Annotated in this window: 209 protein-coding genes and 1 pseudogene (2 of these 210 running past the window's edge); 106 read left to right on the top strand and 104 right to left on the bottom strand. The window is 41.5% G+C overall.

Going from position 1 to position 230,686, the window contains the following annotated elements:
- The 6 genes from VUI23_RS21070 to VUI23_RS21045 all read left to right on the top strand — a co-directional run.
- Positions 1-367, top strand: partial view of an STAS/SEC14 domain-containing protein gene (locus VUI23_RS21070; protein WP_303501725.1) — the 3' portion only. The gene continues 20 nt to the left of window position 1, outside the view; only the last 367 of its 387 coding nucleotides appear in the window; the start codon falls outside the window, past its left edge; it ends in the stop codon at positions 365-367.
- An 86-nt stretch (positions 368-453) separates the two neighbouring features.
- A complete protein-coding gene (locus tag VUI23_RS21065) occupies positions 454-873 on the top strand; it encodes a DUF1801 domain-containing protein (protein ID WP_252728966.1) in 420 nt (139 codons plus the stop codon).
- Between the two features lie 15 nt (positions 874-888).
- Entirely contained in the window at positions 889-1,344 is a 456-nt protein-coding gene (locus tag VUI23_RS21060; RefSeq protein WP_303501699.1) for a hypothetical protein, read from the top strand.
- Positions 1,335-1,769, top strand: coding sequence for a DoxX-like family protein (locus tag VUI23_RS21055; protein WP_342805936.1), 435 nt, complete (start codon positions 1,335-1,337; stop codon positions 1,767-1,769). Before VUI23_RS21060 ends, VUI23_RS21055 begins: the two co-directional genes overlap by 10 nt.
- 3 nt (positions 1,770-1,772) lie before the next feature.
- On the top strand, positions 1,773-2,723 hold the full coding sequence (locus tag VUI23_RS21050) for an alpha/beta hydrolase (RefSeq protein ID WP_342805934.1): 951 nt from the start codon (positions 1,773-1,775) through the stop codon (positions 2,721-2,723).
- Positions 2,724-2,743: 20 nt separating this feature from the next.
- Positions 2,744-3,019, top strand: coding sequence for a hypothetical protein (locus tag VUI23_RS21045; protein WP_252728970.1), 276 nt, complete (start codon positions 2,744-2,746; stop codon positions 3,017-3,019).
- Between the two features lie 30 nt (positions 3,020-3,049).
- On the opposite strand, the gene VUI23_RS21040 is transcribed toward VUI23_RS21045, so the two are convergent.
- On the bottom strand, positions 3,050-3,670 hold the full coding sequence (locus VUI23_RS21040; protein WP_342805932.1) for a tRNA-uridine aminocarboxypropyltransferase: 621 nt from the start codon (positions 3,668-3,670) through the stop codon (positions 3,050-3,052).
- 167 nt (positions 3,671-3,837) lie between these two features.
- On the opposite strand from VUI23_RS21040, the gene VUI23_RS21035 reads away from it, so the two are divergent.
- The 3 genes from VUI23_RS21035 (at position 3,838) to VUI23_RS21025 (ending at position 7,468) form a co-directional block, all read left to right on the top strand.
- Complete coding sequence (locus VUI23_RS21035; protein ID WP_342805930.1) at positions 3,838-5,832, top strand: hypothetical protein; 1,995 nt, start codon at positions 3,838-3,840, stop codon at positions 5,830-5,832.
- A gap of 4 nt (positions 5,833-5,836) precedes the next feature.
- Positions 5,837-6,178, top strand: a complete 342-nt coding sequence (locus tag VUI23_RS21030; protein ID WP_342805928.1) for a methylated-DNA--[protein]-cysteine S-methyltransferase — start codon at positions 5,837-5,839, stop codon at positions 6,176-6,178.
- A 99-nt stretch (positions 6,179-6,277) separates the two neighbouring features.
- Positions 6,278-7,468 carry an HD-GYP domain-containing protein gene (locus tag VUI23_RS21025; protein WP_342805926.1) on the top strand — a complete coding sequence of 397 codons (1,191 nt, stop codon included), beginning with the start codon at positions 6,278-6,280 and terminating at the stop codon, positions 7,466-7,468.
- Between the two features lie 64 nt (positions 7,469-7,532).
- On the opposite strand, the gene VUI23_RS21020 is transcribed toward VUI23_RS21025, so the two are convergent.
- Positions 7,533-7,721, bottom strand: coding sequence for a hypothetical protein (locus tag VUI23_RS21020; protein WP_216047719.1), 189 nt, complete (start codon positions 7,719-7,721; stop codon positions 7,533-7,535).
- Positions 7,722-8,021: 300 nt separating this feature from the next.
- Here VUI23_RS21020 and VUI23_RS21015 point away from each other — a divergent pair, with 300 nt between their 5' ends.
- Positions 8,022-10,643 carry an ATP-binding protein gene (locus VUI23_RS21015; protein ID WP_342805924.1) on the top strand — a complete coding sequence of 874 codons (2,622 nt, stop codon included), beginning with the start codon at positions 8,022-8,024 and terminating at the stop codon, positions 10,641-10,643.
- 118 nt (positions 10,644-10,761) lie between these two features.
- A complete protein-coding gene (locus VUI23_RS21010) occupies positions 10,762-11,232 on the top strand; it encodes a hypothetical protein (protein WP_342805922.1) in 471 nt (156 codons plus the stop codon).
- A 25-nt stretch (positions 11,233-11,257) separates the two neighbouring features.
- Here the strand turns inward: VUI23_RS21010 and VUI23_RS21005 are convergent, their stop codons facing one another.
- The 3 genes from VUI23_RS21005 to VUI23_RS20995 all read right to left on the bottom strand — a co-directional run bounded on the left by VUI23_RS21005 (position 11,258) and on the right by VUI23_RS20995 (position 15,860).
- The gene (locus VUI23_RS21005) at positions 11,258-14,305 is read right to left on the bottom strand and encodes a TonB-dependent receptor (RefSeq protein ID WP_342805920.1); all 3,048 of its coding nucleotides are present in this window, start codon (positions 14,303-14,305) and stop codon (positions 11,258-11,260) included.
- On the bottom strand, positions 14,274-15,275 hold the full coding sequence (locus VUI23_RS21000) for a FecR domain-containing protein (protein WP_342805918.1): 1,002 nt from the start codon (positions 15,273-15,275) through the stop codon (positions 14,274-14,276). Before VUI23_RS21000 ends, VUI23_RS21005 begins: the two co-directional genes overlap by 32 nt.
- Positions 15,276-15,359: 84 nt before the next feature.
- A complete protein-coding gene (locus VUI23_RS20995) occupies positions 15,360-15,860 on the bottom strand; it encodes an RNA polymerase sigma factor (protein ID WP_342805916.1) in 501 nt (166 codons plus the stop codon).
- 346 nt (positions 15,861-16,206) lie between these two features.
- Here VUI23_RS20995 and VUI23_RS20990 point away from each other — a divergent pair, with 346 nt between their 5' ends.
- Positions 16,207-19,119, top strand: a complete 2,913-nt coding sequence (locus tag VUI23_RS20990; protein WP_342805914.1) for a metallophosphoesterase — start codon at positions 16,207-16,209, stop codon at positions 19,117-19,119.
- 140 nt (positions 19,120-19,259) lie between these two features.
- Here the strand turns inward: VUI23_RS20990 and VUI23_RS20985 are convergent, their stop codons facing one another.
- The 3 genes from VUI23_RS20985 to VUI23_RS20975 all read right to left on the bottom strand — a co-directional run bounded on the left by VUI23_RS20985 (position 19,260) and on the right by VUI23_RS20975 (position 22,930).
- Positions 19,260-20,369: an ADP-ribosylglycohydrolase family protein gene (locus VUI23_RS20985; RefSeq protein WP_342805912.1), complete on the bottom strand. Its 1,110-nt coding sequence runs from the start codon at positions 20,367-20,369 to the stop codon at positions 19,260-19,262.
- A gap of 349 nt (positions 20,370-20,718) precedes the next feature.
- Positions 20,719-22,032 (bottom strand): AAA family ATPase, encoded by a 1,314-nt coding sequence (locus VUI23_RS20980; protein WP_342805910.1) that lies wholly within the window; start codon positions 22,030-22,032, stop codon positions 20,719-20,721.
- Positions 22,033-22,687: 655 nt separating this feature from the next.
- Positions 22,688-22,930, bottom strand: coding sequence for a hypothetical protein (locus VUI23_RS20975; RefSeq protein ID WP_342805908.1), 243 nt, complete (start codon positions 22,928-22,930; stop codon positions 22,688-22,690).
- A gap of 344 nt (positions 22,931-23,274) precedes the next feature.
- On the opposite strand from VUI23_RS20975, the gene VUI23_RS20970 reads away from it, so the two are divergent.
- From VUI23_RS20970 to VUI23_RS20950, 5 genes and pseudogenes are all read left to right on the top strand, one after another.
- Positions 23,275-23,742, top strand: coding sequence for a hypothetical protein (locus VUI23_RS20970; RefSeq protein ID WP_342805906.1), 468 nt, complete (start codon positions 23,275-23,277; stop codon positions 23,740-23,742).
- Between the two features lie 135 nt (positions 23,743-23,877).
- The gene (locus VUI23_RS20965; protein WP_342805904.1) at positions 23,878-24,933 is read left to right on the top strand and encodes a DNA cytosine methyltransferase; all 1,056 of its coding nucleotides are present in this window, start codon (positions 23,878-23,880) and stop codon (positions 24,931-24,933) included.
- Complete coding sequence (locus VUI23_RS20960; RefSeq protein ID WP_342805902.1) at positions 24,933-27,968, top strand: ATP-binding protein; 3,036 nt, start codon at positions 24,933-24,935, stop codon at positions 27,966-27,968. The genes VUI23_RS20965 and VUI23_RS20960 overlap by 1 nt, the downstream gene beginning before the upstream one ends.
- Before the next feature lie 3 nt (positions 27,969-27,971).
- The gene (locus tag VUI23_RS20955; protein ID WP_342805900.1) at positions 27,972-29,732 is read left to right on the top strand and encodes a response regulator receiver domain; all 1,761 of its coding nucleotides are present in this window, start codon (positions 27,972-27,974) and stop codon (positions 29,730-29,732) included.
- Positions 29,733-29,786: 54 nt separating this feature from the next.
- Positions 29,787-30,275 (top strand): annotated as a pseudogene (locus tag VUI23_RS20950) (hypothetical protein); the annotation flags it as partial.
- Positions 30,276-30,544: 269 nt separating this feature from the next.
- Here the strand turns inward: VUI23_RS20950 and VUI23_RS20945 are convergent.
- Positions 30,545-31,408 carry a YicC/YloC family endoribonuclease gene (locus VUI23_RS20945; protein ID WP_342805898.1) on the bottom strand — a complete coding sequence of 288 codons (864 nt, stop codon included), beginning with the start codon at positions 31,406-31,408 and terminating at the stop codon, positions 30,545-30,547.
- Between the two features lie 582 nt (positions 31,409-31,990).
- Here VUI23_RS20945 and rph point away from each other — a divergent pair.
- Genes rph through tusA form a run of 3 tightly spaced genes read left to right on the top strand, consistent with a single transcriptional unit; the run spans position 31,991 to position 33,615 of the window.
- Complete coding sequence (rph, locus tag VUI23_RS20940; protein ID WP_216047741.1) at positions 31,991-32,704, top strand: ribonuclease PH; 714 nt, start codon at positions 31,991-31,993, stop codon at positions 32,702-32,704.
- Positions 32,705-32,723: 19 nt separating this feature from the next.
- Positions 32,724-33,365, top strand: a complete 642-nt coding sequence (pyrE, locus tag VUI23_RS20935) for an orotate phosphoribosyltransferase (RefSeq protein WP_342805896.1) — start codon at positions 32,724-32,726, stop codon at positions 33,363-33,365.
- The gene (gene tusA / locus VUI23_RS20930; RefSeq protein ID WP_303500252.1) at positions 33,355-33,615 is read left to right on the top strand and encodes a sulfurtransferase TusA; all 261 of its coding nucleotides are present in this window, start codon (positions 33,355-33,357) and stop codon (positions 33,613-33,615) included. Before pyrE ends, tusA begins: the two co-directional genes overlap by 11 nt.
- Positions 33,616-34,254: 639 nt before the next feature.
- Here the strand turns inward: tusA and VUI23_RS20925 are convergent.
- The 4 genes from VUI23_RS20925 to VUI23_RS20910 all read right to left on the bottom strand — a co-directional run bounded on the left by VUI23_RS20925 (position 34,255) and on the right by VUI23_RS20910 (position 37,961).
- Complete coding sequence (locus tag VUI23_RS20925; protein WP_342805894.1) at positions 34,255-35,022, bottom strand: methyltransferase; 768 nt, start codon at positions 35,020-35,022, stop codon at positions 34,255-34,257.
- 117 nt (positions 35,023-35,139) lie between these two features.
- Complete coding sequence (locus tag VUI23_RS20920; RefSeq protein ID WP_342805892.1) at positions 35,140-36,447, bottom strand: amidohydrolase family protein; 1,308 nt, start codon at positions 36,445-36,447, stop codon at positions 35,140-35,142.
- Between the two features lie 95 nt (positions 36,448-36,542).
- A complete protein-coding gene (locus VUI23_RS20915; protein WP_216047746.1) occupies positions 36,543-37,079 on the bottom strand; it encodes a DUF1285 domain-containing protein in 537 nt (178 codons plus the stop codon).
- Between the two features lie 36 nt (positions 37,080-37,115).
- Positions 37,116-37,961 carry a DUF3014 domain-containing protein gene (locus VUI23_RS20910; protein WP_216047747.1) on the bottom strand — a complete coding sequence of 282 codons (846 nt, stop codon included), beginning with the start codon at positions 37,959-37,961 and terminating at the stop codon, positions 37,116-37,118.
- A gap of 386 nt (positions 37,962-38,347) precedes the next feature.
- Between VUI23_RS20910 and VUI23_RS20905 the strand changes: the two genes are divergently transcribed.
- The 10 genes from VUI23_RS20905 to VUI23_RS20860 all read left to right on the top strand — a co-directional run bounded on the left by VUI23_RS20905 (position 38,348) and on the right by VUI23_RS20860 (position 49,621).
- Positions 38,348-38,650 (top strand): DUF6482 family protein, encoded by a 303-nt coding sequence (locus VUI23_RS20905; RefSeq protein WP_216047748.1) that lies wholly within the window; start codon positions 38,348-38,350, stop codon positions 38,648-38,650.
- Between the two features lie 116 nt (positions 38,651-38,766).
- Positions 38,767-39,207 (top strand): VOC family protein, encoded by a 441-nt coding sequence (locus VUI23_RS20900; RefSeq protein ID WP_216047749.1) that lies wholly within the window; start codon positions 38,767-38,769, stop codon positions 39,205-39,207.
- 235 nt (positions 39,208-39,442) lie between these two features.
- On the top strand, positions 39,443-40,612 hold the full coding sequence (gene iadA, locus VUI23_RS20895) for a beta-aspartyl-peptidase (protein ID WP_342805890.1): 1,170 nt from the start codon (positions 39,443-39,445) through the stop codon (positions 40,610-40,612).
- Between the two features lie 2 nt (positions 40,613-40,614).
- On the top strand, positions 40,615-41,430 hold the full coding sequence (locus VUI23_RS20890; RefSeq protein WP_216047751.1) for a cyanophycinase: 816 nt from the start codon (positions 40,615-40,617) through the stop codon (positions 41,428-41,430).
- A gap of 203 nt (positions 41,431-41,633) precedes the next feature.
- Entirely contained in the window at positions 41,634-44,450 is a 2,817-nt protein-coding gene (gene cphA / locus VUI23_RS20885; RefSeq protein WP_216047752.1) for a cyanophycin synthetase, read from the top strand.
- Positions 44,450-46,141: a Mur ligase family protein gene (locus VUI23_RS20880; RefSeq protein WP_342805889.1), complete on the top strand. Its 1,692-nt coding sequence runs from the start codon at positions 44,450-44,452 to the stop codon at positions 46,139-46,141. Before cphA ends, VUI23_RS20880 begins: the two co-directional genes overlap by 1 nt.
- Positions 46,142-46,258: 117 nt before the next feature.
- Positions 46,259-46,633: a TerB family tellurite resistance protein gene (locus VUI23_RS20875; RefSeq protein WP_216047754.1), complete on the top strand. Its 375-nt coding sequence runs from the start codon at positions 46,259-46,261 to the stop codon at positions 46,631-46,633.
- Positions 46,634-46,745: 112 nt separating this feature from the next.
- The gene (locus tag VUI23_RS20870) at positions 46,746-47,162 is read left to right on the top strand and encodes a hypothetical protein (RefSeq protein WP_216047755.1); all 417 of its coding nucleotides are present in this window, start codon (positions 46,746-46,748) and stop codon (positions 47,160-47,162) included.
- 93 nt (positions 47,163-47,255) lie between these two features.
- On the top strand, positions 47,256-48,353 hold the full coding sequence (proB, locus tag VUI23_RS20865; RefSeq protein ID WP_216047756.1) for a glutamate 5-kinase: 1,098 nt from the start codon (positions 47,256-47,258) through the stop codon (positions 48,351-48,353).
- Positions 48,354-48,370: 17 nt separating this feature from the next.
- Entirely contained in the window at positions 48,371-49,621 is a 1,251-nt protein-coding gene (locus tag VUI23_RS20860) for a glutamate-5-semialdehyde dehydrogenase (RefSeq protein ID WP_216047757.1), read from the top strand.
- Positions 49,622-49,900: 279 nt separating this feature from the next.
- Here VUI23_RS20860 and VUI23_RS20855 read toward each other — a convergent pair whose 3' ends face one another.
- Positions 49,901-51,385, bottom strand: coding sequence for a M20 family peptidase (locus tag VUI23_RS20855; RefSeq protein ID WP_342805887.1), 1,485 nt, complete (start codon positions 51,383-51,385; stop codon positions 49,901-49,903).
- A 117-nt stretch (positions 51,386-51,502) separates the two neighbouring features.
- Here VUI23_RS20855 and VUI23_RS20850 point away from each other — a divergent pair, with 117 nt between their 5' ends.
- A complete protein-coding gene (locus VUI23_RS20850; RefSeq protein ID WP_216047759.1) occupies positions 51,503-52,414 on the top strand; it encodes an EamA family transporter in 912 nt (303 codons plus the stop codon).
- A 57-nt stretch (positions 52,415-52,471) separates the two neighbouring features.
- Here the strand turns inward: VUI23_RS20850 and VUI23_RS20845 are convergent, their stop codons facing one another.
- Complete coding sequence (locus VUI23_RS20845; protein ID WP_342805885.1) at positions 52,472-52,744, bottom strand: hypothetical protein; 273 nt, start codon at positions 52,742-52,744, stop codon at positions 52,472-52,474.
- A 216-nt stretch (positions 52,745-52,960) separates the two neighbouring features.
- Between VUI23_RS20845 and VUI23_RS20840 the strand changes: the two genes are divergently transcribed.
- The 4 genes from VUI23_RS20840 to VUI23_RS20825 all read left to right on the top strand — a co-directional run bounded on the left by VUI23_RS20840 (position 52,961) and on the right by VUI23_RS20825 (position 56,342).
- Positions 52,961-53,458, top strand: coding sequence for a sigma-70 family RNA polymerase sigma factor (locus VUI23_RS20840; protein WP_216047761.1), 498 nt, complete (start codon positions 52,961-52,963; stop codon positions 53,456-53,458).
- A complete protein-coding gene (locus VUI23_RS20835; protein ID WP_216047762.1) occupies positions 53,451-54,032 on the top strand; it encodes a hypothetical protein in 582 nt (193 codons plus the stop codon). The genes VUI23_RS20840 and VUI23_RS20835 overlap by 8 nt, the downstream gene beginning before the upstream one ends.
- Before the next feature lie 250 nt (positions 54,033-54,282).
- Positions 54,283-54,873: a carbonate dehydratase gene (can, locus tag VUI23_RS20830; protein WP_216047763.1), complete on the top strand. Its 591-nt coding sequence runs from the start codon at positions 54,283-54,285 to the stop codon at positions 54,871-54,873.
- A 212-nt stretch (positions 54,874-55,085) separates the two neighbouring features.
- Positions 55,086-56,342, top strand: coding sequence for a multidrug effflux MFS transporter (locus VUI23_RS20825; protein WP_303500266.1), 1,257 nt, complete (start codon positions 55,086-55,088; stop codon positions 56,340-56,342).
- Positions 56,343-56,398: 56 nt separating this feature from the next.
- Here the strand turns inward: VUI23_RS20825 and VUI23_RS20820 are convergent, their stop codons facing one another.
- Both VUI23_RS20820 and ilvC read right to left on the bottom strand, forming a co-directional pair.
- Positions 56,399-56,731 (bottom strand): hypothetical protein, encoded by a 333-nt coding sequence (locus tag VUI23_RS20820; RefSeq protein WP_008846084.1) that lies wholly within the window; start codon positions 56,729-56,731, stop codon positions 56,399-56,401.
- 651 nt (positions 56,732-57,382) lie between these two features.
- Positions 57,383-58,867: a ketol-acid reductoisomerase gene (ilvC, locus tag VUI23_RS20815; protein ID WP_216047765.1), complete on the bottom strand. Its 1,485-nt coding sequence runs from the start codon at positions 58,865-58,867 to the stop codon at positions 57,383-57,385.
- A 183-nt stretch (positions 58,868-59,050) separates the two neighbouring features.
- Between ilvC and ilvY the strand changes: the two genes are divergently transcribed.
- Complete coding sequence (ilvY, locus tag VUI23_RS20810; RefSeq protein WP_216047766.1) at positions 59,051-59,917, top strand: HTH-type transcriptional activator IlvY; 867 nt, start codon at positions 59,051-59,053, stop codon at positions 59,915-59,917.
- Here ilvY and VUI23_RS20805 read toward each other — a convergent pair.
- Positions 59,911-61,422 carry a YifB family Mg chelatase-like AAA ATPase gene (locus VUI23_RS20805; RefSeq protein ID WP_342805883.1) on the bottom strand — a complete coding sequence of 504 codons (1,512 nt, stop codon included), beginning with the start codon at positions 61,420-61,422 and terminating at the stop codon, positions 59,911-59,913. The two genes, ilvY and VUI23_RS20805, sit on opposite strands and share 7 nt — an antisense overlap.
- A 434-nt stretch (positions 61,423-61,856) precedes the next feature.
- Between VUI23_RS20805 and ilvD the strand changes: the two genes are divergently transcribed.
- Both ilvD and ilvA read left to right on the top strand, forming a co-directional pair.
- Positions 61,857-63,704, top strand: coding sequence for a dihydroxy-acid dehydratase (gene ilvD, locus VUI23_RS20800; RefSeq protein WP_216047768.1), 1,848 nt, complete (start codon positions 61,857-61,859; stop codon positions 63,702-63,704).
- Positions 63,705-65,246: a threonine ammonia-lyase, biosynthetic gene (gene ilvA / locus VUI23_RS20795; RefSeq protein WP_216047769.1), complete on the top strand. Its 1,542-nt coding sequence runs from the start codon at positions 63,705-63,707 to the stop codon at positions 65,244-65,246.
- 62 nt (positions 65,247-65,308) lie between these two features.
- Here ilvA and plsB read toward each other — a convergent pair whose 3' ends face one another.
- A complete protein-coding gene (gene plsB, locus VUI23_RS20790) occupies positions 65,309-67,759 on the bottom strand; it encodes a glycerol-3-phosphate 1-O-acyltransferase PlsB (RefSeq protein WP_216047773.1) in 2,451 nt (816 codons plus the stop codon).
- Between the two features lie 423 nt (positions 67,760-68,182).
- Here plsB and VUI23_RS20785 point away from each other — a divergent pair, with 423 nt between their 5' ends.
- From VUI23_RS20785 to VUI23_RS20760, 6 genes are all read left to right on the top strand, one after another.
- A complete protein-coding gene (locus VUI23_RS20785) occupies positions 68,183-69,043 on the top strand; it encodes a PEP-CTERM sorting domain-containing protein (RefSeq protein WP_342805880.1) in 861 nt (286 codons plus the stop codon).
- Positions 69,044-69,211: 168 nt separating this feature from the next.
- Entirely contained in the window at positions 69,212-69,835 is a 624-nt protein-coding gene (lexA, locus tag VUI23_RS20780; RefSeq protein WP_216047774.1) for a transcriptional repressor LexA, read from the top strand.
- 495 nt (positions 69,836-70,330) lie between these two features.
- Positions 70,331-71,476, top strand: a complete 1,146-nt coding sequence (gene coxB / locus VUI23_RS20775; RefSeq protein ID WP_303500385.1) for a cytochrome c oxidase subunit II — start codon at positions 70,331-70,333, stop codon at positions 71,474-71,476.
- An 11-nt stretch (positions 71,477-71,487) separates the two neighbouring features.
- Positions 71,488-73,077: a cytochrome c oxidase subunit I gene (gene ctaD / locus VUI23_RS20770; RefSeq protein WP_216047776.1), complete on the top strand. Its 1,590-nt coding sequence runs from the start codon at positions 71,488-71,490 to the stop codon at positions 73,075-73,077.
- A 12-nt stretch (positions 73,078-73,089) separates the two neighbouring features.
- Positions 73,090-73,659, top strand: coding sequence for a cytochrome c oxidase assembly protein (locus VUI23_RS20765; RefSeq protein ID WP_216047777.1), 570 nt, complete (start codon positions 73,090-73,092; stop codon positions 73,657-73,659).
- A gap of 11 nt (positions 73,660-73,670) precedes the next feature.
- The gene (locus tag VUI23_RS20760; RefSeq protein ID WP_216047778.1) at positions 73,671-74,564 is read left to right on the top strand and encodes a cytochrome c oxidase subunit 3; all 894 of its coding nucleotides are present in this window, start codon (positions 73,671-73,673) and stop codon (positions 74,562-74,564) included.
- Positions 74,565-74,589: 25 nt separating this feature from the next.
- Here the strand turns inward: VUI23_RS20760 and VUI23_RS20755 are convergent, their stop codons facing one another.
- Positions 74,590-74,799 carry a DUF2909 domain-containing protein gene (locus VUI23_RS20755; protein WP_216047779.1) on the bottom strand — a complete coding sequence of 70 codons (210 nt, stop codon included), beginning with the start codon at positions 74,797-74,799 and terminating at the stop codon, positions 74,590-74,592.
- Between the two features lie 21 nt (positions 74,800-74,820).
- On the opposite strand from VUI23_RS20755, the gene VUI23_RS20750 reads away from it, so the two are divergent.
- The 6 genes from VUI23_RS20750 to VUI23_RS20725 all read left to right on the top strand — a co-directional run bounded on the left by VUI23_RS20750 (position 74,821) and on the right by VUI23_RS20725 (position 79,306).
- Entirely contained in the window at positions 74,821-75,543 is a 723-nt protein-coding gene (locus VUI23_RS20750; RefSeq protein ID WP_342805878.1) for an SURF1 family protein, read from the top strand.
- On the top strand, positions 75,536-76,102 hold the full coding sequence (locus VUI23_RS20745) for a hypothetical protein (RefSeq protein WP_342805876.1): 567 nt from the start codon (positions 75,536-75,538) through the stop codon (positions 76,100-76,102). Before VUI23_RS20750 ends, VUI23_RS20745 begins: the two co-directional genes overlap by 8 nt.
- A 12-nt stretch (positions 76,103-76,114) precedes the next feature.
- Positions 76,115-77,092 (top strand): COX15/CtaA family protein, encoded by a 978-nt coding sequence (locus VUI23_RS20740; RefSeq protein WP_216047782.1) that lies wholly within the window; start codon positions 76,115-76,117, stop codon positions 77,090-77,092.
- A 9-nt stretch (positions 77,093-77,101) separates the two neighbouring features.
- Positions 77,102-78,016: a heme o synthase gene (cyoE, locus tag VUI23_RS20735; protein WP_216047783.1), complete on the top strand. Its 915-nt coding sequence runs from the start codon at positions 77,102-77,104 to the stop codon at positions 78,014-78,016.
- A complete protein-coding gene (locus tag VUI23_RS20730; protein WP_342805874.1) occupies positions 78,013-78,654 on the top strand; it encodes an SCO family protein in 642 nt (213 codons plus the stop codon). Before cyoE ends, VUI23_RS20730 begins: the two co-directional genes overlap by 4 nt.
- An 88-nt stretch (positions 78,655-78,742) precedes the next feature.
- Complete coding sequence (locus tag VUI23_RS20725) at positions 78,743-79,306, top strand: GNAT family N-acetyltransferase (protein WP_342805872.1); 564 nt, start codon at positions 78,743-78,745, stop codon at positions 79,304-79,306.
- A gap of 449 nt (positions 79,307-79,755) precedes the next feature.
- Here the strand turns inward: VUI23_RS20725 and VUI23_RS20720 are convergent, their stop codons facing one another.
- The 8 genes from VUI23_RS20720 to VUI23_RS20685 are packed head-to-tail and all read right to left on the bottom strand — an operon-like array spanning position 79,756 to position 88,414.
- A complete protein-coding gene (locus VUI23_RS20720) occupies positions 79,756-80,082 on the bottom strand; it encodes a DUF6488 family protein (protein ID WP_342805870.1) in 327 nt (108 codons plus the stop codon).
- Between the two features lie 23 nt (positions 80,083-80,105).
- The gene (locus VUI23_RS20715; RefSeq protein WP_342805868.1) at positions 80,106-80,633 is read right to left on the bottom strand and encodes a hypothetical protein; all 528 of its coding nucleotides are present in this window, start codon (positions 80,631-80,633) and stop codon (positions 80,106-80,108) included.
- Between the two features lie 18 nt (positions 80,634-80,651).
- Complete coding sequence (locus VUI23_RS20710) at positions 80,652-81,347, bottom strand: HupE/UreJ family protein (protein ID WP_342805866.1); 696 nt, start codon at positions 81,345-81,347, stop codon at positions 80,652-80,654.
- Positions 81,337-84,474 (bottom strand): CusA/CzcA family heavy metal efflux RND transporter, encoded by a 3,138-nt coding sequence (locus VUI23_RS20705; protein WP_342805864.1) that lies wholly within the window; start codon positions 84,472-84,474, stop codon positions 81,337-81,339. The genes VUI23_RS20710 and VUI23_RS20705 overlap by 11 nt, the downstream gene beginning before the upstream one ends.
- Before the next feature lie 9 nt (positions 84,475-84,483).
- On the bottom strand, positions 84,484-85,719 hold the full coding sequence (locus VUI23_RS20700) for an HlyD family efflux transporter periplasmic adaptor subunit (RefSeq protein WP_342805862.1): 1,236 nt from the start codon (positions 85,717-85,719) through the stop codon (positions 84,484-84,486).
- Between the two features lie 11 nt (positions 85,720-85,730).
- Complete coding sequence (locus VUI23_RS20695) at positions 85,731-87,044, bottom strand: TolC family protein (protein WP_342805860.1); 1,314 nt, start codon at positions 87,042-87,044, stop codon at positions 85,731-85,733.
- Positions 87,045-87,054: 10 nt separating this feature from the next.
- Complete coding sequence (locus VUI23_RS20690; RefSeq protein ID WP_342805858.1) at positions 87,055-88,029, bottom strand: M56 family metallopeptidase; 975 nt, start codon at positions 88,027-88,029, stop codon at positions 87,055-87,057.
- Positions 88,019-88,414, bottom strand: a complete 396-nt coding sequence (locus VUI23_RS20685) for a BlaI/MecI/CopY family transcriptional regulator (protein WP_342808331.1) — start codon at positions 88,412-88,414, stop codon at positions 88,019-88,021. The genes VUI23_RS20690 and VUI23_RS20685 overlap by 11 nt, the downstream gene beginning before the upstream one ends.
- Positions 88,415-88,502: 88 nt before the next feature.
- Here VUI23_RS20685 and VUI23_RS20680 point away from each other — a divergent pair, with 88 nt between their 5' ends.
- The 7 genes from VUI23_RS20680 to VUI23_RS20650 all read left to right on the top strand — a co-directional run bounded on the left by VUI23_RS20680 (position 88,503) and on the right by VUI23_RS20650 (position 96,708).
- On the top strand, positions 88,503-88,862 hold the full coding sequence (locus VUI23_RS20680; RefSeq protein ID WP_342805856.1) for a DUF3147 family protein: 360 nt from the start codon (positions 88,503-88,505) through the stop codon (positions 88,860-88,862).
- A gap of 112 nt (positions 88,863-88,974) precedes the next feature.
- Positions 88,975-89,379, top strand: a complete 405-nt coding sequence (locus VUI23_RS20675; protein WP_342805854.1) for a hypothetical protein — start codon at positions 88,975-88,977, stop codon at positions 89,377-89,379.
- A gap of 622 nt (positions 89,380-90,001) precedes the next feature.
- Positions 90,002-91,585, top strand: a complete 1,584-nt coding sequence (locus VUI23_RS20670) for a site-specific integrase (RefSeq protein WP_342805852.1) — start codon at positions 90,002-90,004, stop codon at positions 91,583-91,585.
- Positions 91,586-91,637: 52 nt separating this feature from the next.
- A complete protein-coding gene (locus VUI23_RS20665) occupies positions 91,638-93,461 on the top strand; it encodes a hypothetical protein (protein ID WP_342805850.1) in 1,824 nt (607 codons plus the stop codon).
- Positions 93,458-95,461, top strand: a complete 2,004-nt coding sequence (locus tag VUI23_RS20660) for a hypothetical protein (RefSeq protein WP_342805848.1) — start codon at positions 93,458-93,460, stop codon at positions 95,459-95,461. Before VUI23_RS20665 ends, VUI23_RS20660 begins: the two co-directional genes overlap by 4 nt.
- A complete protein-coding gene (locus VUI23_RS20655) occupies positions 95,454-95,906 on the top strand; it encodes a hypothetical protein (RefSeq protein ID WP_342805846.1) in 453 nt (150 codons plus the stop codon). The genes VUI23_RS20660 and VUI23_RS20655 overlap by 8 nt, the downstream gene beginning before the upstream one ends.
- Complete coding sequence (locus VUI23_RS20650; protein WP_342805844.1) at positions 95,896-96,708, top strand: HD domain-containing protein; 813 nt, start codon at positions 95,896-95,898, stop codon at positions 96,706-96,708. The genes VUI23_RS20655 and VUI23_RS20650 overlap by 11 nt, the downstream gene beginning before the upstream one ends.
- A 236-nt stretch (positions 96,709-96,944) precedes the next feature.
- Here the strand turns inward: VUI23_RS20650 and VUI23_RS20645 are convergent, their stop codons facing one another.
- Positions 96,945-97,181 (bottom strand): hypothetical protein, encoded by a 237-nt coding sequence (locus tag VUI23_RS20645; protein WP_342805842.1) that lies wholly within the window; start codon positions 97,179-97,181, stop codon positions 96,945-96,947.
- A gap of 324 nt (positions 97,182-97,505) precedes the next feature.
- On the opposite strand from VUI23_RS20645, the gene VUI23_RS20640 reads away from it, so the two are divergent.
- From VUI23_RS20640 to VUI23_RS20625, 4 genes are all read left to right on the top strand, one after another.
- Positions 97,506-97,757: a helix-turn-helix transcriptional regulator gene (locus VUI23_RS20640; protein ID WP_342805840.1), complete on the top strand. Its 252-nt coding sequence runs from the start codon at positions 97,506-97,508 to the stop codon at positions 97,755-97,757.
- Between the two features lie 369 nt (positions 97,758-98,126).
- Entirely contained in the window at positions 98,127-99,038 is a 912-nt protein-coding gene (locus tag VUI23_RS20635; protein WP_342805838.1) for a hypothetical protein, read from the top strand.
- A complete protein-coding gene (locus VUI23_RS20630) occupies positions 99,031-99,489 on the top strand; it encodes a hypothetical protein (RefSeq protein ID WP_342805836.1) in 459 nt (152 codons plus the stop codon). The genes VUI23_RS20635 and VUI23_RS20630 overlap by 8 nt, the downstream gene beginning before the upstream one ends.
- Positions 99,489-101,510: a hypothetical protein gene (locus VUI23_RS20625; RefSeq protein ID WP_342805834.1), complete on the top strand. Its 2,022-nt coding sequence runs from the start codon at positions 99,489-99,491 to the stop codon at positions 101,508-101,510. Before VUI23_RS20630 ends, VUI23_RS20625 begins: the two co-directional genes overlap by 1 nt.
- 256 nt (positions 101,511-101,766) lie before the next feature.
- Here VUI23_RS20625 and VUI23_RS20620 read toward each other — a convergent pair whose 3' ends face one another.
- A complete protein-coding gene (locus VUI23_RS20620) occupies positions 101,767-102,675 on the bottom strand; it encodes a dienelactone hydrolase family protein (RefSeq protein WP_342805832.1) in 909 nt (302 codons plus the stop codon).
- A 524-nt stretch (positions 102,676-103,199) separates the two neighbouring features.
- Positions 103,200-103,589 (bottom strand): Cd(II)/Pb(II)-responsive transcriptional regulator, encoded by a 390-nt coding sequence (gene cadR, locus VUI23_RS20615; RefSeq protein ID WP_342805830.1) that lies wholly within the window; start codon positions 103,587-103,589, stop codon positions 103,200-103,202.
- Positions 103,590-103,670: 81 nt separating this feature from the next.
- On the opposite strand from cadR, the gene VUI23_RS20610 reads away from it, so the two are divergent.
- The 7 genes from VUI23_RS20610 to VUI23_RS20580 all read left to right on the top strand — a co-directional run bounded on the left by VUI23_RS20610 (position 103,671) and on the right by VUI23_RS20580 (position 111,518).
- On the top strand, positions 103,671-104,306 hold the full coding sequence (locus VUI23_RS20610) for a cation transporter (protein WP_342805828.1): 636 nt from the start codon (positions 103,671-103,673) through the stop codon (positions 104,304-104,306).
- Positions 104,303-104,662, top strand: coding sequence for a DUF3703 domain-containing protein (locus VUI23_RS20605; RefSeq protein ID WP_342805826.1), 360 nt, complete (start codon positions 104,303-104,305; stop codon positions 104,660-104,662). Before VUI23_RS20610 ends, VUI23_RS20605 begins: the two co-directional genes overlap by 4 nt.
- A complete protein-coding gene (locus tag VUI23_RS20600) occupies positions 104,655-105,539 on the top strand; it encodes a cation diffusion facilitator family transporter (RefSeq protein ID WP_342805824.1) in 885 nt (294 codons plus the stop codon). Before VUI23_RS20605 ends, VUI23_RS20600 begins: the two co-directional genes overlap by 8 nt.
- A gap of 87 nt (positions 105,540-105,626) precedes the next feature.
- Positions 105,627-106,022 carry a hypothetical protein gene (locus VUI23_RS20595; protein ID WP_006993268.1) on the top strand — a complete coding sequence of 132 codons (396 nt, stop codon included), beginning with the start codon at positions 105,627-105,629 and terminating at the stop codon, positions 106,020-106,022.
- Between the two features lie 71 nt (positions 106,023-106,093).
- Positions 106,094-107,416, top strand: coding sequence for a TolC family protein (locus VUI23_RS20590; protein WP_342805822.1), 1,323 nt, complete (start codon positions 106,094-106,096; stop codon positions 107,414-107,416).
- Positions 107,413-108,351: an efflux RND transporter periplasmic adaptor subunit gene (locus VUI23_RS20585; protein WP_342805821.1), complete on the top strand. Its 939-nt coding sequence runs from the start codon at positions 107,413-107,415 to the stop codon at positions 108,349-108,351. Before VUI23_RS20590 ends, VUI23_RS20585 begins: the two co-directional genes overlap by 4 nt.
- 53 nt (positions 108,352-108,404) lie before the next feature.
- Positions 108,405-111,518 (top strand): CusA/CzcA family heavy metal efflux RND transporter, encoded by a 3,114-nt coding sequence (locus VUI23_RS20580; RefSeq protein WP_342805819.1) that lies wholly within the window; start codon positions 108,405-108,407, stop codon positions 111,516-111,518.
- A gap of 567 nt (positions 111,519-112,085) precedes the next feature.
- Here the strand turns inward: VUI23_RS20580 and VUI23_RS20575 are convergent.
- The 7 genes from VUI23_RS20575 to VUI23_RS20545 all read right to left on the bottom strand — a co-directional run bounded on the left by VUI23_RS20575 (position 112,086) and on the right by VUI23_RS20545 (position 118,104).
- Positions 112,086-112,823 (bottom strand): MauE/DoxX family redox-associated membrane protein, encoded by a 738-nt coding sequence (locus tag VUI23_RS20575; RefSeq protein WP_342805817.1) that lies wholly within the window; start codon positions 112,821-112,823, stop codon positions 112,086-112,088.
- A 35-nt stretch (positions 112,824-112,858) separates the two neighbouring features.
- Complete coding sequence (locus tag VUI23_RS20570; RefSeq protein ID WP_342805815.1) at positions 112,859-113,368, bottom strand: DUF305 domain-containing protein; 510 nt, start codon at positions 113,366-113,368, stop codon at positions 112,859-112,861.
- Between the two features lie 161 nt (positions 113,369-113,529).
- A complete protein-coding gene (locus tag VUI23_RS20565) occupies positions 113,530-114,018 on the bottom strand; it encodes a nuclear transport factor 2 family protein (RefSeq protein ID WP_342805813.1) in 489 nt (162 codons plus the stop codon).
- Between the two features lie 34 nt (positions 114,019-114,052).
- A complete protein-coding gene (locus VUI23_RS20560) occupies positions 114,053-114,952 on the bottom strand; it encodes a CopD family protein (RefSeq protein ID WP_342805811.1) in 900 nt (299 codons plus the stop codon).
- Positions 114,953-114,963: 11 nt separating this feature from the next.
- Positions 114,964-115,374, bottom strand: a complete 411-nt coding sequence (locus VUI23_RS20555; protein WP_342805809.1) for a copper resistance CopC family protein — start codon at positions 115,372-115,374, stop codon at positions 114,964-114,966.
- A 22-nt stretch (positions 115,375-115,396) separates the two neighbouring features.
- Complete coding sequence (locus VUI23_RS20550; RefSeq protein ID WP_342805807.1) at positions 115,397-116,260, bottom strand: copper resistance protein B; 864 nt, start codon at positions 116,258-116,260, stop codon at positions 115,397-115,399.
- Positions 116,257-118,104 (bottom strand): copper resistance system multicopper oxidase, encoded by a 1,848-nt coding sequence (locus VUI23_RS20545; RefSeq protein WP_342805805.1) that lies wholly within the window; start codon positions 118,102-118,104, stop codon positions 116,257-116,259. Before VUI23_RS20545 ends, VUI23_RS20550 begins: the two co-directional genes overlap by 4 nt.
- Before the next feature lie 167 nt (positions 118,105-118,271).
- On the opposite strand from VUI23_RS20545, the gene VUI23_RS20540 reads away from it, so the two are divergent.
- Entirely contained in the window at positions 118,272-118,958 is a 687-nt protein-coding gene (locus tag VUI23_RS20540; RefSeq protein WP_342805803.1) for a heavy metal response regulator transcription factor, read from the top strand.
- A complete protein-coding gene (locus VUI23_RS20535; protein ID WP_342805801.1) occupies positions 118,948-120,345 on the top strand; it encodes a heavy metal sensor histidine kinase in 1,398 nt (465 codons plus the stop codon). Before VUI23_RS20540 ends, VUI23_RS20535 begins: the two co-directional genes overlap by 11 nt.
- A 304-nt stretch (positions 120,346-120,649) precedes the next feature.
- Here the strand turns inward: VUI23_RS20535 and VUI23_RS20530 are convergent, their stop codons facing one another.
- Positions 120,650-120,790 (bottom strand): hypothetical protein, encoded by a 141-nt coding sequence (locus VUI23_RS20530; RefSeq protein ID WP_342805799.1) that lies wholly within the window; start codon positions 120,788-120,790, stop codon positions 120,650-120,652.
- A 254-nt stretch (positions 120,791-121,044) separates the two neighbouring features.
- Here VUI23_RS20530 and VUI23_RS20525 point away from each other — a divergent pair, with 254 nt between their 5' ends.
- Positions 121,045-121,917, top strand: a complete 873-nt coding sequence (locus VUI23_RS20525; RefSeq protein ID WP_342805797.1) for a dienelactone hydrolase family protein — start codon at positions 121,045-121,047, stop codon at positions 121,915-121,917.
- On the opposite strand, the gene VUI23_RS20520 is transcribed toward VUI23_RS20525, so the two are convergent.
- Positions 121,914-122,399 (bottom strand): GNAT family N-acetyltransferase, encoded by a 486-nt coding sequence (locus VUI23_RS20520; RefSeq protein ID WP_342805795.1) that lies wholly within the window; start codon positions 122,397-122,399, stop codon positions 121,914-121,916. The two genes, VUI23_RS20525 and VUI23_RS20520, sit on opposite strands and share 4 nt — an antisense overlap.
- 27 nt (positions 122,400-122,426) lie before the next feature.
- A complete protein-coding gene (locus VUI23_RS20515; RefSeq protein WP_342805793.1) occupies positions 122,427-123,512 on the bottom strand; it encodes a polysaccharide deacetylase family protein in 1,086 nt (361 codons plus the stop codon).
- Between VUI23_RS20515 and VUI23_RS20510 the strand changes: the two genes are divergently transcribed.
- Complete coding sequence (locus VUI23_RS20510; RefSeq protein WP_342805791.1) at positions 123,512-124,858, top strand: MATE family efflux transporter; 1,347 nt, start codon at positions 123,512-123,514, stop codon at positions 124,856-124,858. The two genes, VUI23_RS20515 and VUI23_RS20510, sit on opposite strands and share 1 nt — an antisense overlap.
- A gap of 254 nt (positions 124,859-125,112) precedes the next feature.
- Here the strand turns inward: VUI23_RS20510 and nfuA are convergent, their stop codons facing one another.
- Positions 125,113-125,691: a Fe-S biogenesis protein NfuA gene (nfuA, locus tag VUI23_RS20505; RefSeq protein ID WP_216047790.1), complete on the bottom strand. Its 579-nt coding sequence runs from the start codon at positions 125,689-125,691 to the stop codon at positions 125,113-125,115.
- Between the two features lie 222 nt (positions 125,692-125,913).
- On the opposite strand from nfuA, the gene VUI23_RS20500 reads away from it, so the two are divergent.
- Complete coding sequence (locus tag VUI23_RS20500; protein WP_216047791.1) at positions 125,914-128,469, top strand: M14 family metallopeptidase; 2,556 nt, start codon at positions 125,914-125,916, stop codon at positions 128,467-128,469.
- A 7-nt stretch (positions 128,470-128,476) separates the two neighbouring features.
- Here the strand turns inward: VUI23_RS20500 and VUI23_RS20495 are convergent, their stop codons facing one another.
- Positions 128,477-129,229, bottom strand: coding sequence for a ComF family protein (locus tag VUI23_RS20495; protein WP_342805789.1), 753 nt, complete (start codon positions 129,227-129,229; stop codon positions 128,477-128,479).
- 26 nt (positions 129,230-129,255) lie between these two features.
- On the opposite strand from VUI23_RS20495, the gene bioH reads away from it, so the two are divergent.
- From bioH to VUI23_RS20480, 3 genes are read left to right on the top strand one after another with little or no spacing between them, the layout of a single operon-like run.
- The gene (gene bioH, locus VUI23_RS20490; protein ID WP_342805787.1) at positions 129,256-130,035 is read left to right on the top strand and encodes a pimeloyl-ACP methyl ester esterase BioH; all 780 of its coding nucleotides are present in this window, start codon (positions 129,256-129,258) and stop codon (positions 130,033-130,035) included.
- Between the two features lie 54 nt (positions 130,036-130,089).
- Entirely contained in the window at positions 130,090-130,410 is a 321-nt protein-coding gene (locus VUI23_RS20485) for a hypothetical protein (RefSeq protein WP_342805785.1), read from the top strand.
- Between the two features lie 18 nt (positions 130,411-130,428).
- On the top strand, positions 130,429-131,403 hold the full coding sequence (locus tag VUI23_RS20480) for a putative metalloprotease CJM1_0395 family protein (RefSeq protein ID WP_216047795.1): 975 nt from the start codon (positions 130,429-130,431) through the stop codon (positions 131,401-131,403).
- Positions 131,404-131,571: 168 nt separating this feature from the next.
- Here VUI23_RS20480 and VUI23_RS20475 read toward each other — a convergent pair whose 3' ends face one another.
- The 3 genes from VUI23_RS20475 to VUI23_RS20465 form a co-directional block, all read right to left on the bottom strand.
- Positions 131,572-133,920: a Tex family protein gene (locus VUI23_RS20475; protein WP_342805783.1), complete on the bottom strand. Its 2,349-nt coding sequence runs from the start codon at positions 133,918-133,920 to the stop codon at positions 131,572-131,574.
- Between the two features lie 119 nt (positions 133,921-134,039).
- The gene (gene greB / locus VUI23_RS20470; protein ID WP_216047797.1) at positions 134,040-134,513 is read right to left on the bottom strand and encodes a transcription elongation factor GreB; all 474 of its coding nucleotides are present in this window, start codon (positions 134,511-134,513) and stop codon (positions 134,040-134,042) included.
- Between the two features lie 548 nt (positions 134,514-135,061).
- Positions 135,062-135,793 carry an FKBP-type peptidyl-prolyl cis-trans isomerase gene (locus VUI23_RS20465; RefSeq protein WP_216047798.1) on the bottom strand — a complete coding sequence of 244 codons (732 nt, stop codon included), beginning with the start codon at positions 135,791-135,793 and terminating at the stop codon, positions 135,062-135,064.
- Positions 135,794-136,079: 286 nt separating this feature from the next.
- Between VUI23_RS20465 and VUI23_RS20460 the strand changes: the two genes are divergently transcribed.
- Together VUI23_RS20460 and VUI23_RS20455 are read left to right on the top strand one after the other, a co-directional pair.
- A complete protein-coding gene (locus tag VUI23_RS20460; protein ID WP_342805781.1) occupies positions 136,080-137,099 on the top strand; it encodes a hypothetical protein in 1,020 nt (339 codons plus the stop codon).
- A gap of 7 nt (positions 137,100-137,106) precedes the next feature.
- The gene (locus tag VUI23_RS20455) at positions 137,107-137,322 is read left to right on the top strand and encodes a SlyX family protein (protein WP_216047800.1); all 216 of its coding nucleotides are present in this window, start codon (positions 137,107-137,109) and stop codon (positions 137,320-137,322) included.
- 388 nt (positions 137,323-137,710) lie between these two features.
- Here VUI23_RS20455 and VUI23_RS20450 read toward each other — a convergent pair whose 3' ends face one another.
- Positions 137,711-137,914 (bottom strand): YheV family putative zinc ribbon protein, encoded by a 204-nt coding sequence (locus tag VUI23_RS20450; RefSeq protein WP_216047801.1) that lies wholly within the window; start codon positions 137,912-137,914, stop codon positions 137,711-137,713.
- A gap of 117 nt (positions 137,915-138,031) precedes the next feature.
- Here VUI23_RS20450 and VUI23_RS20445 point away from each other — a divergent pair, with 117 nt between their 5' ends.
- The 4 genes from VUI23_RS20445 to VUI23_RS20430 are packed head-to-tail and all read left to right on the top strand — an operon-like array spanning position 138,032 to position 141,684.
- The gene (locus VUI23_RS20445; protein WP_342805778.1) at positions 138,032-139,966 is read left to right on the top strand and encodes an ATP-binding cassette domain-containing protein; all 1,935 of its coding nucleotides are present in this window, start codon (positions 138,032-138,034) and stop codon (positions 139,964-139,966) included.
- Positions 139,944-140,429 carry a TIGR02444 family protein gene (locus VUI23_RS20440; RefSeq protein WP_342805776.1) on the top strand — a complete coding sequence of 162 codons (486 nt, stop codon included), beginning with the start codon at positions 139,944-139,946 and terminating at the stop codon, positions 140,427-140,429. The genes VUI23_RS20445 and VUI23_RS20440 overlap by 23 nt, the downstream gene beginning before the upstream one ends.
- Positions 140,426-141,469, top strand: a complete 1,044-nt coding sequence (locus VUI23_RS20435) for a hydrolase (RefSeq protein WP_303500288.1) — start codon at positions 140,426-140,428, stop codon at positions 141,467-141,469. Before VUI23_RS20440 ends, VUI23_RS20435 begins: the two co-directional genes overlap by 4 nt.
- Complete coding sequence (locus tag VUI23_RS20430) at positions 141,466-141,684, top strand: YheU family protein (protein ID WP_216047805.1); 219 nt, start codon at positions 141,466-141,468, stop codon at positions 141,682-141,684. Before VUI23_RS20435 ends, VUI23_RS20430 begins: the two co-directional genes overlap by 4 nt.
- A gap of 428 nt (positions 141,685-142,112) precedes the next feature.
- Here VUI23_RS20430 and VUI23_RS20425 read toward each other — a convergent pair whose 3' ends face one another.
- The 3 genes from VUI23_RS20425 to nudE are packed head-to-tail and all read right to left on the bottom strand — an operon-like array spanning position 142,113 to position 144,104.
- Complete coding sequence (locus VUI23_RS20425; RefSeq protein WP_216047806.1) at positions 142,113-142,691, bottom strand: YceI family protein; 579 nt, start codon at positions 142,689-142,691, stop codon at positions 142,113-142,115.
- A gap of 10 nt (positions 142,692-142,701) precedes the next feature.
- Positions 142,702-143,526: a 3'(2'),5'-bisphosphate nucleotidase CysQ gene (gene cysQ / locus VUI23_RS20420; protein ID WP_216047807.1), complete on the bottom strand. Its 825-nt coding sequence runs from the start codon at positions 143,524-143,526 to the stop codon at positions 142,702-142,704.
- The gene (gene nudE, locus VUI23_RS20415; protein ID WP_216047808.1) at positions 143,526-144,104 is read right to left on the bottom strand and encodes an ADP compounds hydrolase NudE; all 579 of its coding nucleotides are present in this window, start codon (positions 144,102-144,104) and stop codon (positions 143,526-143,528) included. The genes cysQ and nudE overlap by 1 nt, the downstream gene beginning before the upstream one ends.
- Before the next feature lie 91 nt (positions 144,105-144,195).
- Here nudE and yrfG point away from each other — a divergent pair, with 91 nt between their 5' ends.
- Positions 144,196-144,876, top strand: a complete 681-nt coding sequence (yrfG, locus tag VUI23_RS20410; protein ID WP_342805774.1) for a GMP/IMP nucleotidase — start codon at positions 144,196-144,198, stop codon at positions 144,874-144,876.
- Between the two features lie 46 nt (positions 144,877-144,922).
- Here the strand turns inward: yrfG and VUI23_RS20405 are convergent, their stop codons facing one another.
- From VUI23_RS20405 to gspC, 12 genes are all read right to left on the bottom strand, one after another.
- Positions 144,923-145,684: a type II secretion system protein N gene (locus VUI23_RS20405; protein ID WP_216047810.1), complete on the bottom strand. Its 762-nt coding sequence runs from the start codon at positions 145,682-145,684 to the stop codon at positions 144,923-144,925.
- On the bottom strand, positions 145,681-146,160 hold the full coding sequence (locus tag VUI23_RS20400; RefSeq protein ID WP_216047811.1) for a type II secretion system protein M: 480 nt from the start codon (positions 146,158-146,160) through the stop codon (positions 145,681-145,683). Before VUI23_RS20400 ends, VUI23_RS20405 begins: the two co-directional genes overlap by 4 nt.
- Before the next feature lies 1 nt (position 146,161).
- Complete coding sequence (gene gspL / locus VUI23_RS20395; protein WP_342805772.1) at positions 146,162-147,355, bottom strand: type II secretion system protein GspL; 1,194 nt, start codon at positions 147,353-147,355, stop codon at positions 146,162-146,164.
- Positions 147,355-148,437 carry a type II secretion system minor pseudopilin GspK gene (gene gspK, locus VUI23_RS20390; RefSeq protein WP_342805770.1) on the bottom strand — a complete coding sequence of 361 codons (1,083 nt, stop codon included), beginning with the start codon at positions 148,435-148,437 and terminating at the stop codon, positions 147,355-147,357. The genes gspL and gspK overlap by 1 nt, the downstream gene beginning before the upstream one ends.
- The gene (gene gspJ, locus VUI23_RS20385) at positions 148,434-149,063 is read right to left on the bottom strand and encodes a type II secretion system minor pseudopilin GspJ (protein ID WP_216047814.1); all 630 of its coding nucleotides are present in this window, start codon (positions 149,061-149,063) and stop codon (positions 148,434-148,436) included. The genes gspK and gspJ overlap by 4 nt, the downstream gene beginning before the upstream one ends.
- On the bottom strand, positions 149,060-149,449 hold the full coding sequence (gspI, locus tag VUI23_RS20380; RefSeq protein WP_216047815.1) for a type II secretion system minor pseudopilin GspI: 390 nt from the start codon (positions 149,447-149,449) through the stop codon (positions 149,060-149,062). Before gspI ends, gspJ begins: the two co-directional genes overlap by 4 nt.
- Positions 149,446-150,021 (bottom strand): type II secretion system protein GspH, encoded by a 576-nt coding sequence (locus VUI23_RS20375; RefSeq protein WP_342808329.1) that lies wholly within the window; start codon positions 150,019-150,021, stop codon positions 149,446-149,448. The genes gspI and VUI23_RS20375 overlap by 4 nt, the downstream gene beginning before the upstream one ends.
- 68 nt (positions 150,022-150,089) lie before the next feature.
- Positions 150,090-150,530, bottom strand: coding sequence for a type II secretion system major pseudopilin GspG (gene gspG, locus VUI23_RS20370; RefSeq protein WP_252728976.1), 441 nt, complete (start codon positions 150,528-150,530; stop codon positions 150,090-150,092).
- A complete protein-coding gene (gene gspF, locus VUI23_RS20365) occupies positions 150,530-151,753 on the bottom strand; it encodes a type II secretion system inner membrane protein GspF (protein WP_342805768.1) in 1,224 nt (407 codons plus the stop codon). Before gspF ends, gspG begins: the two co-directional genes overlap by 1 nt.
- 2 nt (positions 151,754-151,755) lie before the next feature.
- Positions 151,756-153,246 carry a type II secretion system ATPase GspE gene (gene gspE / locus VUI23_RS20360; protein ID WP_216047914.1) on the bottom strand — a complete coding sequence of 497 codons (1,491 nt, stop codon included), beginning with the start codon at positions 153,244-153,246 and terminating at the stop codon, positions 151,756-151,758.
- 71 nt (positions 153,247-153,317) lie between these two features.
- Positions 153,318-155,312 carry a type II secretion system secretin GspD gene (gene gspD / locus VUI23_RS20355; protein WP_342808327.1) on the bottom strand — a complete coding sequence of 665 codons (1,995 nt, stop codon included), beginning with the start codon at positions 155,310-155,312 and terminating at the stop codon, positions 153,318-153,320.
- A gap of 65 nt (positions 155,313-155,377) precedes the next feature.
- On the bottom strand, positions 155,378-156,319 hold the full coding sequence (gspC, locus tag VUI23_RS20350; RefSeq protein ID WP_342805766.1) for a type II secretion system protein GspC: 942 nt from the start codon (positions 156,317-156,319) through the stop codon (positions 155,378-155,380).
- A 144-nt stretch (positions 156,320-156,463) separates the two neighbouring features.
- On the opposite strand from gspC, the gene hslR reads away from it, so the two are divergent.
- Complete coding sequence (gene hslR / locus VUI23_RS20345) at positions 156,464-156,868, top strand: ribosome-associated heat shock protein Hsp15 (protein WP_216047819.1); 405 nt, start codon at positions 156,464-156,466, stop codon at positions 156,866-156,868.
- A gap of 9 nt (positions 156,869-156,877) precedes the next feature.
- The gene (gene hslO / locus VUI23_RS20340; protein ID WP_342805764.1) at positions 156,878-157,774 is read left to right on the top strand and encodes an Hsp33 family molecular chaperone HslO; all 897 of its coding nucleotides are present in this window, start codon (positions 156,878-156,880) and stop codon (positions 157,772-157,774) included.
- A 30-nt stretch (positions 157,775-157,804) separates the two neighbouring features.
- On the opposite strand, the gene VUI23_RS20335 is transcribed toward hslO, so the two are convergent.
- The 4 genes from VUI23_RS20335 to VUI23_RS20320 form a co-directional block, all read right to left on the bottom strand.
- The gene (locus tag VUI23_RS20335; protein ID WP_342805762.1) at positions 157,805-159,520 is read right to left on the bottom strand and encodes a Na+/H+ antiporter NhaC family protein; all 1,716 of its coding nucleotides are present in this window, start codon (positions 159,518-159,520) and stop codon (positions 157,805-157,807) included.
- A gap of 163 nt (positions 159,521-159,683) precedes the next feature.
- Positions 159,684-162,269 carry a M14 family zinc carboxypeptidase gene (locus tag VUI23_RS20330; RefSeq protein WP_342805760.1) on the bottom strand — a complete coding sequence of 862 codons (2,586 nt, stop codon included), beginning with the start codon at positions 162,267-162,269 and terminating at the stop codon, positions 159,684-159,686.
- A gap of 7 nt (positions 162,270-162,276) precedes the next feature.
- A complete protein-coding gene (locus VUI23_RS20325) occupies positions 162,277-163,857 on the bottom strand; it encodes an amidohydrolase family protein (protein ID WP_216047823.1) in 1,581 nt (526 codons plus the stop codon).
- Between the two features lie 67 nt (positions 163,858-163,924).
- A complete protein-coding gene (locus tag VUI23_RS20320; RefSeq protein WP_216047824.1) occupies positions 163,925-166,969 on the bottom strand; it encodes a TonB-dependent receptor in 3,045 nt (1,014 codons plus the stop codon).
- 323 nt (positions 166,970-167,292) lie between these two features.
- Here VUI23_RS20320 and VUI23_RS20315 point away from each other — a divergent pair, with 323 nt between their 5' ends.
- The 5 genes from VUI23_RS20315 to VUI23_RS20295 all read left to right on the top strand — a co-directional run bounded on the left by VUI23_RS20315 (position 167,293) and on the right by VUI23_RS20295 (position 174,924).
- Positions 167,293-168,189 (top strand): LysR family transcriptional regulator, encoded by an 897-nt coding sequence (locus VUI23_RS20315; protein WP_216047825.1) that lies wholly within the window; start codon positions 167,293-167,295, stop codon positions 168,187-168,189.
- An 89-nt stretch (positions 168,190-168,278) separates the two neighbouring features.
- Positions 168,279-169,277: an N-acetyltransferase DgcN gene (dgcN, locus tag VUI23_RS20310; protein ID WP_342805758.1), complete on the top strand. Its 999-nt coding sequence runs from the start codon at positions 168,279-168,281 to the stop codon at positions 169,275-169,277.
- On the top strand, positions 169,274-170,266 hold the full coding sequence (gene dgcA / locus VUI23_RS20305; protein ID WP_342805756.1) for an N-acetyl-D-Glu racemase DgcA: 993 nt from the start codon (positions 169,274-169,276) through the stop codon (positions 170,264-170,266). The genes dgcN and dgcA overlap by 4 nt, the downstream gene beginning before the upstream one ends.
- A gap of 513 nt (positions 170,267-170,779) precedes the next feature.
- Positions 170,780-173,752, top strand: coding sequence for a TonB-dependent receptor (locus VUI23_RS20300; protein WP_342805754.1), 2,973 nt, complete (start codon positions 170,780-170,782; stop codon positions 173,750-173,752).
- A 191-nt stretch (positions 173,753-173,943) separates the two neighbouring features.
- A complete protein-coding gene (locus tag VUI23_RS20295) occupies positions 173,944-174,924 on the top strand; it encodes a leucine-rich repeat domain-containing protein (protein WP_342805752.1) in 981 nt (326 codons plus the stop codon).
- A gap of 153 nt (positions 174,925-175,077) precedes the next feature.
- Here the strand turns inward: VUI23_RS20295 and envZ are convergent, their stop codons facing one another.
- The 6 genes from envZ to VUI23_RS20265 form a co-directional block, all read right to left on the bottom strand.
- A complete protein-coding gene (envZ, locus tag VUI23_RS20290) occupies positions 175,078-176,370 on the bottom strand; it encodes a two-component system sensor histidine kinase EnvZ (protein ID WP_342805750.1) in 1,293 nt (430 codons plus the stop codon).
- Between the two features lie 39 nt (positions 176,371-176,409).
- Positions 176,410-177,132, bottom strand: coding sequence for a two-component system response regulator OmpR (gene ompR / locus VUI23_RS20285; protein WP_216047831.1), 723 nt, complete (start codon positions 177,130-177,132; stop codon positions 176,410-176,412).
- A 169-nt stretch (positions 177,133-177,301) separates the two neighbouring features.
- Positions 177,302-178,285 carry a Gfo/Idh/MocA family oxidoreductase gene (locus VUI23_RS20280; RefSeq protein ID WP_342805748.1) on the bottom strand — a complete coding sequence of 328 codons (984 nt, stop codon included), beginning with the start codon at positions 178,283-178,285 and terminating at the stop codon, positions 177,302-177,304.
- A complete protein-coding gene (locus VUI23_RS20275; RefSeq protein ID WP_216047833.1) occupies positions 178,285-179,187 on the bottom strand; it encodes a phosphoribulokinase in 903 nt (300 codons plus the stop codon). Before VUI23_RS20275 ends, VUI23_RS20280 begins: the two co-directional genes overlap by 1 nt.
- Before the next feature lie 101 nt (positions 179,188-179,288).
- Positions 179,289-179,681, bottom strand: coding sequence for a cupin domain-containing protein (locus VUI23_RS20270; RefSeq protein WP_342805746.1), 393 nt, complete (start codon positions 179,679-179,681; stop codon positions 179,289-179,291).
- A gap of 26 nt (positions 179,682-179,707) precedes the next feature.
- Positions 179,708-180,136, bottom strand: a complete 429-nt coding sequence (locus tag VUI23_RS20265) for an ion channel (protein ID WP_216047835.1) — start codon at positions 180,134-180,136, stop codon at positions 179,708-179,710.
- 75 nt (positions 180,137-180,211) lie between these two features.
- Here VUI23_RS20265 and VUI23_RS20260 point away from each other — a divergent pair, with 75 nt between their 5' ends.
- Entirely contained in the window at positions 180,212-180,820 is a 609-nt protein-coding gene (locus VUI23_RS20260; protein ID WP_342805744.1) for a 3'-5' exonuclease, read from the top strand.
- Here the strand turns inward: VUI23_RS20260 and VUI23_RS20255 are convergent.
- The 7 genes from VUI23_RS20255 to prmA form a co-directional block, all read right to left on the bottom strand.
- Positions 180,800-181,036, bottom strand: a complete 237-nt coding sequence (locus VUI23_RS20255; protein ID WP_216047837.1) for a VF530 family protein — start codon at positions 181,034-181,036, stop codon at positions 180,800-180,802. The genes VUI23_RS20260 and VUI23_RS20255 overlap by 21 nt on opposite strands.
- 1 nt (position 181,037) lies before the next feature.
- Entirely contained in the window at positions 181,038-182,324 is a 1,287-nt protein-coding gene (gene purD, locus VUI23_RS20250) for a phosphoribosylamine--glycine ligase (protein WP_303500310.1), read from the bottom strand.
- A gap of 127 nt (positions 182,325-182,451) precedes the next feature.
- Positions 182,452-182,685, bottom strand: coding sequence for a hypothetical protein (locus VUI23_RS20245; RefSeq protein ID WP_216047923.1), 234 nt, complete (start codon positions 182,683-182,685; stop codon positions 182,452-182,454).
- A 565-nt stretch (positions 182,686-183,250) separates the two neighbouring features.
- A complete protein-coding gene (gene purH / locus VUI23_RS20240; RefSeq protein ID WP_216047839.1) occupies positions 183,251-184,849 on the bottom strand; it encodes a bifunctional phosphoribosylaminoimidazolecarboxamide formyltransferase/IMP cyclohydrolase in 1,599 nt (532 codons plus the stop codon).
- Between the two features lie 129 nt (positions 184,850-184,978).
- Positions 184,979-185,272, bottom strand: a complete 294-nt coding sequence (gene fis / locus VUI23_RS20235; protein WP_040523552.1) for a DNA-binding transcriptional regulator Fis — start codon at positions 185,270-185,272, stop codon at positions 184,979-184,981.
- A 29-nt stretch (positions 185,273-185,301) separates the two neighbouring features.
- Entirely contained in the window at positions 185,302-186,294 is a 993-nt protein-coding gene (gene dusB, locus VUI23_RS20230; protein ID WP_216047840.1) for a tRNA dihydrouridine synthase DusB, read from the bottom strand.
- A gap of 404 nt (positions 186,295-186,698) precedes the next feature.
- A complete protein-coding gene (gene prmA, locus VUI23_RS20225; RefSeq protein ID WP_342805741.1) occupies positions 186,699-187,577 on the bottom strand; it encodes a 50S ribosomal protein L11 methyltransferase in 879 nt (292 codons plus the stop codon).
- A 143-nt stretch (positions 187,578-187,720) separates the two neighbouring features.
- Between prmA and VUI23_RS20220 the strand changes: the two genes are divergently transcribed.
- Entirely contained in the window at positions 187,721-188,464 is a 744-nt protein-coding gene (locus VUI23_RS20220) for a transporter substrate-binding domain-containing protein (RefSeq protein ID WP_342805739.1), read from the top strand.
- Here the strand turns inward: VUI23_RS20220 and VUI23_RS20215 are convergent.
- On the bottom strand, positions 188,451-189,956 hold the full coding sequence (locus VUI23_RS20215) for a peptidase S10 (protein ID WP_303500315.1): 1,506 nt from the start codon (positions 189,954-189,956) through the stop codon (positions 188,451-188,453). The two genes, VUI23_RS20220 and VUI23_RS20215, sit on opposite strands and share 14 nt — an antisense overlap.
- Positions 189,957-190,410: 454 nt before the next feature.
- Between VUI23_RS20215 and VUI23_RS20210 the strand changes: the two genes are divergently transcribed.
- Positions 190,411-190,620, top strand: coding sequence for a cold-shock protein (locus VUI23_RS20210; protein ID WP_008846166.1), 210 nt, complete (start codon positions 190,411-190,413; stop codon positions 190,618-190,620).
- A gap of 104 nt (positions 190,621-190,724) precedes the next feature.
- On the opposite strand, the gene VUI23_RS20205 is transcribed toward VUI23_RS20210, so the two are convergent.
- The 16 genes from VUI23_RS20205 to aroQ form a co-directional block, all read right to left on the bottom strand.
- Positions 190,725-191,627 (bottom strand): DUF6492 family protein, encoded by a 903-nt coding sequence (locus VUI23_RS20205; protein ID WP_303500316.1) that lies wholly within the window; start codon positions 191,625-191,627, stop codon positions 190,725-190,727.
- 166 nt (positions 191,628-191,793) lie between these two features.
- Positions 191,794-192,615 (bottom strand): aminoglycoside 6-adenylyltransferase, encoded by an 822-nt coding sequence (locus VUI23_RS20200; RefSeq protein WP_342805737.1) that lies wholly within the window; start codon positions 192,613-192,615, stop codon positions 191,794-191,796.
- 166 nt (positions 192,616-192,781) lie between these two features.
- The gene (locus VUI23_RS20195; RefSeq protein ID WP_342808325.1) at positions 192,782-193,615 is read right to left on the bottom strand and encodes an FAD:protein FMN transferase; all 834 of its coding nucleotides are present in this window, start codon (positions 193,613-193,615) and stop codon (positions 192,782-192,784) included.
- A 90-nt stretch (positions 193,616-193,705) separates the two neighbouring features.
- Complete coding sequence (locus VUI23_RS20190; RefSeq protein WP_303500318.1) at positions 193,706-194,998, bottom strand: DUF3570 domain-containing protein; 1,293 nt, start codon at positions 194,996-194,998, stop codon at positions 193,706-193,708.
- Positions 194,989-195,213, bottom strand: a complete 225-nt coding sequence (locus VUI23_RS20185; protein WP_342805735.1) for a DUF4266 domain-containing protein — start codon at positions 195,211-195,213, stop codon at positions 194,989-194,991. The genes VUI23_RS20190 and VUI23_RS20185 overlap by 10 nt, the downstream gene beginning before the upstream one ends.
- Before the next feature lie 13 nt (positions 195,214-195,226).
- Entirely contained in the window at positions 195,227-195,682 is a 456-nt protein-coding gene (locus VUI23_RS20180; protein ID WP_303500319.1) for a TlpA disulfide reductase family protein, read from the bottom strand.
- 118 nt (positions 195,683-195,800) lie between these two features.
- On the bottom strand, positions 195,801-196,514 hold the full coding sequence (locus tag VUI23_RS20175; protein ID WP_216047849.1) for a hypothetical protein: 714 nt from the start codon (positions 196,512-196,514) through the stop codon (positions 195,801-195,803).
- A complete protein-coding gene (locus tag VUI23_RS20170) occupies positions 196,511-197,269 on the bottom strand; it encodes a hypothetical protein (protein ID WP_216047850.1) in 759 nt (252 codons plus the stop codon). Before VUI23_RS20170 ends, VUI23_RS20175 begins: the two co-directional genes overlap by 4 nt.
- Positions 197,259-197,588: a cupredoxin domain-containing protein gene (locus VUI23_RS20165; RefSeq protein ID WP_252729018.1), complete on the bottom strand. Its 330-nt coding sequence runs from the start codon at positions 197,586-197,588 to the stop codon at positions 197,259-197,261. Before VUI23_RS20165 ends, VUI23_RS20170 begins: the two co-directional genes overlap by 11 nt.
- A gap of 44 nt (positions 197,589-197,632) precedes the next feature.
- The gene (locus VUI23_RS20160; protein WP_342805733.1) at positions 197,633-198,931 is read right to left on the bottom strand and encodes an ATP-binding protein; all 1,299 of its coding nucleotides are present in this window, start codon (positions 198,929-198,931) and stop codon (positions 197,633-197,635) included.
- A complete protein-coding gene (locus VUI23_RS20155) occupies positions 198,932-199,603 on the bottom strand; it encodes a response regulator (RefSeq protein ID WP_216047853.1) in 672 nt (223 codons plus the stop codon). It abuts the gene before it with no gap.
- A 203-nt stretch (positions 199,604-199,806) separates the two neighbouring features.
- Entirely contained in the window at positions 199,807-200,457 is a 651-nt protein-coding gene (locus tag VUI23_RS20150; RefSeq protein ID WP_216047854.1) for an OmpW family outer membrane protein, read from the bottom strand.
- 176 nt (positions 200,458-200,633) lie between these two features.
- Positions 200,634-201,500: a MipA/OmpV family protein gene (locus VUI23_RS20145; RefSeq protein ID WP_342805731.1), complete on the bottom strand. Its 867-nt coding sequence runs from the start codon at positions 201,498-201,500 to the stop codon at positions 200,634-200,636.
- A gap of 192 nt (positions 201,501-201,692) precedes the next feature.
- Positions 201,693-203,036, bottom strand: coding sequence for an acetyl-CoA carboxylase biotin carboxylase subunit (gene accC / locus VUI23_RS20140; protein ID WP_216047855.1), 1,344 nt, complete (start codon positions 203,034-203,036; stop codon positions 201,693-201,695).
- Positions 203,037-203,050: 14 nt separating this feature from the next.
- Positions 203,051-203,497 (bottom strand): acetyl-CoA carboxylase biotin carboxyl carrier protein, encoded by a 447-nt coding sequence (gene accB / locus VUI23_RS20135; RefSeq protein ID WP_303500323.1) that lies wholly within the window; start codon positions 203,495-203,497, stop codon positions 203,051-203,053.
- An 11-nt stretch (positions 203,498-203,508) separates the two neighbouring features.
- Positions 203,509-203,958 carry a type II 3-dehydroquinate dehydratase gene (gene aroQ / locus VUI23_RS20130; protein WP_216047857.1) on the bottom strand — a complete coding sequence of 150 codons (450 nt, stop codon included), beginning with the start codon at positions 203,956-203,958 and terminating at the stop codon, positions 203,509-203,511.
- Positions 203,959-204,169: 211 nt separating this feature from the next.
- On the opposite strand from aroQ, the gene VUI23_RS20125 reads away from it, so the two are divergent.
- The 3 genes from VUI23_RS20125 to VUI23_RS20115 all read left to right on the top strand — a co-directional run bounded on the left by VUI23_RS20125 (position 204,170) and on the right by VUI23_RS20115 (position 210,170).
- Positions 204,170-204,754, top strand: a complete 585-nt coding sequence (locus tag VUI23_RS20125) for an ACP phosphodiesterase (RefSeq protein WP_216047858.1) — start codon at positions 204,170-204,172, stop codon at positions 204,752-204,754.
- 10 nt (positions 204,755-204,764) lie between these two features.
- Complete coding sequence (gene upp, locus VUI23_RS20120) at positions 204,765-205,394, top strand: uracil phosphoribosyltransferase (protein ID WP_342805729.1); 630 nt, start codon at positions 204,765-204,767, stop codon at positions 205,392-205,394.
- 219 nt (positions 205,395-205,613) lie between these two features.
- Positions 205,614-210,170 (top strand): EAL domain-containing protein, encoded by a 4,557-nt coding sequence (locus tag VUI23_RS20115; RefSeq protein WP_342805727.1) that lies wholly within the window; start codon positions 205,614-205,616, stop codon positions 210,168-210,170.
- Between the two features lie 201 nt (positions 210,171-210,371).
- On the opposite strand, the gene VUI23_RS20110 is transcribed toward VUI23_RS20115, so the two are convergent.
- Together VUI23_RS20110 and cutA are read right to left on the bottom strand one after the other, a co-directional pair.
- Positions 210,372-212,195 carry a protein-disulfide reductase DsbD gene (locus VUI23_RS20110; protein ID WP_342805725.1) on the bottom strand — a complete coding sequence of 608 codons (1,824 nt, stop codon included), beginning with the start codon at positions 212,193-212,195 and terminating at the stop codon, positions 210,372-210,374.
- On the bottom strand, positions 212,192-212,512 hold the full coding sequence (gene cutA, locus VUI23_RS20105) for a divalent-cation tolerance protein CutA (protein WP_216047862.1): 321 nt from the start codon (positions 212,510-212,512) through the stop codon (positions 212,192-212,194). Before cutA ends, VUI23_RS20110 begins: the two co-directional genes overlap by 4 nt.
- A gap of 174 nt (positions 212,513-212,686) precedes the next feature.
- On the opposite strand from cutA, the gene VUI23_RS20100 reads away from it, so the two are divergent.
- Positions 212,687-213,217 (top strand): FxsA family protein, encoded by a 531-nt coding sequence (locus VUI23_RS20100; RefSeq protein ID WP_303500324.1) that lies wholly within the window; start codon positions 212,687-212,689, stop codon positions 213,215-213,217.
- A gap of 18 nt (positions 213,218-213,235) precedes the next feature.
- Here the strand turns inward: VUI23_RS20100 and VUI23_RS20095 are convergent, their stop codons facing one another.
- A complete protein-coding gene (locus VUI23_RS20095) occupies positions 213,236-213,805 on the bottom strand; it encodes a DUF502 domain-containing protein (protein WP_216047864.1) in 570 nt (189 codons plus the stop codon).
- Positions 213,806-213,890: 85 nt separating this feature from the next.
- Here VUI23_RS20095 and VUI23_RS20090 point away from each other — a divergent pair, with 85 nt between their 5' ends.
- The 6 genes from VUI23_RS20090 (at position 213,891) to VUI23_RS20065 (ending at position 220,138) form a co-directional block, all read left to right on the top strand.
- Positions 213,891-214,166: a peptidylprolyl isomerase gene (locus tag VUI23_RS20090; RefSeq protein WP_342805723.1), complete on the top strand. Its 276-nt coding sequence runs from the start codon at positions 213,891-213,893 to the stop codon at positions 214,164-214,166.
- 202 nt (positions 214,167-214,368) lie between these two features.
- Entirely contained in the window at positions 214,369-214,659 is a 291-nt protein-coding gene (locus tag VUI23_RS20085) for a co-chaperone GroES (RefSeq protein ID WP_216047866.1), read from the top strand.
- A gap of 39 nt (positions 214,660-214,698) precedes the next feature.
- Positions 214,699-216,348 carry a chaperonin GroEL gene (gene groL, locus VUI23_RS20080; RefSeq protein WP_216047867.1) on the top strand — a complete coding sequence of 550 codons (1,650 nt, stop codon included), beginning with the start codon at positions 214,699-214,701 and terminating at the stop codon, positions 216,346-216,348.
- Positions 216,349-216,723: 375 nt separating this feature from the next.
- Positions 216,724-219,099: a heavy metal translocating P-type ATPase gene (locus VUI23_RS20075; protein WP_342805721.1), complete on the top strand. Its 2,376-nt coding sequence runs from the start codon at positions 216,724-216,726 to the stop codon at positions 219,097-219,099.
- A 1-nt stretch (position 219,100) separates the two neighbouring features.
- On the top strand, positions 219,101-219,511 hold the full coding sequence (cueR, locus tag VUI23_RS20070; RefSeq protein ID WP_216047879.1) for a Cu(I)-responsive transcriptional regulator: 411 nt from the start codon (positions 219,101-219,103) through the stop codon (positions 219,509-219,511).
- Positions 219,512-219,997: 486 nt separating this feature from the next.
- Positions 219,998-220,138 (top strand): hypothetical protein, encoded by a 141-nt coding sequence (locus VUI23_RS20065; protein ID WP_216047880.1) that lies wholly within the window; start codon positions 219,998-220,000, stop codon positions 220,136-220,138.
- 1,092 nt (positions 220,139-221,230) lie between these two features.
- Here the strand turns inward: VUI23_RS20065 and VUI23_RS20060 are convergent.
- The gene (locus VUI23_RS20060) at positions 221,231-222,163 is read right to left on the bottom strand and encodes a PEP-CTERM sorting domain-containing protein (protein WP_342805719.1); all 933 of its coding nucleotides are present in this window, start codon (positions 222,161-222,163) and stop codon (positions 221,231-221,233) included.
- 743 nt (positions 222,164-222,906) lie between these two features.
- Between VUI23_RS20060 and VUI23_RS20055 the strand changes: the two genes are divergently transcribed.
- The gene (locus tag VUI23_RS20055; RefSeq protein ID WP_342805717.1) at positions 222,907-223,491 is read left to right on the top strand and encodes a ferric reductase-like transmembrane domain-containing protein; all 585 of its coding nucleotides are present in this window, start codon (positions 222,907-222,909) and stop codon (positions 223,489-223,491) included.
- 55 nt (positions 223,492-223,546) lie between these two features.
- Here VUI23_RS20055 and VUI23_RS20050 read toward each other — a convergent pair whose 3' ends face one another.
- On the bottom strand, positions 223,547-224,431 hold the full coding sequence (locus tag VUI23_RS20050; protein WP_342805715.1) for a LysR substrate-binding domain-containing protein: 885 nt from the start codon (positions 224,429-224,431) through the stop codon (positions 223,547-223,549).
- 163 nt (positions 224,432-224,594) lie between these two features.
- Between VUI23_RS20050 and VUI23_RS20045 the strand changes: the two genes are divergently transcribed.
- Positions 224,595-225,272 (top strand): pirin family protein, encoded by a 678-nt coding sequence (locus VUI23_RS20045; RefSeq protein WP_342805713.1) that lies wholly within the window; start codon positions 224,595-224,597, stop codon positions 225,270-225,272.
- A gap of 98 nt (positions 225,273-225,370) precedes the next feature.
- Complete coding sequence (locus VUI23_RS20040) at positions 225,371-225,910, top strand: NAD(P)H-dependent oxidoreductase (protein WP_342805711.1); 540 nt, start codon at positions 225,371-225,373, stop codon at positions 225,908-225,910.
- A gap of 60 nt (positions 225,911-225,970) precedes the next feature.
- On the opposite strand, the gene VUI23_RS20035 is transcribed toward VUI23_RS20040, so the two are convergent.
- The 3 genes from VUI23_RS20035 to VUI23_RS20025 form a co-directional block, all read right to left on the bottom strand.
- The gene (locus VUI23_RS20035; RefSeq protein WP_342805709.1) at positions 225,971-229,063 is read right to left on the bottom strand and encodes an efflux RND transporter permease subunit; all 3,093 of its coding nucleotides are present in this window, start codon (positions 229,061-229,063) and stop codon (positions 225,971-225,973) included.
- Entirely contained in the window at positions 229,063-230,130 is a 1,068-nt protein-coding gene (locus tag VUI23_RS20030) for an efflux RND transporter periplasmic adaptor subunit (protein ID WP_342805707.1), read from the bottom strand. The genes VUI23_RS20035 and VUI23_RS20030 overlap by 1 nt, the downstream gene beginning before the upstream one ends.
- 283 nt (positions 230,131-230,413) lie before the next feature.
- Positions 230,414-230,686, bottom strand: partial view of a DUF1302 family protein gene (locus VUI23_RS20025; protein WP_342805705.1) — the end only. 1,065 nt of this gene lie beyond the right edge of the window; only the last 273 of its 1,338 coding nucleotides appear in the window; its start codon lies beyond the right edge, outside the window; its stop codon occupies positions 230,414-230,416.

Raw genomic sequence — 230,686 nt, 5'->3', positions numbered from 1 at the left:
CTTATCTATTGGTATTGAACGAGTAGAACAGAATTTTTTCCTATCCATGCAAATTGTTGGAAAGTTAACTCACGAAGATTACGAAATTATCACACCACTTATTGACTCTGCGCTAACCCAAGTGAAAGATCCGAAAGTTAACGCCTTCATAGATGCAACTGAACTAGAAGGCTGGGATTTAAGGGCGGCTTGGGATGATTTCAAAATTGGTTTAAAGTACAACAATGAATTCAACAAAATCGCTATTTATGGCAGTAAAAAATGGCAACAGTATGCGGCGAAGATTGGCACTTGGTTTATTTCCGGTGAAGTAAAGTACTTTGACAATCCTGAAGACGCAATGGAATGGTTAAAACCTTCAGTATAGGCGACAAAAACAATCAAGTTTAGCGACCATAAGTGGCGAAATTGATTTGCATTTTTGTGGGTAATTAACCTGAGTACAGGAGCAATATGGTCTTTACGCAAGGGCAGTCGGTGCTAAACCGAATCAATAGTTACCCACAAAAACCACGCAACCAGTTGTTATGTTTACGCGACCTAATTTTACGTGTGGCAACTAATACCCCCGAAGTAAAATACCTCGAAGAGACGTTGAAGTGGGGAGAACCGAGCTACCTTAGCAAAACCGGTAGTACCCTAAGAATGGATTGGAAGCCTAAAGATCCAAACAATATCTTCATTTATGTTAACTGCCAAACTAAGTTAATAGAAACCTTTAAAGAACTGTACTGCAGACGCTTGCAGTTTGTTGGCAATCGAGCAATTTTGTTGCCATTGGCGCTCGAATTGCCTGAAACTGAGCTATACCATTGCATAGCACTCACTCTTAAATACCATAAAATTAAACATCTGCCTTTGTTAGGGTGTTAAAAACACAGTATTTGCGTGTTAGTATTTTATTCAGATGAAATCGATGAACGAGTCTCAGTCAAGGTGAAAAAAGCCAAGAAAAACCTATTTTTGGTCGAATCTCTTTGTGGTTTTTGCGCGGTTGTTGCGCTATGGATCGCAGTGATAGATTCTGGCTTTATCGTTGGCATGGAAATGATCAGTCGTGGTTTTGAGATTGGTTATTTAATTGTTTTTGGTATTATTTTGAGTTCAGTTGGCATTTGGGGGCTATTCCAATTGCTGTTAAAGTTAGTGTTTCCTGATGCCTACGAAGAGAGTATTTCTTTTTATCGTTTTCACCTGATTTGTGGTGGCATTGGCTGCGTGTTGTGTACGTTATTTTTCATCGATTACAATCCTCTTTTCGCCTTCATTTGTCCTTTTCCTTTGCTGGTTTCTAGCTACCTTTATCGTAAAAAATTACGCTTTGAACAGTTTGAATGTTGTTAACTGTGTCGGTTGTGCAGCTAGCTAGGTTTACCATAGGCTTGGCTTGGATTTATCACGGCTTAGTGCCTAAGTTGTTGCATGTTGCGCCGTTGGAAATGCTGATGACAGCCAGCCTTGGGTTTTCCCCCCAGCAAAGTTTAATAATTACGCGATGTGCCGGTGTGGCTGAGATAATTTTGGGGGTTGCTTTGATTTTGTTTTACAAAAATAGGTTACTGATTTACTTTAGCGCTCTTAATTTGGCAGCTTTGTTGATATTCACGTTAATTTTCATTCCGCAAATTTTAGTGGAAGCATTTAATCCAGTGACAACAAACATTCCACTAATTGTGTTGAGTTTTGTGTTGCTACAACAGACTCCGCGGCAACAGACGAGATTAACCGGAAGTGGAGAATGTAATGTGCACAGAAGTAGTATGGAATAGTAAATGGTAAAACGCATAATGACGTTCTTGGGCTCAATACTGATTTTGCTGGTGGCAATTTATGTTGTACTCCTTATCCTTTTTCAGCAACCCGATAAAACCGTTGCTGAACTTGCGCCTCTATGGGCGCCAGCACCTTCAGAGTTTATTGAGCTAGATGGAATGCAAATTCATCTTCGCGATGAAGGGCCAAAAGATGATCCTCTTCCAATAGTGCTGCTACATGGTACTAGTGCATCATTGCATACTTGGGAGGGGTGGACGCAGGCATTAAAGTCTCAGCGCAGAGTCATACGGTTTGACTTGCCTGGATTTGGTTTAACTGGTCCAAACCCAGAAAATGATTATTCCATTGAGCGTTATAGCAAGATAGTGATTGATGTGATGGATAGCCTTGGGGTTGATCGTTTTGTGTTGGCGGGAAATTCCTTAGGTGGTTACATTTCATGGGCAACCGCAGTGTTTTACCCGCAACGTGTTGAAAAGCTTGTTTTAGTCGATGCCATTGGTTATCCATACCAATCTACGTCGGTACCCTTAGCGTTTACAATAACCCAGCAACCGTTACTTAAATTACTTATAGGCGACATGTTGCCTCGTAGTTTAGTGGTGAAAAGTGTTAAAAACGTTTATGGTGACCCAAGCAAGGTCACACCTGAGTTGGTAGACCGTTATTACCAATTGACCACTCGTACTGGAAATAGGCAAGCGTTAGAAGCGCGCTTTGAGCAAACTCAACCTAGTGAGTTAAGTAAACGAATACCAGAGATTAAGCAGCCTACGCTGATTATGTGGGGGCAAGAAGATCGCCTTATTCCGGTCGAATTAGGAAGACGTTTTCAAGAGGAAATTGAAAACAGTGAGCTGGTTATTTTTGCTACACTTGGACATGTTCCCCACGAAGAAGATCCTGAATCTACAGTCAAAAGTGTGATTGATTTTCTGCAACAGTGAATGATTACAGAAGGTAAAACATGACACAAAATTCGCCATCAGCCAAAGCGTCAACAAGTTCGAATGTGGAAACTCAAAAGGCGGTGAAAATACCGGCGAACGTGCGCGTCATGATCGCTCTTGTGGCCTCACCTACGCTGATGGTTATTGCTTTTTCTGTCTATTCACTTTTTACCGAAAATTGGCGGGAACCCGGTGTCAGTGGGATCATTTTTTCCGCTTTAGGGATATTTGCATACTATGTTGTTATTGTCGGTAGGCTGCCCAACTGGTTTCATTTTAAACGTCAAAAATAAATCCCGATTTCCTTAGCTCTTTGTGATTGTTCACACCCCTAAATTTGGTATATGCCGTTCTTGTTGCCTTTGCATGGCGTCGAACAAAGTTAACAAAGGTTGAGTATCTGTATCGCACAATATGCTCAACGCTTGGGCCGTGGCTTCTAATGAAGATAAACTATGCTCAAGTGTAGATTTGCGAATACGGTATTGATTGTCAGGTAGGGTATTAAAATGCCAACTTGGCAAAGCATGTAACCAAGGATTCAACTGCCACATCTTAGTCGTTTTACGCCAAGTCGCATCTATCACTATTAACCTATCGGGTAATACGTTCTGAAAGTGTTTTGAGTGCTCTTCCAACGGTTGACTAAAGGCATGGGGATACAACACCCAAGTATTTTGAGAAGCAGCCATGACTTGAGTTTTTACATCAACAAAATCCTGCTGGTTTTCGCCTACGAATATTTCGCTATTTTCAATACACAAGGGAATGAGTCTTGCTGTGTTTTTGCCATGTTTCGATTCTAACGGATGCTGCAATATGGTTAATTGCAGGGGGATTTTTACCTCACTAATAAACGCGCAAATACACACTGTTTGCGGGTACTTACAGCGTCGACAAATGACTCGTTTTTTGATTGCTGGTTTTACGTAAGAGTTTGTCATGAAATATGTTAAGGTTTTTGTATCTCGAAAATGAATCCAAATTTATTATTTTTGGAACTTAATATCAGTCGCAGAGCCTTACTATAGCTGATAATCTATTAGGTATAAAAATCTTCGTGTGTTTGTCTTAATGTCAGACGCTCGTTTAAGGAATATGGATATAAAACATGTCATTTAGCGAAAACGTGGAAGTGATCCCGCCACAATTTGGAACAGACAGCATGGATAGACGCTCTGAGGAAGAAAGTAAAAAGCTTCAGAAGCAAAAGTGGTGGGTATTGAGTATCAGTTTTATGCTGGTATTTGTGGTCGCTATGATTTGGATTTGGACCCGCTCACCAATCTACCAAAGCCAAGCGATAATTCACTTTAGTTATGCTCAGCAGCTGAATAATCAACAAACCGCTGTGCCTGAAGAGCAAATAACCCTCAACAATAAGCGTCTTACCAGCAACCGAATTTTAGATAGTTTAAGCACACAACTGGCTGAGCAGTATTCGTTAAATTTAACCACCGAAGAGCTAGCCAATATGGTGTCTACTGAAGAGCACCTTGATAGCCGGATTATTAATCTATTTACCACTGGCGAAAACAAAAACCATTTACAACCTGTGCTTGAACAATGGTTGGCTTTGTATTTGGCGAGGTTAGAAGAAGAAACTCAGGAAAATACGGTAGAAGATTTATCACTAGGACAAGAAAAGCTCATTGCGCTGGAACAGAAGATTATCGAGCAGCGCGAATTAGTGGAGCAGTATAGTGAAGAAAATAACATTATTTCAATGGAGCGCGATGAAAACCGCGCGTTGTCAAAGATTAAAAGTATGGGGGCCGCGTTAGACACGGCTGAGACCCAGCAAGCAGAAGCTGCGGCAACCTTAGAAAGTGTGAAACAGAGTATCGCCCAAGGAGATTCGGTTATTCACCCTGGCGACAAAAATAGACTGGACGATATTCGCAGTACAATACGAGATACTGAAGCTGAACTATACGAGTTATCGCAGCGATATACCGCTGAATACATGCGCTTAGATCCAAGCATCGTCAACAAAAGACGCAGATTAGAAGAGTTGAAGTCCCGTTATGCTATTGTCGCCGCTGAAAGCCAGCAGAAATTTGTGGAAGATCTACAACGCACAGTGGTGGCCTCTGAACAGAAGCAAAAACAATTAGAAATTCAGCTTGATGAATTGGGTAAAGAGGCGCAGGTATTTAATCAAAAGCTAGAAGAATACGGCCGATTAATGCGTTCACTAAGTCAGTTGCAAGAACAAGCTCAGCAATTGAAGGATCAACTGGTAGAAACTGAAGTACAAAAGCCGTTCCAAGCAAAAATCAACGTATTGGAACAACCCTTTGTTCCAACTTACCCAATATCCCCTAATTATTGGCGAGATTCGGCGATTGCTTTAGCTGCAGCTACGCTGGTGAGTTTGTTTGCGCTGCTGCTATTCAGTTTTATTCATCGCCAAAAAACGCCAGCCCCAACGATGACAAGCTACAATGTTGTTCCTTCTTCTTCAGGGCTGACATTAGAGCAAAAATTGGCGGCACAGCACGCATTAGAGCAACAAAAAAATGCACAATTAGGACATCAACAAACACCATTACAATTAGCCCAAAACAATGCGCCAAGTGCAGCTCGTTTATTGTCAGAATCTGAATGTGGAAGTTTGTACAAGGTGGCTAATCGTGACGGAAAATTGGCAATTTCATTGATTTTAAATGGTGTCAGTCCTAGCGAATTACTCAATGTGACGATTCAGGATGTTGACCCAGAAACCCAGTCTTTAGAGATCTCTGGAGAGTATGCTCGAAGCGTTCCAATGACCGCCGATTGTATGGAAATTGTTGATAATTTGCGGGCCAATCAAGCTGCCGAAAGTCAATTGTTAGGTGGGCGACACGATGCTCAACAACTCGACCAGATGATGATAAACATCGCCCATGATGCCGGTTTAGCGTTTGCTGAGCAGTTTTCGGTGGCGGCGTTGCGACATACCTATTTGACCTATTTGGTTGTGCAGGGAGCTAGACTTAACGATCTAGAGCGAGTGGCAGGCTTTGTTAGCCCCACAGATCTGAGTTTGTATCGTCAGGTAAATCGTCGTGGCGAGCCGGTTGATGTTGAGCAACTCAATTTGCAGTTTCCATTAGCATAGTAACGTGAATCAGCAGCACTATGAGCGAATTTGGAATACGGTTTTACAGATTCCAATTGGCAAGGTTGCCAGTTATGGGCAAATCGCTGATTTAGCGGGTTTACCGGGACGGGCTCGCTTAGTTGGTAAAGCGTTAGGTTATGCCCCTGATTCGCTGCAAGTACCTTGGCATCGAGTACTTCGAGCAGACGGTAAAATTGCTTTTCCGGCGCAAAGTGACCAATCCAATTTGCAAACAGGGTTATTACAACAAGAGAATGTTGCAGTATTTAATAACAGAGTGAAACTGAAGGTATTTCAATGGCAACCTGACTTAGCAGAAATGCTATTTAAATTGAACTACTAAATACTTGATAAATTTAAAGATTATGTAAATGTTCTTGTACCAAACAGCAGTGTGGTTTATGTTTAAGTGTATCTATTTTAAGCAACGAGTTTTCGGCCGGTGTTAAAAGAAATTTCAATTGATGAATTGAAGCCAGGCATGTACGTTCAAGCTATTGTTGAGCAGCGTGGCAATATGAAAATCAAAAGCCAAGGAAAGGTGACTAAACGCGCTATTGTCAGCCAATTGAAAAAAAAAGGCATCATCCGACTTCTTATTGATCCGAGTAAAGAGTTTACTCCAGAGCCTGAACCAGACGTAGATAATCAAACCTCAGAAGAACAAAAAGAGCCCACTAAACGCAGGGGACATATTACTTTTGACAGTGAAATTGCAGTTGCTAAGCAATTACACGACAAAGGTAAAGTAATTCAAAATAGGATGTTTAAGTTGGTAGCCAAAGGCTTACCAATTGATTTAAAACTGCCTAGAGAATTTACTGAACAACTTGTTGGCTCTATCGATCGTAACCCCAACGCGCTGATGTGTTTAACTAAAATACGTGAAAAAGACAGCTATCTGTTGGAGCATTCCCTTAACGTGGCGATATTGCTTGCGAATTTTGCGCAATTTATTGGCTTACAAGAAATTGAAGTGCAAGAACTCGCGTTAGCCGGCTTTTTACACGATATTGGTAAAATTAAAATACCAGATAGTATTCTGCACAAGCCCGGCCGACTTACCGATCAAGAAATGAATATTATGCGCGATCACGTCTTTCTTGGGATTCAAACCTTAGAAGAAATGGGATTACCTGAACACATTATAAAAATCATGTCAGAGCATCACGAACGGCTGGATGGTTATGGGTATCCGGAAGGTTTACGAGGGGATGAAATTAGCTTATATGGCCGCATGATAGCCATAGTCGACACTTATGATGCGATAACAGCCGATCGCTGTTACAAATCAGGCATGTCTTCTCAAAAAGCCCTCAAAATATTACTGGCTGACTCACCTGTGATGTACGATCAGCCCTTAGTGCAAAAGTTTATTAAATGTGTTGGCGTCTACCCTGTAGGCAGCCTAGTGAAGCTAAACAACGAACAAGTGGGTATGGTGGTCAGTTGCAATGAATTGGCACCATTGAAACCTGTTGTGAAGATCTTTTATTCTGCCCGCACTGGAAATTATTTACCAATCAAAGAGATCGACTTGACCCAAAGCCAAATGAAGGTTGAAAAGGGGGTCAAGCCCAGCCAATTCGACATCGACTTTAATCGTTACTTTGAAGAAAATATAGCCATCTAGCATTTAGTGCAAAATACATATTGTATTAGCACTTAGATGCCTTTTGCGGTTGGCTGGCTACTGGCTATTTACCCGACTGATAAGCGCAACGCAATATTTCGCGCATTTGGTCGTCGGTGATGTGTGACGGACACAGGCCCTTATCTACTAACTCTTCTTTTACACATTCCACTGGCTTATCGGCAATGTTAGCGCTGTGCTTTTTGACATAACGTGTTAAATTTTGCTGCAACTTACGAGTTAAACAAGACATACTTCACCTGATACTTCTGGGGTTACCAATCAAAAAAACTGTACTATTCTTATACAGCATAAATCGAACCATGTTTGATATGTTATTTAAAAACAAAAGGTTAAGTGTTTTTGGTGGGGGAGGTGTTTTAGACGCTTGTCAAAAAGTCTGACAGAAAGTGTCAAATATACATCTGATTCAATGAAAGTTATGCACTGAGGTTCGGGTCACTCTGTTAGAGTTACTCGTAGAAGAATCAAACAACCTGGCTAACCTCAATGCAGGTTTTTTTAATCATTAATTAAATTATTAGGTTTTAATTTGAAGCCAATTTTAGGCAGACGCAAACATTTAATCTGGACTCCATTACAAATTAAAATATTTGTGCTGGTGGTTAGTTTGTTTAGCATGGTGTTCGCGTTAACTCTGCTGAGTATATACAACGCTGCCTATAATCAGGCTGAACGTCAATTTTTGTCTCGTTTGAACGTGGGCCGCAATGTATTTTTAAACGAGTTGGCGAATGCCAAATCGCAACTTGATCTAAATGTAGAAACGGTTTCCAAAGACTGGGCACTGCGCAGTGCCATTGGACAAGGAGAAGATGAGGAATCTATCCGTACTATTTTATTTAACTTTGGGAGCCGCATAGACGCAGATATTGCCCTAGTGTTAGATAAAAAGTTTAAGCTTATTTCCCAGTATGGTGGGCAGGACAGTCAAGTTGCCCAAGCCTTAGGCCAAGAACTGAGTGACGAACAAAAACACCAAGCTTGGATCACTATGATGGGAGAGCAGCCGTTTTTGGTTTCCGCTGAGCCTATTCGTGCTCCCGGCGTGATTGGCTGGTTAATCATGGGTAAAAAGCTCAACTTAAGCCTGTTCGAGCGAATTAAAAGTTTAATTTCTCTTGATATCAACCTTACTGTTGTCAGCGATAATCAAGCACTGCTTCCGCTATCGACTATTGATAACGACGAATTGTTAAATGATGCTATAAGAAACGCCAGTCTAATGTTGCCAGACGAAAACCGCGCTATCGAGTTTCAAACGGTAGACACCCATGACACCGTATTATTGCCATTTGTGCTGTTTGAAGATAATCGCCGACAGTTTGTCGTGGTATTGCAAGACTCCATTCAGACTTGGTTGAATACCTTACGACAATTTATGCTCGAGTTACTGCCATTCTTCGCGGTGGGTTTATTGTTAGCGGTGATTGGTTCCTACTATATTGCGCGCAGTATCACTCGACCCGTAGGTCGACTGCTGGATGCGGCTAAATTGGTCGCCAGCGGCAAATACAGTGATGCAATTCAGGTATCCGAAAAAAGTGAACTTGGCGAATTGGCGCTGGAGTTTGGCAACATGCAGCAAGCTGTTATGCAGCGTGAACAAAAGATAAAAGATCAGGCCGAAGAAATCAGGCAAACCAATAAAGCCAAATATCAAATTGAAATTGTGCAAAAAGAGCAGGAGTTGGCGAAGTCTGCCAATGAAGCTAAAAATCGGTTCTTAGCCAATGTCAGCCACGAAATACGCACACCGTTGAACTCCATTATTGGATATACCCAAGTACTAGATGATAGCCAAGCAAGCGTTCAGGAAAAACAGCAAGCAACGCGAGCGATAAACAGTAGCGGCCAATATCTGTTAAATATTATTAATGATGTTTTGGATTTATCTAAGATTGAGGCAGGCAAAATCCACCTGCAAAATATCGATACGTGCACCGTCAGTTTATTAAATGAAGTGCAGTCCTACATGCGCCGTTTTGCTGAAGAAAAAAGCTTGCAGTTCAATTTGCAACTGCACTTCCCGTTGCCCCATTATATCAATACAGATCCCACTCGATTGAAGCAAATATTGCTTAATTTGTGCAACAACGCCATTAAATTCACCGACCAAGGCCAGGTGGAGTTGCAGGTTTATTTTGATAGTTATAAACGACGTTTAATTTTTGTCGTGTCTGACAGTGGCGTGGGGATGAGTGAAGAGCAACAGTTGCGCTTGTTTACCGCCTTTTCTCAAGGAAGTTCTGCGATTAATCGTAAATATGGAGGCACAGGACTCGGTTTATATATCAGCAAACAACTGATTGAAATTATGGGGGGGCATATTAAAGTCACCTCTCAAGAAGGCGAAGGTAGCCAGTTCGCTGTTTATTTACCTTGGTCTGAAGCCCGCAATAAGGCAATGCTAACATCCCAAAAAGAAGCCGATGATATTGCCCAGCAGTACCAACACAACGACCTAAAAATACCACGCCTATCGGGACATATTCTGTGTGTGGATGATAACCAAGACAATTTACAGTTAGTCGCCTATTTACTCAGAAAAACCGGTGTGAAAATTAGTTTAGCAAGCAGCGGCATTGAGGCACTAGAGCTTGCGAAACGACATAACTTTGAGTTGGTATTAATGGACATGCAAATGCCCGAGATGGACGGTTTAGAAACCACTCAGCGATTGTTAAATTCGGGTATTCAATGTCCTATTTTGATGCTCACCGCCAATGTTGATAGCGAAAGTATTAAACAAGTGATGCAGGCAGGGGCAACAGGGCACTTTGGTAAACCCATTAAGACCGAGGCATTTTACGCTAAATTAAGTGAGTTGATGGATTTGCATACGCATAATCCAATAGAGCACCAAACCTCTCAGCCTAGCAGCGAGTTTGAGCGATTAATTGAAGACTACAAAGCTAGCTTTGGGACCAAAATTAGCGATATCCAAAGCGCTGTTGAACAGCAAAATTGGAATGAAGTGCAGCAACTTATGCATAAATTAAAAGGCTCTGCGGGTAGCTACGGATTCGACCGTATAAGTGAATTAGCGAAACAAGTGGAAGATAATTTAACTCAGCAACAATCTGAAGATGCCACCGCAAGCCTAACGCAATTAATTGAATTGATGAGAGATACACGCGCCGAAAAAAGGTAAGGATAGTTTCGCTAATCTCACAGAGTTGACGCATTAGTGTTAATCTTTGCGTTTAGATATACTCTAATTCAGTCGCGTTTTTAGCCAACAAGCGCAAATCTAAAGACAAGGAAGTAACTTGAAAGTACTCGTTTTCTTACTGCTAGCCACTATTCTGCTGACCGCATGCAGCAAACAACTAACCGTTGATACGCTTTATGCAAGTTGTCGAGATAAAACCGAACACTCCATCGTAAACTACATGGCGCAATTTCAGGTACTAAACGATATTAGCGGTGAAGAGCTCATCGGCTTGTTTGATTCAAAAGTGAGTAAAACTGAAAGTGTCGATCTATGCCAATGTTTTGTCAGTAAGTTTAAAAAACAAAGCGTCGAGGTACAAAATAAAACCCTAGCGGACATCCAATCGATTAATGAGCAGCTAAAGCCAGAACTAAAACTATTTGCTAAAAAAGGCATACTCGGCAGAATAAGCTATCGAGATGAATATCAAAAAATTGAGAGCTTTATGCCAAAAATAGCCAATATTAAACGCTTAATTAGGCAGGCAAGCGAGAACAAATACAAGCAGCAAAGGTGTTTGTTGTAATCCATTTTTTTCGCAACTAAACAGATTAATATTTATATAATAAACCCACATAAAACGTACGACCGCTGGTAGTTGAGTTGTACGCTCGATCGGTCGAATCACTGTATTGCTCTTCTCGTTGATTAGTAAGGTTTTGTGCTTCTAAGCTGAATTGCCACTGCTGATTCAACTGCAAGCTAAAACTCGCATCAATATATAAGGTGGAATGAAAACCAGTTTCATCTTCGTCTTGTAAAGTCATTGGATTGACTTGATGGATATAATTGTCTCGATAGGACGCTGAAATCCGCCCACTAAGGGTTTTGTCGTCGTAATATAATGTTACCGCAGCGGTTTTTTTCGATAAATAAGGTAACGCCTTTTGAAACAAAAACTCAGCGTCGTTATTGTAGTAATTCTTCGTTCCATCCGTATAGTTAAAGTGGCCAATTAGGCCGACATGTTGCCATCTAGATGTTAAATACGACCACTCGTAGCGCAGCATTGTTTCAAAACCCAATAGAGAAACTGACTCAGCATTTTGATTCGTGACCAGAGTAATGACAGAGCTGTCAGATAGATTGTTAGATTGCCATTTGTTTTCTAGTCCCGTTTCAGCGAGTGTTAATGATCTTGCGTGTGGTGCAATAAAATCATCAATCGATTTGTAGAAAGGCGTTACTGAAAATGATACGTGATCTCTTGCTTCCCATTCTAACGAGACGTCAATATTCGTCGAGGCATAGGGTTTCAAGTCTGGATTGGAGGCATACATAACTTGGTCGGTAGGGTCATATTCAGCATAGCCCTTCAAATCGCTAAGTGAAGGACTGGCTAAATTACGAGACAAACTGAATCTAACCCCATAGCTTAACGATGGTCGCCAAACCACATTCACACTGGGCAACCAATTTACATGTTTGTTGCTATGCTCAAGACGGGAAAATTCATTCACAACATCTGTTGTTTCTTGTTGGTAACGACTGCCTGCCACCACTGTAAACTGCTTGTATTGCCACTTTAATGTAAAAAAAGCAGATGATTTTTGTTCTGTTAAGTCGTCATCAAACTGTTCAATCAAAGCAACATTATTCGTTAGTGAATAGGGATCAATTCCAAAGTGCTGAATGGCATCGTGGGTTTGCAAGCCTAACCAACTAACGTTGGGATGAGAATCAACTAGCTGGGTATATTCCATGGGTAAGGATTGTGCTGTTGTTGACCATGCATCTAACAATAAATTAGTTTGATATATAGATAATGTTTGGGTGTCAAAGATCGTGTGTTCAGCTCCAAATTGCCATAACAGGTTAGGTGTGAATTGATATTTTAAGGCTATTCTTCCGTGTTGGTAGCGGGTCGTCGCAAAATACTCTTCTAGATCAATTTCTCGCATTTCCCAAAGATCTCGCTGAGTTAGATCACTTGCATATTGAATATCCGCAAAAAATCGGTCAGCGCGGTAATCGATACTAATATCTGACATGCCTTGGGTATAAATCTTATTGCTGGTGGGAATTTCAAAGTCAGATTTCTCGAATCCTAACAGTAACGCCAATGACCATTTTTCCGATAGGTTAAATGCGCTGTTAAATACCGCTTGTTTATAGCTTGTTTTGGTATCTTGGGCTCGGCTTTCCGTTGCTACTCTGGCATTGTTAAAAGCACTGTAGACTAGCTCATTATTGGCGTTCAACTGGGCATCAACGAATTCGGTTATGCCAGGTATTATAGGTGTTGATTGATCGCCTCGTGGATATAGGTGAAACTCATTTCTAGTTGCCCCTAACGCTGCGTGTAAAATGTCTAAACGTGCTGAAGACTTCTCACCTTGGTATTCCAAGGCCAAGTTTAGCCCTCGCCGTTGTTGTTCGCTTCGCCATAACGAATAACGATTGCCTCGCGGCATAATAACTTCATTGTTGGCGAAGCTTTGTTGTACCTCGGGAGCTAAGGCGTCTAGTGAAATTCCGGTAGGTGTGATTGCCCGCCATCTAATCGTATTTGCACCGCGTTCCTCTACGAACCTTTTTCCATAAGAGGCGGACAATAATGCCCCCCAATTACCCCATGTATTGGAGATTAAACCTGTTATACGGGGCGCGGTGTTATCAGAATATTCGTTCTTTCCAAGTTGTGGGGCGAGCACAAATTGAAATCCTTTTTGCGCAAATGGACGATTAGTTTGCAGTGCTAACGTACCCGCTAGCCCCCCAGTAGTTTGTTCTGCACTATAGGATTTTAGCACTTGCGCTTGACTGAATAGTTCAGATGAAAACACGTTGAAATCTAATGACCGATCATGTTGTTTTTGCACACGACTGTCCATCGGCGAATCGTTGTTTGCCAGCACGGGCATGCCATTTATGGTAACTAAGGTAAAATCAGGAGAAGTTCCTCGAAGCGAGACTTGACGACCTTCCCCTGCTTCTCTGGTGATCACCACCCCTGGAATTCTTTGCAATGACTCGGCCATGTTAATGTCGGGATAATTCGCCATATCGTCAGATACTAAAGCATCTGACACCGCCACTGTGTGGGTTTTTATCTGTTTCGCTTTATCTAATGAAGCCCGCAGACCCGTTACTATGATTTCATCGATGTTGCTTTTTGCTGTGTTGGGGAGGTTTTTTACGGCTCGGGATAATTCAATGCCATGGGGGGTGATAGCGTACTTCCATGGGCTTTGGCGGGTCATTTTCTCTAGAGCGGCTGAAAGACTATATAAGCCTTCGATATTTACTTTATTTTCGCTGTTATTGCCGACGCCATTGATCACAAATGGGACTTGATAAACTAAGGAGATGCGTTTTATCGCCGCCTCAATCGAGCTGTTTTGGATCTGAATAAATTGTTTTTTTTCAGTGTTTGTCTGCAAATACTGGGTGTTTTTAGCCATGGCCGAGGGCAAACAAAAAAACACACTGAGTATTAACCCGTTTACCGGGGCATAACGGCGGTATTGCCGATTATTGTATTTACTTTTAATGGCGAAACTAAATCCTAGCAATAACAATAAAGCATTTAGAAAACCGAATGCATATTGAATAAAGGTGTTTTTACTAATTGCTAAGCAGGATTTTGTCGGCTTCATAGGTCACAGTGAATTGGTGCGCGCTGGCAATTAGGGCTAACGACTGTTTGGCCTTATCAAGTGGGAAACGTCCGCTAATTTTGCGATCAAGCAGTTCTTGAGAAGCAATTTCTACAGGCTGTTCAATGTAACGTTGCATATGCGTTACTACGTCTTGCAGCGGTTGTTGTTCGACTTCCAGCCAACCGCCGCGCCAAGCCGGTAGCATAGGTAGCTGTTTGGATGGCAATCTACTGGCTTGTCCATTTTCGAGCAGAAGTTGTTCGCCTTTGGTTAGAGTGAACACGTCATCTGCGTTTATTTGCACTCGCCCCTCATAAACGGTAACCAAGGTGCGAGCATTGGTATGGTCTACATCAAATGAGGTGCCTAACACACGTATTTGCATGTCCCCCACATCAATGACAAACGGACGATTTTTATCTTTGGCAACATCAAAATATATTTGCCCTTGCTCCATTAGCGCATATCGAGACGTACTGGTTTGCTGCACATTTAGTTGGCTATTCGCATTCAAGTGAACTTGTGTACCATCTTGCAAAACTTGAGAGGAGCGAGCACCAACAGGGGCTTGAATTTGCTGTTGATATACTGCGTGAGGTACAGCGACTAATGGCGACGAATCATCGGGCGTATTTTGTACAAACAATAAAAAAGCGCTAATAAGCGCGATACAGAACAGGCTCGCAGCTATGTTGGTTGGATTGAATTGATAGAAACTAAAAGTATGGGCTTTGTGGTTATTCTGGGACTTATCCCTGACCGCGTTTTTATCATCTGTGCTACGTTTTAGACTAACATTCATTGCCGCAGTCAGTTCTGCTGATTGCATTAGTTGACTGATTTTGCGGTAAGCCTCTGCATTTTTGGGCGTGGTTAACCAGCGCTCAAATTCTACAGTTTGTTCAGCGTTAAGAGAGTCTTGTTGATCAAACCAATCTGCGGCTTGCTCTAATGTATGTTTATTCATGTACTGTTCTCAATGTACCAGATGATTTTGCATCAATTTCTTTATTAAACGTCTAAACATTAGGAAAGGTGACAATTTTTATGCTCATTTCCAATCATTTTTTTCCGCGCATAAAGCAATATCTACCATGGCACGATTAATGTGTTTTTTTACGGCCTCTAACGACAACCCCAGCTCCGTTGCAATTGCTTCTCTGCTCATCCCCTCTAGGCGGCGCATTCTAAATACTTGCTGTCTTAAGGGCGGCATCTCATCCATTACCTTTGACAATATTTTTACTTGCTCGAGTTTAATGAAATCATCTTCTAATCGCTGACCTTGTGTATGCTCGTCGACCATATCAGATTGGCTTAGATGTTTTTTTTCCGTACGCCAATGATCAAATAAAGCCGATTTAGCAACTGTAATTAAGTAAGCCAGTGGATTATTCAACCTTTGTTCTGAATCTTGTTTTAGGTTATTTCGAATCGTTCGCAACATGGTTTCTTGCAGCACGTCATTGGTCACATCAGCGTTTTGTGTTCGCGCGTGTACAAAGGTTCTGATTTTCGGCATCAGCTTAATGAAAGGATCGTTTTTTTTCATAAGAGTATTCGCTCGAACTTATAAAGTCGAAATACGAGGCAATCCTAACCCTATATTTGGTGACACCAATAACACTTTGAAATTTATCTAAAAGTAAGACAAAACTGCTCAGTGAAAATTTGCTAGTCAGGCCAATCAATAGTCAGCATTACAACCACGCGGGAGCGCGATAATACGGTTTTATTGTGACAATTTAGTGACAAATTGGCGTTGAAAAAATATATAAAAAACCCTGTCCCCTTATTAATTTTAGCGCCGTCTTATGCGCAGAGAACCTTGATGGATATCGCCAACTTGAAGCCTGATATTCGCCATGAAAATTACTTTTATTAATGAGGAAACAGCCATGAAATTGAAACATTTCACTCTAACGTTAGCCGCGGTAAGTGTGCTTAGCGCCTGTAACATTGGCGACGACAATGACGCTGAAGTGAGTGCACTGCAAGCGCAAGTCGCACAACTGCAAACCGAACTCAACAACATAGACACAGCGAATGAAGCGGAAGTTGCCACTTTGAACGCGACTGTTGTTGCGATGCAAGCACAGATAGATGCTATGACTGCAGAGTTAGTGACCTTACAAGAAGCATCTAACAGTGCCTCAACAGATGAAGATATTGCTGCTTTGCAGGCTGAAATTGAAGCCCTGCAAACAACGTTAGATGCGTTAACGGCACAAGCTCCGGTATTAGGCAGCAATGCCACAACAGGTGCAAACATCCTACCTGAAGATGCAGATAAGGTTTTACGCTTTGCTATCTTTCCAGATACCCAAGGCCGAGATGATGACAATATGTCTTTGTATGTTGACGTTGATAAAGACGGTAATACCTTGTCGATTAAAGAATACGTTGGCGTCGATTACAATGGTGATGGTTATTATGATGCTGGAACTGAAAGTCAGAATGACGCGGTTAAAGCCAATGATTGGGATGAAGATGGTATTAGCTACTTAGTTAACGTTGAAGACCCTTTTCACCCCTATATCGAAGTAGATAGTGACGGCGAGCCCATAGTTGTTGCACCTGAAGATCGTAAAGATTTTGGTCCTGACTGGAAAGTGCTACCTTTACCTTTAGTAGAAGCGGTTACCGATAAAATGATTGAGCTAAATGTCGATTTGGTTCTAGCCACAGGCGACATTACCGAATACCGTGCTGAATCTGACTATGTGCAGTGGATGGAAAAAGTGGCAGGGCCACTAAGAGAAGCTGGAGTAAGTGTTTTCCCTGCACGTGGAAATCACGAAATCGTAAATGGTAGAAACTGGCCTGCGTGGTTCACTAACGAACAAGAGTGGGAACGTCAGTCAGTCAATAATGTTTACAACGATATTAACCCTTATGAAGGTTACGAGCAGGTTGATTTTGACCAAGGTTATAAGCTGTATCAAGCATACACAGGCTCGTTAGTTCGTGAACATTTAGATAACGGTAAAGCTGTAGGTTTTCCTGGTGCAGAAGATTTGGTTTATTATTTTGTTGAAGATAAAACCATGTTTATTGCTTTAGATTTCTACTTTGCAGAGCTGTATAGCAGCGCCTATAGAGGTACGTGGACAATTTTAAGAGAATGGTTAAAAGAAGTCATAACGGCCAATGCCGCAGAGGTTGATCATATTGTCGCTTTCGGACATGAACCGCTATCAACTAAAAAACGCCCACAAACTTATCAAGTCGAAATTTACGATGCCTATGTAGCCGACCGAATTGCTTTGCAAGAAGCTAAAGATGCGGCACAAGTAACATTAGATAATGCCATTGCAAACAATGTGTCTGCTGAAGAAATTGCGTTTTATAACAATGCTTTAGAGACGGCAACTAGCGCATACGAAGAACTAGAAGAGCCAAGTTTGAATGGTTACGATATAGGTCAATTGGGCTACTTGCAATTGCAGGATGAAGCCGAACCAGGATTGGCTGCGGACATATTAAACTTGTTCAACAATTACCAAGTTACTTATATTGCAGGGCATGATCACCAATATGCTCGTAGTTTGATTCATCCCACATCAGAAGATAAAGATACCGCCAATGGATTCACTCAAATCATTGGTGGTAACGCATCATGGAAGGCCTATGAAGATCTCTATGGTATGCACGATGATCACGAAACAGGCTTATTCATTAATAACTTCTACGACACTATTACAGGTGGGAATTTAACCAACAGTGAAGGTACCAAATACGCAAGTGTCAGTTCTGACCTTGGCAATGGTATTTCATTTGTACTTGTTGAAGTGAATGGCCGTCAAATTACCACTAAGGCCTATTACGCAGACCATAGCTTAACTGAAGTGGATATGAATTTGGGCGCGCATTATGATTACGATAGTAACGCTTGGTGCACCTATTCTGGCGATTACATGGTAGCAGGCGCTAGCACAACACAAACATGTGACCAAGTTGAGTGGCAAGTGTTAGATGAAAATACCCGCACCACAGATGCGACCGTACGAGTTGTAGCACCTGATCAAAACTACTACGCTCACTCTGAAGCGAAAACAGAAGATGGCTATGTTGGTTCTCAAGCAACCATCATTGATGGCTACAACCTTACATATAACAGCTCATATGCCGCAACTGTTGGTGAAGTTGAGCGTCTTCGTGAATTGTTCTCCATGAGTTGGTTTGTTGATGAAGATGCCACTACCCTATCGGATGTGTTATTCCTAAGCGGAAATCAAACCCAAGAAGGTTCGTACTTTAACCAATATGGTGACCTAGTTGCGCCTATCATCGATGTAGACGCAGGTGTTTTAGCGCAAGGTGAGTCTGCGTCGTTAACCTATGTTAACCAAAACGGTGAGCAAGTGAATAATCCAACCCACACAACACGTGATGGAATATTTATCAAAGGTACTGATATTGAAGCGTCGTTAAACCCATCTCTTGCTAATGGTAATCCCAGTGGCAATGACGCTAACTGGAATGGCCGTTACCTAGCTGATGGTTTAGATTTTGCTGACGCCATGACATTAGTCATGACCGCGCCTGAAGGATACCCCTTGACTGATTTAACCATCGGCCGTTTCGATGAAGCAACTCAATCATGGGTACCCGCGTTTAGTGATGAATGTTATATCGAGAGTGGTTATTCTGACCATTACTCTACCTATTACAGAATCACAGACCAACACCCAGAAGGTGGTTTCCAAGTGTCCAATTGCCAACAACGCTACTGGGGCTATGTTAAAGATAGCAACACAATCTGGGGATTTGTGCACACCGACGGTAAATTTGCAGTCATAGAAAAGTAAGATTGAATATAAAATCTATTCACCCAATGAAGGCATAAACAAGCTTACATTGGGTTATTTAAAAAGCCTATCGTGACGATAGGCTTTTTTTGTAGCGCTTATACGGACTTTATAAAATCGATAATATAAATAGCAAAGGTTCAATATCCAGGGTATTTATTCCATATGGCATTATCAAAACTCTGGTTTGACGCATAAGGACCAATGCCCCAAGTTGGAAATTCAAACAAATCTTTGGCTATCTCTGCGATGATTTCGGATAACTCCAGCTGTTGAACAAGTTGCTGATCAATACTTGTCACGTCATAAAGCGCTCCCCATAAATTGCCAGAGATAGCTCCAGTAGAGTCAGAGTCGCCATCATGGCTTACGGATATGCTCATCAGATGATTTAAATCATTGGCGACTATTGCACAATATAATGAAATGGCGAGTGCCTCTTCGGCTATCCATCCTTCACCCATTTGTTGAATCGCTTTTGCATAATCGCTTTGTGTTTTCGATAGACTTAGAGCTTGCTCGATGGCATTAATGGTTTCTTCAGCGCTGCGTTGTTCTTTCAGTATTGGGATAACGGAAAGTGTGGCGTCGACTAAGGTGTAACCGTCTAATATCTGATAAATGATGGCGGAAAATGCCCCCGCGGCCAAATAGCCAGTAGGATGACCATGAGTAAGTTGTGCGGCATCACAGCCAAGCTTAAAACATTCCTCAAGGGTAAAACTGTCTTTTAAGCGCCAGCAAAATAAACCGATAGGCGCAACACGCATCACCCCCCCACAACCTTTACTGTCATTGAATGCTAACTCTTCAAATCCCCCTGCTGTGCTGAGTGCATTTAGGCAAGTGTTACCGGGGGCGCGCTGGTCGTGGAGCTCTCGGTATTGCCAAAGAAGTCCGTCATTGCTTACGGTTAAATTACTCGGCGAGGAGTGGGACTGGGTTTGTAACCAGCGCTGATATGCATGACCAATACAGCCTAACCACGAAGTCGCGCCTTTATGCTTCCCCCGCACATAAGCCCTTAACAAACCTTCTGCGGTAAAAAGGGTCATCTGGGTATCGTCTGTAATCGCCCCAACTTTGCCATAAGCTGGTAACAATGATGTGACGCCTTCTTTGCCATGCAAGGCAAGAATGCGTTCTCGTGATATGAATTCTACAGGCGCGCCAAACGCATCACCTATAGCCCCGCCAAGCATACAGCCAATGAATTTATCATGTATTTCAGAATTGATTGATTCAGACACGGTATTCCCTATTTATTAACCACTGGCAACTCTAAACCTCCATTGTCGAATGCAAAGCGGTTTGAGAGCCTAAATTTTGTGTTTTAGAAAGTATACTATCTTTCATTTTATCTAAGTATATTAGTCCGTTACATCGAATTCATTTAACTCTATCAAATCTCGCATAAATGATTTATCCGCTAAAGAATTAGAAACAAGGGTTGAAAATTCTTTTGGGGTTAGCTGAATTCCAAAACCTTATAAGACAGAAAATACTGCAGACAGTGTGCAATGGGCATTCGCAATGGTGTCCACGCCTGATAAAGCTGAATATCGAAAGTTAGATCTCGAGATTATAGGCAAAGCGCTTTTACCATCTCTGTGGTAAATACTGGGTGAAATACAAGGGCATCACGATATTGGTTTGTTCTAACGCTGATGAGCCTTGTGTGCCAGTTAACTTAAAGGTTTTACTTGGTGCACATTTTTCAACGTAGGATGCCAGCGATTTTGCTCTTGTACGTTTGCCACTTTTTACTTCTACAGGGATGATATCTCCTTCATCTGTTGCCAAAATAAATTCGATTTCGGCGCGGGCGTCATTCCATGAATAACTTGGTTCAACACCAATGGCAGTGAGCTCTTGCTGCACAAAGTTTTCTGCCACATATCCTTTATATTCATAGTTTTGTTGCTTAATCTCTTTATAACTACTGCCCAGCATATGATTGAGCATGCCCACATCAAACATAAACAGCTTAACCATATTCTCTTTTTTATAGGCCGCAAGAGGTGATTTCGGCAATCCTTCAATAGGATAGTTTGGCAAGGCTAAGCGGCAACTGTTAAGCCAATGGATTGCGGTTTCAAAATCGCTATAACGAGATTTACGCTCAAGAACATGTTTAAATTTGAAGCGTTTAACGGACTCATCGCTCACAAGTGATAACTGCGCTGGAATGCTATTAAACACCGATTCAATTATTGTGGCATCGACCTTGCCCGCGTATTTACCAAAATCGCGACGATAACCTTCAACTAAATCGGCATGAATCTTACTGACTCTTTCAACACGCTCTAGAATGCTTGAATCCTTAAACTGATACCAAGCAGAAACTGCTTCCGGCATACCACCCGTAAAAAAGTAGTCTGTTAGTTTATCCATCAATTTAGTGTGCACAGCAGGTGTGCTTGCTTGACTATCAAACGCTTTGATCAGCGCTTGCTCGTTTGATGCATAAATAAATTCTTGGAAGGTCAGTGGTCGTAAATTGTATTGTTCTACCTTGCCAACAGGGAAGGTGTTGAGCAAACCAATATTCGAGCCGCTGGCCGCGACAAAATAGGAAGGTGCTTTTTCAGCAAAAAACTTTAGTGAGGTAACGGCGCGTTCACATTCGCCAATTTCATCTAAGATCAGCAGGTCCGTTTCTGGGTTGAACGCCCGATTGGTCAACAGTTCAATGTTCATTAGTAGCTCGTCAGGTGACAGTGAGCCATCGAACGCTTCTTTGTAGGCAGGATTTTCAAGAAAGTCGATACGAAGGATGTTGGTAAAGGTGTTTCCAAACAACTCCTGCAGCAGATAGGTTTTACCCGTTTGTCTTGCGCCATCGATCAATAATGGCTTGCGCACAGGTTGGTTTTTCCATGCAATTAGGGCGTTGAGTAAGTGACGCTGCATTGTCATTTCCTGCCAATTAAGATTGTTAACAGCCTATACTATAACCTATTTTACATTTTTACGCGCAGAAAAGTGTGGAGTTTTACATTTATATGCGCATAAAAGTGTTGTTTAGTTTGTTTTGTTCTTGAACAGGTAGCATTCATAGTGAAACTATATTTTCAATATCATTATAAAAATGAAGTTTTAGTTTCGCTTTTTCTCCGGTTTTAAGCTGTCAACCATCAAATGGCTAAAAATTCGAGGTAGAGCGAGTCTAGATCTGAGCAGTTCATGTCGATCCGATCGACATATCAATTTCATGTGTCGATGCCATCACATATAAAGACTTAATCTCGTTATCCTCTTGAGAGTAGAGAGAAAAAATAAAGCATCGTTTGATTCAATGTAGTTCAAGTAATTAACGATTCTATCCAACGGCCAATTTAGCAGTCTTATTCCACATTGCAACGGTATGATTTAACTAGAGACTTCGTTAGAGGTAAAATTCAATTAACTAACGAAGTCCCACTGCGTCCCGCACCCTTTAAGGCTGTGTGGGACTTAGCGATACCTTATGATTTCCTACTCGATATTCTGGATCTGAATATATACAAGCTTAATATATATATGATTTTAATAAAATAATATTAAATCAATAAATTTATGTCATCCTTTATGTAATACCTTTGTTCTTAAGTTCTTTTAATAATTTCGATATTCGCTGTTCAGATAATCCGAATTCAATAGCAAGCTGTTTTTGTTTGCCTTTGCTACCCAGTTCTTTTAGGTGTTGAAACCTTTTATAAAGCCTATCTCTCAATTCATTCTTTTTAAACTCACTGAAGTTCGGACCTGGGTGAAAGTCGTGTTCGTTTACAATCTCAACGGCTTCATGTCGGGCTATTACTCTCGTCAAATTTGGAAACCATATCTTAGGTTTCTGGTCACTTTCAATCATTGACAATTGCAATGAGAGGCCACGAATAAATACTCTATTTTCTAGAGTAATAAGAACGGAAGTTAAAAATTGTTCTGTTGTCTTCGGGGTGATATGTCTAATGGTTTTTAGCTTATTATATGTGATCGGATAAAACCGACTCGTCACAGATAAAAAATCGATGGTTATTGCGCAAAGTTGGAATGATGTTCTTCAGTTAAATCGTCGTATGCGCCACGAATTGCAAACGCGAAGGCGTTGTAGGGCAAGAAAATGTCGATGTTAAAGGCACTGTAAGCGACCGAGATATAACAAACGGTGATTTGGGAACAGTAACTAAAATCCAGCTTATGGAAGATGGTGACATTTGGATTCGAGTTGCTTTGGACTCAGGTAGACATACTCAGTTCATGATCTCAGATTACTGCAACGAAGATGGCCACGCCTATTTAACTCAAGCCTATGCTCAAACAGTCTATAGTTCTCAAGGCTTAACAATCGATGGTGATGTGTTTGTCTTTTACACCCAATATTTGGATCGTGCACACAGCTATGTTGCTTGCTCAAGGCATAAAGTCAAGGCTCATATTTTTGCTAACGCAGAAGAGCTTTCAGAATTAATTCCGTCTGACTTTGAGCATGCCCCTATTGAGATAGGACTACGTGAAGCATTAGCAGCACAAATGTCGCGGGATAATCGTCCTAAACTAGCAATAGAATATTTAACAAATGACCAAATATCATTACTTAATTTAGAAAAGCAAAAAGAGTATGAACTTGCTTTTTGTTAGCTACATAAGATCATAGCGAGGAATGTCTTGAAGCTGAGACAATCTTGTTATCGTAGCATCGACCCACTAGTGACGGTACGATACCAACCTGATACCATATACACGAGAATAATTATAGTTTTTTGAGTATAAACGTTGAATGTAATTGACTTTTTTAGTGGCTGCGGCGGGGCAAGCAAAGGATTAGAACAGGCTGGTTGTAATATCTCGTTAGGGATAGATTTCGAACCGAATGCTGCTTCGACTTATAAAGCCAATTTCCCAAACGCTCAGTTTATTTTAGATGATGTTAGAAATATAACAGTTGAAGATATTGTGACTAAAGTTCCCAATATAACCGAAGAGCCTTTGTTAATATGTACATGTGCTCCTTGCCAGCCATTTTCCAATCAAAACAATAAAAAGTCTGATGCTGATATTAGAAGAACTCTTTTAGATGAAACACATCGGTTTATATTAGCCTTTAATCCTGAATATATATTGCTTGAAAATGTACCAGGAATGCAAAATGTTAACCCTAATGTCGAAGGGCCATTCTGTCGCTTTCTATCTTTCTTGTCAAAAAACGGCTACCAACACTTAAAATTTATCGCAAAGTCCGAAGAATACGGCGTTCCACAAAAAAGAAAAAGGTTGGTTCTATTAGCAAGTAGACTCGGAAGAATAGAGGAACCAGAGAAAACACACGGTGTAAATGGTATCCCATACGTTACAGTCAGAGACGCAATTTTTATGCTACCACCACTTCGCGCGGGAGAAGTATCTGGCGAAGATCCAGTTCATAGATGCTCTAATTTAGATTCTATCAATCTTGAACGAATTAGTTTGACACCTGAAGGGGGCGATAGAAGGAATTGGCCCACCAGGTTGATAAATAAAGCTCATAAAGATTATGACGGGCACTACGACACATATGGGAGGATGAGTTGGGACAAACCATCACCTACACTAACTACAAGATGTAATGGTTACTCTAATGGTAGATTTGGTCATCCAGATGTAAATCAAAATAGGCCAATAAGCATGAGGGAAGCTGCAAACCTTCAAACATTTCCAAGCGACTATATTTTTTCAGGTACACTTACTTCCATGGCTAAACAAATAGGAAATGCCGTACCCTGCGAGTTGGCTAGAAATTTTGGTTTAGCAATTTTAAATCATTTTAATCGCGTTCAGGAAGGACAAGAGTAATGGCTCAGATTAAAACAAAAGCAAGAGCTTTGGATATGTTAGGAAGGCAGCAAATAGCAGGTATTCCAACAGCTTTAAGCGAATTATTTAAGAATGCACATGATGCGTATGCAGACAATGTAGAAGTCGATTACATACGTAAAAGGAACCTTTTAATTCTTCGAGACGATGGTCTTGGGATGACTCGTGATGAATTTGAAGAGCGATGGCTAACAATAGGCACAGACAGCAAGTTTGTTGATGAAAATAGCATTGCTTTACCTGCAACAAACATGTCGAAAGCCCTTCGTCCTGTTATGGGCGAGAAAGGTATAGGCCGACTATCAATTGCTGCTATAGGTCCTCAGGTACTAGTTTTGACTAGGGCAAAAAGAGAGGATGGTTTATCAGCCCTAGTTGCGAGCTTTATAAATTGGACTTTATTTTCACTTCCTGCTCTAGATTTAAGCGATATAGACATCCCTTTAATTGAAATTAGAAATAATCAAATGATAACAAATGACCAGTTTTTAAATTTGTTATCACAAGCAAAAGACAATGTAAAATCATTAAATAATAAAATATCTCAAGATAAAATTGACGCTGTTGTTCATCAGATCGACTCCTTTGAATTCAATCCTGAAGTCTGGTATCGAAACTTGAAAGCTTTTGATGCTAAAGTCGATGACCAATTAGAAAGTGATGGTATCACATCAACTCGAAAGCTCTATTTAGATGAAGACGGTTTTGGAACTCACTTTGTCATATCCCCAGTAGATGAGATCTTAAATGAAGAGGTTGAAGGCGACTCAGCTGCAAGAGCTGCGACAGACCAAGCATCTCGTTTAGAAAAAGCTTTGCTTGGTTTTACCAATACAATGGACAAAGATAATAAACCACCTATTTTGGCTCGTTTTAGAGACCACACAGCAGATGGCTCAGTCGTCGATAGAATAAGTGAATCAATCTTTTTTACTCCACAGGAATTTGAGCAATCTGACCATCATATCAAAGGCTCATTCAACGAATTTGGTCAGTTTACAGGTACAGTAACTATCTATGGTGAAGAAAAAAGAGAATATGTATTGTCTTGGCCTGAAGGACTTAACAAGCCTGTATCTTGTGGACATTTTAAAATTAATTTGGCTGTCATTATGGGAACTGCCAGAGAATCAAAATTACCAAATGTCTTATGGCAAGAAATTTACCATAAAACCAACAAAATCGGTGGGTTGTACATTTATAGAGATGGAATTCGCGTTCTTCCTTATGGTGATTCAGATGTTGATTTTTTACACATTGAGCAAAGAAGAAGTAAGACTGGTCAAGCTTTCTTTTCCTATCGTAGGATGCTTGGAAGCGTCGAGCTAACTAAAGAATACAATTATGCATTACACGAGAAAGCTGGCCGAGAAGGGTTTATAGAAAATAAGGCTTATAAACAATTCAAATCAATTTTAGAGAACTTCTTTATACAAGCAGCACGCGATTTTTTTAATGAAAAAGGTGACCTATCAGAACAATTTGTACACATAAGGTCAAGACATCAAGAAGCATATGACTTACTTAAAAAGCGAGAAAACCTTACAAGCACCAAGAAAAAAAGGCTGCAAGAGCAACTAGAAGTGTTTTTCAAACGTTACGATAATGACTATTGGAGCAGTCGATTAACAAGTATATCTGAGAAAATTAATTATAAATTTAAAGATTTTGATGGGCAATTTGAGTCTGTCGATGATTTTATTTTTGAAGTTCAAGAAATCTTATCAAATGGACTAAAACCATTAGTAAATAATCTAAATATTACGTTTCCAGCAGGAGTAGGGTTTGGTAAAGCGCTAACAGACCTGTGCGATATGTATAAAGTTAAAAAAGATAAAATCCAAAGCAATATTAATGAGTTAAAGGCAAAAACTGAAAAGCGTTTGGTAGAGTTTGAAGATAAATTTGGAAACCGAACAGGGATGCGTAGGCGTTTCAGTGACTCAATCGACTCGCAAACTGAATATCAACAAAAACAACTTAATGCAGTTTATAACAAAGCTAATAAAGTATTAGAAGAATTAGAAGGCTGGGCAAAGAGTGAAATATCTAAGAATAGAGCGATAGCCAAAGAAAACTTAGAACAGGTGAAGCATGATTTTTCTTCTGTAAGCTTTAACGAAAAATCAACAGATGAGTTATATGAGCTGAAAGCCTCTCTTGAAGGGAAAATAACTGAAACTGCAAATATGGTTCTTGAAAAAGTAGAGCATATAGCTGATCAAATACAGACAATCAGAGAAGGTAATGAGCAAAATTCAATATCAGGAAATAAACTTACTGAAGTTATTGAGTCGGAATATGAACATCTAAAAGAAGTAAATGATCAAAATTCTGAAATGGTACATTTAGGTATGGCGATTGGAATTATACACCATGAGTTTAGCGGGAATGTGTTAGGGATAAGGCGAGCATTGAAAGAAATGCAACCTTGGGCAAGTAAAAATGAAAAGCTCAATTTGATATACCAAGATATTCGGAGCGGTTTTGAGCACCTTGAAGGTTACCTAAAAGTGTTCACACCACTCACTAGAAGATTAACTAGAAAGAAAGTAACGATTACAGGTAAAGCGGTATCAGATTTTGTTAATAGTGTTTTCTGGGATCGTTTAGCCAATGAAAAAATTCAATTAAAGGTAACCGATAAGTTTCTAGAGCAAAGCATTATAGGATTTACCTCTACCATATACCCCGCAATCATAAACCTAATCGATAACTCTATTTTTTGGCTCGGCAAAGCTAGTGGAGAAAAGGTGATTACGTTAGATGCTACTAATACTGGTTTTATTATTAAAGATTCAGGGCCTGGTATTCCTACCATAGATAAAGAAAATGTGTTCGAATTTGCTTTTTCTCGAAAGGCTGGCGGACGAGGAATGGGTTTATACGTGGTAAGAAAGACACTAGAAGATGAGGGATTTGAAATATCTTTAGCACCATATAACCCCAATGAAGGTGCTAGCTTTACTATAACACCCAAACTAGAACAAGATTTAATCAATGCAGAGGCGTAAGGGATGACACCAGTGTTAAGTTTTAAAGAAAACTCAAAAATGATTGCACAGCACTTTTTACAATCGGTAGTTGCCGTTGATGACAACATTAGATTTAAAGCAAGACCTGCTTTTGATGATGAAAAATTAGCTGAGCCTGATGATACTGGTTTTGGTGAGTTTGAAGCTGATGATGACAAACAGCAAGCAACCACAGCTCTTTCTCATGAGCTATATTATCAAGATTTATCTCACGAATTTGCAAGTAAAGGAATTATATGTGGTGGTTTTTCCCCTGAAGGTGACGTCGATTCTTCATTGCAAGCAGTCGTAAATACCTCTAAGAATGCAGATATCACTATATTAGATTGGCAAATGGAAAAAGCTGGCCCTGATGGAAAATTTGCAATAGATACAACACTTAAAATATCTGAGATTGATATTGCTGAAGGTGGAAGAACTCGATTGATTTGCATATATACAGCTGAGAATGCTAAAGATGTTGCTGATATACTTGTAAAATCACTTGTTGGCTTACACTCAAAATTAGAAGAAAGGACTATTACGTTTGAGTTACCCGAGCTAACTCATTGGAAAATTGAGGTGGTTAATAAGGCTGATAAACAAGAGGTTGAGTTATGTGATTTTTTGATTAATTCTTTTGCTAATCTTACGACTGGATTATTGTCGAACGCTGTCGTGTCTTCGATAGCATCAATTCGTGATAATACACATAATCTTTTACATAAGTTTAATAGCACTCTTGATCCTGCATATGTATCCCATATTTTAGGTTTGATCTCATCACCTAAAATGAGAGAGCAAGCTCATGACGTTGCGTTCGACTACGCTGTTGAATTAATTTCTGAAGAGCTTAAATCAAGTTTACAGATAAATGAAAAAGTTAAAGGTAGTCTATCTAAAAAGATCATAAATGCTTGGCCTGATTTTATTGAAGTAGATGACCTTAAAAAATCATTTTTCTTGGAGTTATCTGATGAGGAGAAACTAACCTTCGATCGAACACAGATGAAGCGGCTTTTATTAGCCGAAGATTTAAAAGAGACCCTAAAAGAAATAGGTATGGAAGCCAGTCAAAAAAACATCGTAGCTAGTCCAAAAGCTAAAAGATTGTTGGCTGGTGAATCAGACCAAGAAAAGATTGACCCTATTCTAAATATTAATAATGCAATACAAGTTAAACATCAAACGCTTAAACCTATAGAGCGTTTTGAAAGAGAAGCAATTCAATTGTCAATAAATGAACCCTCGGAAAAGCCTTTGCTGGACTTATGTTCAATTGAAAATACAAGACGCTCCCAGGAAATTTTGTTATGTAGAGCACCCTCATTGAAGCAGGGAACAATAGTAAAAAATGAAGAGACAAGTGAATATTATATATGTATTCAGCCTTTATGTGACAGTGTTCGCTTACAAAGCACTACAAGCTTTACATTTTTGCAAATTTCTGAGGTTACGGAGAAGAAAGGAAAGTTTACACATGTAATAAAGAAAGCAAACAATGAGCACTTAAAGCTTTTTATTTCTTGTAAAGCAACTACTGTACGAACGTTAGATTTTTTACCAGATACTGATAGTAAGGTTGTTTTATCATCTTTAGAAGAGCGTCAATATTTTTTCGTCGAAAATTCCAATAACACTCGCTTTGAATGGTATGGCGAGCTTAAACAACTTATAACTCAAGACATTGTTAATAATTTGGCTGCTCAAATATCTAGAGTGGGGAGTGATTCATTTGAATGGTTAAGACAAAAGCAACTTTAGGGTAATGTCATGTCTCATGATTAATATTTCAAATTGGATTAAGAATACTCTAAGAAAGATATATATAAGTTGTTATGTGAACCAATCGAAAAGCAAAGAGGTAACTGGGACACTGGCTATACACAGTGTAATAATATATGGTATTTGTTTGTGAATATTGGTGCTACTGGCCGCACTGGACATAATTACAAAAATGAAAAAATAGGTAATAAGTTTAAGTGGTATGGTAAAGGTGGTTCGAAGCTCATACACCCCAGTATACAAAGCTTATTATCTCATAATGCTAACGTTTGTATTTTTTACCGTAATGACTCAAGAAAAAAGTTTACTTACGGTGGGCAAGTCTTGACTGAAACATATAAAGATAGCTCTCCTGTCGAAATCATATGGAAGCCAATAATATCTAAAAATGAAAATTTCTATTACCCTGATGAAATTCAAGAACCTTTGAAATACTTTGAAGGCACTAAGGCTACTATTTCAGTCAATGTTTATGAAAGAAATAGAAAAGCTAGAGACAAATGTCTGGAAATTTATGGGTGAAGCTCTCAATGCCAGTAATTAATAACGCTTTTATAGTCGCATCATTAATTTTGCCTGATTTGATTTTACTTACTATTTCGAAATGTTTATTTGATGAATTCAATATGATTGACCAAAAGTATGACAGATAGTCAAACCCTATATCCAAGTTTAACGTCTGTCATACTTTAATTTTAATTTAACTGGATTAAATTAGATTGCCTTAAAGCAATAATGCACCGTTAATTATTGATTAATATTAAAAAATCTATTTTAATCTTAGTTAACGATTACTCGATATTCTGAATTTGCTCGCGCATTTGCTCAATTAACACTTTTAGCTCTACCGCTGATTGGGTGATGTCGGCGTGAATAGATTTTGAGCCTAGGGTGTTTGATTCGCGATTGAATTCTTGCATCATGAAGTCGAGTCTTCGGCCGCATGCGCCGCCTTTATTGAGGATGTTGTGAGTTTCGCCAATATGGGAGTTGAGTCGGTCGAGTTCTTCGGCGACGTCGACCTTTTGTGCAAGCATGATCATCTCTTGTTCTACTCTGCCCGCTTCAAGTTCGATTTTTGCTTCTTCGAAGCGGCTTAATAGTCGCTCTTTTTGCCATGTGATGATTTCTGGCATTCTGGCGCTCACGATTTTGACTTGTTCTTGTATTCCTGCAAGGCGTTGTTCAATCATTTCTTTTAAGTTAACACCTTCTGCCGCGCGAGCTTGGATGAAGTCGTTGAGAGTGTCGTCAAAGCCTTTCATTATGTCGGTTTGAATGCTGTCCATATCGGTTTCCACCGTGGCAATAACGCCAGGCCAGCGCAGGATATCGACGGGGTTTACGCCGCTTGATTGGCCGTGAGATTGTACCCAGTCGGCGGCTTTTAGTAGCTGTTTGGCAAGATCTTCATTAAGACTTAGCTCGCCTGCTGCTGCATCGTTGGGAATATAGCGTAATGCACATTCTACTTTGCCCCGTTGAAGACGTTTTCTAAAACGTTCTCTTAACATTGGTTCGAGTGAGCGAAACTGCTCTGGAAGGCGGAAAAAGGTTTCTAGGTAGCGTTGATTAACCGAGCGAATTTCCCATATTGCGGTGCCCCATTCTGCTTTTATTTCGTTGCGGGCAAATGCTGTCATGCTATATATCATGGGTATTCCTCAATAATTTAAATTTGAATGCTGGCATAGTTTACGCGTTATTAACAAAATTCGCAGTGGTTTTTGTTATTCGCAGCTTAGCCTTTAGGCCACGGGATTTGCGCTGAAATGTTGAGGGGTTAAAGCCGCCTCCTACAGGGAGGGATGGTAAATTTATTTTGTAGCATGGTCTTTAGGCCATGGGATTTGCTGTGGAATATTGAGGGGCTAAAGCAGCCTCCTACAGGGTAGGATGGTAAATTTATCTTGTAGCATGGTCTTTAGGCCACGGGATTTGCTGTGGAATGTCGAGTGGCTAAAGCAGCCTCCTACAGGGTAGGATGGTAAATTTATCTTGTAGCATGGTCTTTAGGCCATGGGATTTGACCTAGCATATCGGCGGGTTAAAGCCGCCTCTTACAGGGAGGGATGGTAAATTTATTTTGTAGCATGGTCTTTAGGCCATGGGATTTGACCTAGAATATCGACGGGTTAAAGCCGCTTTGTACAAGTTTGGGATTTATTTCGTCGCTAACTGCAACATTTGGTTGAGTTACGTTATAATCCTGCGCCATATCAATTAGGAGTTTAAAAATGCGTCCAAGTGGAAGAACTGCCAGTCAAATCCGTCCTGTTACTATAACTCGCCAGTTTACCTGTCATGCTGAAGGTTCGGTGTTGGTTGAATTTGGTAATACCAAAGTTATCTGTAACGCTACCGTTGAAGAAGGCGTGCCGCGCTTTATGAAAGGCCAAGGTAAAGGTTGGATCACTGCTGAGTACAGCATGCTTCCGCGCTCTACCCATACTCGCTCAGGTCGTGAAGCGGCTCGTGGCAAGCAAGGTGGACGTACTTTAGAGATTCAACGTTTAATTGCTCGCTCTTTACGCGCAGCGGTTGATTTAAAATTATTGGGTGAGAATACGATTACCCTAGATTGCGACGTTATTCAGGCTGATGGTGGCACTCGTACCGCGTCTATTACCGGTGCATGTGTTGCTCTAGTTGATGCTTTAACTTATATGCGCAGCAAAGGTATTTTAAAAGCGAATCCGCTTAAGTTTATGATTGCCGCATTATCAGTGGGTGTTTATAAAGGTAACGCTATCGCTGATTTAGAGTACTTGGAAGACTCTGACGCTGAAACCGACATGAACGTGGTGATGACTGAAACTGGCAAATTAATTGAAGTTCAAGGTACTGCCGAAGGCGAACCGTTTAGCTTTGACGAAATGAGCGAGATGCTTGAATTAGCTAAACATGGTCTGCGTGAGTTGTTCGATGTTCAAAAAAGTTCGTTAAACTAGAACGGGTTTATAAAAAGATATGCAAGATTATCAAAAAGCATTTATTGAATTTGCCTTAGCTCGCAATGTATTGAAATTTGGTGAATTTACATTGAAATCAGGGCGATTGAGCCCTTATTTTTTCAATGCTGGTTTATTCAATACCGGCAATGACTTGGCTAAACTTGGGCAATTTTATGCACAGGCATTAATTGACTCTGGCATTGAATTCGATGTGTTGTTTGGTCCAGCTTATAAAGGCATTCCTATTGCGACCACTACGGCGGTTGCATTAGCTGACAAACATAACATCGATACACCTTATTGCTTTAATCGTAAAGAAGCCAAAGCTCATGGTGAAGGTGGTACTTTGGTGGGCAGTCCTCTTAACGGCAAAATCATGCTGGTGGATGATGTGATCACCGCAGGTACGGCTATCCGTGAATCAATGCAACTTATTGATGCCCACGGCGCAACGCTTGCTGGTGTGTTAATCGCTTTGGATCGCCAAGAAAAAGGCAAAGGTGAGCTGTCAGCTATTCAAGAAGTCGAGCGTGATTTTGGTACGCAAGTTGTGTCTATTATTAATCTCGGTGATTTAGTTGAGTACTTAAAACTGAAGCCTGAAATGGCGGAACATTTGGCTAACATCGAACAATATCGGCAGGACTATGGGATCTGATTTTACGATTCCGGAGCAGTTTGCCGCTGATTATCATCTTGATGCGCTGGGGCTTAGATGTCCAGAGCCGGTAATGATGGTTCGTATGAAGGTCCGCAATATGCAAGAAGGTGAGTCATTAAGTGTGATAGCTGATGACCATTCGACAACTCGCGACATGCCGAGTTTTTGTCGATTCATGGGGCATACATTAGTGTGTTCCCATACCGAATCCGCCCCCTATATTTATCTCATCCGTAAAGGCGTGTAACTCCCGTAGCACGGCCTTTAGGCCATGGAATATCGCACAATTGCACGAGGTTAAAACACCCGCCTACAAGAGACATTCCCCTTAGCACGGCCTTTAGGCCATGGAGTATCGCACAATTGCGCGGGGTTAAAACACCCGCCTACAAGAGACATTCCCCGTAGCACGGCCTTTAGGCCATGGGAGATCGCACAATTGCACGAGGTTAAAACACCCGCCTACAAGAGACATTCCCCTTAGCACGGCCTTTAGGCCATGGAGTATCGCACAATTGCGCGGGGTTAAAACACCCGCCTACAAGAGACATTCCCCGTAGCACGGCCTTTAGGCCATGGGAGATCGCACAATTGCACGGGGTTAAAACACCCGCCTACAAGAGACATTGCTCCCCTAGCATGGCCTTTAGGCCATGGGAGATCGCACAATTGCCCGGCGCTAAAGCACCCGCCTACAAGAGCCATTGCTCCCGTAGCATGGCCTTTAGGCCATGGAAGGTCGCACAATTGCACGGGGTTAAAACACCCGCCTACAAGAGACATTGCTCCCGTAGCACGGCCTTTAGGCCATGGGAGATCGCACAATTGCACGGAGTTAAAACACCCGCCTACAACAGATATTGCATTTTTGATATTGGTGCTGAAATTATTCTGGTTTGCGGAATTTAATCGTCCAGCGGTCGGTATTACCGGTTACTGATTTTGCACCTACTTCATATTCTAGTTCATCGTCTTCGCGGTAGTGAAGGTCGCTGTAATCAACAAATTCAAACCCAGCTTCGATAATTTCTTTGATGGCTAAAACTGGGTCAACACGTCTACCATTTGAACTGTTTGCTGGCTCCATGTGTCGTGCAGTATGATCGACAACCGCATAAATACCACCTGGCTTCAGTGCTTCAAATGCGGCAACGTTCATAGCTTTACGGCCTTCTTCAGAGAAGTTGTGGTAATTTCTGAAGGTCAATACCATATCGAGATCTTTCACGCCGAACGAATCTAAATCTAATGAATAGAACCGTGCCCCGTCTTTACGATACAGTTTTGCTTCTTCAGCGACAATGTTCATTTTGTCGAAACCAGGCTGATTACTAAGGGACTCTTTAATATTGCCAGTCCCAATCGCAGCATAATATTCGCCTTTGTCACGTACTACTGGCGCAAGTATTTTTGTATACCAACCGCCGCCAGGCAACAATTCAAGAATACGCATATCAGCTTCAAGACCGAAAAACTCTAATGTTTCAACAGGCTTTCTGTTGCGATCTCGCTTTATCTCAGCTTCGGTCCGTATATCTGACTTCATGGCTGTCTTGATTAAATCACCAACTTCGTGATGCGCTGCCATAGAAGGTAGGCTTGCAGTTAACCCAAGGGTGGTAAGCAAAGCAATAGCTGTTGAACGTAATTTCATTCTTTTCTCCATGTATATGTTTGATTACTTAGTGGTTTACGGTTTTATTGTTACTTATAATTAGAGACCCGAGCATAACCAAATTTCATTCCAGAAGATTGAAAAAGATGCCCGAGATTACTGTTTATGTACAAAAACTTCCCCGTTTTTCATAACAAAATCGATATCTTGCATCTCTTTTATGTCATTTAACGGATCACCATGTACGGCAACCATATCAGCAAACTTACCTGCTTCTATCGTGCCTAAGGTGTCTAATTCATTGAGCAACTTCGCGCCATGATAGGTCGCGCTTCGAATTACTTCTATGGGCTTCATTCCAGCATCGACCATAAGCACAAACTCAAGTCCATTATCACCATGGGCCGAAACCCCAGAGTCTGTTCCAAAAGCAATGTTGACCCCTGATTTATATGCGTTTGCAAGGGTTGCCTTAATTAGTGGACCTATTTTAGCGGCTTTAGGACGCACCAAATCAGGAAAGAAACCGTCAATTTTGGCTTTTTCTGCCACCCAATTTCCAGCCATAATAGTAGGTACATAATAAATATCGTGTTTCTTCATCAGTTTGAAGATTTCTTTATCCATGTAAGTACCGTGCTCGATGGACGAAACACCTGCCAAAATAGCGCGGCGCATACCTTCTTTGCCGTGGGCATGCACGGCGACTGTCATGCCATAGTCTTTTGCTGTGTCGACAATTGCTTGTAGTTCATCATCCATAAATTGTGGGTTTTGGCCACTTTTAGCCACTGATAAAACGCCACCGGTGGCAGTAATCTTAATCAAGTCTGCACCGTCTTTATAGCGCTGTCTAACCGCTTTTCTGGCTTCTGCTACACCATTGATAACACCTTCTTCTGGGCCGAGATCGCGACGAATTATTTTTGCTTGCCCATTGGTCGAATCGGCGTGTCCACCAGTAGTGGCGATCGCCTGACCTGCGGTGAATATCCTGGGACCGGGGACTTTGCCACTATTGATGGCTTTACGCAGTGCTACGGTTTCATTGTAACCGTCTCCTAAATTACGTACGGTAGTAAAACCTGCATCTAGGGTTTTCTTGGCATAGACCACGGCTTTAATCGCAAAATCCGCTTCGTTTAAAACAAAGGGTTCCATGTAGGTACTAGGGCCTTCAAATTGACTGCTGATATGGGTATGCATGTCCATCAAGCCGGGCATTAGCGTGTACTCTGAAAGATCTATGATTTCATCATTATCACCTGCTGGGGTGAAGCCTTTTTCGATGCGGCTAATTTTATTACCTTCAACAATCACTGATACTTTGTTTTGAACGTCGTTATTATCCGCAGCAATCAGCTTGCCAGCATGAATAATGGTTGCGGCATGGCTAACGTTCAGTATCGCGGTGGTAATAAGTAGAAAAGATGTTTTTAAAAATAAAGATTTACGGCTAATCATCAAGGAGTCCCTGCCAATATTGTAAGAGTTATCAACATTAGGTTAATTTGTTTAGCAGGTCAAAAATAGCGTCTTAAACAACTGTAAACTTTTGTTTAAAATGTGCCTAAAGTAAAGGTGTATTCGCCGCTGCTAAGTTGCAATTGTTGCTTGCCATCTATGGCCACTTCTTCGGCTATTTCGATAAGTTGGTAATATACGTTTTGATGTAGGCGAGCCCAAAGGTTACGTCTTACTTTGACATAAGGAAGCATTGCTTGAGTCGTTGCGTCTTGGCGTATTTCAACTGGGTTGTCGGTGCTGACCACAAAACTATCGTCAGTTTGTGTGCTAAAGGTGAGTAAATCGTCTTGTTTGTCCCACTGAGTGATAATGAAGGGCACGTCATCGACTTTAATGCGTACTTTTTCCACGGGCGTGACCAAGAAATATTCGTCTTGGTCTTTGCGTAAAACACTAGCAAACAATTTCACTAGTGGTTTACGTCCAATGGGCGTGCCCATATAAAACCAGCTACCATCATGCTTGATGTGAATATCAATATCACCACAAAAATCTGGATTCCACTTTTCTACTGGCGGTATTTTGCCCTGCTGCTGAGCAAGTTGGCTTTGTAGCTTAGATAAGTCCATTAGATACTAGCCTTAATCATCCTAGTGGAATTGCTGTTATTGCAACGCATCTCTGACTTCGCGCAATTTTGCTTTGATGCGACGCATGTTTTCTGGTCCTGTGCGCAGCAGTTGCTTCTGCACGGCGGTCAAACTTTCTAAACGGTCATCGGCAAACTTGTACATCACACTATCAGTATAAACTTCGATGGGCACAGGTACTTCTGGGGTATCCAGCAGATGATTGATTGCATCCATTAATACAAAGGTAAAGTCGTCATCAGGGTCGCCAATTTCAGCGTAAATATCTGTAATTGACGGTTTATAGGTTTCGTATAGTGATATCAACGAATCTGTATCCATAGAATCTAAGGTTTCTACATAGGGCGTGTACCGTTTGAAACTGGCTGCATCGATAAAACTTTTATCAGATTGCTCATACACCCGAAACTTTTGTTCCGGCGGCACTATTACTTGATGATTAGTCGCAATATTATGATTGGCAGCGTTTTCGGTCATAACCACAAAACGTCTAAGCAAGTCATCATTTACCAGTAAACTCGCCGCAGCTTCATAATTGGCTAAACTAATAATCGATGTTTTAACCGCTGCATCGCTGGTATCGAGTGGCTCTGGAATCGGTTCAGGTGGCGGTAAATCCACAAGCACAGGTTCTTCTTCGATCATTTCAGCTTCGTCTTCTACAGCGTACTCGTCGAATTGCTGTTGCTCATTTTCGTCAATGATTGGATCTGGAATGGGAGCTTCAATTATCGGCTCAGGGACTTCTTCGGTTTCATTACTGCCGCTTAAAGCAAAATAACCTATGACTGCAACACAGATCACAATCACAGCTAGAATAATGTGCGGCTTAATGGATTTGGGGTTTGATTCGTCAGTCATTTTCTTTCCTAAATTACACGCAACTAGATAATATTATGACAAGCTAGGAAGCAAATCGTTGAATTTTTTTAATAATAGTCTGTAAATTGTTTATCTATTTCAGCCAATTTGTTCAGCGGCTAAAGTAATTGCCTTCCTTTTAAGTGGCAGACATTTACTAAAAAATACAGATAAAGATAAACACTTCTTAGATACTACTACTTCCAAATCTCATGTCACTATTTGTTTCTACTATTTTGATTGGGATATAACAATCAAAAACAAGGGCTTGTTGTTCAATCAATTGTAGAGTCGACTGAGCGTTATTCGCGACTATGAACTAAATCTGCTGATTAAACGTATATATCCTAAACCACGCTAGAGTTGTCATTAGTCGAGAAGTGCAGATGAAATTCGAATATCAACAATTGATAAGCCAAAACCAAAGTATAGATGAACTTGAATTACAATCGTTTGAAATGAGTATTTATTTACTTAAATTACGGATTGGTAATGAGCAAGGCATGTTATACAACGGCAACGAATTAATGCGTTTTAATAGTACTCAACAAGTTCGCGAGGCTTTTGCAGATATTGATGTGTTGCAGGCAGTTATGGTGCATGACTCGCCTTATGACGAAATGATCGGTAATCCAGCTAAAACAGGCGCGAGTTTAAAACTGCCATTTTCTTTGCAACAACCCCTCTAAAGGATTGAATAATTAAAATCACCCACCATACTAGAGGTGCCGGTTAATAATGACAATATTGTCTAGATTGGTGTTATTAAACACAAGCTTAACGTTACCCAAGAGGCAAGTTTTTCATGCAATTTCTACATACTATGGTGCGAGTCGCAGACTTAGATGCATCTTTAAAATTCTATTGTGAGCAATTAGGTTTGCAAGAAAGCAAGCGAATCGAAAATGAGAAAGGTCGGTTTACTTTGGTTTATTTAGCCGCTCCCGAAGACGCAGAGCGTGCAGAGAAAGATGACGCTCCTTTAGTGGAACTGACTTATAATTGGGATCCAGAAACTTACACTGGTGGCAGAAACTTCGGACACCTAGCGTTTTTGGTTGATGACATTTATGGTTTATGTCAGAAACTAAGTGATGCCGGTGTGGTTATCAATCGTCCGCCTAGAGACGGTCATATGGCCTTTGTGCGTTCACCGGATAATATTTCCATTGAATTACTGCAACGAGGTAAGGCTCTTGCCCCTCAAGAGCCTTGGGCATCGATGGAAAATACCGGCGAGTGGTAATTATTCGTTAACAAAGCGTTCCCTGTAGGCGGGTGCTTTAGGCCCGCTTGCACAATGAACCTTTCCATGGCCTAAAGGCCAGGTTACAAAACCAAAGGCGCTTACGATCCGGTAAAATGTCTAGTAATTCTATGGCTGAGATAAACTATCGCTTATAGCTAGTGTATAATCCGATTTTTACGATTTAGCCCTAAAACACCAGTTTTAGGCATCAACACTTTATTTGGAGATCGGGTTGAACAAGCAGTCATTAATTCTACTGAAAAATGCCAATATTTTCGCCCCGCAGGCTCTTGGTATTCGGCACCTTTTAGTGGGAGGCGGTCGAGTTTTACAGATTTTAGATAGCCAGCCTAAGCTTGATTCTCAACTTGATGTTCAGCAGCTCGATTTGCAAGGAGCGACTGTAATCCCAGGCTTAATAGATGCGCACACTCACATTACCGGTGGTGGCGGTGAAGCTGGATTTGCCACCCGTGTGCCACCGGTTCCTCTGAGCCAGTTTACCCGTGCAGGTGTTACTACAGCCGTTGGACTCTTAGGTACTGATGATACAACGCGCAGTACTGAGTCTTTGGTTGCTCAGGTGTACGGTCTGCGTGAGGAAGGTTTATCTGCTTATTGTTACACTGGGGGCTATCATTTACCGCCCACTACCTTAACCGGTTCCATTAAAACCGATATCGTGTTTGTTGATCCCATAGTGGCGGTGGGTGAATTAGCCATCAGCGACCATCGCTCTAGTCAACCAACCCTTAATGAACTGTTAAAAGTCGCTTCTGAAGCCCATGTGGCAAGATTAATGACCGGTAAGGCCGGTACTGTGCATTTGCATTTAGGTGACGGCGAACGTGGCTTGAGTTTGGTACGAGAAGCGTTATCAGGCTCAGAAATACCGGCCAGAACATTTAATCCAACCCATGTAAATCGACAGCGGTTTTTGTTTGAAGAGGCTTGTGAGCTAACCAAACAAGGTTGTTGGATTGACGTAACTGCATTTGAAACCGATGGTGAGGGTTATGAACCTGCGGACGCGCTAAGTCGATATCTCGCCAGTGACTTTCCCAACGACAAACTCACCATTAGTTCTGACGGCGGTGGCTGTTTACCGTGTTTTGATAAACAAGGACATTTAACCAAAATGGACTTCGCCAACTCAGAATCGATGACCCAAGTGCTATATGAACTGCTCGATAATGGTGTGCCGCTGCAAGACTGCCTGCCATTTTTTACCTCAAATATAGCTTCTTTGATGAATTTTCATAAAAAAGGCAAGATACACGCTGGGTTTGACGCAGATCTTGTTATACTTGACGATTCGTCTCGCATCAGCCATGTCATGGCACTTGGTGTGTGGCACATTTTTGATAAATCTTTTGTAAAAAAAGGTACGTTTGAGGATTGAATATGCCGTCTCCTAATATTGAAGGGCAGCAACGTGGTTATGTAATCCCCATCGGCGGCGCCGAAGAGAAAATAGATAACCCTGAAATACTGACAAAATTTGTTGAGCTCGCTGGGGGTGCAGATGCAGTGATCTGCGTGATTCCAACGGCTTCTCAACTAGATGATACCGGCGAACGATATGAAAACTTATTTCACCAACTAGGTGCGGGTAAAACTATTTCATTACCTATTCGCGAGCGCGCTGATGCGCAAAACCCTGATTATGTTGAACAACTTTTAAAATGCACGGCTGTGTTTATCACCGGCGGCAATCAATTGCGTTTGTCGACCATATTAGGTGGTACCCCCATTGCTAAGACGATTCGTCAAATTAATGCCAAAGGTGTGCATGTAGCTGGGACCTCTGCGGGTGCGGCAATAGTGTCACAACACATGATAACCGGTGGCAGTACTGGTATTGTGCCCACTGAAGATGGGGTGAACTTAGCGCCTGGTATGGGCTTGATCAACACGGTAGTGGTGGATCAACACTTTAATGAACGCAATCGTTTATCGCGTTTGCTAAGTGCTGTTTCCTATAATCCATTTTTAGTGGGTATTGGATTAGACGAAGATACCGCCGCATTTATTGATGAGAATAATGAATTTACAGTGGTAGGCAGTGGTGCAATAACCGTTGTTGACCCTGCGGATATCGAATATTCGTCAATGGCTGAAGCACGCAGAGGTGATGCTTTGACCTTACTTAATTTAAAGGTGCATATCCTCGCATCGGGCAGTCGTTACAATATAAGTACGCGTCAAGCATTCGCTTAATCCTCCATTTATGCTGAATATAAAAACAGTGGCGAATACCACTGTTTTTATATAGCCTAGTTACTACAATTCTATAAGCTAAAACATCCTTATCTTAAGTCCGTTACTTGTAGTATTGTTTTCACTCTCCTTTCATCAATGTGATTCACGTTTAGCGTGTTGTTAATAGTTTTAGAGCAACTTACACAAGGAAGCCCAAATATATGAAGATCCTCAGTAGAAACGTTTATGTCGGCCCAAATGTTTACGCTAATTTTCCTGTTATTCGATATCAAATCGATTTAGGCGAGTTGGAGAATTGGCCTTCAGTAAAATTAGGTGAGGATTTCATCAATGGCTTAATCAATGCGATTCCAAGTTTGCACAGCCACGGTTGTTCTTACCAGGAAGAAGGTGGTTTTATCCGTCGTTTGCGCGATGACGAAGGCACTTGGATGGGACATATTTGGGAACACGTCGCCCTTGAGTTACAAAACTTAGCGGGATCTCCTGTGGGCTTTGGTCGCACTCGTAGTTTAGATAAACCCGGTTGCTACAACGTTGTGTATCAATACAAACAACAAGACGTTGGTTTAGAGGCTGGCTCTTTGGGTATGCGACTACTTACTCACCTTTTACCTAAAAATGTACAGTCTGCGATTGATGCCGATATTGATGATGATTTTGATTTCAGCCAAGAGCTTCAAGATTTCGTGCGTATGGCACAGAAGAAAGAATTTGGTCCTAGTACCGGTAGTTTGGTTAAAGCTGCCGAAGAGCGTGATATTCCTTGGTTACGTTTAAACAATTACAGCTTAGTGCAATTTGGTCACGGCAAATATCAAAAGCGTATTCAAGCTACTATCACCAGTGAAACAAAACATATCGCCGTTGAAATTTCTTGCGACAAAGAAGACACCCACAATCTTTTAAATGACTTAGGTCTGCCTGTACCTCAACAGTTGATGATTTATAGTGAACGACAAGCGGTGCGTGCGGCCAATCGAATTGGTTTCCCAGTGGTGATTAAGCCGCTTAATGCTAATCATGGCAGAGGCGTCAGCATCAACCTCACGAGCGATGAGGAAGTGGTAACCGCATTTAATGAAGCCCAGAAATTTGGTACTAGCCGAGCAGTGCTGGTGGAAAGTTATTTAACTGGTTTTGATCACCGTATGTTGGTGGTGAATGACGAGTTAGTGGCGGTGGCTAAACGGGTTCCAGGTCATGTGGTGGGAGATGGCAGCAGCACGATTGAAGAGCTGGTGGATATTGTGAACAAAGATCCCCGTCGCGGTATAGGTCATGAAAAAGTTTTGACCCGATTAGAATTGGATAATCAAGCTGAACGTTTATTAGCGGAAGCCGGATATGACAAAAATACGGTGTTGCAAGAAGGGCAGGAATTTTACTTACGCTCAACGGCAAATCTATCTACCGGCGGCACAGCCATCGATGTCACAGATTCTGTGCACCCAGACAACCGAGATATGGCAGTACGGGCGATAAAAGCCATCGGCTTAGATATTGGTGGTGTTGATTTCCTTACCGATGATATCAGTAAGTCATATAAAGAAATTGGCGGTGGCATTTGTGAATGTAACGCCGCGCCTGGCTTCAGAATGCATGTTGCTCCTAGTGAAGGCACGCCTAGGGATGTGTCTGGTAAAGTGATGGATATGTTGTTTCCTCCTGGTGCCCATTCAAGCATACCAATTGCCGCAATTACCGGAACTAACGGTAAAACCACCACTTCTCGCATGTTAGCTAGCATAATGAAGAGTGTTGGTTATACCACAGGAATGACCTCGACAGATGGGGTGTATATTGACGGTCATTTAACCGTAAAAGGGGATATGACAGGTCCCACCTCAGCACAAATTGTGTTGCGCGACCCTAGTGTTGATTTCGCGATAATGGAAACCGCGCGAGGGGGCATACTCAAACGTGGTCTTGGTTACAGCGAATGTGATGTGGGTGCTTGTTTGAATATCAGCGCAGACCACTTAGGTCAGCGGGGTATAGACACATTAGAGCAGCTTGCTCAGATTAAGCGTGTGGTTGTGGAAGTGGCAAAAGACTGTGTGGTACTTAACGCAGATGATAGACACTGTTTAGAAATGGCAGACTTTTGTACCGCGAAGCGCATTTGTTATGTGACCACTGATTCTGGCCACGGTTTGGTGCGGGAGCATATCCGCAGTGGTGGTTTGGCTGTGGTTTTGGAAAAAGGTATTAATGGTGACATGATCACCATTTACGATAAGGGCTCACATATCCCGCTGTTATGGACTCACCTTATTCCTGCGACCATTGAAGGCAAAGCAATGCATAACGTGCAAAATGCTATGTTCGCGACTGCAATGGCATATTGTTTTAACACTTCACTGGAAGATATTCGCCAAGGGTTACGTATCTTCAATACCTCATTCTATCAAGCGCCTGGCCGTCTCAATATTTATGACGAACATCCGTTTAAAGTGATTTTGGACTACGCGCACAATCCTGCGGCGATTCAAACTATCACCGATTTAGCGATGCGCTTAGATGTCACCGGAAAACGTCGATTGGTTATTGCAATGCCGGGTGATAGACGGGATGAAGACGTGATTGAAGCGGCCACTATTACAGCCAAAGGTTTCGATGCTATCGTTTGTAAAGCGGACGATGATCGTCGTGGCCGAGGTCATGATGAAATACCAGAGTTGTTGCGCAAAACCTATTTAGAACAGGGATTGTCTGACGACGATATACAAGTGATTCCGTCTGAAAAAGACGCTATCGATAAGGCTTTAGCGGATTGTCAAAAAGGCGATTTGTTGATTATTCTTGGCGACAACATTACCCGTTGCTGGAAACAAATTGTGCATTTCCAAGCGGATCGTGACTTGACCCAAAAAGATGAAGTGCCCTCGCGTGACTATCCGGAAAAACTGTTTGAACCTGTCGAACACAAATTTGAACTCGATGCTGGTCAAACCCTCGTTCAAGATGAAAGAGGTGTGCGCTTAGTCGTTGAACGTGATGAAGATTCAGATTAATGCGTTTAGAGCTAGATGAAGTCAGACGACTGACCGGTCCCAACTTATTGTGGGATAAACCTGGGGCTATCTTAGACGTTTTTATCGACGACATTGATAGTCATCTTGTTATCAACACTTGGCAGAGTTGGGTCGATAAGTTGTTGCCGCAAATAAACTGGCAGCAGACCTATACATTTCGGTTTTACAGCGGCGGTGCGAGTATGGCACTTAGCGCCCCTATGGATGCACTTTATACTGCATGTGACCTAGCTGAGCTTGCTTGGGAGTTAACCGTTTCACAACTTTGTCAGCAACCAGAAATTGATTTGCCTAGTCGAGTTAAACAATTGCAAATTACGCTTAATCAGGAGCAAAATTCTGAGTTGTTAAATCTCATGGCTCAAGCCCATGCTCATAATGTTACTGCTATTAGTGATGACGACGAATTTAGTCTAGGCACTGGGCCAACGGTTGACGTTTGGCCGATTGCTGAACTGCCGCAAAGCGCAGCGTTGGATTGGCAACAATACAAAGATATTCCCCGTGCATTTATCACCGGCACCAATGGCAAATCAACGAGTGTACGATTGGCTAGCGAGATCGCTAAAGCGGCGGGAATTTGTGCCGGTGTGACTTCCACTGACTTTATCAAAGTGGGTGATGAAATTATTGATAAAGGTGATTATTCGGGCCCTGGTGGAGCAAGAATGCTGTTGCGAGACAAACGCACTGAGATGGCCTTTTTAGAAGTAGCTAGGGGCGGTATTTTACGCCGCGGGATCCCAATCGATAATGTGGATGCCGCGCTTATTACCAATGTTGCCAGTGACCATCTTGGACAATACGGTATTAATACGGTTGAAGAATTGGCCGAAGTAAAGTTTGTGGTGGCGAAAGGCTTAGATAATTCCGGGACTTTAGTTCTCAATGCTGATAATAAATTGGTGGTTCAGCAAGCTAAGCAGGTTAGTTGTCGAATTTGTTGGTTCAGTGAAGATGCAAAACACCCTCTGATTCTGCAAAGTCAGCAGGCTGGTTTGCCTTGTGTATTTGTCGATAATGAGCAATTTGTGTATATGCAAGCCGATGGAACGCCTGTCCCTATCGCAGAGGTAAAGTCGATTCCAATGACTATGCAAGGGGCTGCTCAGCACAATATCCAAAACGCCTTGGGGGTGATTGGTCTGAGTATGGCTTTACACATTCCACTGCAAGCCATCAAGCAAGGTTTAATGCGCTTTGGTAGCTCAGCCAAGGATAATCCTGGACGGGGCAATTTATATACATATAACGGCTCAACAGTAATGGTCGATTTTGCGCATAATGCGCATAGTGTTAAAGCCATGATTAACACGGCAAAACACATCCCTGCAAAGCGCTATATTGTTATGTTCAGTAACGCTGGCGATAGAGCTGATGCGGATATTAAAGAGCTTAGCGATGAAATTTATAAATTGCAGGCCGACCGTTACATAGTCGCAGAATTAGAACGATATTTACGGGGCAGGCAACCAAAAGAGCTGCTCGATCTCGTTGCTAAACATTTGCAGCAAAAAGGTGTTGATGAATCAATAATTGACTGCGTTGATTCACCTTTGGCTGGGGCTAAACTGGCACTGCAGATGTCATCACCTGGTGATGTGGTTGTGTTGTTTTGTCTTGACCAACGTGAACAGATAGATCAATTACTGCAGAAAAATACTCGTTAACAGTTTTCAACTGAATTGGAAAAACAGATTTAGTCCCCATTTCATCTTCTACTCATAAGTGCACTTCTCTTAATAGTGCAGATTAAACTCTTATTATGAATTGGAGTAAAAGTTGAAATGGAACAGTCTTTCAATGAAGCGTTATTAAAGTTGTGTATGTTGCTCTATCGTATAGATGGCAAAATCACCCTATCTGAACAAGATTATTACGACTCTATATTTCACCACATTAACTGGCAAGGTGAGGAGGATATGGAAGAGTTCCAGCGCCAATCCATTCATCAAGTCAGAGAGGTCGTAGAAAATGGCGAAGCAAAACAATTTGTTATGTCATTGAAGGACCCCTTATCCTTTAATGCTAAAAAGGCCTTAGCGCTCGCTCAAGGTATATGCCTTATCGATGGTGAAATTGCAGATCAGGAACAAGAGATTCTTGATTATCTTAAACTGAGAGTATTAGCCAAATTTTTGGATAAAAACGATATTAATTAAAGGTCAGAGTAGTTAATCGAGATATTAGGTATATCCTTAAAATGTTGGCATCAATGGTAAAAAATAAATATACTCGACTAACGGGTATAAAATTAACCGCATAGGCGTAATTGTGCATAGAATGTTTGAGGCCCACGGTACGTTAGATTTGTTCGTCAAAGATCGAATCTTACGACTAGAGGGAACTGGTCCTTGGAATCTTGAATCACTAGATGAATCTGGTGAGGAAGCTGATCCAATGATCGAACTGCTTGCTCAGGAACCTTGGGCGGTTCTTGTCATTATGCACGGCGAATGTATCTATGTGCACGCCGCAGGGCAACGCTTATCGGAGATTGTACGAGCTGAAAAGCAGCGGAATAGAATCGCCACTGCAATTTTAGTTAATGATTGTGATTCCCCCAATTTCGCCAAACAACATATTGGTGAGATTTATCAAAACGCTGGGGAACATTATGAGTTTTTTGATGATGTTGATACCGCAGAAATTTGGTTAAAACAACAGTTAGCTAAGGCTGCTAAAGATTAACCCTCCTATTTTTCCATAACTTATAACCCCAATGCCTTGTTTAGTTTGTGAATTGTCGTAATCTACGAATAATTATTTAAGTAGAGAAAACTGATGCATGAGTTTGAGTGGCAGCGTGCTGTTATAAAAGTCGGTAGCGCATTGATTGCGCCTGATGGTCAGCATTGCAGTGGACGTTATTTATTGGCAATCGCGCGTTTTATTACCGCAAGCCGAGAACAGGGCAAAGAAGTTATTTTGGTTTCTTCTGGCAGTGTTGCTGCTGGTCGCGGCAGTATTCCTATTCATCATCCCCCGTCTATTGCTGAAAAACAGGCAATGGCATCCATCGGGCAAATGCAGATGATGTCTAACTGGTCGCGCTTTTTTGATTTTCCCTGTGCCCAGTTATTGTTAACTTACGACGACTTACATAGCCGAACTCGCTATGTAAATATAAAAAATACATTACGCGAGCTGTTGAATCATCAAGCTTTGCCAATTGTGAACGAAAATGACACAGTGGCAGTGAATGAGCTCAAAGTAGGTGATAACGATAATTTAGGGGCTTATACAGCACTTATCGCCCAAGCTGACACTTTGATTATCTGTTCAGACGTTGACGGCCTATATGATCAAGATCCCCGTGCAAACCCTGATGCTAAATTGATATCAGAAGTACCTTGTATCGATGATAATACGTTTGCTTTAGCTGGTGGCGCGGGCACAAAAATGGGCACAGGTGGAATGATAACCAAACTCCAGGCTGCTCAAAAGTGCACACAAAGTGGTATTCAAACCCTAATAGTTAACGGTCAAAAAGGCGAAGTGTTTGATCAACTATTAGACGGAAAGATCCAAGGTACACGTTTTATTCCTGTTGCAAGTCGGGAAAATGCGCGGCGTCAATGGTTAAAACATACCTTAAAAAGTGGTGGCAAAATTGTCATTGACTCGGGCGCTAAAACGGCCATTCTTAACAAAGGAGCTTCCTTGTTGCCTAGTGGCATCGTCGACGTGATTGGTCAGTTCAGTTCCGGCGATGCAGTAACCATCGAGTATCAAAATAACGCACTTGCCAAGGGTTTGGCATTGTATAATTCATCTGATTTGAACAGTATAAAAGGGATGCGAAGCAGCAAAATCGAAAGTGTTCTAGGTTACACTTTTGGCGAAGCTGTGGTGCACAGAGATGATATGGTTCTGTTATAAAAAGTGAGTAAATTTATATGACATTTTCAATCGCTGCAGCAGCAGTGGCAGCAAAAAAAGCAGCACGAGCTTATTCGTCTTTAGGAAGTCAGGCAAAAAATGCCCTGCTGACAGAAATAGCCGATCAACTGATTGTGCAAAAAGAGCAGATTTTAAGTGCTAACCAAAAAGATCTGGATGCAGCCCAGGAAAATCAAATCGATGCATCTATGCAAGATCGCTTACGCTTAACCGAAGAGCGGCTGGAAGCCATTCGCAGCGCGGTACTTGAAATCGTTCAACAAGCTGATCCTGTGGGGGAAATTAGCCATGTCCAACAACGTCCAAGTGGAATTCGCGTCGGTAAAATGCGTATCCCTTTGGGTGTAATAGCAATGATTTATGAGTCTCGTCCGAATGTGACAATTGATGCCGCGGCATTGTGTCTTAAGGCCGGTAATGGGGTGATATTGCGTGGTGGTAAAGAAGCGATTCATTCAAATCTGGCATTGGCAAAATGCATTCAGGTGGCGTTAGAAAAACATCAATTAGACCCGAATGTGGTGGTGGTTGTCCCCAATACCGACCGCAGTGTAATGAATGAATTGATGACGTTAAATGATTCTATCGATTTGATTATTCCCCGAGGCGGAGAAGGTTTAATCCGTTTTGTTACTGAAAATAGTCGTATTCCGGTTATTCAACACTTTAAAGGTGTTTGTCATTTATATATTGATAAACAAGCAGATTTAAACAAAGGTTTATCGCTTCTCGAAAATGGCAAAACCCAGCGCACTAGCGTGTGTAATTCCCTAGAAACCTTACTGGTGCACCAATCTGTCGCCGACACCTTTTTACCAATGGCCGCCAAAATGTTGTCTGAGCATAAAGTGAAAGTGCATGCCTGTGAAAATAGCATCGGTTATTTTAAAGATGCCGAAGCAGCCACTGTGGATGATTGGCATGCCGAGTATTTAGCGCTGGAGATTGCAGTGCGCGTAGTGGAAGATTTTGATAAAGCGATTGAGCATATAGGTTTATACGGTTCTGGGCACACTGAAGTGATAGTGACCCAAGATTATTCTGCGGCCAATGAGTTTATTCGGATTGTCGATTCTGCTGTTGTTATGGCCAATGCGTCTTCACGCTTTTCAGATGGGGGTGAATTAGGTTTAGGCGCGGAAATTGGTATTTCTACCAGTAAATTGCATGCCTACGGACCAATGGGGGCCGAATCCTTAACCACTGAAAAGTTTGTGGTTTATGGTGACGGTGAAATCCGCGGTTAATATTGCGTTTTTGAGTATCTAGCATGCACAGGAACTCACCTGAAACTTGGATGTTTGTGCTATTCATTATTGCCATTGTAGTGGTCCCAATCCTAGTAGGATTGGGGTTCTTCAAACTCTATCGACTGCTAAAACCTTTCCCTGAAACGCGGCAGCAACCCACTTCTTTTACCTTTGATGCGCCGTGTGATGGCTTTTTCAAATGCACTTTTGTAGGGTGGTTAATTTGCGCGCCGCTTTTCTATTTAGTCTATTCCTATTTATAGCCTTGGCTTACTCTTAATGGCTACTTTGCGGCATTTCGATGCCACTGGTTTCTTGCAGCATTGCATGGAAAAAACTAATCGCATTGAGATAATCTTGCACTGGTAGTTGTTCATTTATGCCGTGAAAGCGTGTTAAACCTTCTGGATTTAAGCGCACCATCATAAAACGATAAACGTTATCTGACAGACTTGTGAAATAGCGTGAGTCTGTACCGCCAACGACTAAATAGGGCGCCACTAGTACATCGTTATCGAGCTGACGTATATGCTTTTCGATTAACTTAAAACCAACGCTATCTGTGGGTGAAACCCCTGAAGGGTTAATGCCCATAAAGTCGCTAATCAATACGCGTTCGTCATCAATGGCACTGATAACATGTTGTTTAACACTTTCAATGCTATCTCCAGGCAGGATTCGAAAATTAATCACTGCTGACGCTTGAGAGGGCAGAATATTAGATTTGGAGCTGCCGCTGGCCATGGTTGCTGCAATAGTTGTGCGGATGCTTGCGGCACTTGATGGTGTTTTTAGCATTACATTGCTTACAACAGGTTCTAATAACCACAAATTAGCCATAGGTAAACGACTGCTCAGTGGTGCGTGCGTAGCAACCGCATCAAAGGTCATTTTGCTAAATGTTAAATCGGTATCAAATTGGGCATTTTCTACTTTGACAATGGCTTCACTCAATATACCTAACGCTGTGTGTTCTGGTGGTTGCGAAGAATGCCCACCTTCGGAATTGACGGTTAGTCTGAGGTTTACAAATCCCTTTTCGGCAACGCCAACAATTGCTACAGGTTGTTCTATGCCCGGCATGATACCGTCGGTAATGGCGCCCCCTTCATCTAACACAAATTCAAACTCTACACCTTGTTGTTGTAAATATTCTGCAACTTTTACAGCGCCTTGACTGCCACCTATTTCTTCATCATGACCAAATGCTAAATAGATCCCTCGTTTAAAAGGCTTATTTTGTTGCAATAACAGTTCAATTGATTCCAGCAACGCAAATACCGTTACTTTGTCGTCTATGGTGCCTCTTCCCCATATAATATCGTCCACTACTGCGCCGCTAAAAGGCGGTTGTTGCCATTTATCTAGGGTTGCATCGTCTACTGGAACTACATCCATATGGCCCATAAATAGAGCTGGTTTGAGAGAGTTGTCTGTGCCAGGAAAATAATATAACAGGCTATGTTCACTAAATGTTTTTTGTTGGGAAGCTTGATGCACAAGTGGGTAACTTTGTTTGATGTGCTGCCTAAATTCAATGAAAGGCTGAGGATTAAATTGTGCTGGATCGTCGTGGGATATTGTTTTTATTTGGATGCCTTTGGCAAATCTCGCAACAGCGGCATCTGTATCTAAGGGTAACTCTTGTTTCGATTGTTTAATTTGTAGTTGGTTATCTTCAAATACAGTTTCTGAACGAATCCATAAAGTCACAGCGAGGATTACTAAAAGTAATACTAACAAACCTAACAACTTTTTCATTTTTTCAATTCCCTTTGTCAATTTAAACAATATTTCTAAACAGAATACTCTTTATTAGTCGCTTTTAAAACGTTTTGCTACTATGCCTACCTAGTCATTTTGCATGAGAGCCTTTGAGTGTCAAATATTCAACTTTTTATTAGCTGCACTTTAATTTGGGGCTCAACTTGGATAGCAATTACCTTTCAATTAGGTGAAGTAGACCCTGTATTGTCGGTCGCGTATCGATTTACTATCGCTTCCATTTTACTTGGGTGTGTGTGTTGGTTTAAAAAGCTGTCACTGAAATTACCCATGCATATCCATATAAAGATGGCCGCAGTGGGATTAAGCCTTTACACCCTCGACTACAGCTTTTTATATGAAAGTCAGAAATATTTAGTGAGCGCAGTGGTTGCGCTTATGAGTTCATGCATTATTTATATTAATGTCATTATGCGTCGTCTATTTTTAAAAAAGCCAATACGTTTAGAGGTAGTGCTTGGCGCAACTTTTGGCTTGCTGGGAATGGCGATGATTTTTGTGCCGCAATTTGAACATGCACAGACTCATATGTTTTTATCCCTTGGGATTACTCTGGCTTGTATTGCCTTTGTTTGCGCTGCATTTGGTAACGTGATTTCGGAACGCATACTTGACCATGGCACCCCAGTACTGCAAATGAATTTTTGGGCAATGACTTATGCGTTGGTGTTTTTGTATGGCTACGCTTTTTTAAATGGCGCTGAATTAGTCTTTCCTAGCTCAGTTGATTATTACCTTTCGCTTTTATTTCTAGCGGTGTTCGGCTCAGTCTTAGCATTTGGAGCATATATGAAGCTGGTACAGCAAATTGGCTCAGATAAGGCCGCTTATGTGGTGTTAATGTATCCTTTGGTCGCGTTGTTTATTTCCACTTTATTTGAAGGCTATCAGTGGCGATTGCCTGCTTTGATTGGTGTACTTGTGGTGTTACTGGGGAACGCCATAGCCATGGGGAAAGTGCCGCTGAGCATAGCCGCATTTAAGGCTCGTCAGATTAAAGATTAGGCATAAACAAACATAGCGCAGCCACTAACAAGATGAACTGCGCAGGTATTTGTGTTTTCAAAGGGAATTAATCTTTTTATTGAGCTCATAGGCGGGCTCTGTGACGATTTTTTCGAGCACTTGTATACGTTCTTTTAAGTCTTTAATTTCTTGATCTTTATGGTTGATAGTTGTTTTAAATTGCTGTTCTTTTGAGGTTTTAAATGGATTTTGTGTATCTCCATTGAACCAATCAATGAGTTTCCAGTTATGTTTGGTATCTAACCAAGCCGCAGCTATATATAAGGTTATACTGCCTAAGACCAGCAATGTGATTGTTAATCCGCTCATGTTCTTTTCCTATTATTAGTGGGTAATGATTTGTTCAGTTTGACCGTTGCGATATGTAAACTTCCATCGCTTTGGCTAACATTTTAACGCTGTTTTATTCACCGTTTAATGTTTTAGTCTTGGGCTTTTAAAAAACATTACAGATATTTGTAATATTTTTTGAAAGCGACACACTAATACATTAGTTTTTAAATATTTAGGTTGCAGGAATTACCGTTGAGCAAGGATTTTAATGCCATTGTTGCTGAATATGGGCCGCTACTGAGCCGAGTCGCATCAAGCTATGAGGCCAACCAACACTTGCAACAAGAGTTATTGCAAGAAATCAGCTTAGCGGTGTGGCAATCCTTGAAAGCCTTTAAGGGAAATAGCAGCCTTAAAACCTACATATTACGTGTTGCTCACAATAAAGCGGTAACCCACGTTGCTTATCACGCTAAACAACCCTTTAGTGAAAGTTATTGTGAGATCGAAAGCCCCCATTCTACCAATAACACCTCTCCTGAATCCCAATTAGCCGAGCAATCCAAAGTCACTTTATTGCTCAAGGCCGTACGCAAATTACCCATGCAATCAAGGCAAATAGTCACAATGTCAATGGAGGGGTTGGGGTACCAAGAAATTGCTGAGGTATGTGGCATAAGTCCAGTCAATGTGGGGGTTATTCTCAATCGCGCCAAAAAATCCTTAATGGAGACAATCAATCATGAATAATGACGACTTTGATTTAGACAAAATCTGGCAGCAACAAGATGTGGTTAAAGTCGACACGCAATCACTAAAACGACAGTGGTGGTTGATGAGAATGAAGCAATATCTGTATATTTTAATGGATGCGCTGGCGACAATCGCTGTGCCAATCGCGTTCTTCTTTTTTCCCAGAAAAATGTCTACCTTCGAAACAATTTGGATTTGGAGTATCTTTCTATTTATTTTTGTTTGGTTCTTTTATCTTGTATGGCTGCGACGCTTCTCTCTGGGCTTTAAATCTGAATCTGCAACAACCTCAGAGTTTATTGAGCGGGTAAAACTGCAATATCGGCAAAATATTAAAATTGCTTACGTCAACAAAGTACTTTGTTACTTCACGCCATTGTTCTTTATAAGTTATTTGCTAATCGCGTATTTTGGCGATTTCGTTGATCAACAAGAATTACTGCGAAAAGCAAAGTTAATGCTGATTCTGAACCTTGTTTGTATGCCATTGATATGGGTATGGATGCACAAAAGAGAGCTTAAGTTTAAACGTCTGTTGGTTGAGTTTGAATCTCAATGGACGAATCATTGAGGGAATTGATTTAATCTTACCCTTCCTTGGTTAACCTTAAGATCAATATGCTAAAAGTGATTCATTGATGCAATTGTCTAGTCGAACGGCGCTGACAAGAGCCCCTTTGCTAATCATCTGTTAAATCCTTTGATTACCTATAAGTTGTGAAAAATCATAAACTTTAGAACGTCATTATCGGATTATTTTCCTAGGCGATCTGCGTTGCTTTTTGTATCATGGCGTAACCTTGAGTTATAGGTAAATTCCCATGAATGAAATCGAACAGCTGTTAGAAAATAATCGCAAGTGGTCGGAAAGGACCACAAAGGTCACGCCGCATTTTTTTGAGTCATTGGCGCAACAACAAAATCCCAAATTTTTATGGATTGGCTGTTCTGATAGTCGAGTCCCTGCAAATCAGATAGTCGACTTACCCCCAGGCGAAGTTTTTGTGCATCGCAATGTGGCTAACCTAGTTGTGCACACTGATTTTAACTGTCTTTCGGTTTTGCAGTTCGCCATTGATGTGTTGAAAGTTGAACACGTCATTGTGTGTGGTCATTACGGTTGTGGCGGTATTGATGCGGCAATTCAAAAAGAGCCTCTAAATTTAAGCTTGGTAGACAACTGGTTGGGACACATTCGGGATATCGCCAGCAAACATGAAAAAGAGTTAAGTAAACTAAGTGGTGCTGCCAAATCGGCGCGACTCTGTGAAATCAATGTGCTTGAACAGACTGAAAATGTTAAGCGTAACTCAATTATAAGAGATGCCCTTGCCCGGGGACAGAAATTAAAGATTCACAGTTGGGTTTATAGCCTTAAAAATGGTTTGGTAACGGATTTGAGCGTAGATTAATCGTTGCTTCACAAATGAATTATTTTATCCATGACTTTTAGCAAGTACCAATTGGAAATGTGAACGCTATAATACGATTTTAATCTGGGTTATAGCGTTTGCCTTCAAATTGAAACTACTATTCCTATATAATTTCACTCATAACTCTATCTGTAACTGTCTATCTACAATTTTGTATGTAGCTTCTTTACAAAAAGGATTTAATTGTACTAATGACCACTGAAGAGATTGTCGAACACTCTAAACCTAAACTTGGATTGTTTGAGTTTGTTACCCTAATGGCATTTATGACATCGATTGTTGCTTTGAGTATCGATGCCATGCTGCCAGCACTCAATCAAATTGGCAGTGATTTAGGCAGTGAAAGTCCGCAATACACTCACATGATTATTTCCATCTTCTTTTTGGGAATGGCGTTTGGGCAACTCTATTATGGTCCCTACTCCGATACCAAGGGTCGAAGAGCGGCGATTCTTTCCGGTTTGATCGTTTTTGCTTTGGGTACGGTAATTTGTTTGTTTTCGCAATCAATGGAAATGTTGTTGCTTGGCCGAGTGATTCAAGCATTTGGTGTTTCTGGGCCCAGAATCGCCAGTATTGCACTAATTCGAGATCAATTTGAAGGCGAAGCCATGGCCAGAGTGATGTCGTTTATCATGATGGTATTTATCTTGGTTCCAATGATTGCACCGGCATTCGGTAAAGCAATATTGATTTTCGCATCTTGGCGCGAAATATTTATTTCATTCTTGATTATCGGTTTTGGTTTGGCGATATGGTTTTTCAGTCGTCAACCTGAAACCTTACCTAAATCAAAACGAAAGCCGTTTGCATTTTCCGACTTATGGGCATCAAGTAAGTATGTTCTGACTCACCGAGCTGTGATGATGTACACCTTGTCTATGGGCTGTATTTTTGGATCGTTCCTAGCTTATCTGAGTGCGTCTCAGACCATCTTTGAAGATTTTTACTCACAAGGGGATATGTTCCCCCTGATTTTCGCTGTACTGGCTTTCTCAATCGGCATTGCATCATTTATTAACGGTACTTTAGTGATGACAATGGGAATGCGTAAACTTTGCACCCTAGCGATTTACGGGACGATTGTAATGTCGACGATTTTTGTGCTTGCCACTTTACACTATCAAGGTCTGCCACCTTTGTTGGTCACTATCGTAATTATGTTTATTAATTTCTTCTTTATTGGTGTTCTGTTTGGCAATCTTAATTCACTGGCGATGATGCCATTAGGGCATGTGGCGGGCTTAGGAGCAGCGATTACAGGTTCACTTAGCAGTGCATTTGCCGTTCCCGTTGCTATGTTTATTGGCAGTTTTGTTAAAACTGACATTACGCCCATAGCAATTGGCTTTATGGTGTTTGGTTTGATTACGTTGATTTGCTTCCGATTTGCCGGAACTGGTGCTGAGCAAGCACCAGTTTGTAATACCCGTAAAATAACAAAATAGATAATGCTACATTCAATCTAACTGTTTTCTATTTTGTTACTTTTGATAGGTTGGAATTATTTGACTAGACGCACTATTGGAGAGGGTTTGACGTTTTCGACTATATCTACGACTCGAGGATGTCTTACGCCGTTTTTGACTTTATCATAAATTACATTTTTCATTTCTAAGGCTTGGCAGAATTTATAAAATGTTAGAAAGTCTTTTCGGGAAAAGTCATCATTCTCTCGGGTAAGTTGACTATCTATGTACATTGACTCCCCATTCGCTGTCAATGTCGCTAAAGCAGTGTAAGGCTCTCCATACTTTTTTACGCGAAGTGCTCTAACCATTTTCACTTCGAAGATCCAGTCGCCCATTTGAGTGAATCTTGATATTGATGAATTCATAGTGCTCTCCACTTAGAACATGTTTTATTATTATGATACCGCTATTTTCCTGCATCAAATGCAAAAAAAAGGCCAATGATTAAAAGCCCGATATATAACGCCTCGGGAAAATTCAATTAAATATTTTGTTTCTGATCAGAGACTAAAAAGTGTCTTCGAATCAATTTATGATTCAACTTAAGGTTACAAATTACGGCTTATTTTATGTAAATCAATAAATTAAATATTTTAACTTTAGTTTTTATTATTGTATCGCTTTAGCGACTATTTATTATTATCTGCTTTTATTGCTAAAAGAAGTTCGATCTTTTTGATCAAGACGTAGAGTTAATACGACTTTTAGTTACTTTTCCAGCCTAATTTCACTATTTTTGCCAAAAAAACTGGATTTTTTATTGTTCAAAACAATTCTTAAATATTTAAGGATAATAATTTTCTCACATTATTACGATAGATTAAAATATCATCAAGTATAAAACAAAGAAATCACATATTTTTAAATTATATACATTCTTAATCAGTAGTAGGTAATTACTCACACTAAGCTTATCGACTCTTCAAAATAGAAAAAGCCCGGTCAAATGACCGGGCAAAAAGGGCTTAGTTTTAAGCACCTAACGACAGAAACTGGTACTGTCATGACACTATGAATTAGGCAACATCAACAATTGCTTTCATATCTGTCATATATCCACGTAAAGTCTCACCTATGGCTTCAACTCCACTTGAACGAATAGCTTTGTTTGCTTCAACTAATGCTTTGTTGTCGACACTATTTGAAGTGTTACTTAGACCTTTACCGACTAACTCTGATGAGATAGTTGACATCAATTTTTCACGCAATAGTGGAACTGCAGCATTGGCGAACAAATAGTTGCCGTATTCAGCTGTATCGGAAATAACTACGTTCATTTCATACAAGCGCTTACGAGCAATTGTATTTGAGATAAGCGGTGTTTCATGTAACGACTCATAATAAGCTGATTCAGGTAGTATTCCTGCTTCGACCATTACATCAAATGCTAGTTCAACGCCTGATTTGATCATGGCAACTATAAAGATGCCTTTATCAAAGAAAGTTTGCTCATCAATCTTTCCTGAGTACTCAGGTGCATTCTCGAACGCACTCTGGCCCGTTTCTTCGCGCCATTTAAGAAGATTTGCGTCTCCATTTGCCCAATCTTCCATCATCGTTTTGGAGAACTCTCCACTGATGATGTCATCTTGGTGCTTCTCGAAAAGTGGACGTAACATTGCAGTTAATTGATTTGATAACTCAAATGCTTTCAACTTAGCTGGATTGCTTAAGCGATCCATCATATTGGTTACACCACCAATCTTAAGTGCTTCGGTAATGGTTTCTAATCCGAATTGAATTAGTGCACCAGCGTAGGCTGGATCCATACCGTCGGCAGTCATTTTTTCATAGGCAAGAATCGCAGCTGTTTGCTGCATTCCACACAAAATTGTTTGCTCACCCATTAGGTCAGATTTAACTTCGGCAACAAAAGATGATTCTAGAACACCGGCACGATCTCCACCTGTAGCAGAAGCTAATGCTTTGGCGATATCCCAGCCTTTGTTTTGAGGGTCGTTCTCAGGATGCACAGCAATCAGTGTTGGTACACCAAAACCACGCTTATATTCTTCACGTACCTCAGTACCCGGACATTTAGGTGCACACATTACCACTGTAATATCAGAGCGGATTTGTTGACCTTCTTCAACAATATTGAATCCGTGAGAGTAACCGAGTGTTGCGCCATCCTTCATAAGTGGCATAACAGCTTCAACAACACTTGAATGCTGTTTATCAGGTGTTAGGTTGTAAACAACATCTGCTTCTGGGATCAATTGCTGATAAGTACCCACTTCAAAACCATTACTGGTAGCGCGTTGGTATGAATCACGTTTTTCATCAATTGCAGCCTGACGCAATGCATAAGATATGTTCAAACCAGAATCACGCATGTTCAAACCTTGGTTTAAACCTTGAGCACCACATCCAACGATGACAATTTTTTGTCCTTTAAGCGCGTCGCAACCTGAAGCAAACTCACTTTTTTGCATGAATCTACAACGACCTAATTGGTCTAACTGCTGACGCAGAGATAATGTATTGAAGTAATTTGCCATTGTGTACCTACTGTCTTTTCAACTTATAAAAATATTCATTACCGTTGATAATTAGTGAACGGAAATATGTGTTTAATTCTTCTATCGAGTCAGTGACGACTTGTGATGAACAGAGTCTACTGCTTACGCTCTGTTGAATAAAATGATATATTCGCAATACAGTGTTGCAAAAAATGAAACGTTATGGATTTTCGCTCTTTACAATTATTCCAGCATCTCGCTCAGAGTTTACATTTTGGTAAAACCGCTAATGCGCTATTCGTCAGTCCATCGACCCTGAGCAGGGCAATCCAGCGCTTAGAAGAAGAGTGTGGCGCGGAACTGTTTTTACGGGATAACCGAAAGGTAAAAATGACTCTGGCTGGAGAGAAAATGTTGGCATTTAGTCAGGAGGTGTTATCGAATTGGCATAGTTTGAAAGCCGATCTTGATATGCTCAACCCTATGTTAACCGGTGAAATCAAGCTATATTGCTCAGTCACGGCTAGCCAAAGTCATTTGCCCACTATTTTAAATGTTTTTAGACAGAAACATCCGCAAGTCGAAGTACAGCTGACTACTGGGGATCCATGGTTATCCGTTTCAAAAGTCGCCAATAAAGAAGTGGATGTAGCCATTGCGATTTTTGCACCTGACATGCCTAAAGATATCAAGTTTCAACCTATAGATACTATTCCGCTGCTGTTAATTTCCCCTAAAGATTCGCAAATCACCAGTCTCGAACAGGTGGACTGGCGTGATCACAAAGTTGTTTTACCTGAAGGTGGACCTTCAAAGCGTATTGTTCATCATTGGTTTTCGGAAATGGGTATTCGACCTAAAGTGTATGGTACTGTCGGTGGCAATGAAGCGATAGTTAGTATGGTTGGGCTGGGTTGTGGGTTGGGCATTGTACCGCAAGTGGTCCTTGATAATTCCTTAGCGAGTCGGCGTGTTAATCGCATAAAAATTAACAATATCGAACCCTATCAACTTGGACTATGTTGTTTAAAGTCACGGCAATCGGAAACCTTAATTGAAGAGTTCTTTAATCAACCAGAGTTTCAGTAGCGCAATTCGTTGATGATATTGTCTAGCGCCCTATAGCCAAGGGCTTCTGCTAAATGAGTTCGAGTAATTTGCGGCTCTAAAGCTAAATCTGCAATAGTGCGTGCAACTTTAATAACTCGGTGAAACGCGCGCATCGATAAACCTAATTGTTCCACTGCAGATTGCAAAAATAAACGGTCTTCATGTTGTAGTGAGCAGTGAATGTCCATTTCATTATTCGTTAACTGAGCATTACACTTGCCAGCTCGTTCCATTTGCTGTTGCCTGGCATGAAGTACACGGGTTTTGATTTCAGCGCTGCTCTCAGCGGTGTTTTGAGCGCAAGAATACAACTCATTGTTGGCTAATTTTGGTACATCAACTTGCAAATCAATACGGTCTAAAAACGGACCAGAAATTCGATTAATGTACTTCAATACTTGTTCTGAAGTGCTTCTTCCATCCCGTAAACTGCCAGTTGGACTGGGATTCATCGCTGCTACCAGTTGAAATTGAGCTGGATACTTTACTTGTTTTGACGCGCGAGAAATGGAAACAAACCCAGATTCTATCGGTTGGCGAAGCACATCTAATACGCGGCGCTCGTACTCAGGCAGCTCATCTAAGAACAGCACACCATTATGGGCTAGGCTAATTTCACCGGGCTTAGGGTTGCCGCCTCCACCTACAAGGGCAATTGCCGAAGACGTATGGTGAGGCTGTCGAAATTTACGCAATCGCCAAGTTTTAGGGTCAACTTCGTGACCACTTATGGAATAGACGGTGGCAGTTTCTAAAGCTTGTTGTTGTGACATTTCCGGCAAAATTGTCAGTAAACGTTGGGCTAGCATGGTTTTGCCAGTGCCTGGCGGCCCTACAAAAAGGATGTTATGACTTCCAGCTGCGGCAATTTCTAATCCGCGCTTAGCCAACTGTTGGCCCTTAATATCTGCCATATCAAAATCATACTGCTGCGTGTTAGCGGTGGTTTGTGGTTGTTGTAAGGACACGGTTTGGCGACCAGATAAATGCAGATACAGTTGCGATAAGGTGTTAAAAGCTAAAACTTTACTATGTTGAATTAAGCATGCTTCTGATGCATTTTCGGTGGGTAAAATAGCTGTTCGTTTAGCATTATGGCAGGCATAGTTAAACGGCAGTGCGCCTGAGATAGGGCGAATGTCTCCTGTCAGCGCTAGCTCCCCTGCAAACTCAAAATGTTCTAAGTGTTCAATTGCAATCAAGCCGCTGGCAGCGATAATGCCGATCGCGATGGGGATATCGAAACGCCCGCCGTCCTTGGGTAAATCGGCTGGCGCTAAGTTTATTGTTATTCGTTTAGCAGGAAATTCAAAACCTGAATTGAGTAACGCACTTCTTACCCGCTCTTTAGATTCCCGTACCGCAGCATCTGCTAATCCTACCAAGTTAAATGCTGGCAAACCATTGGCTAGATGCACCTCAATACTTACCAGTGGCGCGTCTATGCCCACTGATGCCCGAGAGTATACAACGGCTAATGACATTTACATTTCCCTACGTACTGCCTAACTTATGTTATTAAACTAGAGAAAGTTTTTACTAAGTGCCAGAAAGCGAGGTCCAGTTTATAGTCTAGTTTTGAAATGCTTGGCTGGTTTAATCACAATATTTTCATTTACAACGATTAATCGACGCCTAAAGAATAATATATACCCTTTGAAAACTTGATTCTGCGGGGGGTTACATGATATTTCTATACAACAGTGACGATCTTATTAATATGAATACCATGTTTTATACAACTATCGAGCAAGTGTTGATTGTGATTATTGACGCGTGGGGGTTGCCCCAGCGAGGGTAGGTGTATTCTTAGTTTTGCCAAAACCCTCGCAATCAAACGCGGGGGTTTTTGTTTTTAAAGGCTTAAACAAAAACATATTTAATTAGTCGAAATGATTTTAATTTAGAGGGTTTTACCATGCCAAAGTTACGTTCATCCACAACCACTCAAGGTCGCAATATGGCCGGAGCCAGAGCTTTGTGGCGTGCCACTGGCATGAAAGATGGCGATTTTCACAAACCCATTATTGCCGTTTCTAACTCATTTACTCAGTTCGTTCCGGGACATGTGCATTTAAAAGATATGGGCCAATTGGTTGCTCGTAGCATCGAAGAAGCCGGTGGTGTTGCTAAAGAATTTAATACTATCGCCGTAGATGACGGTATCGCCATGGGTCATAGCGGGATGCTATACAGCTTGCCGTCGCGAGAAATCATCGCTGATTCGGTAGAGTATATGGTCAATGCCCATTGTGCCGATGCCATAGTGTGTATTTCTAATTGTGACAAAATCACCCCAGGAATGTTGATGGCGTCGATGCGCTTAAATATACCGGTAATCTTTGTCTCAGGCGGACCGATGGAAGCCGGCAAAACCAAGCTTTCAGATCAACTTATCAAATTGGACTTGGTAGACGCCATGGTCGCCGGTGTGGATGACAATGTAACTGATGACGAAAGTGACGAAGTGGAGCGTTCAGCTTGTCCTACTTGTGGCTCATGTTCAGGTATGTTCACGGCGAATTCGATGAACTGTTTGACCGAAGCCTTAGGTTTGTCGTTGCCAGGCAATGGCTCTATGTTAGCAACGCACGCGGACCGAGAAGGTTTATTCAAACAAGCTGGAAGACAAATTGTTGAGCTTTGTCGTCGTTACTACAAAGAAGATGACGAGTCTGTTTTGCCTCGCAATATTGCTAATTTTAAAGCGTTTGAAAACGCCATGAGTTTGGATATCGCCATGGGCGGTTCAACCAATACCATTTTGCATTTGTTGGCAGCCGCGGTAGAAGGTGAGATTCCATTTACCCTAGATGACATCGATCGCCTATCTCGTAAAGTTCCACATTTATGTAAAGTGGCACCATCTACACCTAAATACCATATGGAAGATGTTCACCGTGCCGGTGGCGTATTGGGAATTTTAGCTGAAATAAACCGCGCTGGTTTATTGCATGATGACTGTCCTCATGTGTTGGGCAAATCTATTGGTGAAGTTATCGCTGAGTGGGATATTACAAATCCGGCCAACGAAAAGGCGATCGAGTTTTATAAAGCAGGCCCTGCTGGTATCCGCACAACAAAAGCTTTTAGCCAAGATTGTCGTTGGCCTACCGCCGACACAGATCGCGAAGACGGCTGTATTCGTAATCGTGAGCATGCTTTCAGTGAGGAAGGTGGCTTAGCGGTTTTATTCGGCAATATTGCAGAAGATGGTTGTATTGTAAAAACCGCAGGTGTCGATGAGTCGATTCATAAATTTACTGGTCGTGCGCGTATTTTTGAAAGCCAAGATGATGCGGTTGCTGCTATTTTGGGTGATAAGGTAGTTGCCGGTGACGTTGTGATTATTCGTTACGAAGGTCCTAAAGGTGGTCCAGGGATGCAAGAGATGTTGTACCCAACCACTTATCTTAAAGCTAAAGGCCTAGGTAAATCTTGTGCGCTAATCACTGATGGCCGTTTCTCTGGTGGTACTTCAGGTTTATCTATTGGTCACTGTGCTCCAGAAGCAGCAAGTGGCGGTGGTATAGGGTTGGTTGAAGAAGGTGACACTATCATCATTGATATCCCTGCACGCAAAATTGGCGTAGATATCAGTGACGCTGAATTGCAAACTCGCCGTGATAACATGAATAACAGTGCTAAACCATGGAAGCCGGCAACCCGTCAACGCAAGGTTTCATTGGCACTTAAAGCGTATGCCTTGTTAGCCACCAGTGCCGATAAAGGCGGAGTACGTGATGCTTCAAAATTGGAAGATTAAATGAGTTTATCTGCTAATGATTATTTGAAGCGTATTCTACTGTCACCGGTGTATGACGTGGCAGTGAATAGCGAACTGAATCGGTTAACCAGTTTATCTACTGCTTTAGGTAATGAAATTTACTTGAAGCGTGAAGATCAACAACCGGTGAAGTCGTTTAAGCTGCGCGGTGCTTACAATAAATTATCTTGTTTGACTCAGCAGCAATTGCAGGCCGGCGTAGTGGCTGCGTCTGCAGGAAATCATGCTCAAGGTGTGGCTTATTCTGCCAAGATCAAAAAAATACAAGCCACAATAGTTATGCCGGAAACCACACCAGATATTAAAGTGGATGCGGTTAGACGTTTTGGTGGTGAGTATGCACACGTTGTGTTGCATGGCACCAGCTTCGATGAGGCAAAAGCCGAAGCGCTGCGCCTATCTGAAGTCAATGGTTACACTATGGTTGCGCCTTTTGATGATGAAGACGTGATTGTTGGTCAAGGAACCATTGGTAGAGAACTACTTGAGCAGTTACCTGACTTGGATATGCTATTCATTGCTGTCGGTGGTGGAGGTTTGGCTGCGGGTATCAGTGTTTACCTCAAGCAATTACGACCTGATTTGAAAATCATTGCGGTAGAATCTGATGAATCTGCATGTTTACAGGCTGCTTTGCAAGCTGGTGAACCTGTGGCGTTGCCATCGGTGGGTATTTTTGCTGATGGCGTGGCAGTGAAGACCATAGGTACAGAACCGTTCCGATTATGCCAACAATTTGTTGATGAAGTTATCACTGTCAATACGGATGAAATTTGTGCCGCAATCAAAGACATTTTTGATGATACTCGGGTAATAGCTGAACCAGCAGGTGCGTTATCTGTGGCTGGTATTCGAAAGTATCTCTCTCAACATTCAATTTCCGGTAAAAAAATTGGTGGCATATTGTGTGGCGCTAATATCAATTTTCATACCTTGCGATATGTGTCTGAGCGATGTGAACTGGGCGAACAAAAAGAAGCTGTTTTTGCGGTTAGAATCCCTGAACAAAAAGGTGAGTTCAAACGTTTTTGTGAGTTGCTAGGTGGCAGAACTATTACCGAGTTTAACTACCGTTATTCCAGTGATGGAGAAGCACATATATTCGTTGGGATAAAATTGCGCTTTGGACGGGAAGAGTATCATCAATTAGAAAAGCTGCTTACAGATAGTGGTTATCAATGTTTTGATTTGTCTGAAAATGAAATGGCAAAGTTACATGTGCGTTACATGGTAGGCGGCCGTCCTCCCACGTTACTCAATGAGCATATTTTCTCATTTGAGTTTCCAGAATATCCAGGGGCATTGATGAAATTTTTGAATACCCTTGGAGAGTCATGGAATATTACCTTGTTTCATTATCGGAATCATGGTGCAGCGGAAGGTTTAGTGCTTGCGGGCTTTGATTTACCCGAAGGCGCCAGAGCGGATTTTGACCAGCATTTAGATAAACTTGGCTACCAATATAATGAACAGACAAGTAATCCAGCTTATCAGTTCTTTTTATCCGATTTAGGCAAGTAATTGCGCTTGGTATAAAATAAAGGCTCCTAAGTAGGAGCCTTTATTATTTGTTGCCTAGCATATTAGTTTTGCAATGCGTAGAGCTTCTCTAGACGTTGAGCGATCTCTGGCGCAATCAAAGCAATGATATCTTGACGCAATTTTTCACTGGTTTCTGAATGTTGCAATTGCCCATCTTCGCTATCTGCTAAAAGTTGATTTTCCTTAAGTGCATTAACAAAGGTTGCTAACACGTTTTTATCGAAAAATTCAGGTGAACTAATACCATGGAGTGCGGCTAATCGTTCTGCAAATTTAGCACTTTGACGTTCTAATGCGGCACGACTCATTTTCTTTTCTTTGGCTAACAAAGATAACACTAGCGCATAACGCTGCAAGGTTTCTTGCACGCAGCGATTTAGCAACCACAGCGAATAAAAAGACTGCGCTGTTGGATGTGCAGGCGCCAAATTACCTCCGACGGTGACTATCATGCCCATTTCCAACATGCTTTCAATCAGACCTTCCACGTATTCCTGTGCTTGCTCAGGAGACATGTAAAGAAACCATTCACGTTGTAGCATTGGATACAAACGCATAATCAGATCAAGCAGCTTAGTTTTTTCGATTCCATTGTGCGCAAAAACGATAGCGGCAATTAATCCAGGAATGGCGAACAGGTGCAAAATATTATTGCGATAGTAAGTTAAGGTAACGGCATTGCGCTGCTCTAACGAAATAATCTTGCCAAAACTATCTTCAGATACATTCATTTTCCCTAGTTTCAGGGTTTGCTCTACAATTTCATGGCCGTTTTTGTCTGGTAAGCTAACCAGTTCACTGTAGGGGGATAACTTTAAGAGGTGAAGATAATCGTCGACTGCCTGCTCTAACTCTTTTTGGCCCATCGCGTTTTTCTTGGCAGAGAGCAAACACAATGCACACAGTGACATACCACTAATGGCTGCCGTTTGGTTGATTCGTACCATCACTTGGTTAGCAAGAATATTGACAGTGGGAGTAAGCCAACTGGGTTTTTTATCTACTTCACTATTTTGGGCGTCACGCCAGTTAGGTACTTGTTCATCAAGGAAGTTATTGAGCTGTATGGGTTCGCCAAAATTAAGAAATCCGTGGCCGTAATTCTTTAACTTTCTAACCACTGAAAACAGTCCAAAAACAGATTCTTTTTTCTTGGTATTGCCCTTTAGCTCACTTAGATAACTGCCTACTTCCATGACGTGTTCATATCCAATGTAAACCGGAACTATACTCACTGGACGATTCACTCCTTTGATCATCGCTTGTAACGTCATGGCCAACATACCCGTTTTCGGTGGTAACAACCTTCCTGTGCGGCTGCGTCCGCCTTCGGCATAATATTTAACTGAATACCCTTTGTTGAATAATAGCTCTAGATATTCACGGAACACGCTAGTATAGAGTTTATTACCGGCAAAACTGCGGCGTAGAAAGAAAGCCCCACCCTTTCGGAAAATCCCGCCCACAGGCCAAAAGTTTAGATTAATACCTGCAGCGATATGCGGTGTCACTAACCCTTGATGGTAAATTGCGTAGGTTAACAGCAGATAATCCATGTGGCTGCGGTGGCAGGGAACGTAAATAATTTCATGGCCATTTTGTGCCAATTTTCTCACTTTGTCGGCGTGGCCAACTTCGATCCCATCGTATATTTTGTTCCAAATACGGGTTAATACCCTGTCTCCAAAGCGGATCAAACCTTCACGATAATCTGCAGCAATTTCGTTTATATAAGATTTAGCGTTTGCTTTGGCTTTAGACAAAGGAATTTTCTTTTGTCTAGATTCTTCGTTGATTGCATTGATAACTGACACAGAACCAAGAATCGAATTGTATAACTCTTGTTTTTCTAACAGCATTGGGCCGTTAAATGCTTGTCTTTTGCGGTGAAAGTGGGTGCCTGCTAGGCGAATTAATTTGTGCGCGATTTCAGACTCAGTACCAGGTAATTTGGTCATGTCTTTAGACGATACAGCTTTACTATAAGACACGAAATTATCGCGACCTAAAAATAACACGATAAAAAATTTGCGTAACCAACTCGGTGATGCCTTGTCGGCTAACAGATCTGCTAATCCGTTGGATTTTCTGCCTGGTGCGCGACCCCAAAAAACAGTAACCGGCACAATTTGTAAATCGAGATCTGCGTTGTCTTTGTGAAGTTGAAATAAATGGGTTAAATCTGCTGCTATTTTGGTTCCTTTGATCTTCCTACCAATAACAGATTGAGGTTGCTCAAGAAATACACTGGCGCTGTGCTCTTCTCCACCTATGAGAATTTTCTTGGTAGGGCTGGGTAAGTCCACTTTCTTAGTCGACATTTTAAGCGCAAGTTGGTCAGTAATAGAGTGAGTTCTGAGCAAGTAAACTATAGGTTTACTTTTATCTATACCCAGCTCACTTTCAATGTCTGTTGGAATACTATTGACTTTGACCAGCCATTTTACGGGAAAAGCAAAAATCGAAAGCAGCAAATTATGCAGCCAATCCATATTATATAACACCTTGAGGTTTCGAAATCGTTAAAAGCATAGCATGAAGAACGGAATTCTGTTCATGTTTGCACACCAAAACACGCAGACTAACGACTCTTGAGTCGTACTGCTATTTTATATTGTTAGCGCATCTAAAGTCATCTTGTTTAGTAGCATTATCATATTTCAAATCAATTTCTATTAACTTCGCAATTGTCAGAAAATACTTCCGGTAATAAAAATATCCAATATGAGGTTTGGCTTAATATTTTGTCAGTTAATTTTACACATCAAAGTAGTGATTTAAATTCATTCAATCTAACTTGCTGAAAAGTATTGAGTTTACATTTAGGCATAAAGTGTGCTTACTTTTTGCACAGTTGCAGGATGTATCTATAAAAAGATTCAAAAATTGAGTTCCTAATAATGGAGAAAGGGTCAATGAATAAAAAAATGATAAAAAGTGTAAGTTCTTTGCTTTTAACAGGAGCACTCGCATTTTCTTCTACTATTTCTAACGCAGCAGAGATTCTAGTAGTCGATGAGGGAGGTCGTTTATCCGGCGGTGGTTGGACAGACTTATTCCAAACTACTTTTGGCGATAATCTAACAGTGATTAATAGTTGGGGTGTTGCGCCAACGGATATGTCAGCCTATGATATTGTATGGGATGGCGGATTTTTATCTGATCCAGGGGCAGCCATCGGTCAAAATGTTATCGACTTCGTTAACGGCGGTGGTGGTTTCTACGGTCAAACTGAACGACCTTGCTGTGAAACTCATAATGATTGGGTACAAAATATTTTCTCAACGCTTACTGGTGATGTTGCGATGCAGTTTGGCGGTGCAGGTGATTCTACTTCAAGCGAAACAGGTACTTTCCTAACACCTGATACGACTATTCTGGTTGGACCTAACGATATTCGTAATACGACATTTGATATCGACGCACCTGGACAATTATTTGTATCAGATCCTTCTAAAGTGTTTGCAGCCCAAGTAGCTGCAGACGGTTTTAACATTGGTGTTGCTTATGCCACGTCTGATTTAGTAAACAATGCAGGTCGTATCGTAACGATCAGTGATATTGACTGGCTAACTGGAATTTCTACAGAAGAAGCGCTTGCTTTAGAAAATATTCGTTCGTTTTTATTAGCGGGTGAGTCACTTCCTCCTGGTTGTGGTCAAGACCCAACTTTGCCTGAATGTCAGAACCCAGGTGTACCTGTTCCTGAACCTTCAACATTAGGTGTGTTGGCTTTAGGACTATTCGGTTTGAGAATGGCTTCACGTAGAACATAATTAATTCGATATATTTGTTAGAATATAAGAGGTTACTTTTAAGTAGCCTCTTTTTTTGTATCAATTTAATTTATTCTTAGATTAAAACATCAATCAACAAACAAAGTTTGTTTTATCTTCGTAACTGTATATACTAACAGTTAAACTGTATAGAAAAACAGGCTGTTTATGCGTCCACTAACTCCACGACAAAGCGAAATTCTCGAATTAATTAAAGCCACTATGTTGGCTACAGGTATGCCACCTACCCGTGCTGAAATTGCGCGACAATTAGGTTTTAAATCAGCTAATGCGGCAGAAGAGCACTTAAAAGCTCTGGCGCGTAAGGGGGTCATTGAAATTCTACCTGGCACATCTAGAGGGATTAAACTTAATGTTCCCCTAGAAGATGATTTGGAAGAAGTTGGCTTACCTTTGATTGGCCGTGTTGCTGCGGGTGAACCTATACTGGCGGAAGAGCATGTTGAATGTCATTACAAAGTCGATCCTGATCTATTTAAACCCAGTGCCGATTTTTTGCTTAGAGTAAGCGGTATGAGTATGAAGGATATCGGCATTTTGGATGGTGACCTGCTGGCAGTTCATCGTACAACCGATGTTCACAATGGTCAGGTAGTTGTGGCAAGAGTCGATGAAGACGTTACTGTTAAACGTCTTGAAAAGCGTGGTAGAGAAGTGATTCTGCATGCTGAAAACGATGAATTTAACCCTATTAAAGTGGATCTAGCGTCGCAACCTTTTAATATTGAAGGTATTGCTGTGGGCGTTATTCGCAACGCTGATTGGATGTAATTACGCGGTTGATTGCAAAGTTCTTTAAAAAAGGTGACCTATTTGGTCACCTTTTTTATTATTTTGAATGTTAGTTTTCTAAAACTGCGAACCACGATTTCTCTATTTTGTATTCTGCCAGTGAATACATTTTCTGTTCAAAAAATATCCTAAAAAATCCATTTCAGAATGTCTAGTTATTCTCCGAGCGAGCATTTTTGTTTTTTGCGGATGGAAAATTACCGATTTTAATATCTTTAGTAACCAAAGCTATTTGCAATTGATATAAAAAATAACTTTTTTGCCTATTTTGATTGAAAATCAACCGGTTGTTTATAATTTTAACAAAAAACACTAGACGTTAGACTTTAGTTGAGTAATTCTTATACTAGTTTTTACAGCTTCATAACATTTAGATCCCAAGTCATTTACCATAGCTGAGTTTTTTGCGGTTGTTTACTCTGCTTTGCTCCTTTGGGAACGGCTTAAATCAACAGGAGGTGTTGAGTGAAAAAGATATGGTCCGGCATATTGGTAATACTGACCAGTCTAATTGCATTTACAGTATCTGCAGATTCGACTTCGACTGCTGATCAGTATCAATTGAATTTGCGCAAAGGTGCGACTGAAATCAGTGGACAAGTTTATGATCTGCACATGCTCATGTTTTTCATATGTGTAGTCATTGCAGTATTAGTGTTTGGTGTCATGTTTTGGAGCATGATTTTCCACCGTAAATCTCGCGGTGCTAAACCTGCTAACTTTCATGAGAGTGTGAAAGTTGAAATCGCTTGGACAATAATTCCTTTTATCATTCTTGTCGTAATGGCATTCCCAGCGGCTAAAACCTTGATTGCAATGGAAGATCCCGAAAACTCAGAAGTAACTGTTCTTGTTACTGGGTCTCAATGGAAATGGCATTACAAGTACATGGAAAACGACGTTGAATATTATTCTGTGATGGCAACTCAGCAAGAACAGATAAACAACAAGTTTGAAAAAGGCCATAACTACCTCTTAGAAGTTGATCGTCCTTTGGTTATTCCAACAGGCAAAAAGGTGCGTTTCTTGGTTACCTCGGATGATGTGATTCATTCTTGGTGGGTTCCTGACTTTGCCGTTAAAAAAGATGCTAATCCCGGTTTTATCAATGAAGCCTGGGCAAATGTGATTGAACCTGGTGTATACCGTGGTCAATGTGCAGAGCTTTGCGGGAAAGATCATGGATTCATGCCAATAGTTGTGGTAGCCAAAGAACCCGCTGAATATGAAGAATGGATAAACACGCAAGAAGAAATACAGCGCAAAGCGAAAGAAGAAGAGCAAAGATTGTTGGCCATGAATATGAGCATGGAAGAGCTAATGAGCACTGGTGAGCAAGTATATATGCGCGCTTGTGCAGCTTGTCACCAGCCAAATGGTCAAGGTTTGCCAGGGGTCTTCCCCGCATTGGCTGGAAGCCAAATGGTTCTGGCTGATATGCCTGCGCACATTGAAATCGTTGTAAACGGTAAGACGGGTACTGCCATGCAAGCTTTTGCAAAACAATTAACTATGAGTGAGCTGGCAGCAGTTATCACTTATGAACGTAATGCTTGGGGTAACAATACCGGTGACATGGTCCAAGCTAAAGATGTTAACGCCGTAATTACAGGTCAATAGGAGGAGCGGTTATGAGCACAGCGACGACAGAACTAGATCACGATGACCATCACCATCATGCTCCCAGCGGCATAAAACGTTGGTTATTTACTACGAACCATAAAGACATAGGTACGCTGTATCTGTGGTTTGCATTCATCATGTTTTTAACTGGTGGTGCCATGGCTATGGTAATTCGTGCTGAATTATTTCAGCCTGGATTACAAATAGTTGAACCGAATTTCTTTAATCAGATGACGACAGTCCATGGACTTATCATGGTATTTGGGGCTGTTATGCCTGCATTTACCGGATTAGCCAACTGGCTGGTTCCGATGATGATTGGTGCGCCGGATATGGCTCTACCAAGAATGAATAACTGGAGCTTCTGGATTTTGCCAATGGCATTTACCATTTTGTTAGCTTCGTTGTTTATGGAAGGTGGCGGTCCAGCATTTGGTTGGACTTTCTATGCGCCCTTGTCTACAACATACAGTAATGACACCACAGCGTTATTCGTTTTCTCGGTCCATATTATGGGGATTTCATCCATCATGGGAGCGATTAACGTCATTGTAACTATCTTCAACATGCGAGCCCCTGGCATGACTTGGATGAAGATGCCGTTGTTCGTGTGGACATGGTTAATTACTGCATTCTTGCTGATCGCCGTTATGCCTGTTTTAGCGGGTGCGGTGACCATGGTACTAACCGATAAGTTCTTCGGCACTAGTTTCTTTAATGCTGCTGGTGGCGGTGATCCGGTTATGTTCCAACACATATTTTGGTTCTTCGGACACCCTGAAGTTTATATTATGATTCTTCCGGCATTCGGTATTATTTCCGCAATTGTGCCGACCTTCTCCCGTAAAAAACTGTTTGGTTACGCGTCTATGGTATATGCAACTACGTCAATTGCGTTGTTGTCTTTTATCGTTTGGGCGCACCACATGTTTACCACGGGGATGCCAGTGGGGGCCGAGCTGTTCTTTATGTTCGCCACTATGCTGATATCGGTGCCCACAGGGGTGAAGGTCTTCAACTGGGTAGCCACTATGTGGCGGGGTTCCTTGTCATTTGAGGTGCCAATGTTGTTTGCCTTAGCCTTTATTGTGTTATTTACCATTGGTGGTCTTTCGGGCTTGATGTTGGCGATAACACCTGTGGATTTCCAATATCACGATACCTATTTTGTCGTCGCTCACTTCCATTATGTATTAGTAACAGGCGCAATATTTTCGATTATGGCAGCGGTCTACTATTGGCTGCCTAAATGGACTGGGAAGATGTTCGATATCACATTGGCTAAATGGCATTTCTGGTGTTCATTGATTTCCGTTAATGTTCTGTTTTTCCCCATGCACTTTGTTGGTTTAGCTGGCATGCCTCGTCGTATTCCGGATTATGCACTGCAGTTTGCTGACTTCAATAAGTGGATAAGCTTAGGTGGTTTTGCATTCGGTTTATCGCAACTGATATTCCTAGCACTTCTTATTAAAGCCTGTCGCAAACAAGGTGAGCCTGTATCTGACCAGGTGTGGGAAGGTGCAGAGGGTTTGGAATGGGAAATCCCGTCTCCAGCTCCTTATCATACATTTGATACGCCTCCTGTTATTAAGTAAGCGTGATTTGACATGACTGAGCGTTCAAACGACAACCAATCTAACAACGGCAAACTGGCTTTAAAGCTGGTTGTTGTTGTGATTGGTATGTTTGGTTTCGCATTTGCATTAGTCCCTCTTTATGAGGTTTTTTGTCAGGTGACGGGAATTAACGGTAAAACCAGTGATACAGCTGCTGTATACGAATCAATCGAGATAGATCGTTCTCGCACGATTAGCATTGAGTTTATTACCCGAACCAATACTGGAATGCCTTGGGAATTCAGGGCTCAAACTCGTAAGGTGGAAGTATATCCAGGTGAAATGAATCAGGTGGATTTTTACGTTAAAAATACCACCAACAAAGACTATGTGGCACAAGCTGTTCCCTCTGTTTCACCGGGCACTGCCGCTCTGTATATGAATAAAACCGAGTGTTTTTGCTTTAATAATCAGCCTCTTGGTGCTGGCGAAGAAGCAATAATGCCGATGAAGTTTTATGTTGATCCGCAGCTTCCAAAAGATATTAAGTTTTTTACCCTTCAGTATACCTTGTATGACGTAACGGCAAGTGCCGAAGGCGTTGCAATGAATCAAGGATAAAAGGAATCAAAATGGCACAACAACAGCAACAACAAGTGTACGAAAAATATTATGTTCCAGACCAAAGCCCTTGGCCGATTGTCGGCGCGGTAGCATTATTTCTGATTGCCTTTGGCGCAGGAAATTTTGTGGTTGAACAAACCAAAGGTGAAAGTGGTTATGGTGGCTGGATTCTGGCTGCCGGAATTGTAACTTTGCTGGTCATGTTAGTGGGATGGTTCAGAAACCAGATTCACGAATCTATGTCAGGAATGTACAGTGCTCAGTTGGGACGCTCTTATCGACAAGGTATGGCGTGGTTTATTTTTTCTGAAGTCATGTTCTTTGCGGCTTTTTTTGGCGCACTATTTTATGCTCGCGTAATCGCTATGCCTTGGCTTGATGGGGCTGGCAACAATGCCATGACTGCCGAGGTTCTTTGGCCTAATTTTGAAGCAGTTTGGCCGTTGACTAAAACCCCTGGTGGCGTTGAGACAACCGCGATGGGCTGGATGGGCTTACCTCTGTACAACACTATTATTTTGTTGATTTCCTCAGTCACCTGTCACTTTGCTCATGTGGCGCTAGAGAAGGAACAGCGCGGCAAGCTAATTGCGTTTTTAGGAGGGACTATCTTACTGGGTTGTTTCTTCTTAACCCTGCAGGTTGAAGAATATGTGCACGCATATCGTGAAATGAACCTGACACTGCAATCAGGCGTTTACGGCAATACATTCTTCTTATTAACTGGCTTCCATGGAATGCACGTTACTTTGGGTACGATCATTTTAATTGTCTTGTTTTTAAGGGTATTAAAAGGTCACTTTACGCCAGAGAATCATTTTGCATTCCAAGCCGGCAGTTGGTATTGGCACTTCGTTGATGTAGTCTGGGTTATGTTATTTTTCTTTGTATACATTCTGTAGATTTACGCTCACGGTTCTGCGTCCCTTAATAGGGGCGCGGATTCGGTGTTATCAATCCAGTTGCCACAGCCAATAATAACAAAATCACTATAATTGCAGAGGTCATCACCCTGCGGCCAATAAATTTACTCATAGGAGGCTGGTTAGGGTCGTTTTTTAACATTATTATCATCGCGCGAAAAAGATTGTAGAGCATAAACAGTAATAAACCGCCGACTAATAATTTTACTATCAAAATCGATCACTCCTCAAAGTTATGGCCAATAGACCGGATATTCCCAAGCATCCTTACTTTGCCACATTTTTCATTCTGTTGGCAGTTATAATCTTATGCTCTCTGGGAGTATGGCAACTGCAACGAGCTCACTATAAAGAGGCGCGTATACAACAAATTGAGCAACGTAAAACCTCTAATCCATTAAATATTGAAGATCTTTTAGCGCGTCAAGATAAGCGAGATTTACCCCTTCAATTTAAAGGTAAAATGTTAGTCAACAAGGTTTTTTTGCTTGATAATCGAATCGAGAATGGACAGGTTGGCTACCACGTTTTAATTCCCGTCAGAACCGAGTTTGGCGATGTGATAGTTAATTTGGGCTGGGTGAAAGCTGGTCAATATCGCGATCAATTGCCACGCTTTGATTTACCTGCCTATGAACAAGTATTTTATGGTACTAGCTCTGTGCCTTCAGTGAACCCAATGGTCACAGAAACTGCACAAATGGATGATAAATGGCCGGTGTTGTTGCAAAGTATTGATTTAGACTTGATCGCAAAATTTACCGGAACACAGATTTTACCCGTGGTTTTGCAGTTAGATCCTGAGTTCCCCATTGGATTTACCCGAAATTGGGTTGCTGTGGTAATGGCGCCCGAAAAACATTATGCCTATGCAATGCAGTGGTTTGGTTTAGCTATAGCTTGCGCAGTTATTTATATTGTTGCATTACGAAAAAGGAAGGTCACAAAAGATGTCTGAAGCAGCCGTTAAAAAGAAGTCTAAAACGCCATTAATTATGTTTATTGTGTTTGTTCTTCCTGTGGTTTTAGCTTACTTAGCGTTAACTTTCGATTGGTTCAATAAAGGCTCCACAAATAAAGGTGAGCTGCTCACGCCGCCCCTTGATTTGAGCTCTGTTGTTAGCGACAGAGAACCACTGTGGCGACTGTTATTTGTTATGCCGCAAGAATGCGCGCAGGGATGTGAAAATGCCCTTTATAGCCTAAACCAGATATGGGTTGCTTTAGGTAAGGAATCTGACCGAGTGGAGCCCTTGGTTTTGGCTCATCAAAAAAGTGAAAAAATTGAATTAACTGATATGCAGCGTCATCCGAACATTAAAGTGTTAAGTACAGATGAGCAAAATGTAAATAATGTGTTTAAAGATGCATCGACAGATGGTATTTTCATTGCTGATACATTAGGAAATGTCATTTTAAAGTATCCAATAAAATTACAACAAGAAGATGCTATTCAACAAAGTCGCGATATTTTGGCCGATTTACGCAAGTTGTTAAAGCTGTCTCGCATTGGTTAAGGAATGATAGCAATGAGAAAATTAGTGCTGGCTTCAGTGGTGCTAGCAATTGTGGTTATTGTGTTAGGGGCTTATACCCGTTTAACTGATGCCGGATTGGGATGTCCAGATTGGCCTGGCTGCTACGGACATTTAAGCGTACCTGCTACCGAGTCTCATATTAGCGCTGCACAGGATGCTTTTCCTGAACGAACATTTGAAGCCCATAAAGCGTGGAACGAAATGATTCACCGCTATGCCGCTGGTACCTTGGGTCTATTTATACTGCTTATATTTCTAATTAGTTTGGTAAAACGGTCGTTTCACAGTCCGGTAAAATTACCCTTCTTTTTGCTGTGTTTAGTTTGTTTTCAAGCTGCCTTAGGGATGTGGACTGTCACACTCAACTTGATGCCTTTAGTTGTTATGGGCCATTTGCTCGGTGGTTTTGCGGTGTTGTCCTGCCTGTATTTATTGTATCTGCGCGTTACGCCTTATCGGATACCAGGTGGCGATTCGGACATGAAACGATTTGCTAAATTCTGCGCATTGGGGATTGTGATCTTAGTTGCTCAAATCGCCTTAGGTGGATGGACTTCCGCCAATTATGCTGCCCTCGCATGTACAGAGCTACCCTTTTGCGAAAGTGACTGGGTGAGCCGTATCGATTTTGCCGGAGCGTATAGCATTCCTCATGCAGATAACTATGAGTTCGGAGTACACGACTGGGCAGAAAGAATGACTATGCATGTGACCCATAGGTTCGGTGCGATAGTTACTTTTATTTATTTATGTTGGTTGGCAATCCGTTTATATAGCTCGGCAGCTTCACAGTTGATCAAGAAATTGTCAGTCAGCATGGTATTGATTTTAGGGTTACAAGTAATACTTGGGGTGAGTAACGTGGTATTTAGCCTGCCATTATTTGTCGCTGTTTTGCACAATGCAGTCGCGGCATGTTTGCTGTTAGTTATGGTGAAACTTTGCTACACCCTGTACAGAAAGACTTAGGAGACCAAAGTGAGTAAAACACTTCAGGCAAATTATTCAAAATCATCTTCACAATTAGCTAGTTGGCGTGATTATTACGAGTTGACTAAGCCCAAAGTGGTGATGTTGTTATTACTCACCGCACTGGTTGGTATGTGTTTAGCAACTGAAACATGGGTGAATTGGCAAGTGCTAATTGCTGGTCTAGGAGGCATAGGCTTGCTGTCGTCATCTGCTGCAGTGATCAATCATGTTGTCGACCGCAAGATAGACGGCAAGATGGCGAGAACCTTTAATCGCCCCGTAACGAAAGGAAAAATTAGTCCGCTGCGTGCAACTATATTTGCAATTGTTCTCGGTGTAGCCGGATTTGTCTGTCTTGAGCTTTGGGTTAACCGATTAACCGCTGTGTTGACCTTAGCTAGTTTGGTGGGATATGCGGTTATTTATACTATGTATCTTAAACGTGCTACCCCTCAAAATATTGTGATTGGAGGATTGGCTGGAGCTGCTCCACCATTATTAGGGTGGACGGCTGTAACCGGCGAAATTCATTCTCACGCGCTGCTACTGGTGCTTATTGTTTTCACTTGGACGCCACCGCACTTTTGGGCGTTAGCTATACATAGAGTGAAAGATTATGCGAAGGCTGAAATTCCAATGTTACCGGTTACCCATGGTGTTGAGTTCACTAAAACCTCGGTTTTACTGTATACCCTTTTATTAACCATTGTTTGTTTACTTCCGTATCTAACGGGTATGTCTGGGGTCATCTACTTATTAGGTTCAGGCCTGTTGAATGTTGGTTTCATGTACTATGCGTGGAAATTGAAATATGCCTGTAATGAAAACACTGCGATGAAAACCTTTGGTTTTTCAATTGTTCACTTAATGGTACTCTTTGTAGTATTACTGGTTGACCATTATTTAAAATTCACACTATGAAACAAAACCTATTAATTGGCATAGTCGCGGTAGTAGCTTTGGCTGCTGGCCTGTACTTTTCGGTGGTTATTGCGCCACCGGAAGTGGAAGAAGTGAAGTATCTTCAAAAATATCCGGTGGAGCGAGCGCTGCCAGAGTTTGAACTTTACGACCAAAATGGTGAGGTATTTAATAATCAACAACTCAAGGGGTATTGGACCTTGGCGTTTGTTGGATACACTTTTTGCCCCGATATTTGCCCGACTACACTGGCAGAACTGAAAGGGATTTATCCGCAATTACAGGCGATTAACACTGAAAATCCGGTCAAAATTTGGTTTTTATCAGTTGATCCAAAACGTGATAGCGCTGAGCGTTTACAAGAATACGTTAACTTCTTTAATCCTGATTTTTGGGCCACATCTGGCGAGCATAAACAATTATTTCCATTGGTTAGAGCGATGGGCATGATGTACGCTATGAGTGATAACACCGACGATCCCAATTATTTAGTCGACCATAGTGCTTCAATCACCGTTATCAATCCCCGTGGCGAGGTTGTTGGCCGTTTCAAACCTAAAATGGAACCTGGTTCAATACCTGTGAGTGAAGGTTCACAGATATTAGAAGATATGCCCAAAATCGTTACTATGATGTAATTCTAAAAACATGCTAATTACGCGGGCCCAAGCAAGTCATTATCAAACTCTTGCCAAATTGCTTTTTTTGTCTGGTCCGGACAACCTAATGAGTTTACTCACCGGCCATCACACAGCGTTAAGCTTGTCTGAAAAACAACAAATTTGTTTGGATTTTTTAGAAACCGCGTTACAAATTCCTGAGGGGCAGTTTGGTTTTTTAAATCAAACTGTTGCGATACAAGATGGATTGTTATGTGGATGCGTGAGCTACTGGCAAGCACCGATAACCGATTTGTTTAAACAACAAACTTTAGCAAGTTTAATTGTACATTTTGGACCTTTAGAAACTGCCGCCATTCTAAATAATAGTGAAGATCTATCTTATCTAGTGAAAGCGCCAACTTTTCACGATCTTTGTATAGGACACTTGGCTGTTGAGCCCTCAAGCCGCAGACAAGGAATTGCAACCAGTCTTTTGGAACATTGCTCGGAAACGGCAACAAAGTTAGGCAAGACAAAGCTAGTTTTAGATGTAATGGCAGAAAATCAAGCTGCTATTCAGGCATACGTTAAATTTGGCTTTGTACAAAAATCCACATCTCATCCAAGTGAGAAAGGAACAAACTTGGGTTTTTTACCCCACGTTCACATGCAAAAAACTTTAGTGTGAAGTGATCCTAAATTATATAAGCAGCCCAAATATAGAGGTTAAACTGATGAGTGATAATACGGTTAAAATTCCCCAGCAAGCCTTCGATTGGTACGATGAATACGCCCATCACCCAAACACTATTTAAACTAAATCATTATTAAACACAAAAAAACATGAGAATAGTTTTTACAGTATAGAAATGGGAACTCTAACCATAGTTACCTCCATAATGACTAAAATAGATGTAATATTAATTAGGTTAATAATTGCTAATTCACAATTATCGTTAAGGGTGGAGTCTTTAGACTCCTCATCACAGCAAGAATTGTTTACTTAAACGCAATTTCAAAACCTCTATTTAATGATATTGACAAGACATATCGAGAGTCTGATCTTACTAATTGTCATGCAAGCATTAGCTGATAAACCTTAAAAGCGGCAAGAATGCCGCCTTAGCAAGGTGTAAATCATTCACTACTTTTCACACTGAGCACTTTTCCATTATTTGCTATTTCGAAGTAAATAACTTTATTACTCGATGGGTTGGTTGCACTAACCACAAACGCTTTTTCTAACACTTCAACCACATTGAAGTTAGCATCTGTTGCCGACTTCCAACTTGCGTCGAGCTTGCCCACTTGGTAGCCAAAATCTTTGAACGTAAGCTGTTGAACCGATTTACTAGCAATATTGAGCGCAGTTTCACTACTGATTTCGTTATGGCCTCCATGTGCAAAGGCGGCGCTTTGCCAAATACATGCAATCAGAAATAATGCGCGATTAATAACTTTCATTTTTAAACCCTCTGTTGTGTTTTCTATTTAAGTCCGATAACGGTGTACTGCCCTTTGACAATCAATTGGATTGCCACAGGCTGGTCACTTGTGTTCTTCCAATACCAACCATGCGAGCCAGAAAAAGGCGAGGTGAAACTGCCTTTCATTTCTGACAGTGTAGCGATAGCGTAACTTTCAAAATAACCTGTGGTGTCGCCTTCAGGCTCACCGTGTAAATCAAAATAAAGCGGTTCCCCATCGGTTAGCCACTCGTAGGTCATTTTGTCGTGTTGATTCATTTGAAATTTGTATTCAATGCCTTTCCCAGCGGGCACAGTAACCTCAATCACCTGTTGCCCTTGTTCAGTGACGGCGGTTTCTTGCGCCACTTGGGTTGGTTCATCCTCATGGTGAGCCAGCGCAGTCAAACCTAGTTTGTGACCAATGTGCGTTGGGTCAATATTGTATTCTGCGGGAAGAATAAAGCATACAAACACCACGGCTGCGATAATGGTGGCTGCAATGGTCGATTTTACTAATGTTTTGGTACTTACTACATCTTGTGTCATAAATTTTTCTCGTTCTTATTAATATAAATAATAGCCAGTTAATTGAAGCCCCATTAACATTAGTCCAGCGCTCATAAGCATGGTGTTCGTAACAGTGGAAAAACGCTCGAATGACGGTAGTTTCCGCCAAAAGTTAATCACAATAACAATGAAGACGAGCGCCATAAATTGCCCCAGTTCGACGCCGATGTTAAATGCAATCATATTGGCAACTAACCCGTCTGGAACCAGTTCAAACTCTTGCAATTTAGTGGCTAATCCAAAACCATGAAATAAACCAAATATCAACACGGCCAACTTGGTATCTGGCTGCCTGCCAAACACGCGTTTAAAACCTCCCAGATTATCAAAGCCTTTGTACACAACCGAGAAGCCAATGATGGCATCGATTAAATAGGGATTAACCTGAATGTCACCCAGCACACCCCATAACAGAGTAATACTATGCCCAACAGTGAACATGCTTACATACAGCAATACATCGCGACTTCGGTAAAGAAAAAAGATTACGCCGACCAAAAATAGTATGTGGTCGTAGCCGGTAAACATGTGCTTAGCGCCAATATAGATAAACGGTATGAATTGCACGCCCGAATTTTGTTCTAAGAACACTCGGGTATTGTCATCAACCCCATGCGCGAGTGCCCCAAAAGACAGACTCACTAACAGCAAACCCAAAAGGAATGCGGCGAATGGTTTAATATTATTGGGCATTAAGTTGCTCCTTCTCAGCCGTAGGTGTTTTATCTTTATGCAATAATCGATATAACGCGGGGATGACAAACAATGTCAGTATGGTTGATGAAATGATCCCTCCGATAACCACAGAGGCTAAAGGTCGCTGTACTTCAGAGCCCATTCCGGTATTTAACGCCATTGGCACAAAACCTAATGAAGCAACCAACGCTGTGGTAATAACGGGACGCAGGCGTGTGATAGCGCCATCAAATATCGCTTGTTCTAGCGGTATGTTTTGTTTACGTAAGTCCCGAATGAACGACACCATGACCAAGCCATTTAATATAGCAATCCCCGATAATGCGATAAACCCCACTGCCGCTGAAATTGAAAACGGAATGTCGCGTAACATTAGCGCAGCTATACCGCCGGTTAGGGCTAAAGGCACACCAGTGAATATGATCATCGCATCTTTAAACGAGCCTAGTGCCAGTATCAGCAGTCCAAGGATCAAGAACAAAGTGACCGGTACTACTATGGACAAACGCTGTGAAGCAGATTGTAATTTCTGATAGGTGCCGCCATATTCGAGCCAATAACCCGCAGGAATATCTACATTGCTCTCTATTTGGGTTTTAATGTCTGCGACAAAACTACCTAAGTCTCTACCTCTGACATTTGCGGTGACCACAACTCGACGTTTGCCGTTCTCCCTGTTGACTTGGTTTGCACCCAATAGCATTTCGATATCAGCTAATTCTTGCAGTGGCACGTAATGACCATCTGGCAAATGTATAGGTAGGCGATATAGGGCATCAACATCGCTACGCATAGTCTCTTGCAAACGCACAACGATATCGGCTCTGGCATCTCCCTCATAAAACTTACCTGCAACGCGTCCTCCTAGTGAGGTTGCCAACTGCTCTTGAATAAGCGTTTTTGAAATACCGTATTGGGCTAACTTTTGCATTTTCGGTACTATGGTGAGCATAGGTAAGCCAGTTGTTTGCTCCATCTGGATGTCAGCAACGCCCTCGACACTGCCAATAGCGCTTTCAATCTCGCTGCCTACAGCATTCAATATTTCAAAATCATCACCAAATACTTTTATGGCTAGCTCTGCTCGTACGCCTGACAACAGTTCATTAAAACGCATCTGTATGGGCTGCAAAAATTCATAACGATTGCCTGGAATAGGCTCTACTAATGCCGCTAAGTCTTCAACAATTTGGTCTTTGGTTTTATTCGGGTTAGGCCATTGTTCACGTGGTTTCATAATAATGAAGTTATCGGCAACACTAGGTGGTACAGCATCGGTAGCGATATCGGCTGTGCCAATTTTTGCAAATACCCGCTCCACTTCTGGCATTTCCATAATGCGGGCTTCCAAGCTTTCTTGTAGCGCAACGGCTTGGCTCAAAGACGTACCAGGAATACGCAGTGCATGCATGGCAATATCCCCTTCATCCAAGTTAGGCACAAATTCGCTGCCAAGCTTGGTGGCTTGATAACCCATGATCCCAACCAGAGCGACGGCAAATACCACCACAAACCATCTTGCTTTCATAACCCACTTAAGCGAAGGCTTATAAACAAAGGTCGCACCACTCATGATGACGTTACGTCTTTCTTTGACCGGCTTCTTAAACAGCAAAGCGGTAGCGGCGGGCACGAATGTGATGGATAACACCATGGCGCACAACAAAGCAATCACTACGGTAAGTGCCATAGGGTGAAACATCTTGCCTTCCACGCCCTCTAGCGCAAATATAGGCAAATAGACAGCAGTGATAATAAACACACCAAATAAGGCGGGGCGTATCACTTCTTTTGTCGCGGTGAATACAATTTCCAGTCGATGCTTTAGTGCTAATTGTTGGCCATCTGGGCTGGCCTGGCTAAGTCGGCGCAAACAGTTTTCAACAATGATAATAGCGCCATCAACTAGCAGACCAAAATCCAGTGCGCCTAAGCTCATTAAGTTAGCACTGACCTTTGTTTGCACCATGCCGGTGATTGTCATTAACATGGCAAAAGGGATCACTAAGGCAGTTAAAAACGCCGCTCTGAAATTACCTAAAAGCAGAAACAGAATTACAATGACCAGCAATGCGCCTTCAACTAGGTTGGTCTTGACGGTATTAAGCGTCTGATCAACTAGTTTTGTCCGATCGTATACGGCGGTTGCGACAATTCCTTCAGGTAGTGACTTATTGATTTCTTTCAGCTTTTCGCCCACGGCAAATGCAACTGTGCGGCTGTTTTCTCCGATCAACATAAACACCGTGCTCATCACCACTTCACGGCCATCTTGTGTTGCGGCACCTGTGCGTAGGCCGTGCCCTTCAACCACACTTGCCACATCACTAATACGTACACTGGCACCATCAGTGGTTTTCACCACTGTATTGGCCAGAGCGTTGATGTTTTCAATTTGTCCTGGAATTCGAATCAGCCATTGTGCGCCACTCTTCTCAATAAAACCGGCACCTTGGTTGGTATTGTTATTTTCAATGGCGTTGACCAAATCAGCTTGAGTAACGCCGTATGTCAACAATTTTTCAGGATCAAAGGCTACGACTAGCTCTCGCTCAAAGCCACCGATAGGATTAACTTCAACTACACCAGGCACACGCATAAGTTGAGGACGTATAACCCAGTCGTGCACAGAGCGCAATTCCATAGGTGTAATCAAGTTACCATCTTTATCCGTCGCGCCAGGTTCAGCGTCTACGGTAAACATGAATATCTCGCCAAGTCCTGTGGCAATTGGACCTAACTGAGGTTCAAGACCAACTGGTAATTCTGACTTTGCAGCAGAAAGCCTCTCATTCACTAATTGGCGTGCAAAGTACACGTCGGTATTGTCGCTAAAGACGGCCACCACTTGTGATAAACCATAACGAGAAACAGAGCGCGTGCCCTCTAAGTTTGGTAAACCCGCTAATGCGGTTTCTAACGGATATGAAATACGTTGCTCCACTTCCAGCGGCGTATAACCAGGTGCGTCAGTATTAATCATTACCTGAACGTTAGTAATGTCAGGCACAGCATCAATGGGTAATTTGGTAAAATTCCACAAGCCGAGCGCTGAAACACCTAGCACTAGCACCAAAACAAGAATGTTGCGTTTTATCGCAAAGCGTAAAATAAAATCTAGCATGTGCTACTCCTAATGGTCGTGTGATGCGCCAGATTTTTCAATGTCGGCTTTAATGATGTAGCTATTATTGGTGACGTACTCTGTGCCTGCATTAATGCCGCCAAGCACTTCAACCCATTCGCCTGCTTCACGACCCAGCTCCAGCATTCTCACTTCGTATTGCTCGCCAACCTTGGCATACACAACGGTAAAATCCCTGAAAGCCTGCAACCCAACACGCTTAACGGCTAAGGGCACATCAAAGGTTTCTACTTCGATTAATGCAGATATAAACGCACCTTCACTTAGTCGTCCCTCGGTATTGTCGACTTCGGCAAGGAATAATCGAGCTTGATCATCTCGCATAGTAAGGCGATTTCCACTTATAACCGTGGGAATTGAAGTGTTCAGGCCATTGACCATCAAGGTAACCGGAGCAGATTGTTTAACCGACATAACGTCCATTGGAAAAACGGCAAGCTCAGCAAGCAGTTTGCTAGGCTGAGTAATTTCAAGCAGGGTACGTTGTCCCGTTTGTTCGCCGCTATTGGCGAGCTGCTGAGTGATAACGCCCGCAATCGGGGCTTCAATTTGATTAGACTGTAAGCTTTCGTTACTTTCGATGGTAAGCAACAGCTGCCCTTTTTTGACTGTATCCCCCAAGCCAACGTGAACTTGTTTGATTTCACCTTCAAAACGGGCGTTAATTTGGCGCTTCGCATTCGCAGGTAATACTAGCTTTCCATAAACTTTAATCGTCTTATGTAAAGTGGCGGCACCGACTATTTCAGTATCAATTTCCATCGCTTGTGCGACTTTGGCTTCAATCAGTGTGCGGCCTTCAAAATTGTCATATTGCCACGAATAGGTTTTACCCTGATAACCTGCGCTGACTGACACAATAAACGAATGCGGCTCGTATATTACCGTGTCACCTCGCAGGTAATCACCTTCGGCTCTGAAGTTGATATCATTAATCTGATCACCCAAGCGGGTGAGTTTGATATTTAATTCGACTTTTTGAGGGGCAACGGGTTTTTCACCTTGTGTCACCCACACTCTGAATTCGGGCGGAACACCAGTTTCAAAAATGGCCAGTTCAATTGCAAAATCACCTTCTCGTAACATTCTGCCGTTGTGTGGACCTTTTTCTGGCTCTGGCTCATCTGCTGCTGGGGACGATTCGGCCATTGCCAAAATGGGGGTTAGCGCACAAGCTATTCCAAGTTGACACAAAAATACAAAAATAAAGAGTCGTTTGTTCATTTTTTTCTCACTTAATTGGAAAGGCTTGCACCGGTAAGGCGCTGAATTTCGATGTGTTGAAGGTGTATGGCCTGATAGGCATCTAGCAATTGGGCTTGGGTACTGAGCAGTTCTTGTCGAATAGACGTCCATTCTAAATAACCAAGACGGCCTATGTCGTATGCTCTATTGGCTTCATCAGAGGCTTTTTCTAGCAAGGGGATCACCCTGTCCGTAAGGGTGTCTATGACATGTTTGCTATGTTTCATGTTTTGCAATAATACGAACAGCTGAGTATTGAGTTTACGTGCCAACACATCAGCTTGGCTTTGATATTCGGCTTGTTTTGCTTGAATTACCTGTACATCACCTAAGCTACGTGCGTCATTACCAAATGGAATGGAAATCCCTGCAACTAAGCCAAAATCATCGGTAGATTCATAACGTCTTATTCCAGCTGATACCTGCCATTTGGGTTTAGCTTCGATGCGAGCGAGTTCTATTTGCGACTGTGCAATGCGCTGTTGATTAGCAAAGGCCAATAAAGCTGGATGTGCTTTGAGTTTAGCTAATTGTGTAGGTAGGTTTTCGATGACAGGTACATCTAGTAAATCACCTTGAGGCACATATTGGTTGGCTTCGCCACCCCACTGTGCAACCAACTGGTAACGACTCGCTTCCAATTCATGCTCTAAATCTTCAACTTCGAGACCTCGCCGTACTAGCTCTGCTTCGGATTGTAGCTGTTCAATGGATAGGCTTTTGCCTGCCTCAACTCTGCGCGTTATGGCAGACAACGCGTCATTAGCCTGTTGCTCAGCCAGTTTAGCTAGTTGTAGTCGCTGCTCTAAAATTAGTGCTTCAATGAACAGTTTTGCGGTGTGTGCAGAAATATCTAAGGCTTTTATATCCCTTTCAAAATCGACTTGTGTTGCTGCGTTTTTAGCAGCATTCACGCGACTATCGATAGCACGATATTCCAGCACCCAAGCAATGTTCAGCGTGCTTTGGGCTGCACCGAAGTTACTATGTGTGCCGGTTCCCATTGCATCTTCAATCGTTAAACCAATAGTTGGCCTCGGCAGAATTTTAGCTTGCTTTACCCTTGCATTTAGCGCTTCTCGCTGATGAGTAAACACTGTCATTTCAGGATGCTCTGACAATGAAAAGCTGATCGCTTGGGACAAGTCTAAGGCTTGTTGATTACTCATATCTTGCGCATGTGCTAACGATGGCAGTATCAGCAGCAAACTGGCAAACGGTAAGCAAAACCACAGTGTTTTCCTAATTAAAAACCGAGCCGCAATCGGTTTTAAAATTAAGCAAAAATCTAACTCGCTGTGCATGTATTATTCCTTAAGAATGAGTAAAAACGGATTCGACTAGATGATGAGTGGCATCAACAGCAACGATCGTAAAGCAGAGCATAACCATCATAAAAGCAATGGGTACAATAACTGGCAGTGATTTTCTGGTGGGCGTTAATAACTGTTGTACGCGTTGCGAAATATCATTACCACCAAAAAAACTAAGGGATGTATTTGACGCATTTTTTGGTAAAACGGTGTTCAACCTAACTACTTTGACAAGCGTAGCTGCAACATCTTCAGCAGAGTGGCCTATTACTGTAGATTGATCTGCAATGTGCTCGGTCAATAACGCGTACTTTTGATTTAAAAGCTGGGCGAGTCTTTTGGGGTAATAGGCAGATAAAAAAGCTATCAATAGTTTAGTTAACGGATCTCTATTGCGAGCGTGGGCAAGCTCATGCTCCACAACAATATCCAGTTCTTTGTCACTAAGGTTATCTGCCATCCCTGTTGCGACGTAACAAACCGGCCGAAAAAATCCTGCCGTAAATGCGGTAGGAATATCACTGTCTATTATTTGGACATTGTGTTGGCCTTGAGACTGATCCTCGGCTATTGAAAAATGTTTTAATGTATTAATCGCATTTCCTTGTCGATACAGCTGTGTGCCTTTAACAGCAATCAAAGCAATACTAAACAAGACAAACAATACAACCGAAACCCCATGCCAACTGCTAAATTGAAAAACGTATAGATGATGCCAATGCACCACGCTTTCCACCCAATTATAAATGGCCGTTCCTTCAAACAACGGACTAAAGAAAAGCATGGTCATTAGACCTAACACCCAAGGACCTAACACCCAAGTCAAAATTAAGGTTTTCTGTGATTGGATAGAATAAGAACCGATAAGTTTGCCAAAAACTGTCCAAGCGATAGTGAGCAATAATGCCCCCACGAAGAATCCAAGCAGAGCAATGGTAATAAGATTCATGATGACGGCAAAATCGCTAATCAGCACTGCTATCACCTTTTTTAAGTTGCTGACGTTGTATTTCAATTAGCTGCTCGAGCTGGTCAAGTTGCTCTTCATCCATTTCTGTAGAAACTGACGAAAAAGCAGCAATCAAGCTATTTTCCCCCTTGCTGACAAAATCACTGGCGACGCTATCAATTAACCTGGCAATTAAGTCATCTCTTGCTATCTCTGCACGGTATAGATATGCGTGCCCTTGCTTTTCACGGCTTAACAAGCCCTTTTTAAAAAGGCGTTCTAGTGCACTTTGCACCGTATTCAGTGAGCTATCGCGCTGTTTTGAAAGTTCAGCATGGACGTGTTTAACATCCACGCCCGGCGAAGACCACAAATATTGCAACACTTGTTTTTCGAGTTCACCGAGAAACATAGAATGCCCTTTATTAATTTTCATCATGTGTTTATACTGCCAGAATGAAAACCGATAGGCAATCGGTTTTAACATTGAAGGTAAAAATATGGGTTGGATAATTACCAAATATCTACTCACCGCCGGAATTATAGTTGGCGTTTCTGAAGTTGCTAAACGTAATGACAAGTTTGGGGCGCTACTTGTAGCACTGCCAACAGTCACTATTTTGGTGGTGATTTGGCTCCACTTGGAAGGGCAGCCGACCATAAAGATTGCTAATCATATGCGGTACACGTTTTGGTATGTTTTGCCGTCGTTGCCATTATTCCTGATTTTTCCATTAGTAATAGAACGTATTGGTTTCTGGGCTGCACTTTTTACTGGCTCAGTGGTGTCTATTATAAGCCTATTCGCACTGACGTTGATATTGAGACGCTTTAACATTTATTTGCTTACTTTTTCTTAAGTGAAGGTAGCGTAAGCAATTTTAATTAAGTCTAGGTTGATTTTGAAAAGGAGAAATTAAAACCAATGGTAAAACTCAACAGCACTATAATGCTGCTCTTAATGTGCTATTAATGATTATTTTAGGAGGATGCAGTTCGACATCTGTACAAACTGAAATTATTAATGTTCCCGACCAGAAATGGCGGATTACCAGCGTTTCTGTATCCGAAAATAAAGATAACTGGCGGGTAACAGGTCGATTGAACTCCCCTAATATTTTTGGTTTACCGGACGGGCATATTCTCGTTTCAATTCTGTTAGAAGATGGAGTGATACTCGATCAGAAAAAAGCCGACTACAGAAAGATTCTTGGCGGCGCGGGACGGCATAGAAGACATCAATTTGGCGTCGCTTTATTCGCTATAGACTTTAAATCGATTCCCGAGCATGCCAATGTAGTAGCTGAGTTTCAAATTACTAAATCTAATGTAGTAATTAAAGCTGCTGAATCAAATGTTGTTACTCATTCATCATAATTGTATTGAAGAATGGTTTTCAAAGCATTTGTGGATTTGATGCAATTGCTGTTGATTCGCTCGCAAACTCAGCATTTCCGCTCCTCCAAAGGACAGTTCAATTTCTTAGTGATACTGATTGTGAAAAAATCTCGGTCTATTATCAGCTGACTCCTTATTAAAGCCCCTACTTTTTGGGTGAATAACAAACGTTGATAATTTCAAGTCTACTTATAAATACTCCTCAGTAAATGATCAACGAGTCAGTACTTTTAGTCTTATCAGTCGTCATCCAAGAAGAGCTTAGAAACTTTATAATGTCATAAGTTTTTGACTCACATGTAGTGTTCACTAAACAATGTTCAAGATTAATTAATAATATTTTCACTTTTTTAAGGTGCTCAACTATTTCTAAGTTGGAATATATAAATCAAATTGCAATCTCATCTCATCCTGCGACACATATAGCCTCCAATTATTTTTTGATATTTCACCTAAATCATAAAGGATGAACATAATTATCAAATTGAATTTTTTTGTCAATCATTTCCTTTTAAATCAATATCTTAGTGTGAAATTTAACTTTTATTTCACTAGGTTTTAGACTAATATATCAACACTTTGAATGGTGAGAATTCCCAATATGGTTAGCAAAACGGCATCAAATCTCGCTGGTCTACCCTCGACTTCACTAGACTACGAAATATTTACAACCACACTAAATTCATTTAGCTACAAAACTCCTGTTGTAGCAATTGATGAGCATGGTGAACCTCAGGTGTCGCTTGCTAAAAACTATCATGTTCACATCAAGCAAATTACATTTCTAAATCTTGTCGGTAGAGACAAAAAAGGCAATATTGTTTCTTATCAGCCATTGGAGCAAGTAAACCGTTTTCTTATGGCGCATCACATCGATGACGGAAGAGAGGAGTCGGATCAATACGCAAAAGGTCTAACCCACTACTTTTCATTTCTAATACGTCTACAAGAAAAGTGGGATGAAGAATACGATGAATATTTGTTTGATGAACTCGTTGATTTGCCCCGCCCTGTCTGGAATTTTATGGCGTCTCGCAAAGAGCAACGTATTACATATCAGTATCGGGCTGCATTGAAGCATTCGGTATTAAAAGAGCCTGACTCCAAATTATCACTTGCTAGAACAACAGCCTCCGCTTATATGAACGCGGTTGTAAAATTCTATTCGTTTCATCTACGTAACGGCATCAAATTCAATAATCAGCCTTTCGAACATGAGGTCGTAAAGCTACATTTTGCGGCGGGGGCATCTAGCATGAAAGCCTACATGACCAAAGATATACATACTTCAGATCTTCGACTTAACTTCCCGAGGAGCAAACGCAATAGTGGAGAAGCTGGAGAAGCTGGGAGAAGAGATTTGCGCCCACTAACTAATCAACAATGGTCAGATGTTGAGATGATCCTGCTAGGTACCAAGCGCGTGATAAAAAACGTTAAAGGCCATTTGCGGTTTGTAAGTTTAGCCGAAGAATATTGCCTTTTCTTTTTGGTCTGTCGATTTACCGGTCTAAGAAAAGAAGAGGCGGCGAGTTTGCACAGTGGTCAAATTGTAAAGCCACTTTCAAACAAACCTATGCTTAGGATTGGAGTAGGCGATGAATATGGCTCATTAACAAAATCAAAAGACGGTACCAATAAATCTAGAAAAACGATTATTCCTAGCGCAATTATGCAGTTGGTTTACGAATATACCCGTTCACCTCGTTATCTCAAGCGATTAAAGAAATTCAGAGAATTGTGCAAAGCAAAGAGGGATAAGGAAGAAACCGCTTTTTTTGATAGTGTCGATGGGGTTGACGAAAATAAGAATTATGTGTTTATCAGTGCTTCAGGAAAACCATTTTTTCTAAAGTTAAACGAGTTAAATAATCGCTGGAGCGAAGTACGCGACACTGTAACTATGATTTCAGGTCAAAAAATGAAGGAGTCTATTCATAACCTTCGCCCTACTTTTGCTGTGGCATTATTTAGAATTCTATTGCGAAAAATGACTACTGATAAAGCCCTAGCGGCGGTCGCTGAAGTTCTCGGACATGACGATATGGACACAACATTAAAATACTTGAAGATTGCACAGGATGAGCCCACAGGCGATGAAATATATGAAGATGTGTTAGATTTCATAGGTGTTTTTGATGATTTTGATGATGCAAAGAGCAGCGTCACGCCTATAGGTTTATAGAATCATGACTGAAATCATCGATTCTCAAGATCCAATAAAAGAAGGGAAATAAATGCGCCGAAAACCCGCAGTTGTTGCCAAGGAAATGGTTTCTCCTTTAGCTGCCCTCGAACCAATAAATATTGATGATATGGTTTTAGCAAGCGAGACAAAGGGTCGCTCTCATTTTAAACGCCTTAAGTATCATGGTTGTCCGTCTCGGCTAAATGGGGGGCATCATCATAAACTGCTTGATATGAATAGAGATTACTTTGTTCGTCAAATGTACCGACTTTATAAACCTAATTTTAATGCCACTTGGAAAACGCATTTTGATAACCTTTGCAAGTATATAGGGTGGTTGGATACCGCTAAAAAGCGCTCAATTGAAGGGGATTATTTTCACAACGATTTAGTAAAGATGTACATGCAGCAATGGGATACATGGGTTAAGCAGAATAAATATTCGAAAGCCACCTGGATGGTTTCGAAAGCGTTGTTTTCAGCGATTTACAAGGTGCAAGGCCGATATGATGATGCAAAACGATTACCATCAATCAAAGGATTGCACAAAGGGGCAAATCCTCACAAAGGTCTTCACGTTGAAAGTGAATTAAAGCCAACAGCTAAGGCATTGTTTAGAGGATTTAAGGCCTTAGCTCTGCACATTGAAGAAGATTCTGTTCCTTCTATTAATCCAATATGGGATGAACAACTACTAAACTCACAAGCGAAAAAACATGGGTGGGGTGCTGTTCAAAGAGGAAGAAAAGTTAATGCGTTCAAAAATAGTGTAGTTAACGGCAAAGGAAACTGGCGAAATCAACTGACGCGCATTGCGATAATGATCTGCTTTATGTTCACTGGCATGAATACTACGCCAATGCTTAAAATGAAGCGAAAAGATGTCAGGTTTAAGCAGATACAAGGCGGAAAATATATCTTTGATGCTGAAAAAGACCGAGCGCAACATTTAGAAATTGATAATGCAATAGGTTTTAGTAAGTACTCTAAAGAATTTATAGAACGCTGGTTAGAGTTGTCAGCGAAAATTGCCGGCTTTAATCACAACGCACCATTATTTCCTTTTATTAAGCCCAATGGCAAAATTGTGAGTTTTCATATCACAAGTGGTTCGCCTCAAGCACCGGTCAACAAGTTGCTTTGTTATCTTGGACTAACGCCAATCACTTCGTCTGTCCTACGTAAAACAAAACTCGATACGTTACAGAAAGTGACTGAGGATATCTATCTTGTCTCGATCGCGGCAAACAACAGCGTAGTAACTATAGCTAAAAACTATAGCGCAGGCTTGGAGCAAGACCATCAGCGCAACCTTGCAGCTTCAATGGACGCCACATTCGAAATAGTTAAAGGAAGGCCTGTTAAGGATGCCGTTTGTGAGGCAAAACATAATTATCATGATGTATTAAGTGAATACGACTACAAAAAGCTTCGTAGCGATCAAAAATCCCCTAAAGATAGTCTGACGCCGAGTGGAGCAAGGTGCATAAACAATAAACAAGGCGCAGCGAAAATCATTGATAAAGCTTTAAAGCGAAGTGGTATAAATGTTCCAACTGAAGAGGCTATTTGTACTGACTTTTTAGAATGTTTTGGTTGTGAACATAGTGCACTTGTTGCTTCGGTGAATGATATTTGGCTAATGTTATCTTTCAAAGAGACACTAATTGAAATGAGACTATATCCAGCCATCAATTCTTTACCCAAATCCCAGTACGAAGAGCTATGTATAACAATCGAAGCTATCCTTGCTCGTTTTAAAGAGGTGTCTGAAAAAAATTATATTCAAGCGATTAGTCTAAAAAAAACAGCAAGCCATCCACTTTATTCGACACCGCACAGTCTTAATGACCTTCTGGACACCTTCTCATGAAAATTAATACGCAAAACTGTCTTCAACAGTCAGAAGAAGCAAGTTTACTTGGAGATCCCATAACATTCACTTCCGATGGAAAAGTTCTATCTCGACGTTACGAAGACAGATGGGACTTTTCAGGAGTAGAAAGTAGGGCTAGTGGCAAAAAGCCTATCGTCTCCTTTATAGCAATAAATTCCATATACAGAAAAAAGATTCAAGATACTTTGGCTGACCTATATTTTTTCTTGAAAGACAAAAACTCACAAGCGCCTACGTCTGGCCAGTTGCACTCATGGAAGGTGGGGATGAGCCATTTAGCAACTGCCTTAAAAACGACCCAGTGGACTGAAATAGACAAGAGGATTGGATTCAGAAATTTTAAAGCGAAGCTAAAACAATTAAAGCTATCAAAAAGTAGCTTGGATAATGTTGTTAAGGCATTAAATAAATTGTTTGAAATTGGGGTTGTTAAGCGAATCATCGATGGTCGAGAGCTACTTGCACTTAAAACCTCAAAAAGGACTAAGCAACATATTGCGGTGCCCCTTGGCATGTATAAACGACTTTTGTCTCGTGTGATTTCAAATGTTGAAACCTACCATCCACATCGTCATGAAATATCCCGAGTGATGAAAGATGCTTATGACATCAAAGAGAAAATACGCAATAAGGAGGATGTACTGAACGATGGTTTAGGTCGACCTATAATATCTCATAGTGAAACAAGCCAAGAACAAAGAGTATATAGAGCATATAAACGACTAATCAAACATAATATCCCTGATTTTGTTATCGATTTAAGCGGGAAACAATTGGGGGTTATACAAAACTCGTGTGCCATGGCGACTGTGGCTTTTTCGGGAGTTCGTGTTGGTGAATTGACTAGTTTCAATGCGAAAAGCTACGATACAAAAGAAGCAGATGGTGGCAAGGAAATTCCCGTGCTTATTGGCACGACTTCAAAGGATAGCAACGGTACACCTAGAACAGCAACATGGCAGACCCACCCCATAACGAAAGGTGCTTTGGAGTTAGCTTACGATATGATGGATTCATCTCGTGACTACTATAAAAGGAAAATTGAAACTATGCTTGAAAGCGGTCAGTTTACTGTTGACCATTATCAGCATGCGATTAGAGAGGTAGAGTCGGCATTTATTCCAACAGCCAGAGGGAAACAAAAAAACACTTTTGTATCGCAAAATATGTCTTATGTCTTCAACGAGTTAATGAAGTCCTTTGATATAAAGGCGACCGAAGAAGACGTTGAGGAATTTAATACGCTAAACCCTACGCGTGAAGGGACCTTAAAAGTCGGAGGTTACCTGCCTAAGTTGACACCTCACGACTTCCGTAGAACGTTTGCTGTGTTTTTCAAGCGCTACGGATTTGGTACTGCTGCCAGCATCAAATTTCAATACAAACACGCAAATTTGAATATGTCAGATTATTACGCAAATAATGCTGATTTGATGAGAATGAAAGATGTGCTAATGGATAAGGATTTGTTGCAACTTATGCAAGAGGAAGGGATTAAGCTCGGTATTGAAATCTACGACGATATTTATAATAAATCTCAACACTTGAGCGGCAAAGGTGGTGAACGTATAGCTAAGGATAAATTTGAAAAATTAAAATCTGGACACAAAATATTTATGACTTTAGCTGAGATTGAATACTGTGTTCGCAACGGCAGCATTGCGGTCGTTCAGCTGCCGAACGGTGCTTACTGTACTAATGGTGATTGTGAAAGACTTTGTGGAATGGGGTTGTTATCCGGAGCGAAAAGCAAGTGTGTTCATACTGTTAACACGGATAAATCAGCTAAAGAGATGGCAAGGCAACGTAAACGTTTGATTGACAAATTCACAGGGCTAAATAAGGGAGACGTCAACTGGAATAGTATACTCGTGCGCCTAAAACAAAATATTAAAGAGCTAGAAGTTGTGCTTCGAGAGCACGAGATTAAATTTGAATCGTTTGACGATAGAGTGGAAGGGTTGATCAATGTCTAAGCGAGATCTCACTGAACGCCGGCTGCACGAGGCCTTGCAAAGATTGCTTCAAGGGTTCCCCAAACGCACTAAATCAAGCGGCAGACTGACGTTAAATAAAATTAATAAAGAAGCTGGATTGGGCAACAGCTATATTCATAAATTCCCTGATTTTTGCGAAAAAGCAACACCACAAATAGATGAGTTCAACAAAAACAGGGATGCAATATTAGAGGGTGGCGTCATTCTACCTACCTTGAATGTAACGCTGGAAGAATCACTGAAAGCAGACCTTAAACGAGAAAAATGTTTAAAAGAAAAGTATCGTCAAGAGCGGGATGATTACAAAAAAGCAAAGGGTGACTTGGAAGCACTTTGCAATTCATTGATGTTCAGAAACTACGAACTTCAGCAAGATTTGCGTGAGTATATCGTTACTCCTATTAAGGCTGAATATGGACAGTAAAAAATTAAACTCAGCATTGAGCAATATTGAATTATGGTTGAGTAAGCAAATGCTTTACTACAGTGCAAATCTTAAAAAATACTTCATCGGCTATTATGCCGGTATGGGTAATTTTGATGTAAATGAGTTACCAAATGAATATCAAGACCTGTTTCTCAGTTGTGAGTTGGAAGACGAGGAAAATAGTCGTTTAGTGTTATCACAATTATCACTAATCAGTAAAAAAACACAAGGAATCATGCCTTATACGACCTCACTAGCAAGAGTCCTATCCTCAAAAATTTACGGATTCGAACATGATGCAGGCTTGATCTCGGCAATCCGCTTTGCCTCAATAAAACATAAAAATCAGAAAAGAAAGGCATCCGGCGAGCCTTACGTTAACCACTTGCTTGAAGTTGTCCAACTCATTAAATTTTTCGAACCTACATCGAATGAGGCAACCCTAATAGCAGCAACTCTTCACGATATCGTTGAAGATACAGCCGTCATAATTGAAAGTATCGAATTTCTTTTTGGTTCAGAAGTGTCAGAATTGGTAACCGAATTAACGTGTGACAATCTAGTCAATTCGGATCACAAAAAAAGCATTTTACTCGAACAAATAACAGCAGGTAGCGATCAAGCAAAGGTTATTAAGTTAGCGGATGTAATTTCAAACGTTTCTTCGATTCCAAATCAGTGGTCAATTGCTCAGAAACAAAAATATATATCTTGGTGTAAGCAAGTCGCCAACGTATGCGCTGTGGCTTCGCCAAGGCTCTATGAAAATTTTCAACAAATTGTAGATAAATCGCAATAATATGGTAGAGCACTGCATGACAGCTAATTACTAGCTTGTACCTCTAATTGAAAGGCGCTCTTATTTATTAATTTGCTACGCCATTTTGCCGTGCTAGTCTTTTAATATGCGGTTTCTTGAGATGCTTTAAGTCCACCAAGCAACAACATTTGGTGTAATGAGCGAGTTTTTAAAAGGTGGATTCAGGTACCAGATAGTCACAACATATTTAAAGTAAATCTCTACAGTTATATGCTTCAACCCTGCTCTTCCTTCGACCTCATCTCAACCCAATTTTTAGTTAATTTATCAAAATCCTCACCTGCGATTTCAATTGTCAATTGGGAAGTTGTTATGCCTGAGTTGGATGTATCAACTCTTATGGCCAAATCTGCTGGGTTTGAAATAGTAATATGCGCTGAATGCAGACCGGTATCGTCTAATATTTTGAACATTGTATATTGGCTATTCTTATTTCTATCTTCATCGCTCATGAAAAATCCCTCGTGTTAATAGTTTAGATTCTAATTCAATGTCTTTTCTCAATAGTATTAGTGCCCCTCGCGGTTAATAGACTCGCAAATACCCCAATCTCTTTTAAAGGCAAAGTAGATTCTAGATATTCATTATCATATTTTGCTGATGGACAATTTTTTCAAACTAGGACAGCTAACGTTTTCTATTCACTAGACATAGGAATTTTAATCTAATTATCATTTTGAAATAGAACAGCCAAAATCTGACACAATACTTCAGTTTTCAATCTAGTTTGTCCCTTATTTCGGGACATCGTAACATGTCATCATAATAGGGACAAGATGAAAAAGTCCACCAATGATCAAAGTTACACTCGATTGCTTTCTTGGCTCAAAAATGAGCGTATTAAGAAGGGTATGACTGTGCGTGAATTAGGCCTGTTATTAGATGAGCCATTCCAAACAGTCAGTAAAATAGAGAAGGGACAGCGAAAACTTTTTGTATATGAATATGTGCAGTACTGTGAAGCATTAGGCTTAGATCCCAAACATGGATTGAAACAACTTAAAAACGGATTGGGTTCCGATAAGTAATAGTTTAATAGAATAATTGACAGAAGGGTGAAGACTGAAGCTTAATCACTATAGTTATTCAACGTAATAATGTTTGAAACTTTGACCCGTCTAATAGGCTGACTAATAGGTTCAAGCGATTTTCGGACAGATAAAATATTGTCTGGCGGCCTTAATATTGGTCGGTAGTCTTGTTTTACCCCAATTTTGTAGAAACTTTAAAAATAGTATATGACTCTCCTTACTCAACATGTGGAAAAATTACAGAGTATATATGGTGAGAAGTACTTCGATAGAATCGTGAAGGATGGAGTAATCCAGTCCGGCAAATAATATCTATAGGTGTCGATGGAAAGATGAACCACGCCAAAGAATAAAGAGATGTAACATATGAGTTCGTATACAGATGATATGACGGAGAAGGAATGGGAAGAATTTTGCGAGAAAATGCTGCGCTATCATTACGGGCAGTCAAATTTTTGGGCTGTTCCTGATAAAGATAGCGGTGACTTTGGCATAGAGTTTTATACGGCAGATGGAACTATTTTTCAGTGCTACTACCCTGATCTATCTGTAGATATGAAGAAATATAAACAAAAAATACAGAAAAAAATTAATGATGATTTAAAAAAATTAAAGGAGTACGAACAAGGGATTGGTCAGATTCTTGGTGATATAAAGATAAAGCAGTGGGTTCTTCTCACTCAGGAGTTAAAATCTAAAGATTTGCTCGCTTATTGCAATAAGAAGAAAAAAGAAACGCTTGTTGGAAAAATCTCATATATTGATGGTAAAAATTTTCAAGTGAAAATTGAAACCGCCGATTCCTTTCCTGAGGGGAAGTTGTTCGCCCAAAATATGTGTTTGAAAACTATTGATATCCCGCTTTGGGAAGTTACTGATACTGATAGACTTCTATGGAAGGGCGGTAATGCAGAGTTTTCTGAAAACATTGTTAGAAAGTCAAATGTGATGATGGGAGCGGACTCTGATAAATTTCAAGACCGCATATTGACTAAGTATATTCAAATAGACAAATTTCTGGATCAGTTAAGAGAGGATCACCCCGATCTGCATAATCAGATTGAGGATAGTGCTAGAGCACAACTTGAGTCTATGCAGGATGAGTCGATACTAGAGAGTGATTTTGATAAGGAATTTGTAAAAAAGATTGTAGGCAATAATAAAGAGGCCTTTGAAAAATATTCAAAGTATTTTTCTGATAATAATAAGCAATCGCTATCATTTGGTTTTTTGTCTAAATGGATTGCTGAATGTTATATGGATTTTGTAAATGAATGAAGCCGGAAAAATAAAACCTGTCATTAGTAATAAGCCTTATTCTGTTCCAATAGAGATGCGACCTTTATGGAGGATTTGCCTTATTCTTATTTCTATAGTGTCCCTATCAGGCGAAAAACGTTATTTAAGCGTCAAAAAAGTAAATATGCTTGTATGGATGTTAATCAGAAAAAAACGATGGCGTGAATACGAAGACTATCTTCATGAAAGAGTCTTAGATATTCCTTTAGTGTCAGTAGATACAGCTACATTTAAGGCTGTGGAGTTTGCATTGGCTAAAGACTTTATACTTTTAAAAGATGGAAGGCTTCATGTTACGGAGAGTGGACTTGAGGTTTATCAGTTAGTGACTGATAACGAGATTATGCTTGAAGAATTGTGGTTTTTAAGGAAAGTGGGAAAGAAGTTAAGTGACAGAAAAGTTAAAGAGATATCAGGAGGATTGCTTTAATGTTGGGACTGACGATTGAAAATATTGAGCTTACAGCGCAAACGAATGGAGGTGAGTTTTCTGTCAGTATTCCATTAAGTGTCGGGCTTAATATAATTCGTGCTGAAAACTCATCAGGAAAGTCAACGTGTGTTAATGCGATTGCATATGGCCTTGGCTTAGAGGCTATTCTTGGGCCGAAAAGTAAGCGGCCATTTCCAAAATCGTTATATGAAGTTATCTCTGATAGTAAGGAGAAAGAGAAACAATATTATGTGAGTTCATCGTGCGTTGTTCTTACCGTAAAGAATAGCAGTGGAGATGTGGTTCTTATTACTAGAGATATTCTTGGAAATGAGAACAAAGTCACTGTATTTCAAAGCGGCAGAAACACAGATTATTTCCTTGGTTCTTCAGGTAATGTTGGATCGGCAAAAAGTGACAGGGGCTTTCATAAATGGTTGGCTGAATTTATTGGCTGGGAATTACCTAATGTTGTCACCTTTGATGGAAGGGAAGTAAAGCTTTATATCGAATGTATATTTTCTTTGTTTTTTATTGAACAAAAAAGAGGGTGGTCGGAAATCCAAGCAAATATACCCACTGTCTATGGTATTAAAAATGTTAAAAAAACGACTACTGAGTTTTGCTTGGGAATTGACAGTTTTGAGTATGAAAATAAGGTTGTGCGATTAAGAAATAGCATTACAAATTCGGAAAATGAGTGGGAGAAACTAATTAGTGCGGCTGAAGGAATCGCGGATTTCAATTCAGTGATAATGAATAAAACCCCTGATTTGGGTGGTTATAAGGATAGCTTTGATGTTGAATTTCTTTATCAAGACGGGAGTGCAACTTATTCTGTGGTGGAGCGACAGCGATCTCTCAAATTGTTGGTGAATAAGGTGGCGCTTGATGTCTCAGAGGCTACGCCAGATAATGACAAGTTAAGTAGCCAGCAGGCTAGGTTGAGAGAGCTTCGAAGAGAAGCTGAGAAAAATTCAGAAGAAATTGAAGTTTCTATGCTCTCGTTGTCGGATGTTGAGAGTAAAATATCCACATTGAAAAATGAATTAGATAGATATCAACAATTACGTCGCCTTAAAGATGTTGGCAGCTTAATAGAGGCTGACCTCGACACAAAAACATGCCCAATATGTGAATCGGAACTCTACGACACACTAGGAAATCGGTCTGTCAGGAGAGAGCCTATGACATTAGGTGAAAATGTTGAGTTTTTAAAAAACCAGGCTGATTTCTATGTGAGTATTAAGCTCCGAAATAGTGAGGTTCTAAGACAACTTCAATCTAAAGGTAAAATGATTAAAGCAAGAGCAAACAAAGAAGAGAGTGTACTGGACAGCCTTCGTGAAGATTTGAATGATGTTAATGGTAAGGTAAACGCTCTGCTTAGGAAAAAGATACAGGCGGAAATCGAGCTAAGAGATGCTGAAAAACTTGGGGATTCTTTGATTGACCTTAAAAGCCAAGCGGCAAGAATACACTCTTCTTGGAGCGTTTCGACGACTGCTCTAAAAAAATTGCGAAACACATCATCAAACAGTGATAAAAAATTAATTATTCATGAACTTTTATCTCTTGTTAAAGGGAACTTGAAAGCATTTAACTTTACTCCTGCTTCTATTGGTTATATCTCTATCTCAGAGCATACATTGCGTCCAGAGCAGGATGGTTACGATATTGTTGCTGAAACATCCGCTAGTGATTACATTCGAATAATTTGGGCTTACACACTTTCTCTGTTGCAACTTGCTGGAAATAAAAAAGGTGTATTGCACGGGGGGGGTGTTGTATTTGATGAGCCAAGACAGCACGAAGCTAGCAAAGCGAGTTTTGCAAACCTAATTGATAAAGCATCAGAGTCTAAAGACTATAATGGGCAGGTTATCTTTGCTACGAGCTTAGATGTAGATGTACTTGAATCTGCTTGTGCTAATAAGGGGGTTAATCTTATTTGCTTTGATGACTATATACTTACTTTGAAAACAGATGCTGATGATGAGTATTTAGGGGTAGAATAGAAGTTCAATGTCCGCCATTGGCTGGCTGTAGCCGATTTTATTATTGAACTTGCGCTATGATAGTTTCAAGCAGAAAACGCCAATTTGTTAGCTGTAAGTTGTAGCAAACTTTAAGCTTTCATGCCTTTGTTGAAAAAGGTTCAACATGTAGAAATCACTCTTTGGATCATTCAAAGAAAAATTTTTCTGTCCAAAAGTAGACTCAACATAATTGTGCAGTATTTAAACATTAAGTCAGCCGCACTGCACAGCTCCTTTAGCCCAAATGCTGCTTAAAAAAGCTAATTGTTCGTTGCCATGCTAATTCAGCAGCTTCTGGGTCATAACGCCCCGTAGAGTCGTTATGAAATCCGTGATTTGCTTTCTGGTACATGTGCATGGTGTAGTCAACCTGATTCGCTTTCAAATCCTGTTCATACTCAGGCCAACTTGCGTTGACTCTTTCATCTAACTCGGCAAGCTGCACTAGCAGAGGCGCTTTAATATTTTTGCGCAATTCCTTCGCTGCTGGGGTGCCATAAAATGGTACGCCAGCACTTATAACTTCAGGAATTGATGCTGCTAGCATGTTGACAATGTAACCACCAAAACAAAAGCCGACTGCGCCAAGTTTGCCATTGCCCGACGGGTGCGATTGCAAAAATTTGGCTGCTGCGATGAAGTCTTGCTCGATTTTTGCCCTGTCCATCGAACGCTGCATTTCTCTACCTTGATCATCATTTCCTGGATAACCCCCGAGTGGGTGCAACGCATCTGGAGCGAATGCTATGAATCCCGCTTTTGCTGCTCGCCTAGCGACATCTTTGATATATGGGTTCAGACCTCTATTTTCATGTACTACTAAAACTAAGGGAGCTTTAGCCGTCATTTTTTCTGGAGTGACGAAGTATCCTCTTCCTTCTCCGTGTCCCTTATCAGAGGGAAAGGTTAAATATGTTGCTTTGATTTCAGGGTCATTAAATGAAACTTGTTCTGCTAATGCATAATTCGGTAACAAGGCAGAAGAGAGTACCGACATACTGAAGCCCAGCGCCGCTAGAGATCCAAGTCGAGATAAGAATGTCCGTCTATCTATTATCCCGTGCGCGTATTGATCGTACCAATCGAAAGCTTCTTGGGGAATGATTTGTGATGGTAGGTTGTCATTCTGAATTGGATCGTTCATAAAAATTTACCTATCTGAAGAGATTATAAAATTTTGTTACAGAACTAGTATGTGCTTATTGTGTTTACGATCACAATATATTTATATGTGTATAATTTTTAATCACAACAATGTCAATGAGTTTGATCGGAGTTAACTTTTTCTAACCAAACATCGCACAGGGTTGCCTGTTTCTTGTGTGCCAATTGCCGTCAGTCATAGCTCGCTGGCCGAATTAGTGGTTATATCAGATACTGGTTATAGCTATTTTCGTTAATTCAATATCCTTCAAGCGAATGTATCGTCGATTAATAACTTCTGGCGATCGGCAATGCTGAGTATGTAAACACGCAAATGATGGTGCTATATTGATGGGTCTTGCTATATGTGGAATTAAGGCAGAAAACGATTTAGCGGTTACCTTTTTTAATTCCAATTGTTGAATCCTATAAAGCCTGAATATAGGCGGCCTTTCGAGTTATCAAATCTATATCCTGATGAAAGCTTAGGTAAACTTAAAACAACAAGACTTGCAGATATGAGTATCACTCTTCAAGCAACTGCAATACCCCACATTCTTTAACTTTTCTATCATCTGTGCATGCCGAGGCCATATCAGATAGGGTAAGCTTTAGCTCCTCAAGCTCTGCAATGCGATGTGTGACGTCAACCATATGTTGATGGATCAAATTGTTCACACTAGAACAACTTTTATCGGGATTATTTTTTGTATCCAACAGCTGTTTAATTTCTATTATGGTCAAATCTAATGAGCGACATTGTTTAATGAATCGCAGTGCTCTCAACGATGAGGCGTCATAAATTCTGTAGTTGCCTTCACTGCGGTTGCACGCCTCAAACAAATCCTGTTTTTCATAAAAACGGATCGTCTGAATAGAACACCCACTTTTTTTTGATAGCTCACCTATTTTCATAAACGTGCCTTTGTGTTGTTGACTCTATACTAGGTATAGACTTTACACTGTACCTACAGTATTTGGAATAAGAGTTAAATAATGAGTGGTTGTGGCTGTGAAGTGGAAATCAAAGATGCCTCACAAAAACGGGTTCTGTATTGGCTGCTCGGCATCAATGCGGTGATGTTTTTCGTTGAGATGACTGTGGGTATTTTGGCTGACTCTACTGCTTTGATAGCAGACTCTATGGACATGCTAGCGGATGCGGTTGTATACGGCATAGGTATTTATGCTGTGGGTAAATCTATACTTCACAAAGCCAACGCGGCTAAAATCAGTGGTTACTTTCAGCTATTGCTGGGCGTAATTATTCTTATTGATATTACCAGAAGGTTATTCTTGGGCAGTGAGCCTATCTCATCACTAATGATAGGAATGGGGTTCATTGCACTAATTGCAAACGTCGTTTGCTTGGTGATTATTCGTAATCATAAAAACGACGAAGTACATATGCGAGCCAGCTGGATTTTTTCGGCCAACGATGTCATCGCCAACATGGGTGTCATTATCGCCGGAGTTTTAGTGGTATGGCTTGATAGCAGAGTACCGGATTTGGTTATCGGCTGTATTGTGTCGATTGTCGTGCTGCGCGGAGCGTGGATGATCCTGAAAGACGCCAAGCAGGAAGTACTTAATATTAAACTAGCTAAAGGTAAAGGGGATGATTCACTATGACATTCAATAAAGCCGTTAAGCCGCATATCGATGCCAAATTAACAGATTACTCAGGTGCAATGTCTAACAATAATGAGAGGCAGGCATTTGCAGCGCTGGAGGATGCGCATGTAATTGGTCAGCACTCTACTTATTATCATTGTTTAATTCATTGTAAAATGCTGCGACATGGTCTTCTAAACAAAGATTGGAGAGCCGTTTTTGGACAAGTAATAAGAATAGTTGGTGCTGCAACCAAAACAGCTATCGGCCTTGTACCTAAAGGGAATACAGGTGGCACTGACATCAGCCCCTTTAAGCGACTGCCAATCAGTGCTGAAAATCAGGCGATATTGGACAAAATCAACCATGCATAATCATAACCACAGTCACAGTGATAACAGCGCATCAAAACGTATTGGCTGGGCATTTTTCTTGAATGTCGTGTTCACTATCATTGAATTTATCGGCGGGTGGCTGACAAACAGCACGGCTATTATGGCCGACGCAGTGCATGATTTGGGCGATAGTTTATCCATTGGCACCGCGTGGGGCTTAAATAAACTCAGTGATAAAGAAGCAACCAATACATTTTCCTATGGCTATAAACGATTTTCACTTCTTGGTGCATTGATCAACGGCTTAGTGTTAACGACTGGCTCAATATGGATCTTATTCGAAGCTATCCCAAGGCTTTCAGCACCTGAAATGCCGCAAGTCGAAGGCATGTTACTCCTGTCAATTTTTGGCATCGCCGTTAATGGATTTGCTGCGTATAAACTTAGCGAAGGGAGTTCCTTAAACGAGCGTATCTTAAACTGGCATTTACTTGAAGATGTATTGGGTTGGGTGGCAGTGCTGATCGTATCGATTGTGCTGATGTTTAAGCCATGGCCAATTTTAGATCCTATCTTATCTATTGGCTTCACGTTATTCATTTTATTCAATGTAGTTAAAAATCTAAAAGAAACCTTATTGTTATTCCTGCAAGCCACGCCCGATGCTAAGCAGATGGAGGAAGTGCGTAAAGTGCTCATGTCAAACAGTGATGTGGCGGATATACATCATTTTCATATCTGGTCTTTGGACGGTGAACATAGCGTCATGACGGCACATGTGGAGTTGAAACAAGATGTTTCGGTTTCTCAGTTGAGAACACTTAAAGACGAACTTCGCCAAGGCCTTGATGAGTTTGATTTTGTGCACACTACCATTGAAATTGAATTTGCCAATGAAGATTGTCGTGATGAGTAATGTAATGATTGAAATACTTTGTTTCGGTTGGTCGATTGGTCTTAGTTCGATTACCTGTTAATATGAAAAAGATGAGAGTAGATAGATATGTTTAGTGTAAGGGTGACAAGCTACCTGTTGATTTCGCTGATTTTGTTTCAGTCGTTTTCTGCTGTCGCCAAGTCCTTGGATTTTCATGCTATCGACTCGCAACATCTCAACGAAATACACGAGCATCAGTTAGGCGATAATATCGCTTCTGAAAAGCCGCAGGTGCAACTAAAATCTATCGAACATCCCGATACTGATAACGCCCCCATAGATGTTTCTCACAATCCTGCTGATTGCCACCATTGTGGTCACTGTCATGGAACCCATGCCCAATGGCTTGGAAATAACACCGCAATTGAACTTGCTTCTGTTGCCACCCATCACGGTTTCTATTACTTATCAAAAGTTATAGATGCACCGGTCACGCAATTACTACGCCCACCTAAAGCATAACCCTGAACTAATCAAACACCGTTCGCCAACTGCTTGGCGATATATATTTTTGATAATTTAGGAATAAAACAATGATGCATTTTTCATTGAGTCGCCCTGTGCGTGCGCACGCTTGGGTGATTTCCACGATGCTTGTCCTTTTGACAACACACACCGTGGTAGTAGCACAAACAAACAGTATCACCAATCGCGAAATGACCTTGCAAAGCGCCATACAGCGAACATTAGCGAATTCGCCCGAGTTGCTTGAGTTCACATATAGGCAACAAGCGATTGAGGGAGAAATTAAAACTGCTTCTCTCAAACCTGCCCTCAACGCAGGCATTGAAGTGGAAAACTTCTTAGGAACAGACGAGGTCTCTGGCATTAAGGACACCGAGCTGACTCTCACATTGTCGTCGGTCATTGAATTGGGCAATAAACTCAACTCACGTAAGGCGTTTGCTAAGGCGCAATCCACCTTAGTCGAAGCACAAAAACAAGTGCATACCTTGGATGTACTGGCTGAAGTGACACGTCGCTACATCGATGTATTGGCGCAACAAGCGTTAATTGACGCGCAAAAAGATGCAGAAACACTTGCTCGATATACCTATCAGGCTGTCGCAAGACGCGTGGATGCAGGTGCTTCCCCTGCATTTGAACAGAAACGCGCTGAAGCGGCTTTAGCAAGAGCTAGACTGGATGTGGTGACGGCACAGCAAACTAAGCAAGGCATGATAAATAGTCTGGCTATTATGTGGGGGGAAAAAGATCCCTCTTTTACTGATGTGGAGGGTGACTTATTTGCGCTGCAATCGTCTCCTTCGTTAACCGCGCTTTTTACCACCTTATTGGACAGCCCCAATCTTGAGGTCTATACGCAAGGTTCGAGATTGCAGGCATCTCAAGTCCGTCTTACTCAAGCAGCTAATCAATCGGATTTAAGCTGGACGGCTGGTATCAGGCGCATGAATGGCATAGATGAAACAGCCTTTGTAGCAGGCGTGAGTATGCCTCTGTTTGCCGGTGACCGAAATCTTGGCGAGTACGAAAAGCAGCGGGCAATTCAGGCACAGCTGGAACAACAAAAAGAGTCAGCGACGCAAAGCCTATACCATCAGCTAAATATGGCCTTGATTGTCAGAAACAATGCGCTGCTCAATGTACAGACACTGCAAAACTCTATTATCCCACCCTTAGTCCAAGCGCTGGAATTAGTAGAACAAGCCTATATAAACGGTCGATTCAGCTACCTTGAATGGGTGAGTACACGTCAAGAACTACTCAATGCCAAACAAGCCTTAATTCAATCAGCGAAGCAAGCTCATCAGCGTGGTGCAGATATCGAATCACTGACTGCACAGCCTCTTGTGGATACGATCAACAGCTCTTTTTCGAGAAAAACAAAATGAACAAAAATATATTAATTAAGAAGCAAAACACTCTGTTAGTTTTCATTGTTTGCAGTGCGTTGGGATTTTTTTCAAGCACCACAATACAAGCATCAGAAGGCGAACATGGTAAAGAGGAAGCCCATAAGGATGAACGCGTATTCATGTCGGATAGCATGGCGCAAAAAATGGGCATAATGACGCAAAGTGTGCAAACGGGTAGTCTCAATATCACCACCACTGTCTACGGAAATATCGTGACCGACCCTGCTTCACTGAGTCATGTGCGTGCACGATTCGACGGTATGGTGACTAAGGTCAATGCAAATTTAGGTAACAAGGTAAAAAAAGGCGAGACACTGGCGGTAGTTGAATCCAACGAAAGCCTGAAAAGCTATCCCGTCGCCGCGCCGTTTTCAGGCACCGTGATTGCCAGACATGCCAATGAAGGTGAGTTATCTAATGGCCAAGTGTTATTTTCAATCGCAAACTATGATGACGTGTGGGCACAGCTTAAAATTTTTCCACAGCAGCTCCCTGAAATTGCTGAAAATCAACGTGCTCAACTTAGTGTGGCAGGGGCATCGTTAGAAACCACTATCCAACATATCTTACCCTCACCCGATGAAAAGCCTTATGTCTTGGCGTATGCCAAAATAGCTAATACCTCAGGTCAATGGCCGGTTGGTGCAGCTATCAAAGGGCTTGTCACAATCAACAAACTTGATGTCGCCATGATGGTGCCTAAAGCGTCGATTCAAGAGTTTGAGGGGGCTTCTGTCGTATTTGTCAAAGAAGGTGACGAATACCGTCCCGTGCCCGTAGTCTTAGGTCAGCAAGATAACCACAATATTGAAGTGTTATCAGGTCTGCACATTGCAGATGTGATTGTCAGCCAGAACAGCTACCTGTTTAAAGCCGATTTAGAAAAGTCGGAGGCCGGTCATGATCATTAATAACTCAATGCTATCTACTTGGTCAGGCGTCTCTGTTATTGGGGGACGAACACATGATTGAATCCATATTACGTTTGTCCATAGAGCGACGAGGTTTAATGCTGATGTTGATCTTCCTTGTGCTGGGCATGGGGATATTCAGTTATCAAAAATTACCTATTGATGCAGTACCCGATATCACCAACGTGCAAGTGCAAATCAATACACAAGCATCGGGCTATTCGCCTTTGGAAACCGAGCAGCGGATCACATTCGTAGTAGAAACAGCACTGGCGGGATTGCCTGATCTGTCCTACACCCGCTCTTTATCTCGCTACGGACTATCTCAGGTAACAGCGGTATTTGATGAAGGCACTGATCTGTATTTTGCGCGTAATCTCATCAATACCCGATTAGGTGCAATCAAAAGTCAGCTACCTGAAGGGTTAGCGCCTGAAATGGGACCTATCGCTACTGGGTTGGGCGAAATCTATATGTATACCTTGCGAGCCAAGCAAAATGCCATGCAAAAAAACGGTGAGCCGTACGATGCAATGGCGCTTCGCGAGATACACGACTGGATCGTAAAACCGCAGCTCGCACTGGTTAAGGGGATCACTGAAGTCAACGCCATCGGTGGGTACGTAAAACAATATCATGTGAATCCTGAACCACAGAAAATGCTGAATTTTGATATTGGTCTAAGTGATATCCATCGTGCGCTGGAGCGAAACAACACGAATCAAGGTGCGGGGTTTGTTGAGCGAAATGGGCAACAAATACTGGTGCGCTCACAAGGTCAACTACAGACACTTAGCGATATCGAAAATGTGGTAATAAAACGCATTAATACCGTCCCCATTGCGGTGAAAGACATTGGCAGTGTAGCTATTGGTAAGGAGCTGAGAACGGGTGCGGCAACGCAGGAGGGTGAAGAGACCGTTTTAGGTACAGCAATGATGCTAGTTGGCGAAAACTCACGAGCCGTTGCTCAATCCGTTGCCAAAAAGGTGAAGGACATTCAATCCAGCTTACCTGATGGTATTGTCATTGAGCCAGTCTACGACCGCACCCTACTGGTCGATAAAGCTATCGACACGGTTCAAAAGAATTTAGTGGAAGGTGCATTATTAGTCATAGTGATCTTGTTCATATTGCTTGGCAATATTCGCGCCGCGCTCATCACTGCGGCAGTTATTCCGCTAGCGATGTTGGCAACCATCACAGGCATGGTTAATACCGGTGTCTCTGCCAATCTGATGAGCCTTGGGGCATTGGATTTTGGATTAATTGTCGATGGGGCGGTGATCATCGTAGAGAACTGTATCAGGCGGTTATCCGAGTCTCAAAAACGCACAGGCGGAGTCTTACCACTTAAAGAGCGGCTAGAACTGGTTTTTCAAGCAACCAACGAAGTCATTCGTCCTAGCTTGTTCGGTGTATTGATTATTACTGTGGTGTATATCCCGCTGTTCTCATTGACAGGCGTTGAGGGCAAGATGTTTCAGCCAATGGCGGCAACGGTCATCATGGCGCTGATAGCAGCGATGCTGTTCTCCATTACCATTGTACCAGCGGCAGTCGCGATGTTTATGGGCGGTAAAGTCAGTGAAAAAGAAAGCTTCATTATTGTTGCAGCCAAATCCGCCTATCGCCCCATCATTCACCTTGCACTGAAATTACGCTGGATAGTGCTTGTCGGCTCAGTCGTGCTAGTAGTAGGCAGCTTATGGTTGGCAACGCGACTAGGCTCTGAGTTTGTTCCCCAGCTTGACGAAGGAGACATCGCACTGCACGCCATGCGAATACCGGGCACAGGTATTGAACAAGCCGTCGCAATGCAAAAAACACTTGAATCTACCTTGATGGAATACGAACAGGTACTTACAGTGTTTGCGAAAACCGGTACAGCAGAAGTAGCTACCGATGCGATGCCGCCCAACGTAACCGATACCTTTGTTATGCTAAAACCACGAGCGCAATGGCCTGATCCTGACCTATCAAAAGCGGATTTCGTGGAAACTCTTGAGCGAGACTTACAAGCGGTGACAGGTAATAACTATGAGTTTACCCAACCTATCCAAATGCGCTTTAACGAGTTGATTAGTGGGGTAAGGGCTGATCTGGGTATAAAAGTCTTCGGAGATGATTTAACCACGCTTGTTGCCTCTGCAAACGACATCTTAACGGTTTTGCAATCAATAGACGGCGTGGCGGATGCACGACTTGAGCAGGTCGATGATATCCCTATCTTCACTATCAACCCTAAGCCAGTCGAGTTGGCACGTTATGGATTGGACGTCGCCGATTTGCAGGAGTGGTTGGCTTCAGCTATCGGAGGTAATACCGCTGGCTTAATTTTTGAGGGAGATAGACGATTCGAGTTGCTTGTGCGATTTGATGAAGGTATCCGCACAGACTTAGATGCCATTGGCAGCACTCCTATTATTACATCCGAAGGGGAATTTGTGCCGTTATCAGAAGTCGCTACGATGGGTTACTCGTCTGTTCCCAATCAAATCAGTCGAGAAAACGGTAAGCGCAGAGTCGTGGTTACCGCCAATGTCAGAGAACGCGACTTAGGGAGTTTTGTTGACGAAGCAAAAATCAAAATAACCGAACAGGTTTCACTGCCAGCAGGCTACTGGCTGGATTATGGCGGCACGTTTGAGCAGCTTGAAAGTGCCAGTCAGCGACTGTCTATCGTGGTGCCGGCCACGCTTTTCCTGATACTTGTGTTACTAGTGGTGGTGTTTGGCTCATTTCGTGATGCCTTGATCATCTTCACTGGTGTGCCTTTAGCCTTAACAGGGGGTGTTTTCGCACTCTGGATGCGTGACATGCCACTGTCTATATCTGCCGGAGTCGGGTTTATTGCGCTCTCTGGTATTGCGGTACTAAACGGCTTAGTGATGTTGTCATTTATTAAACAGCGAGTACTAGAAACAGGTGACTTGATTAACTCAATCGTTGACGGAGCTATCACAAGATTGCGTCCGGTTTTGATGACAGCACTGGTAGCAAGTTTAGGCTTTATTCCCATGGCACTTAATGTCGGAACTGGGGCTGAAGTGCAAAGACCGCTTGCAACGGTGGTGATTGGCGGGATCATCTCGTCCACTATTTTAACGTTAATCATATTACCGGTTTTATATCGGATCATGCATTCGAAACTAATCAAAGTATGATGGTTAGGCACCGTATCGCAGAAGATACGGTGCTCTTTATCTTTAAAAAACACAACGCAATTCAACATGAGGTATGGACTTTATGTTTACCAAATACACTATATTACGGCTAGCCACTTTGGCTCTACTGACCCTTTTTATAACAGGATGCGCTTCGTCAACAGGACTGATAGAAGCGAACAATGTGCCGAAATTAAAATGACGGATCATCAGTACTTCTACTTCCGAGACTAAAACTGATTGGCTTATTTCTAACTTTTAGACCACAGCCGATACTTTTTTGGGCTTACCAGACGGGTAAATTCTCGTTTCAACTCTATCTGAGGATGGAACGATAATTGAACAGAAAAAAGCAAAGTACAGAAAGATAATAGTCAATGGTAAATGAACTAAAAGACATCAATTAGGCGTCTCTTTATTCTGTGTAAACTTCGAGTCTGTATCTAAAGGGGCGAATGTGAGCGTTGAACACGTGGTCGATGAACAATATCTGACAGCTCGTAGTATCAAGAGAAAAATAGAGCATCTAATATTTTTTTCGACGCCCTAGGGCATAAATCACAATACTTAAAATGCTAAATACAACATCCAAACACCTGCGCCAATCATGAATAAGTTCTCGGTAAGCGAAACAAACCCTAGTGGTACATTACTGTCGCCGCCAACACAGGCACATTTGAGTTCCCGCTTGTCGATATAGACAGCTTTAAATACAGACACTGCACCAATAGTACCTATGAATAATGAAACAGGGCCAATTATCAATCCAGAAATCGACGCTAGCATTCCAATACCGGCAAAGGCCTCTGCAAAAGGATAAATATAAGCGTATCTAATATGACGCATGGCTAGCAGATCGTAGGTAATAAATGAGTTTGAAAAGGCGTATAAATCGCGCAACTTTTGAATAGCCAATATGGTCATGCTATAGGCCACAAACAATTCGATCACCTTAATCGTGCTAAAGCTTGCTGTGTATGCAAAACTTGTTGCTAAGCCCATTAAAAAGGCGACGGCGAAAATGGCTAACACTGGCGTGTAAGTAGTGCCTGTTTGACCAGCAGGCCCCATGTCAAAATAATCTCTTAGGTCGTCATAACCGCCGACCTTCTTTTCGTCGATGAACGTCTGCGGTGTGGTTTTAACGTTGTGTTTTTTCTTAAATTCATCAGTTTTGTCTCGTGACGTCAATTTAAGATCTTCTACCTCAAAGCCTTTTCTTTCAAGAAGGTCTTTAGAGCGTAATCCATAGGGGCAAATATGGTCATTGGTATGCATACGATATAGCTTTGCAGTTTTTTTCATTTTGAAGTCTTTATATAAATCTAGTTAACTAACGATTATTGTCCGCTAAATTCTGGGATCGCTCTTTTAAAGGCTTCAACTTCCGAAGAGGCCACGCCATTTTTTTCAATGTCTTCAAGAAGCCACTTCATTTCTTTAATTTCTCTGCGTTGTGCTTCGATGATATTAGTAGCGAGCTGTTGCACTCGTTTATCTTTAATATTGGCTCTTTCACTAGTGAGTATGGCGATAGAATGATGAGGGATCATAGCTGACATCCAAGATTGGTCGTCCACTGTTACTTGCGAACGCACTAAAAATAACGCCGCTGTAAAGGTAATAATACTGCCAATGAAGATAGTGGCGTTTTTCTTTTTGTCTTTATACATGCTAAGCATAAACAACAGCATAACTAAGGCCATGGCTGCGCCCATGTAAATTGCCATATAGGTTCGAGTTTCACTAAAGAACAAATGGCTAAACTGGTAACTGTTTAAATACATTAGGCCAAACATCACAAGTGTGGATGTGGCTATCATCAAAATAAATTTTAAATATTGAGACATGATTCCTCCTTTAATGTCTAAAACCTGAGTGAGTTTTTCATACCAAAATGTAGCTTTTACCGGTATTTATGCGTTAAAGCGCAAAATCGCATTCAAAATTAGCCTATATATCTAAATATCAAGTTTTATGCCACGGATACTTAAATGCCTCTTATTTGTGGCTATTTAGACCAATGGATATGGGTGATTTTCCAACCAGAGTCAGTGCTTTTTAAAGTCATAGTTTCCATACCTGTGTAATCAACTTTTTTATCTTTATAGGTTCCGGACGTTTTACTTCTAGAAATTGAATAGGCCATGTCACCACTAATAAATACTTGATGCTCCAGTTTTTTGCTTTCAATTGCTGCAAGGTATTTCATATCAGATAACATATGGTGGTTAGCGTATTCTTCGGCAGAGCGTTCAATACCGCCACCTTCAAAAATAATCACGTCATCGGCTAACATTTTGCGAGCAGTTTTTTTATCGCCTGATCTCAATGCTTGATGAAATGCGCTAACCGCTTTTGCCGCTTCGCTTTGTGTACCAACAAAAAGCTCGTTTTTCTTTTCTTGTTTTGCTTCGCCATGGGCATAGGCAGCAAAAGAACTGACACTACTCAAAATTAGTACAACAATGGTGGTAATGCTTAGGTGTTTTATCGACATGTTTTTTCTCTCTTTTTAGTTATTAAATAAAGTGTTAAACGGGTGGGCCGACAAGGGTTGTTAGTACACTAGTGGTTAAAATTACTAAAATTGCGACAAGCATTTCAACTGAAATAGAGCGCTTTAATGTAGCAATGTTTTCTTGGGTTAGGTTTGGAACTAAACTAAATTTGTGCCAAGCGCCCATTAATAACACTGCGCTGACTAATAGCAATTTCAGCATAATTAACTGCCCATAATTAGTCGTAAATAGTTCAGAAAACGAAGCTAAATGCTGAAACAACAAAAATATACCAGAGGCAAGCATGAGCAATACAACAATGATGGCCAGCTGACCAAATTGATGCATTACAGGTTTGACTGTGGATATGGGGAACAACTTACAACTTTTATATAAAGGCCATAAAGCACCACCCCAACTAGCAATCGCAATAAGGTGCCAAAAAAACATACTTTTTATCAGCAAGTTTTTTTCTGCACTGTGACCGGTAAAGGTAAAGCTATAGATAATGCTCAAAAGCGCAATAATGGTTATGCCTAGGTTCACCCTTGTCATCAATCCAGTTAATTTTTGCCAAGTAATCAGCGCAATTAGGGCAATAATAAAGGCTGGAATACGCAGTGCAGCCTGATCGCCTATGACAGATTGCCACATAAAATCCAGCATAAAGGCGTCCCACATGCCTGCAAAACCAGACTCAGACATGGCGCCTGCTTCAATAGGCACTTGTAACATTGCCGCTACAAGTCCCAATGCAACCCAAGTGATTTGCCAAGTATTGATACTGTTAATGTATTGGCTGTTATGTTTATTAACTAGCCTATTTCTGACTAAAATAAAACGCATTAACAAAGTGCCAGCCAAGGCTGCAATCGCCATATAGTTTGCCAACTTTAGTAACAATAACAGTATCGACCATTCACTTATTTGCATCTAAAACAAACTTAGTGGTTGTGGTTTTTCTGAGATTTAGCCGGTTCGGGCATCATCTTTGAGTGTGCGTCGCTGCCGTGTAACATAAAGTTAAAAGCGCCAGACATCTTATGACCATCACCACCTAAGATTACCCAATCGACCTTATATTTTCCTGCTGGAAGGCTAGGTAAATCCCAACTGAAATGGCTATTCGCAGCGGCACTAGGTTTAAAATCAAAGTCTACCGCTTGATTTGCTGAGTCTTTTAATGTCACTTTAGCTAGTCTTACGTCACCACTAAAAGTTAATGTAAGTTGCTCGGGACTTTGCATTAACATAGCGTCTTGTGCAGGCGTAGATTGTTTGAGTGACGTATGTGCCGATACTGATAAACTCAGGAATAAGCCAAATATAGTTGCTGCAATATTAAATTTTTTCATTGTTACCTCTTTTTTATGAATGTTAAAACCAAAATTTGATGCCAGCCACAAACTCAGTATTACTGTCACTTTGGCCATCTAGTTGTGCGAAGTCAGCAGTATTGCCATACAAGTTAGTCCACTCAACGCCTATATATGGCGCAAATTGACGGGTGAATTCGTAACGCATACGTAAACCTAGGGCACTGCTTGAAAGTCCACTACCTAAAGCGTTGGCTTGATCGTCTTTACCAAAAAAGGTGATTTCAGCGCGAGGTTGAATGATCAACTTTTGTGTCAGTAATAATTCGTATTCGGCTTCAAGTGCAAAAGCAGTATTGCCTTGTTCGCCTAAGTAAGCAGTCATATCCAGTTCAAACCAATAAGGAGCCAGGCCTTGTAAACCAAAGGCTAACCATTGACGGTTTTGGCCGGTTTCAAAGTAATCAGCACGCACACCTACTTGGGTATTCCAGTATGCCGTTAAAGCGTGGCTCCATAAAATATCAGTTTGGTTTTCTTCAAGCTTGCCATCATTAATATCACCTTCAGTTTTAATCACTAAACGGTCAAAAGTTGTGCCATACCAAGCTTGTAAATCAAATACACCTGCTTTAGTCGATTCATTGTATTCAAGGCGATCGCCCAACACAGCATAAAATCTATGCTCATCTGCTAAGGTCAGTCGCTCTACGCCAGGTAATGCATAAGGCCCCTCGGTTAACGTTGTACCCTCCGAATAGGCATGGGGATCCCTTGCATTTTTTGGAGCATCACCACCTTGTGGCTGCATTTCTTGTTCATCCATTTTCGCCATGTCCCTTTGAGCAAAGGTAGGCACGGCACTAAAAGATAAACTTAATAACATTGCCAACTTTAATGAAGTAGTTATGGTTAGTTTTTTCATGCTACCACCACCTCTCTAAACATTCCGGCATCCATATGAAATAATAAATGACAATGCCAAGCCCATCGTCCCACATCATGTGGCGTGGTTAAAAAACTGATCCGCTGTGCTGGTTGAACGGGAATGGTATGACGGCGAACTTGCACCTCACCCTTATCGTTTTCTAAATCACTCCACATGCCATGCAAATGCATAGGGTGGGTCATCATAGTATCGTTTTGTAAAATAACCCGTAATCGCTGATTGTGTTTCATAAACACAGGTGTACTTTTACCAAACTCTAAACCATCAAAAGACCAACTGTAACGCTCCATGTTGCCGGTCAAATGTAATTCAATTTCTGCTTCAGGCGCTTGTTGCTTAGTGATGCCATCTAAAGAGTGTAAGTCGGCTAGGGTTAATACACGGCGGCCATTGTTACGCAAACCAATGCCCGGATCGTCCAAGTTTGTGCGCGGCATATCAACACGCATATCAACAGAGGCGCCATATTCTGTTTTAGCATGGCGCACTTCACTGCTGGCAACGGCTAAAGGATTAACTGCCATGCCATGTTGACTGTGATCCATAGCCATACCACCATGATCCATTTTCATGCTGCTGTGGTTCATCTCCATGGCACCGTGACCCATTTTACTGTGATCCATACCCTGCTGTTGCATGCCCGGCATAGAGGCATGATCGCCACCATGGGTCATATTGCCCATCATGTCTTTCATGGTTAACCACTCAACTGCATCAAGGGCTGGCACTGGGGCGTCAATATCTGGCCTTGTTGATAAGGTACCTTTGGCATAACCTGAACGATCCATGCTTTGAGCAAAAATGGTATAAGCGTCATTCTTGGGCTCAACTAATACGTCGTAGGTTTCACCTGGACCAAAACGAAACTCGTCAACAGTCACAGGCTCGACGTTTTGCCCATCTGCTTGCACTACTGTGAGTTTTAGTTCGGGAATACGCACATCAAAAAAGCTGTTACTTGAGCCATTAATAAATCGTAATCTAAGTTTTTCGCCCGCCTTAAATAATCCGCGCCAGTTATCCATGGGGGTGCTGCCATTCATTAAAAAGGTCATCGCAGAGGCAGATAGGTCGGCAAGATCGGTTGGATTCATGCGCATTTTGTTCCACATCTGACGGCGTTGTAACGCATTGGAAACATTGCTGCTAGACACATCATCAAAAAATTCAGGCACTGTAGGTTGATTAAAGTTAAATACATCACTTTGTATTTTTAACTTACGAAATAGCGCCATGGGATCATCGTCTGTCCAGTCTGATAATTGAATGACATATTCATTATCCGAAGCGATGACGTCTTGTTCTCGAGGCTCGATAATCAATGCCCCATACATGCCGGTCATTTCTTGGAAGCCACTATGAGAGTGATACCAATAGGTGCCACTTTGCTGCAAGGTAAATTGATAAACAAAGGTTTCGCCTGGCATGATCCCCTTAAAGCTAATACCTGGTACACCGTCCATTTGGAAAGGTAAAATTATGCCGTGCCAGTGAATAGAGCTAGGTACTTTTAAGTTGTTAGTGACTTTAATGGTCACCTCATCACCTTCTACAAGTCGTAAGGTCGGTGCAGGTATCGAGCCATTAATAGTGGTGGCCATTCGTACTACACCAGTAAAGTTTACTGGTGATTCATCAATAACCAATTCAATCACTTTACCGCTTAACACAGGCGCAGTGCCTGTTAATGTGGCGGAAGCAAAAGGTGAACTTGCTTGTAGCAAACTGGGAAATGCAGCCAACACTCCACCAGCAACTAAGCCTTGTACAAAACGTCTACGTGGTTGTGAAACCTGCGGAAACGATGGTTTAAAGCTCATTTATTAACTCCTTCACAGCAAAATATGCGACCAGTATAGAATTAACACCTGTCATGCACATGACTCAAAGATGACAAAGTTGTAATCTGGCTGTCATCTTAGTGTGCTGATTAATCTTGCATACTAATAACTCCAACGCTAAATGAGTATTTTGATAAAGGAAGGGTATGCGTTTACTGATTGTTGAAGATGAAACAAAAACCGGTGACTATTTAAAACAAGGCTTAAGCGAAGCGGGTTTTCAAGTGTCTTTAGCGCGTAACGGCCTTGATGGTCATCACTTTGGTATGACTGAGTCCTTTGAAGTGATTATTTTAGATGTGATGTTGCCTGATGTGTCAGGTTGGCGAATTTTAGAATCCCTGCGGGAAGCCAATAATGACACGCCTGTGCTGTTTTTATCTGCCCGCGACAGTGTAGACGATAGAGTGAAAGGCCTAGAGCTTGGCGCTGATGATTACTTAGTCAAACCTTTTGCTTTTTCTGAAGTATTAGCCAGAGTACGCACGCTTATTCGTCGTGGCGGGGCGCAAAAAGTGGAAGACACCTTTAAAGTGGCTGACTTAGAAATGTCTATCCCGCAGCGTAAAGTCACCCGTGCAGGAAAGCGTATCTTACTCAGCAATAAAGAATTTAGTTTACTGGAGTTATTGTTACGTCGTGAAGGTGAAGTATTACCTCGCTCTCTTATTGCCTCGCAAGTATGGGACATGAATTTTGACAGTGATACTAACGTTATTGATGTGGCGATCAGACGGTTAAGAGGCAAAGTTGACGATGAGTTTGGCCTAAAGCTTATCCATACTGTACGAGGCATGGGATATAAATTAGAGGTTGAAACCGATGAAAGCTAAGGCGCGTCCCCTCTCTCTAACAATGCGTGTGGTGGTGTTTGTCGCTGTCACTGTTATTGGTTGTTTGACCTTAGTAGCTTGGTTGATTAACAGCTCCATCGAACATCACTTTATTCAGCAAGATAGTGGTGAACTAAAAGTTATCAGTCAATCGGTAAAGTCGGTATTAGCGCAATCCCATGGTTCTGAGGAAGCGTTGCAGCAAGCCTTATCAAAAGCGGTTGCAGGGCATCATGGGGTTTATTATCAGGTAAATACGGTAAAAGGCAAACTTGTATATCAAAGTTCAAAACTTGATTTCACTGAACTTAGTATAGAGGCACCGACTTCTGTAGGTTTTAATACTGACAACATAGTGAAATGGCAACAAGCTGGTCATTCATACCGTGCCTTGGTGAGTGACTTTGTTGTGTCACAGCACAGCTATAAAATCACCGCCGCCATTGATATGAGTTTTCATATCCAATTTTTGCAGGAGTTTCAGCAAAGCCTTTGGGCGATTATGTTTGGCAGTGCAGTGCTGATCTTATTAGTGGTGTGGTTTGCTATTCATCAAGGGTTAAACCCATTGCGGGGCTTGAGCCAAAAAATCCATGATATTCAGACCAACAAAATGGATGTCAGATTAGACCAAGATAAGGTACCTGTTGAACTCGTGCATATGGTGCAGTCATTCAACGCCATGCTCGACAGGTTGCAAGGCGAGTTTCTTCGCTTATCCAACTTCTCTAGTGACATTGCCCATGAGTTACGCACACCTCTAACTAACATCATTACCCAAACACAAGTAGGTCTGTCTAAAAAAAGGCAGTTAACAGAGTATCAAGAACTGTTGTTTTCAAACCTTGAAGAGCTTGAACGCCTAACTAAAATGGTCAGTGACATGTTGTGGTTAGCCAAAACTCAAAATGGCCTGACTAAACCCCAACGCAATGAATTAGACATCCATAAAGAAATTGACGCGCAATTTGAATATTTTGATGCCTTAGCTGAAGAAGGGCAAATCACCTTTATAAAACAGGGACAAAACCACCGTTTTTATTGTGATAAATTACACTTTCGTCAATTGTTATCCAACCTGATATCCAATGCCATTCGTTACACACCTAACGGCGGTTCCATTACAGTAAATAGCGAGGTTAGCGCTGCTGGCAAAATGTGCATTTCAGTTTGCAATCCAGGAAAACCAATAGCGGCTATACATTTACCTTATTTATTTGATCGTTTTTATCGTGCCGATAAATCGAGGCAAAGACACAGTGATGGCGCGGGGCTAGGCCTTGCCATAGTTAAAGCCTTAGTTGAAGCAAATAGTGGGAAAATCGAGGTGACATCTAATGATAAAAGCACTTGTTTTAAAATGTATTTTGGATTAGTTAAAGAGTGAATGAAACATCTGATTAATCGCTTAAAAGGGGCAATATTTCAATAAATCGCTACGTCCTTGGGCTAAGCGGCCGTTCGGCTAAGTCAGATCCAATAGTGGCAATTCGCTAAATGCGGCCACCAACATTTGCACAAAACAGATATTTTTCCAAATTAGCAGAAATTGTGGTATCCAACCTTAGAATGCAAATAGCCTTAAGTCTATATTAGTTATTCTTGAAGAAATGAGGAACGTGAAGTTTAGGGAGAAATAATGGCTTATTGGAGGCGTTTGAATTAATCAATCGTTAGGCGTAACCGCCTAGCTATATCACGTCCAGATAAGCGATTACAGCTTCAAAATGTCCGTCATTCACCGCTTTTTTTGCCGTGCAACCCAAAGCGCTGATGTGCATATTTTCGTACCAATCGATAGCTTGCGCGGTGCTCCCTGCCCAGTCATTCACTCTACCGAGAATATGCCTTCGTTGCTATTCTTTATTCATTTCTCTAGCGCTCACATCAAGCTATATAAAATCTAATTGTAAGTTTGAATGGTGGGCGAAGCAGGGAAATTTCGTTTGCCTAGAGGCTACAGTTTATTATCTCTATGTTTTAAGTTCACTCAATTAAAGAAAGTTGAGAATTTTTTGATTAAATTCTCAACTTTTTATGTCAACTACTGAAAATAAAGACGAGAACCTCAGAAACCTTTGTCTTAATGGGTTTTCGCACTATTCACAATGATTTTAGTGTTACGGTGAACGCCGGTGATATAGATAGACGGACTTTTTTAACGCGAATATCAAGTTTGGCCGTTACAGGCTTGGCGATATCGACAATTGCTGCTTCTTTAACTCCTAATTATGCAAAAGCCGAGCAAGTTTCATTTAATGATCCTGATATTACAGCTTCATATTTAGAATTTGATTCCCCCCAAGGGCATGGAAAAGGCCGTGGTTATTTGGCTGTGCCCAAAGAGCTCAATGAAAAGACCGGAACCGTATTGGTGGTGCACGAAAACCGTGGTCTTAACCCTTATATCAAAGATGTTGCTCGTCGCTTGGCAAAGTCAGGGTATATCGCATTTGCGCCCGATGCGCTATTTCCCCTCGGCGGTTATCCTGGCAATGATGACGAAGGGCGTAAAATGCAACGTTCCTTGGATAAAGGAAAGGTTGAGCAGGATTTTATTGCGGCCGCTAGATTCTTAAAGATCCATGCGAAAAGCAATGGTAAATTGGGCGTAGTTGGTTTTTGTTTTGGCGGATATATTTGCAACATGTTAGCTGGTACTTTGCCTCACTTAGTTGATGCGGCTGTTCCTTTCTACGGGACACCAGCGAAAGACGAGATCGCAGCCAAGGTGAAAGGACCTATAATGATACAATTTGCTGGCTTGGATAAACGGGTCAACAGTAGTTGGCCAGAGTATAAAAAAATACTAGAGTCGAACAATGCAAATTATGTTGCTCATACCTATCAAGGGGTTAACCATGGCTTCCATAATGACTCAACGAGCCGTTATGACCAAGAGGCTGCAGAGCTAGCTTGGCAGCGCACATTGGCTTTTTTTAAGGACTTTTTAGCCTAACTTTTGTGTGGTTCGCTGTCTACTCTGCGAATATCTAGGGTCATGCAAACACTGTGGGGGTCTTCAACGTAATCGGCAAACGGCGAACATTCTATGAATCCGTTTTTCGCGTATAAGGCTCTGGCAGGTGCAAAAAATTCCATGCTACCAGTCTCTAAACTCAAGCGATGATAACCTCGTTGTTTTGCTTCGCGTATCAGATGAGTGAGAATTTTGGCCGCGACCCCTTGGCGTAAAAATGCCTTAGAAGTGCGCATTGATTTTATCTCTGCGTGCTTGGCGGATAAGACTTTTAATGCGCCACATCCTGCTAGCTCGTCTTGCTGCCATAATCCCCAGAATGTCAGATCATCGGCATTGAATTTAGATTCATCCAAAGCGTGCACACTCTCTGGCGGTGAATGTTCAAACATTTCTTGATGATGTGCTTTTAAAAGCGCAATCAGCTGAGCAGAAATTGGCTTTTCTAATTTAATTTCCATCTACAAACATTCCCATCAATAGCGAGTTTAATCGAGCCAGTTACCATTTTCATCAGGAACAAACCAAGGTTGAGAAAACCAGTAATATTTACCTGAATAAGTGATACTTGGTGCCGTGCAGTTTACCCGTGAGCGTCCCTTTGGCAGCGGTTTTTCGATTGCATAAGTAAACGAATTGTCTTGCCACTTTACATCTATTGGTTGCCCGCCAAAATAACAGGATAGTTGGCTTGTATGCATGTCGTCCAAGTTGACTTTAATGGTTTGTGAAGGTGTTCGTTCGCTAAGACTGAGTTGCGGTTCTGCTCGACTCTTACTGATTATCGGCATATCTAAGCTGTTCATTTTGACTTTCAGTGTTTCGAGGTTTGCGTATATCCCCGCAGCTGGGAAACGCGGCAATGCGCCAAAATCACTGTTTTTAGAAATAGCCCCTGATTGCTGCCCAAATCCGATAAACCCCTTTTTGACAAGCGCTTGACTAAGTGCTTGATTGTATTCGCCGTATGGGTAAGCAACATACTTCAAATCGAAGCCTGCATGATGCTTGATACTCTGCTCGGCCTGTTCAATATTTTCTATGGTTTTATCCAACCAGTCCGGTTGTTGGTTATCAATCAGCAAGTGTTTGTGGATGCGGGTATGGTTAGCGAAGCTGACACCTTGTTTACTCATTTTAGCTATCTGTGGCCAATCAAGTTGGTGATTTTGCTTACCGATTAAGTCGGGGCTAATAAAAATGGTATAGGGAAAACCATATTTCAGCAGAATCGGATGTGCGTTGTCAGCAATATTTTGATAACCATCGTCAAACGTAATAGCAACGGCATTTTCGGGCAATGGCAAGTCATTTTGAATGCTTTCAATCAATGTTTGCAGGGCGATTACATTGTGATTTTTTTGCAGATAAGCCATGTGCTCAGAGAATTTCTCAGGGCTAATTGAGGTGCTCGCTGGCGTGTCTGTACTGACATGGTGATATAGTAGAACAACGCCATGAGACGGCGTTGCGTTAACTGCTTTACTGAAGGCAGAAAATAAAACCCCTCCCAGTACTAAAAAAATGAAATAATACTGTAAATTTATTTGTTTACTTGCTCTGGACCCAATCATTGTCTGATCTTCCAACGTCATCTGCTTCAAAGCCTCTATTCTGGCAAAAATCAGCGCATCTAGAAATGATTGCTTTAATTTTCCCGATGTTATTGGCCAATATTACCGCGCCTTTGATGGGATTTGTAGATATTGCGGTACTTGGGCATATGAATGGAACCCATGTTTTGGCTGGCGCATCCGTTGCTTCACTTATACTAACGCAAATTTATTGGATTTGCGGTTTTATACGCATGTCTGCCACTGGCTTAAGTGCGCAAGCGAAAGGACAAAAGTCGACCCAGGCCAGTTTCAAAGTGTTTTATCAAAGCATGTTCAGTGCTGGCATCATTGCTGTTTTATTGTTGCTACTTCAGCAACCAATTTTAGCTATCGGTTTACACTTTTCAGATGCCAATGAATTGGTTTCTCAAGTCATCGTTGAGTATTTTAATGTGCGTATTTGGGGTGCACCAGCGGCATTAGCTAATTTGGCGTTGATTGGTTGGTTACTTGGCCAACAACGAAATAAATTGGTGATGTACAGCCAAGTATTTGCCAATTTACTGAATATCGGTTTGAACTTACTCTTTGTTTTTGTGTTTGATTGGCACGTTGCTGGAGTCGCAGCGGCTACGGTGATTGCCGAATATTGTATTACTATCATGGGTTTGTTCTTTGTGTTTAGAGCCGACCGTGTTTTACCTAAACGTGAATGGCTAGGATTAAAAAGTTTAGCTATTTTGACCCGTCTTAATAGTGCAATGTTGATTCGAAACTTAGCTTTGCAAGCCTGTTTAGTTTTTATGACCTTTCAAGGTATTCGCTTAGGGGTTCAAACGGCTGCGATTAATGCGCTGTTAATGCAGTTTTTTGTGCTCATCGCTTTAGGGTTGGATGCCGTGGCATTTGCTGTTGAAGCTAGAGTGGGTGAAGCCAAAGGTGCGTTAAACGATAAACTGCTGAAAGCAAATGTCACTTTAGGACTTTTTTGGTCGAGTGCTTTTGCAATACTTTACACCTTAGTGTTTGTTATCTGGGGTAATAATATTATTCAACTGCTCACCGACTTAGAATCCTTGCAAAAGGCGGCGGGAGCGTTTTTGCCTATTATCTGGCTATTGCCATTAGTGGCACATTGGTGCTTTTTAATGGATGGGGTATTTGTCGGGTTGACCCGTGCCAATGCCATGCGTGATAGCATGTTGATTAGTGCGCTATTGGTGTATTTTCCGGTGTGGTGGTTGTGGCAAGATCTAGGGAATTGGGCGTTATGGATAGCCATGCTTGCTTTTCTAGGAGCCAGAGGTATTAGTCTTTCTGGGTATTTCGTTTGGCTTTATCGCTCGCCTTCTCAAACTGACTAAGGGTTTGCGAGAAACGGTTGGCGAATATGCCTAGGTAACCTTTGGCTGCGAAAATCAGACCCAACGCCAATAATAAAACGCCGGGTATCTGTAACCAAATCCACAGTTTTAAGCCGCCAAAAATGCAAATAACCCCAGCAATAAAAACAGTTAGGCCGATTTTAAAATCAGCCCAACTTTTGTGGGGATTACTGCCCATTTTATACAGCCAGTTTTTAAGCATTATCCAGCGTTAAAAATGTGAAGTGCTATTTTTAGTAATATGAGTGTTCGCCGGCAGTATGCTCAGTCGCATCTTTGACAGCAGTTATCTCACCGGAAAAAGCTTCTAACATTTGCTTTTCAATGCCATCTTTGAGAGTAACATCAACCATTGAACAGCCATTACAGCCACCACCAAATTGCAATATGGCTTCACCTTTATCAGTGATCTCCATCAACATAACTTTGCCGCCGTGGCTGGCTAATTGTGGATTTATTTCCGCTTCAATCATATAACTGATGCGTTCAGCTAAGGGCGCATCACTGTCAACTTTGCGGGCTTTTGCATTTGGTGCTTTCAAGGTAAGTTGAGAGCCCATCTGGTCTGTTACAAAGTCAATTTCAGCTTCTTCTAAAAATGGTGCACTTTCTTGATCAACGACTGCGTCAAAACCATTAAATGTAAGCAATATATCGGTTTTTTCGACGGCATCCGGTGGACAATAAGAAACACCACATTCCGCACTTGGCGTGCCTGGATTGACTACGAATACACGAATATTTGAATCAGGTTCTTGTTTTTCAAGCAGTTTAGTGAAGTGAGCTTGTGCACTTTCAGAAATATTAATCATCAATCATTCCTGATGCTTATAAAATTAGGCGAACAGTTTAACAGAAATACCTGAGTAAAACACTCAAGTAATGTGATTCTGTTATGAAATTTTTAACTATCAAAGAATTGAGGCATACTGTACACCAAACAAGGTGTTCTACTACTTTAGTAGAAGCTGAGTGAGTTTTAAACCTTACTGGTTAGTCAAAATAATAATTAAATCTACTTTAAAGAGTTTTATATGAATTTAAAGCGTTATTGCGCCACTGTACTTTTTTTGTTTTTATCGTTTTCAGCTTCCGCTTTGACTGACTTAGATTATCTTCCAAAAGCCGTTAGTTATGACACGAATATTCCCAAACCAGCTGATATCTTAGGTACTCCTGTAGGAACTTGGCATGCAAGACATGATCAAATAGTTCGTTATATGGAAGTGTTGGCTGAAACGTCCGATCGGGTTAGTTTAACTGACACCGGTAGAACCCATGAAAATCGCCGTCTGCTGTTAATGACTATCACCTCTGCTGATAACCAAAAAAATATAAAAGACATCCAGAAACGTCATTTACAAGTGATTGAGCAAGGGGCCAAATCAAACAGTAGCGACCCGCTGGTACTTTGGATGGGTTACAGTGTTCACGGTGACGAATCGTCAGGCTCCAATGCATCTTTACTCGTCGCTTACTACTTGGCGGCAGCACAAGGGCCTGAAGTAGATAAATTATTAGAAAATAATGTGGTGTTGCTAGACCCATCTATTAACCCTGATGGTTTAGCGCGATTTGCTCATTGGGCGAATATGCATAAAAGTCAAAACCTTGTATCTGATCCAAATAGTCGAGAGCTAAGTCAACGCTGGCCTAGAGGCAGGGTAAATCACTATTGGTTTGATTTGAATCGTGATTGGTTATTGCTGACCCATCCTGAATCTCGTGCGCGTATCAAGCAGTTTCAACAATGGCGTCCCCATGTATTAACTGACTTTCATGAAATGGGATCTAACAGCACTTTCTTTTTCCAACCAGGTATTTCGTCGCGCAAAAACCCTTGGACACCAGAACAAAACGTCAAGCTCACCGAGGCCTTGGCCAATTTCCATGCGGCTGCGTTAGATGACAGCAAACAGTTGTATTTCACTCAAGAAGCCTATGATGACTTCTACTACGGGAAAGGTTCAACTTATCCCGATGCGCTAGGATCTATAGGTATTTTATTTGAGCAAGCCAGTAGTCGTGGGCATTTACAAGATACCGTAAATGGACCTCTTGCATTCTCAGATACGATTCAAAACCAGGTCACTACTTCGTTATCTACCTTCAAAGGCGCACTTGCGAATAAACAAGCGCTTATTGAGTATCAGTCTAGTTTCAATCAAGAAACCAAAGAATTGATTAAAGATGATCGAGTAAAAGGCTATTTAATCAGCGAAAGTCATGACAAAAGTCGCTTTAATGAGCTGATGAAAATACTACAGCAACATAAAATTGAACATTATCCATTAAACAAAAATGCTGAAATAGATGATCTGACTTATCACTCAGTGGACAGCATATTTGTGCCAACGGATCAGCCGAGATATCGTTTGGTAAAATCGATATTCTCCACTCGTAAACGTTTTGTCGATAATACCTTTTACGATGTTTCCAATTGGAATTTACCCTTAGCTTTTAACCTTCAATACACTGAAGTAGACAAAGGCGACTTCCGAAAACTCTCTTATGCTGATAAGCAAGCTGAATTGAGAGTAGATAAATTACCAGCCTTGAAATCGGGGGCTTATGCATATGGCTTCAGTTGGCAAGATTACAAGGCGCCTAAATTACTGCAGCGATTATTGCAAAGTGGCATAAAAGTCCGTGCCGCAGAAACGGCGTTTTCGGCGAAAACCAGTAGTGGAACCATTAGCTTTTCATCAGGTTCAATCGTCATACCTACAGGGCTTAATCAGCCAGACGATATGTTTGCAAAAATTCAATCCTTATCTACCGAGCTGAATATACCTGTTTGGTCAATTGAAAGTGGTTTAACAGGCCAAGGTATTGATTTAGGTAGTTCTAAAATGGCGCCGGTTACCTTGCCTAAAGTGATGATTGTTGGCGGTTTAGGTGTCAATCAATATGAAGCAGGTGAAACTTGGCATTATTTAGATACTCGAGTGGGAATGCCTGTATCTATTATTGATATGGATCGTCTATCCGGATTAGATATGTCTAGTTACACTCACATGATATGGGTCAGTGGAAAATACTCAAAATTGCCAGACGATGTCATTGAGAAAGTCGCCGAATGGGTTGATCAAGGCGGAGTGTTAATTGGTCAACAATCTGGAACTAAATTTTTAAGTGATAATGGCTGGTTAAAAGCCAATTTCATGAAAAAATCGGAAATACAGGATGCCTTCAATGCTAGTAATCTTAGTTTTGCTGACAGAGAAGCATTTGCTGCAAAACAGCGTATAGCCGGGGCTGTATTCGAAACTAAACTAGATATTAGTCATCCCCTTGGGTTTGGTTATAGCCGAGCGTTATTACCGGTGTTTCGCAATACTACTGACATACTCATGATGCCCGACAAACCCTTTATTACCGTCGCTCAGTACGCCGAAAAGCCATTAATGGCTGGATATGCCTCTGATGAGATGCAAGATCTTATATCCGATTCAGCTGCCATCGTTGCTCATCGATTTGGCAAGGGGCGAGTCATTGGATTTGTGAATAATCCCAATTTCCGTGGTGTTTGGTACGGGACTAGCCGACTAATGGGGAACGCAATTTTCATGTCCGGATTTATTGATTAATTTAAGATTAGTCAGGTTTATTATTTTTCGGAGTAATGCAAATTGACCACGCGTCAATTTGCATTTGCGGATATTCGCTGCGAATAGCTTCGGCAGCAGAATTCAAGGTTGCTCCCGTTGTTACAACATCATCAAACAAAGCAATATGATTAACCTGCTTCGTTAATGGCTGATTAATTGCAAATGCATCTTTAATGTTTTTTTGTCGTTGCTGCGCTGTCAATTCGGTTTGTGCTAAGGTTTTTTTCGGTCGCGCTAGGGTATCGGTTAAACAGGGGATGCCGCTTTGTTTAGCTATTTCTAACGCAATTATGGCGGCTTGATTATACTTTCTTTGCGCTAATCTAGAAGTGTGCAGTGGAATAGGAATAATTGCTTGCGGTAACTGGGATTGTGGTGGCCTAGCGTGCGCACAGAATAATTGTGCTAAGCCTCTGGCATGGATGCTTTTGTTGTGAAATTTTAACTGGGTTATTAAGTTTGAGAGCGGCCATTGGTATTCGGCAAGTGCAGTTAAACTGTCGAAATTTGCAGAAGATAATCCTAAACACACTGCAACATTGTTTAGTAGGTCGAATTGGTATTTTTCAAGCTCGAAATATGTAATATCACTATCGCAATAATCGCAGATTAAATATCCACTAGGTTGGTGACATAAAACACAGTGCTGATTTAGTTCCAACCAGGTTGTTACTTTTTTACTAAAATTGCGCCATTTGCTAATATTTGCTGACGTAAAGTAAAAGTGACTTAGTCCCATAAAATTCCTTATTAAATGAGAGCCCAATGAGCAACTCCCTTTTTTTTGAAACTCGTGGACAAGGTCCCAATCTAGTCTTACTACATGGTTGGGGGCTCAACAGCGGTGTTTGGGAACCTATTAGCCACATTTTGGAACAATATTTTCGTATCACTCTGCTTGATTTGCCTGGTTTTGGGCGCAATGCAGATGTATTACCGGCTCAATATGACTTAGATTCAGTTTGCAGTATGGTTGCTGATTGCATCCCGGACAAGTCTAGTTTTATCGGTTGGTCTCTTGGCGGTTTAGTCGCTCAACAACTTGCCATTAGCCGACCTGAACAATGTGAAAATTTAGTGCTAGTGGCTAGTTCGCCAAAATTTTCCGAAGCACAGGGGTGGCCCGGAATAAAAGCAAATGTTCTACAGGCATTTACACGTCAACTGGAACAAGACTTCAGTAAAACACTCGACCGATTCATGGCGATTCAAGCGATGGGAAGTGAATCTGCTAAACAGGATATAAAATTAATCAAATCACATATTCAGCAATATCCGATTCCAGATGATATTGCGTTACGGGCAGGGCTAAATATTCTGGCTAACACAGATTTAAGAGCACAAGTAGGTGGTATTAAGTGTCCTACGTTTCGCCTGTATGGACGCCTCGATAGTTTAGTGCCAGCCAAAGCGATCCCTCTCATTGAGAATTCGCAATTGTCTGATTTTACGCATGTTTTCCCCCATGCTTCCCATGCGCCTTTCATTTCCCATCCGGATGAGTTTATTGCTATTTTGTTTAAATGCTTAAACATAACGAGCTAGGTTTCCAATTTAATTGGAATAGGCTATAATTTGCACAGGTAATGGGGGTTATCTATGGCATTTGATGTAAGCAATAATGTGAATTCAGCGATCATATCTGGGACGCTTGGGTTGAACCGTGCGCAGCAAGGTATCACTGAGGCTTCGCTGGGTATTGCGCAAAGCAATAGTCAAGCTCAAACGCCGCAAGACGTGTTAGCTAATGCTGCAACTCAGCAGTTAGGCCAAGTTAGTCAACTACTGCCTACTGGCGGCGACTCCTTGACTGATAACTTACTTTCCCTTCAAATTAATAGTCGCAATGCTTTGGCATCTGGCAAAGTATTGGAAGTGGCCAATGATACGGTCGGTCGTATCATTGATGAGTTGGCTTAGGGCTCAAGGCCGTTTCTGATGAATATTGTCACCCCAACTCCAACAGCAATATTATTCCCCACGAATAATGTCAGTACTGATGCTGCTCGGAGAGACAATCAACAACGAGAAACCATCCCGCAAACAAGCAATGCAGAAAATTCTGCGGCTGAAAGTGGATTGGGCTCGGAGTCAGACCGTGTTAAAACCCCCAGTCAGCAAGTTCAGGTCACCTATGAGCGACCTCAAGCACAACAAAATAATCAAACACAAAATGATCGCACACAAGAAAATTTAGCTGACAAAGATAATGCTGAAGATCCTAGTGCGGGCAAAGAAGATGCTGAAAGCAAACAGCAACAACAACAATTAGCAGATCAACAAGAGATAGAAGAACTTAAAAGCCGTGATGCCGAAGTACGTTCACATGAACAAGCACATGCGGCAGTGGGTGGGCAATATGCTGCATCACCTACCTATGAATATGAAAATGGACCTGATGGCAATCAATATGCTGTTGGGGGGGAAGTGTCTATCGACATTTCTGAGGAAGATACCCCAGAAGAAACCATCCGAAAAATGCAGCAAGTACGGGCTGCTGCGCTGGCTCCAGCTGATCCTTCCGCACAAGATTTACGGGTTGCTAGTGAAGCAACTAAGATAGCGACGGAAGCGCGCTCTGATATTGCGCGAGAAAAAGCAGAGAGTGCTAAACAAGCTGTCACTAACAATATAGAACAACAGCTAGGCGACTCGTTAAATTCACAGGGTATTGAGTCTGCGGAAAACCCTATTGCCGCAAACACCCCAAATTTAGATGAAATTGTGGATGGGTTTGCAGCTGAACCACCCACTCGCTCGCTGGACCAAAGTGCCGATGTTGCTAGCTTAGAGCAAAACCGTGAACGTCTTGAAAATAGAGATAGCGGAATTTTACAGCGGGTATCGGTTATTGAAAATTTTTATCAGAAAGTATCTGAACCTCGATCTTCACAATTGCAATTTAGCGCCTAGTCTTTTTGAAAAAGTAAGTGTTCACTTACTTTTATATTCTTTGTTTATCTAACCTCACAATATCCGGCTACTGATCCATACAATACTTTTGTTGTCAGTTTCCTCACACACAAGTATTACCCTATGTGTGAGGACAACCTTAACAATTAGCAATTAAGATCAAAAACCTTACTTTTGTTTCGCTTTAGCAAACGCATCCGCAAAGGCGTTACCCATGGCAGCATTACCTTGGGCGGGGGATTTTTTGCGATGATTATCTCGGCCTTGGTTTTTAGTCGGCTTGGCGTGTTTATTGGTGCCTCTATTGTCGGCTTTTGAATGATTGTCTCTAGCCCCTTGAGGTTTGGCAGTGTTGTCATCTAACTTCATGGTGAAAGCAATTCGCTTACGCTGCTCATCTACTTCAATGACTTTCACCTTAACGATGTCACCAGCTTTTACCACTTCTCTGGGATCAGAAATAAACTTGTTAGTCATAGCGGAGATGTGTACCAAACCATCTTGATGTACACCTACATCGACAAATGCACCGAAATTAGCAACATTGCTGACTACACCTTCTAAAATCATGCCTTCTTTCAAGTCAGATATTTTTTCAACACCCTCTTTGAATGCAGCGGTTTTAAACTCAGGACGGGGATCGCGACCGGGCTTCTCAAGTTCGGCGATTATATCGGTGACTGTGGGTAAACCGAAATTCTCGTTGGTATAGGTCTCGGGAGATAACGCTTTAAGAACTTCTTTGTTGCCAATCAGATCGTTCACTGCGCAAGCTGTTCTATCCACGATTTCATTCACCACAGGGTAAGCTTCAGGGTGCACCGCTGAGGCATCTAATGGATTGCTGCCGTTAACGATTCTTAAGAATCCAGCTGCCTGCTCATAGGCCTTTGGGCCCAATCTTTCAACATTCAATAAATCTTTTCGTTGGGTAAACGCGCCATGTTGATCACGAAACATCACTATATTTTGCGCTAACGTCCGGTTCAAACCAGATACATGAGATAAAAGTGCGGGAGATGCGGTGTTCACATCGACGCCTACCGCATTTACACAATCTTCAATAACATGCTCTAGAGATTTACCAAGATTACTCTGGCTAACGTCATGCTGGTACTGACCTACTCCGATCGCCTTAGGCTCAATTTTCACAAGCTCAGCCAATGGATCTTGTAGTCTGCGAGCGATGGACACTGCCCCACGCAAGGATACGTCCATCCCAGGTAGCTCCTGAGACGCCAACTCAGATGCAGAATAAACCGAGGCGCCAGCTTCGCTGACAACAATTTTACGTAGGTTTAATTCTGGCGCTGATTTAATCAGCTCCGCCACAAGTTTGTCGGTTTCCCTTGAGCCTGTGCCGTTGCCAATACTGATTAGCTGGACTTTATACTGTTTGCATAAGTTGGCTAGTGTACGTAACGATTTGTCCCACTGATTTTGCGGTACATGTGGAAATATTGTGTTTGTCGCTACAACTTTACCTGTGGTATCTACTACAGCGACTTTTACACCCGTACGTAAACCAGGATCTAAACCCATAGTGACTTTAGCGCCCGCCGGAGCGGCCATTAATAAGTCATTTAAATTACGAGCAAAAACACCAATAGCTTCTTCTTCAGCTTGTTCTCTGATGGCACCAAACAATTCAGATTCCATATGCAATTGGATTTTTACTTTCCACGTCCATTGCACAACAGTCGCTAACCATGCATCGGCAGGCTTACCATTAAATTGCAAATTCAAATGCTCGCGTATGATACTTTCGCAATAAGCACTGCGGTCGTTTTCTTCCCGTTGCGGATCTGCATCAAGGTTGACTTGAAGTAACCCTTCATTGCGCCCACGAAACATGGCTAGAGCTCGATGTGAGGGGACTTTACTGATTTTTTCGCTATGTGCAAAATAATCAGAATATTTAGCTGCTTCTTTTTCTTTACCACTGACCACAGTACTTCGGATATGTGCATTTTGCTGTAAATAGCGACGCACTTTTTGCAGTAACGCAGCATCTTCAGAGAAGCGTTCCATTAAAATATATTTGGCACCGTCTAATGCACTTTTTACATCCGCGACACCGGCCTCTGGATTGACGAAACTCTCAGCTTCTGTTTCTGGATTGAGTTGTTGATTAGCAAACAGCTTGTCGGCTAATGGTTCTAAACCTGCCTCTATGGCAATCTGCCCTTTGGTGCGTCGTTTCGGTTTGAATGGTAAATATAAATCTTCCAATTCGGTTTTATTTTCAGACGCCCGTATCTTTTGACTCAACTCTGGCGTTAATTTGCCCTGCTCATCAATAGATTTCAGGATCACCACCATACGCTCCTGCATTTCGCGTAAGTAGCCTAAACGTTGCTCTAACGCTCTTAACTGCGCGTCATCCAGGCCAAAGGTGGCTTCTTTTCTATAACGAGCTATAAACGGTACTGTTGCACCGCCGTCTAATAATTCAACAGCAGCGTTAACTTGTTTCTGCTCAACGCTGAGTTCGCTAGCAATTTTTTCGATGATCATACAAGACCCTTGATAAGGCGTTATCGCCTTGGAAAACTGAAAATAGGCTAATTAGAGCCCAAAAATAAACAGCCGCAACTTTAACAGTGCAGCTGAAGATAAAAAACACTTAACCGTGGTTATTTTTCATATTCAATACTTTTTATTAACCAATTGAACTCACCGGCCTCGGTGCGCACGGTTGCTTCCTCGTCAACTTCCTTCTTCAATAATGCTCGCGCCATGGGAGAGTCGATGGAAATACAATCTTTACGGGAAAAGATTTCGTCGTAGCCGACAATTTGTAAGCGTAAGGTTTTGTCGTCTTCATTTTCTATTTCCACCCAGGCACCAAAAAATACTTTGCCTTCTTGCTGTGGTGAATAGTCGACTACTTTTAAATGTTTGAGACTTTTTGTGAGATAGCGAATGCGTCTGTCAATTTCTCGCAAACGTTTCTTATTGTACTGATAATCGGCGTTTTCACTGCGATCACCTAAGCTTGCGGCCCAAGTTACCTTTTTCGTTGTTTCAGGACGCTCTACTCGCCATAAGTGTTCGAGTTCATTCTGTAATTGTTGGTAACCCTTGCGGGTAATTAACGGGGTTCTCAAGCAAAAAACCTCTTTTTTATTAAACACTGTTGTGGATACAAAGACTTAGCCAATAGTTGCCAAGTAGTGATCTAACTATAAATTATAACTGCTGTTTTATTAGTCAAAAACGTTCCAAGAAACAGCTAAATTTTGCATGAAAAAAAACAAAATTGGACTATCATTAAACATAGTTAAGCGACGCACTGAAGCGTAAAGTAAATCGTAAAAAAATGTCGTCTTAACCTGCGCTGTAGCTGGCTTTTCTACCGAGTATGTTACAGTGTTTTGTTATATAACGTAAATAAATCGAAGGTGACTTTTTAAGGAGGCCTATCGGTAATAAAAACGTCGGCAATGAACATCAATCCTGTTCAGCCGTGTATACAATTAGGTAGTACAATTTAATTACAAACCCGGGTTTATTTCGGGCCTTAAGGTCGACTAGAAAGACCAATAAAAAACGTGGAACTAGGTACAGCAAGGATCACGCTGATAGCAAAAAATAAAGCCGGAAGTCAAAATGACTTCCGGCTTTTTTATGTATTTAACCTAATAGGAATATTCTATTATTCAACGGCTTCTTTATTTAAGATATCCAGCAACTCAACTTCGAAAATAAGTGTTGAGTTTGGTGTGATTTTACCTGTAGCACGTTCGCCATAAGCAAGTTCTGATGGAATATAAAATTTATATTTAGAACCAACAGTCATTAACTGCACACCTTCAGTCCAACCAGAAATCACACGGTTAAGTGGGAAAGTAGCAGGTTCACCTCGGCTATAAGACGAATCAAATTCAGTACCATCTAATAAAGTACCACGGTAATGTACTTGAACAGTATCTTCAGCTGAAGGGCTATCGCCTTCTGAGGAAATCAGAACTTCATATTGTAAGCCTGACTCAGTCTCAGTGACGTTTTCTTTCTTGGCATTTTCAGCTAACCACTGTTTGCCTTTTTCGATATTTTTCTCTGCTAGTAGCAATTGACCTGCTTGCATTGCTTTATCAATGTCTGCATTCAATTTTTGAATTTCGCCTTGTTCCAATTGAGATTGTGCTTGCATGGCTGCTGCAAAGCCTTTCAAAATTAGTGCTCTATCAAGTTCAACGCCCATACTTTCTTGAGCGGCTAAACGTTGCTCAACAAAACCACCTACGCTTGCGCCAAACGCATAAGCCTGTTCTTCTTCTGCGGATGTGAATTTAACTTCTTCAATCTGTAACGGGTCGGCTTTTTGTTGACAAGCAGTTATGCCGAAAACAGAAGCGACGACAAATGCAATAGCTGCCTTTTTCATTCAATTTCTCCAAAATTTCTAAAAATCAATTTGCTTATTTCCACAAGCAAAAAGTCCAAATGCGTCTTTTTAAAGTTGGGCAGAAGTCCAACGTCCTCAAAAATATTTGCGGGGCAGTTTAAATCTATCTGGATAAACTTGCTAGCAACAAACGACAGGAAAACAGATGCAATAACCACTATATTGTAAGCTATTAACCTTACCTCTCGTTGTGAAACGCGCATTTTAAGGTGACTTGGGTATATACTAAACGAACTGACCTAATACACAAACTTGAATAGACAGTATGCACAAAACTGTGGACCGAATAATTTTGCAAAACCGATTTAAATTAATTTGGATAGTCTGTATTTTTGCACTGAGCGCATGCAGTGGCGTGATCAGTGAGCCTGATAAATCTATTCGACATGCTATTGAAGGCACTTATGCGGCAGATATTTCTGCGGATAGTAAGTTGGCGGTAGTCTCTACAGCACAACAGGGAATTCTAGTTTGGGATTTAGTTGAACAAACAGAAAAATATAAGTGGAGTCACCAAGAAGAAGGCCATGTTAATAATACCGTTGGCATAGTGCATATAGCTGCTGATAGCAGTTATGTGGTGACCGCCGATAGAGAAGCTTTTGCACTTTGGAATCTATCCACTGGTGAACCTGAAGGTTTTTGGCGAATAGATGAAGCAAGTGTTCGCGATATTGCTGTGAGCAACAATGGCCGTGGTGTTTTAGTCGGTCGAGGTAACGGAAAAGCCATGTTTTTCGAACCTGCCACAGGACGCCGCCTCGAGTTTCTGGGACACCAAGAAAAAATAAATAGTGTTGATATTTCGCCAAATGGGTTTTACGCACTGACCGGTGGCAACGACTATGTTGCCTACCTGTGGGATACTCGCAGCGGGCAAGTGATACACCGTTTCACTCATTCAAGTCGCGTCACTAAGGTCGCGTTAGATGATTTAGGTCGTTATGCATTCACCGCAGACAGCAAGCGCGGGGCAAGAATTTGGAACGTGCAAACAGGTGAAGAGATAAGTCAATTATCTTATATACAGCGCCAAAAAATATTCAGTGTCGCCACGTTTTCCGAAGACGGAAAATATTTAGCCACAGGATCACCAGGCAGAGCGTTAAACCTTTGGTCAGTGGCGACCGGCAGTGAAGTACAAGAGTGGCGTGTCACCCCTAAGGAGGGTACGCAACCACAAAGTGCGGTAGTGTATGCTGTGAGCTTCAATCAAAATAATCAGCTATTATCTGAAAGTAGCAGTGGGCTGGCCGAGTATTGGCCATTTGAACAGGAAGATTAGTAAAACAATGAGTACCGATTTACACAGTGAAATAGCGCATCTGCAAACGCAGTTAGCGTTTCAAGAAGACACCATAGAACAACTTAATAAAGCGCTCGCAGATCAGCAGATTCAAATTGATAGAATGGCATTTCAATTGAAACACATGACCGAAAGAATGAAGCAGATTGAGCCGTCAAATATTGCTGATTCCAGTGAAGAAGCACCGCCACCTCATTATTAGAGTTGCCTATAAACAAGGTTCGTTGTTGCGCTGATTATCGAATCTTGTTTATCTCAGTTTCTAACTAATTCACCATTTCCCTCAAGCCAGTTTGCTGAACAACATTGGCTTGTTAGGTGATTTACTTAAGTACGTAAATGCACCAGACCATGTTACTAACTTCAATTGCCGCAAAGTTAACTTGTTTATGCTCTTACCCGTAAGATGTAGAGCCGCATAATCAGGGATTGAGTTGAATGTTGCGGATGAGGAGCTTCAAATTTAATGCGCTGCGACGATTGCCACTGCTGCCTTCAAGTGTCTACACCCTCGACCTTTTGGTTTGACCTTCCAAACCTATCTCGTGGAATTCGCAATTTTCCATAGGCAGCTAATCGCGAATATGCGTTTAAGGTTTGAAAACACCAATCACGCTTTCATTTTGCCGTTTGGCTGAGTCAACTTGCTTTTCAGTTTGTGATTCTGTGTAGTCACATTCTACACAGGCGAGCTTTTCGACATTGTTTTCGAAAAACAGCATTATTGTATCTTGCGCTTTACACTTTGGACATATAGCACCGGCGACAAAGCGTTTCTTAGTTTTGTTAGTCATTGATATCTGCTACTTGAATGGAATAATTAGCTTTTCAGTTGTGCACAAACGCGCAATTTCAAGCGGTATAAGTATATAATACGCCAATTCAACTAATTTGATTAGTATTCTTCGTAAATGATTCAAATTTCAGATCTGATTTTATTGCGAGGCAGTAAAGTCCTCCTCGAACACGCATCTGCGACTATTTATCCAGGCCACAAAGTGGGGCTTATTGGTTCTAATGGCTGTGGTAAGTCTAGCTTATTTGCCTTGCTACGACAGGAGTTACATCCTGATGCGGGGGATTGTCAATTACCCAAAAATTGGCAAATTGTGTCGGTGGCCCAGGAAACTCCAGCGTCAAATCGCAGTGCGATAGACTACGTAATTGATGGTGATTTGCTGTATCGACAATTACAACAGAAGTTGGCAACGGCTGAAGAAAATCATGATGGTGAAAAAATTGCCTTGCTACATGGTCAATTGGAACACGCTGGGGCTTATGATATCGAATCTCGAGCCGCGACCATTCTGGCTGGCCTAGGCTTTAGTCACCATCAAATTACAAAACCAGTCACTGACTTTTCAGGTGGCTGGAGAATGCGTCTTAACCTTGCTCAAGCATTGCTATGTCATTCTGATTTGCTGCTACTTGATGAACCTACCAACCACTTGGATTTAGATGCGGTTATTTGGCTAGAAAGATGGCTAACAAGATATACAGGAACATTGATTCTTATATCACATGATAAATCTTTTCTTGATAATACGGTGAATGAAATACTCAGTGTGGAAAGCCAAAAGCTGATTAGTTACACCGGAAACTACGCGTCTTTCGAGCGTCAGCGTGCAGAACGATTACGCCTACAAGATTTGGAATATCAAAAGCAACAAGCGAAAGTCGCTCATCTTGAATCATTCATTAATCGCTTCAAGGCTAAAGCTAGCAAAGCAAAGCAGGCGCAAAGTCGGATTAAACAATTAGAGAAAATGGAAGATTTGCTGCCAGCCCATGCGCAATCGCAGTTTTCATTTGAGTTTTTTGCCCCACCTAAATTACCTAATCCATTGGTAAAAATGGAACAAGTGCAAGTGGGTTACGATGACACTGTGATTATTGATAGTTTACATCTGAATTTGGTCCCAGGCAGTCGAATTGGATTGTTAGGACGAAATGGCGCAGGTAAATCGACCTTAATTAAATTGTTGGCAAACGAAAAAACGCCAATGAGCGGTGAATATATGACATCTGCGGGGCTGAGCATTGGCTATTTTGCACAGCATCAGCTTGAATTTTTGCGACCTCAAGATAGTGCGTTAGATCATCTTTATCGACTCGATAAACTTGCCCCTGAACAGGCATTACGGGATTTTTTAGGCGGCTTTGGATTTCATGGTGATCAGGCATTAGGAAAAGTTGAGCCTATGTCTGGTGGCGAAAAAGCGCGTTTGGTTCTCGCCTTATTGGTGTATCAAAAACCGAATCTTTTGTTATTGGATGAGCCTACCAACCACTTGGATCTTGAAATGCGCCATGCTCTTAATATCGCGTTGCAGAGCTTTGAAGGGGCAATGGTGTTAGTTTCTCATGATCGTTTCCTACTCACTTCAGTTTGCGATGATTTTTATTTAGTGGATAGCGGCAAGGTGCAGCCCTTTGATGGTGATCTAGAAGACTATCGCGATTGGTTATTAAAGGATGCTAGCCAGAAAAGCGCGAATAAGAATATAGATTCTTCAACGGCTAAACCTGTAGAGAACAAATTTGATCGGAAGAACACAAAGCGACTAGAAGCTGAGTTTAGGCAAGCTACACAAGGATTGCGTAAAGCAATTCAAAGCGCCGAAAAGAAGATGAATCAGTGTTCTGAGAAGCTTGCAAAAGTCGAGTCGGAACTCACTGATGTTGATCTCTATCTTGATGAAAACAAGGCAAAATTGAAACAGTTGTTACTTGAGCAGGGCAATATAAAAGGAGACTTAGAAGAGGCCGAAATACTGTGGATGGAGGCTCAAGAAGAGCTCGAATTAAAACAACAGGAATTTGATGAACAACAATTGGTTAGCTGAGGATTTTTGGCAGTTTTCTTTACGTCATTATGCTAAATCGGAAGTAAAACGTTTAACTCTGCAACTGCAGAATGAATACTCTATGAACGTAAATCTGCTGCTAATATGTGCATATCTCGATACCCATAATCGACAGGTAAGCTCATCTCAATTTGTTGAGTTATCAGAATTTATTGCCCCTTCAGTCGCACAAGTGGAAACCATTAGGCGTTTACGAATAGATGCCAAAACGAACAAGCCAAATACTTACGCAAAACTGTTAGAGCAGGAATTGGAAGCTGAAAAACAACAACAAACACTGATTATCAGTTTTTGCAATCAGCATAATCTAGATGCCAAAAGAAAATCTAATTTTTACCATTATTTAGACTCCCTTGAATCCCTAGATACTGCTGATTTAAAGTGTATAGTGGAACAACTGGCCGCCACAATTTCTAGTAATCAAACTAATCTTGAGATATGAACGATAAATATAAATTTGCCACCGAAGCGAATAAAAATAGAATAAAACGAAGTGATTTCAAAGCGCCGTTTTGGGCTAAAAACCGTCATGTTCAAACCTTATGGCCAAGGTTTATTCAGCGTCGTCGTCCTTTAGCTTTACGGGTAGAAAAACTGAAACTGCCTGACAGCGATAGCGTAAAAGTGGTTTGGGGGCAGCCAGAATCACCGGAAAATAACAAAGGGATTGCGGTGCTATTTCATGGTTTAGAAGGCTCTGTGAAATCTCATTATGCCAATGATCTTATGGCTGAATTGCAGTCTCAAGGTTGGCAAACCGTGTTAATGCATTTTCGTGGTTGTGGAGGTGAGCTGAATACCACGCCTCGCGCTTATCACTCAGGTGAAACTGAAGATGCTAGTTACTTTATGGCTTGGTTGGATAAAAAATTTCCTGATTTACCTAAAGTGGCAATCGGATTTTCATTGGGTGCCAATATGCTACTCAAGTTCTTAGGGGAAACGCCGGCGCAAAAATTTTTAAAAGCAGCGGTAGCCGTTTCTACACCATTTAAATTGGCTGAATGTGCTGACAGTATTAACCATGGCTTTTCTAAAGTGTATCAAAGCTATTTGCTAAAAAGTATGGTGAAAACCCTACGTTCAAAAATGCGACTTATTGACTATAAAGGTTTGATTCCCATTGATGATAAAAAAGTTGCCAAATTGGCAAACTTTAGAGATTTTGATCAAAATGTTACCGCGCCATTACACGGCTTTGCTGATGCCGAAGATTATTACCAAAAGTGCAGTGCAATTAGTTTTCTCAAGCATATTGAAACCCCCACCTTGGTTCTCCATTCTATTGATGACCCCTTTATGAATGAGGCGGTTTTACCTAAAGAACACGAGCTTTCTGAGGCGGTTCAATTGGAGTTGAGTGACACCGGCGGGCATGTGGGATTTTTACAAGGTACTCCTTGGAAGCCCAACATATGGTTCCATAAACGTATTTCTGATTTTATTGCGCCCTTTTCAATCCACAAAGGTGTTAAAGAATGATTATTCCTTTAAGTGACATTGCTCCAGAAACCTTGAACAATTTAGTTGAAGCCTTTGTTCTTCAAGAAGGAACCGATTACGGCGAAATGGAATATGATCTTGAACAAAAAGTTAATCACGTCATGATGCAACTTAAGTCGGGGCAAGCTTTTGTACAGTATTCTGAATTACACGAAAGCGTGAATATTGTGACCAAGGAGCAGATCCAAAATTAGATTGTAGGCAGGAGCGTTTACTCCGCGCTTTGGATTGGTTTTATCTTATCTTTTCACGGCATAAATCCGGTGCTACAGGTTTTTAGGCGGGAGCGTTTGTCCCGCGCTTCGGATTGGTTTTATCTTATCTTTTCACGGGATAAATCCCGTACTACAGGTTTTTAGGCGGGAGCGTTTGCTCCGTTTTGGATTGGTTTTATCTTATCTTCTCACGGGATAAATCCCGTGCTACAGGCTTGTAGGCGGGAGCGTTTGCCCCGTTTTGGATTGGTTTTATCTTATCTTCTCACGGGATAAATCCCGTACTACAGCTTTTTAGGCGGGAGCGTTTGCACCGCGCTTGGGATTGTTTTTGTCTTATCTTTTCACGGGATAAATCCGGTGCTACAGGTTTTTAGGCGGGAGCGTTTGTCCCGCGTTACAGGTGACTATTGATTGAATGTCACAGAAAACGTCATTGGAACGGTTAACCCGATACTCTTTAGGCCCGCAAGTTCTTGTAGCTTAGCAATGCCAGGATCTAAATCATGGTTTGCTGCTTTAATTAGAACCGGCTTAACCGTTGTAGCGTGGAAGCTATCATCATCATCTTTGCTAATGTTTATTTCAACGCTATAAGGAGCAGACTTGCCTTTGATCGTAATATTCGTATCAAGGGTCACCATTGCTGATGTTCCTGCACTCATGCCCATCACTGATTCGGGTAGTTGAGCTGTGATCGTTGCCTCTGGAGTATTTTTCACATCAAAAAGATATGTCTGCATACGCTCGTTACGAATGGCTATATTGGTTTCTACTGAACTCAATTGCACCGCTGCTTGAAGCTGGCCGGAATCACTTAGTTTGCCAGATAGTTTGGTAAAATTATGAATTTCGCTGATGTGCTCATTCTTTGTGGAGATAAAGTTTACTGTTGATGAATCATTATCAAGGGTCCAACTTGCGTGGGAAAATGACCCAAATGCCGCACAGCATATGGCAAAACTTATAAGACTATGTGTTCTCATTTGCTATTCCTTATTTATATTCGACTATTTCTTGCCAATTTACCTGATGATCCCCTAAAACAACGAAGTCTGGATTATCAGTCGTATCTCGTCGGTTATAAGTAAGTGGTAGGAAGTTAGCTGAAAGTATACAGCCACCGGCTTCTTCTACAATACATTGTGAAGCACCGGTATCCCATTCACCAGTCACTCCAATTCGTAAAAATACGTCTGCTTTCCCCTCTGCAATAAAGCAGGCTTTAAGAGAACAACTACCTAAGGGTAGTGTTTGATATGAACGCATATCGCTCATATGGTTCATTATTCTTTCCCGCGGCTGACGTCGGCTAATGGCGATCATTACTACGTCTGTCTTAGGCTCTTCAAATTTACGTACATGGATCTGTTTATTGTTTTCTAGTGAGCAAGATTTATAAGCGCCATGTCCTTTGCTGGCGAAATACAGTGTTTCTCCAGCCGGCCAATAGATAACTCCTAACACAGGTTCATTGTCTTCAATTAACGCTATATTGACTGCAAAATCGCCACTGCGTGCTATGAATTCTTGAGTGCCGTCAATAGGATCAATTAACCAGTAGCGCTGCCAATGTTTGCGCTGTGCCAAGTCACCGTTATTGGTTTCTTCTGACATTATTGGAATGTCGGGGGTTTCTTTTAACAAAATATCCATGATAATTTCATTAGCTTTGTAATCTGCAGAAGTCACTGGAGATTCGTCTTCTTTTTCATATGCTTTGAAGTCGCCACTATCATAGATTTTTAAAACTTCTTCGCCCGCGGTTTTAGCCGCAAATTTAGCTATTTCTAACAAATTTTTTCGAGGGTCTACAGCCATTATTTTTCCCCTGATGAATTTTTTGCCAAATATTTTTGTACTAAAAATAAAGCCGCGATACAGCGAGCCTCGATAAAATCGTCACGTGCCAGTAAAGCGTCTAGCTCGTGTATAGACCATGGAATGACCTCTAAAGGTTCTGGTTCATCCCCTTCTAAACGGCATTCATATAGATCTTGAGCTAATAAAATATTCATTTTCGCATCAAAAAAAGTCGGAGCCATACTGACAGTATGCACCTCTTTTAACACGTTCGCGCCATATCCAGCTTCTTCTTTTAACTCTCTATTACCAGCTTCAAGAGCTGACTCGCCAGGATCAATTAAGCCTTTAGGGAAGCCTAATTGATAAGAGTGGGTACCAGCAGCGTACTCTCTGATAAGCAAAAGGGTTTCAGAATCGATGAAAGGGACTATCATTACTGCACCACTGCCTGAACCAGCCATCCTTTCAAATTGACGGGTTGCGCCATTCGAAAATTCAAGATCTATGCGTTCGACACGAAATAAACCGCTTTTGGCGACGATTTCTCGTTGATGAATTTGGGGCAGTGTTTTATTCGGGTCTATTTTATTCATTTACCTATCACGTTAAACTACGGCAGTTCCATTATTCAGGAACTGCACTTTATACTACATTTTGCCTTACTTTAACTCATGGATCACTGACTTGCCAATGTTGCCCTGGAACCAAATTAGAACTGTTTTACTCGATATGGATGGAACCCTGCTCGACTTGCACTTCGACAACCATTTTTGGATGGAAGTTGTACCGCAAAAGATAGCACAAAAAAAAGCCATCAGTCTCGAAAAAGCAAAAGAATATATTCACCTTGAATACCAAAAGGTGATGGGAACGATAAACTGGTATTGTCTTGATTATTGGGCGGAAAAGCTCGATATGGATATTATTGAGGCAAAACGACAAATTAAACATTTGATCAGTATGCGTGAAGACACTTTGCCATTTCTCGACGCTTTGCATAACAGTGGCAGACAAGTTGTGCTAGTAACTAATGCGCACCCGGGAAGCTTGTCACTAAAAATCGAGCAGACTCAATTGGATAGTCATATCGACACCTTGATTTCTACCCATGAATTTGGGGTAACAAAAGAATCTCAGCTGTTGTGGCAAAAATTACAGAAACGCTTAGGGTTTGATGCGCAAAGTACTTTGTTCGTTGATGATAGTGTACCGATTTTACATGCAGCTAAAGAATTCGGGATTGCTCACTTGTTAGCCGTTGAGAATCCAGATAGCCAAGGTGAAATCCGCAATATTGATGAGTTTACGAGTATTCAAGATTACCGATTCTTAATCGATGATATTAACAACAACCCGATAAAATAAATCGCGAAAGGAAGGTCGATAGAGGGAACTTATACTCCCTCTGTTCCTAAAATTTTATTTTATAAAACCCTTGTTTGTCGGGACGGCCAAAGAACTGAGCGGCATCCCTAACTTGTTTGGGTAAACTATCGTCGGGTTTGAACTGACCATTTAATTTTACTTTTAATGTGCTTGGAATCCGAGCATCAGCGGTTAAATTAAATACATTGGGTGGGGTGATTTTGACTAGAATATCATCCTCAATGCAACTTAGATTTGCTTGAAAGTTACCTAAACTCAAAGGTTCACTAAGCCCTACCAAGCCTTCTAACCCCGCATTCAACCATTGGCCTTTGCCGGATAAACCAATACATTTTCCAGCATAATCTAATTCGGTTAAAGAGACTTTAAAGCGGCCTCCTGCGTTTACTGCTATTGGTAAGGGGGCTTGGGCAATAGCCATATCTGCCGGTAAATACACAGTTAAATCGGAAGATTGAACATGGCTTGGGTCGAACATATCAATGCTAACGATGCCTTGTAATGAGACTTTGTCACTTGAGCGTAAATCCCCGCCATCTATGTCTAACGTCATTTGGCCAAATAACAAATCCCAAAATGACACCTGCCAGCTAACATCTTCAATGGTAATGTTATTAACACTGATAATACTAGCTGAGGCATTCCATATCGTTCCTTGCACACCTTCAATGCTCAGATCATTGGATTGGTTAGCGCGATAAATAACTTGGCTAGCGGGTAACTTAATAATGAGTAAAATCAAAAAGGCTAAAATGCCTAGAAGACTCCACTTAACAACTTGCTTCATGATTTTCCTAACTGCAAACTTCTGACTTTTACCATTCCTGACACGTTGGCTTCCGCTAAATCAACATTGATGATGCGGATCCCAAGATTTTCCATACTTTGTAACCAACTCACCACATCGTTAAAGGGGGCTTGGTCTACCCAAACCTTTAACTCTTCGCCTTGAGGCTGCATTCTAGAAATTGCTATTTTCACCCGCCCAGCAGTTTGATTGACTGCTTGGGGTAACGAGCCTGAAAACACAGATGCATTACCATTTCCGCTGCGCATTTGGATTGCACGATTTGCATTTTGTTTAAACCATATTAGGTCAGCTTGTTTAGTCGCGACTAACTTGCTTTGAGTTTGCAAAGAATTGTCAATAGGGGCCCACACCAAATAGTAAAATAGGGCGATTATTAATAACAAACCCGATACTACGACTAAAATTCTTTCGCGCTCTGATAGCTGATTAAATTTATCCAACAAATCTTTCATATCAGCTCCTTATCGATAACGAACCAATCACTTGGTTGTCTTTGTTGTTAATTGCACCTTGTTGTACCTCGAAGCCTTTTTCTTGGGCTAAACGTTTAAATCGTTCTAATGCTTCGAAGTTTGCCGCAACGGCCTGTAGTCGCAATTCTGAACGCGCACTATCAAAACGTATAGTTTGTGGTTTAACGTCGCTATTTTGAAAGGCTTCGGTGAGTTGTGACATCATTGCTAGCATTGATGTTTGTCCGCCCCCGTTGGCTAATTTAGCCAGTTCTCTTTCCATCGCTAAACGGATTCTTGTGGGTTTTGGTTGATTAGGAAAGGCTTTGGCAAATTGCTCGTGCATTTGCTTAGTTAGATCCGCACTTTGTTGTTTAAGTTGATTAACTTGCACGCCTTTATCAACCAATGTAACCACAAGGGCGAGAATAGCTAAAACCGCTGCAACTCGCCATTGACGCCACTGACTACGATTTTGTTGTTTAGCTTTAAACTCGCCTTGTAACAGATTAAATGTGGTTTTTAAGGCACCTGTTGCAAGCAATTGCATGGGTAAGTCTAACTGCTGTTCGATTTGTTCAACGTTGGCTAAGTTAGAAATATCTAAGTCACTGTGATTCGCTACTTTTAGCGGTGTTGTTTGCTGTTTTGCAAAATGCTCAGTGGCTTGCAATAACCAAGTTGCATCACCTTGCAGACCTTGCCATTGATCTTGACGAATAATAGCTTGCTGTCCAAGGGTTACTAAGCTCCACGCATCTTCAATGTAGGGAAGGGCAAGTATATCGGGGAGCATTTTATTGCAGTACAAACCGGCTTGTTTGATAACCTCTAGCCAGTTTGCCATCTTATCTCTGCTAACTACTGCAACCGCTTGCATGTTGCCATTTTTTTCCCCTAAGGCAAAAAACTGTTCGCTAATATCCATGCTTAAATCTTCCTCAAGCATGTATGGTATCGCCGTTAGCGCTTTTCGCGATGCCTTCGCTGGCATGGCGACCCATTTCAACAAAAAGTCACAACCTGGGACTAAGGCGGTAATAGGACGTTTGCCTGCACGTTCAGATAAAGAATTAAGCTGTTCCGCATTATCTAGTACGCCAGAGGCAATAATTTCCTGCTCTTGACCAGACCATACTAACCAATTGACTGGGTCACTAGTGGTTGAGCCTAGGCGGATAACCAGATGTTCCATTAAAGTACTCCTCCAAATTCTCGTCGTATGACAATCACTTGGTCGTTATTTTCTACTTTCAGTAGGGAAGACATAGCAAATGTGGCGTTATTGTAACGGGTCTTGGTATGTAATAGAAAGTATTCTGTTTTTACATCAAACCAACGTTGTTGTTGTTCGGTTAATGTGTGATTGGTAAACAGTGTTTCCGCTAAGAAATCCTGTACATTTTGGTAGCCATCAGGTGCACGATTACTGATGAGGCTTTGAATTTCCGATACTGGTGCACCTGTTAATGCTGCTAATACAGGAGCTTGATCTTCTTTTACAGTATTCACATTAATTTTCATTTCTGACACATTTGGAATAACACAGACCATCGGCAGCAGGTCATTAATCCATTGGGCTTTAACGCCGTTAACTAGACGTATTTCAGACTTACTGACCATTAAGTTGTTTGCGGCTAAGTAAGGGTTTACTAACGCTGCATAGTCGGCATCTTCGGCCCCGCTTTGTGACATGTTGTCATCTTGGTCTAGCCAATCAATTAACGAGTCTCTGACAACTTCAATTGAATAGTTATCCAACTCTGGCACAACGTTGGTCAATAAGCGTTCAAACGCTAGGGCCTCTTCAGGGACGGAATTGATATCACCGCTGCTATTTCCACGTAGCACCTTTTTAACCTCGCTGTCGCCGTTAGTGTTATCGTTATCATTGCCGTTTTGACTGCTGCTTTGTTGTACTCGATTTACCGAGTCGATAGCATTGAGATTTAGGCAGGTTTGCATATCGGTCAACTGAGCTTGAATACCGCCACCTTCTAAAGGAAAGGTAAATTGTTCAGACCAGCCAGCTTCTAATGAAATCACATCAGGATTTGACTCTAATAGTTCACCGATGGATTTAATCGCAAATTGCTCAGCCCCCATTGCATACCAAAATGCTTGATTGTTATCTTTAATGTTGGTTGCGCGAGTCACTTGAAGTTGCAATCTTGACCCCATTTCAGTGGCAATAATCGCAACCAGCGCGACAATCATCAAAACAATGATTAAAGCGACCCCCTGCTGCTTTGAATAATTTGCCAAGCTAGTATTCACGAATCTGCGCTGCTCATTAAAAACTTACGCTCAATGACGCCGAATTCTTGACTGGTGATGGTAATCTTCACGGCTACTGGCAGGGTATCTTGAGCATAAGAATCATCCCAGCTTTGTGAGTCGGCAGAATCTTCGCCAGAGTTTAATAAAAAATGCACTTGAAAATCATCTACCTTAGTTAATAAAACCCGTACTTTGGGTTCATAACCAACTACATTATCAACGTAATTACCGTACAAACGCTCTAACCTACCTTCTTGCATACGGTAGCCAACACTTTGTAAGGTGCTGCGTTGTAACATTAGTTGCGGGTTTTGCCATCCAGCTCGCACAAAAGCAAAACCATCAGCTTCGCTTTCCAAGAAGTTCTTTTCTGCGTGCATAACTTGCGTATTCTCTTCACCGTCTAGGCGCACTGCTCTGGGCACCGCTTGAAGCATATCTCGTTCAATGGTGAGCATCGCTCTTTGCAAAGTTTGTAGTTTTTCGAAACGATTTTCAGATAATTCATCACTGTCGATAACGGCGGTCATTACGCTGGTGGAAGCGATACCGATAAGAGTGAAGATTGCCACAGCAATCATAATTTCAATCAGTGTGAAACCGCGTTGCTTTTGACCAATCATCTTATTGTGCTCTTGGGTTTAGCCATATAGGAGGTCACACTGGTTATCGTGCGGTCGAAATTTTCGTCGGTCCCCACTACGATTTCAATCCCGATCAAAGATTCATCCGGGGTGGACAATAATTTTTGTTGCCAGTACCAAGTAGTACCAGCCATCTTTTCTTCGCCCTTCAAATTGTCTTTTAGGGGCCAGCTATTTTCGATGTTGATTTGGGTAAGGCGATTATTGGCTACCCAAGTGGCAAAGGTAATATTTTCGATTTGGCTGACACCGTTTAAATGGTCAGTGGCCGATTTCATGATAGCGGTGCCGGTTATCGCAAAGATCAGTAGCGCCAGCATGACTTCTAACAAGGTGAAACCTTTGTTGTGAGTGTTAGTGTTCATAAGTCACTATCCAAAGGACCCAACCTTTCAAGGGGCACACTATCAATGGCATTCAGCTTAAAATACACGGGATCATCATTAGAAAAATCAGGCTCATACATCATAGTTAAACTAAATGGTGTCACGTCACCACTGGATAACAACATGATTTGTGGTGGCGGTAGTTTTTTCTCTTCTTCTTCACTGCCAATGTCAACGCGGTCCTCATCAAAGGACAAGGATTCATCGAATATACCGTCGCTAAACAAATTGTCTTCTTCAATCCAAGGTAATTCGTCGAGCTCTAACGCCAAAGAGTAGGGTTCTGGTAATTGATAACGACCGAACGCTTGTTGTCCTTCCAGTAGTTGCCAATTTTGTTCTTCATCTAACTGCATAAATATATATTCAGCGGTTTCAGGTTCAATACGAATACCTAACTCTTGCTGGTTTAACACCGCAAAATCAGATGCCATATCCACTACTATCTGGAATCGTTTCGCTTGTTTTTCTAATTCTTCAGAAGGGGTCGGTGAGAAGTTATTAAATGAAATTACACTTATAACAATTCCCATAATTGCTAGCACCGCCATGATCTCGATGAGAGTAAATCCTGAATGGTACTTTAATGACCGTGCTCGCATTATGGGCAACTCAATGTTTAGTTTAGGTAATCGCCAAGATTCCAGTTACCAATATCGTCTTCCGTTCCTGGTTCACCATCTGGGCCATTAGAAAAAATATCTATCACGCCTATTTCACCTGGGCTAACCAATTGATAAGGATTGTCCCAAGGGTCATTAGGCAAACGATTAATATAGCCGCCGGTTGGGTAATTGCGTGGAATAGGGTCTATTGTCGGTTCGTTAACCAAAGAATCTAACCCTTGCTCGGTGGTTGGGAAACGGTTGTTACTTAACTTGTAGCGGGTCAATGCACTTTCCAATGATTGAATATCAATAGCAGCAGCTTTTCGCTGAGCTTCTTCTTGGTTACCGAGTATTTGCGGTGCCACTAGGCCCGCCATGATACCAATAATCAATAACACCACCATTACCTCTATTAAGGTAAAACCAGCTTGTCGAGGATTGTTAATTTTCATTACATATTCACCATATTATTAAGCGCTAAAATTGGTTGTAGAATTGCCAGTACGATAAACAAAACAATTGCTGCCATACTAACAATCAAAATTGGTTCAAAAACTTTTAATGAGACACCAACTAGGGCTTCGAATTCCCTATCTTGGTTGTCTGCTGCTCGTTTTAACATTTGCTGAAGCTCACCGCTTCTTTCACCCGATGCAATCATATGCATCATCATAGGCGGAAACATTTTGGTCTTTTCTAAGGCTCCACGCAGACTAGAGCCCTCTTTCACTTTAATTGCCGCATCGGCTACAGCTTCTCTAATGTGCAAATTTTCAAGTACGTCACCGGCTATGCGCATCGCCTCTAACAACGGCACTGCACTCGCGGTTAGTATACTTAATGTGCTGGCGAAACGCGCCGTATTCAAGCCTTTGGATACTTTACCAATCAAAGGTAATTCCAAAATAAACTTGTGATAACGTTTTTTCATAAGCGGTTGTTTGAGAATTCTGCGAATCAAGAGTATCAATATAACAATTAACACTATTGCAATCAGACCGTAGCTTTGTAACCAAGTGCTTACAGAGATTAAGATGCTGGTAATTGCAGGAAGTTCCTGACCCATGTTGTCGAATTGTCCTACAATTTTAGGCACTACTACGGTCAACAGTAAGAAAATAATACCAAATGCAAAAAATAGCATGATGGCAGGGTAAACTAGTGCTTGGGTAATTTGGCTGCGAGTGCGTTGACTTTTTTCTGTGTAATCGGCCAGTCGATTAAGTACTGTGTCTAAATGCCCTGACTTTTCACCTGCTGCAACCATTGCTCGAAATAGCTCATCGAATACTTGCGGAAACTCTCCCATTGCATCGGCAAGAGAATGACCTTCTACTACCTTACTGCGAACGGCCATCATCATATTTTTATGACGGGGCTTTTCACATTGTTCTGCTACCGCTAAAAGTGCTTCCTCGATTGGCAAAGCAGATTCAACCAAGGTGGCAATTTGCCGTGTTAAAAGGGCTAAATCGCTGGCGGATATGCCGCGAGTGAACAAGGTAAATCGATTTTTGTTGTCGCGCTGTTGCTGTTCCGTTACTTGCTCTACTTCTAGCGGAATAAGCTCTAATTCTCGCAACTGTTGTCGAATATGCCGAGCGTTATCGCCTTCTAAAACACCACTTTTATTGCGACCAGATTGGGTAATCGCTTTGTAAGCATAAGCGGCCACGGTTAATCCTCCCGGGTAACGCGCAGTACTTCTTCTAAGGATGTATACCCAAGAAGTACTTTGTTACAGCCGTCTTCGCGAATACTCGGTGTATTTTTCCTAACATGTTTTTCTATAGCTTGCTCACCATGACCGTTATGAATTATTTCACGGGTTGGTTCGTCAACTACCAGTAATTCGTGGATCCCGGTCCGACCGCGATAACCTGTTTGATTACAAGCTGCACAGCCTTTGGGACTATAAATATTTTGGCTATTGGAGGCATGCTCTAAGCCTAAAATTTGACACTCGGCTTCGCTTGGAAGGTGAGGCGTTTTACAATCAGGGCAAAGGGTTCTTACTAGTCTTTGCGACAAAACAGCCAGTAAACTGGAAGATAACAAAAAGGGTTCAATTCCCATATCTTCAAGTCGAGTTATGGCTCCTGCGGCGGTATTGGTGTGTAACGTAGATAATACTAAGTGACCGGTTAAACTGGCCTGCACACCAATTTGTGCTGTTTCGAGATCGCGAATTTCACCAATCATGACCACGTCAGGATCTTGCCGTAATATTGCTCTCAAACCTCGCGCAAACGTCATGTCTACACGGGGATTAACTTGAGTTTGGCCGATGCCTTGTAAATCAAATTCGATGGGATCTTCAACGGTTAAAATATTCCGGTCTTTCGAATTTATTTCTGAAAGGCCAGCGTATAGGGTTGTACTTTTACCTGAGCCAGTAGGACCTGTAACCAAAATAATCCCGTGAGGTTTGCGAATTAAAACGGAAAAAATTTCACGGTTTTTTGCGGTCATACCTAAATCAGTTAAATTTAAGCGGGCGTTATTTTTATCTAACAAACGCAGAACCACACGTTCACCATGACTCGAAGGCATGGTTGAAACCCTAACATCCACAGCGCGTCCGGCTATTCTTAAGGTAATGCGGCCATCTTGAGGAACGCGCTTTTCGGCAATATCTAACTTCGCCATGACTTTAATACGGGACACTAGCATGGAAGATAATTTACGGTTTGGCCGTAATATTTCCCGTAACACTCCGTCTACACGAAATCGCACTATTAATTGATTTTCGAAGGTTTCAATATGAATGTCAGAAGCACCTTCTTTAATTGCTTCACTTAACATTGCATTGATTAACTTGATGATAGGCGCATCATCTTCATTTTCTAATAAATCTTCGGTATCAGGCAGTTCTTCAGCTAACGCGAATAAGTCACTTTCATTGCCGATATCTTCCATCAGCTGTTTAGCCGCTGACGAGTCGCGTTGAAACGCCTTGGTAAGCAGGTTTTCAAATTGCTCGTCGGCAATTTCTTTTAATTGAAAGTCAGCCTGCAGAAATCGACGTACCTCAATGAAAATTGAAAAATCTGTGCTTGCTGTGTGATACAAAATAGCGGGTTCTTCACCGGTATCCAGCAACACTTTATGACGCTTCGCAAAACTAAATGCTAACTGCTTGTGTTGAACCACATCTTCATCAGCCATTTCCGTAGAATTAACTTCAGCGTCTAACAGATTTGGATTGAGTTCAGCATTTTCAGCTGTTTCAATACTCATTAATGCTTGCTTTCCTGCTCTTTATTCAACATGTATTCTTCGAAAGAAGGCGGTAAAGATAGTTCATCTTCCCACTCCGGTAATACAGGTGTATCAGTATTAGGCATCAAAGGGATACCTTCAGATTGACGCTGTAGTTGCTGCGCACGAATGTAGTTGTATTTTTTATGGCTAATAGAATTCATAGTCGCGCCATCTCGCACGATGGTCGGACGAATAAATACCATTAAGTTACGTTTGCGCTTGCTGGTAGTGGTGGATTTAAACAAGTTACCTAGGTAAGGAATATCACCTAATATAGGCACCTTGGAAACACTTTCCTGCACTTCTTCGTCGATTAAGCCACCCAGTACAATTGTACCGCCGTCATCCACAATTACTGTGGTTTTAATTTCCCGTTTGTTAATCGCAATATCAACAGATGTCGCACCACTGACGCTAGAGACTTCTTGTTCAATTAATAGTTGAACTGCATCACCTTCGTTGATTTGAGGTGTCACTTTTAGTTTTATACCTACTTCTTGTCGTTCCACAGTTTGGAATGGGTTGGCATTGTTTGAACCCGTTGAAGAACCGGTAATAATAGGTACTTCTTGACCAACGATGAAGAACGCTTCTTCATTATCCATGGTGGTTAAGTGTGGAGTAGAGAGAACGTTAGAATTGGTATCAGTGCTTACTGCTTGTAGTACTGCCCCCCAACCATCTTTCACTACACCAACTAAGAATCCGTTAACGCCGCCTAGCAAGGATGCTAGTGAAGTGAAATCACCAGATGTGACAGAGTCATATGAATACGGGTCACCATCGTCATCGAACCCTGTGGTCGTGGTTGTTTGATCTTCTGCTTCATCGGCTGCAACTGCTAACGAGCCAATCCCCACAACACCATTTGTAAATTGCTGACCACCACCATCTTCACTGGCCCACTGAACACCTACCGTTGTGCCGTCACCTTCAAATACTTCAACAATAATGGCTTCAACGGTTACTTGTGCTCGACGTATATCCAACTGACGAATGACTTCTTCTAGCGAACGCATCATGTCAGGCTCTGCGGTGATTACGAGTGCATTGGAATCTGAGTGAAAATCGATACTTACTTCACGGTTGTTAGATGTTCTACTTTTTGTATTGCTGCTTTGTCCGCCTTGTTCTTCAGCTTGAATGCTAGCACTTACTCCTTGCAGAACTTTAACTAGCTCTTCTGCTTTAGCGTAATTCACAAAAATAACCCGAGTATTACCGCTGGTTTCTAATTCTTTATCCATTTTGGTAATTAGGTTAATTAAGCGTTTGCGACCTTTGTTATCGCCAGACACTATTACACTATTGGTTCGGTCGTCAGCTACCAGACGAGGCTCCGATTTACCGGTTGTTTGGGTTTTGGATGCATTTTTATTGATGTTTTCAATAATTCTCACCATCTCTGATGCAGATGCATATTTAAGTTCTACTATTTCAACTTCTTCATCACCAGCTTGATCCACACGCTCAATGATCTCTACCAAGCGATTTACCACAGCAGCTCGGCCGGTCAGCATCATGACGTTGGATGGGTCATGGCTCACTACGTTGCCACCACCTGCTTGATCGTTCAACTGGCGAAGAATCGGGGCAAGCTCTCGCACTGGCACGTTGTATACCGGAACCACTCGGGTGATCATTTCATCACCATCAAAAGGGGTACCTTGAATAACCGGAATATTAGATGTTTTTGCGTCTTTAGCTCGAACTACTTTCAATATGCCATTTGGCATTTCTACCACTGCAAAATCGTATACTTGTAATACGTTGAGGAAAAATTGGTAATATTGCTCTTCATTAAGCAAGTCATAACTACGTACGCTGATTTTGCCGCGTACGTCTGGGCTGACGATTATGGTTTTTTGCAGGTTCTTGCCTACAATATTTATGAATTCGGAAATCTCAGCATTTTTAAAATTGGGGGAATATTCTTTAGCGGATGTCATCGTCGACATCGTCAAAAGCATTGCACATGCTGCCAAACATAAGCCTCTAAATCTACTACGGCTTGTTTGCGTCATAGGGGTAATCCTCATAAATCTTCTCCCCCTTCAGGGAAATCCAAATACAAAGTGAGAAGTTCCTCACTTCGACTAATTGTTAGTTGTAACGAATCCGATTGATTTAATGCTGCCAAGGCTTCTATAGCTTGTTCAGGATCAGTCAAATCTAAGCCGTTAATCTCGGTAATGACATCCCCGACTAAAAATCCAGCACCTTTAAATAAACTTGGATTTTTACCAGGGGCTATTTTATAGCCGGCAATTAAACCATCTTGGCCTTGAACCGGAGAGACCATAATGTAATCGGTAAATCCGGCAGGGTTGCGCCGTATCTCTCTGGTCGTTTCCACCATTTCAGGAGTCAATTCGGTATATTGTTCTTTGTCATCTATTCTATTATCAGCGGTGGTTTCAACAGCTGGTTGGTATGCTTGGCTTTCTTTTGAGTATTCTAACCCGTCTAGCATTAAGGTTTCGCGACGAGGACCATTTTTTATGATTACCCTATCTGCGAACACTTCAACTAAGCTTGCATTGGTACCATCAATTTCATCATCGATGCCATAGGTATTCTGTGAACCGCGATTCTCAATTATCGCCGCACCAACACCTGGCTCATCAGTCTCGACCACACCTGTTAAGGTTAAGTTCAAGCGGGTTTCAGGTGCTTCCGTTACTTCTTGTTTAACCGTGGTGACTTCTTTTGCGGTTAAATCGCCAAATAGGTTTAAACTTTTCAACTGTGACAAACTCACTCGTGAGCCAGAGTTGCTTGAAGTATTGCCAGTTTGGTTAGTTTGAAAACTTTGATTTGAAGTGTTTTGTGGCTCTGGAATTAGCCGCCAAGTCATCTCAGCTAAAAAAGCCAAAAGATACAGAACCAACAAAATAACAACCAACAGATTAATCTGTGATTGATATTTGCTAATTTGCAGCCATATTTGACTTAAGTTTGTACTACTAAGGCTCATCTTTTACCACTTTTTGGTCGATTATCGTCGCTAAACGGGGACAATGATAACCAGTAGATTAAAGGGCCACAACTATTAAAGATTAACATTACCATATAATTACAATTCTAAGGTTTTTAAGCTTAAGCCCAATAGGTTCTATATATGAAGAATAAGACAGACAACAAAAACACTGAAATAGTTCGCTTAGATAAGTGGCTTTGGGCTGCTCGATTTTTTAAAACCCGATCTTTAGCTCGAGACATGGTGCAATCTGGCAAGGTGCAATATAATGGACAAAGAGCAAAAGCCAGTCGAAGTGTCGAATTGGGTGCGACAATTGTGCTCCCTGCCGGATTCGATAGCAAGGAAGTAATTGTAGAAGGGTTAAGTGATAAACGAGTAAGTGCACCACAAGCTCAATTACTCTACGCGGAAACAGAAAAAAGCATCGCGCAACGTGAAAAAAATGCAGAGGCGCGCAAGTTAAGCGCATTCCATAGTCCGAGACCAGAGACACGACCGGATAAAAAGCAGCGTCGCAAAATAATTCAATTTAAACAGCAGTAAGAGAATCTTATGTCCCATTTTGATCAGTTACATCGTTATGTCTTTAACAACGCCAACGTACGCGGTGAACTTGTGCAACTAGAAAATAGTTATCAAGAAATTCTAAATTCACAGCAATATCCCCCTGTCCTTCAACAATTACTGGGTGAATTAATGGCTGCTGCATCTTTGCTGACTGCAACGTTAAAGTTCAAAGGTGATATTGCTTTGCAATTGCAAAGTGAAGGTTTGGTTAAGTACGCAGTAATAAATGGTACTCATGATCAAAAATTGCGTGGTGTGGCACGGTGGGACTCAGAAGCGGCTGAACTTCCAACATCGTTAACCGAACTCATGCCTAAGGGAGTGTTAGTTATTACCATTACTCCTGAAGTGGGAGAGCGATATCAAGGCATGGTGGCGATCGACAAGCCGACTTTATCAGAGTGTCTTGAAGGGTATTTCAGCCAATCTGAACAACTGCCTACCAAAGTCATTTTAAAAACCTCTCTCAAAGGTGAAATAAATAGAGCTGGTGGTTTATTTTTGCAAGTTTTGCCAACCAGTAGCGAAATGACAGATGCGTCTGAACACACTGACTTCATTCACTTAACTACGATTAGCCAGACTATTACTGCTGAGGAATTGTTAGGGCTGCCAGCCACTGAAGTATTGCACCGACTTTATCATCAAGAAGAAGTCCAACTTTACCCACCTCAAGACATCAAGTTCTCTTGTACCTGCAGTAAAGAACGCAGTGCTGCGGCGATCGCAAATGTTGATAAACAAGAGTTACTTAATATTGTGGCCGAAGATGGTGCCGTAAGGTTGAATTGCCAATACTGCCACAAGGAATACAGTTTCGATGCGATAGATATCGAAGCAATTCATAACGAAGGCCATGCTCAGCCTACGCAGACACAATAGTTCGCTACTGCTATATTTGAATGCTGTTGGTTAAACCAACAGCAATGCAGATAAAGTCCAAAGCATAGCTGCGCATGTTGCGGCTATGCTAGCAGGTATTATTTGTGACTTAACATGGTCCATCAAGTCACAACCTGTGGTCATCGCACTTAAAATGGTTGTATCCGAAATGGGAGAGCATTGATCACCGTATACGCTGCCATTCAAAACCGTCGCAAAACAAATCGCCATGAAAATTTCTGGGTGAGCAACTTCTTGATTGATACCAATTGCCCAAGCTAACGGCATGGCTAAAGGGAATGCAATTGCGTATGTACCCCAACTTGTTCCGGTTGAAAATGCAATGATCATGGTTAGAATCTGGAGAATGACAGGTAACATCCAAAATGCTATTTGATGGTCGAGTAAATCTATCAAAAATAAACCACCACCAATTTCCTTATTGATACCGCCAATTGTGATCGCCAATACCAACAGCACAGAAGCAACGACCACTGATTTTAGACCATTACCAATGCCGCCAAGCAATTCGTCTAAGGTCATCCCTCGTGATAAGGCCATTACACAAGACAAGCAAAGTGCTGTAGCGAATGCCCAATTTACTTTCGGCGAACCTAGCGTAATAAAGGTTCCTACTGCGATAGCAATTAAGGTGACCAAAGGCACTGCAAATTCATAAACACTCGGCGAATAATGGCTAGGCACTTCCGATTTTTGTAATTCATCAGTATGTATCGGGTTTGCATCTTTTGCGTCTAAGCGGCCAGTATTGAGCGCCCGTAAACGGGCTGTACGGATTCGACTACCGCAATGCCATGTAACGTTAAAGCACAACAAGAGCGTACCCAATACCGCGAGAATTCCATAAAAGCTAAAAGGGATACTGGTGAAGAAAAAACGGATTCGATCAGACTCGGTTGCCAGAAAAGCCACGCCAGGCACAAATATCAATGATTGCACATAGACTGGCCAAGCATTGAAGGCTAAGACTGACGCGATGGGCGATGCCGTTGAATCTACAATGTAACTCATTTCTTCGTGGCTGACTTTTGCTTCATCTGCAAAGGGCTTAACCGTTGTCCCCACCAATACTGTGCTTATTGTTCCTCCTTGAAAAAAGAATACGCCTAATATCCATGTAATCAGCTTCGCTGAGCGCGGTCCCTTAACAAAATGACGGGTCATCGCCTGAGCGAATGCTTGTGCTGCTCCAGTGCGAGTCCAGACTCCCATCAAGCCGCCAAGCAGCCAAAGGTACAATAAAACAATGGTTGCAGCGCTGTCTGAGGCGATGCTTGGAAGCAGCACTTTATCGGTAATATCATACCGACCTAACATGAGTGCGCCGATAATTGTGCCACCTAATAGGGCAGGAATCGGCTGTTTGGTAAGCAAACATAATGAAATAGCAATGACGGCCGGTAATAACGACCAAATACCAAAATGGAAAGCGGTCTTGAGTAACACCAGTTGTTGGTCAGGCATCCTTACCCATTGCTCAGATAACGCAGGTTTACCATACTGATCTAAAGCGCTTTGTCGCAATGGGGAGAGTTGATAATCAACGATGTTTTTGACTTCAAACTGGTGATTATTGATGGTGTAAACAAGTTCGCCTGATGCATTGTTATAAGTGGGGTAAGAATGCTGCTGTTCTACCCAGTTTGGTGTGACAGAAGTATTAATATAAAACGCGGAGAACAAAGCCAGAACAAATAGGTAAAGCGCTAATTTATTATAATGCATGATGAATAAAACAAAGGATACGTCTAGTTATCGATTAATTAAAGCCTAACACGGCAGGATAATATCAAGGCCTCACAAAAAGCCTCCTAATCATAACTACAGGTTATAACTTGGAGGCTTTTATATTAGATTGCCTGATCTGTGATTTGCCTGTTTTTACCGATTAAGGCGCAGTAAATAAGGTTGAGAAAAATAGACTGTTTAGAAACAGCTTCTCTGTGCCATAAAAGTATCCGCGGAAATTAGGATCATCAGTAAATAATATAACACTGCCCTTGCCTTTTCTTTCTGCTACCAAGCTGGTTTTGCCTGCTAATTGCTGTTGGTTTTCAGCAGAAGCGTAGCCACTTAATAGTGAATTCTGGGCAATTTTTATTACACTGGCGTAGGGATTTTTAGGCGGTTCAAATGCTAAAAGACCGCTACGTTGGCTGGCAATCTCGCGGCGGGTATATCCGTAACCTAGTGGGTGACTAATATCTAAATCACCGGCCACAACCGCACCACCAATAATAACTTGTGCCTTAACCATTGCCTTATTTGAATAATCAATTCGCGATTGTGAGGCTAATTTTCCTTTGCCAATGTCAGCCACTTTAATATCCAGTAATTTTGTTCCTGCCCAGCGCGCACCATCACCGATACCAACCAGAGATCCGCCCTTCCTTACCCAAGTTGAAATCTTCTCTTGTAGCGAATTACTGATATCTGAATATTTTCCATCCGTCATGACTAGGTGGGTATAGGCTGACAAATCCGCACTAGAAAGTTTACTTTTATCTAGTAAAACAACAGGCATATGCATACGTTTATCTAACAGGTGCCACACCTCACCAGCCTGATAGGGAGACATTCCAGGCCCAATAACCAGTGCGACTTTTGGTAAAGTGACAGCGTCAATACTATTGCTGCCCAAATCCATACCTATGCTGGTGGTATGGGAGCTGTTTAATGCGTAGGCTTTTACCCCATCATGAATAGCTGCCTGCTGGATTATGTTATATAAATTTTCGCCGTTTACGTTTGCATTAGCACCTATCTGCTTGAGCACCGGCACTATGACACTGCCCCGTCCAAATGCTTGGATACCTTTATCAGTTTGTGCCTTAAAAGGTTCAGTGGCAATGCGCGGTAGATATCCCTGCTGCAGTAGCGTATTTAGTACTTTCGGCGCGTTGTAGTGGCTCCAATCAAAAACATAGGCGACATTTGCCCTGCTTGGTGGTTGCTGTGTTGGGAACTCGACGGTTATAGCTGAACCAGCTTTATATCTAGTGCGAGTTAGAGGCTCGAAGTCAATCCCAAAAGCAAGGGGCAATGTCCATCCAGACACATCATAAAAGGTATTATTTTCAAAGGTGGTTATCTTGGAAAACAGACCTTTAAGCATACGATAATTGGCCTGCTTTGACTCCACGATAAACGCTTCGTTTTTACGAAATGTTTTACCGTTCACAGCAAAATCTTTTGTCAGTGGTTTGATCTGGATTTTGTTGCGAGTTAATAGTTGATTGAAATGGAACAATCTTACTGGATCTTCAGGGGCGCTGTAGATGTATGCTTTTATGTCATCTTGTGCGGCCATTTTAGCCGAGTTGCTGGCAAAATCCTGTTGAAATGAAAGCAGTGCTTGGCGCTTTTCAGCGGCATTTTCCAGAAGCGCTAAGGCCACATGGTAATAAGTTCGAATATTATCCTCAAATGACAACACACCTCGGGGCGTGTCGAGCAAACCTGCCGAGCTAGCCTGTTCAAACAATATTCCCAAGCTGCCAAACAAATGAGGATATGTCGCGCCTTTGCCTAAATAAAAATTGTCGTAAGACTCTTGATTAAAATATAGCTGAGCTTCGCTGTCCAAAAAGTCTCGCGGTCCTTGCACTACATCGCTGAGTAATTGCATGGCCTGATCATTAATCAGAGGATGCACTCTATCCGGTGCACCAGGATGAAAATAAAACGACTTATATGAGCGCATTTCATGGAAGTCTGCGACTATGTTTGGTCGCCATTGATGAAACTTACTGACCCAACCCACAGGTTCGGGCTGTTGCTGTAACATCCATTGTCTATTCAGATCAAACCAGTAATGATTAGTTCTACCTGAGGGCCAAGGAGAGCCATGTAAAGCGTGATTAGGATCGGTAATCGTGACATTCGATGAATATTGCCAATTCCACGTCGCTTCACGGTTGTTACCATCTGGATTAAAGCTGGCCGTGAGCAGAATGACACTGTTTTTAAGTAAGTTATCGATCTCTTCCCCTTGGGCCGCAGCTAAATGATAAGCAATCGGCAAGGCTGAATCGGTTGAGCTCACTTCGCCACCGTGCACACCAAAATTAATCCAACTAATTACTGGCATATCTGCGCTGACTGTACTTTTACCTTTAGGGGTTTGTATGGCCATGTGGTTCGCTTGAATTTGCGCTAAATTGGCCATGTTTTGCGGGGAGGTTATGGTTAAAGTAACTATTGGTCGATTTTCATTACTGTAGGCAATTACTTCATATTTGACTCGCTCAGATTGCGCCGCTAGCTGACGAAAATAAGCTGTCAGCATATTGTTCTGGACCATCTTTTGACCTAACCCATGACCTAAAAAGTCCTCAGGGGTAGTGACGCTAGGATCGAAAACCGTCGACGGCGAATAAAAGCTGTCAGCCTGAGGGGCAGCATTGGCCCTGGGACTAACGGAAGCGGTAAATAAAAGCGCAACACTCACGAGCGCTAGAAAATAGTTCTGCATGGTTATTTTACCTTGATGCTGAAGATTGACGGATGGGTTGTCCTGCTAAGGTCTGATTAACGACGCTTTGTTCAATGACAGGTTGGCCATTAACGATTAACCATTCTACTCCCTCACTAAGTTCGGTAGGCTGTAAGTAGCTCGCTTTTTGCTGATAAGTCTCAGGATTAAATATTACGATATCGGCAACGTAACCCGCTTTCAATTCGCCTCTGCCTGTCAATCCAAAGGTTTTAGCAGGTAAATAACTACTGCGTTGAATAAACTCTTGGGTGCTTAACCAACCTTTCTGTTTAACATATTCACGAAACTTTTTGGGGAAAGTGCCATATTTTCGAGGATGGCCAGTGCTGCCATCGGAAGAGGTCATTACCCAAGATTGCGTCATATAAGCTTTCATATCTTGATCAGACATATTGAAACTGGCGACCCGCGCATTACCTTCTAGAATAATTTGACGAGCTGCATCAATTGGCTCAATCTCCCACAAACTTGCAACCTCGGCTAGGGTTTTTCCGCGTATGTCGGGGCGTTTGGGATCACTAATGAGTAACGACTCTGCGCCGCCTCTGCGTCTTAAATTTTCAGCCATTTCTAATTTCAAGGTTGGCCATAGTGCGTCATCTTCCATTCGAGCATGATACGCTTCTTTGCTACCTGCCATTATATATCTTGGTACCAAACTACCTGCTACGCTGGTTCCTGAAGCGCGCCAAGGATATTGATCTGCAGTAACGTCGATACCTTGTTGCCGAGCTTCGTCTATTAACTTGATCACCTCTGCGCTTTTACCCCAAACGTCAACGCCTAATGATTTGATATGCGCAACGTGCACGGGAATGTCTGCTTGTTGACCAATTTGAATGACTTCTTTAATTGCGTTAACCAGCCCTATGCTGTAGCTGCTTTCGTCGCGAATATGACTGTCATAGGCACCATTATACTGGGCTGCGACTTTTGCTAGTTCAACCACTTCACTGGTCATCGCGTAATTACCGGGTACATAATACAAGCCTGTTGAAAGTCCTAAGGCTCCGGCTTTCATTGCTTGTTCTACTAGGCTTTTCATTTGCTCAAGCTCAGCATCGGTTGGAGCGCGATCTTCTATGCCCATGACCGCTTTACGAATTGAGCCATGACCAACGTAGAGGGCGACATTTGTGCCTATTCCTTGTTGTTCATATTGATTAAGTTTTGCCGCGACATCAACGCTACCGCCACCATCGACATTGCAAAAAACAGTGGTTACACCTTGGGTGGTGTAGTTCACATTTGTATTCGGGGAGTCTTTACCAAAATCATTGCAGGCATGGGTATGGGTATCAATAAAACCTGGCGCTATGATGTTGTCACCTGCATCTATGGTTTGTGTGGCAGTAATATGCGCAGGAAGCGTATCGCTAATAAAAGAAATATTGCCTTTATCAATGCCGATATAACCTGAAAATGCTGGTTGCTCATTACCAGTATAAATATTTTTACCTGTGATAATCATATCGATTGATTCAGATTTTTGAGTGCAAGCGGCACAGGATGTGATTGCTACAAATAATATTGAAAAGAACCGCAGTCGGCAATTGTTATACATTTTAGGGATTACTCTATAGTGAAAAAGGGCGACTAAGTCGCCCGATTAAAGTGTAAAAAAACGCTGCTTAATCGAAGCTCATGCTTAAATTAAGGTACAAATAACGTCCTTCAGCGCTGTGCAGACTGGCGTCGTAACCGTATGTTTCATCGGCCAATGGTGGCGCTTTGTCGAATAGATTACGTACACCTAAACGCATTTTTGTACCTTCTAATGAACCTTGGTCGAACGTATATTGACCGTAGATACTAAAGGTTGTCCAGCTATCGACTGTCCAGAACTCGCCTGAGTTATCATTAACGGCGCTGGTATCGTAGAAATCACCTACATATTTACCGTAGATCCCAGCTCCCCAATTATTATAGCGCCAAGTAATAGTAGTACTTGCTTGCCATTCAGGACGGCCATCTAATTGAATTAAATCACCCACATCGTCTAATGTTAGACCCAGTTCTTGTAATTTTGCGGATTCAGAATCGATTGATTGATACGCTTTTAACAACTTAGCCGCGTTAAACTTAAATGAGAAGTCACCGATGCTGGTATTGTTTAACTTATAGTAAGCGCCAATATCGAGACCTTCGGTGGTGCGCGAATCAAGGTTTTCAAATAAACCAATAATCTCACTCATATCACCCACAGCTTCTAATCCAGAACCTTCATAAAAAGCGATGTCATCAGCGTTCACTTCTTCACGAATAACGTTAGGGTTAGAACTGCCATTTAAGCGCTGATAATAATCTAGGTCAGCAATATTTTGGTAAGAGCGGATTCCAATTAAGTCTTCTTGCTCTATGCGCCAGTAATCCGTGGTCAATGTTAAGTTATCGATAAATTCAGGTGTGAAAACCAATCCTAAGCCGTAGTTGTAGTCTTTTTCTGGATCAAGTTCGGTGTTACCCAAACGAATGTTCTCAGCACTATCACCACTGCTGCATTGACTGATACTGTCTAACTCACCTTTGTTGATCTGGGCTTGGCAACGATAGTAATCAACCGGGTAGTTAACTCGGGTGGTACTTGCTGTGTGCAATTGCTCTAAGTTAGGAGCGCGAAATCCTTCAGCATATGAACCGCGAATCTGTAGTGATTCAACTGGATACCAACTAAGAACGGCTTTAGGTTTGAATACATCCCCAACATCATTGTAGCGCTCATAACGACCAGCTACTTGGAAGTCTAGTTTATGGACTAACGGAATTTCCATTTCTGGACTAATTAACGGACCTGCAAATTCAACGAAGGCAGATAAAACATTACGTGATCCATCCGCATTAGGTTGTCCACTGGAGCCCATTACGTCTGATTCATATGCTAAACCAGTCACATCATCAGTATAGACAGTGGTGCCGTTTAATCGGTCATCATAAATATTTTCGAAGCTTTCATAGCGCCATTCTGTGCCAAAAGCTGCTCCAACATTACCTGCTGGCAAACTAAATAGATTCGCATTGGAAAATTTGAAATCAACTAAACCCAGCGCTGTTTCGCCAGAACGACTTACATCGATAAGAAAACTATCGATAGTCTCTTGTGAGTTACAGGTTGCGCCACAGAAAGTGTTATATGCACTTTCATCGAGACGATTCACGGCATCTTGAAACAAACTTAGACTAATACGATTATGGGTTGTATCAACGGTTTTTGCTTTTGAATACAAAGCCGCGGAATCCCACTCCCAATCCTTGTATGAACCTGTGGCACCACCTAGTACACGATAAGATGTATTTTCGACATTAATATTACGGGTACCCGCATCGACTACGCGGTAGGCATTAATTGATATGTCTAAACCTTCAGCGGGGGTGTCATAGCCAGAAATTCTATTTGGACCACTACCAAGAGGGTTCCAATAAGCTGTGCTGGCAATGGTGACCGGAGCTGAGGTAAGTGTTGCAGTTTCTGCACGTTGAGAGTTTGATTCAGCCCAGTAGTAACCTAACTCACCGTATAAACTAACGTCATCGTTCAGTTCATGATTTAGGTAAACAAAGGTGTTTAAACGCTCAGTTTCTGGGATCATGGTGCGAACACTGTTGGTATTATAGGCTTGCGTATTGGTAGTAATACTGCCGCTATCTAAACATAAACCATTAGCTAGAACACATTGTTGGTTACTATCGGTTGCATCTACAGGTTCAACATGAAAACGTCCTGCGGATGAGGTTAGGCCTGTAACTGACTGACTTGCATCAAATCTTCCCCAAGGCGTTGTGGTAGATGTATTTCGGAAATTGGTATCACCTTCCCAGTCCGTTCCTACTAAGAAGCTACGTTTATCTGCATCGGCGGCATAGTCGATTTCGGAAGCCATCACTTCTGAACCATGATAATAGTTGATTGCAGTGGTGATGTTGGTCATGCCATCGTTAATGTCCCAACCAGCTAAGGTATTTATATTTAACTTTTCTCTACTGGTATTTTCAGCCTGACCATATTGAACGTCAAATTTATAGCCGGCGAAATCTTTACGCATCTCAGTGTTAACCACACCCGCGACGGCATCAGATCCATATATCGCTGCTGCACCGTCATGCAAAATCTCCACTCGGTCAATGCCCAGTACAGGGATTGAGTTCATATTTACGGTTGTAACAGGTACTGAATTTTCAGTTTGGGTACCAGGGTGTTGTACCATTCTTCGGCCGTTGAACAGCACCAAGGTATTACCAGTACCTATACTGCGTAGGTTGATTGACGCTACATCACCGCGAGATTGGTATACGCCGCTAACCACGTCATTACCGTTAAAGTTAACGCTGCCGTTACTTGGAATAGATGCAAATAATTCGATTCCAGAAGTCGCGCCAATCGCTTCTATATCGCTGGCATCAATTAATGTGACGGGCAAAGCGCCTGTTATATTTGCGCCCTTGATGCTGGAACCTACAACAATGATTTTTTCTACATCTTTAGATTTTTCATTGCCATCTACGGTTGAGTCAACTTGTTCTAGAGTAGTTTGTTGGGACTGCTTTTCGATGGATAAATTATCTTGACTGTTTTGCTGATTCGCTGCAGCTATTCCGGAAATTGAAAGTGACCCGATAGCGGCAAGTATCGCTATATTTAGCTTACTTTTACGATAGTGTGATGTGTTGGTCTTTGGCATTATCTGTTTTCCTAGGTTCTTTCCTAATTTGCTTAGAAAGTTATTATTTTTGCGAGTACTACACTCTACAATTATGTTTATGAACACAATTAATAAAAAATCTGCTAGTTATAGCCTATGGTTATGGGCTGACACACAAAGGCTTCCAATAATTGACTTGGTGAGTATTGCTGTCCGCGGTACGCTTATGATTATTTTTGAGTGTTATCGCTGGCTATTTTTCAATTTTTTAAAGTTTAAAATAGGGGTTGGGGCACGCTAAAATTTATGCTGCCAGATTATCCCCTATGGTATCCTAAAATTTATTCAACTTGGAAAAATTAATGCGTTTACGTCATATCGAAGTCTTTCATGCTATTTACACTACAGGCTCAATTACTAATGCGGCTAAATTACTTTATGTATCTCAGCCTTCGGTTTCTAAAGTGCTATCTCATGCAGAACAACAATTGGGGTTCGATTTATTCCAACGTAATAAAGGTAAGCTTATTCCAACGAGTGAAGCGAAAACACTTTTTCCGGAAATCGATAAATTATACAAACAGCTTCGTTCGATAAACGCATTAGCAGAAAATATTAATCGCCGTGATAGTGGCGTCATCGATATTGCATTAACCCCTGGCCTTGGTTTTGGTGTTATCCCTCGTTCGATTGCTAAATTCAGGGAAGTGCACCCCCATGTTCAGTTTAAATTACAAACTATGCACAATGATGACGCACTGCAAACTTTGTTAGAACATAAGTGTGACCTCGCGCTACTTTATTCATCACCTCCTCTACCAGGAATTGAAGAAGTTGAATTAGGCAGCAGTGAAGTGGTTATTTTATATCCCAAACAATCGTTTCCTGCAGACACTAAAATTGTTAGCGTTGAGTCTCTGGCGGAACAGGAATTAATTAGTATCTGGGATAGTGGCCCACTCGGTGATTTAGTCTTAGGTCGCTTCGAGTCTCTGGGCATGGAAACTCACAGTAATATGCAGGTTGATACCTACTACATCGCTGCAAGTTTGGTCGATAAAGGAATGGGCTGCTGTACTATTGATAAACTCACAGCAATCAGCAATATCACTGATAATGTCGGTGTCTCGCCGTTTAATCCCCCTTTGGATTTCAAAATAAAAGGGCTACATTTAGAAACGCGACCGCTATCTCGGATTTGTGAACACTTTTTGGATTTTGTCAGGGCCGAATTGAACCTCGTCTATAACCAGCAATAACCTGGAGTTATGACTCACCTAAATCATACTAATTTAGTTCGCATAAAATATCTTTAATATGGAGTGATATCTATTTTAAAGGAATCTTGATGAATATTAACTATCCGTATTTGCTATTTGTAGGAGACGCTACGGATTCGCTTAGCATTAAAATGGCTCGAAGTGCTGCTGATTGGAGTCCTGAAAAATGCTTAGCTGAATACCGCTTGTCAGGTTGCAGTGTTACTACAGGCTGCCCATCAATGAATATTCAAGAGGCGGCTAAAGCAGGGGCCAAAAGCTTTGTGTTAGGCTTCGCTAATAGCGGAGGATTCCTTGACTCAAGTTGGATACCTACAATACTCGAAGCATTGGATGCTGGTATGGATATTGTGAGCGGTTTACACGATAAGTTAACCGATATTCCAGTATTGCAGCAAAAGGCTGACGAGCTTAATCTTCAACTGATTGATATTCGTCATCCCGTCACTCGGTTTAGAACGGGAACAGGTAAAAAACGTCTTGGTAATCGCCTTTTGACCGTTGGCACAGATTGTTCGGTTGGCAAAATGTACACTTCTCTTAGTCTCACTAAAGAGATTCAGGGAAGGCAACTTCCAGCCACCTTCAGAGCAACTGGACAAAGTGGAATTTTGGTGTCGGGAACAGGTGTGGCCATTGATTGTGTTATTGCCGATTTCATTTCTGGCGCTGCAGAAACGATTAGTCCAGAAAATAGCGCTGATCACTGGGACATCATAGAAGGGCAAGGTTCCTTGTCTCATCCAGCTTTTGCTGGCGTAAGCTTAGGCTTGTTACATGGTTCACAGCCAGATGCGCTGGTGGTTTGTCATGCTCTAGGTCGACAACATATGCGCGGGCTTACTCATCAAGCATTGCCTTCTATTGAACAAACCATTGCACTTAATTTAGCCGCTGCTCAACTTACCAATCCGCAAGCGCGGGTTGTCGGTATTGCAGTGAATACATCTTCTGTTGATGCTGATTCAGCATTACAAATATGCAAAGAGATCAGTCAGCAAACCGGTTTACCCTGTAGTGATCCAATTCGTCACGGAGTGACTTCTATCGTAGATAATTTGCTATGAGTTTAGATATTCGCGTTGTTACTGAAAGTTTTCCACTGATTACTCCTTTTCGGATTTCCCGTGGCGAAAAAACCGCCGCCGACGTAGTGGTTGTCTCTATAACTGATGGCAAATATCGAGGTTGGGCGGAAGCTGTACCTTATACTCATTATGGCGAAACAATACAGGCTGTATGTAGGCAGTTAGAAAGTATCAAAGATCAGATTGTCAGCACACAACAGCTGCACCAATTGAGCAGCTTGTTACCCGCAGGTTCGGCAAGAAATGCCTTAGATTGCGCGCTGTGGGATCTGCACAGCAAACAACAGCACCGCAGTGTCGCTGAGTTAGCTGGTATGCCGCAATTATCGTCTTGTCACAGTGCGCAAACCATTAGCATTGATAGTGTTGATAATATGGCGAAAGCGGCCGCTAAGTTAGCGGCAAATAAAGTAATCAAAGTGAAGCTTGATGAGCAAGATGTGGTTGCAAGGATGCAAGCAATCCATGCAGTATGCCCAAACAGTGAGTTTATTGTTGATGCCAATGAAGCTTGGGGCATCGAGTTGTTAGAGAAGGTGGTTGAACCTTTAAGGGAATGCAATGTGGCCCTAATTGAACAACCTTTACCCAGTGGTGATGATCAGGCTTTGGCTGATTTTAAGTCGAGTATTCCAATTTGTGCCGATGAGTCTTGCCACACCAGCGATGACTTAGAGCGATTACTTCCTCTATATCAAGCGGTGAACATCAAACTCGACAAAACCGGCGGATTGACTGAAGCATTGAGGCTACTGCGCTTAGCAAAGCAACACAATCTTAAAATCATGGTGGGCTGTATGGTTGGCTCATCTCTGGCAATGGCGCCTGCTTATTTGTTGGCCGCCGAAGCTGACTTTGTGGATTTAGATGGCCCGGCTTTAATTGCTAAGGATCGTCCCGGTGGGTTTGGATTTGTTGATGGCAAGATGTGCATAAACTCGCAATCGTTGTGGGGGCAAGCTGAATAAAACCACGCAAATTCTGCTCTTGGGCCTAACCTAAGCGCGTCTAGCAAAGCAACAATAATCAATCTAAGCTAATCTACATCAGACAAGACCTCTGCTTTCAAAAGAGGTCTTATGCCAACTAAACACAGAACAATACCAACATCTATTGGATGGGCTATAGCCAACCTGACTTATTCGTTAACGTCTTTTGTGTGCTGTGCGCATTTTATTTCTCTGGGCGATCTGCTCGTCGTGTTAATTCCTTAACCCCCTAAATACTCGAATGTTGACATTCTGTAATTTTATGTTAATTTAATTCAATAAACCGGTTTAGTAAACCGGTTTTGTTGTCATCTATACTCAATCAGATTGGTGACTTAGTATGAGGCCAAAATTGCTATGTATAACGAATACACAGTGCTCACTCAGCATACGCAGACGACAAACTGGTTGGCTCCGCCGTTACAACAATTTATTTACAAATAGCTAAGACATACACAATAAATATGACACTACCAAGTAAATGGAGACCACATGAAAGCGAAACTTAATAAAATAAGTTCTGTATTAGAGAGTCGTAGAACAAATACAGGAATATACAGTGCAGCGTTAGTTGCGATGCTGACAGCACCAACCATTTTGGCGCAAGAAGCGCAAGTTGATGAAGAGCTTGAAGTTATACAGGTAAGCGGAATACGCAGTGCGCTTACAAGTGCACTTTTAGAAAAACGCGAATCAAATAATCTGGTTGAAGTTATCGAAGCGGTAGATATTGGTAAATTGCCTGACCAAAACCTTGCTGAGGTTTTAGAAAATGTCACAGGTATACAAATTACGCGTTCTGCGGGTGTGGGCACAGGCGTGCAGATCCGTGGCACCAACGCAAACCGAACGGAAATTAATGGTGTTTCTACGGTTGGCTCAGGGGCTGGTCGAAGCGGCATTAACTTTGAAGATGTTTCTGCTTCAATAATTGCAGGTGTTGAAGTCACCAAAGCACCTGATGCAAAAACCATCGAAGGTTCTGTGGGTGGCACTATTAACTTACGCACCATTCGTCCCTTGCAATTAAATGAAACATTAGCCTCAGTAAGAGTGCAAGGTGAATCCAGTAGTCTTTCTACTGATGGTGTGAAGCCTCGATTGTCAGGAACCTACGGCGACAATTGGGAAACCGACATCGGTGAATTTGGTATTGTTTTTAGCGCTAGTTATGCTGAGCAAGACGTGACTGCATTCCGTCCTCGAGTTGACCGAGACAACGTTGTTACTTCAGACGGAGGTACTGTAAATGCGCAAGAGTTTGATTTTTTAGGAATTCAATTTCTTAACCAAGATTACGATAACCATGAGTACGAAACAAAGAATTTTGCTGGCTCCTTAGAATGGGCTCCCAATGCGGATATGAAATTTTACTTTGATGCCGTTATCAATGATCAACAGCGCTACGCAGAAAGTATATCTGCACAGGCATCTGGGGTCAGTGACCTGATTGGTATTTCCGTGCCTAGTGAATTTGAAACCGTTAACTTTGGTAATTTAGATGGCCAAAATCTCGGCAGTATCCAAGCGGCATTAAAAGGTGTTATTCCGGTAGAAGATGGCGGTGCCGATCCCAACTTGCGCTTTGCAGGCGATACTAGTTCACGTGTAACCAAGAGTGAAATATTTAGGCTTGGCGGTGAATGGCAAGGTGAAAACTTAAAAGTCACTGTAGAGGTGGCATCCTCTAATTCTGAATCCACCAATCCAAGAATTAACACCACTCTTAACTTTATCAACCCTAATGCAGCGGTTAATTCATCTAATGAAAATGGAACCCCATTCGAATATGACTTAACCGGTGGCTCACTCGCTTTTGGTATTGCATTTGATGCGGCAAACGCACCAAGTGTAGCAGACATGATGGACCCAGCTAACTATATGTTACGGTCAGTAGACACAGCGCGAGATCTTACCGAAAACACTGAAGACGCTTTTCGAGCTGATTTTGTCTATGACTTAGATTGGTCTGTGTTTACCACACTTGACCTTGGATATCGTCATAGTAAAGCCACTAGTATGACTGACCAAATTCGTGCCAACGTTAGTTTAAGAAATTATTCAGATAGCCCGAGAGGTGATTTGTTCGCAGAGCTTCTTACTGCAGGCCCTGATAACTTTGGTGATGCAGATGGCAGAGAGTTATTTGTTAAAGATTTCCTTATGGTAAATCCTGAAATGATAACGGCCGATCAAGACAAGGTGTTACGCATACTCAATGAAGCGGTTATTGCACATGGTGGTTCCATTCCCATTACTGCACCCACTTCAGAAGTTAACGCATTCTTTGATATTGAAGAAACTACTGACGCTATTTACGCGCAGGCAAACTTCTCAACCGAATACATACGCGGTAATTTTGGTGTCCGTTATTTAGAAACCGAAGTGGCTTCAACAGGTAACTCAATTACCACAGATGCTAATGGCGACCCTACTATTTCACAGGTCACAACCGTTGGTGACTATGATTTCCTACTACCCAGAATCAACATTGTTGCTGATGTAACAGACGACATCGTTCTGCGCGCGGGTTGGGGAAAAGATATTCGCCGACCTGACTTTAACGACCTTTCAACTTCAGTTACCTATTCAACAAGCCCTAACCCAGCCGTTTCAGTGGGTAATCCTGGCTTAGTCCCTGAAGAAGTAACCTCATTTGATATCTCTGCTGAGTGGTATTTTGCAGAAGCAAGTGTTGTGAGCATAGGTTACTTCCATAAAACACGTAAAGACTTACACGTTGGTCAACAAAACGACCCGTATGAAGATCCTGAGACTGGTTTTCGTGACATTATCGGTCCTGAGTGTGAGCAAGGCGGCATCTGGAATCCCATTGCTGATATCAATGTATTCGGTCCTGTTGGTGTAGGTGTTTGTGTGCCTTGGTCGACTACCATCAATGACACCGGGAAAACTACTCAAAAAGGGATTGAAATGGCTGTCCAGTATGATCTATCTGGCTTTGAAGATGAGTTAGGTTGGGCATCGGGTTTTGGTATTCTAGCTAACTACACCATCCAAAAGTTCGATGGTGGTGAAGCAATTGATAATGCCACAAATCGCGCGAATGCGGTCTTTGCAGCTTCAACAGGGATAGATGATATCGATGTTTCTGCTTTGCATGGATTACCGGATCTTTCTGAAAATGCGTATAACTTCACCTTGTATTACGAAAAGTACGGTCTTTCAGCACGTATGCGTTATACATGGCGTGAAGCTTATCGTTCAGAAGATTTTGGTAGTACATCTAGTTACCCTTGGGGATTCATGGTTGTACAAGAAGACAGAGGGCAACTTAATGCCAGCGTTAGTTATGATGTAACTGAGCAATTGAACATTGGCATTGAAGCGGTGAACTTAACGGAATCAGAAGTCGAGCAATCCTGTGTAACTGAGGGTTCTTTATTGTGTTTCCAAGGACTGACAGACCGTCGTATTACATTTGGTGCTAGCTACCACTGGTAAAATGTCAGTTCAATAGCCTTAACTATTTGATATTTAATTGAGAATAATCGGGTTCATATGAAAATGTGACCCGATTATATAGTCATTTCATGAAGTTGAAATCGCACTTTATGTTCTCGAATAAATTGATATGGCCTAGAGGCGATACCTTCCCAACACTTCAAATACAGCTTACCAGGAGATCATAGAATATGAAGATGAGTAGAATGATATTCAGTGCAATCGTTTTGTTTGCACTCAGTTTTGTAGCCAATTCACAAACACCTTATACCCTCAAAACAACAGATGTGACGGTAGTCGATGGAATAATTACCTCATCTATTCTTACTGACATTAATGGCAATAATCATCAACCGGATATTATTATTCCTGACATGCTCGACGGACAAAAGATAAAGGGGATTGGCGGTAATGCCTTTCAAGCAAATGGCTTAACCAGTGTGGTTTTTCCTGCCGGGCTTAAATCCATCGGCGAATTCGCTTTTCAGAATAACCGCATAAGCAAAATAGAATTACCCGCTGGGCTGACATCCATTGGCGATGCTGCTTTTGAGTTCAACAATATAACCAGTGTGGATTTGCCTGAAGGGCTGACCACTATCGAACAAAGCGCGTTTGCCACCAATAGCATAATCAGCGTGACATGGCCTGCTGGGCTGACGTCGGTTCAGAGCAGCGCATTTCGAGATAACAGCCTCATCACCGTGGATTTGCCCGCTGGGGTTACATCCATTGGTGATTTTGCGTTCCAAAATAACCGCATAGTCAATTTAACGTTGCCTGCTGGAATAACGACCATCGAGGAGAGTGCGTTTAATGTAAACTTCTTAATCAGCGTAGACTTGCCTGCGGGGCTTACGTCGATTGCGGATAGTGCGTTTAGAGATAACCGCTTAACCAGTGTGGATCTACCTGCTGGGCTTACTTCCATTGGGCACAAAGCGTTTCTTGCTAACCGCCTAAGCCATGTGGATTTGCCTGCTGGCTTGAGGTTCATTGGGGAAGATATTTTTAAAATTAACAGTGATTTGAACAGCTTTGTTTTACCAAAGGGTTCAAGCACCGGTAAAGCACTAAAATGGCAAGCCAGCGATGGAACTGTTTTCGATGCGGGAGACGTTATTTTACCTGCAAATTTTGCTCATAGTTATCGCGCTATTGTTGGCGATTAGGGCAAGCTAGAAGCACCCAATAAAACACCGAGATTGGCGGTCATACCAAGGAGTAGGGTTGTTGTAAACATGACAACAAACCTACTGCCTTGAATTATTAGAGCAAAGGATTTAAAGCTTGCATCATCCATCGATTTGCCAATGGTTTCAGGGTTAATCCGTCGGTAAGGTGACTCTTGCCCGCAGCCCACCTTCAGAATGATTACTGAGTTCGATTTTACCTTTATGCAGCCCTACAATACGTTTGATAATTGCCAATCCCAGTCCAGAACCGCCACTACCTCTGGCTTTATCCCCTTGAGTAAAAGGCTGAAATAAGTCTTCAATATTTTCTTCAGGGATACCTGGACCGTAATCTCGCACCTCAAAAAATACTTGTCTGTTGCGTTTGTCATGTCCGCTGGTAATCAGAATATTTTGACTGCCATAACGAAACGCATTTTCAATCAGGTTATCTAGTACGCGTTTGATTGCGACTCGTCGAATCATCAGCATTGGTAATTCAGATAAGTGGGTATCGATATGGTGATTTTCTTGAATATTACGGGCTTGAACCACATCTTCAATCAATTCGTTTAACGACAATTTTTCACGACGCTCCCGCGTATCTTGTCGAACATAATCAATAAATTGATCGATAATGTCGTTCATGTCTTCGATGTCGTGAACAATGCCTTCTTTTATCCATAATTGTTCATCAGGTAGCATTTCACTGGCTAAACGTATTCGTGTCAACGGCGTGCGCAGATCATGTGAAATACCCGCGGTTAATAATGCTCTGTCATCCTCTAACTGCTTAATTCCCTTAGACATTTGATTAAATGCACTGGTTACCGCAATCAGTTCGCTTGCACCTTGCTCTTTCAATGGCGCTGGCACGTTACCTTTTGCCACCTCTAATGCGGCAACCTGTAATGCGTGAATCGGTTTATTCAAGCGGCGAACAAAAATCCAACCACCTGCCACACTCAAAATACCGATTACTATCAAATAAATAGTTAAGGGGGATATATCGCCTTCAGTGAAGCTAGCCATGGGAATGGATATCCACACGTTAGAGTCCTGTGGAGGATTGACCCAAATTAAGAACGGCTCTGAGGCTGAGATCCTAACGTCTGCTTCTCCACCGAGTAAATCAGAAATTTGTCGAGAGAAAAATTGATAATAAATGGCCTGTTGAAGTCCACTTTCAATGGCTTGTTTTTCTGTGTAGATTCGAATGTTTGTGGCATTAAAGATATTGTCTTGGGTTTTCGGATTGAGATAATCAACCTCTTCCAAAAATACCATGTTAATTTGTTTGGCGATTAACGAGTTTATCTGTTGATAATTTGGACGAATAAAATAATAGGTCACTGACAGATAAGAGACTACCTGATTAATCAGTAACAATACGCCAATTAATAAAACGGTTTGGCCAAATGCGCTTTTAGGAAAGATTCTCACCAGTGACTATTCAACCCAGATATTAATGAGTTGGGGCAATTACTGTGCTTCGCCATCGGGAACAAACACATATCCTAACCCCCAAACGGTTTGAATGTAGCGAGGGTTAGCCGGATCTATTTCCAACATGCGGCGTAAACGAGAAACTTGCACATCAATACTGCGCTCCAATGCGCTGTAATCACGGCCTCTGGCCAAATTCATTAGCTTGTCTCTAGACAAAGGTTCTCTGGGATGAGTAACCAAGGATTTTAACACTGCAAATTCGCCACTTGTTAGGGTGATCGCTTCGCCATCTGAAAACATTTCACGGGTAGCTAGGTTTAATTTGTATTTACCAAACTCCACCACCTGCATTTCCATCGAGGGCGCGCCAGGCGCTTCATTGGTTTTACGACGCAATACGGCTTTTGCTCGGGCTAATAATTCCCGTGGATTAAATGGTTTAGGTAGGTAGTCGTCAGCGCCCATCTCCAACCCAATTATACGGTCTACTTCGTCACCTTTTGCAGTTAGCATAATAATCGGTATTTCGTTTTCTTTTTGACGTAAACGACGACAGATCGATAGGCCATCTTCACCGGGTAACATTAAATCGAGTACCAACAAATGAAAGTTTTCACGTTCCAAAAGACGATCCATCTGCTCAGAGTTGGCGGCTGAACGCACTTGATATCCCTGCTCTACTAAATAGCGTTCAAGTAAGCTTCGCAGGCGCATATCATCATCAACAACCAATACTTTTTGTGTTTCTTGTCCCATGTCGAGCCCCAAAAGGAAATAAACCGAATATCACACCACTATAAATGAATAGTAGGGAATTCAAAAGATTAGCTAAGTAACAATGTTAAGTGGAGTGTTACAAATTGTTTGTGGGAGGGATTTCAGCGCGGTAAATTACTGAATCGCTGTGATTGTTAGAGTCACTTTTTTACGATACACCCAAAATTTTGTCCATTATCCAATTAGTGTGGCTGGCGCTTGCAGCTTGGCTAGGATGTTTGCTTACGCCTCGTAAATGGTCGGCCATGGCTTGAACAAACGGACCTTGAATTGGATCCGGCGTCGGCATTGCTAGGGTTTCATTGCCATCCTCGGTATATATGTTAGCCGGCTGATTACCAAAAATGGCGAACTCTATGCTGCCCTTATCAGCTAAAACCTGCACCTTATCCTGATAAAGGTGACTAGCAAAATTCCAACTAGCGTTGCCTGTCACACCGTTTTCAAACAGCAGGTTAGCCACAATAGCGTCATGGGCAGTGTATAGCCCCTGTTGATTCGTACAAATCCCTTGTGCGTGTTGAACCCTTCCAAGAAGAAAGCTAAGGATATCTAAACCGTGACTGGCAAGATCTTCGAAGTACCCACCAATGGCAACATTTTTGTCTGTGCGCCAGTTTGGTTTTTGGCGTAGATCATTATCTGATGGCGGTCTACTGTAATGCCATGAAACTTGTCTAATTTGACCGATTTTGCCGCTACTTATTGCTTGTTTAATTTGCACAAAACCAGGTAATGAACGGCGATAATAAGCAACAAAAAGCGCCAGCTTTTGAGTTTCAAAGGTGCGCTCTATTTGTTGGCATTGACGGAAGTTTAATGCCATCGGTTTTTCTATACAGCAAATTTTATTTGCGCTGGCGACTTTTAATGCTAACTCACAGTGACTGTCAGGTGGAGTTGCTATGTAAACGGCGTCTATATTGGGATCATCTATGAGTGCTTGTGCAGATGTATAATGATTGGGTACATTATGTCGTGTTGCGAAATCTAATGCTTTTCCAGGTGTGCGAGCACTTACTCCTTGTAGCCTAAAGCCGTCGACCTGTTGGTAAGCCGGAGCACTTTTCTTTTCACAGACATTGCCACATCCAATTATTCCCCAACGGAGCGAATTGGTTGAATCGTGCACTACTTATTCGTCACCCAATCCATTTGGAAACCGGCTTTACGTTTACGTTCCAATAATTCTTCAATAAGTGGCGACAAGATCAATTCCATTGCCAGACCCATTTTTCCGCCAGGTACCACGAATGTGTTAATTCTCGACATGAAAGAGCCATCGATCATTTTTAACAAATACGGGAAGTCTACATTTTTCATTTCGCGGCGGAATCTAACCACTACAAAACTTTCGTCTTGGGTCGGAATTTCTCGCGCACTGAATGGATTGCTGGTATCAACTGTAGGAACCCGCTGAAAATTCACATGGGTATTAGAAAACTGTGGGGTTATATAGTGAAAGTAGTCTTCTAAACTTCGCACAATACTGCTCATCACAGCTTCACGGGTATGACCTCGGTCAGTGGTATCCCTAATAATTTTTTGGATCCACTCTAGGTTCACAATGGGTACCATGCCTACCAGCAAATCAACGTGTTTAGCCACGTCGGCTTCGGGAGTGGTAACGCCTCCGTGTAACCCTTCATAAAATAATAAGTCGGTGTTTGCGGGTAAATCTTGCCACGGCGTAAATGTTCCAGGCATTTGATTGAACGGCACCGCTTCGTCAAATGTGTGCAAATATTGGCGATGCTGACCCGAGCCTGTTTCTCCATATTGAGCGAACAGTTTTTCGAGCATAATGAAGTCATTGGCTTTTGGACCAAAATAACTAATATGCCGCCCCTGTTCTTGCGCTTTACGTATTTCAACTTCCATTTCAGGACGAGTGAAACGGTGAAAACTATCGCCCGCCACAGAGGCCGCATTGACAGCTAAATTACGAAAAATATGCCTGATGGCATTGGTCGTCGTAGTTGTACCTGCTCCAGAGGAACCTGTTATTGCAATAATTGGATGTTTTACAGACATAGTGAACGTTTTGAGGAGTAAGGACCACTATTTATAAGCAAGCTAAGGCCAATGGTCAAGTCATTTACTTAGACAAAATTTAATTCAATTCGAATTTTGTCTTAAAAAGGTGTTGTCGTATTTTGCGTTCCTTGCCCTGGAGTGATAAACAATACGCGAGTGGGAGTAGATATCCGCGCCGTATGCCAATGATTTTTTGGAATCACGACATAGTCACCTTGTTGGCTCAAAACACGCTGTTGCTGTTTTTTATCAAAGCGGATGATTAATTCACATTGACCAGATAAAAGTATGACTATTTCATCCCCTGCTGGGTGCCTTTCCCAAGATTGCCAGTTTTCATTAAACTCATGAGCAGAGACTAGTGAATGACCTTTAAAAGAGGAAAACTCATCGTCTAATTCTTGGTAAATTGAATCGCTAAGATTTTTTGTGGTGACGCTGAGATCTGGTTTTATAACAGCAAAGATTTCAAATAGTGTTTTTGTTTGCACTTCAATTTCCCCTAGTGTCTTTATTTCTATTTACGTCTGGACTTACCCCAGGTTATGCCCATCAGCTCCACTAGAAATGCGGCGTTCAGTCCGAACACAAGAAGCCCATTTACCGCGCTGAGTGCGCCCATAATTCGCCATTGTTGGCTTAAAATCACATCTCCAAATCCAAGGGTTGTGAAGGACGCGATGGCAAAATAAAGGGATTCTTCCAATTCACTAAATTCGCCAACTAACAGAAATGCAAAAGCCCAAATCCACATGTCTATGGTCAGCCCCAGCACTATCCATAGGACCGACAGTATAATGATAATGGGGCTTTTAATATGTCTATAATCTTTGGAATCCATTTTACGTATTTGATCAAAACGAGATGATAAAATACCTAAAAAAATCACTTGAACGATAATCGTCAAAATGATGATGACAGAACCTATTACAATCTGGTTTAACATAATAATTTGACTTTGTGCATTTGTACTACATTATAAGTTTATAGACTAATTTAACTATATGCTCTGTGGAGATTGATGCAAGTTTTTGAATGCGTGCTTTTTGATACTGAATTTACCGCTTGGGTTGGGTCGAAACAGCGCAACTGGTCAAAAAGCTGGGAGCAACGGGAGTTGATTCAGCTGGCCGCAGTAAAACTCTCTGTATCCGCATCTTCAGTTTCCATATTAGCTAGCTTCAATGAGTTGATAAAGCCAACCATCAATCCGCAACTCAGTGATTACATTACAGACCTAACTGGTATTGAACAGAACATGATTGACGAACTGGGCGTAGACTTCGCATCTGCATTGACGCAGTTCCATCACTTTTGTCGGCAGGGGAAACTCCCAGTGTATTCTTGGGGCAATGATCTGTCTGTGTTGCAACAAAATTGCAAATTGTATGCTGTTGAGCTGCCAGAGTTTCAGCAAGGTTTTCATAATTTACAATTTATCGCGCGTAAATTAGGTTTGGCGGGTTTCGAGCAGTCCAGCGGTGCGCTGGCTAATTTTCATGGATTAACATTACAGGGCCACATTCACAACGCACTCTATGACGTGCGAAGCGTAGCGGCGACCCTTAATATGTGGATTAATAAGCGGGCACTTACTATCGAAAATTTGTTATTTGCAGAAGGTCGATAAGTATAGCTCTTCGACTTTCTTACGAGCCCAAGGCGTTCTTCGTAAAAACTTCAAACTTGAGCTCATGCTCGGATTTTCAATAAAGCATTTCACTTTTATGCGCCAGCCTAAGCCTTCAAATCCATATTCTTTCTGCAGTTCTTCAAGCATTTTTTTCAGGGTGATGCCATGGAGAGGATCACCCTGTTTGCCTGGTTTGTTATCTTTAGTGTCCAATTTAACTTTGTTCTCTGGCAATGGCTCGGTAGGCAATATCATCACGATAAAACATACCGTCCCAGTTTATTTTATGGACTAAATTATAGGCATTCTTTTGCGCTTCCGTCACTGAATTTCCTAAGGCGGTGGCGCACAATACTCGTCCACCATTAGTGGTAACTTTACCATCTACTAGCTGAGTACCGGCATGAAACACTTTGCCTTCAGTTTGTGACGCTAGATCCAACCCCTGAATTTCATCACCTTTTGCGTAACTTCCAGGATACCCACCTGCAGCGAGTACCACGCCTACTGCAGCTCTAGGATCAAAATCGATGCTTGCTTGATCAAGTTTGCCAGCTGTAGCCTGCAAACAAAGTGCAACTATGTCTGATTGCAAACGTAACATAATGGGCTGAGTTTCTGGGTCTCCAAAGCGGCAGTTGTATTCAATTACCTTAGGCGTACCGTCAGCCATAATCATCAGTCCGGCATATAAAAAACCTGAATAAGGATTTCCTTCACTTGCCATTCCATTGACCGTTGGATAGATAACTTCTTGCATAATTCTTTGGTGAATTTCAGGCGTGACTACTGGGGCTGGTGAGTAAGCACCCATGCCACCAGTGTTAGGTCCTGTATCGCCGTTGCCAACTCGCTTATGGTCTTGGCTGGTGGCGAATGATAGGACGTTTTTACCATCTACCATAACAATAAAGCTGGCTTCTTCTCCGTCTAGAAATTCTTCTATGACCACACGGCTACCGGCATCTCCAAAGGCATTTCCAGCTAACATGTCGCGAATCGCATCTTCAGCTTCTTGCTCGGTCATAGCAACGATAACGCCTTTACCAGCAGCCAAGCCGTCGGCTTTGATGACAATAGGTGCACCTTTTTGTTTCAAATATGCCAGTGCAGGTTCAATTTCAGTAAAATTTTGATAATCACCAGTAGGGATCTTGTGGCGTGCTAAAAAATCTTTCGTAAAGGCTTTAGAGCCTTCCAATTGTGCCGCAGCCTTCGATGGTCCAAATATGGTTAACCCTTTAGCTTGAAATGCATCCACTACGCCAAGAACTAGAGGTGCTTCAGGTCCTACTATGGTTAAATCGATGGCATTTTGCACGGCGAATTCGAGTAAACCGTTCACATCATCTGCTTGGATATCGATATTGACCAATTTGTCTTCTATAGCAGTACCAGCGTTACCTGGTGCCACATAAACAGTATCTACATAGTCATTTTGAGCTGATTTGAATGCTAAAGCGTGTTCGCGACCGCCGCCGCCGATGATAAGTATTTTCATGAATAGATTATCTTATTAACTGATTGAGTAAGGAGTAGAGCTTAATATTGCGATGAATTGTACAGAATAAAAGCGTAAAAAGCGTGTCTAACTGCACGCTTTTTATCTTCAATTGGCTTCGAGGATACTAATTAGCACTTTTTAATTTGGAAAATTCTTGATTGAGTTGATATTTGTCATCGGTAACTATTGCTTCAAGGGTATTGAGGCGCTCTTTTACTGATTTAAGTTCAGCCTCTAAAGCGGCTAGGTTGCCAGAGCCTGACTCTAATTTCACTTTAGCGTCCATCATTTTTTGTCTATGCCCAAATATCATTCCTAAAATGACGATCGGTAAAACAAATACTAGTAAAATGTCCATATATATTCCTCTTTAAAACTGTTGTTGTGTGCTTTAATGTCTACAAAAGCAAATTGAATACCAATTAAAATTCATAATAAAAACAGTTAGTTAAATATTACCGATGTTAATTTCTTGGTTTCTAGTACGATTTATTAGTCAAAAATACTACTTAGCTGTGTAATTTGCAAAATTCTTCATTTTGTTAGCCAACAGCAATGTTCCACGGACCAGAAGATTTCATTCTTGTAGCATGGCCTTCAGGCCATGGAAGGGAATACGATATGTCGGCGTAAATCTGCGGCGCTAAAGCATCCGCCTACAGGCCATGGATTATTATTCGAAAATGTGGGGTTGTAGCATAGCCTTCAGGCCATGGAAGGGAATACGATATGTCGGCGTAAATCTGCGGCGCTAAAGCATCCGCCTACAGGCCATGGATTATTATTCGAAAATGCGGGGTTGTAGCATGGCCTTCAGGCCATGGAAGAGGTTAGCGGAATGTCGGCGTAAATCTATGGGACTAAAGCACCCGCCTACAGACAAAAAAAATCCGGCTAATGCCGGATTTTTCGATTATTAGCGCTTAATGTCTAAAGTGACGCATACCGGTAAATACCATGGCAATATCGTGTTCATCTGCAGCAGCGATAACTTCATTATCACGCATAGAACCGCCAGGCTGAATGACAGCGACAATACCTGCTGCCGCAGCCGCATCGATACCGTCTCTGAATGGGAAGAATGCATCTGATGCCATTACTGAACCTTTTACTTCTAGGTTCTCATCAGCAGCTTTAATGCCGGCAATCTTAGCTGAATAGACACGACTCATCTGTCCTGCGCCCACGCCTATTGTCATGCTATCTTTGCAATAAACGATGGCATTTGATTTAACATACTTAGCCACTTTCCAAGTGAACATCAGATCTTTTAGCTGTTGTGCAGTTGGTTGGCGTTTACTTACAACGGTCAAATCCTGCTCTTCAACCATTCCAAAGTCGCGCTCTTGTACTAGCAAACCACCGTTTACACGTTTAAAGTCATAACCATCGGTTAACTGACCTAACCAATCACCACACTCTAATAAACGTACGTTTTTCTTCGTTGCGACAATCTCGATAGCTTCTTTACTCACCACTGGAGCTATAATCACCTCAACGAACTGGCGATCAACGATAGCTTGCGCGGTTTTAGCATCCAACTCACGGTTAAATGCAATAATACCGCCGAAGGCTGAAGTAGGGTCGGTTTTGTATGCTCTATCATAAGCCGTGTACAAATCATCACCTAGTGCAACGCCACAAGGATTCGCATGTTTGACAATGACACACGCGGGTTCTGAAAATTCTTTGACACATTCAAGGGCAGAATCAGTATCGGCAATGTTATTAAACGACAATTCTTTACCTTGAAGTTGTTTTGCTGTGGCAACGGATGCTTCTTGAATCTGATTTTCTACATAAAACGCCGCCGATTGATGGCTGTTCTCGCCATAACGAAGATCTTGTTTTTTGCTTAGTTGCATATTGAACGTACGAGGAAATTCACTGTGTTGATGTTCACAATCATCACCACATTCATTGGAATCGATACGCGCACCAAAATAGTTAGCAATCATGCCGTCGTATTCTGCAGTGTGCTCGAATGCTGCAATGGCTAAATCAAAACGTGTTTTGTAGGTCAGTGAACCTTCATTTTCAGCCATTTCAGATAACACACGCTGATAATCTTTAGCATTTACCACTATAGTAACGTCTTTGTGATTTTTTGCCGCTGCGCGAACCATTGTAGGGCCGCCGATATCGATGTTTTCGATGGCATCTTCTAAAGAGCATCCTTCATTGGCTACAGTTGCTGCAAAGGGATATAAATTGACGACAACTAAATCAATCGCTTGAATGTCATTTTCTTGCATAACCGCTTCATCAATACCACGACGGGCTAAAATGCCGCCATGTACTTTTGGATGTAGTGTTTTAACCCTGCCGGCCATAATTTCTGGATGACCTGTGTAATCAGATACTTCTGTTACGTTTAAACCTGCATCAGCAAGTAATTTGGCTGTACCACCAGTGGATAGTAGTTCAACTCCTTGTTCAACTAGAGAGGTGGCAAATTCAACTATGCCGGTTTTATCTGAAACACTTAATAGTGCGCGGCGGATGGGTTTAGCAGATGTCATTCTTTTACTCTTGATTGTGTGAAGATTAAATTGACCAAATAGTCAGGTATAGCGAAAACAAAAAGAGCACCCTGAGGTGCTCTTTACATTAAATTGTTACTTGAAACATGATGTGGGTAAACCCAATCATTAGTTCATTCCGTATTGCTTTAACTTTTTACGAAGCGTACCACGGTTGATACCCATCATGATAGCTGCGCGAGTTTGGTTACCGCGAGTGAAAGTCATTATTTCTTCCAATAAAGGCGCTTCCACCTCAGCTAAAACTAATTCATAAACATTTTCGACGTCAGTGTTATCTAACTGTCTTAAATACTTATTAACAGCTTGTTTAACAGAATCTCTCAAAGGCTTTTGAGCTTGAGTTTGAGATGGAGTTGTCACTGTAGTAGTGAAAGGTGAAGTCACATTTTGATCGAACATAAACATCGTGCTCTTTAGTTGATAAAAAATTAAGCAGCAGGTGACATTGAATGACACTCTGCCAGTTTTTCAAAATACGTATTCAATTGGTCGAGTTGCTCTTGAGCATCTTCGATTACATTGAATTTAGCTCGAAATACGCGTTCCTTGTCGTGATCTGCTAAATACCACCCCACATGCTTGCGGGCTATTCTGGCTCCCATAAAATCACCATAAAACTGGTGAACATTACTGACGTGTTCAAGCATGACGCTACGAACCTCATCAATAGTTGGCGCGGGAAGCTCTGCGCCGGTGTTCAGATAATGTAATATTTCGCGAAATATCCAAGGGTTACCTTGGGCTCCACGACCTATCATCAATGCATCCGCATTGGTCATATCCAGTACTTCTTTTGCTTTCAAAGCACTGGTGATATCACCGTTTGCAACAACAGGTATTGAAACTGATTGTTTTATTTTAGCAATCGTTTCGAATTCCGCATTGCCTTTGTACATGCAGGCTTTAGTACGTCCATGCACTGCCAAAGATTGGATACCATTGTTTTCGGCAATCTTCGCGATTTCTACACCGTTCCGATTATCTTGGTTCCAACCCGTTCTAATTTTCAGCGTAACAGGCACATCGACAGCATTAACCACTGATTGAATAATTTCTTCAACCAATTTGGGGTATTGCAATAAAGCAGACCCAGCCATCTTTTTATTCACTTTTTTAGCAGGGCACCCCATATTGATATCAATAATCTGAGCGCCATTACTAACATTTAGTTGTGCCGCTTGAGCCATAAGCTGTGGATCTGCGCCGGCGATCTGTACAGAGCGAATGCCTGATTCACCCGTATGATCCATCCGTTGCTTTGATTTGTCTGTATTCCAAACCTTAGGATTGGATGACAGCATTTCTGACACCACAAGCCCAGCACCCAAATGTTTACACATTTGTCTGAAGGGTCTATCAGTAACACCTGCCATAGGTGCTAACATGAGATTATTGTCTAATACATATTGACCAATCTGCATGAGTTAATAGGCCCTTTTGTTGAACAATAAATGTTCGGCTAGTCAAAACGGGCGCTATGTTACGGTTTTTTGAACGTTTTGAAAAGGCTAAATTTTAAACAAAAGTATAATTTATTTGCGTTCAAGGCCTTGACAGACATAGCTTTCCATGGCCTGACCAGTCTTTGAGTTATTTTTTAAACTATTGATTTGGAGAAATATTATTTGTTAAACAAAACCTTATGTTATTTCATATCAATTTGTGAAGTTTTGTTACAAATCCTTCGGATGGACTAATCGGTCTGATTTTATTTTTAAAAAATTTTTGAAAAAGTCGTTTTTGAAACCCGAGGGGGGATTAAAAGGGATTGCTGAGGCTCAAATTTAGCTAAAAACCAACTTGAACCTCAATTGATCTAAATAAATTATTTTTTCTTACCTGATACTCTGGCCCAGTCACCTTCGATGGCGATAGGTTCCATATCAAAGTCTGCCGAATAAAGTTGGTCTATTTCTTCAGCTTGGTTGGCCAATATACCGGATAAAACTAACAGGCCACCTGATTTGCAATAGTTAGTAATCACTTCGCGCAATTCTCTCAACGGACCCGCTAAGATATTGGCAAGTACGATATCTGCCTGCAAATCTGGTTGATCCTTAGGTAAGAATACGCTTATTTTATCTGCCACATCATTGCGCCCAGCGTTATCTTTGCTGGCTAAAAGAGCTTGAGGGTCGATATCTATACCAACTACAGATTCTGCACCTAATTTCAATGCGGCAATACCCAGAATGCCCGAACCGCAGCCAAAATCGACCACGGTTTTACCTTCCAAACTGAGGGCGTCTAACCATTGTAGACACAAAGAGGTAGTAGGGTGAGTACCGGTTCCAAACGCAAGTCCAGGGTCAAGCATCACGTTTACGGCTGTTGGGTCGGGGATGTCTCGCCAACTTGGGCATATCCAAAGCCGCTTGCCAAACTGGATTGGGTGGAAATTATCCATCCATTCCCGCTCCCAGTCTTTGTCTTCAAGTTGATCTAATTTGTGGGAAAATCCTTTTCCTAAAATCTTAGACTTCTCAAGTTGCGATACAACACGCTGCATATCGAACTCTGCGTCATATAAGCCTATCACTTGAGTGTCTGGCCATAACATGACCTCTCCAGGTTTAGGTTCGTACATTGGTGTATCTTTGGCGTCAGTAAAGGTTACAGCTTGCGCACCATTGGCCGATAACATGTCGCCAATCTGTTCCGCATTTTCAGCGTGGGTGTCTATTATTAGTTGAATCCAAGGCATCGGGGTTTCCTATAAAGTCATTTTACAATAGTATCAAGGTAGACAAAGATCGGCTTGTTAATTTTCAACTAAATCGGAATCTAATGCTTTTAATGGTTAACCATAGAATTTTTATAGCGCTGTTTTGTCTGACGAATTTAATAGTGTCGAACTTTGTAGCAGCCCAGCAAAACTTATTCGTAGCAGTAGGGTGGGATAAGCCTCCTTATGTGATGAATAATGCCAGAACTGGGTTTGAAATAGAGTTGATACGAGATGTTATTAAAAGCATAGGCTATGACGCTCAATTTATTCAAATTCCTTACGGTCGTTCATACGACACCCTTAATATGCCCAATATTGATGCCGTAGCAACTTTGAGTAGTAAACGTCAAGCCAAGCAAATGACACTTTCCAAAGCCTATATTCAATATCAGAACGTCGTTGTTACATTGGCCGCTTCCCAAATCGAATTAACTGATGTGCAAGACATGTCTAATTTATCAATCGTTGGATTTCAGTCGGCATTTAGGCTTTTAGGTAATGGCTTTTTGAAAATGGCCTCGGCTAATCCTAACTACAGAGAAGTACCGGATCAGGCGCGCCAACTGAAATTATTATTTAGCAAAAAAGCCCAAGCGATTGTACTGGATGTAAATATCTTCAATCATTTAAATAGGACATTATTAGGTAAAGTTGATGAACAACCTGTGGTCATTCATCAGCTTTTTTCACCTAGTCTCTATCGTGTTGGTTTTATCGAGCCAAAAATTCAAGAACAATTCGATAAAGCGTTGGTAGTGTATTTTTCTTCTGAGAGATATGCGCATCTAATTCAAAAATATCAATTCTACAACGCCACGGTTTCAACTGGGTATCCGTCGATTGGTTCTTCTAAGGAAGAATAAAAGCTCGAATATCATTCACTAAGGTTTTCAGCGATGGTTCATGTATATACATCATGTGACCAGCCTCATAATATTTCATAGTGACACGGTTAAGATCTATTCCGTGATGGTTCATCGAGTGTTCAGTGGCAAAAAATGGTGTAGCCAAATCATAATAGCCATTGGCAACGAATACTCTAAAGTCCTTATTCTGACGCATGCCTTTGGATATAAACGGCGTGACGTTAATAAATCCCTGACTGCGCGCTGAATTACCATATAGCCAATTCCAATTAACAAATACTTCGCCGCTCAATACGTGATAAGGCTCAGAACGCTTAACGTTAATATCGTTGGCAAAATAATGTTGTATCGCCGCTGTGTAGGCTCCATCAATGGCATAAGATGCTGGGTCAGCCTCAAACTGGTCGACGACAATGTTCGCGTCTTCGCCTAGATAACGGCTGTCCAATCGACCTACAACCTTACCTTCATCTCGCATCAATTCTTTCATAAACAAAAATTCATTAATGCGCAGTTTAGATTGTGTAATGTACTGCTTTTTGAGCCCCGTATAGGCATGCAGTTTATTTACAACATTATCAATTTCTGCGGGTTTAGCCAGAGCACCTTTGAGTAACACTGTTGCGTATTCATTTAGCGCAAAATCTCGTGTCTCAGCAACGAATTCCTGCAAACTATTCCAGTTAGATTTATTCGGGACTTTATTGTGATACCAAGCCGTGGCAGCGTAGGTTGGTAAAAACGTGACGTAAGGTAGATCGTTGCCTTCGGTGAAGTCACCAGTTTGAAAATCGATTATCGAAGATATCAGTAAGATTCCGTTTAAATCAATCGACCCCCAACCTTCTTGGAGTTCCTTAACCATAGCCCCAGCACGAGTGGTACCGTAACTTTCCCCGGCCAAATATTTAGGTGAATTCCATCGATTGTTTTCAGTAATGTACACGCGCACAAACTCAGCGAGTATTTCAGCATCTTGTTTAACGCCCCAAAACGCTTTACCTTCATACTCACCAAGAGGCGTTGAGAATCCAGTGCCGACGGGATCGATAAATACCATGTCTGCAATATCTAACAGACTTAGAGGATTGTCTTTGAGATTAAATGGTGCAGCGCCTACTTGTTCTGCATCACTAGGTAACACCACACGTTTTGGGCCAAACAAGCCCATGTGCATCCATACAGATGACGAGCCTGGTCCACCATTGAATACAAATAATAGCGGTCTAGATTCGGAATTTTTCACGTCTGTGCGCGTGTAAGCGATATGAAAAATACTGGCTTTAGGTTTGCCCTTGGCATCTAAAAGATGACTATCACCAGCGCTAACCTTATATTTAATGCTGGTGCCATTAAATTTACCTTTATGCTCGGTTACGCTCATCTGTGCTTCAGGAATTTGCTTGATTTCTTTGTCGGATTCTTCTTTCGCATCCGCATTCAAGGTTAAAAACAACGTTGTGGTGAGGATCAGTATTATTTTTTTCATATCGTTCTTCTTGCCATCTTTTTTTATTGAAAAATGTTATTTGATAAACATTTTACCCAACCAAATCAGATTTGGATATGGTTAATACTCGCTTACCTTAAGAATCGCTATGCTAATGGTAAATCGATGCCAATAACTCAAAATTAGCGATTTCAAATAGAACGTTAATTGTACGATTTCAGTGTGAAAATCGAATTCGAGAATGCTAATGATTCTGTACTAAAACTGTACAATAACAAATTAAATGCCAGATTTTATTGGATTAATTTACATATTTAATTTGACAGAATCTCAAAGTAGGGTATGCTTCGCCTAGCTAAGAAAACCTCGTTAAATATCTACATGTTCGTTGTTATATCGTTGTTCTTCGTCCTGTTGTTTTTAAGTTCGGTCTCTTTTTATGCTAAACCTGCCAATTTTGGCACCCAATTTAATTTTTACAGGAAGATATAATATGTCTGATAAAGTAGTAGGAACTGTTAAGTGGTTCAACGAAGATAAAGGTTTTGGTTTCATCGAGCAGCAAGGCGGCCCTGATGTTTTCGCTCATTTCCGTTCAATCGTTGGTGACGGCTTCAAGACTCTTAAAGAAGGTCAAAAAGTTGAATTCACTATCGGCCAAGGCCAAAAAGGTCCTCAAGCTGAGAACATTCAAGTTATCTAATTCAATTTATCGTTAGACTAGTCTAACAAATTGATAGAAAACTCAAAAAAGGCAATCACATGATTGCCTTTTTTATTGCCTTTTTATGCCATTCTTGACTGTTATTACGATTTAACTGGCACAAATGGACTAATCCGTTGCCAGACTTCTTCTGGTTCTAATCGAGATTTACTGCCAACTACACAGAAAAGCCCTGGGCAATCTGATGAAAAGCTTTTCGCCGTATCCCAATCTTCATATGGATGAGAATCATGGATTAGTAATAACTGTGGGTGGGTCTGACTTCCTGCGGTGATATGAAACTTATCTAGGTTTTTATTTTTCATCGAACACAGATAATACAGCGAATACTCTGTCCATTTCAGCATCAAAAATCGTGATATCCGCCAATTCCCAGGATGTTTAGGGTTGTGCAATGAACATAATGCCTTTACCCAATCTTTTTTCCAAAGTGTGGTTAATTCTTCGGTCAGTTGCTTGGCTAACTTAGTCGATAATATTGCCGGGGTTACGTGCATACCTTTTGAAGTATCACCTACCTCTGGAGACATTTTTAATAGGCGGGCAGACGACTTCCACCATTTAGGGTGAAAACTGCGGGGTTCGTATTGCAGTAGTGCTTTGCCTTGAACAATCAACTTTTCTATAGACAGGGGTTTCAAACAAATAACGTCAGCGTCGAAGGTAATGTAAAATTCGTCAGTGAATTGTGTGTGTGCAGCTATTTTGACAATTTGTTGTTTTCGCCAGCCGCGCATATGTTGATGTTTACCCAATTCTGGTACGAGATCCTCTTCAGACATCACCACGGGATTAAATTGTGCCCAGCGTCTTACTTTTTCAGTGACTATTTGTACTTCGTCTGGCGGGGTAACAATCAAAAACTTTGAGAATAAACCGGGTTCACAGAATGCGTCTAGAGTTTTGAAAAGGATTTCAGTTCTACCTAAGTCATCCACATCGTAACTTCCCCTAACACTCAATGGTAAAATTGCACCAATTGTCATTCTATTATCCTATTAAATTCTCTGATGTATTGATTAAACAACGACAAACATTGCTCAACAGTGGCAGTGACTATTCATCTGCGCTACTTTACTTGAGTTTTGAATAAAAAGGCAATCCATTGAATTGCCTTAAATTTACCTTATAGCCTTTATGTGATTATCTAGTTTATAGCTCAACTTGTTTGGTTGATGCTTCTTTGTGCAAGTAGGCCATCGCCAATTGCTGAGCTGCTTCTTTTAATTCAAGTTGCTCGATGTGCACTTGCCTTAGCGAAACATAAATTTCGGCTAATCTTTCCAAGGCAATAAATAATGACTTTCTATCATTTTGTGCAACTGTTTTGGCTAACTCCTGAGATAACTTTGGTAGTTTGAACTCAATTTTACGTAGACCATTGGGTTCAAATCCATGATTAAACATACCTAAAGGTCCAATCACGGTTTGTCGTATAAACGACACGAAGTCTAGGGCTTCGTATAGTTCGCCGCGAGCTACTTTTGTTACACCATAGTGCATCCAAATCCAAAACCGATCTTCGAACCATTGAGGCGGTTGGATGGGATAATGTCCTTCGCCGCCTTGATATATTTGGCTTAAACAATTATCTACCTCCCATAATACGACAGGCGTATCTACCCGCTGATGGGTGTCTTCTATAGACACAAACTTCAAATCAACATGCAATGGCTCTTCGCACTCGAACAGACAAATTAACAGTCTAGGTTCGCCTACATGCTCTCCCGTTGCACAAGCGACTAGCCTTCCCATGTTTGCAGCTATTGCCTGACGTTGCTGCATTACCTGCTCAAGGTGGGATGGCAAAACGGCAATGACTAAATCCAGATCACTGAATCTATCGACTTTATTTTCTGCAGCAGATCCCGATAGGGCGAGACCCACAAATCGTTCATCTTTCGATATTTGAGAGGTCAGTTTAGTTAAAAAACTTCGTTGGTGCTCAAGTAAAGTAGTTGGAATATTTGACATGAAACCATGCTCCTTTGCTGGCTTGAATTCACTGATTTGAAAACAGCGTGTTGAATCCAAGCCTAATTTTACAATCCCTTCGGCTTCTCCTTTCTACTTCGCAAAGCAGCATTTCAGAATCGCATTAATTTTCAAAGGAGTAAATAGATTGAAGGATAAAAAGGGGCTACCAAAAACACCAATGTTTGCAGTTTTGTTGCTGGAGAAAGGTTTCTGCGTTTTGGCCTTGCAAGAGTGCCAAAGTTGCTAGCAAACCACTTTGAATGCAATGTTGAGCAGCGACGGTTACAGAGCGCGGTGCTTGTTGGATCGGGTAACCGGTTTTCGGATTTAGAACGTGACTATATCGAACTCCATTTTTAAGCAGGTAGCGGTTTGCATCGCCACTTGTTGCCAGTCCACCACTGGCAATATTAACCATGGCAATGCCCCCAGAAGCATTACTTGGGTCTTCGATACCCACCTGCCAATATGGCTGTGATTTGCGCGCTTGGGTAACTTGTATATCACCGCCGAAGTTAACTAAAACAGATACATTTGACGCTACTTGCTGGCATGCTTTAGCAACGCAATCAACCGCATATTCTTTTCCTATACCGCCAAAATCTAATTCAAAACCTACTGGTAAGGTGATTGAATCGGAGGTATAAGTAACATGTTGCCAACCTAAATAAGGTAACAATTCAGTTACTTGTGCATGCTCAGGAATTTTATCTGAACCATCAAATTGCCAGGCCTTTCTTAGCACTCCTGAAGTGATATCAAATAACCCCTCACTAATTTGGTAACAGGTATTGGCAAAGGCAAGCAGTTTGGCTGTTTCCGAATCAATTTTTACGGCCTGATTGTTACTCTGATTTAGCCTATGCATCACATTGTTGTTTTGATAACGGCTATATTTATTTTCGATTCGTTTGCTTTCTGTGTAAGCAATTTTAGTGAGTGTTTTAGCGAGGTTTGTATCCTCACTGTCCAGCAATATCTCACAAGGACTGGCCATAGCAGAAAAGCGACCACAAATATGGTCGCCTCGTTGCTCTATAGTGAAAGGCATTTCAGTGTTTCGCATATCTTGTTCTCAAACAAGCCGCTAAAAACTGTAGCTTACCTGTGCTATCACTGCTTTTAAAGCGGGATACAGATCTTCATCGGCTAAAGAACCTGGTTGCTCAAATCCAGCATTTTCTGGGGTCTGTTGATAATACTCCAAACGAAACGCTAGTTCGTTACCATTTTCTAATTGCATACCGTACTTTAGTCCCAGCGTAATAGCTGTCATCTTACCTAAGCGATAATCTGCACTGGCATGCTCAGGAAGAGGCGTTGCTTGCGACAAAAATGGGTTGTAAAACTCCGCCTCATTTTGTTGATAATAACGAATATGCGGCTGGATATAGCTGGTTTCCGATAGGTTATATCGAAAACGAGTGTCAATCGTATGAGAGTCTATTTCCCAATCGTCAGTTGCGAAACGATAAGAAAAATCTAACACACCTTGATCAAGGGCATATTTGGTTTGCCAGTACACACTGTGCTTGGTTCGCTCTGTCGGACGAGACTCATGCACTATGTCTTGGGTTACTCCTTGCTGGTCAACTATGCTGAGCACTTTGTAGGGGTCATTGTGATAACCATCAGACATCGACAAGCTGTAGTTAAACTGCATCAACATACGGCGATTAATCACTTGAGTGACACCAAACAGCAAATCTATGGTGTCTTTTTCTTCACTACCTTGTATTCGAGTTGCATCAAATGCTTGTTGATAGGCTTCGGCGCTATCGAATTGTCCGTTATCTACGACCATGCTGGCAAAATCCACAGGACGGCCACCTACCGGATCTATGCTGTCAAAAGCATAGGACATTCCTGCTGACAGTGTCGTGTTTCTTTGATTTAGATCCATATCCAGCGAACCGTTTCCAACAATGGATAAATAATCATATTCTTTGGAAACTTGTAACCCGCCACTAACCCGATAGTTTTCACCTAAAGGTTGTGTCCATTGTCCACTTGCCTGTACCCGAGTATCTCTAAATGTATCATCTAGAGGTGTTTCACCCCCTTCTACAGTATAAGAATCGTTACCAGAAGGACGGGTAAATGTTTGTACGCCAGATTGCGCCACCGCCCCTGATGCCGAAGCTCCGGTTAGTGTATCGATTACCAACTTACCATTAAAATAGTGTTCATTGCCGAAGTCTTTATTGGCGTTGAATACACCTTCTACAAGTTGCACTCTGTCCGTTTCACCGTAGTACAAAATGGCAGTATCGAACTTCCATTCCTCGGCATTGTCTTCAGCTTGGACGCTTGTGCCTAATAAAGCGCAAGACGCCGCAGCAAGCAGGGCACTGACGTTTTTGCTTTGTTTTAGTTGCATCCACAACCTCCGCCTGCAAATGAACGTCCACCACTGGTCGCTTCCTTACTAAAATAAATATGATCATCTAGACCAATATCTACACCTTCGGAATCCAGTGCCATTTCATCTTTAGCTAATAGATCGCGCTCCCAAGGTTGGACACCTATATTTGCACAACCAGCTAGTTGCAACACTGCGATCATGGCAATAAAAATCGTATATTTTCGTTTCATTTTTTACGCTCTCCTATTGGTTAAGTAGCGTGACAATTTCTTGTTCATAAGATGCGGATTTATCTACATGAAATCCCTTGTGAGCGACCACAAGTTCACCTTGCCTGTTAATTAAGTAACTAGTCGGCATACCTGGAATTTGATATTGGCTGGCTAAACTGCCTTGGGGGTCGAAGGCAATTTTGAATTGAGCCGGATATTTAGTTAAGAATTTTTGCGCAAGCTTGCCGTCTTTATCTAAATTTACTGCTAACACGACCAAGCCTTCAGACTCGTATTTGCGGGTCATTTCATTCATCCAAGGAAAGGATTTTCGGCAAGGTTTGCACCATGATGCCCAGAAATCCAAATAGACTACTTTGCCCTTGTAGTCACTTAACTTGATATCTTGCAATTGAAAGTCGGGTGCCGGTAAAGCACTCGATTGGAAGTGTATTAATAGAAACAGGGTTAACAGCAAAAGACGCATAAATTACTTAATCTAAACCACAATGGAGATAGAGTAAGTTATCAACCTTAAGCGAACCTTAAGCTTTGAGAATACAGATTAAGTTTTTGGATGGGGAATAGGGGGTTGCGTCCGAACTTTAAAATTCGTACTCGAGCACAAAGCGTAAAGTATGGTCTTTGCTATCGCCATTGAAACCGGAGATAAAACCTAATTCCCATTTTAATTGTTTTTGCCCTTGGTAGCGTTGGATACCCATAAATGCAGGGCCGATACCGACAAAGTTTTCTCCTGTATAGATTTCTACTGAGGGTTGAAGCCATGGGTGCCAACGATATCTGTATTTAAGCCTGAATTGGGGAATGACTTCGCTTTCGGTATCGATACCTCTATCGTTACCCCATACATAACTGAGTAAAAAGTTAGTGGTTAAACTAGTAGAACCAAATTCTTTTTCGATCAAAATACCAGACGTTGCTTCCCATAGGTCTCTGTCATGGGCTTTTTCAATTTCAAACAGCGCGCCCCAGTCAGCCCAATACTGTCCTTGTTCTGTCAGCATCCAGCGAGCTTCTACTTCATAAGATGCTAAGCCAAAGTCGTCGTTTTCGTCTCTGGCTGCGACTAAATAGAATTCTAGAGTCATGTATTCTGAAACTGCCGTTCCAAAGGCAAAACGTTGGGTTAGCAAGTTACCGTCATCATTCTGGCGCGAGGCAAATCGCCATTCTACTTCTCGCTCATTTGGTAGAACATAGGGGTGGTATACCTTGTCGACAGAGCCTTCATCGGCGAAGACCAGCGGGCAAAATATCAAGTTTATGAGTACACATAAAAAGCTGAAAAGCTTCATATTTTTTGCTCCATAAATACGCTTCTTGTTGTGTTCAGGAAACAGCCCATCAAAATCGGCACTATCAAAGCTGCTAAATAAATCAAAATATATAATCCTGTTGGCGATGACTCGTAACCTATCAATGTGGTAAGAAATTGGCCGATCTCATTTTCATCTGAAATGAATTGCTCAGTGCTCCAAATTTTTTGTGAGGTGACCAAGTCTGTCTGTTGCAATAAATTGGCGATGTGAGAGAACTGACCGACAGCAAATATTAAAAACAGATAGCGGGCCACTTTGACTTTTTGTAATGGTTTTAATAGCAGTACAAGTAAAGTGGCAATGCTTGTACAGATTCCAATACCTAAAATTAACCCTAAAAATAACGAATTACTCTGTTCGTTGACTTGCCAGAAACTGACATAAAACAGCAATAGGTTGCTGGCATTTAGAATGATGATACAAGTAACAAAAGATGTGGCTAAAACACGGGCGGTCAAACTGAGTCTAAGGGGACGATTAACAAAAAAGCACAGCGCAAAGATGTAACACAGAATAAGCAAAATGATTTTTAAAAATTCAAATCCCAAGCCATCTGCTAATTCAGAGATGTAACCGATATTTTTGAATACGCTCAAGCAAACAATAATGCCGCAAGCAATACCAAGAGGCAGCCAGTGCCGCCAGTTCGGTATCAAGACGATTAAAATGGCTATCGCCCAAAAGATCGGCAACGCATCTTTTAAGAAAAGCACCACTGTATTACTTAACATCTTGATTCTCCTCAGTGGACACGACGTTAACAAAGCCAATTGCTGTATTGGGGTGATATTCTCCAAAGTAACGATACCTACCGGCATCTAAAGGACCGACGTAAATACTTGAGCGACTATTTGCAAACACTACTTTTTCTCTGTTGAGGTCGAAACTATCAATTTCTTCAGGAGTATCATCCTGATTGATAAAGGTGATTTTTACTTTTTTGTGCTGCGGAATATCAATTTCTGGCGGGTAAAATAGATGATTTCGAATCGTGATAGTAATTTCGTCGATGGCAAAGGCGTTAAATGATAGCGCAACAAACCCTATCATCAATTTCTGCAAGACGTTTTGAATCCTTCTGGTGAGCAAGTTTTTCATGCAGAATAAAGCTCAACAAGCACACTCAAACCACCTAAGTCGGATTTACCTAGTGTAAGCTTGCCATTGTGCATAGCGACTATTTGTTCGACTATGGATAAGCCTAATCCACTTCCTTCGATTTTACTTTTTTGATGATTCTGACCACGATAAAAACGTAAGGTAGATTTAGCTTGCTCATGTTCGGGAATACCGGCCCCTGAATCGTCAACGTTAATGTGTAAACATTTATCATCCAGACTTAAGTTTATCCGTATATCACTATTCTCTGGTGTGTATTTATTGGCATTACTAATCAGGTTTTGCAGCAAGGTGTAAAGCGCAAATTCATTTCCCCGAAATTCACAAGACTCACCATTGAGTTCAATATTTTGGTTTTTTTTATCGATATTTACATAAATATCGGAAATGACTTTCTGCGCTATTTTATAAGGATCAAAAGTGTCAAAGTTGGCTGAAATTATTTCAGGATTGGTACGACTTAATAGCAAAATTTGATTTACAACATGAATCATTCGATCAGTATCTTGTTGTAAATGTTTAATATCTTCGTAGTCTGAGCATTGACTCTGCTGTAAATTGTGCAAATTTATTTTCAGTACGCTCAGTGGCGTTCTTAACTCGTGTGCGGCATGACTGGCAAATTGCTTTTCCCGCTCAAATGCGGAATTCAACCTGGTTAACAAACTATTAAGTGTGTTCACCGTTGGCAATAACTCTTCTGGCGTTCGAGACAGCTCAATAGCCGAAAAGTCGTTTTCTCGTCGAGTAGACAACTGACTGGTTAGTTCCCGCAGCGGTGCTAAACCATAGGTAACGAGCAAGAAAATCGCTAACGCTAAAACTGGGATAGCAACAAAAAATGGTGTCATCGCTGAAATCATCATTTCTTCGGTAAGCTCAAACCGAGTTTTTAAAGGCTGAGCAACAAAAACCCAAGTAAAGGTTTGTTGATTGAAGCTAGCGTAAACCCGCCATCGTTGGGCATTGAAGTTCTGGTCGGAATAACCGATTTCAAACGGCGCTATTGGGGTTAATGGCACATTACTTGTGCGCAAAACTAAGTTGCTAGCTGACCAACTTTGAATCGCTAGATCTTCATTTGACGCGGGAATCGTATCGTTAATTTGATTAGGTAGGTTAGTAATACTCTGAGCGAGTGTTTTCAATTCAGCGTCGAATAAAACCGACGACATTTGCATTCCTGAACGATACCCTTGCAGTGCGGCAATGAAACTAATCAGCGCGATGGCACTGATAAGAAGTAAAGTCAGATATTTACGAATTGAATCCATTTAAGCAGGGTAGGCTCGCTGATTTATACTGTAGCCTACACCACGAACGGTCTTAATAAAATCTTCAGGTAATTTTTTGCGCAGATTGTGAATGTGAACTTCGATTGTATTACTTGCCACTTCATCGCCCCATTCATATAGCTTAGATTCCAGTTGTTGTTTGGATTGAATACGCCCAAGATTTTCCATTAAGGATTTAAGCAGGGTAAATTCACGACGGGAGGTTTCTATTGGCTGATTATCAATTATCAATAAGTGATGAGTAATATCTAGGCTGACTGGTCCGCAGGTTACTAAGGACTGTTGAGAGGTGCCTAACCGCCTTTCCATCACACGTAAACGGGCCAATAATTCTGACATTTCAAACGGTTTTGGCAGATAGTCATCTGCGCCCTTATCTAAGCCTTGGATTTTATCCGAGGTAGAGTCACGGGCGGTTAATATCAGTGTTGGAATCGGGTTTTTTTGTTTGCGGATTTTATCAAGTAAGGTTAACCCATCCATATCCGGCAATCCAAGGTCAAGAATCATTAAATTGCAATCGTCTGAGTTTAGCGCGGCTATCGCGTCTTTGCCGTTGAACACACAATTAACGGCATAGCCTTGGGTTCGCAATGATTTGCTTAAGGCTTCCGATAACGCGTGGTCGTCTTCTACTAATAAAATACGCATAATAATTGATTCTTTTTCATTTACAGCAATCGGTTGGGAAATTGACAATAGGTTAAGTCAGTTACAAATTGCATATTGATCTTCCCTATCATTATAGAAAGTTTACCTTAAAATAGTATTAACGCAGATAAATAGACGACAGAATTTTTAGCCAAAAAAAACGGGCACTTCAGTGCCCGTTTTGATCGTCGTTTGGGGTTGGTTTAAAATTTATAACCAACAGTCAGTGAATAAACAAATGGGTCAATATCCACATCCACTGTTCCAGCAGTCCCATTATTAGTAAATGTTGCTTCAGTGCTGATATCTATATAGCGCGCTGAAGCGTTAACAAACCAATTGTCGTCCAACATGTAATCAAAGCCGATTTGTGCAGACAAACCAACAGAGTCATCTAACTCTAAGTCACTAAAGCCCGCTTCTTGATTGGCTGCGGTGAAATCTTCACTGAAGAAAATAGTGTAGTTAACACCTAAACCAACATAAGGCTGAAATGCACTATCGGCATCTAAGAAGTGGTAATTAGCTGAGATAGTTGGCGGTAAGTGTTTTGTTGAGCCTAATGCGCCCACTGTGTCTAAACCAATATCATGTTCAAAAGGCGTTGCTGCTAGTACTTCAATCGCCCAATTGGGTGACAAGAAATACGCAAAATTTAATCCTAACTGAGTGTTGTTATCTACATTCACGCCAACACCAACATCCGTGCTACCGATAAAAACATTACTGCTTGATTCATCTGGTGCAACAGTGGTTACACCGGCACGTAAAATCATATCACCGGTTGTGTAGGCTTGTGCATTAGTAGCGCCAAGAGCGATAGCTACAGCAAGATAGACTGCTAGTTTTTTCATGTGTTTCTCCATCGAAATATGTGTTTAAGTTTGATGGGGAAAGCTTACGGCATTGAATTTTTCTGATATTGATCTGGCTCAACCAAAAACGCTCGAAACATTGATGTAAATCAAAGTTTTATAATACATGCCTCAAGAATAGCTGAATTGCACAATGGGAATGTATTTTGCGCCTTTTAGTTTTGATATTCGCTGCTTTTTTTAATCTGCCAAATTACACCTGCTCCAAAAGCATAATTATTTTTATCCACTAATAAGGGGCTTTCGAGGTTGGCGGCTGCATTATGGAAATGATAGGTCGCACTCATAAACATGCGAACAGTAGGGGTCACATTGAACATGTAGCCGGTAGAGAGTTCCAGACCCAAATAGCCTTGTTTTGCATCGTATGCAGGCCGCTGTTGGGTGGCGAATTGGCTATCAACTTGGTAAAAATAGTCGTGCAGTTTTTCTGTGCCCCAACTAGGAGATACACTAATTCTAAAGCGATCTTCGGATTGCAATGCGCCAATGTATTGGTAGGTCAATTCTGGGTTCAACACATATCCTCGGTGGGATAATGATGAAAAATCAGTTGAGAATACCGCGCGACTTTGTACTTTTAATTGGATTTGCTGAAGACCAGTGGCTTTTTTACCGCTTTCGAAAAGCTTAAGACGAATTTGTGGGCCTACCTCGAAGACAAAATCCAGATCGGGCATACCGGCGCGCACTGAGTCGTCACTGGAGTCTGCGCTAAAAGCAGCATCAATAGACAAATCTATTTCTATCCAATCCTTTTCCACCGCAACCGCACGTATAACGCTATTTTCGCCTATTCTGAAAATATCGCCGCGATAAATAAAAAAAGGGACTACAAACCCATTGTTGTGATTCTTAGCTGCGCCTGGATATTCTGGGGTGCTAAATCCAGCACCGACGATACCTGCCTCCCAAAGTGGTTTTTTGGTGTGTTCATCGTCCATAGTGGTATCGATTTGAGCTAGGCAAGGAAGGCAAATAAGCGCCAGAAAAGGCAATAAGAGGCTTGGTGTTAGATTCACAAAAATACCGTTCGAATACATATAGTATCGAAAACTTACTACAGTAAATGGAATGAGCTCAAGTTTAATATTTTAAAAGTCGTTGAAGCAGTACAGAGATAGCAATACGGACACGAAAAATTATTGAATAGCAGGGAGAGGAATAATCAGGGCCTACCTAATTTAGACTAGATAGGCCCTTTACGTCATAGATTATGCGAGTTTAAGCTTTTTCTCTAAATAGTGGATGTTTGTACCACCGTTAAAGAAGTTTTCATCTGCCATAATGCTTTGCTGTAGGGAAATGTTGGTTTTAATTCCTTCTACAACTAATTCATCAAGGGCATGTCGCATTCTCGCAATTGCCACGTCACGATTTTCTCCATAAGCGATTAACTTACCGATCATAGAGTCATAGTGAGGAGGTACACTGTACCCGGCATATATATGAGATTCCCAACGAATACCGAAACCACCTGGCGAATGGAACATATTAATTTTTCCAGGGCTAGGCATAAAGGTCGCTGGATCTTCTGCATTGATTCGACATTCAATGGCATGACCGCGAATCTGAACATCTTTTTGTTCAATGGATAAAGGTTGACCAGCAGCAATACGAAGTTGCTCTTTAATCAAATCCACACCAGTGATCATTTCTGTGACAGGATGTTCAACCTGAATACGTGTATTCATTTCGATGAAATAGAAGTCGCCGTTTTCATAAAGAAACTCAAAGGTTCCCGCGCCACGATAGCCAATTTCGATACAGGCTCTACGGCAACGCTCACCAATTCGCTCACGGGTTTCTGAATTAATGCCCGGTGCAGGTGCTTCTTCCACTACTTTTTGATGACGTCGTTGCATTGAGCAATCACGTTCACCTAAATGAACTGCATTACCTTGACCATCAGACAGCACTTGAATTTCAACGTGACGTGGGTTTTCTAAGAATTTTTCCATGTACACAGTAGCATTACCAAAGGCAGCACCGGCTTCGCTTTGAGTCATGGAAATCGCATTGATTAGTTCTGACTCTTCACGCACAACGCGCATGCCTCGTCCGCCACCACCGCCAGCTGCTTTAACGATAATTGGGTAACCAATTCGTTTAGCAATGGCTTTGTTGCGCTCTGGATCGTCATTAAGAGGACCATCAGAACCTGGCACACATGGAACACCCGCTGCTTTCATAGATTTGATTGCCGACACTTTGTCGCCCATCAATGTGATAGTTTCAGGTTTAGGACCAATAAAAATAAAACCACTTTTTTCAACTGCTTCTGCAAATTCTGCATTTTCAGCTAAAAAACCGTATCCTGGATGGATAGCAACTGAATTAGATACTTCAGCAGCGGCAATGATTCGGGGGATATTTAAATAGCTTTCTGTGGCTGAAGCTTTGCCAATACAGATTGATTCATCTGCAAGCAAAACGTGTTTCAGATCCTTATCTGCGGTGGAATGTACAGCGACGGTTTTAATTCCCATCTCTTTACATGCACGCAAAATTCGAAGTGCTATTTCACCCCGGTTCGCAATTAAGACTTTATCAAGCATGATAATTGGCTCGCTTATTCGATTACGAACATGGGTTGATCAAATTCAACAGGTTCTTGGTTTTCTACCAAAATTTGTTTTATGACACCTGCTTTATCTGCCTCGATTTGGTTCATCATTTTCATTGCTTCAACGATACACAAAGTATCTCCAACATTCACTTTTTGACCCACTTCTACAAAAGCAGGTGAACTTGGTGAAGCTGAACGATAGAAAGTTCCAACCATAGGAGATTTAAGCACATGACCAGACACTTCTGGAGTTGCGGCTGGTGCTGCGGCAACTGGGGCTGGGGCAGCCGCGGCTACTGGTGCTGGAGCTGGTGCGTATTGCACGGGAGCTTGTGAAGAAGCGCTAGCCCTATGAATGCGTACTGACTCTTCACCTTCGGTAATTTCAAGTTCCGAAATACCAGACTCTTCAACTAGTTCTATCAATTTCTTTATTTTACGAATATCCATTTAAGCTCTCTTTAGTTACTCATTAAATTAATTTGGCAATGTTGTTTGGCAGCAATTAAAGCTGCTTTATAACCGTAATCTCCTAATCCACAAATTACCCCTTTGGCAATATCGGATAAATAGGAATGTTTTCTAAATTCTTCTCGTGCGTGCACATTTGAAAGGTGCACTTCAATAAACGGAATGCTAACACTTAATAAAGCGTCTCTAATAGCCACGCTAGTATGGGTAAATGCACCGGGGTTAATAATAATAAAATCTACTTCCCCCATAGCATCATGAATTCTATCTATCAGTTCATGTTCCGCATTGGACTGCAGATGCTGCAATTCAACACCTTCCTGATTTGCTAGAATTTTCAATTCATCTACAATATCTTGTAGAGTCTTCGACCCGTATATCGTGGGTTCACGCTTTCCCAGCATATTAAGGTTTGGACCGTTTAATAATAAAAATTTCACGAATTTGTCGCTATCTTCTTTTAAATTTCATTGTTGCGATACTCTTAACGTAAATCTAGTTAAAGTCAAATAAGAATCGCCTGAAAAACAATCAATTAAAAGTTGTTTGTAGTAATTATAGAGAATAGTGGTTAATTAGCAGCAAAATACTGGTCTTATCAGCGAAGTTTCCTGCATCTTTTTTAGGTTTTAGCGCAAAAGGTAATATTTATTGAATTATTTAGCCCATATTCATCTAGCTCATGTATCCCAAACGAGCTTAATGGGTAATTTTTTAGGGGACTTTGTAAAAGGAAGTAATTTACAACATCTTCCTGGTGCAGTGCAGCATGGAGTGCGTTTACATAGAAAAATCGACTCTTACACAGATCATCACCCAGTTGTTAGTGCGATGAGAAAAAAGTTTCCAGCCGATTTACGGCGTATTTCTGGTGTTATTATTGATATTTATTTCGATCATTTATTATCTGTACATTGGCAAAATTTTACCGCTCAACCGAAACAACAGGTGCTGACTGAATTTTATCAGCAATTGAAAGCAGAACCGCTTAAGCACAGTCAACACTTTGCGTCTGTTCGTGCAGGTTTATTAAAACATCGATGGTTACAAAATTATGATGACCGGGAAAATTGTTTTGGCGCTTATCAACAGATTGAAAAACGTCTAAATATGCGCATTAAATTCGCACAAGACGGTTATCAATTTATGAATTTGTATCATGATGAGATAGAACAAGATTTTTTGGAGTTCTATCCCGAACTCATACATTATGTGCAAACAGTTCAATTAGATTAAAGGATCACTTATGGCAGTACATGAAATTAAACACCCGTTGATTTTGCACAAAATTGGTTTGATGCGAGCTAAAGGGATTAGTAGCAAAGATTTTCGCGAGCTAGCCAGTGAAGTTGGCAACCTTTTAACTTATGAAGCGACACGGGATTTGAAAACCGAAAAAGTCAATATTCCTGGTTGGACAGGAGAACCAATCGAAGTGTCCAAAATTAAAGGTAAGAAAATTACTGTGGTACCAATCCTGCGGGCTGGGTTAGGAATGTTGGATGGTGTGTTGCAGTTGATTCCGAATGCTAAAATAAGTGTTGTTGGGTTATATCGTGATGAAGAAACACTAGAGCCGGTAGCCTATTTTGATAAAGTGGTGAAAGATGTCGATTTGCGTACCGCGTTAATTGTTGATCCCATGTTAGCCACGGGTGGAACATTAATCGCCACCATAGATCTGTTAAAAAAGAAAAAGTGTAAAAAGATACTCGGGCTTTTTTTGGTGGCCGCGCCTGAAGGAATCAAAGAGGTGGTTAAAAAACATCCTGATGTTGACATATATGTGGCAGCGATAGATAAAAAATTAGATCACCGAGGTTACATATTGCCAGGATTAGGAGACGCCGGTGATAAGATATTTGGCACTCGTTGATTGTATAACTGATTTTTAAAACAATATTGATGGTTTAATTAGAATCGTTGATTATTAACTGATGTTGAGTATTAATCGCATATAGAACTTTAGTTTAGTTTGGCCTTTGATAGCCGGTTTTTTCTATTGTTCTTGGGCTAACCTGTGTAAACTCAGATTTTGTTCATTAATTTTACATTCTAAATCTATAACAGATTGAACTGTGGGGTACTTTTAAGTTTGTTTAAAAAGCTTAAAAATCGTGTTGTTGTTTGCGGATTAACTCACTTCTGTCAGTTTCTTAGACTCGTGTTGTGTGCAAGTTTTGCATTTTTTAGCGTATCTCAGGTTTCAGCCGCACCGTTAATCAACGAACCCAAATTTACTCAGTTATCAACTTCCCAAGGGTTGTCTCAAGACACCGTTAATGACTTACTAATTGATTCAAGTGGTTTTTTATGGGTAGCAACCCAAGCCGGGCTAAATCGATTTGATGGTTATCGAGTTAAGCATTTTGATGGTAATCAAATGCAACTTGCCGATATTTCTATCGACACAATCTTCGAAGATAATAATCAAAATATTTGGGTTGGTACTCGACGTTCCGGCTTATTTAAAATCGACACAAAAACCGGGGAGACTACCCTCATCGAGGACTTTTCTGAGGGTGAAAGTACTTGGTCTGATAGGGTCACTAGTATCAACGAATTGGCAAATAACCAAATTATCGTGTCCACAGAGCGCAGTGTTTATATCGTTAGCCCTGATTTGGGAAGAGCATCGCTGTTATATAAATTGCCCGAACATAAACAAGTCGCTAAATACCAAATCAATGCCACGCTGTTTTTAGAGGATAGACTTTTGTTGGGGCGCAGCGATGGTTTGTTCGAGATTGAGCTCAATACAGGTAACGAACGTCAGATAAAATTAAAGAACAAGACGAGTGATGAACCTATCACTAAATTGTTTTTAGCCAGTGATAACAAAATATGGATCGGCAGTGAAATAGGCCTATTTTGCTTAATGTTCGATGAGAATAATCAATTTGGTCTCATCGATCATGCTTTGAGCATTCCTATTTTAGAAATTTATGAAACAAGTTACGGTAGTTTATACATAGGTTCAGAGCAAGGCTTGTTCAGTTATGATCCGCCATCTGCTCAACTGCAGCATTATTTTAGTCCTTCCGATAGTCGCTATTACTTATCATCCGATAACGTTACTGCCGTTGATATGGATAACAAAGGGAACCTGTGGATTGGCTCTTCCTTCGATGGTGCGCTGTACTGGTCGACGCAAAGTGTTAAATTCGAAAACGTGAGTCAAAACAAAGATGAAACCATTCAGTTAAGCAGTAACAGTGTGAAGTCTTTTGCGCAGTTTAATGATGACGGTTTATGGATTGGTACCAGTAATGGCCTGAATTATTATGATCTCAAAGAACATGAATTGCGCGGACATTGGTTTACAGAAGATATTGTAGGGCTCAAAAGGGCCAGAATCAGAGACATAGAAACTTTTGGTGATACAACATTATTGTTGAATACTGACGGTGGGCTATGGTCTTTCGATACTATTACCAATACCTTTTCTCCACCGAAGAGTGTTAACTCAGACGTTGCTAAGCTTTTAAATAGCAGAATGGATAGCTTTGCCAAAGATAATAATGGTTTTTATTGGTTAAGCAATTTAGAAAAATTCTATAAATATGATGCGGTCACTGGTGTGGTAACAGAAGTCGATACTTTGAATGAGCAAATTGATGCTAGCGCGTCTTACGGCTTCTTGAGTGTTAGCAAACTGTTCAAAGACATATTATGGATAGCTCAAAGAGAACAGTTGTGGGCTTATAATACGCAAAGTGACTCGCTGCAAAGTGTGCACAAATTAGAACGAGCAAGTATGGGGCAACCTGTATATCCAGAAAGTATCGTTGAAGATAATAATGGGACGCTTTGGATCGCTTACCCAGGAGCTGGTCTGGTGGGGTTAGATTCGACGATCTATACACCTAAGTATGGCTTCGACAAAAAAGATCTATTGCCCAGTAATATGATTTATGGCATCCATCAAGATAAGAGCGGTTCGATTTGGATGAGTTCGCATGCTGGTTTGCTTAAGTTTGATCCCTCAGGCCCCTATCTCCAGCAGTACGGAATTTCCCAAGGACTAGACGGAAAAGAATTTAATGGCTTGTCGCATATAGTGTTGCAGGATGGACGCTTGGTATATGGTTCTCAGAAAGGGTTAACCATTTTTGATCCTTTAGCGTTTGAAGCACATGATGGAAACCCACCCCAAGTCAGCATTACGTCTATCAAGCTAAGCTCTAACTCATTAAAAATGCCTTTGGTGAATTTGGATAAACGGGTGGTGCTTCTTGATCATAAAGATGCAGGCTTAACCATTGAGTTTTCTACGCTGTCGTTTGAACATCAAAACACCACTCAATACCAATATAGACTTGATGGCACCGATAGTTATATTTATCCGGCAACGACAGACTCTCAAGTTACCTTCCCTAAATTAGATCCAGGCGAATACATTTTTTCTGCGATTGCTTTTGATCCTACCACTGGTGTTGAGAGCTCACCTGCTTCTGTGCATATTTTCGTAAAATATTCGCCTTGGTTGTCTCCCGCAGCGTACGCCATTTACATTTTTATTTTCGTGTCTTTGGTGTTGTTCTGGTGGTATCGACGGGATCTTCAAAATAAACAGGTAATGGCAGCTCACGGACAAGCTCTGCAGAGCAAAAACCGACTAACTTTGGCGTTAAGTGCGAGTAACAGTAATGTTTGGGAGTGGCGCTCAGATACCAACCAGTTTTATGCGCCGAGAATCTCTGATGAGTTAGATTACAAATCTGATGATAATTTAATGAGTTTTGATGCACATCTTGATTTGATTCACGAAGATGACCGAGCATTATTTGAATCTAACTGGCAGGCATTTATTGATAAAAATAGTCACGGTTTAGATGTCACTTATCGATTGCGGGCCAGAAACGGTGAATGGTTTTGGTATCGTGATGTGGGTAATGAAGTTGTTGACCACAGCGGATTAAGAAGTGTTGTCGCGGGAACCTATAGCAATGTGACAGAAACGGTCGCGGATCGAGAAAAGGTTAGATTATTTGGTGAGGCATTTAAACATACTCGGGATTGGGTTGTTATTTTTAATACCGAGATGGTGCCGGTAGCCGTTAACACTGCGTTTTGTGAAGCCTTTGGTATTGATGAAAATGGCGACCTAAAAACACAATTAAACCGCTTATTTAAGCTGAACGCTGAATATCCTCCTCGATTCTGGAAAAAACTATCCGAGCTTGGAGTGACAGGGCATTGGAAAGGGGAGGAGCAACTAGTAATCGACAACGACAAAGTGTCTAACGTGCTGATTAATATGACTTCCATTGCCAGTATGCGTGCGCAGGGTGAAATTGATTATTATTTGATGATCATGTCGGATATTAGCGAGCAAAAAGAGGCTGAAAATGAACTTCGCCGCCTAGCTAATTTTGATGGCCTGACTAACCTTCCTAATCGAACGTTACTGTTAGATAGAATTAAGCATGGTATTGATCACGCAGCCAGACACAAATCTAAAATGGGTATATTTTTTATCGATTTAGATCGCTTTAAGCAGGTTAACGATAGTTTAGGGCATAAAGCCGGTGATGAACTACTCAAGGTTGTTGCTCAGCGTTTAACTAATTTATTGCGACAAGATGACACCGTGGCTAGGTTAGGTGGTGATGAATTTGTTGTCATGGTTGAAGAAGTTAAACACCCCGATCGCCTGAGTATTTTGGCTCAGCAGCTTATTGAGATTCTTGAAGCGCCAATACAATTGGGTAATCAAACTGTTAGTGTGTCCTCTAGCGTGGGTATCGCGATTTACCCTGGCGATGCAGACACGCCTGAAGAACTGTTGAGAAACGCAGACTTAGCGATGTACCACGCAAAAGAGCAAGGGCGCAGTGATTTTCAGTATTTCACGCAACATATGAATGAAAAAGCGCAAGACCGATTATTAATGGAAAATCGCTTGAAAAAGGCCCATCAAAGTAAGGCCTTTATCAATTATTACCAACCAATCGTTAATATCAATACCGGTGTGGTAGGTGGATTTGAGTTATTAATGCGCTGGCCTGACACTAATGGCATGGTTCCGCCGGATCAATTCATTCCTGTGGCTGAAGAGTTAGGACTGATTGAGAATATGACATGGGATGCGTTAGAGCGCGCTATGCCGGTGTTGAGCGAATGGCAGAGTAAAGGGCGAGAGGTGTATTTATCCGTTAACCTTTCAGCGCGACATTTTGAACGACAAATCTCCATTGACCATATTGTATTGTTATTAGAGCAGTATGGGTTACCGGTTTCGACGTTACGATTTGAAATTACCGAAAGTGCATTGATGAGAGACTATGAGCGCGCATTGCATTATATGGAGTCTATGCGCGAACATGGATTTATTATTGCGCTCGATGATTTTGGTACCGGCTATTCATCGCTCAAATATTTAAAAGAGTTTCCTATTCAAGTACTCAAAGTGGATAAAAGCTTTGTTGATGATATTGGTAAGAACAAGAGTAACGAAGCCTTAGTCTTAACTACGCTGCGCATGGCTGAGAGCCTTGATATGTATTGTGTAGCTGAAGGTATTGAACAACAAGAACAAATTGATTTCTTTAAATTACATGGTTGTAATCACCTACAAGGTTATTTTTATTCTAAACCAGTGCCTGAAGATGAAACCGCTGCATTGCTTGCGAAAAGCTGGTTGCAGTAAACAAAATTAAATCCCTTTAATATTTCGCAGCTTAGATAAATAGCCTCTGCTAGTCGCCTACCCAAAACATGAAGATCCTTATTTGCCTTCATTTTAACAAGCATAGGAAAACGCTATAGCGGCGGACTAATAGTCAAAATTCAGCTCATCTCAGCATTTAACGATGCAGCGCTAAACTGACCCTTTGCTTCTCAGCAACCGTTAGTTTAATACCTGATTTACATGCTTTGCGAAGGGGCCGGCTTTCATAAATCCGGTTACCCTTGCAGAGGACAATTCATTGCCTTGTAAATCAAAAAATAGAATAGTGGGTAATCCCAATACGTCAAAGGCTTGTTGAAATTCAATATTAGTGGCAGTGTTATCCGTGAGATCGATTTGCATCCAAACTGAATCGGATAGGGCATCCACTACTTCAGGATCTGGGAAGGTGTACTTTTCGAACTCTTTACAAGCCACACACCAATCGGCATAAAGGTCGACCATCACTGATTTTCCTTGTGCGTTGGCTGCAGTTAACTTTTCTTCAAAGTCCTGTAAGTTTTTCACCAGTATAAATTTAGGGTGATTACTGCCGTCAATATTTGTAGAAGATGTTGCCGCTGTTATTGCGGTCGAGTGGCTTTGGTTGAACTGGTGATAAGCATATAATACTGAGCCAATTAACCCTGCAAAAATAACTAGGCTGCGGATCCCCTTCCAAAGGGTCGTGGCAGTATTGAGGTTCATCACATAAAAGTAAGTAAAAGCAGAAAGCCCTAACACAGACCACACATATTCGATCCAAATATTACTGACTAAGCGCTCTAAAAAGGTCAGAGCAACAACGAGCATCATAAAGCCAAACGCAACTTTCACTACGTTCATCCAATTGCCTGCTTTAGGAAGTAATTTACCGCCAGTTACCCCAAACAAGATCAGTGGAATACCCATTCCTAAACTCAATGCATACAATGCAAAGAAGCCTAGCAACTGATCACCCTGTTCGGCTATATATAATAAAATGCCAGTTAACGGTGCCGTGGTGCAAGGAGAGGCAACTAATCCCGAAATCACGCCCATCACAAAAGCACCAATAAAGCTGCCGCTCTTTTGTTTATTACTCAATCCATTAAGTTTTTCTTGCCATTTAGACGGCAGATGCAATTCGTACGCACCAAACATCACGAATGCAAGAGACACAAAAATAACGATTAATCCCCCTAAAATATAAGGGTTCTGTAGATACGCGGTAAATTGAGCACCTGCGGATGCAATGACTAATCCCAATATTGAATAGGTGATTGCCATGCCCTGCACAAACATAAAAGATAAACTAAATGCTTTTGAGGTACTGATTGATTTACCCTGACCAATCACAATACTGGATAGGATTGGGTACATAGGGAAAACACAAGGCGTAAAGGCTAAGCCAATCCCCAACAATAAAAAAGCAGCTAATTTGAGGATAAGTAATTGTTCACCTTTGAGTAAGTCTGCTAACTCAAATTGTTGAGAAACTGGCACTGAATCATTGTTTGGTTTGGCCCCACTACTTTGATTCATTTGGGTGTTTAGTGTTGTACTTGCTGCTTCAAGCACCTCGTCCAAATAAACCACTTGAACCGTTGGTGGATAACATAAACCCGCATCAGCACAGCCTTGATACTGAAGTTTTACTACCGCATCTTTTTCCGACCTGAGTACGCTATAGTTGATCTCTACTTGGTCGTAAAAAACAGGCTGAGGCTCTTCGAAGAACTCGTCTTCTTTGATAAGTGCTTCAGGGTAAATTGGCTGACTAATCTCAGCGTTTTTTACCACTGTCTTAAATTGGTTTTTGTATAAGTAATATCCCGGTGCAATATTAAAACGCAAAAAAAGCTGGTCGTTTTTCTGGTCAAAATCAAACTGAAATGCTTGCTCTACAGGCAAAAATGTCGGTTCGTCTGCGAATAAATCATCAAAAGCTTGGTTGCTTTGAGCTAAGCTCATCCAAGGTAATAATACAAATACGGTTAACAATATAAGACGTCTAAAGTTCATTTAAGGCTACTTTCAATCCAATTTAAATATGCTTCACTGGCGGAGGCATTATCAAGAATAATCCACTGAGGAATATCATAGGGATGCAAGCTTAAAGTCAACTTAAGTGCATCATCTAATTTATTCGACATTGTTTTTATTATTAAGTGCATTTCTGCGTCAGTAACGACTTCATCTTCCCAATGATAAAACGATGTTATCGGCTGAGATATCTGCACGCAAGCAGCGAGCTTAAGGTTTACCAACTCACTAGCAATTTTTTCAGCTTGTTTCTTCGTTGGGCAAGTGGTTAAAACTATACAAAATTGCGAACTCATTATTACACCTTTTATACTCTGTCCATAGGAGACATTAATAATAAGTCATGTATTTCAAAAAAAAGTGTTTTGATCTTTTAGCACTGTATAGAATTCAATACTTGCTTGCTTGTAAAAGGTTCTTGTGAATTGACAAAACGACCCCAGATCAAATGTTTAATCAAGGAGCGTATTGTGTTTGGTAAATTGTTTATTTTGTTCGCTATCTTACCCATAGCCGAAATTGCGTTGTTAATTAATGTCGGCGAGCAAATTGGTGGTTGGAATACAGTCGCTATTGTTGTGGTTACTGCCTTTATTGGTGCTTATTTTGTACGACAGCAGGGGATTGCGACCCTAATGCAGGCTCAATCAAAGATGCAGTCAGGCGCTATGCCTGGGCAGGAGATGGCCGAAGGTTTATTGTTAGTGGTAGCCGGAATTCTATTAGTTACCCCAGGTTTTATAACAGATGCTTTAGGTTTTTTATTGGCACTACCCATTACTCGTCCATTTATTGCCAAAAGTTTACTTAAGCAAATTTCCGTTAACGTTGTAGCTGGCCAACCAGGTCAGGGGCAACACAGTTATTCTCACACCAGTTACACGCAAACCAGCTACTCAAATCGTGGTAATCAAGCAGATGGTGATATTATTGAAGGGGAATATGTTGATAAAGATGAGGCTGAGAACCGACCGAAAATCGATTCTCCATCAGACCGTTAACAGCTTAAAATTGGCGTTTTATTTTTGTTTCGCTTTGACGCCACCGGTTAACGCAATTCGCATGGCCTCTTCAACACCAATATCTAACTTAGTTATTTGCTGGCGTTTTACGTACAGGGTATAGCCACCTATTTGGTAACTAAGCGGAATATACACTCCGATTTTATCGTCGTCTTGGAAAATCTCTACTGCAACTTGGTCGGCAGTCACGAAGCCGATTAAATGCATGTCTGGTTTAATTTCTACTGAAACGACAGCTTTGGAATTTTCTTTATCGCTAATTTGAAATACTGTTAGGGTATCTCTTATGGCTCCATATACCGATTTGACTAGCGGTATTTTTTCAACCTGTCGGTTTGCAGTTGATACCATCCATTGCACAAAAAACAGATTAACCACAAGTCCAGTGAGTAAAATAACTGCGCAGGTTGTTAAAATTCCCATTCCGGGAAAATAGTATTCTTGTGGGACGTAGGGAAATAACAGTGCTTCAGCGCCCGACATAAACCAGTATATAAAATACAGGGTTAATGATAACGGTAAAATGGCGGCCAAGCCCTGAAAGGATAAAGACAACAGCTTTTTCATTAATTAACAACTCATAGTAGTAACGAAATACGGGGTATAATGACAGAGCTTCATCCAACTGGCGAGAACATAAGGATTAAAACAAATGAAAGCAGGTGTATGCCATATATTGGTCAAAGATAAACAGCAAGCGGAAGAACTAAAACGCCAACTTGCTAAAGGTGCCAATTTCCAACAACTGGCGAAAAAATACTCACAATGTCCTTCCGCTAAAAAAGGCGGCGATTTAGGTGAGGTGAAACCGGGGCAAATGGTTAAAGCGTTCGATAATGTGGTATTTAAAAAACCAGTTTTGACAATTCATGGCCCGGTAAAAACCCAATTCGGTTTTCATTTAATAAAAACACTTTATCGCTCGTAAACGCCTCAAATCCTTCAATTTGTAAAAAAATCGCAAAAAACACCACAAAAATAGATTTTTTTTAACATAAACCCTTGAAGTCAGTACGGCTATCCCCATCTTTGCTCGCAGACACTCATTCGAGTTGAGGTGAAAGCCGCAACTCACCCCCCGACGTTCGGGAATTTTAACTTTAAAATTGGAATTTTCAGGAGATTTGAAAATGGCAATCCGTCCTTTACACGATCGCGTTATCGTTAAGCGCCAAGAGCAAGAAAGTAAATCTGCTGGTGGCATCGTACTAACTGGCTCTGCGGCCGAAAAATCAACTCGTGGCGAAATCGTTGCTGTTGGTAATGGTCGAGTTTTAGATAATGGTGAAGTGAAAGCGCTTGACGTTAAAGTTGGCGACGTAGTGATTTTTAGTGATGGCTATGGTGTTAAAACCGAAAAACTAGATGGCGAAGAAGTGCTTATCATGAGCGAAGGCGACATCCTAGCGGTTGTTGAATAACAGCATAATCAATTAGACAGAATTAAGAGGAAATTAAACATGGCAGCTAAAGAAGTACGTTTTTCTGATGACGCTCGCAACAAAATGCTTGCAGGCGTTAACATTCTTGCTAACGCGGTAAAAGTTACTTTAGGACCTAAAGGTCGTAACGTTGTTCTAGACAAATCTTTTGGCTCTCCTACCATCACTAAAGATGGTGTATCTGTTGCTAAAGAAATCGAGCTTGAAGATAAGTTTGAAAACATGGGCGCACAGATGGTTAAAGAAGTTGCGTCTAAAGCAAATGACGAAGCCGGTGACGGAACAACGACTGCAACTGTACTAGCGCAAGCGATTGTAACTGAAGGTTTGAAATCAGTTGCTGCGGGTATGAACCCAATGGATCTTAAGCGCGGTATCGACAAAGCTGTTTTGTCTGCGGTTGAAGAACTTAAAAATCTTTCTACTAAATGTGCTGACAGCAAAGCAATTGCTCAGGTTGGTACTATCTCTGCAAACTCTGATTCAGAAGTCGGTAACCTTATCGCTGAAGCAATGGACAAAGTAGGTAAAGAAGGTGTTATCACTGTAGAAGAAGGCCAAGCACTTCAGAACGAACTAGAAGTGGTTGAAGGTATGCAGTTTGACCGTGGTTACCTATCTCCTTACTTCATGAACAACCAAGAAAATGGCACTGTTGAATTAGACAGCCCATACATCCTTTTGGTTGACAAAAAAGTCACTAACATCCGTGAATTGCTACCAACTCTAGAAAGTGTTGCTAAAGCATCTAAGCCGCTATTAATTATTGCTGAAGATGTTGAAGGCGAAGCTCTAGCTACATTGGTTGTTAACAACATGCGCGGTATCGTTAAAGTTGCAGCTGTTAAAGCGCCTGGCTTTGGTGACCGTCGTAAAGCAATGCTACAAGACATCGCTACACTAACTGGCGGTACTGTTATCTCTGAAGAGATTGGTCTTGAGCTAGAAAAAGTTCAACTAGAAGATTTAGGTACTGCAAAACGTGTTGTTATCAATAAAGACAACACTGTAGTAGTTGATGGCGCTGGTGACGAAGAAGCGATTAAAGGTCGTTGTGCTCAAATCCGTGGTCAAATCGAAGAATCTTCTTCTGACTATGACAAAGAAAAACTTCAAGAGCGTCTAGCTAAATTAGCTGGCGGTGTAGCAGTCATTAAAGTTGGTGCTGCAACTGAAGTTGAAATGAAAGAGAAAAAAGCACGTGTTGAAGATGCACTTCACGCTACTCGCGCAGCGGTAGAAGAAGGCGTTGTAGCTGGTGGTGGTGTTGCGCTAGTTCGTGCAGCAGCTAAATTCGCTGACCTAAAAGGTGACAACGAAGACCAAACTCACGGTATTAAACTAGCACTACGTGCTATGGAAGCTCCTCTACGTCAAATCGCATCTAATGCTGGCGCAGAAGCATCTGTAGTAACTAACGCAGTTAAAAACGGTACTGGTAACTTCGGTTACAATGCAGGTAACGACACATACGGCGACATGCTAGAGATGGGTATTCTTGACCCAACTAAAGTAACTCGTTCTGCACTTCAATTTGCAGCGTCAATTGCGAGTCTTATGATCACCACTGAAGCGATGATCGCAGATGCTCCAGCTGATGACGCTCCTGCTATGCCTGATATGGGCGGCATGGGCGGCGGTATGGGTGGAATGGGCGGCATGATGTAATAGATTTTTCTATTACCGCTTAATCTACTGAGTTTTTTGAAAGCCCGAATAGCAATATTTGGGCTTTTTTATTATTTGTTAATCAATATCTAATACCATTGTTGTTATGTATTAATTCGGACAAAGCGAAAACTATCTTCCCAACAAACCTACTGACTTCTTCGATACGAAACCGGACGTTAACATCAATGGATTTTTGAGCTGTTTTTAGTGTTCATAAAGCCTCCATTAAGATGGTTGTACTCCTCTTTAAAATGCAGTGATTGCAGTTAAATTGTCATTTATAACACTTTTCATACTAAAACAGTTGTCCTTACTACCGTGGTAAGCTTTAACCTCAGCTTAGTTCTACAATTCAATTAAGATGAGAAGCTTATGAATACAACTACACAATTCAAAATTGACGGTATGACCTGTGCTTCATGCGTCGGTCGTGTTGAAAACGCGTTACTCAAAGTGGTGGGCGTGACAAATGCTACCGTCAACCTAGCTACAGATACGGCAACGGTTCAAGGTACCGCCAGTCATAGTGAATTAATTACCGCTGTTATTGAGGCCGGTTATCAAGTGCCAGTAAAGGTAAAGCAATTTGGTATTGGAAAGATGAGCTGCTCCTCTTGTGTGAAGCGGGTCGAACAGGCATTGCTAAAAGTAACCGGTATGGTCAGTGCATCGGTAAATTTAGCCACCGAGCAAGTACAAGTAAGGACTTTATCCTTTGTAACCGATGAACAATTAGCCCAAGCCGTGACACAAGCCGGTTACCTTTTTATCCCGTTAAACAATGACAGCGTGATACAAAAAACCAATAAACATCAGCCTTTTTATACTAAAGCTTGGTGGCCCGTATTGGGAGCAGGTCTACTTACCTTGCCATTGGTGTTGCCGATGTTAGGCATGTTATTTGCGCAACAGTGGATGTTACCGCCTGTTTGGCAATGGTTGTTAGCTACGCCAGTTCAGTTCTATTTTGGCGCTCGTTTTTATCGTGCAGGCTGGGGGGCATTAAAAGCTGGCATGGGCAACATGGATCTTCTTGTTTCCATCGGTACCAGTGCAGCCTTCGGATTATCTTTATATTTGTGGTGGAGCTTTGATAGCGCTCATGGCATGCCCCATTTGTATTTTGAAAGTAGTAGCGCAGTAATCACCTTGGTTCTGCTGGGTAAATATTTAGAACACAAGGCAAAACGCCGAACAACTGATGCACTTAGAGCATTGGAAAATTTGAAACCTGTTGAGGCGACAGTGCAACGTTTAGGTAAATGGCAAAAAGTGGCCGCTTCATCAGTGCAATCTGGTGAAAAAGTAAAAGTAATACCGGGCGAAAGTGTGCCTGTTGACGGTGAGGTTTTACAGGGGCAGAGTCATCTGGATGAAGCGTTAATTAGTGGCGAATCGATTCCGTTAAGTAAAAAAGAAGGTGATATTGTCACGGGGGGATCACTTAACTTGGACGGTATTTTGGAGATCCGTGCCACTAATGTTGGTACCGAATCTACCTTATCTAAAATCATTGAACTAGTCGAGCAAGCCCAAGGAGCAAAAGCTCCCGTCCAAGCAATAGTGGATAAAGTCAGCAGTATCTTCATTCCTGTGGTGTTATTGGTCGCACTTACCACTTTATTGGTGACAGGTTTAGCGTTTGATGACTGGACCAATGGCATTCTCAATGCGGTAGCCGTTTTAGTTATCGCTTGTCCATGCGCACTTGGTTTGGCAACTCCGGCAGCTATCATGGCAGGCACTGGAACTGCTGCCAGATTAGGCGTATTGGTTAAAGATGCAGTGGCGTTAGAGCAAGCAAAAGAAATCAATTTAGTCGTATTTGATAAAACAGGCACCTTGACTCAAGGCAAACCTGTTGTAAATAAGATGACAGTCATCAGTGGCAGTGAAGAAGCTGTATTGCAGTTGGCCTATTCCTTACAAATAAATAGTGAGCACCCATTGGGCAAGGCAGTGGTTGAAAAAGCATTAACCAAAGGGACACAACCAATACCTGTCGATGAATTTCAGGTTGTCGCAGGTTATGGTGTCAAAGGCAATATTGCTGACAAGTTAGTATTGATGGGTAGTAGTCATTGGATGCAAGAATTAGGCGTAAAACTACCAACCGAACAAATAGAAATACTGGGTGCTTCTGTTTCTTGGTTGGCTAGTCAGCAACAAGATCAAATAACATTACTTGGCCTGTTTTGTTTTAGTGATAAATTGAAGTCTGATGCGCTGCAAGCTGTGAAGCTATTGCAACAACAAGGTATAAAGGTGGCTATGCTTACCGGTGACAATCAAGCGAGTGCAACATCGGTGGCGACAGAATTACAGTTAGACGATTTTAAAGCTGAGGTGCTGCCAGCAGATAAAGCAAAATATATTATGGAATATCAAGCGCAAGGTTATCAGGTTGCCATGGTTGGTGATGGCATTAATGATGCCCCAGCGCTAGCCCAAGCAGATTTGGGTATGGCAATGGCGTCTGGTACTGATGTTGCCGTTAGCGCAGCTTCTTTCACGTTAATGCGGAGTAAACCAAGCCTAGTACCCACGGCATTAATCATTGCAAGGATGACTTATCGTAAAATACAGCAAAATCTTTTTTGGGCCTTTATCTTTAACGCTGTGGGAATTCCACTAGCAGCCTTTGGTTATCTTGACCCCATTATCGCCGGTGCTGCAATGGCATTTAGTAGCTTATTTGTCGTCAGTAATGCATTGTTATTGCAACGTTGGACTCTGAAGGAGAAATAACATGGATAAACTTGTCACAATTGGCAAAGCCGCTAGTTTAACGGGGGTGTCAGCCAAAATGATTCGATATTATGAAGAAATTGGCGTATTGAAAAAAACGAGTCGCACAGATGCCGGCTACCGACTATATAATCAAGCACACATTCAACAATTGGGGTTTATCCGTCGTGCGAGAAAGTTAGACTTCTCCATGGCTGAAATTCAGTCACTACTCAAGTTCTGGCTCGATACTGACAGAGAAAGTCGTAACGTGAAACAACTTGCACTGAATCATTTACACGAGATTAATGAAAAGATACGTGAGCTTGAGAAAATGAAAGAAGTGCTACAGAAACTAGCGGATAAATGTGATGGTAATGATAACTCTGACTGCCCTATTTTAGAAGGCTTAGCTCAACTTTCATCCGAATAACGAAGGTGAATTGCAGTCAATATCTATAGTGAGAAAAGTTGGTTAATTGAATTGGATGTTACAAACCGATACTGTAATTTTACCCATTAAACTTGAACTTAGATAACGACCTCTTCAGGTATATATTTATCTCGATCCTTAAACAAAAAAACGCTGTTTTTGCCTGTGACTGAATATTGAATTTCACAACTGCTAACTTGCGCATTGCGCATCAAATAATGATTAAAGAACTTTGCATTGATCAGTTGAACTCACAGCTTAAACCAGCCCCACAAACGAGCAATAAATGTCGGTTAGTATTACACTAAATATCATCATGGTATTGCAAAGGGTAATGTCAGCTACCTGGCTAAAAGCCGTCCATTGAGAACGCTTTTAGTATCTAACGTATGTCTGCCATGGTGGCTAAAGCTAACTAATTATTAGGAAAAATATACTTCTGAACTAGAATTGCGTTGAAAACTGAAATAACGCTGTGAATATTAAATGAAACAAGAAGTAGCGAAAGGTTTTGAACAGCTAGCTGCGGGCGAATCGTCAAATCATAATGTCATGGATATATTTGAACAAGCTTCTCTTTCAGTAAATAAACAATCTGAAAGTAAGGGCGATAATGCCAACCTATAGGCTTTCTCCTATAGTAGAAGAAGATTTATATAAAATAATCGCTACGACAATTAGTTCATGGGTAATGAGCAAGCAAAGTCAGAGAGTCGCGAAGTCAATGTTATAGCACTGGGACATATGGATGTGATCCTGAGCCATTCACATACACATCTGGGCCATATACTTATACAGATGGGACATAGGGCAGGAGATTGTCGAATTGGGCGCACAGATTTTTGTGGATAGAGCCAATAAATTAGTGACTTTTTAAAATTCAGTTGGTTGGCTTTAGTCGTGAGTTGTTAGGAGTAAAAAGTCGAATATCACTTGTTTCCCATGCAACTAATTCAATCAAACAAATTGATAATCGCTATATGAGCAGCATTATGTAAGATCCCTTTATTTTTTAACAAAAACCCTGTGTTATTTTTGGTCAATTTTTGAAAGCTGATACCTAAAAGCCTCTAATTAGTGAAACATGGCCCCGTTATTCCTAGAAACCGCTCGTACCCATTTAACTGCTTATCAAGCTGGCTTAGATGCACTTTACTGATATTCATCATATTCACCTGAGCATAAGGAAAGACACGCTTTGATGTTGAGAGATGGATGGCTTTACCATAGTCAACCTGAAGCTTTTAACGATCCTTTTGATTGCAAGTATCACCTACGTGGCCAAATGCTCTTTTTGAAAATGATGAATTAGACGGTTTCCTTAGCGATATGCAATTGGTGACAGGTTTGAATTTCAATTTCATGCACAATGATGTGCTATCGAGAGCTACGGAAATTCTCAAGAATGATGTTGTTAAAGGGAAAATCAGGAATGCTCTAAACCACGAATACGTAAAGGTGAGAGTATGTTGTTTTACCTCTACCCATGATAATCAACTTTTCTGGTCTCATTATGCTGATTCACACAGAGGCTATTGCGTAAAGTTTGAAGTTTTAATTCAATGGCTTTATTGCTTAAACAGACGGTTTCAACATATCTGCCCCGCAGGTTTGTAGTTTTGATAGTTGAAGATGCGTGACTAGTAGGGTAAGCAGTATTGATAGAATGCAAAAAGGTCAGCAATGGCTGACCTTTGTTGTTAGTTAGATGTCGTTAAATTACTTTTTCAAACGACGACGGCCTGCGCCCATACCTACCAGACCTAAACCTAGCAATGCAATTGATACTGGCTCTGGAACGTCAACAGGATTGTCAACTGGGATGTCAACGTTATCTAAGCTATCACCCATGATGTAGTGATAGGTGAATGACTTTGATTCATCTGCCATCAAATCGCCTAAAGAAAAAGCTATACCAATGGTGTAATCGCCGTTGCCGTTATCCGCACCACTTAGGTAGAAGCTAGGATCTGTAGACCAACCGCTTGAGACACCAGTGTTATGTGCTACATCGGAATCAGAGTATAAACCAATGGTTAAACCTGTGCTTGTACCTTCAGCGTGAACCCAATCTTCGTTAGCATGACCGTTAATTGCGTCACCACGACCATTTTCGGTATGGTAAGAACTAAAGGTGTAAACATCTGGATCAGGATCAAGAACTCGTAAAAACTCAACGTCGGTTAGATCTTGAAGGGCAGTAATCGTTGTAGTCATAGAGATACGTTCAAAACTATCGTTGTAGTATGTGTCAGTTTCAACTGTGTAGAAGGTATCTAAAAATCCAGTCCAATTAACTGATTGATCATAACCACTTGTACCCGAAGTATCGGTCATAGAAGACGCAGTAATGCCAGAACCAGACGAGCCATATCCGTTTGAGTTATTGTTACCGTCGATTCCTGTTTCAGTTGAGCTAATGTAGAAACCTTCCATTGGCGTTCCTGGGGTCAGGTAGTCATCATTCGACCATGTAGCTGTTCCAGTTGCATCATGCAGGATGCCAGGAGAGGTTGAACCACCAGCACCTAAGGTACCGTTATCGCTTACTGCCGTTCGAACAAAATCACCTTCCATAATGATTGGTGAGGCGAAAGCGCTGGATGCAATACCAGAAGCGATCAAAGCAAGAGATATTTTAGACATTGACATTATTTCTATTCCTTTTTGAATTAATCCTAAAGTTTGCCCCTAAGGCCGAGCCGTTAAAGCAACTATTATGCCGAAACTCTAGATCCGCAAATTAAGCGACTTTACAGGGACTTAGCCGTCAATGAAGTTAGAATTTGTAAAGAATGTTGACAGTCATTTTCATCTTACTGAACAATATATAAACTACTGCAAACTGTAGACCGAATTATTGTCACACTTATTCACACCGCTAAGAATTCCGAAAGTCAGAAGCCATTATCAATTTGTAATTCTGAGTCATTAATTTGTACAGGAGGGGATAATACAAAGAGGCATTTTAGAGTGCGAAATTGGTTTAACGGAAAGTTGACCTTTACAAAATAAAGCTTAGTTATTATCGAATAGACCATTTAGGTTTTTGAGCTGCTCTTTTTGAAAGCGTAAAAGTATGTTTTCAAAACGAGACGATATTTACACTGCAATGCTCAAATTATACGAAACTTTATGTTGGAGATATTATTTTAAAAGCGAACGAAGCAATTCTGCCAATCAAGATAATTGATTTTTACTAGCTAAGGTCTAAGGTCAATAAAAGTAAGACTGATTGCTTGGGCTAGGGCGGTGTATTACTCTCTATCTTCCTATGCCAAACGCAGTCACAGTTTGGATCAGCAAAATTTTTAAGTCTAAATGATTTTAGGTCAGTGTTGTGAATGTTGGGCGCTAGGCAGAGATGCTTTTCGCCAGATAAGGAAAGACAACTTATGAAAAAGGTATGGCCACTGTGGCTGGGACTATTTGCTGGGGTAGCAGCTGTGGCTGCGGGCTTGTTAGTAGGAGCGAACCTGCAAGAGGGCTGGCAACTCGCTGCACGTTATACCGCGAGAGCGTCTTATCCTTTATTCCTGATTACCTTTATTGCTTCGTCACTCCCTCGACTACACAGGGCCCCTTGGACCATGGCTTTGCTTAGAGATCGTCGGTGGTGGGGGTTAGGTTTCGCTAGTTGCTTTTTCGTTCACCTTTTGGCGCTGCTGTATTATAACTGGTTGATAAACCAGTTTCCTCCTGTGGGACTTTTGGATCGCGGCGTATGGGCATACGCTGTCTTGCTTGCAATGGTGTTAACTTCAACCAATAGTGCACGTCGTCGTTTAGGACGTTGGTGGAATGTGCTGCATCGCGTGGGTATGTGGGGCTTCTTTTTTATCTTTGTATTTAGCCCATATTTTGATGCCCTACTGGCATTTAAAATACCTTCATTGAATCCATTGACCGATCCCTATGCTTATTTGGGGACTGCTGCGCTTGTAATCCGGATTTTAGCTTGGCGGCGCTCCCGAGTATAACGTCGACGTCGTGCATAGGCCTGTAGATTATTGTAGGTGATGTTCTAATTGAACATTATTTATGACAGTCTCGGAATTTATCGATGAACCACCTTATTGCCCTACCTTTGTTATTTATTCTCCAACCCATGAATACGGGCGTTACCGGTGCATCTTTAGCGATTGGTAGGGAAACTAACTCGCCCGCTTCCAGTTGCTTAATAATTCGGTGTGTGGGTAAAAAACCGATGCCCAGTCCTCTAATTTGAGCTGATATCTTTTGCTCTAACGAAGCTACGCGTAAAACGCTTTGTTTTTCAAATATCCTATGGGAAATTGCGGGGGATCTTATAGACGAATCTTTAATAATAATGGAATGAAATGGTTTGGTATCTTCTTCTGTTAAAGGTAGGTCGTATTCAAGTAAAGGGTGTTCTTTACTTACCACAAATTGCCAATCTACTACGCCAATTTCTTCAAAATTAATCCCTTGAGTGTTTATTCCAGGATAAGGTGCACCGATAACTAGGTCAGCTCTATTTTCGACAACGGCTTCCCAATTTCCGGCTAATACTTCTTCAGTGATATTAACTTCGACACCGGTTTTAAGCTTATAAAACTCTTCAATTAGGTTGTATAACTCATCAATATCATAAATCGTATCCACTGCTATATTGATGTGAGATTCCCAACCGCTGTCTACTTGCTTGGCTGTTTCTACAATACTTTGAGCAGCTTTCAGTAATTCTCGGCCTTGTTCGAGCAGCACCTTTCCTGCAGGTGTTAATATGGATCTTCGACCTTCTCGGCGATAGATTATGATCCCCAAGTCTTCTTCTAATTTTTGTACGGTATATGTAATTGTCGATGGCACGCGATATAAAGCTGCTGCTGCGGCGGCAAAGCTGCCTTTGCTATCTATTGCATCTAACACTTCACACGCCTCTAAAGATAATTTCACTCGTCCACCTATGAATCTTATTGTTCAGTAAATTCGAACATATTTGTCAATTTTACTTTATTTTTAATTGTTCATTACGGTTATAGAATAGCTTTACAGTTCGAAAAAACAAAACATTAAGTTGATTTGTATTATCAACTAGTTACAGACAGAGGAAATTAGAATGGAATTATTACATAGAGACGTATTACACCGAGGTGGGTTTGCAGGATTAAGAGAAACTCGTTTGGTTGTTGATAACAAAGTTGGCGGACAAAACGATACATGGAATGGACTGGGTAGCTTTGTTTATTTGGCTGATGCGCGCTTTTTACCTAAAGGTGAAACTCGCATGCATCCCCATAAGGAGCTTGATGTTATTACGGTCATGTTAGAAGGCCGAATAGAGCACCAAGGCTCTTTGCAAAACGGCAAGTCTATGCAAGCCAATCAAGTACAAGCTCAACGTGCTGGTGGAGAAGGTTTTGTTCACAATGAAGTCAATCCAGATAATTCTGAAAACAGAATGCTGCAAATATGGGCTTTACCTGAAACGAGCGGCGAACCAGCAAGTTACAAATTTTATGATCTTAAAAAAGATGAAATGACCCCTGTTTATGGTGGTGATAAATCGCAAAACGTCACACTGGATAGCCAGACTATTATTGAAATTGGTTTACTAAGTAAACATAAGAATGTCACCCATGAAGGGGCGTTCATGGCTTATGTCACCGGTGGTGAAGGGATCTTAAATGGGATTGAAGTAAAAGATGGCGATTTAATTCGTGATGAAAACTTAGATTTTACTGCGCTAAGTGATGAAGTGCATTTATCACTGATTTATTTAAATAAGGCTAATTAACAGCACTTAATCTAACGAAGATTAAATCTGCTTTGAGAACAGCCAAAAGTTACCTCTCATTTAACAATCAACCGAATACAATTTAGGACTTTGAAACCATGAAAAAAATACTTACCGTATCAGCAAGTAACAGTAAAAACTCAATTAACCGAACGTTATTAGAGTTGGCGTCGAGCAAAATCGAAGGGCATGAAGTTGCTATGCTGGATATTCGAGACTATCCAATGCCTTTTTTTAGTTTAGATCGAGAGCAAGGTGAAGGTTATCCAGAAACGGCTAAGCAAGTACGAGCGCTGTTCGCTGAATATGATGCTTTTATTATTTCTTCTCCAGAACATAACGGGTCAATACCTGCAGAGTTTAAAAATTTAATTGATTGGGTTTCCCGTTTAGGTGATTTACAAAATCCAATGTTTGCGACCAATAAGCCGGTATTGTTACTTAGCACTTCACCAGGACCTAGAGGTGGCGCAACTAACATTCAAACATTAGCGCAATTATTACCGTTTTGGGGAGCGGATGTTAAAGGTTCGTTTAGCCTAGGTAGCTTTTATGAGCACTATGTAGACGGAAAATTAAGTACTGAAAAAGACCAAGAGCTGACAAACACTGTAACGGCTTTTGTTAACGCCCTTTAAGTATTAACAAGGCGCTGGGTTAACACTCAGCGCACTATTCTTTGGCTAAAACAACAAAAGCTAATCTTCTTTATAGAAGATTAATAACAAGGCGGGTAATACCGTTAAGCTAATAAGCGTAGAGACCGTAATACCGCCTAACACAATGATTCCCACACCGCGATACAACTCAGAGCCTTCGCCAGGAATAAACACTAAGGGCGCTAATCCACAAAGGGTTGTCATAGTCGACATGATAATCGGCTTTAGTCTTGTTTCTAGTGCACCAATTACGGCCTGATAAGGTTTAAGCCCTGCAGATAAATTTCGACGACTCTGATCAACAATTAAAATAGGGTTATTGACCACAGTGCCTAATAAAATTAAGAAACCTAACATAGTGATCATATCAAAGGGTTGATGAAAACCGCCGGTCAATGAACCAATTCCATTGGTCATCACTAAGCCAAGTAAGCCGCCGGCCATTCCCAATGGCACGGTAGCCATAATAAATAACGGTTGCCCCCAATGTTTAAAAATAGCCACTAGCAGCAAATAACACAGAGCCAACGCGACAATAAAATTACTGCTCAATGCGTCACGTGTTTTTTCAAGCTGATCAGCGGCACCACCTATACTAATATTCACACCGGGCCGCAAATCGCCTTGTTGTTGTAGTTGCGGTAGCAGTTGTTCTCGCACTAATTGTTGGGCCCGTTCAAGAGCGATATCTCGCGGCGGAATAATATAAACCGTTACGGTACGACGGCCATCTATGCGACGGAGACTATCACTGTCTGCTTTTTCGTTTAGATTTGCCAATGCGTTTAACGGTAATATTCCCTGCTTAGTCACCACTGGTGCTTGCTCTAAACCAGCTAGCGATTGCTGATTACCTGCTTCTGAAAATATAAAAATATCCACTTTATCGTCGTCTAAAATCAGTTCATCAACATAGGCACCATCACTTAATGCTGCCACTGTATAACCTAATTCATCGGCCGACATATCAACTTCAGCAAGACGCTGCCAACGCGGCTGAATTTCAATTAAAGGCTGGTCGAGGGTTAACGATGAAGGTTCAGAGTCAATTTGTGGGTTATCAAATACTTCGCTTGCTAAGCGATAGATGGCATCGGCGGCGCGATATAAATCAACTTGTTCAGTGCCACTAATATCTAGCGCAACGGCGCGCGTGCCGCCATCGTTACTGGAGATTATCGAACCACGAGAGGAAAATGCGCGCATGCCCGGATAACTTTTGAACTTGTCAGTTATTGCTGCCATCATTTCATCAATATAGGCAGGATCATTGGGTTCACTTAAAAACCAAATATTGCCCACACCTATCGACATAGAGTAATACTTTAAGGAAGGTAAATTGGTTTTTCCTTGCTCAAAGTCACTTTTCGGTGCGTTTAAATGTGCATTAAAATAGGTTAATAGCTCATCACCAATTTTTTGCATATGACTCAAGTTATACCCTGGCGGTGCAATCATCATGGAAAATGCTTTGGGCTCTTCTCCCTCGGGCAAATATTCAGCCTCAGGCATCAACAGCCATGCGCCACCGAGCAAGCCCACCACTGCCAGTGCCACGCAAATTAAGCGCTGTCCCTTAGATGCCAGAAAACGAGAAATGAAACGGGGTAAACCCATAGGAGCAGCCATGATAGAGGTTTTCGACTCTTGTGTAGCAAATTTAGCTGACGCCGCTGGAACCACAAATAATGCTACTAACATAGAGGCAATAATCGCCGCTGAAATAGCAATGGCAACATCTGAATAGAGTTGTCCTGCTTCTTGTACAATAAATAAAATGGGGGCAAAAACTAATACAGTGGTTAATGTGGAAGCTAATACCGCTGGCCAAACTTCTTGCACACCTGTCATTGCCGCTTGCAGTTTTGATAACCCTCGACGTTTAGCTTGTTCAATGTTTTCCAATACCACAATGGTATTATCAACTGTCATACCTATGGCAAAGGCGACACCTGCTAATGAAATGACATTGATGGTTCGATCAAACAATAACAAACCTAAAAAGGCGGCAATGGTACAAATAGGTACGCCCATTACTCCGATTAGAGTAGAGCGGGGGCTTTTTAAAAACGCAAACATCACCAACGTTGCCAATAACGCCCCTAACGCGAGGTTGGTCCATACATTTTTAACCGAGCTTTTTACATATCGAACGTCATCACTCAATAAGGTTAGTTGCAATCCATTGGTTTCCAGTAAATCACGATTCAGTCTTTCCACGACTTGCATCAACTGATCTTTGATAGCCATAACGTTTGAGCCACTTTCACGGCGCACAGATAGCATTAGGCTGCGTTCACCATCGTTATAATCGATATTACGTAACTCATAATGATCAAGTTTCACAGTGGCAACATCTTTTAGTTTTACGGTGTTACCCTGCTGCTGTTCAATTACTAATTCTTCAAGCTCTTGTGCCGATTGAAAGCGCCCAACCATGCGCAATAAATACCGTCGCTTACCGCTATCAATATCACCGGCAGAGGCATCTAAATTTCGACTTCGAATTGCATCTCGGACATTGATTAAACTGATATTTCTACTGGCAAGCTTTTGTTGGTCAACAAGTATTTGTACTTGATATAAAGCGCCCCCACGTACATCTACTTTGGATATTCCGGTAACGCGCTCCATTTGAGGGCGGACATTGTCTTGGGCAAAATCCCGTAACATATCAATATCTATTTGCAGCGGATTACCGGCTAAAGGCTTTAAAGTGAAAAACATAAAGGCGTTTGACGAGAAAGAGCTGCTATACAGAACGGGTTGGTCTACGTTTTCAGGGTAGTTAGGCACTTGCGCTAACGCGTTACTGACATTGATCAGAGCTTCATTAACATCCGCGCCAAATGGGAACTCTAATTCAACCTCGGCTTCACCCGTTGTCGCGTAGCTCGACATGCGTTTTAAGTTAGGTAGCGAACGTAAATAACGCTCTTGCTCGATAAGTATTTCATTTTCTACATCTTGCGGAGTAGCACCAGCCCATTGAGTAACCACAGTGATGGTACGAACATCGAGATCGGGGATCATTTGAACCGGAATTTTAAATGCGGCAACAATCCCTAAGATACAAAAAATCATCACGGTTACAGCGACTAAAACCCCGTGTTTAACGGCGCCCTGTAACATTATTTCTCTCCCAATCTAGACACTACATTTACCGATTGTCCATCTTGAAGCAACTCATTACCTTGGGTGACCACCCATTGTTCCGCTTTCAACCCTTGTGTAATTTCAACCTTGCCGTTCATTCGAGCGCCTATTTTGACATTCTGTCTGTGTGCAACTCCATCATGTTCTATAAATACGCTAAAACCACCGTCCGGGTGACGTAATAAGGCGTCTCGCTCAATCACCACACTTTCTTGCGCGCTTTGAACTAGTGGAATATCTGCACTTGCTGATAAACCCACCTGCAGGTCAGAAGCGTTATCTAGCGCTAAGCGCAGTAAAAAACTGCGATTATTGGTGTTCACTACAGGCACCTTCGTTACCACTGTTGCGCTAAAAGTTTTTTCGGGTTTTGATGATAAATACACCTTAACCGTACTATTCACATCAACCCCATTAAAATGTTCTTGCGGCATGTATAAATCAAGCCACAATTGTTCATTGCTAACCAGTTCAAAAACACTTTGACCTCGGGTTACCCATTCACCCACATCAACCATACGTTCGGCGATAATGCCGTTAAAAGGGGCTAATAATTGGTGGTGATTTAATAGTTGCTGTTGATAAAACTGATTTGCCTGTGCTTCGAGTAAACTTGCTTTAGCACTGTTTAATGCTGTTTCACGGTCAGCAAGTTCGGTTTGCGCAAATAACTTTTTGTCGAATAAAGACTGTGCCTCGGTAAGGCGTCGTTGGGCATTATCAACGGCCACTTGCTCTCGCGCCAATGCGGCTTTATTTGCTTGTAATTGTGCTTTTACTAGAGCTGAATCTAAGTTAAGTAACGCTTCACCTTGCTGCACTTTTTCACCAGTTTCAGCGTAAATATGGGTGACAATTCCATCGGTTAACACTGAAAGGTTAGCATGACGCTGTGCTTTTAATGAGCCTGTTAGGGTGACTATAGGTGTGAGCTGCTGAGGTTTAACTTGATCTACAACCACATTCACAACCTGTTTTGCGGTCGATGGAAATACGCTAAAACAGAGCAAAAGACAGCACCAATAAAATTTATATGAATTCAAAAATATCTCCCTAAACATACATTTAGCAATGTAAATAAACCCTAAAAAATATAGCTAAAGCCACGTACAGGAACTAAATTAATTTGCTGACAACAACGAAAGGCGGCTACTCACTATAAGTCAGTCAAAGTAGCAAAAGCAATTGTTTTTGATAATGATTCTCATTTGTGAGTTGTTTATAAGGAGGTGCCTAATATATAAATACGGCATAAATTTTAATCAATACACCACTACGCTCAGCTGCACAATAGGGTCTTGGTTTCGGTTTTTTAAGTCTGCAGTTTCAAAAGGTATAAGTTGCTGCAAACCAAAATCTTGAATTGTCTCTAAATTGGCCAAATTGACTGTTTTCATCACCAAATAAGTAGTCGATACCTGAACGGAGTTTGAGTCTGTCAGAATAATCGTATGCTAGCTCAGGCCGCAACACCCCGTCTTTTTCATTAAGGGTGCCAATTAATTCCCCCTTAAAGAGCAAACGTCCATTTATAAAGGTACGTTGCGCCCGTAAGGTCAAGATGGTATCGGTTGCTGGGCGTACTAAACTGAAGTCTTC

The organism is Alteromonas sp. M12 (assembly GCF_037478005.1).
In the GTDB taxonomy this organism is placed as follows: domain Bacteria; phylum Pseudomonadota; class Gammaproteobacteria; order Enterobacterales; family Alteromonadaceae; genus Aliiglaciecola; species Aliiglaciecola lipolytica_A.
This window is presented reverse-complemented; position numbering and strand designations above follow the sequence as displayed.

Bases quoted from the DNA above. Each gene is read 5' to 3' on its own strand.
- VUI23_RS21065 (WP_252728966.1), top strand. From the start codon at position 454: ATGGTCTTTACGCAAGGGCAGTCGGTGCTAAACCGAATCAATAGTTAC.
- VUI23_RS21055 (WP_342805936.1), top strand. From the start codon at position 1,335: ATGTTGTTAACTGTGTCGGTTGTGCAGCTAGCTAGGTTTACCATAGGC.
- VUI23_RS21050 (WP_342805934.1), top strand. From the start codon at position 1,773: ATGGTAAAACGCATAATGACGTTCTTGGGCTCAATACTGATTTTGCTG.
- VUI23_RS21045 (WP_252728970.1), top strand. From the start codon at position 2,744: ATGACACAAAATTCGCCATCAGCCAAAGCGTCAACAAGTTCGAATGTG.
- VUI23_RS21040 (WP_342805932.1), bottom strand. From the start codon at position 3,670: ATGACAAACTCTTACGTAAAACCAGCAATCAAAAAACGAGTCATTTGT.
- VUI23_RS21035 (WP_342805930.1), top strand. From the start codon at position 3,838: ATGTCATTTAGCGAAAACGTGGAAGTGATCCCGCCACAATTTGGAACA.
- VUI23_RS21020 (WP_216047719.1), bottom strand. From the start codon at position 7,721: ATGTCTTGTTTAACTCGTAAGTTGCAGCAAAATTTAACACGTTATGTC.
- VUI23_RS21005 (WP_342805920.1), bottom strand. From the start codon at position 14,305: ATGAAGCCGACAAAATCCTGCTTAGCAATTAGTAAAAACACCTTTATT.
- VUI23_RS21000 (WP_342805918.1), bottom strand. From the start codon at position 15,275: ATGAATAAACATACATTAGAGCAAGCCGCAGATTGGTTTGATCAACAA.
- VUI23_RS20995 (WP_342805916.1), bottom strand. From the start codon at position 15,860: ATGAAAAAAAACGATCCTTTCATTAAGCTGATGCCGAAAATCAGAACC.
- VUI23_RS20990 (WP_342805914.1), top strand. From the start codon at position 16,207: ATGAAATTGAAACATTTCACTCTAACGTTAGCCGCGGTAAGTGTGCTT.
- VUI23_RS20980 (WP_342805910.1), bottom strand. From the start codon at position 22,032: ATGCAGCGTCACTTACTCAACGCCCTAATTGCATGGAAAAACCAACCT.
- VUI23_RS20960 (WP_342805902.1), top strand. From the start codon at position 24,933: ATGGCTCAGATTAAAACAAAAGCAAGAGCTTTGGATATGTTAGGAAGG.
- VUI23_RS20955 (WP_342805900.1), top strand. From the start codon at position 27,972: ATGACACCAGTGTTAAGTTTTAAAGAAAACTCAAAAATGATTGCACAG.
- VUI23_RS20945 (WP_342805898.1), bottom strand. From the start codon at position 31,408: ATGATATATAGCATGACAGCATTTGCCCGCAACGAAATAAAAGCAGAA.
- rph (WP_216047741.1), top strand. From the start codon at position 31,991: ATGCGTCCAAGTGGAAGAACTGCCAGTCAAATCCGTCCTGTTACTATA.
- pyrE (WP_342805896.1), top strand. From the start codon at position 32,724: ATGCAAGATTATCAAAAAGCATTTATTGAATTTGCCTTAGCTCGCAAT.
- tusA (WP_303500252.1), top strand. From the start codon at position 33,355: ATGGGATCTGATTTTACGATTCCGGAGCAGTTTGCCGCTGATTATCAT.
- VUI23_RS20925 (WP_342805894.1), bottom strand. From the start codon at position 35,022: ATGAAATTACGTTCAACAGCTATTGCTTTGCTTACCACCCTTGGGTTA.
- VUI23_RS20920 (WP_342805892.1), bottom strand. From the start codon at position 36,447: ATGATTAGCCGTAAATCTTTATTTTTAAAAACATCTTTTCTACTTATT.
- VUI23_RS20915 (WP_216047746.1), bottom strand. From the start codon at position 37,079: ATGGACTTATCTAAGCTACAAAGCCAACTTGCTCAGCAGCAGGGCAAA.
- VUI23_RS20910 (WP_216047747.1), bottom strand. From the start codon at position 37,961: ATGACTGACGAATCAAACCCCAAATCCATTAAGCCGCACATTATTCTA.
- VUI23_RS20905 (WP_216047748.1), top strand. From the start codon at position 38,348: ATGAAATTCGAATATCAACAATTGATAAGCCAAAACCAAAGTATAGAT.
- VUI23_RS20900 (WP_216047749.1), top strand. From the start codon at position 38,767: ATGCAATTTCTACATACTATGGTGCGAGTCGCAGACTTAGATGCATCT.
- VUI23_RS20890 (WP_216047751.1), top strand. From the start codon at position 40,615: ATGCCGTCTCCTAATATTGAAGGGCAGCAACGTGGTTATGTAATCCCC.
- cphA (WP_216047752.1), top strand. From the start codon at position 41,634: ATGAAGATCCTCAGTAGAAACGTTTATGTCGGCCCAAATGTTTACGCT.
- VUI23_RS20880 (WP_342805889.1), top strand. From the start codon at position 44,450: ATGCGTTTAGAGCTAGATGAAGTCAGACGACTGACCGGTCCCAACTTA.
- VUI23_RS20875 (WP_216047754.1), top strand. From the start codon at position 46,259: ATGGAACAGTCTTTCAATGAAGCGTTATTAAAGTTGTGTATGTTGCTC.
- proB (WP_216047756.1), top strand. From the start codon at position 47,256: ATGCATGAGTTTGAGTGGCAGCGTGCTGTTATAAAAGTCGGTAGCGCA.
- VUI23_RS20860 (WP_216047757.1), top strand. From the start codon at position 48,371: ATGACATTTTCAATCGCTGCAGCAGCAGTGGCAGCAAAAAAAGCAGCA.
- VUI23_RS20855 (WP_342805887.1), bottom strand. From the start codon at position 51,385: ATGAAAAAGTTGTTAGGTTTGTTAGTATTACTTTTAGTAATCCTCGCT.
- VUI23_RS20845 (WP_342805885.1), bottom strand. From the start codon at position 52,744: ATGAGCGGATTAACAATCACATTGCTGGTCTTAGGCAGTATAACCTTA.
- VUI23_RS20835 (WP_216047762.1), top strand. From the start codon at position 53,451: ATGAATAATGACGACTTTGATTTAGACAAAATCTGGCAGCAACAAGAT.
- can (WP_216047763.1), top strand. From the start codon at position 54,283: ATGAATGAAATCGAACAGCTGTTAGAAAATAATCGCAAGTGGTCGGAA.
- VUI23_RS20825 (WP_303500266.1), top strand. From the start codon at position 55,086: ATGACCACTGAAGAGATTGTCGAACACTCTAAACCTAAACTTGGATTG.
- VUI23_RS20820 (WP_008846084.1), bottom strand. From the start codon at position 56,731: ATGAATTCATCAATATCAAGATTCACTCAAATGGGCGACTGGATCTTC.
- ilvC (WP_216047765.1), bottom strand. From the start codon at position 58,867: ATGGCAAATTACTTCAATACATTATCTCTGCGTCAGCAGTTAGACCAA.
- ilvY (WP_216047766.1), top strand. From the start codon at position 59,051: ATGGATTTTCGCTCTTTACAATTATTCCAGCATCTCGCTCAGAGTTTA.
- VUI23_RS20805 (WP_342805883.1), bottom strand. From the start codon at position 61,422: ATGTCATTAGCCGTTGTATACTCTCGGGCATCAGTGGGCATAGACGCG.
- ilvD (WP_216047768.1), top strand. From the start codon at position 61,857: ATGCCAAAGTTACGTTCATCCACAACCACTCAAGGTCGCAATATGGCC.
- ilvA (WP_216047769.1), top strand. From the start codon at position 63,705: ATGAGTTTATCTGCTAATGATTATTTGAAGCGTATTCTACTGTCACCG.
- plsB (WP_216047773.1), bottom strand. From the start codon at position 67,759: ATGGATTGGCTGCATAATTTGCTGCTTTCGATTTTTGCTTTTCCCGTA.
- VUI23_RS20785 (WP_342805880.1), top strand. From the start codon at position 68,183: ATGAATAAAAAAATGATAAAAAGTGTAAGTTCTTTGCTTTTAACAGGA.
- lexA (WP_216047774.1), top strand. From the start codon at position 69,212: ATGCGTCCACTAACTCCACGACAAAGCGAAATTCTCGAATTAATTAAA.
- ctaD (WP_216047776.1), top strand. From the start codon at position 71,488: ATGAGCACAGCGACGACAGAACTAGATCACGATGACCATCACCATCAT.
- VUI23_RS20765 (WP_216047777.1), top strand. From the start codon at position 73,090: ATGACTGAGCGTTCAAACGACAACCAATCTAACAACGGCAAACTGGCT.
- VUI23_RS20760 (WP_216047778.1), top strand. From the start codon at position 73,671: ATGGCACAACAACAGCAACAACAAGTGTACGAAAAATATTATGTTCCA.
- VUI23_RS20750 (WP_342805878.1), top strand. From the start codon at position 74,821: ATGGCCAATAGACCGGATATTCCCAAGCATCCTTACTTTGCCACATTT.
- VUI23_RS20745 (WP_342805876.1), top strand. From the start codon at position 75,536: ATGTCTGAAGCAGCCGTTAAAAAGAAGTCTAAAACGCCATTAATTATG.
- VUI23_RS20740 (WP_216047782.1), top strand. From the start codon at position 76,115: ATGAGAAAATTAGTGCTGGCTTCAGTGGTGCTAGCAATTGTGGTTATT.
- VUI23_RS20730 (WP_342805874.1), top strand. From the start codon at position 78,013: ATGAAACAAAACCTATTAATTGGCATAGTCGCGGTAGTAGCTTTGGCT.
- VUI23_RS20725 (WP_342805872.1), top strand. From the start codon at position 78,743: ATGAGTTTACTCACCGGCCATCACACAGCGTTAAGCTTGTCTGAAAAA.
- VUI23_RS20720 (WP_342805870.1), bottom strand. From the start codon at position 80,082: ATGAAAGTTATTAATCGCGCATTATTTCTGATTGCATGTATTTGGCAA.
- VUI23_RS20715 (WP_342805868.1), bottom strand. From the start codon at position 80,633: ATGACACAAGATGTAGTAAGTACCAAAACATTAGTAAAATCGACCATT.
- VUI23_RS20710 (WP_342805866.1), bottom strand. From the start codon at position 81,347: ATGCCCAATAATATTAAACCATTCGCCGCATTCCTTTTGGGTTTGCTG.
- VUI23_RS20705 (WP_342805864.1), bottom strand. From the start codon at position 84,474: ATGCTAGATTTTATTTTACGCTTTGCGATAAAACGCAACATTCTTGTT.
- VUI23_RS20700 (WP_342805862.1), bottom strand. From the start codon at position 85,719: ATGAACAAACGACTCTTTATTTTTGTATTTTTGTGTCAACTTGGAATA.
- VUI23_RS20695 (WP_342805860.1), bottom strand. From the start codon at position 87,044: ATGCACAGCGAGTTAGATTTTTGCTTAATTTTAAAACCGATTGCGGCT.
- VUI23_RS20685 (WP_342808331.1), bottom strand. From the start codon at position 88,414: ATGTTTCTCGGTGAACTCGAAAAACAAGTGTTGCAATATTTGTGGTCT.
- VUI23_RS20680 (WP_342805856.1), top strand. From the start codon at position 88,503: ATGGGTTGGATAATTACCAAATATCTACTCACCGCCGGAATTATAGTT.
- VUI23_RS20675 (WP_342805854.1), top strand. From the start codon at position 88,975: ATGATTATTTTAGGAGGATGCAGTTCGACATCTGTACAAACTGAAATT.
- VUI23_RS20670 (WP_342805852.1), top strand. From the start codon at position 90,002: ATGGTTAGCAAAACGGCATCAAATCTCGCTGGTCTACCCTCGACTTCA.
- VUI23_RS20665 (WP_342805850.1), top strand. From the start codon at position 91,638: ATGCGCCGAAAACCCGCAGTTGTTGCCAAGGAAATGGTTTCTCCTTTA.
- VUI23_RS20660 (WP_342805848.1), top strand. From the start codon at position 93,458: ATGAAAATTAATACGCAAAACTGTCTTCAACAGTCAGAAGAAGCAAGT.
- VUI23_RS20655 (WP_342805846.1), top strand. From the start codon at position 95,454: ATGTCTAAGCGAGATCTCACTGAACGCCGGCTGCACGAGGCCTTGCAA.
- VUI23_RS20650 (WP_342805844.1), top strand. From the start codon at position 95,896: ATGGACAGTAAAAAATTAAACTCAGCATTGAGCAATATTGAATTATGG.
- VUI23_RS20645 (WP_342805842.1), bottom strand. From the start codon at position 97,181: ATGAGCGATGAAGATAGAAATAAGAATAGCCAATATACAATGTTCAAA.
- VUI23_RS20640 (WP_342805840.1), top strand. From the start codon at position 97,506: ATGAAAAAGTCCACCAATGATCAAAGTTACACTCGATTGCTTTCTTGG.
- VUI23_RS20635 (WP_342805838.1), top strand. From the start codon at position 98,127: ATGAGTTCGTATACAGATGATATGACGGAGAAGGAATGGGAAGAATTT.
- VUI23_RS20630 (WP_342805836.1), top strand. From the start codon at position 99,031: ATGAATGAAGCCGGAAAAATAAAACCTGTCATTAGTAATAAGCCTTAT.
- VUI23_RS20625 (WP_342805834.1), top strand. From the start codon at position 99,489: ATGTTGGGACTGACGATTGAAAATATTGAGCTTACAGCGCAAACGAAT.
- VUI23_RS20620 (WP_342805832.1), bottom strand. From the start codon at position 102,675: ATGAACGATCCAATTCAGAATGACAACCTACCATCACAAATCATTCCC.
- cadR (WP_342805830.1), bottom strand. From the start codon at position 103,589: ATGAAAATAGGTGAGCTATCAAAAAAAAGTGGGTGTTCTATTCAGACG.
- VUI23_RS20610 (WP_342805828.1), top strand. From the start codon at position 103,671: ATGAGTGGTTGTGGCTGTGAAGTGGAAATCAAAGATGCCTCACAAAAA.
- VUI23_RS20605 (WP_342805826.1), top strand. From the start codon at position 104,303: ATGACATTCAATAAAGCCGTTAAGCCGCATATCGATGCCAAATTAACA.
- VUI23_RS20600 (WP_342805824.1), top strand. From the start codon at position 104,655: ATGCATAATCATAACCACAGTCACAGTGATAACAGCGCATCAAAACGT.
- VUI23_RS20595 (WP_006993268.1), top strand. From the start codon at position 105,627: ATGTTTAGTGTAAGGGTGACAAGCTACCTGTTGATTTCGCTGATTTTG.
- VUI23_RS20590 (WP_342805822.1), top strand. From the start codon at position 106,094: ATGATGCATTTTTCATTGAGTCGCCCTGTGCGTGCGCACGCTTGGGTG.
- VUI23_RS20585 (WP_342805821.1), top strand. From the start codon at position 107,413: ATGAACAAAAATATATTAATTAAGAAGCAAAACACTCTGTTAGTTTTC.
- VUI23_RS20580 (WP_342805819.1), top strand. From the start codon at position 108,405: ATGATTGAATCCATATTACGTTTGTCCATAGAGCGACGAGGTTTAATG.
- VUI23_RS20575 (WP_342805817.1), bottom strand. From the start codon at position 112,823: ATGAAAAAAACTGCAAAGCTATATCGTATGCATACCAATGACCATATT.
- VUI23_RS20570 (WP_342805815.1), bottom strand. From the start codon at position 113,368: ATGTCTCAATATTTAAAATTTATTTTGATGATAGCCACATCCACACTT.
- VUI23_RS20565 (WP_342805813.1), bottom strand. From the start codon at position 114,018: ATGTCGATAAAACACCTAAGCATTACCACCATTGTTGTACTAATTTTG.
- VUI23_RS20560 (WP_342805811.1), bottom strand. From the start codon at position 114,952: ATGCAAATAAGTGAATGGTCGATACTGTTATTGTTACTAAAGTTGGCA.
- VUI23_RS20555 (WP_342805809.1), bottom strand. From the start codon at position 115,374: ATGAAAAAATTTAATATTGCAGCAACTATATTTGGCTTATTCCTGAGT.
- VUI23_RS20550 (WP_342805807.1), bottom strand. From the start codon at position 116,260: ATGAAAAAACTAACCATAACTACTTCATTAAAGTTGGCAATGTTATTA.
- VUI23_RS20545 (WP_342805805.1), bottom strand. From the start codon at position 118,104: ATGAGCTTTAAACCATCGTTTCCGCAGGTTTCACAACCACGTAGACGT.
- VUI23_RS20540 (WP_342805803.1), top strand. From the start codon at position 118,272: ATGCGTTTACTGATTGTTGAAGATGAAACAAAAACCGGTGACTATTTA.
- VUI23_RS20535 (WP_342805801.1), top strand. From the start codon at position 118,948: ATGAAAGCTAAGGCGCGTCCCCTCTCTCTAACAATGCGTGTGGTGGTG.
- VUI23_RS20525 (WP_342805797.1), top strand. From the start codon at position 121,045: ATGGGTTTTCGCACTATTCACAATGATTTTAGTGTTACGGTGAACGCC.
- VUI23_RS20520 (WP_342805795.1), bottom strand. From the start codon at position 122,399: ATGGAAATTAAATTAGAAAAGCCAATTTCTGCTCAGCTGATTGCGCTT.
- VUI23_RS20515 (WP_342805793.1), bottom strand. From the start codon at position 123,512: ATGATTGGGTCCAGAGCAAGTAAACAAATAAATTTACAGTATTATTTC.
- nfuA (WP_216047790.1), bottom strand. From the start codon at position 125,691: ATGATTAATATTTCTGAAAGTGCACAAGCTCACTTCACTAAACTGCTT.
- VUI23_RS20500 (WP_216047791.1), top strand. From the start codon at position 125,914: ATGAATTTAAAGCGTTATTGCGCCACTGTACTTTTTTTGTTTTTATCG.
- VUI23_RS20495 (WP_342805789.1), bottom strand. From the start codon at position 129,229: ATGGGACTAAGTCACTTTTACTTTACGTCAGCAAATATTAGCAAATGG.
- bioH (WP_342805787.1), top strand. From the start codon at position 129,256: ATGAGCAACTCCCTTTTTTTTGAAACTCGTGGACAAGGTCCCAATCTA.
- VUI23_RS20485 (WP_342805785.1), top strand. From the start codon at position 130,090: ATGGCATTTGATGTAAGCAATAATGTGAATTCAGCGATCATATCTGGG.
- VUI23_RS20480 (WP_216047795.1), top strand. From the start codon at position 130,429: ATGAATATTGTCACCCCAACTCCAACAGCAATATTATTCCCCACGAAT.
- VUI23_RS20475 (WP_342805783.1), bottom strand. From the start codon at position 133,920: ATGATCATCGAAAAAATTGCTAGCGAACTCAGCGTTGAGCAGAAACAA.
- VUI23_RS20465 (WP_216047798.1), bottom strand. From the start codon at position 135,793: ATGAAAAAGGCAGCTATTGCATTTGTCGTCGCTTCTGTTTTCGGCATA.
- VUI23_RS20460 (WP_342805781.1), top strand. From the start codon at position 136,080: ATGCACAAAACTGTGGACCGAATAATTTTGCAAAACCGATTTAAATTA.
- VUI23_RS20455 (WP_216047800.1), top strand. From the start codon at position 137,107: ATGAGTACCGATTTACACAGTGAAATAGCGCATCTGCAAACGCAGTTA.
- VUI23_RS20450 (WP_216047801.1), bottom strand. From the start codon at position 137,914: ATGACTAACAAAACTAAGAAACGCTTTGTCGCCGGTGCTATATGTCCA.
- VUI23_RS20445 (WP_342805778.1), top strand. From the start codon at position 138,032: ATGATTCAAATTTCAGATCTGATTTTATTGCGAGGCAGTAAAGTCCTC.
- VUI23_RS20440 (WP_342805776.1), top strand. From the start codon at position 139,944: ATGAACAACAATTGGTTAGCTGAGGATTTTTGGCAGTTTTCTTTACGT.
- VUI23_RS20435 (WP_303500288.1), top strand. From the start codon at position 140,426: ATGAACGATAAATATAAATTTGCCACCGAAGCGAATAAAAATAGAATA.
- VUI23_RS20430 (WP_216047805.1), top strand. From the start codon at position 141,466: ATGATTATTCCTTTAAGTGACATTGCTCCAGAAACCTTGAACAATTTA.
- VUI23_RS20425 (WP_216047806.1), bottom strand. From the start codon at position 142,691: ATGAGAACACATAGTCTTATAAGTTTTGCCATATGCTGTGCGGCATTT.
- cysQ (WP_216047807.1), bottom strand. From the start codon at position 143,526: ATGGCTGTAGACCCTCGAAAAAATTTGTTAGAAATAGCTAAATTTGCG.
- nudE (WP_216047808.1), bottom strand. From the start codon at position 144,104: ATGAATAAAATAGACCCGAATAAAACACTGCCCCAAATTCATCAACGA.
- VUI23_RS20405 (WP_216047810.1), bottom strand. From the start codon at position 145,684: ATGAAGCAAGTTGTTAAGTGGAGTCTTCTAGGCATTTTAGCCTTTTTG.
- VUI23_RS20400 (WP_216047811.1), bottom strand. From the start codon at position 146,160: ATGAAAGATTTGTTGGATAAATTTAATCAGCTATCAGAGCGCGAAAGA.
- gspL (WP_342805772.1), bottom strand. From the start codon at position 147,355: ATGGAACATCTGGTTATCCGCCTAGGCTCAACCACTAGTGACCCAGTC.
- gspJ (WP_216047814.1), bottom strand. From the start codon at position 149,063: ATGATTGGTCAAAAGCAACGCGGTTTCACACTGATTGAAATTATGATT.
- gspI (WP_216047815.1), bottom strand. From the start codon at position 149,449: ATGAACACTAACACTCACAACAAAGGTTTCACCTTGTTAGAAGTCATG.
- VUI23_RS20375 (WP_342808329.1), bottom strand. From the start codon at position 150,021: ATGGCGGTGCTAGCAATTATGGGAATTGTTATAAGTGTAATTTCATTT.
- gspG (WP_252728976.1), bottom strand. From the start codon at position 150,530: ATGAAAATTAACAATCCTCGACAAGCTGGTTTTACCTTAATAGAGGTA.
- gspE (WP_216047914.1), bottom strand. From the start codon at position 153,246: ATGGCTGATGAAGATGTGGTTCAACACAAGCAGTTAGCATTTAGTTTT.
- gspD (WP_342808327.1), bottom strand. From the start codon at position 155,312: ATGCTTTTGACGATGTCGACGATGACATCCGCTAAAGAATATTCCCCC.
- gspC (WP_342805766.1), bottom strand. From the start codon at position 156,319: ATGAGCCTTAGTAGTACAAACTTAAGTCAAATATGGCTGCAAATTAGC.
- hslR (WP_216047819.1), top strand. From the start codon at position 156,464: ATGAAGAATAAGACAGACAACAAAAACACTGAAATAGTTCGCTTAGAT.
- hslO (WP_342805764.1), top strand. From the start codon at position 156,878: ATGTCCCATTTTGATCAGTTACATCGTTATGTCTTTAACAACGCCAAC.
- VUI23_RS20335 (WP_342805762.1), bottom strand. From the start codon at position 159,520: ATGCATTATAATAAATTAGCGCTTTACCTATTTGTTCTGGCTTTGTTC.
- VUI23_RS20330 (WP_342805760.1), bottom strand. From the start codon at position 162,269: ATGCAGAACTATTTTCTAGCGCTCGTGAGTGTTGCGCTTTTATTTACC.
- VUI23_RS20325 (WP_216047823.1), bottom strand. From the start codon at position 163,857: ATGTATAACAATTGCCGACTGCGGTTCTTTTCAATATTATTTGTAGCA.
- VUI23_RS20320 (WP_216047824.1), bottom strand. From the start codon at position 166,969: ATGCCAAAGACCAACACATCACACTATCGTAAAAGTAAGCTAAATATA.
- VUI23_RS20315 (WP_216047825.1), top strand. From the start codon at position 167,293: ATGCGTTTACGTCATATCGAAGTCTTTCATGCTATTTACACTACAGGC.
- dgcN (WP_342805758.1), top strand. From the start codon at position 168,279: ATGAATATTAACTATCCGTATTTGCTATTTGTAGGAGACGCTACGGAT.
- dgcA (WP_342805756.1), top strand. From the start codon at position 169,274: ATGAGTTTAGATATTCGCGTTGTTACTGAAAGTTTTCCACTGATTACT.
- VUI23_RS20300 (WP_342805754.1), top strand. From the start codon at position 170,780: ATGAAAGCGAAACTTAATAAAATAAGTTCTGTATTAGAGAGTCGTAGA.
- VUI23_RS20295 (WP_342805752.1), top strand. From the start codon at position 173,944: ATGAAGATGAGTAGAATGATATTCAGTGCAATCGTTTTGTTTGCACTC.
- ompR (WP_216047831.1), bottom strand. From the start codon at position 177,132: ATGGGACAAGAAACACAAAAAGTATTGGTTGTTGATGATGATATGCGC.
- VUI23_RS20275 (WP_216047833.1), bottom strand. From the start codon at position 179,187: ATGTCTGTAAAACATCCAATTATTGCAATAACAGGTTCCTCTGGAGCA.
- VUI23_RS20265 (WP_216047835.1), bottom strand. From the start codon at position 180,136: ATGTTAAACCAGATTGTAATAGGTTCTGTCATCATCATTTTGACGATT.
- VUI23_RS20260 (WP_342805744.1), top strand. From the start codon at position 180,212: ATGCAAGTTTTTGAATGCGTGCTTTTTGATACTGAATTTACCGCTTGG.
- purD (WP_303500310.1), bottom strand. From the start codon at position 182,324: ATGAAAATACTTATCATCGGCGGCGGCGGTCGCGAACACGCTTTAGCA.
- VUI23_RS20245 (WP_216047923.1), bottom strand. From the start codon at position 182,685: ATGGACATTTTACTAGTATTTGTTTTACCGATCGTCATTTTAGGAATG.
- purH (WP_216047839.1), bottom strand. From the start codon at position 184,849: ATGACATCTGCTAAACCCATCCGCCGCGCACTATTAAGTGTTTCAGAT.
- fis (WP_040523552.1), bottom strand. From the start codon at position 185,272: ATGTTCGATCAAAATGTGACTTCACCTTTCACTACTACAGTGACAACT.
- dusB (WP_216047840.1), bottom strand. From the start codon at position 186,294: ATGCAGATTGGTCAATATGTATTAGACAATAATCTCATGTTAGCACCT.
- prmA (WP_342805741.1), bottom strand. From the start codon at position 187,577: ATGCCTTGGATTCAACTAATAATAGACACCCACGCTGAAAATGCGGAA.
- VUI23_RS20215 (WP_303500315.1), bottom strand. From the start codon at position 189,956: ATGAAAAAAATAATACTGATCCTCACCACAACGTTGTTTTTAACCTTG.
- VUI23_RS20210 (WP_008846166.1), top strand. From the start codon at position 190,411: ATGTCTGATAAAGTAGTAGGAACTGTTAAGTGGTTCAACGAAGATAAA.
- VUI23_RS20205 (WP_303500316.1), bottom strand. From the start codon at position 191,627: ATGACAATTGGTGCAATTTTACCATTGAGTGTTAGGGGAAGTTACGAT.
- VUI23_RS20200 (WP_342805737.1), bottom strand. From the start codon at position 192,615: ATGTCAAATATTCCAACTACTTTACTTGAGCACCAACGAAGTTTTTTA.
- VUI23_RS20195 (WP_342808325.1), bottom strand. From the start codon at position 193,615: ATGGCCAGTCCTTGTGAGATATTGCTGGACAGTGAGGATACAAACCTC.
- VUI23_RS20190 (WP_303500318.1), bottom strand. From the start codon at position 194,998: ATGCAACTAAAACAAAGCAAAAACGTCAGTGCCCTGCTTGCTGCGGCG.
- VUI23_RS20185 (WP_342805735.1), bottom strand. From the start codon at position 195,213: ATGAAACGAAAATATACGATTTTTATTGCCATGATCGCAGTGTTGCAA.
- VUI23_RS20180 (WP_303500319.1), bottom strand. From the start codon at position 195,682: ATGCGTCTTTTGCTGTTAACCCTGTTTCTATTAATACACTTCCAATCG.
- VUI23_RS20175 (WP_216047849.1), bottom strand. From the start codon at position 196,514: ATGAAGCTTTTCAGCTTTTTATGTGTACTCATAAACTTGATATTTTGC.
- VUI23_RS20170 (WP_216047850.1), bottom strand. From the start codon at position 197,269: ATGTTAAGTAATACAGTGGTGCTTTTCTTAAAAGATGCGTTGCCGATC.
- VUI23_RS20165 (WP_252729018.1), bottom strand. From the start codon at position 197,588: ATGATAGGGTTTGTTGCGCTATCATTTAACGCCTTTGCCATCGACGAA.
- VUI23_RS20160 (WP_342805733.1), bottom strand. From the start codon at position 198,931: ATGGATTCAATTCGTAAATATCTGACTTTACTTCTTATCAGTGCCATC.
- VUI23_RS20155 (WP_216047853.1), bottom strand. From the start codon at position 199,603: ATGCGTATTTTATTAGTAGAAGACGACCACGCGTTATCGGAAGCCTTA.
- VUI23_RS20150 (WP_216047854.1), bottom strand. From the start codon at position 200,457: ATGAAAAAACTAGCAGTCTATCTTGCTGTAGCTATCGCTCTTGGCGCT.
- accC (WP_216047855.1), bottom strand. From the start codon at position 203,036: ATGCTTGATAAAGTCTTAATTGCGAACCGGGGTGAAATAGCACTTCGA.
- accB (WP_303500323.1), bottom strand. From the start codon at position 203,497: ATGGATATTCGTAAAATAAAGAAATTGATAGAACTAGTTGAAGAGTCT.
- upp (WP_342805729.1), top strand. From the start codon at position 204,765: ATGGCAGTACATGAAATTAAACACCCGTTGATTTTGCACAAAATTGGT.
- VUI23_RS20110 (WP_342805725.1), bottom strand. From the start codon at position 212,195: ATGAACTTTAGACGTCTTATATTGTTAACCGTATTTGTATTATTACCT.
- cutA (WP_216047862.1), bottom strand. From the start codon at position 212,512: ATGAGTTCGCAATTTTGTATAGTTTTAACCACTTGCCCAACGAAGAAA.
- VUI23_RS20095 (WP_216047864.1), bottom strand. From the start codon at position 213,805: ATGAAAAAGCTGTTGTCTTTATCCTTTCAGGGCTTGGCCGCCATTTTA.
- VUI23_RS20090 (WP_342805723.1), top strand. From the start codon at position 213,891: ATGAAAGCAGGTGTATGCCATATATTGGTCAAAGATAAACAGCAAGCG.
- VUI23_RS20085 (WP_216047866.1), top strand. From the start codon at position 214,369: ATGGCAATCCGTCCTTTACACGATCGCGTTATCGTTAAGCGCCAAGAG.
- groL (WP_216047867.1), top strand. From the start codon at position 214,699: ATGGCAGCTAAAGAAGTACGTTTTTCTGATGACGCTCGCAACAAAATG.
- VUI23_RS20075 (WP_342805721.1), top strand. From the start codon at position 216,724: ATGAATACAACTACACAATTCAAAATTGACGGTATGACCTGTGCTTCA.
- cueR (WP_216047879.1), top strand. From the start codon at position 219,101: ATGGATAAACTTGTCACAATTGGCAAAGCCGCTAGTTTAACGGGGGTG.
- VUI23_RS20065 (WP_216047880.1), top strand. From the start codon at position 219,998: ATGAAACAAGAAGTAGCGAAAGGTTTTGAACAGCTAGCTGCGGGCGAA.
- VUI23_RS20060 (WP_342805719.1), bottom strand. From the start codon at position 222,163: ATGTCAATGTCTAAAATATCTCTTGCTTTGATCGCTTCTGGTATTGCA.
- VUI23_RS20055 (WP_342805717.1), top strand. From the start codon at position 222,907: ATGAAAAAGGTATGGCCACTGTGGCTGGGACTATTTGCTGGGGTAGCA.
- VUI23_RS20045 (WP_342805713.1), top strand. From the start codon at position 224,595: ATGGAATTATTACATAGAGACGTATTACACCGAGGTGGGTTTGCAGGA.
- VUI23_RS20040 (WP_342805711.1), top strand. From the start codon at position 225,371: ATGAAAAAAATACTTACCGTATCAGCAAGTAACAGTAAAAACTCAATT.
- VUI23_RS20035 (WP_342805709.1), bottom strand. From the start codon at position 229,063: ATGTTACAGGGCGCCGTTAAACACGGGGTTTTAGTCGCTGTAACCGTG.